Genomic DNA, 223,849 nt, shown 5'->3' on the forward strand with positions numbered 1-223,849 from the left:
GTCGCCGGCTGCGTCAGGTTCGACAGGAACAGCGAGACCCCCGGCGGGCTCAGCGGGCTGGGGCGCATCAGATCGTCCTGGAAGCACTGGCGCGAGGGCACGGTGATCTCGTCCCCGGTCAGCAGCATCACGTCCGCGGCGTTGCGCCCCTCGAACACGCCACGCAGGTCGAGCGTGTAGCTCCGACCGGCTCGGCGCAGCTGCACCGCCGAGAGGTCCGCGTCCGGCCGCACCCCGCCCGCTGCGCGGATCGCCGCGGAGAGGTTGCGCGCCTCGGTCGAGGCGCCGAGCGCCAGTTGCCGCGCCGGGTCGAGGTCGTCGCCCGACTGCCGCCCGATCTCGATCGCGTGCGGCTCGAACACCGCGCCCGAGACGGCGACCGAGACGCTGGCGAAATCCGTCGCCCGCACCGAGACGCGGGGCGCCGCGTCGTAGAACTCGGCCCGCACCAGCGCCGCGGCGAGATCGGCCTCGATCTCGTCGGTGCTGCGCCCCTGCGCCGCGATCGGCGGCAGGAAGGGCAGCTTCAGCATGCCGTCGCGGGACACCACGTAGTTGCTGGTAAAGGTCGGATCGTCCGAGACCCGCACGTCCACGAGGTCGTTGCGCGACAGCCGCTCGCCGCGCAGCGCGTATTCCACTAGCTCGCTGCCCTTGACGCCGCCGTCGGGCCCGCCGCCATGGGGCGTGCAGCGCTCGGCATTGAGCCGGGCCGAGAACAGCATCGCGGGCTCTCCGCCGCGGGCGGGCGGGTCGCGATATTGCGCCTGATAGCCGCCGCCGCTTTCCACCGGTGCGATGTTCTGCGGGTTCGGCGCAGGACCGCAACCGGCGACCAGCCCGAGCCCGAGGCAGGCCCCGAGCGACCTGCGGCGCGCATTCGACATGCAACCCTCACGCGTGTTCATTGACGTGCCCAGACCTGCTCTCCTAGCGGGAATCCCTTCAGGGACACTCGCGCGACTGCGTTCGAACCTATCCCTCCGGATAGGGGGCGCCACTCTTGCGGCTTGTCCCCCTCCCGCCGCGCGCACGACAGGCACGGCGCGGCGAAGGTATGGTTACTTATACCTTAAGACTGACCTTAAGAGAGACAGCCCCGTGTCGGAAACCCGAAAAAACCTCCTTGGCCACCTGCTCGCCTACGGCGCCTCCGAAATGGCGTCGAAACTGTCGCGGCTGGGCGTGGTGATCGCGGTGGCTCGCACGCTTGAGGCGAGCGAGATCGGGATTGCCGCGGCGGCCATCGCCACCGGCGACATGCTGAAGGCGCTGACGGAAAACGGCGTCATCCAGCGCATCATCGCCGCCCGCGACGAAGAGCTCGACGCCACCTGCAACCGCGCCCACGGGCTGTTCTGGGCCTGGTGCCTCGGGCTCTTCGGAGTGCAGGCCGCGGTGGCCACGGGCGTCTGGGCGCTGACCGGCAACGTTCCGCTGGCGCTGCTCATCCTCGTGCTCTCGGGGGAATACCTGTTCATGCCCGGCGGGCTGGTGCAGGCCGGCCTCGCGCTGCGCAACGGCAAACTGCGGCAGACCGCGGCCATCGCCGGCGGACAGGCGGTGCTCGCCAACGGGCTCTCGGTGGTGCTGGCCCTGCTCTGGCCGAGCGCGCTGGCGCTGATCCTGCCCCGCCTGCTCACCGCTCCGTTCTGGCTGGTCGCCATGCGCCGCCTGAACCCGTGGGTCCGCAACCCCGAGGCCGGCAAGACCCCGATCCGCCCGTTCCTGAATTTCGGCTGGGCAGTGCTCGGTGTCGAGGTCGTCAAGGCGGCGCGGATGCAGGCCGACAAGCTTATCGTCGGCGCGCTTCTCGGGCCGCAGGCGCTCGGGCTCTACTTCATGGCCTTCAACGCCGGTCTCAGCCTCGCGACCTCGTTCTCGACCGCCTTCGCCGCCGTGCTCTTCCCGCATCTCTGCGCCAGCGAAGACCGCGCCGCGGCGCTGCGCCAGGGCATGGCCGTCTCGCTCGGCCTCGTCGGGCCCGCCGTCATCCTGCAGGCGCTGCTGGCGCCCTGGTACGTGCCGATCCTGCTGGGCGACGGCTGGGCCGATCTCAGCGCCACCGTCTCGGTGCTCTGCCTCGCCGCGATCCCGACCATGCTGTGGACCGCCGCCGCCGGCTGGATGCGGGCCGAGAACCGCCCGCAGCACGAACTGCTCGGCACCGCGCTGCTGACCGGCGCGCTGATGCTCAACACCGTCCTCGCCGCGCCGTACGGGCTCGAGACCATCGCGTGGGGCTACCTCGCCACCGCCAGCGTCACGATGCTTGTCATGTCCTGGCCGGCGCTCCGCTTCGCCCTTGTCCCCACTCTTGCAAAGGCCTGATCCCATGTCCCTGATCTCGATCGTCATTCCGGCCTTCAACGCCGCCGCCACGCTTCCCGAGACGATGCAGAGCATCGCCGCGCAGACCTGGACCGGGTGGGAAGCCATCATCGTCGAGGACGGCTCGCAGGACGACACCTGGGCCATAGCCCAACGGCTCGCCGCCGGCGACCCGCGCATCAAGCTGGTGCGCAACCCCGGCAAGGGCCCGAGCGACGCGCGCAACCACGGCGCCCTCGAGGTCGCCAGGGGCCAAGTCATCGCGTTCTGCGACGCCGACGACCTGTGGGAGAGCGGCAAGCTCGCCTCCGTCGCCCTGGCGCTGATCTTCGGCGCCTCGGACGCCGCCTTCGGCCGCGTCCGCTTCTTCCGCGGCAAGCCCGGCAACCTCGGCGCCAGCTCGACGGTTCCGGTCGAGCCGGTCACGGTGCCGATGCTGATGGGCGAGAACCCGGTCTGCACCATGTCCAACCTCTCGGTCCGGCGCTCGGTCTTCGAGGCGCTCGGCGGCTTCCGCAACGACATGATCCACAACGAGGATCTCGAGTGGCTCATCCGCCTCGTCGGCGCCGGCTACGAGCTCGAGGGGCTCGACAGCGACCACGTGCTCTACCGCACCAGCCCCCATGGCCTGTCCTCGGATCTCGTCGCGATGGAGATGGGCCGGGCCGAGGCGCTGCGCACCGCCCGCGCGCTTGGCTACGCCCCCGACGCCCGCGCCGAGGCCGTGCACCTGCGCTACCTCGCCCGCCGCGCGCTGCGGCTCGACGCCGACCCGCGCCAGGCCATGACGCTGGTGGCCAAGGGGCTGCGGCGCAGCGTCCCCGCCTTCCTGTTCCCGCTCAAGCGTGGCCTGCCGACCGCCATCGGCGCGCTGATCGCCCCGTCCCTGCCGCGCGACCTCCGTCGCAGCCTGTTCTCCCGCTGATCGTCCGCCGGTCCCAGTCAGGAGTCGATCCCATGCCCTACGCCTCCATCGTCGTCCCCGCCTTCAACGCCGCCGAGACGCTTGCCGAGACCCTCGTCTCGCTGTCGGCGCAGACTTTCCGCGACCTCGAGATCGTCGTCGTGGATGACGGATCGACCGACGCCACCTCGCGCGTCGCCGAACAGCAGGCCCGGACCGACGGCCGCATCCGCGTCGTGCGCCAGCACAACCGCGGCCTTGCCGGCGCGCGCAACAGCGGCATCGCGGCGGCGACCGGCGAGATCGTGGGGTTCTGCGACGCCGACGACCGCTGGCTGCCCGAGAAGCTCGACACCCATGTCCGCCATCTCGAGCGGTCGCCGCAGGTCGGCATCAGCTACTCGGGCTCGGCGATGATCGACGCCGACGGCCACCGCATGGGCCACGCCCAGCGCCCGCGCCTGCACGACGTCACCACCGCGCTGGTGTTCAAGCGCAACCCGATCGGCAACGGCTCGGCCCCGGTGTTCCGCCGCGAGGCGCTTGCCTCCATCGCCTGGCGCCCGCATTTCGAGACCCGCCGCGACTGGGTCTTCGACGAGACCTTCCGCCAGTCCGAGGACATCGAGTGCTGGCTGCGCTTCTGCCTGTCCACCGACTGGATCGTCGAGGGCGTGCCGGGGCTGCTCACCGAGTACCGCGTCAACGCCGGCGGCCTCTCGGCCCGCACCGAGGCCCAGCTCGCCGCGTGGGAGCGCGTGGTCGACAAGCTGCGCCCGCGCGACCCGGCGTTCTTTGCCCGCCACGAGGCCGCGGCCCGCGCCTACCAGCTGCGCTACCTCGCCCGCCGCGCCATCAGCAGCGGCGACGGCGTCACCGCCTGCGAGCTCATCGACCGCGCCATGGCGGAATCGCGCACGCCCCTGCACGAGGAGCCGTTCCGCACCCTCAGCACCATCGCCGCCGCTCGGCTCTCGTCCCGCTTCGGCGACGGCCCGATGCGCCTTGCCACCGCCGTGCTTTCGGCCGTTCGCCAGTGATCCCGGAGGAGACCTCACGATGACCGACAGACCCCTTGTCCTGCACCTCGTCGACGACACCACCGCCGGTGGCGTGACCCGTGTCCTCGACTTCATCCGGACCAACCCCGATATGGCCGCGACCGCCCGCCACGAGGTGCAGGTCGTCGCCCGCAACCGCAGCATCCCGGCGCTGTCCGCCGACATGATCGTCTCGCATCTGTCGATCAGCTGGCGCAGCCTGCCGGTGCTCATCGCGCTGCGTGCCCGCCATGCCGGCCTGCCGCTGGTCCATGTCGAGCACAGTTACACCGAGACCTTCACCGCGCTGAACGTGCCCTTCAAGGTGCGCTTCTTCACCCTGCTGCGGAACGCATATGCGCTCTTCGACCGGGTCGTCGCGGTGAGCGAGGAACAGGGGGCGTGGATGCGTCGCCGCGGGCTCGTCAGCCGCGAGGCGCTGCAGGTGATCCGCTCGGCGGTCGATCTCGGGCGGTTCCGCGCGCTGCCCGCCCCCGCGGGCCCGGCACTGCGCATCGGCGCCATCGGACGGCTCAACCGGCAAAAGGGGTTCGACGTGCTGATCGAGGCCTTCCGCGAGCTGACCTCGCCCGAGATCAGCCTGCACTTCCACGGCACCGGCAGCGAGGAGCAGGCGCTCCGCGCGCTCGCCAAGGGCGACCCGCGCATCCAATTCCACGGCCACAGCGCCGTGCCGGAAGAGGCGCTTGCCTCGGTGGACGTGATCGCCATGCCCTCGCGCTGGGAGGCCTTCGGGCTGGTCGCGCTCGAGGCGCGCGCCGCCGGGCGCCGGCTGGTGGTCTCGGATCTCGACGGGCTGAAGGACAGCGCCGGGATCGAGGCGCAGTTCGTGACCGGCCACGGCGTGCAGGACTGGCGCCTCGCGCTGAAGGCGGCGCTCGATGCCGGCACCGCCGCCCCCGCCCGCGCACCGGGCGCCGAACAGGAATTTGCCGACCGCTGGAATCACCTCGTCCAGCTCTGCCTCGACCGGGGCGAGCCTCTGACGCGGGTCGCCGGCGGGCGCGCATGACGGAATCAGTCCTGGGGGATCCGGAGCTAACCCCCTAGCTTCCGGCTTTCGGGTTTCCCTGGGCTGACGGGGTGTCCGGCCTTCGACATGAAGGTCGGGCACCTCACTTTACGTTTAAGGGTTCTTTTCCCTGATTCCTTTTCCCCGGAGAGGGCATTTACCTCCGAGGGCGGGCGTGGCTAAGGTCCGCCCATGTTACGACAGCTCCTGCCCATCAGCGCCCTCCTGCTCGGCTCCGCCTTCCTGCTCTTCGCGGGCGGCATCAACAGCCTCATCCTGCCGGTGCGCGGCTCGGCAGAGGGCTTCACCGCAAGCGCGCTGGGCCTGCTCGGCACCGGCTGGGCCATCGGCTACGTGCTGGGCTGCATCCTCGCGCCCCGCATGGTGGGCGCGGTGGGGCACATCCGGACCTACGGCGTGCTCTGCGCCTTCGCGGCGATCTCGATCCTGCTGCAGGCGCTGCTGGTGACCCCCTACGCCTGGATCCCGGTGCGCGCGGTCTCGGGCTTCTGCTTTGCCGGGGCCGCGATGATCGTGGAATCCTGGCTCAACGACCACGTCCAGCCCAGCACCCGCGGCAAGATCTTCGGCATCTACACCATGGTGAACCTCGCCGCCGTGACCGGCGGGCAGATGGTCATCTCGCTCGGCGACACCATGGGGTTCACCTTCTTCGCCATCGGCGCCATCATCTTCTGCCTCGCGCTCGTGCCCACCGCGCTCTCGACCTCGTCGAGCCCGGCGCCGCTCACCTCGGTGACGCTGGACATCGGCGCACTGTGGCGGAACTCGCCGGTGGCGGTCTCGGCGGTGTTCCTCGTGGGGATCTCGAACGCCTCCTTCGGCACGCTGTCCGCCGTCTATGCCGACCGGGTCGGGCTGGGGCTGACCTCCATCGCGTTTTTCTCGAGCATCCCCGTGCTCGCGGGCGCGCTTGCGCAGCTGCCCTTCGGCTTCGCCAGCGACCGCATGGACCGCCGCAAGGTGCTGGTGGTGGCGGCGGTCTGGGCGCTGGCCGCGGATCTCGCCTTCATCATGATCGCCCCCGAGGGCCGGCTCGCCAACCTCGCGCTGGCGGGGCTCTTCGGCGCCGCGATCTTCGCCATGTACCCGGTGATCGTCGCCCACGCCAACGACCACGCCCCCGCGGGCACCTCGATCCAGGTCTCCGGCGGGCTGCTGCTGGTCTTCGGTCTGGGGTCCATCGCCGGGCCGCTGATCGCCGGCGTGGGGATGAGCTGGATCGGTCCGCAGGGCTTGTTCCTGACCACCATCGTCGCGCATGTGCTGATGATCGCCTTCACCCTCCTGCGCATCGCCCGCCGCGCGCCGGTGCCCAATGCCGAGAAGGGCAGCTTCCAGGTCAGCCCGCCGGCCCGCGCCGCCACCCCCGAGACCGCCGCGCTGGCCGTGGGCGAGGATGAGGACGCGCCGCTCGAACCCGCCCCGCCGCCCGCCGACGCCCCGCCGTCCGAGGCCCAGGACGGCGCCCCCGGGCGCTGAGCGAAACGGCGCCGCCCACCCCTCCCCGGCACGGAATGGTTAACCGCCATCGTCGCCAGGCCCTTGATTTGTCGTCGCAAGAAGCGCAGCTTTGCCGAATGAACAGCCTTACACCTTTTCCGGGATCCGGGCGCCCGACGCAGGACGTGGTCGCCTTTCACCGGACGGAGCTGAATGTCATCCTCTCGCTTTACGGCCGCATGGTCGCCGCGGGGGAATGGCGTGATTACGGGATTTCCTCGCTGCGCGACGTGGCGGTGTTCTCGGTGTTCCGACGCACCGCGGAGAACCCGCTCTACCGCATCGAGAAGCGCCCCAAGCTGCGAAGTCGGCAGGGCGAATACGCGGTGATCGGCATGGACGGGCAGGTGCTCAAGCGTGGCCACGACCTGCGCACCGTGCTGCGCGTGCTCGAGCGCAAGCTGATCCGTCCGGTCGATCTCGACTGATCTCCCGGACCGATCCGCCCGCGGCCCAGCGGCTTTCGGCTGCGGCCGTCAGGCCGGCTTGCCGATCATCACGCAGAGCAGCTCGAACATCAGCGTGACGCCGAGGAACGCAGTGCCCCCAGCCTGGTCGAAGGGCGGCGAAACCTCGACGAGATCGGCCCCGACGATGTTCAGCCCCTCGAGCTCGCGCACCACCTGCATCGCCTGGTAGCTGTTCGGACCGCCGACCTCGGGCGTGCCGGTGCCCGGCGCGAAGGTCGGGTCCACGAAGTCGATGTCGTAGCTGACGTAGCAGGGCTCGGAGCCCACGATGTCGCGCGCCTCGGCCATCACGTCGGTCACGCCGCGCGCGTGGAATTCCTCGATCGGGATGATGCGGATGCCGTTGGCGGCGGCGAAATCGCGGTCCTCCATGTCGTACATGCTGCCACGGATGCCGATCTGCACCACCCGCTTGGGGTCGAGCAGGCCTTCCTCGACCGCACGGCGGAATGGCGTGCCATGGGTGTAGAGCTGGCCGCCGAAATAGCTGTTCCAGAGGTCGGTGTGGCTGTCGAAATGCACCATCCCGAGTGACGTCTCGCGCCCGAGCGCCCGCAGCACCGGCAGCGAGGTCAGATGGTCGCCACCCGCGGTGAGCGGCCGGATGCCGTTGCGGGTCAGCCGGTTGTAGAAGGCGGTGATGCGCTCCATGCTGTCGAGGATGTCGGCGGGGTTCGGACCCACGTCACCGAGATCGGCACAGGCGACCGTGTCGAAGGGGCGCAGCCCGGTGACCGGGTGCTGCGCCCGGATCATCGTCGAGGCATCGCGCAGCTGGCGCGGACCGTGGCGCGGGCCGGGGCGGTTGGTGGTGCCGCTGTCCCACGGCACGCCGACGATGCCGATCCCGACCTCGGAAAAACGGTCGTGATCCGGTTGCACCAGCGGCAGCCGCATGAAGGTCGGGATGCCCGCGAACCGCGGCAGGTCCATGCCCGAGATCGGATGGAAGAAGGGGTCGGTGGTCATGCTGTGTCCTTGCGTGGCCTGTGCCGGCGAGACGACCGCATTTCCGCCCCCCTTTGCAAGAGGTTTGCGCCGGCCCTCGGCCCCGGGCTCAGCTCTCGGGCTCGGTCTGCATCAGGATCTCGCGCGATTGCGAGGCGAACTCGCGACGCAGGATAACCACCAGCGTGACCACGGTGGCCGCGATCAGCGCCTCGCCGCCCAGCAGCCAGGCGGCGCTGGCGATGCCGAAATAGACCGAGCGCAGGCCGCGGTTGTAGCTGCGCGCCGCGAAGATGTTGATCTCCGCGGCCTTGGCGGCGCGGGTGTAAGAGATCTTGCTGCCGTTGTTGGGCACCGAGCCCATCATCACCGAGCAGTAACCGAACAGCCGGTTCGACCAGACGAACTTGAGAAAGGCATTGGCGGCGAAGACGAGGATCAGGAAGAGCTTCACCTCCCAGACCACCACCGGCGCGTCGCTGTCGGCGAAATCGCCCGCCACGCCACGCAGCCGGTCGGCATCGCCCAGAAGCGCGAAGATGCCCGAGATCGCGATCATCGAGGCCGAGGCGAAGAACGCCGTGCTCTGGCGCAGCGAGCCGACGATCTGGCTGTCGAAGATGCGCGGCTGGCGGGTGACGAAATGCTCCATCCACGAGCGGCGGTAGACGGTCATCAGCTTCGACACCGACGGCCGCCGCGCGGGCGGGTTCTCGATGATCCACGAGCTGCCGAGCCATGTCAGCGTCAGCAGCACCACGGCCACGCCGTCGAGCACCGAGAAATAGCCAAGGCGCTGGACCCACTCCATCACGTCAGAACGGCTTCGCCACGACGACCCAGAGAATCGCGATGACACCGACGACGCTGATCTCGTTGAAGATCCGCAGGAAGAGATCGGATTCGCGGAACTCGCCGCGCCTGGCGCGCATCACCAGCTTCCCGGTCCAGACGTAGTGCAGCGCCAGCAGCGCCACGAGCGCGATCTTGAGATGGATCCACGGCGCCCACTGCCAGTATTGCGCCAGCCCCAGCCCGGTGATCAGCGCGATCACCGCGAGCCCCGCCGAGAACCGGTAGAGCCTGATGGTCAGATCCCCAAGCGGGCCGAATTCGCCCAGCCGCGCATGTTCGCGTTTCCAGTAGATCAGCGCGCGCGGCACCGCGAAGATGGAGGTCATCCACCCCATCACGCAGAGAATGTGTATGATCTTCACCCAGTCCATGGGCCAGTAGTGCTATCTTTTCTGCATGATGCGCAAGGTGCCGTTGGGCCGGTCGGGAAAAGCTCTGGCGCTCTGCGCAAATTGGTTATATGACTTTACCAATTCCGGGATGGAGGACAGTCCGATGCAGATGCCGGACCCAGATGCGCGGGTCATCGCCCGCAAATCCAGGATCGTCGCGCGGCTCCGAGAGGTGCTGCCCGCTGACGCGGTGATCGACGACATCGCCGAGACGCGCGCCTATGAATGCGACGCGCTCACCGCCTATCGCTGCCCGCCTCTCTGCGCGGTTCTGCCCTCGTCCACCGCCGAGGTCTCGGCGGTGCTGCGGGTCTGCCACGAAGAGGGCGTGCCGGTGGTGCCGCGCGGCTCGGGCACGTCGCTCGCAGGCGGCGCGCTGCCGACGGCGGATTCGGTGATCCTCGGCGTGGCGCGGATGAACGAGGTGCTCGAGACCGACTATCCCAACCGCTACATCCGGGTGCAGACCGGGCGCACCAACCTCAGCGTCACCGGCGCGGTGGAGGAGAACGATTTCTTCTACGCCCCCGACCCGTCGTCGCAGCTCGCCTGTGCCATTGCCGGCAACGTCGCGATGAACTCGGGCGGGGCGCATTGCCTCAAGTACGGTGTCACGACCAACAATCTGCTGGGCGTCACCATGGTGCTGATGGACGGCACCGTGGTCGAGCTTGGCGGCGCGCATCTGGACGCGGGCGGTCTGGATCTGCTGGGCGTGATCTGCGGCTCCGAGGGGCAGCTCGGCGTGGTGACCGAGGCGACGCTGCGCATCCTGCGCAAGCCCGAGGGCGCCCGGCCGGTGCTGATCGCCTTCAACTCGAACGAGGTCGCGGGGGCCTGCGTCTCTGACATCATCAAGGCGGGCGTACTGCCGGTGGCGATCGAGTTCATGGACCGCCCCTGCATCGTCGCCTGCGAGGCCTTCGCCAAGGCGGGCTACCCCGATTGCGAGGCGCTGCTGATCGTCGAGGTCGAGGGCTCGGAGTCGGAGATTGCCGAGCAGCTCGGGCTGATCCTGCAGATCGCCCGGCGCCACGACCCGGTGGAGCTGCGCGAGGCCAAGGACGCCGACGAGGCCGGCCGCATCTGGCTCGGCCGCAAGAGCGCCTTCGGGGCGATGGGGCAGATCAACGACTACATGTGCCTCGACGGCACCATCCCGGTGTCGGAACTGCCCTTCGTGCTCAAGCGCATCGGCGAGATGTCGAAGCAGTTCGGGCTCGAGGTCGCCAACGTCTTCCACGCGGGCGACGGCAACATGCACCCGCTGATCCTGTTCAACGCCAACCAGCCGGGGCAGCTCGAGCTCTGCGAGGAGTTCGGGGCCGAGATCCTGAAGCTCTGCGTCGAGGTCGGCGGCTGCCTGACCGGCGAGCACGGCGTGGGCATCGAGAAGCGCGACCTGATGTCGGTGCAGTACGGGGCGGTGGATCTCGATGCGCAGATGGCGGTGAAGGACGTGTTCGACCCGCAGTGGCTGCTGAACCCCGCCAAGGTGTTCCCCCTCGACGCCTCGGCGCCGCGGCGGACGCTGGCCGCGGAATGACGGGTTTGGGCGGCGTGGTCCGGGCTCGGAGTGTCGCCGGGAGGCGGTGAGATCGACAGCGGGGTCCGCCGTCAGGAGGGGACGAGCGGATGAGGAGGGGCGCGGGCCCCGTCGCGGGGAGGCGGCACGCGGACAAGGAGGGGATCTGCCCCCGTCGCCGGGAGGCGACACGCGGACAAGGAGGGGGCTCTGCCCCCGTCCCTTCGGGACTCCCCCGGGATATTTGGAGCCATTGGAAGACATGAGACCTGAGACCGAGGCCGAGCTGGCCAGCATGATCGAAGCCGCGCAGGGGCCGCTGCGGGTCCGGGGAGGAGGCACACGTGCCGTGGGCCGATCGGCCGGCGAGGTTCTGGATGTCGGCGGGCTGTCGGGCATCACGCTCTACGATCCGGGCGCGCTGACCATGGTGGCGCAGGCGGGCACGCCGCTGGCCGAGGTCGAGGCGGCGCTCGCGGCCGAGGGCCAGCGGCTCGCCTTCGAGCCGATGGATCACCGCGGGCTGCTGGGCACCTCGGGCGCGCCCACCGTCGGCGGCATGGCGGCGGCGAATGTCTCGGGGTCGCGGCGGATATCCGTGGGCGCCTGCCGGGATTTCATGCTCGGGGTGCGTTTCGTCGACGGCGCCGGCCAGATCGTGCGCAACGGCGGGCGGGTGATGAAGAACGTCACCGGCTACGACCTGGTGAAGCTCATGGCAGGGAGCTGGGGCACTCTGGGGGTGCTGACCGAGGTCGCCTTCAAGGTGCTGCCGCGCCCCGCCGCCAGTGCCACGGTGCTGCTGCCGGGGCTTGGCAACGATGCCGCCGTCGGGGCGATGTCGAGCGCCCTGGGCTCGCCCTTCGACGTGACCGGCGCGGCGCATCTGCCCGAGGGGCCCGACGGCGCGCCGCTGACGCTGATCCGGATCGAGGGGTTCGCCGAGTCCGTCGCCTACCGCGCCGAACGGCTGCACGAGATGTTCGCCGGGCATGCGCCGCGGGTCGAACGCGACCCCGAGCGCATCGACGCGCTCTGGCGCATGGTGCGCGACGTCGAGCCGTTCCACGGCCGGGCAGGCGATGTCTGGAAGGTTTCGTGCAAGCCCTCGGACGGCCCCGCGGTCGCCGAGCGGCTGGGCGCGTCGGGGCTGCTCTTCGACTGGGGCGGCGGGCTGGTCTGGGCGCTTCTGCCCGAGGGCACCGACGCACGGGCGCGGCTCGCGGGGCTTGGCGGCCACGCCACGCGGGTCCGTGGCACCGGCCGGCTGCCCACCTTCCAACCGGAACCGGCGCCGGTCGCGGCGCTTTCGGAGGGGCTGCGCCGGCGATTCGACCCGCGCGGCATCCTGAACCCCGGCGTGATGGCATGACCCGCGACGGCGTCCTCCTCTTCACGCCCTGCTTCCTGGCCGGGTCGCTGATCTCCGCACCGGACCTTCAGCTGCGCCACTCGCTGACGCTCACGCTGGTCGTGGCGCTGGCGCTCGTTGTCGCAGCGGCGCGGGTTCTGGCGCGGCTGACACGCGGCCACGAGGCGTGGCTGGCCTCGCTGCTTGCCCTGTGGCAGGCCTGCGTGCTGACCGTCGCCGTGGTCACCGCCGCGCGTCGCGACCGGCGCATCGCCCCGCAGGCGCGCCGGTTTGCGACCCTCGCCGGCCTTCCCGCCACTCCGCTTCCCTGGTTCGGGCGCGCCACCGCCCGGACGATGCTTACCTGAGACCAGATCCATGCAGACCAATTTCACCGACGAGCAGCTTCAAGATCCCGGCACCGCCCGCGCCAACGAGATTCTGCGCGCCTGCGTGCACTGCGGGTTCTGCACCGCCACCTGCCCCACCTACCAGGTGCTGGGCGACGAGCTCGATTCTCCGCGCGGGCGCATCTACCTGATCAAGGACATGCTCGAGAACGAGCGCGTGCCGGACGAGAAGACCGTCAAGCACGTCGACCGCTGCCTGAGCTGTCTCGCCTGCATGACGACCTGCCCCTCGGGCGTGCATTACATGCACCTCGTCGACCATGCCCGCGCCTATATCGAGGAAAACTACAAGCGGCCGTGGAGCGACCGCGCCCTGCGCTGGCTGCTGGCGCAGATCATCCCGCACCCCACCCGGTTCCGGATGGCGCTGCTTGGCGCCAAGATCGGCCGGCCCTTTGCGCGCCTCCTGCCCGACCCGCGGCTGCGCGCCATGCTCGACATGGCGCCGAAGACCATCCCGCCGGTCAGCCGCAACGACGACCCGCAGAGCTTTGCCGCCGAGGGCGGCTACCGCAAGCGCGTGGCGCTGATGACCGGCTGCGCCCAGAAGGCGCTCAACACCGACATCAACGACGCCACCATCCGCCTGCTCACCCGGCTTGGCTGCGAGGTCGTGGTGGTCGAGGGCGCGGGCTGCTGCGGCGCGCTCACCCACCACATGGGCAAGGAGCACGAGAGCCACGGCTCCGCCGCCCGCAACATAAGGGCCTGGACGCGCGAGATGGACGAGGACGGGCTCGACGCCATCGTCATCAACACCAGCGGCTGCGGCACCACGGTCAAGGACTACGGCCACATGTTCCGCAACGATGCGCTGGCGGCGGATGCGGCGCGGGTCTCGGCCATCGCCATGGACGTGAGCGAGCTGCTGATGCAGCTCGACCTGCCCGAGGGCGCCGACAAGGGCACCCGCGTCGCCTACCATGCCGCCTGCTCGCTGCAGCACGGACAGAAGATCAAGACCTTCCCCAAGGACCTGCTCAAGCGCGCCGGTTTCGAGGTGGTGGAGCCCTCCGACCCGCATCTGTGCTGCGGCAGCGCCGGGACCTACAACCTTCTGCAGCCCGAGATCTCGGGCAAGCTGAAGGCGCGCAAGGTCCGCACGCTCGAGGCCAAGGCTCCCGACATCATCGCCGCCGGCAACATCGGCTGCATGATGCAGATCGGCTCGGGCACCGGCGTGCCGGTTGTGCACACCGTCGAACTGCTCGACTGGGCGACCGGCGGACCGCGGCCTCGTGCCTTGACCGCGGGCGGGTGACCCCCGACAATCGGCGCGCGGCAGGCCTGCCAGAATTCTGACAAAAGCTGTTGATATGCCGTGGGCCTTATCGAGGGGAAATCCGTGCGCGCATTGCTGTCACTTCTCGCGCTCTGCCTTGCTCCGGCGGCCTACGCGGACGGGCTGTTCTCGATGCACAGCCACGAGGACGGCCGCAAGTGGGAGGCGGTCGGGCGGCTCGAGCTCGCGGGCAAAGCCTTCTGCACCGGCGCGCTGATCGCCCCCGACCTCGTGCTTACCGCCGCCCATTGCCTTTACGACGTCGACACCGGAGAACCGGTGCCCGTCGACGAGATCCAGTTCCTTGCCGGCTGGCGCAACGGCCGCGCCGCCGCCTATCGCCGGGTGCGCCGCGCCATCGCCCACCCGGACTACGATTTCACCGCCACCGACGCCACCGCCCGGGTGCGCCGCGACCTTGCGCTGATCGAGCTGCAGCTGCCGATCCGCAACAGCGCCATCACCGCCTTCGAGACCGGCCCGCACCCGAACCGCGGCGCCGCGCTCAGCGTGGTCTCCTATGCCCACAACCGCTCGGAGGCGCCGTCGCTGCAGGGCCTGTGCCAGGTGCTGGACCGGCAGGGCACGATGCTGGTGCTGTCGTGCCAGGTCGATTTCGGCAGCTCCGGCTCGCCGGTGTTCAGCATGGACGACGGCACCCCGCGGATCGTCTCGGTGATCTCCGCCAAGGCCGAGGCCGAGGGCCGCGAGGTCTCGCTCGGCACCGAGCTTGGCGATGCGCTGACGCTCCTGCGCGAGGAGCTGTCCGCCGACCCCGTGCGCATGTCGCTGATCGCCGGGGACCGGCGTGATACGGGGGCGAAATTCGTAAAGCCCTGACATCGCTCGCCGTTGCGCTGCTGGCGCTTGCGGCGACCGCGCCCGTGGTCCCCGCGCAGCAGGGCGCGGTGTTCGACGTGATGGACAATCGCGGCGCGTTGCTCGGCTGGGAGGCGGTCGGGCGACTCGACCAGCCCGGCGGCTACTGCACCGGCGTGCTGATCGCCAGCGACGTGGTGCTCACTGCCGCGCATTGCGTCTTCGACCGCGACGACCGCAGCCCGCTGCCGCCCGGGTCCATGGTGTTCCGCGCGGGCTATCACCGCGGCACCGAGATCACCGCCCGCCGCGTCGCCCGCTGGGTGGTGCCCGACCGGTACGCCGGCGCCATCCGCAACGGCTCGGGCACGCGCTCCGATGCGGTCTCGACCGACGTCGCACTGCTCAAGCTCGTGTCGCCGGTGTCGAGCGCCGAGGCCGACCCCTTCCGGGTGCATCAGGGCAGCGCCCCGGGCACCGCGCTCAGCGTCGCCTCCTACGGGCGGGGCCGGGCCGAGGTGCTCTCGCGCGAGGCCGAGTGCCACCTGACGCAGCGCTTTCAGGGCGACATCCTCGGCTTCGACTGCGACGTGACCTTCGGCTCTTCCGGGGCCCCGGTCTTCGTGCGCGACGACGGGCGGCTGCGGATCCTGTCGGTGGTCTCGTCGGGCACGGACACGGGCGAGGCCTATGGCCCCACCCTTCCGCCGCTGCTGACCGAGCTCATGGACCGGCTCGTCCGGCAAGACGCGCTGCCCCGCGCCGGCACCGGAGCGCGGCGAATCACCGTCGGCGGCGGCGATCGCGGCGACATCGGCGCGCGCTTCGTGCGGCCCTGAGCCCCTGCCAACGGCGCGCACCCGAACCTGCACCCGCAAGGCCTTGAAACCCGCGCCGGGGCTTCCCAGATCTTTCCCATCCGGGGCGCCTGAAGCAGGGCTCCGGAGCATTAGCCGCCTGTCCCATGTCGGGAAGGCGCATCACATACGGTATCGCTCAACGGAGGATGACCAATGCGTCACTTTGATTTCGCGCCGCTTTATCGCGCAACCGTCGGTTTCGACCAGATCGCCGACATGATGGACCGGGTTCTTGCCAGCGACGTGGCCCAGCCCAGCTATCCCCCCTACAACATCGAAAAGACCGCCGACGATGCCTATCGCATCTCGATCGCCGTCGCCGGGTTCTCGGACGCCGACCTGTCGGTCGAGTTGAAGGAACACCAGCTCGTCGTCGCCGCCCGCAAGGCCGATGAAGACGCCGGCAAGACCTTCCTGCACCGTGGCATCGCCACCCGCGCCTTCGAGCGCCGCTTCACCCTTGCCGACCACGTGCGGGTGACCGGTGCTGTGCACGAGAACGGTATGCTGCACATCGACCTCAAGCGCGAGATCCCCGAGGCGCTGAAGCCGCGCCGGATCGAGATCGCGCGCGGCACCGACGTGCCCGCCATCGAGAAGGACGTGGTGGACGCTGACACGGTGAACTGAGCCCTCGGCTGACCGACCCGCTGAAAAGCGGAAAGCCCCGGCCTCGGCCGGGGCTTTTTCGTGTCCGGGGGTGCGCCAAGGGCGGCTCCGGCGCAGCGGCAAGACGCGCGCGCCTGCCATCCTGCTGGCGATGATCTCACCCGGAATCGGGCGCGGACCGCCGCGGGACGCGGGCGGCGCAGACGCGCCACCCGCCCCCAGGGATCAGTTCCCGAGCTGGAAGGACCAGAAGAAGGTCTCGCCCGAGCTGTCGTCGACGCCGTCGTTGTCGGTCGAGACGTAGACGGTGCCGTCCTCGGCGATGGCCAGGCCCTCGACCTTGTCGACGACGTAGCCGCCCCAGGATTTCAGGTCGGGGATCAGGTCGCGGACCTCTTCCTTCGAGACCACGGGCAGCTCGCCACCGATCGCCGCGGGCACCATCTCGGAGGCGGGGATGCGGTAGACCTTCTTGGTCACGGCCGCAGCGCCGATCTGGTTGTCACGCTCGACGACATAGACGTAGTCGCCATGGGCGGTGATCTCCGAGAGACCGACCCAGCCGGTGTCCGGCGCGGCCTTGGGATAGAGCACCGCGCCCCATTCCTCGGTCTCGGGGGTGTAGGACACGAGCTTGACGTGGTCCTTCGGATCGTCGCCCCATTCGCGCTGCACGGCCATCCAGAGCGTGCCGTCGACCATGGTCACGCCTTCGAAGCCGAAGCGGGTCTCGCCGGCGAGCAGTGCGGCGGGCAGGCCGATCTCGTCCGTGATCTCGCCCTTGGCGTTCACGTGGTAGATCGCGTGCGGGATGACCCGGTCGCTGCGGCCTTCCGAGGCGACCCAGAAACCGCCCTCGCCATCGGTGGTGATGCCTTCGAGGTCGAGTTTCTGTGCCGGCATGCCGGCGCGGGTGACCGGGGTAGCGGCAACGATCTTTGAGGGGGTCGACGACGGGTCGATGGTGAAGATCGTCGGCTGGTAGCCATAGAAGCTGTCGTTGACCGCGTAGATCATGCCGTCGTCACCGGCGACCATGCCCGAGATCGCGCCCCAGCCGATCAGCTCGTCCGCGCCTTCCGAGGTCAGCGTCGGGTACTTGGCGTCGCCCTCGGCGTATTCGTAGATCATCACATGCGCGCGCACGCCGCCGTCCTCGACGAGGTCTGCCTCGTTGGCCGTGACCAAGAGGTCGCGCGACGGGATCGCCACGGCGCCCTCGGGGGCGATGCCCGACGGCAGGATCTGCTTGAGCACGGGGTTGGCCGGGTCGGTCATGTCGTAGACGCCGACCACCGAGGCGCGCTCGGCCAGCAGGAACAGGTAGGGGGTCCCGCCGAACGTGGCGAACTCCATGCCCTCGGGCTCAATGCCCTTGGCGTCCGAGCGCTTGTCCGGGTAGTGTCCGGTGCGGATCACCGCGTGCTCGAAGCTGTTGCCGGCCTCGAAGACCTCGGTGCCGTCCTTGGCGAAGACGGTGAAGCCGCGCGCACCGCCGTCCATGTCGCCCTCGTTGGCGATGGCAAAGTGGTCGTCGTCGATCCACTGCACGCCGTCGGGCTCGCGCAGGCGGCCTTTCTGGCTTTCGGTGAAGATCAGCGCGCCGCGCTCGTCGGTGGCGTCGATCTCGGTCAGGTCGACGGATCCGGCCGGGAAGTGCGACAGCACCTCGCCCGCCTTGTTCAGCACGACGATGTGGTTGTTTTCCTGCAGCGTCACGACGATCTCGCCGGCGCCGTTCACGTCGACGAACTCGGGCTCGGGATCCTCGGGCGCGATTTCGGCGAGGCCGGTCACGTCGGCCTTCACGAGGCTGTCGCACTGGGCGACGCCGTCCACCACGTCGAGGATCGCCACGTAGCCCGCGGGCATCTGCGGCACGCGGCCGTCGCCCGCGTCCTCGTCACGCTCGTTCTCGATGGCGACGGTGACAAAGCTGCCATCCTTGGCCATGGCGGTGGAATCCGGCTGGCCGCCGAGATCGCACTCGCCGGTGATCTCGCCGGTGGTGGCGTCGATCATCACCAGCTTGCCCGACGGCTCGGTGAAGCTTTCCGAGGTGTTCACCCCCGCAAAGACGGTGTTGCCGTGGACGTAGACCGAGGTCGGCTCGCCATCGACCGGGGTGTTGCCCAGCGGCTTGGGGTTGGCCGGGTCGGTGATGTCGATGCGGCCGATCACGCCCAGCGGGCTGTCGGTGTAGACCAGCGTGTTTCCGTCCTCGGTGGCGTAGATGATCTCGGCCGAGCTCACCCGGGCCTTGTCCTCGCCCTCACCCATGTTGTCGGGGGTCGCGAAGGCGGCGATGCGGTTGAAGTTCATCTCGGCGGCGGCGGCGGATGCCGTCAACGCCAGCACCGAGGTGAGGCAGATCGTGCGGAAAGTCATGGAGGTTCCCCTGTCTGGTTCCGGAAATCGCCATGAGCCCGGGGCGTGACGCCCGCGTGACGGATTTGTTACGGATTTGCGAAAGGGTGCCGCTGCGGAACTCCCCGGGCGTGCCATGCCGCCCGTGGGTTGTGTTGCGCGCTCACTGCTTGCGTTCAGGCCTTGTGCAGAAGGGTTCGGGTCATCTCGCTGTCGGGCGTCTCCAGCCCGTCGACCACGTCGAAATGGTGTCGCCCGTCGTCGATCACGAGGCTGCAGCCCCACGCCTCGGAGAGCCACCGCGCCTGCTCGAGGAACACCGGCCGCTCGTCGCCGCCGACCCAGACCGTCACCAGGCAGGCGGGCGGAGCCATGGCGACGGGGCTCTCGGCCCGGGCCTCGTCCTCGTCAAGCCCGAGCTTCGCGTTCATCCCGGTCTGCATCAGCGGGCGCAGGTCCGACAGCGGAGAGATCGGCATCACGTGGGCGATGCGGGTGGCCACCTCGCCGGGCAGGACCCCCGGCGCCGGCATCCGCGCCACGAGATGACCGCCCGCCGAATGCCCGGCAAGGCGGATCGGCCCGGCGACCTCGCCTGCCGCCACCGTCACCGCCGCCGCGATCTGGCGGGTGATGCCCGAGATCCGGATGTCGGGGCAGAGATCATAGGAGGGCAGCGCCACCGCCCAGCCGCTTTCGACCGCGCCGCGGGCCAGATGCGACCAGTCCGAGCGGCTGAAGGCCATCCAGTAGCCGCCGTGGACGAAGACCATCAGCCCCTCGGGCGTGCCCTCCGGCAGGAACAGGTCCAGCGCCTCGCGCGCACCGTCGCCGTAGCGAATCCCCTCGCGCAGCCGCCCCTCGGCCGCCAGCGCCGCGCGAAAGCCGCGCGCGGCCTCTCTCCAGCGGGGCGGGTAGGTTTCGGCCTGCGCAATATACGGCCCGTTGGCGTAGGCGTCGCTGAGGTCCATGGTAATTCTCCGCGCTTATACTAGACTTCCTTCTCGACAGATGCTCTGCCCTGTGCAGCAGCGAATTTCCAGGAGGATGACATGCTCGACCACACCGCCACCAATCTCCCATCGCTTCTCGAGGACCCGAGCCTCCTGCAGACGAAGGCCTACGTGAACGGCGAGTGGATCACCGGCGCGGATGGTGAATTCGAGGTCACCAACCCGGCACGCGGCGATGTGATCGCCAAGGTCGCCAACCTCAGCCGTGAACAGATCGCCGGTGCCATCGATGGCGCCTACACCGCGCAAAAAGAGTGGGCCAGCTGGACCGGCAAGGAGCGCTCGAACGTCCTGCGCAAGTGGTTCGACCTGATGATGGCGAACCAGAAGGACCTCGCCACCATCATGACCGCCGAGCAGGGCAAGCCGCTGGCCGAGGCCATGGGCGAGATTTCCTACGGCGCGTCCTTCATCGAGTTCTTCGCCGAGGAAGCCAAGCGCGTCTACGGCGAGACCATCCCCGGCCACCAGCGCGACAAGCGCATCATGGTGCTGAAGCAGCCCATCGGCGTCGCCGCCTCGATCACGCCCTGGAACTTCCCCAACGCCATGATCACCCGCAAGGCCGCCCCGGCGCTGGCCGCAGGCTGTTCCTTTGTCGGCCGTCCGGCCTCGGAAACCCCGCTCTCGGCGCTGGCCATCGCGGTGCTGGCCGAGCGTGCGGGCATCCCGGCGGGCGTGCTCAACATCCTGCCGTCGAATAGCGCCTCCGAGGCCGGCAAGGAGTTCTGCTCGAACCCGAAGGTCCGCAAGCTGACCTTCACCGGCTCCACCGGCGTCGGCCGCATCCTGCTGGCGCAGGCCGCCGACCAGGTGATGAAGTGCTCGATGGAGCTGGGCGGCAACGCGCCGTTCATTGTCTTCGACGACGCCGATCTCGACGCGGCCGTGCAGGGCGCGATCATGTGCAAGTTCCGCAACAACGGTCAGACCTGCGTCTGCGCCAACCGGATCTATGTGCAGGCCGGCGTCTATGATGCCTTCGCCGCCAAGCTCAAGGAAGCGGTCAGCAAGATGAAGGTGGGCGACGGTCTCGAGGACGGCACCGACCTTGGCCCGCTGATCACCACCAAGGCCATCGAGAAGGTGCAGCAGCACATCGCCGACGCCAAGTCCAAGGGCGCAGAAGTCATCCTCGGCGGTGGCGACACCCTGCAGGGCGCCGGCAACTTCATCGAGCCGACCATCGTGACCGGCGCGACCAAGGACATGCTGTTCTCGACCGACGAGACCTTCGGCCCGCTCGCACCGCTCTTCAAGTTCGAGGACGAGAACGAGGTCATCGAACTTGCCAACGACACCATCTTCGGTCTGGCGTCGTACTTCTACGCCAAGGACCTGAGCCGCGTGTACAAGGTGGCCGAGGCGCTGGAATACGGCATCGTCGGCGTGAACACCGGCATCATCTCGACCGAGCTCGCCCCCTTCGGCGGCGTGAAGCAGTCCGGCCTCGGCCGCGAGGGCTCGCACCACGGCATCGAGGACTACCTCGAGATGAAATACGTCTGCCTCAGCGTATGAACCAACGCCCGGCGCCGGACGACATGCCGACCGAGGCGACCCTGCTTGCATGGGTCGCCTCGGCGCAGACCGGCGCGGGCACCCCCTGGCTTCCCGCCCCCCATGCCGAGGCGCTGGCGCGCTTCGCGCTGATGCGGGGCATGGGCGTGCGGCTGATGGAGGCCGCCGCCATGATCCTGCACGAACCGCCCCGCGACATCGGCTGGGAGATCCTCGGCGCCGACGACCCCGGCGACAACTGGGAGGATCACCGGGACCCGCAGCGCGCCTTCGCGCTGTTCCGCCACAAGCTCGCCCTCGCCCGGAACGAGGGCGCCCGGCTGCAGTACAAGCTCTGGCTCGGCAGCGCGGCGTGACCGCCCTGGCCCAATAGCCGCTCAGGCGCGGCGCCGGACGATGCCGTTGGAATAGACCAGCCGCCGGTTGCGCCGCGCGCAGGCGGCATGCAGCAGCCCCTGCCAGAGCGGCGCCTCTCCCTGCGCCATCCAGCCACCGTCGTAGCGGATCTCGCGCGCGCCGCTGCCGCTGCGCGAGGCGGCGTTGCCCACCAGCACGTGGCTTCCCGTGTGACCGCCGGGCGTCAGCATTCGCGCGTCAAAGGCCACCCCGGCCCAGTCGCAGATCCGCTGCAGCGTCTCGCGCGGGCGCAGCGCGAGCTCCTCGTAGCCCACCGCGATGCTGTGGTCGGCGTGGCGCGCCACCTGATGCTCGATCAGCCGGCTGTCGCGGAACCAGATCCAGTGCGCCGCCGCCAGCCCGGTGCCGCGCCGCCTGCGCTTGGAATGGGTCCAGCTGCGCACGTCCCGGGTCAGGTGCACGACCCAGAGCTCGAAGCCCCGAAGCTGGTGCAGATGGGTCCAGCCGCTGGGCGAGCTGTCGAGCACGAAGCGCGTGTCCGGACGCAGCGCGCGTGCCATGGCGACCAGTTCGGGGAAACTCGTCTCGATCGAGACCTCGGCAAAGGGGCGCGGCGTCACGCGCGACCACATCGGACATTCCGCGCCGGTGCCGCCGCAGGAACATGTGACCTCGGCCGCCCTGCCCTCGCAGAGGCTGCGCATGCTGCCGACGGCGGCGCCAGGGTTGCACATGCGCAGCGCCTCGCCGATGCCCTGGACCTGCGGCGAGACGCCGAGCGCAAGGTCGAGGATCGTCGTGCCGCTGTGATCCAGCCCGACGATCAGCAACAGGCGGGGTCTCCCGGAAGGGGGTGTCATGCGTGGCGTGCCATGTCCGTTGCGATGCCGCGCGGCCGGGCAATCGCCCCGGCCGGGCTTCGCGCCCTTCTGCCATCACGATGTGACCGTTTCACGACGCCGCGGTCCGCCCCGCAGGACGCTTGCCAAATCGCGGCGCCCGTCGCATCATCGGCCCGGGCAGGCGATGGCGTCGCCGGTGCCGAGACAGGCACGCCCGCATCACCCGTCCTGTACGCCGGGACCTTGCTTTGCCACCGCGGCAGGGTCGGGTCCGGCCCTCCGCGACTTCAAAGGAGGGCCGACCATGGACCGTCCCGAATTCTATCGTTTCCACCAGGGCGACCGCATCCTGCCGTTCGAGGCACAGGAATACGACACGCGCCTCGCCGGGCTGCGCGCCAGCATGGACGAGGCCGGCGTCGCCGCCTGCGTCCTGACCTCGATGCACAACATCGCCTATTACTCGGGCTTCCTCTACTGCAGCTTCGGCCGCCCCTACGCGCTGGTGGTGACCGAGACCGAGAGCGTCACGATCTCGGCCGGGATCGACGCCGGCCAGCCGTGGCGGCGCTGCCACGGTGACAACATCACCTACACCGACTGGGCCCGGAACAACTACTGGCGCGCGATCCTGTCGGTGACCGGTGAGGGCCGGACCATCGGCTACGAGGGCGACCACCTGACGCTGGTGCAGCGCGACCTGCTCGAGGATTTCCTGAAGCCCCTCGTCATGGTCGACGTGGCCCCCGCGACGATGCGCCAGCGCATGCACAAATCCCCCGCCGAGATCTCGCTCATCACCCATGGCGCACAGGTGGCCGACGTGGGCGGCCATGCCATCCGCGACGCCATCCGCGCGGGCGTGCGCGAGATTGACGTCGCCATGGCCGGCCGCGACGCCATGGAGCTGGAGATCGCCAAGCGCTTCCCCGACGCCGAGTATCGCGACACCTGGGTCTGGTTGCAGTCCGGGCTCAACACCGACGGCGCCCACAACCCGGTGACCTCGCGCCGGCTGCAGCGCGGCGACATCCTGTCGCTCAACTGCTTCCCGATGATCTCGGGCTACTACACCGCGCTCGAACGCACGCTTTTCGTGGGCGAGGTCGATGACGCGTCGCTGAAGATCTGGGAGGCGAATGTCGCCGCACATGAATACGGCATGTCGCTCCTGAAGCCAGGCGCGCGCTGCTCGGAGGTCACCCAGGAGATCAATGCCTTCTTCGCCATGCGCGAGCTGCTGCAGTACCGCACCTTCGGCTACGGCCACTCCTTCGGCGTGCTGTCGCACTACTATGGCCGCGAGGCGGGGCTGGAGCTGCGCGAGGACATCGACACGGTGCTCGAGCCCGGCATGGTGATCTCGATGGAGCCGATGCTGACGATCCCCGAAGGCCTCCCCGGCGCCGGCGGCTACCGCGAGCACGACATCCTGGTGATCACCGAAGAGGGCGCCGAGAACATCACCGGCTATCCCTACGGCCCGGCTTTCAACGTCGTCTAGAGGCGTTGAGGTGGAAGGGGGCTCTGCCCCCGTCCCTGCGGGACTCCCCCGGAGTTTGCCTGGCAAGATGAAGGGTGGAGGTGGCTCTGGCGGAGGGTCGGGTGTGCCGGGGGTGGGCCTTTAGAGGTGGCAGGGCGCGGCGGTGGGCCGCGCCCTTTGGTTTCGGGTCAGTTGCCGAAGTTTGCCATGGCTTCGAAGTCCATGGATTCGAGCAGCATCTTGCGGGCGTCCGCGTCGGGGCCTTCGAGCTGGATCAGGATGCGGTTGGCGATGAGCCCCATGGTCTGGTTGTCCTGCAGCGCGAATTTCTGGCGGCCGATGCGGTCGGTCTTCAGACCCATAGCGCCGGCGTTGTTGATCATCGCCGACATGCTGGCCACCATCGGATTGTCGGCGAACATCTGCAGGCCGTAATGCTCGCCCTCGGGCGAGGTATAATCCGCCTGCGCCGAGACGCCGCCGCCCATCATCGCCATGGCGGCGTTGGATTCGGTGTCGATCTCGCGGGTCCAGCCCTCGGGGGCCTCGGGCAGGAAGCCCGAGAGCGCGTCGGTCTTCAGCTCGAGCAGCTTGGAGCGGGCGTAGTCGAGCTCTTCCAGCGCGTATTGCACGTCACCGGATTCGTAGGCCTCGATGGCCGATTGCAGGGTGTCGGAGATCTCGTCGGCGTGGAGCGGCACGGCGGCGAGCGCGAGGACGGGAAGGGCGAGAACAATGCTGCGGTACATGGGATACCTCTACGTGTGAAATGGGCTCGCCCCGACGAGAGCACACGCGACCGTGATCCCGCAAGGTGCGGTTTTCCTGACCAGCCGCGCGCCGCCGCGGCGACTTGATTTCCGCGCCCGGGCCTGTGCAGGTGGAAGGCCAGAGCGTTCCCCGAACAAGGAGCCCCCATGCTCGCCCTTCTGCGCCTGTTGCTGATCGGCTTCGCCGTGCTCACGGTGATCTACGCCGCGCTCTCGCTGTGGTCGCGCCGGGTGCGGCGGCGGCGACTCGGGCGGGAATGGGACGAGGCGCAGGGCCCCGGCAGCCGCGAGCGTTTCGTCGCCGACGGGCTGCGACACTACGACCGGTCGCTGCGCAGAAAGCTGATCCTGGGCGTGTATATCCTGCCGCTATGCCTTATAGCGCTCATCACCTACCTCACCAATTTCCACTAGGGGTCCGTCATGCGCTACGTGAAATGGTTCGTCATCATCGCCTTCTGGGTGCTGGTCGCGGGATTCCTCCACTACACCCTGCCGCAACATGACGTTGCGCGGATCACCGACACCTACGAGAAGCGCATCGATCCCGGCGAGAACGCGCTGTTCTGGGCCAATGCCTCGACCGGCGAGAACGTCAACCTCACCGGCCGCGACGTGTTCTTCATCCAGACCCGGCTGAACAACGACAAGGTCATGGTCTACCGCAACGAGGACACCGGCTGGGGCTGGCCGCCCTACTTCAAGTTCGACACCTCGAACCTGCAGGCCGAGGCCGCGGACCTGCGCTCGACCGCGGCGGCGCCGCAATGGGTGGTCATCAAACACTACGGCTGGCGCAACGAATTTCTCTCGGTCTACCCCAACGTGGTGAGCATCCGCCCGGTGGACGGACCCGACGTGCGCATCATCCCCTGGCTCAACATCGTGCTGCTGACGCTGCTCGTGGCGGTAAGCTGGGCGATCTGGGTGCGCTGGCGGCGCTTCCGCGAGGCGCGCATCGACCCGGTGCTCGAGGATGTGGGCGACAATCTCGACGAGGCGGGCGGCCGCATCCGCGGGCTCTTCCGCCGCAAGGGCTGAGGCCGCCTCAGCTGCGCCCCTTCAGGATCTGCGCCAGCACGCCGGGCGCGTCGTAGAGCGTCCATTCCCGGCGCAGCCCGTCCGGGCCGAACTCGGCCTGCGTCATGCCCAGCACCGTGACCTCGGCCCCGGTGGGCGCCCCGAAGGCGCCATGGCCGTCGTGCCGCCCGGCGAGGCTCCAGCGGATCGCGGCGCGGGGCGGGGAGAGCGGCTCCTCGGCGCCGAGCAGATGCGCGACGCGGAAGCTGGCCGAGGGGAAGGAGGCGCGGAGCCCAAGCCAGAAGGCCTCGGCCTCGGCGGGACCGCAGCCGGTGACCGCGCCCGGGTGGTGCAGCTCGGCCGCATCGTCGTAGTGCCGGGCGATCAGCGACAGCTCACCGCCCATGATGCGGGTCACGAGATCGGCGAGCGTGTGGCCCCAGGCGTCGTCGTTGCCGCGCCCGGGATCGGCCGGCGCATGCGGAGCCTCAGATGCCTCGTCCGGCATCTGCGACAGGCGCCAGCGCGCGCCGTCCTCGAGACTGCAGCCGATCTGCGCGAGGATCGCCGCCTCGTCCCGCAGCACCCATTCCGCCCGCAGCCGCCCCGAGGCGCAGAGGCTCTCGGTCATGGTCAGGTAGCGCAGGGTCCGCCCCGTCGGCGGGCCGTAGAGCCCGGCCCCGTCGTGGCGCCCGACGCACTGGAAGCGCTGCGCGGCGGCGAAGGCGTTCTGCGCCGAGGCGGCCCAGAGCGTTTCCTCACGCGTGAGGCTCAGCCCCGGAAGCGCGGCAAGACGGGCGGCGATTGCGGTGCCCACCGCCTCGGGGCCATGAAGGGTGCGGGCGCCGTCCTGCGAGGTCACGTCGTCGGCAAGGTAGCCCGGCAGCAGGTCGAGCCGACGACCCTCGCCCAGATCGCGGCGCAGCGCCTCGAGGTAGTCCGCGGCATCCTGCCAGCGGGCATCGAACCCGGCGAGAAACGACACTCAGCGCCTCCCGTAGTAGAGGCCCACCACGTGCTCGGCCTCGGCAAAGAACAACCACCGCGAGACAAGCACGCCCGCGGCGTGCGAGACAAGGGCCAGCAGCCCGAAGAGATGCGGCGGCGGCAGGTAGAGCAACACCAGCGGCAGGCCCGACATCAGAACCAGCGCGATGACCCGCAGCTTGGCGGCATGGCGGCGGCCGACCACGAAGACCATCTCGTCGAGCAGGTAGTTGCTGCCGGTGTGCGGCGGGAACAGGGCGCGCGGCGTGCCGCGGTCGCCGAGCCCGGTGGCGCTGGCGAGCGTGGTGCCGCTGCGGGCGAAGCGGCGGTCGCCGTCCCACCAGACCCAGGCCTGCAGCGCCGCCGAGGCGACCAGCAGGAGGCTGCAGATCAGCACCCGCCCCGAAAGCAGCGCGCCCCCGGTGAGCGAGAGCAAGAGGAACAGCGCCGGCGTCGACCAGTGGTGCCAGCGCGGCACCGTCCTGAGCTGCGCGTAGATCATCGCCGTTGCGCCCACGGTGGCGAGCGACAGCAGCGCCGCGAGCCAGCCCAGCGGCAGCACGCCGACCCCGATCAGCAGCGGCAGCGCGTAGGCACCCGAGAAGGACAACGCCGCCAGCGCGCCCCAGGCCTCGCGCGAGAGCCAGCTGGTGCGCCATTGCGAGAAGGCCCGCAGCGCGCGCTCGCGGCGGCGGAGGTGCAGGCTCGAGGCGGCGAGCCCGCCGAGGCAAAGCGCGTAGGCGATGGCGAAGAAGGCCAGCGCCACCCAGCCCTTAGGCGGCGTCGGGTCGATGCCCAGCCAGAACAACAGGCCGAAGCCCATGCCGGAGAGAGTGGTGAAGGCAAGCAACGAACGGGCAGGATGCATCAGAGTTTCCCCAGCGCCCGGTCCAGCCAGCCAAGGAAGCCCTGCGGCTCCTCTGCCACCGGCGTCAGGAAGGGCGCGAGCACGTCGCTGTCCTCGCCCCAGGCGTCGCGGTCGCGCGGGGGCAGGTACTTGTTCACCGGACGGGTGCCCTGCTCGGGCATGAGGTCGATGCCGCCGCGCTCGGCCACCAGCTGCGAGACGGCGCTCTCGGGGTCGGAGAGGTCGCCGAAATGGCGGGCCTTGGCGGGACAGGTGCGCACGCAGGCGGGCTCGCGGTCCTCTTCCGGCAGGGCATCGTTGTAGATGCGGTCGACGCAGAGGGTGCATTTCTTCATCACCCCCGCGGCGAGGTCCATCTCTCGTGCGCCATAGGGGCAGGCCCAGGCACAGAGCCCGCAGCCGATGCAGGCGTCCTCGTTGACCAGCACGATGCCGTCCTCGACGCGCTTGTAGCTGGCGCCGGTGGGGCAAACCGGGACGCAGGGCGCGTCCTCGCAATGCAGGCAGGACTTGGGGAAATGCACGTGCTGGGCGGGGCCGGTCGCGGGCGTGACCTCGTAGCTGTGCACGCGGTTGAGGAAGCTGCCCTGCGGCGCCGCGCCGTAGGGGTCCTGATCCGAGAGCGGCGCGCCGTAACCCTGATCGTTCCAGCCCTTGCAGGCGACGACACAGGCGTGGCAGCCGACGCAGGTGTCGAGGTCGATGACCAGCCCCAGCGTGCGTTCGGTGCGGTCGGGAAGCGCCGTCATCGCGCCCCCCTCCGCTTGGTCAGCTGGCCCAGACCGGCGTCGACATGGCGAAGTAGTGCGTGTTCACCTCGTTCACCCGCGCGCGGTAGATCAGCGGCAGCTCCGAGACATGCGCGGCCAGCGCCGTCAGCGCCCAGGCCTCGCGTTCGTTGACCAGCAGCGACGGCTCGACCAGCGGCGCCCAGCCCATTTCGTGGCCCACGGCGCAGGTCCGGCCCGCGGCCGTGATCAGCGGCGGCGGCACCTGCCAGTCGCGCGGAAAGGCCCAGGCCCAGAGCCAGCTGTGGGTCTCGTGGTTCCACGACGCGACGAGGCCATACTCGGCGAACCAGCTCCGCCCCGAGCCGGTGGTGACCTTGAAGAGCCCGTGGTCGGGAAACACCTCCCACGCGCCGCCGTTCTCGGAGAGGCCGAAGTCGCGATAGAGCCGCGGCAGGCTGGCGTGATAGCCCGCGCCCACCCATTTCAGCGTGTCGACGAACTCCTCCGTGCGGGGCAGTTCCCGCGCGATGTTGCTTTCGCGGCACCACGACCAGATGCCCTCGCCCCGGTAGCTGCCCGGTTCCTCGCGACCGCCCCCCTCCGGGTCGCGGCCGATGCGGATCTTGTCGGACCGTCTCATGCGCAACCTCCATCGCCGTGACAAGGCCAAGGCTGCGCCCGCTTTCCGGCAGGAGTTTGGCGGCAAGCGGGAAACAATCGAGCGCTTGCGACGAATACGATCCCGTTCTCATGGTCTTTCCCCCGGTCCCTGCCCCACCACCGAGCCGATCGGGCCGAAGACCGGCTGGCTCTGGTCGGGGGCGGCGGATTTCTCGAGCCGCACGCGCAGGTCGAACCAGGCCGCCTGCCCGGTGACCGGGTCGGCGTTGGCCCAGCGCAGCCCGTCGCCGCGTGCGGGCAGAAGCTCGTGGATGACGTGGTTCAGCAGGAACCCCTTTGTGGCCTCGGGGGCATCGGCATCCAGCGCCCACGCCCCCTTGCGCTTGCCGATGGCGTTCCATGTCCAGACCGTGTCCTTGTTGAGCGCCGCCATGTGCGCGGCGGGCACGGTGATCTCGCCGTGGCTCGAGACGACGCGGACCCAGTCGCCGTCGGACAGCGCCAGCCGCTCCCACCAGAAGGTCGGCAGGTAGAGCGGATTGACCCCGTGGATCTGCCGCAGCCACGCGTTCTGGCCGCCCCACGAATGATACATCGCCATGGGCCGCTGGGTGATCGCGTGCACGGGATACTCGGCCGGGTCCTCGAAGGCGTCCGACATCGGCGCGTACCAGACCGGCAGCGGGTCCAGCGTGCTGCGGATGCGGCCGCGCAGATGCTCGGGCGGCTGCCGGGGCCCCTGCCCCTCGGCGGCAAGCTGGAACCGGCGGAGCGGCTCGGACCAGAGCTGGATCAGATAGGGCTGCGGCTTGTCGATCAGCCCGAAGGCCACGGCCCAGTCCTGATAGGCGCGGTTCCACGGCTTGTAATAGGCGGCCTCGGGCGGGATATGCTCGGCGTGGAAGCCGCCGTTGGCGATGTAGCTGTCGAGCTGCGCGGCGTTCGGCCCGCCCCGCCCGTGGGTCAGCCCGTGCGGCCCCATGCGCCAGCCCGTCAGCGGCCCGATGCCTGGCTTGCGCTCGTGGTTGACGATGTAGTCGGCGTAATCGGCATAGGTGGCGCTGCCGTCGGCGTTGGTCATGCCGGGCAGCCCGAGCCGCGCGCCCAGGTCCAGCAGCACCGACTGGAACGCCCGCACGTCGCGGTCAGGCGCGATCACCGGCCAGCGAATCGCATCCGCCGCGGCCTCGGGCTCCGAGATCGGGCGGTCGAGCAGCGAGATGCAGTCGTGTCGCTCGAGATAGGTGGTGTCGGGCAGGATCAGGTCGGCATAGGCCACCATCTCCGAACTGTAGGCGTCGGAATAGATGATGCGCGGGATGACATATTCGCCGTCCTCGTCCTGCGCGGTCAGCATCTCCATCGTGCGGCGCGTGTTCATCGACGAGTTCCACGCCATGTTGGCCATGTAGAGGAACAGCGTGTCGATGCGGTAGGGATCGCCCGCCGCGGCGTTCGAGATCACCATGTGCATCAGCCCGTGCGGCGACAGCGGGTTCTCCCACGTAAAGGCCTTGTCGATGCGGACGGGGCTGCCATCGTCCTTCAGCGCCAGATCCTCTGGGCCCAGCGGGTAGCCGAGGTGCGGCCCGTCCAGCGGCTGGCCGGGGGTGGCGCGGAAATGCGGACGCGGGTGGGCCTCGGCGGGCTTGGGATAGGGCGGCTTGAAGCGGAAGCTGCCGGGGGTCTCGACCGCACCGAGCAGGCTTTGCAGCAGGTGCAGCGCCCGGCAGGTCTGGAAGCCGTTGGCATGGGCCGAGATGCCGCGCATGGCGTGCACCGCGACCGGGCGGCCCGGCATGGTGCGGTGCTCCTTGCCGCGGAAATCGGTCCATGGCCGGTCGAGCACCACCGGCGCGTCAAAGGCGGCACGGGCGAGCTCGGCCGCCACCCGCCGGATCTGGTCGGGGGCGATGCCGCAGCGCTCGGCCACCTTCTCGGGCGCATAGACCGGATCGAGGTAGCGTTCGGCAATATCGAACATCGCCGCGCGGTGGGTGATCCCGGCGCGGCGCAGGCGACCGCGCAGGTCGGGCTCCACCCCTTCGGCATCCCACGGCGCGGCCTTGCCGCTGTGCCGGTCGATGACCAGCGGCCGGCCCTCGTCGTCGCGCAAGAAGAGCCCGTAGTCCGGAGACCTGGGATCGCTGTCCAGCAGAACCGGCGCGTTGGTGAACCGCGCGAGGAACTCGAGGTCGATCTTCCCCGCCCGCAGAAGCTCGTGCACCAGCGACAGGATGAAGAGCCCGTCGGTGCCCGGCGTGATCCCCACCCATTCGTCGGCGATGGCGTTGTAGCCCGAGCGGATCGGGTTCACGCCGACGATTTTCGCGCCACGCTCCTTCAGCCGTGCCAGCCCCAGCTTGATCGGGTTGCTGTCGTGGTCCTCGGCCACCCCGAAGAGCAGCAGCAGGCGCGCGTGCTCCCAGTCGGGCGCGCCGAACTCCCAGAACGAGCCGCCCAGCGTATAGATCCCCGCCGCCGCCATGTTGACCGAGCAGAACCCGCCATGCGCCGCGAAATTGGGCGTGCCGAACTGCTGCGCCCACCAGCCGGTGAAGCTTTGCGACTGGTCGCGCCCGGTGAAGAAGGCGAGCTTCTCGGGCGCCGTCTCGCGCAGGGGCTTCAGCCAAGACACCGCGGTGGCGAGCGCCTCCTCCCAGCTGATCTCCTCGAAGGTGCCCGACCCGCGCGGCCCGACCCGGCGCAGCGGCGCCCGCAGGCGTGCCGGAGAGGTCGCCTGCATCAGCCCGGCGGAGCCCTTGGCACAGAGCACGCCGCGATTGACCGGGTGGTCGCGGTTGCCCTCGATGTAGACGAGCTTGCCGCCCTTGAGGTGCACGTTGATGCCACAGCGACAGGCGCACATGTAGCACGTCGTCTTGCGGATCTCGTCCGATACCCGTGGGGCTAGCTCGATCTGCGTCTCAGCGGTCATGGGGCCTCCGTGAGACAGAGGCTAGGGCGACAAACTCAATCTGACCAGTACCTTCGCACCGACTTGTGGACGACGGGCCCAAACGCGCCGACCGCTGCGGTTGCCGATCCCCCGCGGCTCAGCGGCGCAGCGCCGCGACGCCCGCGCGCAGATGCCGGGCCACGGTCTGCCCCCAGGCGTCCCAGTTCAGCGCTTCCTCGAACTCTGCCCGCGCCGCCCGGGCGAGCGAGCCGTAGATCCCGGGGCTGTCGACGTAGCTCTCGATGAGCTGGGCGAAGTCGCGCGGCCCGCTGCCTGGCGGCAGGGCGTGGCCGTTGGCACCGTCGCGCACCGGCACCCCGCCCACGTCGAGACAGAGCGACGGCAGCCCGTGCGCCGAGGCCTCACAGAAGGCGAAACCGTAGCTCTCGTACGATGGCTGCACGAGGAAATGCGCCCGCGAAAAGCAGCGGTCGAAGGTCTTCACATCGGCGGGCACGGTCTTGTCGAGTTGCGGATGCACGGTGACGCAATCGTCGCGATGCGCGTCGGGCGGCTCGCAGCCGATCACCGTCAGCCGCGCGTCGAGCCCGCGGGCGCGCAGCAGCCGCATGGTCTCGAAGGCGATGGGCCCGCCCTTGGCCCGCCAGTCGCGCCCCACCAGCAGGAGTTCGAGCGGGCGGTCCCGGTCGATGGGCGGCGGCCTGACATCGGCTGGCGGCACGCTGAGCCCTGCGCCCCACGGCACCACCAGCGACTGCCCGACGCGGAGGCCGTAGCGCGCCTCGGCCGCGTCGCGAAGCCAGCGCGAGGGCCAGAACAGCAGGTCCGTGCCGCGCAGCACCCGGCGCTCGCGGGCCTCGACCCAGGCGTCGAGCCTTCGCCCGCCCGGAAAGCGCGAGGGGTGGGCCTGCCCGATCTCGGAGGTGCGGTAGATGGTCTGGGTCGCGTCCGAGGAAAACGCCGTCACCATCGGATAGGGCGGCGCGAGCCCGCTGAGAGAATGCAATGCATAGGCACAGAAGAGCGCGTCGTAGCGGGACCGCGACAGCTCGGCCCGGAGCGCGCGCGCCACCACCGGCGCCAGTGCAAACTGCGTGCGCCAGCGCAGGCGCAGGGACATGCTGTCCGGCAGGCGCGCGACGGCGCGGCGCAACCGCTCTGCCGCGCCCCAGCCCTGCGGCAGGATCGTGACCTCGCCCGCGTGCCTGCACAGGGCCTCGTACATATGCCTGTTGCCGCCCGAATACATGTACGGGTCCAGCGGCGAGAAATCGCACAGGTACGCGATGTTCAGTCGCGGCTCCGACACCGTTCAAATCCCGACTATTCCGGTCCCGTCCCGGGTCTGGCAAAGCAATGCGGCAAGATCATGACCCGCAAAGCGGCCCTTTGGGACACCGCGGGGGACTGGTGAAATTTGCCACATCGCCCTGCCCCGCCCTCCGTGCGCCGATTTCCGAGGGCGACAGGCCGCGCCGCCCCTGCTATGGTCAATCCGCATTCCGGGGCATGGGGGGCCATCGGAATGTCGCAAGTTGTTGTGTGAGCGAAGCATCCGTATGCCCAACCCTCTGGCCTATCTCATGCTGGCCGTGTGGCCCGTGGTCACCATCGTGCTGTTCCGCCGGCTGCCGGTGGACCGGGCCCTGATCCTGTCGCTGATGCTGGGCTACCTGTTCCTGCCCGAGCCGCCCGCCGCCTTTGACCTGCCGCTCGCGCCGCCGCTGGTGAAGCACAACATCCCCGCGCTCACCGCCTTTGCCTTCGTGCTGTGGAAATACGGGCCGCAGGGGCTGATCCTGCCGCAATCTCCGGTGGGCAAGCTGCTGCTGATCACCTTCGTGCTGTCGCCGGTGATGACCGCGATGACCAACACCGACCCGGTGTTCTTCGGGCAGATCGGCCTGCCGGGGCTCGGCATCAAGGATGCGCTGGCGCTGGTCGTGCAGCAGTTCCTGCTGGTGCTGCCCTTCCTGCTTGCCCGCCAGTATCTCGCCGACGGCGGTGCCCAGCGCTACTTCCTGCTGGCGCTGATGGTCTGCGGGCTGATCTACTCGGTCCCGATGCTGATCGAGATGCGCCTGTCGCCGCAGCTCAACCGCTGGATCTACGGCTACTACCAGCACCTCTTCGGGCAATCGATCCGCGCCAACGGCTACCGCCCCGTGGTGTTCCTCTACCACGGGCTCTGGGTGGCGTTCTTCATCTTCACCTCCGCCGTGGCGGCGCTGGCGCTGTGGCGGCTCGACGCCCGGATGCACACCTTCAGGACCGTGGCGGCGGCGCTCTACCTGACCCTCATCCTTGTGCTGTCGAAGTCGCTGGGCGCGCTGATCTTCGCCGTGGGCGCGATCCCCATGGTGGTGTTCTTCAGCCGCCAGATGCAGATCAAGGTCGCGATCCTGATCGGCCTGCTCGCCATCGGCTACCCGGTCATGAAGGGCGCCCACCTTGTTCCCGAAGAGCGCATCCTCGCGGCGGTGTCGCAATTCGACAAAGAGCGCTCCTACTCGCTCGAGTTCCGCTTCGACAACGAGAACGTCCTGCTCGACCGCGCCTACCAGAAGCCGGTGTTCGGCTGGGGCAGCTGGGGCCGGAACCAGATCCTCGACCCGGTCTCGGGTGCCAGCCTGACGGTCACCGACGGGCGCTGGATCATCGTCATCGGGGTCTACGGCTGGGTCGGCTTCCTCGCCGAGTTCGGCCTGCTGGTGCTGCCGCTCCTGCTGCTCTGGCGCGAGGCCATGGCCGCGCGCGAGGATGCCATCTCGCCCTTCATCGCGCCGCTGTCGCTGCTGCTGGCGATCAACATCTTCGACATGCTGCCCAACGCCACGCTGACGCCGCTCACATGGCTGCTGGCGGGGGCGCTCACCGGCTATGCCGAGACCCTGCGCAGCGCCCGGCTGCGGCAGGGCCCCGCCCCCGGCAGGACGCCGGGCTGGCAATCCATCATGTAAGGGGCCGGTGGCCGTGACGACCTCTCCGACGCGCCCCCGCGTTCTTGCCATCGCCGAGGCGGCCAACCCGGAATGGGTGAGCGTGCCGCTGGTCGGCTGGTCGCTCGCCTCGGCCCTGCGCGAGGTCGCCGACGTGCACATCGTCACGCAGGTGCGCAACCGCGACGCCTTCCTGCGCGCAGGCCTTACCGAGGGCCGCGACTTCACCGCCATCGATTCCGAGGCCATCGCCCGCCCGCTCTGGGCGCTGGCGGAACGGCTGCGCATGGGCGAGGGCAAGGGCTGGACCATGGTGCAGACGATCAACGCCATCGCATACCCGTGGTTCGAGCGCCTCGTCTGGCAGCGCTTCGGCCCCGGCATCCGCGCCGGCAAGTGGGACGTGGTACACCGCATCACGCCGCTGTCGCCGACGATCTCGTCCTCGCTGGCGGGGCATTGCGCCAAGGCGGGCGTGCCCTTCGTGCTCGGTCCGCTGAACGGCGGGGTTCCGTGGCCGCAGGGTTTCGACGCCGAGCGCCGGCAGGAGAAGGAATGGCTGAGCTACCTGCGCTCGGTCTACAAGCTGCTGCCCGGGCGCGGCGCGACGCTGCGCCATGCGGCGGCGGTGCTCGTGGGCTCGCGCCACACCGAGGGCGAGATCCCCGCCCGCCACCGCCCGAAGACCATCTACCTGCCCGAGAACGGTATAGATCCGTCGCGGTTCAACCGGGTTGCCGCGCCCGAACCCGGCGTGCTGCGCGCCTGCTTCGTCGGGCGGCTGGTGCCCTACAAGGGGCCGGACATGCTGCTCGACGCCGCCGCCCCCCTTTTGCGCGTCGGGCGTCTCAGGCTCGAGGTGATCGGCGACGGCCCGATGCGCGCGGATCTCGAGGCGCAGGCCGCGCGCGCCGGCACAGGCGCGGCGGTGACCTTTCACGGCTGGAAAGCGCACCACGAGGTGCAGGACATCATGGCCCGCTGCCACCTCCTGTCCTTCCCGTCGATCCGCGAGTTCGGCGGCGGCGTGGTGCTCGAGGCGATGGCGCTGGGCGTAGTGCCGCTGGTGGTCGACTACGCCGGACCCGGAGAGCTGGTAGCGCCCGGTACCGGGCTCAAGGTGCCCTGCGGCCGGCGCGAGGGCATCGTCCGCGACATGGGCGCGGCACTCGCGGCACTTGCCGTCGATCCCTCCGGTCTGCCCGCCATGGCGGCGGCGGCGCGGGCACGGGTGCAAGACAAGTTCACATGGCAACGCAAGGCCGCGCAGGTGGCCGAGGTCTACGACTGGCTGCGGCGGGACCCGTCAGGCCCGGCACCAAAGGTCTTCTGAGCCCCCGCGGCAGTTGACGATTGCGAAACACTTGCCGAATAACCTCCGCCCCGCCGCCTCCTTGCCTTCGTGTTGCCCCAGTTCGCCATATGCTCCCCGCAACATGCGGCGACGGGGATCGGCGCGCACCAGTCAGACCGGAGAATCCGGGTAGCGGATCATGATGCAGGCCGAGGCCACCAAGACCGACCCATCCGCCCCTGCCGCGGGCCATGGCGCGCTGCCTTACCGGAGCGACATCGACGGGCTCCGCGCCGTCGCGGTGCTGGGCGTGCTGTTCTACCACTTCGGCGTACCCGGCCTTGGCGGCGGCTTCGTCGGCGTCGACGTGTTCTTCGTCATCTCGGGCTTCCTGATCGGCGGCATCCTCTGGCGCGAATACGATTGCACCGGGCGCATCCGCCTGTCGCAGTTCTACATCCGCCGCTTCCGGCGCCTCGCCCCCGCCTTCTTCACCATGGCCTTCGTCACCGCGGTCTTCGCCTGGGCCCTGCTGCTGCCCTTCGAGTTCCGCGAGTTCGGCAAGCAGCTCATCGCCTCGACCGTCTATCTCTCGAACGCGCTGTTCTTCCGGCAGGCGGGCTATTTCGACACCGTGTCCGAAGAAAAGCCGCTTCTGCACACATGGTCGCTGGCGGTCGAGGAACAGTTCTACATCTTCCTGCCGCTCTTCATCCTGCTCTTCGCGCGCAACCGGCGGGCGCTGCTGGTCGCGCTGGTCGCCTGCTGGGCCGCCTCGCTGGCGTCCTGCATCGCGCTGACGCCACGCCTGCAGACCGCGACCTTCTACCTCTTCCCCTTCCGCGCGTGGGAGCTGCTGAGCGGCGTGCTCCTTGCAATTTGGGGGTGCGAGACGGGGCGACGCTGGCGCGGCTCGGGGTTCCTCAGCTACCTCGGCCTCGCGCTGGTGCTGGTCTCGGTTGTCGCCATGCCCGCGGGGCATGCCTTCCCCGGCGCGCTGGCGCTGGTACCGGTGCTGGGCACCGTGCTGCTGCTCGCCAACGGTTGCGGCCGCAACCACGTGAACCGGCTGCTGTCGAGCCGCAGGGCGGTCTTCGTCGGCCGCATCTCCTATTCGCTCTACCTCTGGCACTGGCCGGTGCTGACCCTGTCGCTCTACCTGCGCGGCGGCTACGCCAACCTTGCCGAGGCGATGGCGTGGATGGCGCTCTCGGCGCTGCTCGCCTGGCTGTCGTGGCGCTTTGTCGAGACCCCGGCGCGGCAGCTGCGCCTCCCCGGGCTCGTCATCCTCGGCGGCACCGTGACCGCCTCGGCGGCGGCGCTGGCGCTGGGGTTCTGGCTTTACCGCACCGACGGCATGCCCGACCGCTTCGGCCCCGACGTGCGCCCCCACATCGCCGCCTCGGCGGATTTCCTGCAGGACTGGAGCCGCTGCCACACGCCCGATGACGGCCCGCTCGAGGGGCTCGAGGTCTGCCCGATCGGCCCCGAGGGCCCGCCCCGGGTGCTGGTCTGGGGCGACAGCCACGTGCGCGCCTTCAAGGAGGGGCTCGACCTCGCCGCGCACGAGGCCGCGACGCCGGGGCTCATCCTCTGGCGCGCCGGCTGCCCGCCGCTCTTCGGCATCCACAAGGTCGAGAGCGCCGCCACCCCGGCCGAGGACACCGCCTGCAGCGACGCCAACTGGCAGATCCGCCAGAGCTTCGGCAGCCTGCCCGGGCTCGAGAAGATCCTGCTGATCGGGCGCTGGACCTATTACGCCAGCGGCACCGGCATCGGGCTCGACGCCGCCAACACCATTGCCATTCACCCGCACCAGACACCGACGCGCATCGACGAGCTGCAGGAAGACATCGTCAACGCCGCCGCCGGCACCACGGTCTCGGAACTGCTCGACTGGTTCGACGAGGTGGTGGTGCTGCGCCAGCCGCCCGAGCTGGCCGAGTACGACAGCCGCCTCGCCGCGCGCGAGGCCGCCCACCGCGACTGGCCGCTGGCACGGGCGCCGGTGACCCGGCCCGAGATCCTGCGCGCCGAACTCGCCGAGCGCGTCGCCGCCTCCGAAGCGCCGTGGCGCGCGATGGCCGAGGCCGGTGCCGTCACTCTGATCGACCCGTGGCCGCGGCTCTGCGACGACCTCGCCTGCCACGCGCTGGTTGACGGCAAGGGCTACTACTTCGACAACAATCACATGACCAACACCGCCGCCCGCGACCTTCGTGATCTCTTTGCCCCGGTCTTCGCCCACGACGGGGGCGCCGGTTCGTGAGCCATGCCGCGAGCGGAACGCACTGGGACACCATCGTCATCGGCACCGGCATCGGCGGCGGCACCGCCGGCCGGGCTCTGGCCGAGGCCGGGATGCGGGTGCTGTTCCTCGAGATGGGCGGCGCCGGCCGCCGGGCCGAGCGCAGCGGCCTGTCCGACACCCCTCTGCCCGAGGCACGGCTGGTCCGCGGGCTCTGGCCCGAGCCGCTGGAGGTCACGCTCGACGGACAGCAGAGCCGCTTCCACGCCCCGCTCGGCGCCGGGGTTGGCGGCTCGTCGGTGTTCTACGCGGCGACGCTCGAGCGGCCCTCGCGGCATGACCTCGACGCCCTGCCCGACCAGCCCCACCCCACCGGCGGCTGGCCCGTGGGCTACGACGCCATGCGCGACTGGTTCGACCGCGCCGCCGGGCTCTACCGCCTGCGCGGCAGCCCCGACCCGCTGTCGCCCGAGCCCGCCGGTCCGCTGCTGCCCCCGCCGCCGCCCTCGGCCGTCGACACCGCGCTGATGGCGGCGTTCCGCACCAACGGGCTGCACCCCTACCTCGCCCACACCGCGATCGAGCGCATCGGCGGCTGCCTCAACTGCCTCGGCACCAAGTGCCCCAACCGCTGCAAGATGGACGGGCGCTCTGCCGGGGTCGAGCCGGCGCTCGCCACCGGCAACGCCACGCTGGTCACCCGTGCCCGGGTCACCCGGCTTCTGGGCAACGCGGACCGGGTCACCGGCGTCGAGGCCCGGATCGGCGACGAGACCCACCGCTTCACCGCCCGTCACGTGGTGCTGGCAGGCGGTGCGCTCGGGTCTCCCAACCTGCTGCTCGCCTCCGCCTCCGAGCACTGGCCCGAGGGCGCCGCGAACGGCTCGGGGCTGGTGGGGCGGAACCTGATGTTCCACCTCAACGAGATGTTCGCGCTCTGGCCGCACCGCGGCACGCCCGACAGCGGCCCGAGCAAGGCCATCGCCCTGCGCGACCTCTGCCTGCGCGACGGCAACCGGTTCGGCATGGTGCAGGCGATGGGCATCCGCGCCTCCTACGGTGAGATCGTGCATTACCTCGGCCTGATGCTGGCGCGCTCGCGCTACGCGGGCGTGCCGGGGCTGCGCCCGCTCACCCGGATCCCGGCGGCGGTGGCGGCCAGGCTCTTCGGCCACGCGCAGATCTTCGTCGGGCTGATGGAAGACCTGCCCTACCCCGGCAACCGCGTCCTGCACGACCCCGCGCGGCCCGAGCGCCTTGCGGTCAGCTACGACATCCACCCCGAGCTGCAGGCCCGGCGCAGGGCCTTCCGCCGCGCCATTGCCCACGCGTTTCGCGGCCAGCGGCGCATGTTTCTCGGGCTCGGGCCCGAGCTCAACTTCGGCCACCCCAGCGGGACCTTGCGCTTCGGCCACGATCCGGCACAGTCGGTGCTGGACCCGGATTGCCGGTCGCACCAGCTGCGCAACCTCTGGGTCGCGGACGCCTCCTTCATGCCCAGCTCGATGGGCGTGAACCCCAGCCTGACCATCGCCGCCAACGCCCTGCGCGTGGCGGACGCCATCACGAGGGACCCCGCATGACCCGGCTCGCCCCGCAGGACGGCATCGCCATCGTGACCGGCGCCGGCTCGGGGCTGGGCCGTGCGCTGGCGCTGGACCTCGCGCGGCACGGCTTTACCGTCGTGGGCATCGGCCGCCGCCGCGACGCGCTCGAGGAAACGCAGGCCCGCGCCCCCGACCGCGTCTTCCCGCTGGTGCTCGACGTGAGCGACGCCGCCGCGGTGCGCGACGCCTTCGCCACGCTGCGCCAGCGCCACGGCCGCATCGCGCTGCTCATCAACAACGCCGCGGTCTACCCGCACCGCGACATCCTCGACGAGACCGGCGAGAGCTTCATGGAAAGCGTCGCGATCAATCTCGGCGGCGTGGTGAACTGCAGCCGCGCCGCGCTCGACGACATGTGCGAGACCGGGCACGGCCGCATCCTCAACGTCTCGACCTTCGCGGACCTGTCGCCGCTGCCCACCGCCGCTGCCTATTCCGTCTCCAAGGGGGCGGCGCGGATCTTCACCCGCGCGCTGATCGCCGATCTCGGCGACCGCTTCCCGGGCATCGTCATCGGCGACTGGATGCCGGGGATGCTGCGCACCGACATGGGGATCCCCGACGGGCTGGCGCCGGAACAGGCGGCGCGCTGGGGTGTCGAACTGGCGCTGAGGCTGGACCCGGCGCTGACGGGGGCCGTCTTCGAATGCGATACCGAGGTGCTGCCCCCGCGCGGCCTCAAGGGACGGATCCGCGACATGCTCCTGCTGCGGCGCAGGCGGCCGCGCCGCCTGAGTTGAGCTGAAATCGCTCAGTGCTGCGGCGAGCGGAAGCGCGACACCATGGCGCGCAGCATCTGTCCCGGCAGGATCACGAGGCAGCGCAGGTAGCGCATCCCCAGCCGGCGCGGGCTGCCGACCATTCGCCACAGCCATTCCAGCGCGAAGCGCCGCGCCCAGCCCGGCGCCCGGCGCTGGGTGCCGGCGAAGAAATCGAGCCCCGCGCCGATGCAGGCGAAGCCGAGCCCTGGCACCTGCGCACGACCGGCGGCGGCGAAGATCTCTTGCTTGGGGGCGCCCAGCGCGACGAAACAGAGCCGCGCGCCCGAGGCATCGAGCCGCGCGAAGATCCGCGAGGCATCGGCCCCGGCGGGATCGAAGCCCATGGCCGGCGCGATGGTCTCGACGATGTGCAGGTCGCGCACCTCGCCCTCGAGATAGGCCTTGGCACCGGCGAGCGTGTCGTCGGTGCTGCCGACCAGCGCCACGGTCACGCCCTGCCGCGCGGCGATCCGCGCCAGCATCAGGATGGTGTCGGCGCCGGGGATGAGCTCGACCCGGCGACCGGCCAGCCGCGACATCCAGACGATGGGATTGCCGTCCGCGGTCACGAGGTCCATCTGGGCATAGACGCGCCGGAACGCGGGTGAACCGCGCAGCTTCACGATATGGTCGAGATTGAGCGTCGCGAGCGCAAATCCCTGCCCTGTGGCGAGGCGCTCGGACACGCGGGCCTGCAGGGCCGGCCAGGTGGGAACGTTCACTGACACCCGGTCACCGGATACCCTGAAATCCATGAAACTCGCATCCTTCCACGCCCCCGAAACCGCGATTAACCAAGAACTAAGGCGAAGGTTGGGCGACCAGACGGAAGATGCGCGGCACCACGACCGAGGCGCGTGTAGCGGGCAAAACCGGCCCTCTTTGTCACGCCGCACCAAAGGGATCAGGGTTCTGCCGAAATATCGTCAAATTTGTTTGATGGAAGGTAAACGCCGGAGCTCCTCCGGAATCGTGAGTAGGACCGTCATGACCCCCTCTCCAACGCCCTGCAGAAGCGGGATGTCCACCATTGCGCGCGCCCCGCGAGGGACCGCGTGATGCGTCAGGTTTCCCTGTTGGGTTGCGGGTTTGTCGCCGATCTCTACCTTCGCTCCCTGCAGTCCATGGAGGGGATCTCGGTGGCCGTGGTGCATGACCGCGATCCGGCCCGGCTGGAGCGATTCTGCGCGCATTGGAAGCTGCCCCGCGCCGACACGCTCGAGGACTTTCTCGCCGCGGTGCCCAAGGGGTCGCTTGTGCTCAACCTCACCAATCCCGACGCCCACTACGCGCTGAACAGGGCCTGTCTCGAGGCCGGACACCACGTCTATTCCGAGAAGCCGCTGGCGATGGACGTAGACGAGGCCAAGGCGTTGTACGCGCTGGCCGAGGCGCGCGGCCTGCTGCTGGCCTCTGCCCCCTGCTCGGTGCTGGGCGAGGCGGCGCAGACGCTGGGCCACGCGCTGCGCCACGGGGTCGCCGGCACGCCCCGGGTGGTCTATGCCGAGCTCGACGACGGCTTCATCCCGCAGGCCGCCCACCGCAAGTGGCTGTCCGAGACCGGCGCGCCCTGGCCCTACGAGGACGAGTTCCGCGTCGGCTGCACGCTCGAGCACGCGGGCTACTACCTCGCCTGGCTCATCGCCTGGTTCGGCTCGGTCCGCACCGTGGTCGCGGCCAGCGCCGAGACTATCCCCGACAAGACCGGTGCCGGCGCGATGGCGCCCGACCTCTCGGTCGCCACGCTGTTCTTCGAAAGCGGCGTCGTGGCGCGGCTGACCTGCTCGATCGTGGCCCCGCACGACCATTCCATCCGCATCGTCGGTGACAGGGGCGTGCTGCGCTGCGACGCCGCGTGGGACAACGCAGCGCCGGTGACATTCGCGAAGCGCCTCACCCTGCGGCGGCGGCTGATGGAGACCCCTTTCCCCCGGCGCGTCAGGCTGCGCGGCCCGACCCATCCCAAGGTGAAGCGCTGGGGGGCGGCTGCGATGAACTTCATGCTGGGCCCCGCCGAGATGCTCGAGGCGCTGCGCGATCGCCGGCCCTGCCGGCTCTCGGCGGAGTTCGCGCTGCACATGACCGAGGTCACGCTGGCGATCCAGAACGCGGGCGAACATTCGGGGGCGCAGGCCATGACCACGCGCTGCGCCCCGATGGAGCCGATGCCATGGGCGATGTGACCCGCCTTCTGATCACGGGCGCCGGCGGCTTCATCGGCCGCGCCACGGTGGCCGAGGCCCGCGCCCGGGGGCTCGAGGTCACCGCCCTGGTGCGCCGGACGTGCGGCGACTGGGCGGGTGACACGGGCGTCACGCTGCTGACCTGCGATCTCGCCGAGCCGGCCTCGGTCGCCACCATCGCAAAGGCGGCTCAGGGCTGCGGAGCGGTCATCCATGCGGCCGCCCATCCTGGCGCCGACGCCCGGGCCATCGCCGCCGACACGCTCGCCGCCACCCGGCACCTGCTCGAGGCGCTGCCCCCCGCGATGCGGCTGGTGCTGGTAAGTTCGATCGCGGTCTACGACCTCTCCCTCCCCGCCCCCGGCGCGGTGCTGGACGAGGGCGCGGCGCTCTGCCCGCCGGGGCACGGCCCCGATCCCTACGCCAATGCCAAGCTGGCGCAGGAGGCGCTCTGCCGCGCCTCGGGGCATCCGCTCTGGCTGATCCGGCCGGGCGCGGCCTGGGGGCCGGGCCGGACGTGGCACGCGCTCAACGGCGTCGACGCGATGCCCCTGCACCTGACGCTCGCCTCCGAGGGCGCGCTGCCGCTCGCCCATGTCACGCAAGTGGCGAAGGCGCTGGTCTCCGCCGCTCTCACCGCCCCCGAGGGCGTCGAGGCGCTGAACGTGGTGGACGACGACCTGCCGACGCGTGGCCGCTTCGTCGCGGCGCACCGGCGCGCTGCGGGCTGGCCGCGGGTGGCGCTGTCGCTGCCCTGGACCGCGTGGCTGGGGCTCGCATGCGCGCTGCGCCCGGTCTCGGCGCACCTGCCGGGGCTGCTGCGAGAGCCGGTGCTGCGTGCCCGCATCCTGCCGCTGCAATGGCCCAACACCGCCCTGCGCGCACGGCTCGGAGGACGGGACGACGCACCCTTCGAGGAAATGCTGCGCCGCTCGCTGGAGGGCCGTGCATGACCCTGCCCAAGCTCGCCTATCTCACCGGGGAATACCCCCGCGCCTCGGACACCTTCATCCAGCGCGAGGTGGCGGAGCTGCGGGCGCTGGGCCACGAGGTGCTCACCTGCTCGATCCGCACCACCGGCGCCGAGCATCTCGTAGGCCCCGAACAGCGCGAGGAACACGCCCGCACCTTCAGGCTGCTCGCCGCCGCGCGCAACCCGCTGACACTGCTCGGCGCTCATCTGCGGGCGCTGCGCCATCCGGGCCGCTACCTCTCGGCCCTTCGGCTGGCGTGGCGGACTGCGCCCCGGGGCGTGAAGGGCCGGGCCTACAGCCTGATCTATTTCGCCGAGGCCGCGGTGCTGGCCGCCCGGCTGCGCCGCGAGGGCGTCGAGCACCTGCACAACCACATCGCCATGGCCTCTTGCACGGTGGCGATGCTGGCAAGCGCGCTCTCGGGCATCCCCTACAGCTTCACCATCCACGGGCCCGACATCTTCTTTGACCCGCGGCTCTGGCGCATCGACGAGAAGGCCGCGCGGGCCCGCTTCGTGGCCTGCATCAGCGATTTCTGCCGCGCGCAGCTCATGTGTTTCGCCGCGCCTGCGCATTGGGACAAGCTGCACGTGGTCCATTGCGGCGTCGACCCCGACCGCTACCGGACCGCGCCGCACGACGGGCAGACGCTGCTCTTCGTTGGACGGCTCGCCGGGGTGAAGGGCGTGCCGATCCTGCTTCAGGCGGTGGCGGCGCTGAAGGCCCGTCACCCGGCGCTGCGCTTCGTGCTGATCGGCGACGGCCCCGAGCGGGCGGCACTCGAGGCGCAGGCAAAGCCACTGGGCGACAGCGTGAGCTTCCTCGGCTACCGCAGCCAGTCCGAGGTGGCCGAGGCGCTGGCGCAGGCGGATGTCTTCGCGCTGCCGAGCTTCGCCGAGGGCGTGCCGGTGGTGCTGATGGAGGCGATGGCGGCGGGCGTGCCGGTGGTCACCACGCAGATTGCGGGCATCCCCGAGCTGGTTCGTCACGGCGACAGCGGCCTGCTGGTGCCACCCGGCGACGCGGAGGCGCTGACCGTGGCCATCGACGCGCTTCTGGCCAGCGCCGACAGGCGTCGCACCATGGGTGCCGCGGGCCGCGCCACGGTCGAGGCCGAGTTCAACATCCACCGCGAGGCTGCGCGCCTCTCGGCGCTCTTCACTGCCTATGCCGAAGGCCGCACACCGCCTAGGCGGGAGGCCCGGCCATGACCCCGGTCGACGTCGTGCTGATCGGCCGCAACGAAGGCGCCCGGCTGGTCGCCGCGCTGGCCTCGATCCGGGGCGCCGCACGGCAGGTGGTCTACGTGGACAGCGGCTCGACCGACGACAGCCTCGCCGAGGCGCGCCGCGCCGGGGCCACGGTCGTCGCGCTTGACCTCGGCTGCCCGTTCACCGCCGCCCGCGCCCGCAACGCCGGGTTCGCGGCGTTAAGCGAGCCGCAGTTCGTTCAGTTCATCGACGGCGACTGCGCGCTGGTGCCGGGCTACCTCGGTCGGGCGCGGGCGCATCTCGAGGACAACCCCAAGACCGGCCTGGTGACCGGCTGGCGCTCGGAGATCCGCCGCGACGCCAGCCTCTACAATCAGCTCGCGGATTTCGAATGGCGCCGCCCGGCGGGCGAGATCCTCGCCTGCGGCGGCGACATGATGGTCCGGGCCGAGGCCTTCCGCGCGGTGGGCGGCTTCGATCCCACCGTCATCGCCGCCGAGGACGACGAGTTCTGCACCCGGCTGCGCAAGGCCGGCTGGCGGCTCGAGCGGATCCCGCAGGAGATGACCCGCCACGACGCCGACATGCACCGCTTCGGCCAGTGGTGGACCCGCGCCGTGCGGACCGGCCACGGCTTCGCGCAGGTGGGCGCCCTGCATCCGGAGTATTTCACGAAGGAACGCAGGCGTGTGCTGGTCTACGGCCTCGCCCTGCCGCTGGTCATCGCGGGCGGGTTGCTGTGGTGGCCGCTCGCGCCGCTCGGGCTGGCGGTCTACGCGGCGAACTACCTGCGCACCGTGCGGGGCCTCCGGCGCGAGGGGCTGCCCCGCGGCGAGGCGCTGCGTCACGGCCTGCTGCTGGCGCTGTCGAAAATTCCCAACCTCATCGGCATGGCGACCTACCATTGGCGCCGGGGCCGGAACGCGCAGATGCGCATCATCGAATACAAGTAGCACTTGAAAGGTTTTGTCATGTCCGACATCCGCGTGGGCCTGATCGGGGCCGGATACATCGCCACCTGGCACGCCGACGCCCTGACCGCCACGCCGGGTGTCCGGGTCGCCGCCATCTGCGATGTCTCCGAGCCCGCCGCCCGCGGCATGGCCGAGGCCCATGGCGCCCAGCCCTTCACCTCTGTCGGGGCGCTGATCGACAGCGGCACCTGCGACGCCGTCCACATTCTCACGCCGCCGCATCTGCACAAGCCGCTGGCCATCCAGTGCCTGCGCGCCGGGCTGCATGTGCTGGTCGAGAAACCGGTGGCGACAAGCGCCGCCGACACGCGCGAGATCCTCGCCGCCGCCGAGGCCGCCGGTCGCCGCTTTCACGCCGGGCACAACTTCCTCGGGCTGCCGGGTTATGAGCGGCTCAAGGGGCTGGTCGAGGACGGCGCGCTCGGGCGCCTCTCGGCCTGCGAGATCAGCTACGCGCTGCCGCTCTCGCCACTGCGCTCGGGGCCGTTCAACCTGTGGCTCCTGCGGGAACCGCGCAACCTGCTGCTCGAGGTCGGGCCGCACCTGATGGCCTTCGCCGTCGACCTCTTCGGCGCGCCCGAGATCCGCTTCGCCGAGGCCACCCGGCCGGTGATGCTGCCCGGAGACGACCCGCGCCCGCAGGCCTTCCGCATTCTCGCCCGCGCCGGCGGGGTCGAGATCACCCTGACCGTGTCGCTGGTCGAAACCCAGGACGACCGCTCGGTGACGCTGCGCGGCTCCTCGGGGCGGGCACGGCTCGATTTCGCCAGCGACGTGCTGGTGGTCGAGCGCGAGAACAGCTCGGACCTCGTGGTGAACCCGCTCCGCAAGCAACTCGACCTGGGCTGGCAGCACCTGCGCGAGGGCGGCCGCAACGCGCTGAAGCAGGCACTGTCGCTGAACCAGAAGGGGCCCTATGCGCTCAGTTTCCGGGGTATGGACGCGGCGATCTACGCCCGGCTCTCCGGCCCGCAGGACGCGCGGTTCAGCGGCAGCAGCGCGGTGACGGTGATGCAGGCGCTCGACGACGCGCTGGCGCTGATCCCGCCCGCGGCGCTTTCGGTGAAGGCGCCCGCCGTGCAGACCCGCAAGCCCCGGCCCACCGCCATGGTCATCGGCGGCACCGGCTTCATCGGCCGCGCCCTGACACGGCGGCTGGTCTCGGACGGGCACGACGTGCGGGTGCTGTCGCGCGGACGCTCCGGCCCCTTCCCCGACCTGCCCGACGCGGTCGAGACCGTGGGCGTCTCGCTCAACGATCTCGACGGGCTGACCGAGGCGATGACGGGCATCGACGTGGTCTTCAACCTCGCCAAGTCGCTCGACAGGACCTGGGCCGAGGCGCTGGTCAACGACGTCGGCGTCGCCACCCGCATCGGCATGGCCTGCGAGCAGGCGGGGGTGAAGCGGCTGATCTATACCGGCACCATCGCCTCCTACGACATGTCCGACCCGGGCGTGACCATCACCGAGGACACGCCCTTTCCCGACGACATGTCCGACCGCAACCTCTACGCCCGCTCCAAGGCCGAGTGCGAACGCCAGCTGATGAAGCTGCACCACCAGCGCGGGCTGCCGCTGACCATCGCCCGGCCGGGCATCGTCGTGGGCCACGGTGGGCCGCTGCAGCACTGGGGCATCGGGCGCTGGCATGGCGCCGGCGCGGTGCGGATCTGGGGACCGGGCGACAACATCCTGCCCTTCGTGCTGATCGACGACGTGGCCGACGGGCTGGTGCGCATGGCCGCGCGGCCCTCGGCCATCGGAGAGAGCTTCAACCTGATCGGCGAGCCGATGCTGTCCGCCCGCGGCTACTTCGATGCCCTCCACGAGGCGTTGGGCGCCCGGATCCGGGTGAGCAGCGGCAACCTCACCGCCTTCTTCCTCTCGGACGCGGTGAAATACGGGCTGAAGAAATACGCCCTGCGCAAGCGCGGCGTGGTGCGGCCGTCGCGCGCCGACTGGAAGAGCCGGGCGCATTTCTCGCCCTTCGCCAACGACAAGCCCAAGAAGATGCTGGGCTGGTCGCCCGAGACCGACCGCTCGGCCTTCGTTGCGCAGGCGATCACCCACGCCAACCTCATGGGGTTCTGAGCAGCGTCCGAGCCCCGCGTCGGCGTCAACAATCCCCCCGGGCCGGACCTTATTCTTGACAGAATCGTCTGGTCTAACGGCTCAAGGTTAACGGAAGGCCCGTGTTGCACGGGCACATGGCAGGCAGATGCAGATGGTCAGCTCGACGCATTCCTTCGCTCCGGGCGCGCGCCGGGACAGCCGTTCCGGCGCTCCCCGCGTCGTGGCGGGGTGCGTGGCATGACGATGACCGAACGCCGCAGGTTCCGGCGCCGGAACCGCCCGCTGGACGACCTCCCCGACGAGGACATCAGCCCGGTCGAACCGCTCGCAACCCGCGCCGAACGGCTCGCCCGGCGCGAGACCAAGACATCCGCCGCGCAGGCGACCCGCCGTGCAGAGGCCGAGCGCGTCGCCGAGGCCGCGCGCCTGCAGCAGCAGGTCGAAAAAGAGGCCCGCCGGCAGCGTGAGGCGGAACGCCGTCGCACAGAGGCCCGGCAGGCGGAAGCCGCGGCGCGCATGGCCCAGACCACCCGCCAAACGGGAGCCGAACACCGCGTCGAAACCGGTCGTGTCTCCACCGAGCCCGCGCGGCCCGAGGCCCGTCGCGGCCAGACCGCCCCGCGACCGGCGGCGCCTGCCGTCGCGACCCGGACCGCGCAGTCACCCGCGCCGCTGCAACAGCGTGGCTGGGACGACCTCGCGGAATTCTCCGTCGATGCCCGCCATCTCGAGCGCAACCGCATCGTCACCGCCGCGCGGCAGGACCCGGCGCATGCCGCCTTCGACATCCTGCGCACCAAGCTGTTGCAGGGGCTCGCCGATCATGGCTGGAAGCGTGTTGCCATCACCTCGCCCACCAAGGATTGCGGCAAGACCTTCACCGCTGCCAACCTCGCGATCAGCCTGTCGCGGCATCAGAACTGCCGGACGCTGCTGCTCGATTGCGACCTGCGCCGCCCGACCCTGCACAAGATCATGGGCTTCCGCGATCCGGGCTCCATGGGGGACATGTTGCGCGGCCTGCTGCCGCCCGAGCGCCATCTCGTGCGCATGGGTGAGAACGCCATCCACGCCGGGCACAACATCGCCTTCGGCTTCAACGGCGCGGTCGAGCCCTACGCCTCTGAGTTGCTGCAGACGCCGCGCACCGCCGAAACTCTGCGGCAGGTGGAGACCATGCTGCAGCCGGACGTGGTGCTCTTCGACCTGCCGCCGGCGCTCTATTTCGATGACGTCATGGCCTTCCGCCCGCTGTTCGACGGCGTGCTGCTGGTGATCGGGGGCGGGCTCACCACCGACAAGGAGGTCCGCGAGGTCGAACGCCTGCTCGGCAAGAACACCCCGCTGCTCGGCATGGTGCTCAACAAGGCCGAGGGCACCAGCCTCGACAAGTACACGTACTGACGCCCGCAGCCGGCGCAGCAAGGTCAGCCCCACGCCCCCTCTGGATCAGCCCCCGGGGCAAGATCATCCCGCACCGCCGCAGGATCAGCCCTGCGCCGCGCGCGGCAGCCACTTGCCGAAGAGCCCCTGCCAGGGCACCAGCGACCCGAAGAAATGCAGCCCCGCCCAGAGCGCCGCCGCGAGCAGCGCGAAAAGGCCCAACCGCCGCAGCCCCTTGCCGCGCCGGTCGCGGCTGGTGCGGATCGGCGGGATCGCGACCACCGGCTGGATCCCGAGCGCCCGCTCCATCTGAGCGGCGCTGCGGATCGCCGGGTTGGCGAGCTCCGCCACGAACCCCGCAACGAGGCCGGCGATGAGGCTCGCCACGGCGCCCATCGCGGCCAGCTTCTTGCGGCTGCTCGAGGCCGGGACCTCGGGCACCAGCGCGGTCTCGAGCACCTCGAAACGCTCCATCTGCTGGCGGTCCTCGAGCATCTGCCCCATCTCGGCATCGGCCTTGCGCCGGGTAATGACGTTGTACTGCTCCTGCAGCTGCGTCAGCTCGCGTTCGAGCCCGGAGAGCGCGCGCTCGACCTCGGGCGCGTTGCGGATGGTCTCCTCGATCTGGGCGATGCGGTTCTGCACCAGCACCTTCTGCTCCTTCAGAAGCGCCACCTGCCGGGCCTGCACCTCTTCGCGCTGCCGGGTAGGGCTGCCCTCCATCGCGACGATCTCACGGTCGAGCTCGAGCTCGTTGTCCTGCAACGTGGTGAGCTGCTCGCGCAGCGCGGTGAGCCCGTTCGGCAGCGCCGCCGCGTTGTCCTGCTTGAAGCCCGCGATGCGAAGCTCCTGCGCCTCGATAGAGGCCTCGACCCGTGCTGCCTCCTCTTCGAAGAAGGCCAGCGTGTCGCGGGCACGGTCGACGCTGCGGTCGCGCGACTGCCGGATCACCGTCTCCATCAGCTCGTTCGCCAGATCCGCAGCCTTCTGCGGATCGTCGAGTGTCACGGTGATGAGCAGCCCCGAGGGCGCGTCCCGCATCGGCTGGTAGCTGTTTCCGGCGGCGCGGATCTCTTCGATCTGCACGGCCTTGCGCATCTGGAAGACGCGCTCGTTGAGCGTCATCGTGGGGTCGGCGGTGAACAGCTGGTGCTCTTCCATGAAGCGCAGGAGATTGTCCCGCGACATCAACCGCTGCTCGATCAGCCGCACGCGGCGCGAGGCGTCCTGCCCCTGAGCCGAGGGGCCGGCGAGCGAGTCGGGCACCTGCCCCTCCTCGATCTGCACGACGGCGGTGGTCTCGTAGACCTTGGTCTGGTTGAACGCGACCCACAGCGAGATGGCGCAGCCGATCAGGGCCACCAGGGCGATCAGGGCCGCACGACGCCGCAGCGCCGCCCACAGCTCGCCGACCGACTGGAACTGGTTCATGTCACTGCTCCCGCAACGTGGGCCCCCACCCTGCGAACGGAAAACGGCACCCCTGTCCCGCATGGCCCGGGCAACCCGGCCGGGCCCGAAGGAAAAGCGCCGCTTTCATGTCACAAGTTAACCAAACTGCCGGTTTTTTGCCATGCGAATTGCTACGGCGATGGGAAACAGTCCGTGTCTCATCCGTGAACCGCGGGGCGTGGCATCAGGCACAGCGACAGCACCCGCCCGGCGACGAGGTGCTGCTGCATGGGCAGCGCGGCGCCTCTCCCGAGCCCGGTGTCGGCGCACATGCGCATCCCGCCGTCTGGCAGATGGGCGGCCATGGCCTCGAAGCCGAAGAGGCAGCCCGTCAGCGGGTACTGCGCCTTGTAGGCGGCCTCCTTGGCGCTGAACACCCGCGCCGCCGCCCGCCCGCGGGACAGTGGGGCGAGGGTCGAAAGCTCGGTCGCGGTCGCGATTTCGGCGGCGATCTCCGGGGACAGTTCCGCATCGCGCTCAAGGTCGATGCCGATGGCCTGCCACGCCTCCGACCGTCCGACGATGGCGAGGCAGAGCCCACCGTCATGGGTGATGCTGCCCACCACGCCCTCGGGCCAGCGCGGGGCGCGGTCGGCGCCTACCGGCACGGCACACGGCGGCAGGCCGAGCGCCGCCATCGCGCGCCGGGCGGCCTGCCGTCCGCCGGCGAACTCCGCCTGCCGCGACGGGACTGCGCGGGCGGCGGCGGCGCGCTCCTCGGGGAAGAGCGCCCCGAGCTCGTCGACCGGCCCCGAGACCGCCCAGCCGAGCCCGGCGGGCAGATCCAGAGCGGCCAGCGCCCTGTCGAGAGCCGCGACCGTCACGGCTCAGGCGCTGCGCCGCGCCCGCATGGCGCGACGGCGGGCCATGGCGTCGGAGCGGGCCTGCGCGCGCTCGACCGGGACCGGCGCCGCCGCCCGGGCGGCGGGCTGCACCGGGGCGCGGGCGGGCTCCTGAGTCACCGGCTCCGGGGTGGCGGCTGCCATCAGCGCCGCGACCCGCGCCGTCAGATCCGCGAGCACCGGGAAGCGGAAGATGTCGGTGATCGAGAGCCCCATGGCACCCAGCTCGCCGCGGATCGCGCGATGCGCCTGCACCGCCAGCAGCGAGTGCCCGCCGAGGTCGAAGAAGCTGTCACACCCCGAAACCTGCGCCACGCCCAGCACCGAGCACCAGATCTCGGCAATGCGCGCCTGCAGCCGACCATCGTCCGGGCCCGGGCCAACGTGCATCGGTGCCGGCCACGGTACTGTGGCAGGTGCCAGATCCGGCACGGCGGTAGGCTCGGCCACCGCGACACCCGGCACGGCGGGGCGCTTGTGCTGCGGCTTCGGCAGCGCCTTGCGGTCGACTTTCTTGTTCGGCGTGAGCGGGAAGCTCTCGAGCCGGACAAGGTGCGACGGCACCATGAAGACCGGCAGATCCGCCCGCAGCGCCGTCCTCAGCGCGGCCTCGTCGAGCTCGGTCTCAGAGCTGTAGTAGCCCACCAGCCGGACGTCGCCCGGCTGATCCTCGCGCGCGACCACCACCGCCTGGGTGACGCCCGGCTGCGACTCGAGCGCCGCTTCGATCTCGCCCAGCTCGATGCGGAAGCCGCGCAGCTTCACCTGGTGATCGACGCGGCCGATGAAGTCGATGCGCCCGTCCACGCGCCGCCGCACCAGGTCGCCGGTGCGGTACATCCGCCCGCTGTGGAACGGGTTCGGCACGAAGCGCTCGGCGGTCAGCGCGTCGCGGCCCCAGTAGCCGCGGGTCACGCCCTCGCCGCCTATCCAGAGCTCGCCGGGCAGGCCCACGCCCACCGGCGCGCGATCGTCGTCCAGCACGTAGAGCTGCTGGTTCGCCAGCGGCAGGCCGATGTTGACCACCCCGTCGCCCGGTCCCGCGGGTTCGGTCGAGGACCAGATCGTGGTCTCTGTGGGCCCGTACATGTTGGTCACGCTGGCCCCGGTGATGCGCCCGAATTCCTGCACCAGCGCGCCGGGCAGCGGCTCGCCGCCAAGGAACAGGTGCCGCAGCTTCGACAGCGCGAACCGCGCCTCGTCGTTCATGGCGATCATCCGCGCCATCGACGGCGTGCATTGCAGGTGGGTCACCCGGTGCCGCAGGATCTGCGCTGCGATGGAGAAATCGCCCGGGTCCAGCGCCGGTGCCACGTTGGCGGATTTCACCACCTGCGCCAGCGGTTTCAGCCCGTCCAGCACCTGCGCCCGCGGGATGCCGTAGTCGATCAGGCAGGCGATCTCGCCCACGCCGATGCGCTTGAGCTGCTCGGTCCGGTCCAGCGCGTCCTCGACCGTGCCGAAAAGCCCGCTGTCGTTGAAGTAGCGCTCGAAGGCGAAGTCGAGGATGGCGTCGAGCTCTTCGGGGGCGAGGATGTCGAGATCCAGCTCGAACGGGTTGTTGAGTCCCTGCGGCCGCTTGAACGCCGGGAAGGCCCAGGCGTATTGCTTGATGAGTCCGGCGGCCGAGCGCAGGTAGTCCTTCATCGGCCCGCGCGCCACCTCGCGCGCCTCGTCGCGGGTCGCGGCGAGGAAGGTGTGCAGCATCAGCGTAACGGTGAAGTCCTTTGGGTCGTGCCCCGCGCCGCGCAGCGCCTCGTGGTAGAGGCGGATCTTGTCGGCGACCTCGTCGATGCTCTGGCCCAGCAGGTGGGTGAGCACGTTGCAGCCCGTCCGCCCTGCCTCGGTCCAGGTCTCGGGATTGCCGGCGGTGGTGACCCAGACCGGCAGCTCGGCCGAAGCCGGGCGCGGCTGCGTCACCAGCGCGTGCGGCGTGCCGTCCTTGCGGGGGAAGGCCACGGCCTCGCCACGCCACAACCTGCGCACCTGCTCGATGGTCTCGAACATGGCGGGCTTGTTGTCGGGGGGCGTGTTCTCGGGGCGCAGCACGAAATCGTCGGGCTGCCAGCCGCTGGCGATGGCGAGCCCGGCGCGGCCGTTGGTGAGGTTGTCGATCACCGCCCATTCCTCGGCGATGCGGGCGGGGTGGTGCAGCGGCGCCACGACCGAGCCCGCGCGTACGGCGATGTTCTTCGTGACGGCGGCCACGGCGGCACCGGTCACCGAGGGGTTCGGGTAGGGCCCGCCAAAGGCGTGGAAGTGCCGCTCGGGCGTCCAGACCGCGCAGAAGCCGTTCTCGTCGGCGAATTTCGCGCCATCGAGCAGCAGGCGGTACTTGTCCCGCCCGGCGCCGTCGTCATTGCCCCAGTAGTAGACCGAGAACTGCATCGTCGCATCCGAGAGCGGCATCGGCCCCCTGGAGATCAGCCCGCGGTCCTCGTCCGAGGTCAGCACCACGGTGAAGCCGCGCGCGGTGCTGTAGAAGAGCTCGAGCACCGAGATGTCGAAGCTGAGCGAGGTCACCGCGAGCCAGGTTCCCGCCGGCTCGTGCGGTACATTGGCGTCCATCCCGAGGTAGAAGTTCAGCACGTTGCGATGCTCGATCATCACGCCCTTGGGGGTGCCGGTCGAACCGCTGGTGTAGATCAGGTAGGCCAGATCCCCGGGCCCGCTGGTCGGCCCCACGGGGCGCGAGGGCGCCTGCGCAAGCCGCGGGTCGGCGTCGATGACCAGAAGCCCGGCGCGGTGCTCGGGCAGTTCAGCGCGCAGGGCGGACTGGGTGACGATCACCGGTGCGCCACTGTCGGCAATGTAGTGCTTTAGCCGGTCCGCCGGGTAGGACGGGTCAAGCGGCAGGTAGGCGCCGCCCGCCTTGAGGATGCCGAGCGCACCGACCATCAGCTCGACCGAGCGGCGGGTGTGCAGGCCCACCACGGTGCCCGGCCCCACACCCATGCCGCGCAGCACATGCGCCACTTGGTTGGCGCGGGCATCGAGCTGGGCGTAGGTGAGGCTCTGGCCCTCGAAGACCAGCGCCACGGCATCGGGGGTACGGGCCACCTGCGCCTCGAAGGCCGCCTGCATGGTGAGGCTGCGGTCATGCGCCTGCGCGGTCTCGTTCCAGTGGTTGAGCACGAGATCGCGCTCGGCCTCGGGCAGCAGCGGCAGCGCAGCAAGCGGCGTGCCCGGCTGCGCCTCGCGGGCCACGAGCTCCAGCCGGGCGGCCAGCAGCTCGACCTGCGCCGGGGGCATGTGCCCGGTGTCGCCGTGCAGCACCGGGCCGTCGGCGGACAGTTCGACGGTAAGCGCGGTGCCCTCGATCGGGCCGGCACCGAGGCTGAGGCCGATGTGCGGCACCGTGGGCGCGCCGGGCAGGACCGGGTCGCGGGCGGGAAGGTCGGTGGCAAAGCCGCGTCGGTTGCGCACCATGGCAAGCGCGCGCCCGACGTCCTCGGCCAGCGCCTGCATGCTGCCGCCCGCGTGCACCCTCAGCGGCACCCAGGGCGCGATGAAACCGCCCTCGGCCAGCGCGGAAAGCGCCTCGTCCGCATATGCGATGTCGCAGATCTCGTGCCCGTCGAGTCGCGCCGCCCAGGCCGCGACCAGCGCGGCGGGGGGCACCGCCTCGCCCAGCACCAGCGGCCGGGTCACCATCTCGCCGCCACCCTTGCCGAGCCCCTGAAGCTCGGCGGGTGCGAGGTCGGCGAGACGCTTGCGCCAGTGCCGCTCGTGCCGCGCGACGGCGGCGATCTTCGCGTCGATCCCGGCGCGCTCCTCGGCGTCGGCGAGCGGCAGCACTTCGCCCGCCCGGCCAACCCGCGCCACCAGCGCGGGCGCGCCGCAGGGGTGGGTGAAATGCGCCAGCCGCAGCGCGCCGCTGCCGCAGGCCACGGTCAGGTGGTCGTCGCTGGCCTCGAGCACCTCGCCCGGGGCCCCCTCGCCCCCGACCGCCACTGCGCCGCCCACCAGCCAGAGCCGCCCCCGCGCCCGGATCTTCGGCGCCGAGAGCGGGTTGGCGTAGCCGCCGTGATCCAGCGCCCGCACCAGTCGCGCCAGCTCGGGCGCGGGGCGGGTGAAGTCGAGCAGCCCATGCCCCGAGGGCCGGTCCGCCAGCGCGTGGTAGCTGCGCTGCGACAGGTCCTGCCGGACCCGCCGCAGCCCGTGCTCGAGCTGCTCGATCAGGTCGCCGAAGCTGTCGATGGCGGCCTCGTAGGCTCGGGTGTTCAGAGTCAGCGCGGTGTCGGTGGGCGCGATGTCGAAGCCGCGTGACACGAGGATGTCGCCCTCGTCGATGCCACCCTCGATCATGTGCCAGGTGATGCCGTGGCGGTGCTCGCCCGCGATCAGCGCCCAGACCGGGGCGTTGAGCCCGGCGTGGCGCGGCAGCGGGCCGTCGTGGAAGTTGACCGCGCCCCTGGCGGGCATGGCCAGCACCTCGGCGGGCAGCATGTCGAGATTGGCGATGCTGAGCAGCCAGTCGAAGGTCAGCCCCTCGAGCCTGCGCGCCAGCCCGTGCCCGGGCGCCACGACGGCAAGGCCGCGCCCCTCGGCCCAGGCGGAGATCACGGGGTTGCGCGTCACCACGGCGCGGATCGCGTGCCCCGCGCCGAGCAGCTTCTCGGCGCATTGCACGAGAAGGGATTCATTGCCGATCACCACAGTGGAAAGCTGCGCCATGCCGTCTACTCCGGGTTGGCCTCGGGCGTGCGGCAGCCGGGACGCGGCTGCGCCCCGCGCTGTCCCGGCAGCGGCCGGGTCATCGCCCTGATGTCGTGTAACAGAAGATCGCGCAGGAAGTGGTCGGGGTCGGCCTTGGGCTTGCGCTGCAGCACGCGGCGCAGACGCCAGATCAGGCCGCCCGCGAGATGCGCGAGCGTCACCGCGACCGCGTAAGGGCGGCCATGGTTCTTGGAATAATAGTGCCAGCGGCTGTCGAGCCAAAACCCCGGCACCCGCGCCCATGTCTTCATGCCCGTCGAGACCGAGCCGATATGCACCACCTCGCTGTCGCGCACGTAGTGGGTCTCGTATCCGGCACGCGCGGCGCGCAGGCAGAGGTCGGTTTCCTCGAAATAAAGGAAGTAGGTCTCGTCGAAGAGCCCGATCTCGTCCAGCACCGACTGCCGCATCATCAGCGAGGCCCCGGCCAGCCAGTCGACCGGCAGCGCGCGCTCGGGGAGGTCGAGCCAGACGCGATGGGCGTTCAGCAGCCGGGTCACGGGGCCGAAGCGGGCGGCGGCCTCGAGCTCGGAGAGCGCCGAGGGAAAGCGGAAGGCGCTGTAGTGGGGGGCACCGTCCTCGCCGTGGATGTAGCTGCCGGCAAGGCCCGCCTCGGGGTGAGTCTCGAGATGTCGCAGCAGCGCCCGCAGGCTGTCCGGGCCGGGGAAGGCGTCGGAGTTCAGCAGGTAGACGTAGTCGGGCCGGCTGCCGTCGGACCAGCCCGCGCAGATGCCCACGTTGTTACCCGCGCCAAAGCCGCCGTTGTGCCCGGACTGGATCAGCCGCACCGGCGCGCCGGCGGCCCATGGCTCGGAGGCGAGCGCGGCGTGCATGGCCTCGAACGAGCCGTCGCCGCTGTCGTTGTCGACGATCACCAGCTCGGCCTCGAGCCCCTGCATCTCGCGCAGCGCGTGCTGCACCGAGCGCAGCGTCATCGTGGGAGTGCGGTAGTTCAGCGATATGACCAGAAGCTTGGGCATGGGCTACTCCGCCGCCCGGCGGTCGGGAAAGGCCACCAGCTCGGCGCCCCGCATCCGCGCCTCGGCATGGCCGATGGCCTCGCGCATCAGTCCCGCCAGCACCCGCACGTTGGGTTCGAGCACCATCGAGTCGTGGTCTCCCGGCACCTCGTGCACTTCGACATGCGGCACAAACTGCCCCCAGTCGTTGTCGTGCAGCACGTAGGCGCGTTCCGAGTTGACCATGCGCCCCTGCGAGACCTGCCACTTGCCGACAAGCGGCGGGCGGTAGAGCACCAGCGGCCCGTCCCAGGGCGCCACCTCGTAGGCCGCGACGGCGGCGAGGAAGGCGGCCTCGATCTCGGCGTTGTGGAAGCTGTGCTGCGTCGCGGTCTCATCTGTGGCGCGGCGTCGGGCGATCTCCCACCGCAGGCGGTTGCGGGCCCAGATCAGCGGGTAGACCGGGCCCTTGGCCCGGGCCTCCTGCCACTGGATCATCAGCCGGTCGCGCAGCTCGAGCGGGCGGCGCACCGGCAGCGGCGTGTCGAGCAGCACGCAGAGGGCCACCTCTTCGCCCGACGTCTCGAGCTGCCGCGCGATCTCGAAGGCGGTGATGCCGCCGCCCGAGAAGCCGCCGACCATGTAGGGGCCGTGCGGCTGCACCTGCCGCATCTCGGCGATGTAGTCGCGGGCCATCTCGGCGATGCTGTCATGCGGCGCGGCACCGCCGTAGAGCCCCCGCGCCTGCAACCCGTAGAACGGCCTGTCGGCGCCCAGAAGATGCGCGAGGTGACGCAGGTTCAGCACGTTGCCGAACATCCCCGCCACGAGGAAGAACGGCGTGCGCGGCCCGCCCTCGCCGTCGTGCATGGCGACGAGATGGGTGAAGCGCCGCTCGGGCGCGCGGCTCTCGGGGGCCCTGGGGCCCTCGGTCCCGGTGCCGGTCTGCGCGGCGATGAGCGCAGCGCATTTGCGGATCGTAGGTGCCTCGAACAGCACCGAAATCGGGAAGTCGATGCGCCAGGCCTTGCGCACCATGGCGAAGAGCCGCACCGCGATCAGCGAGTGGCCGCCAAGGTCGAAGAAGCTGTCGTCGATGCCCACGGTCTGCACGCCCAGCAGGTCTTCCCAGAAGCCCGCGAGGGTGCGCTCAATGTCGTTCGAGGGCGCGGTGTAATCCCCCTCGAGCTGCGGGCGGTCGAATTTCTGCCCCTCATCGCGACCGGCGCCCGAGGCGGCGGTCTGGCGGGTGAGCTGGTCGAGATCCATGGACGAGATCACCACCTGCGGCACGCCCAACGCCAGCGCACGGGCAAAGGCGCTCACCCCCTCGGCGGGCCGGATGCCCTGCGAGAGGTTGTGGGCGAGGCGTTCCTCGGCAGGCGACAGCGGCTGGGCGGCGGCCTCGGGCGCGTCGGTCTCGAGCTCGGACGCCCCGAGCCGCGGCGGCGCCTGCAGCACCGCGGGGTCCGAAAGCTTGCGGATGGTGAAGCCACTGATCTCGACCAGAACCGCGCCGTCGGGGGCACAGAGCGTGATGTCGAAGCTCGCGGTCTGGGCCTCGGCGCAGTTCTCGGCGGCATTGCGCACCCAGCTCACGATGCGCCCGCCAAGCGGCGCGTGCACCCGCACCCGCGCGTAGCTCACCGGCACCCAGAGATGCGTCGGCTGGTAGCCCGCGATCAACTCCATCGCCCAGCCCGTCGCGATGTCGAGCAGCGCCGGATGCAGCAGGCAGCCGTCGTCGCGGGCGCTGGCGGCGAGCGACAGGTCGGCGATACCCTCGCCGGTGCCCAGCGCGCGGGTGTCGAGCACCTTCCAGCGCGGCCCGAAGGCGAGCTGCACCTCCTGCGCGGTGGCGAGCTTGCCGCCGCCCGAGGCCACGACCGGCCGGCCGCAGCGGGCGCGGATCGCGTCGAGGTCCAGCGGCTCGGGGCGCGCCATGGGCAGCAGCGCCAACGTCGCCTGCGCGGTCAGCGCGAACCCGCGCCGGGGACCGAGCGTGGCATCCGCCAGCATCTCGAAGCCGTAGCCCTCTTCGCGCCGCGCCAGCCGCAGGCGCACGTCGCGCGAACCACCCTCGGCCACCCGCAGCGGGCGCAGGAAGGCCATGTCGCGGATCTCGAACGCCGGCGGCTCGCCCTGCGCGCGCAGCGCCTCCGCCGCCAGCGCGACATAGCCGGTGCCCGGCAGCAGCGCGTCGCCGGCCCTGGTGCGGTGTTCGTCGATGAACCAGTCCGCCGCCGAGTAGCGGGCGGTAAAGAGACGGTTGCCGCGCGCATCGAAGCTCCTGGCATCCAGCATCGGCACGCAGGCGGGCTCGACCGGCGCCGCGGGCACCTCGCCGCGACGGGCGGCGACCGTCTCGGCCGCCATGCCGACCTCGTTCCAGATGCCCCAGTTGATCGCCACGACGCGGGTCGCGCCGCCCGCACGGGACTGGGCGAAGGCGTTGAGATACTCGTTGGCGGCGACGTAATCGACCTGCCCCGCCGGCGCCGTCACCGTCGAGGAGGAGGCGAAGAGCGCCATCCACTCGGTGCTGCCATCGGGGAAGACCTCGGCCAGCACCTGCGTGCCGTGGACCTTGGGGGTAAAGACGTGCTCGACACCCGCCGGGGACTTCGACAGCAGCGGGCCGTCGTCGATCACCCCGGCGCCGTGCAGGATGCCGTTCACCGGGCCGAAGCGCGCCTCGACCGTCTCGCGCACCGCGCGCATCTGGCTGAGGTTGCAGACATCCGCGGCGAGGACCATGACCTCGGCCCCGGCCTGTTCCAGCGCCCGCACCGCGCGGATGCGGCGCGAGACCCGGTCCTGCGGCGCGTGGCGCAACAGGTGCTCGTCCCATCGTGCGCGGTCCGGCAACGGGCTGCGGGCGACCAGCGCAAGCCTCGCCCCGCGCGCGGCGAAATCCGCCGCCAGCGTCAGGCCGATGCCGCCGAAACCGCCGGTGACGAGGTAGGTACCGCCGTCCTTTGCGACCGGCGGGGCCTCGGCCAGTGCCACCGGCTTCATCACGCATTCGAAACGCCGCGGCCCGCGCAGCGCCGCGATCCCGTTCTTCGGCTCGGAGAGCAGCTCCTCGAGCAGCTGCAGCACCAGCCCGTCGAGCGCCGCCTCCCGCCGCGCCTGCGCCGAGTGCCGGGCGAACAAGCCGCCCTCCGCGGGTACGGGCAGCGCGATGTCCAGCGTCGAGACGCTGACGCCGGGCAGCTCGCGCGGGATGACACGGGCGGGCCCGGCGATGGTGGCCTTGGCAAGACAGGCCAAGGGCTCGTCACGCAGCCGGGCGGCGCCATTGGTCACCACGGTCAGGTGCAGCGGGCGCGGCAGGGTCTCGTCCGAGATCGCCTGCGCGAGGAACAACAGCGCGTAGAACCCCTGCTCCTGCACCCGATGGAAGAAGCTCGAGCCGGGGCGATGACTTTCGCCCTCGGTCACCAGCCAGAAATGCGCGATCCTCGTCGGCACGTGGCCGCACATCGCGAGATCCTGCAGCAGCAGGTCATAGCCTTCGCGGCCGCGCTCGGGCGCCAACACATACGAGGTATCCGACAGCCGCGAGAAGCTGTCGCCCGGGCGCAGCTCGATCACCGTGTGGCCCGCCGAGGTCAGCCGGGCGGCGGTGCGCGCGGCGATCCCGCACTCGTCCATGAACATCAGCCAGGTCTGCGGCTCGGCGTCGGACAGCCCCTCCGCGACGTCGACCTCGATCTCGACGGCGCGGGGGCGCCAGACCGGCCTCCAGCCCCAGTCCCCCACCTCGTCGGTGCGCATGAGGTATTGCGGCGCGGGCTCGGCGCGGCCCTTGCCGGGCGCGATGAAATAGGGTGCGCGCTGGAAGGCGTAGGACGGCAGCACCACGCGGTTGCGCGGTGCATCGCCCCAAACCTGCCCCCAGTCGAACTCGGCGCCCAGCGCCCAGAGCCGGCCCAGCACCTCGAACATGTGCCTGTCGTCGGCGATGTCGTCGTCCCGGTGCCGCAGCGACGACAGCACGTTCTGGCCCGGCACCTCGGGATGCCGCCGCGCCAGCGCCGACAGCGCCCTGCCCGGCCCGACCTCGAGGAAGATGCGGTTCGGCGCCGCCAGCGCCCCGATGCAATCGGCGAAGAGCACCGTGCCGCGCAGGTGCTCGACCCAGTAATCGGGCGAAGTCGCCTGCGCGTCGGTCATCAGTGCGCCGGTGCGGTTCGAGGTCAGCGGGATCCGCGGCGGGTTCAGGTCGATGGTGACGAGGTAGGCGCGGAACTGCTCGAGGATCGGGTCGAGCAGGCGGCTGTGCGCGGCGATGTCGATGGCGATGCGCTGGTGGTCGATGCCCTCGGCCACGAGCCGGTCCTGCAGCGCGTCGAGCGCCGCCTGCGGGCCCGACGCCACCGACAGATCAGGGCCGTTCACGCAGCCGAGGTCGAGCGCCTCGCCAAGCATCGGACGCAGCCGCTCGGAGGGCAGCGACACCGACAGCATCCCGCCCGCCGCGACCGTGTCCATCAGCCGCCCGCGCAGGTGCACGAGGCCGATGCAATCCTCGAAGCCGATGACGCCCGCGACACAGGCGGCGGTGTTCTCGCCCATCGAATGGCCGGCCAGCGCGGCGGGTTCTATGCCCCAGCTCATCCAGAGCTGCGCCAGCGCGTATTCGGTGATCATGATCAGCGGCAGCTGCAGCGAGGGGCGGGTCAGCGCCCGGTCGGCCTCCGCGTGGTCCTCGGCGAGCCAGAGCGCGCGCACGTCCTCGTCCGAGATCTCGGCCAGCGCCCCGAGCCCGCGGTCCATCCAGTCGGCGAAGACCGGCTCGGTCTCGTAGAGATCGCGGGCCATGCCGGCGTATTGCCCGCCGCCGCCGGGGAACAGGAAGGCGACGTCGGGGCGGTCGAGCGCGGTATGGGAATGGACCCGGCGCGGGGTGTTCTCCTCGAGCAGGCGCGCGGCCTCCTCGTGGCTCTCGGCCACCACCACCCGGCGCCGGTCAAAGGCCCGGCGGCCCGCGTGCAGGGTCCAGGCCACGTCCGCCAGCGGCTGCTCGGGATGGGCGCGCAGATGCGCCGCCAGCCGTGCCGCGCCCTCGTCGAGCGCCGCCTTGCCGCGCGCCGAGAGCGTCAGGATCTGGAACGGCCAGTCGCTTTGCGCCGAAGGCCTGGGCGCGGGCGCCTCCTCGAGCACGACATGAGCATTGGTGCCGCCGACGCCGAGCGCGTTAACCCCGGCTCGGCGCGGATGGCCGCGCGACGGCCAGGGCGTCAGCCGGTCGTTGACCACGAAGGGCGAGCCGTCGAAGGCGATGGCCGGGTGCGGCGCCTCGTAGCCCAGCGACGGCGGCATCTCGCGCGCCTCGAGCGCGAGGGCGGTCTTGATCAGGCTCGCGACCCCCGCGGCAGTGTCGAGATGGCCAATGCTGGTCTTGACCGAGCCGATGCGGCAATGGCCGACACCCGTGCCACTTTGGCGGAAGGCCTGGGTCAGCGCCGCCACCTCGATCGGATCGCCGATGTAGGTGCCGGTGCCGTGGCATTCAACGTAGTCCACCGTGTCCGAGCCGATGCCCGCCACTGCCTGCGCCTCGGCGATGGCCTGCGCCTGCCCGTCCACCGAGGGCGCGAGGTAGCCCGCCTTGTGGGCACCGTCGTTGTTGACCGCGGTGCCCTTGATCACCGCCCAGACGTGGTCGCCATCGGCCAGGGCATCCGCAAGGCGCCGCAGCACGGCGACGCCCGCGCCCGAGCCGAACACCGTGCCCTGCGCGCGATGGTCGAAGGCGTGGCATTCGCCGTCCGGCGACAGGATCTCGTTCTCGCGGTAGAGATAGCCCCGCCGCTGCGGCAGCTCGATGGTCACGCCGCCCGCCAGCGCCATGTCGCATTCGCCGTTCAGCAGCGCCTGGCAGGCGTAATGTGTCGCGACCAGCGAGGTGCTGCACGCAGTCTGCAGGTTGATCGACGGCCCGTGCAGGTCGAGCACGTGGCTCAGCCGGGTGGTCATGAAATCCTTGTCGTTGCCGGTGTGGCGCAGCAGGAACATGCCGGTGGTCTCGACCAGATCCGGGTTCGAGCAGACGTTGAAATAAAAGTACGACCCCATGCCGCAGCCGGCGAAAACGCCGACCTGCCCGTCGAAGCTTTCGGGCACGTGGCCGGCGTTCTCGAGCGCCTCCCACGCGGTCTCGAGGAACTGGCGGTGCTGCGGATCCATCACCGCCGCGTCCTTGGGGGAGAAGCCGAAGAACTCGGCGTCGAACATCTCGAAATCGTCGAGCGGGGCGGCGAAGGGCACGTAGTCCTTGTGGCGGATGAGGCCCGGATCCTCGCCCGCATCGAGCAGCTCGGCCTCGGTCAGGCGCCGGATCGCGCTGCGCCCCGAGCGCAGGTTGTCCCAGTAGCGCAGGATGCTGTCGGCGCCCGGCAGATGGGCAGCCATCCCGACGATGGCGATGTCGTTCTCGCCCCCCTCGCACTGCCCCTGAACGCTCATGACCGCCTACCCTGCCACATACCACGAAAGCTTCCGTAAAGGACCAATGGGGAAAAAATGCGGCGCTTTTTAGTTTTCCCGCGGGTCCCGTGCTGCGCCACAGGGCGCGGCGCCGGATCTGGCCCCCTGCGCGGGCCGCGAGCCCCCCGACGGGGCGGAGGTCGTCGCACAAGGCCCGGAGACCCCGCCGCAGCCCAAGCTCACGACGCGACCAACGCCATGATCTCGGACCAGTTCACCGCCACCGCGATGCCCGAGAGCACAGCCGCCGCCAGCGCGTAGACCGCATCGTGCAGCGGGTCCCACGCGCCCATGCGCCGCGCCAGCCAGACCACCACCGGGTAGGCCAGCACGTAGGCCGCCGCGAGCCCCAGCAGCGCGCCGAGCAGCCCGGCGATCTCGAGCCCCGCGATGATGCAGCCCACCATCAGCACCGCCCGCGCCAGCGCCAGCACGAAGAAGGTGCGGCTGTCACCCGCCGCCAACGCCGCCTGGTCGTAGGTCTGCACGATGATCTGGGGCATCTGCGCGCAGGCCACGATCACCACCACCGCCCCCGCCAGCGCGTAGCGCGGGTCGTAGAGCAGGTCGACGAGCCCGTCGCCCACGATCGCAAAGCCCCCCACCAGCACCATCAGCACAAGGGTCACGAGGAAGCGCATCTTGCGCAGCCGCAGGAAGTTCGCGCGGCTCTCGCGCGGGGGCGTCTCGCGGTAGATCGGGATCAGGATGCGGCGGGTCACCATGCTGCCCAAGAGCATCGGGAAGGCCGCAAGGAAATAGCCGATGTTGTAGATCCCCAGCAGGTCGAGCGAGAGGTACTTGCCCATCAGGATCTTGTCGCCCTGGCTGAAGAAGAAGCCGCAGACCGTGGAGAGAAAGATCCACTTGCCGAAAGTGACGAGCTCCGAGGCGGCGGCGGGCTCCCAGCGGAAGCGGTTGCGCTCGCCCGGGAGGAACAGCGAGTTGATTGCCACCTCGGTGACCGCGGCGATGAGCCCGCTGAGCACCAGCGCCCAGACCGAGCCGGTGACCCAGGCGAGGATCACCGCGCTGACCACGCCGGTGGTCTGGGTGACGAAATCCAGAAGCGTCAGCCGCCCCACCAGTAGGTGGCGGTTGGCGGTGTCCATGCGCGTCGGCCGGAAGCCGGTGATCAGCAGCGCGAGGCTCGCCACCGGCAGGATGTGCAGCAACTGCGGCTCATCGTAGAACAGCGCCATCGGCCAGGCCAGCGCGCAGCCGAGCAGGAACAGTCCCGCCCCGCGCAGCGCCTGGATCGTCCAGGCGGTGTTCAGGAAGTCGCGCTCGTCGCCGCGGCGGCTTTGCAGGATGGCCGGGGCGACGCCCACGTCCGAGAATTGCTGCAGCCCCATCATGAAAACCGAGACCAGCGCCATGAGCCCGAAGGCCTCGGGGAACAGCAGCCGCGTGAGGATCAGGTTCGACCCCAGCCGCAGCGCCTGGCTGACGCCGAAGCCGCCGACGGTGAGCAGCGACGAGCGCATGACCCGCGCGGTCAGCGAACTGCCGTTGAAGCGGTGAAGCAGCGCCACCGTCATCGGCCACGGCTCCATCCGTCCGCCGCCGGGCGCAGCCGCACCGCCAGCGCGACGCCGGCGTAGACCGCAAGGCCCAGCGGGTCGCGCAAGGCCATCGAAAGCGTGTGCCGCGGCGCCGGGCGGGGCTTGTCGTCGTTGCGCAGGAGCTCGGGGAAGCGCGCGCCGATCTCGGCGACGCCGGCGTCCTGCCGCTGCCGCACCCGCACGAGGTTGTCGAAGCCCTCGGCGATCGGCCAGTCATAGGATGCGGGCACGGCCAGCCGCTCGGCCGGGGTAAAGGTCAGGCGTACGAAGGTGTCGTCCGAGATGATGTCGGGAAAGGCGCCCCAGCGCGCCCGCCCGGCGGCATTGACCGCGAAGACGCCGCAGCCCGGCACGCATTGCGCCATGAACGGCACCTGCCGCCAGATCCGCGCATAGCCGCGCGACAGCCAGCCCCGCGCCGAGATCCCGACCCGGCCGCTGGCATAGCGCGGCACCTCGGTGTCTAGAGCGGCGTGGATCTGGGACAACAGGTCTGCGCTCACGGTCACGTCGGCGTCGAGATAGACCCGCACCGCACCGCGCGCCGCCGCATCGCCCGCGTTCAGAGCCCCGGTCTTGCCGCCACGCGCGCGCTCGAGCACCTGCAGCGACCAGCCCCGCGCGGCAAAGGCGTGGGCCTCGGCCCGCGCCCGGTCGGCGGTGTCGTCGCGGCAGCCGTTGGCGATGACGATGACCTCGACCGGGTTCCTGTGTGGCCAGTGCGAGGCGCCAAGCGCACGCAGGCAGGCCCCGATGAGCGCCGCCTCGTTGCTTGCCGGTAGGATCACCGAAACGGCGGGCGTTCCGGCATTCTCGTGCAAACCCTCAATCATTCGTACCAATGCCGCCACACATGAGCGATTTCATCGCCCGCTATGCCACGCCGTGTCATCAAACTATGGCCAAAAAAAGAAATCGCATGGAAGTTGTCGAAAAAGCCGGACAGATTGCGCCGGATAACCAGACGGCGGGGGGAGACGCGTGTCGCATAAATTGCGGATCGGCTATGTCGTGCCCCAGTTTCCGGGGCAGACCCACATCTTCTTCTGGCGCGAGGTCCGCGCGCTGGAGGCGATGGGGCACCAGGTGCATCTGCTGTCGACCCGCATGCCGCCCACCGGGCTCATCGCCCATGACTGGTCAGACGACGCCATCGCCCGCACCACCTACCTCGGCGACAGGCGCCCGCTGCCGGCGCTCCGGGCGCTGGGGTCGCTGCTGCCGCAGGGCCTGCCGCTCTGGATCGCGCGCGAGGGCGTGGGTTTCGGCAGGGACGTGGCGCTGACGCTGGCCGCCGCGCAGGCGCTGACCGACCATGCTGCACAGCACCAGCTCGACCATGTGCACGTGCATTCCTGCGGCCGCGCCGCGCTGATCGCGGCGCTCGCGCGGCGCCTCGGCGGGCCGCGCTACTCGCTGACCCTGCACGGGCCGCTCCCGGATTACGGCCCCGGTCAGCGCTTCAAGTGGCAGGGCGCCGCCTTCGCCACGGTGATCACCCGCAAGCTGCTTGCAGAGATGCAGGAGGCGATGCCCGACGCCCTGCCCGAACGCGTGGTGGTCCGGCCCATGGGGGTCGATGTCGACATGCTGACGCGAGACACGCCCTACCTCGGGCCCGAAAAGGGCCGGCCGATCCGGCTGTTTTCCTGCGGGCGGCTGAACGTGGTGAAGGGCCATCAGGACCTGATGTCGGCGGTGCGGCAGTTGCTCGACCAGGGCGTCGACGTGCGGCTCGAGATCGCGGGCGAGGACGACGCCGGCGGCGAGGGCTACCGCAAGGAGCTCGAGGCGCATCTGCGCAAGCTGCGGCTGCAGGACCACGTCAAGCTTCTGGGCGCGATCGACGCCGGCGCGGTGCGGGCCAAGCTGATGGCGTGTCATGTCTTCGTGCTGGCCTCGTGGCACGAGCCGCTGGGCGTGGCCTACATGGAGGCGATGGCCTGCGGCGTGCCCGCCATCGGCACCGACGCGGGCGGGGTACGCGAGCTGATCGACGACGGCCACACCGGCAAGCTGGTGCCGCCCAAGGACCCAACGGCGCTCGCCCGTGCGATCCGCGAGCTGGCGCAGAACCCCGAGAGCGCGCTGCGCTTCGGCGAGGCCGGGCGGGCCTGCATCGAGGCCAACTTCCGCGCCAGCCTCGGCGCCGAAACGCTGGTCTCGGAGATCCTCGCAGCGCAGGAGCGGGGCTGAGGAGCGAAAACCTTCCCTACCACCTTGGTCGTCACGTCGCGCGGAGGGACGCGCCCGATCCTGGGTGGGCGCCTTCGGACCGCCCGAGCCACGCGTTGCATTCGCAAGCAGAGATGTTGTCCAGGTTTTGGGCGGCATCGCCAATGCGCCCTCCCGTGGGGAGGGTCGGGCGCGGCCCGGGTGTGCCACCCGTGCCATGGCCTTTGGCTGGCGATGCGGGAAGTGGTTTCGGGAGTGCAGGTGGGGACCTACGGACCCCGCCATTCTGAGCAACAGGTTTTAGCCGCCCGGCTCACAGCCCCGACGCCGCGACGGTCACGCCCGGCGCGGCGTCAAACTCCAGCGTCTCGACCGCGAAGAGGCGGACCGTGCCGCCGGGCCCCTGCGCGACCAGCCGCGCGCCCTCGCGCGTGAAGGCGTAGGCGTCCTGCGCGCCCGGCAGCAGCGCGCGGTCCTGTCCCGCGCCGCCGTGCAGGTGGTCGTCGCCGCCGCCCGCCACCAGCGTGTCGTCCCCGGCGCCGCCGATCAGGATGTCCTCTGCCGCCGTGCCCTCGAGCCGCTCGCCCCCATGACCCGCGCGCAGCAGCACGCCATCGGCGAAGTCCGCCGCGTCGCGGTCTTCCCAGTCCGAGGGACCGGTGGCGTTGTAGGTCATCAGCATGTCCCAGCGCGGGTTGCTGTCATCGAGATGCCGCAGCGCCCCCCAGCTGCCCCATTTCGTTGCCGGGGCCACGTCGACGAAGGCGTTGAAGAGCGTGCCGCCCGCCGAGGCCCAGCCGGTCAGCAGCGTCTCGTAGAGCTTGGCCATCTCGGGCGTATAGTTGAAATACGCAAAGAAGCCGGCGAGGCGCTCGTCCTCGGCGCGCGTTGCCTGTGCGGTGACATGGGTGCCGCCCTCGTACATCACCAGCCGCAGCCCGGCGGCCTCGGCGGCGGAGGCGTGATAGGGCAGGATCTCGTCGGTGAGCTCGGAAAGCGAGCCCTCGAGCAGCGCCAGCGCCACCGGCGCTACGGCGGCCTCGTCCCGGTGGACGCGGATGAACTCGCGCAGCGCCACCCGCTGCACCCCCTGCGCGCGGCCCGCCGCCTCGGCCTCGGCCTCGGCGCGCGCCAGCCAGTCGTCCATCTGCGCCGCCATCTCCTCGCCCCCCAGCTCGTAGCCGAAATACCCTGCCACGGCGTAGGCGTCGAAATCCTCCTGCGGGGCGTGGCCGAGGGTGAGGTAGGCGAGCGGCGCCACGAGGATATTTTCCTCGAGCCCCGGCCAGCCGGTGTGGGTCGCCATCACCCGCACCAGCCTTTCGGGTGCCTCGTCGCCGAAGGTGTCGGACCAGATCCGCATCACCTGCGCGGCGCGCAGCCCGTAGAACTGCATCCACCCGACCTCGGACCGGCCCCAGAGCGCATCCGCCTGCGTCTCGGCCCAGCCCGCCTGCGGGAAGATGTGGTTCCAGACCTCGTTGGAATACTCGACATAGGCCCGCAGCCGCGGGTCGAGCCCGTCGCGCACCGTTTCGGCGAAGCGGCGGACGTAGTCGTCATCGGCCATGTGGGGCATGTTGAACCACGGGTCGGCGCCGATCTGGTTGGCGAGCGCGATCATCGCCTCGAGCGGCACACCCCACGCGGTCCAGGTGTAGTCGCTCATCCGGGGCCGGCTGTCCCAGCCCGTCACCGGCGAGCCGTTGGTCAGCATCCAGTCCATGAAGCGCACGCTGCGCAGGTCGTGCACGCGCGCGATCCAGTCGGGGTTGAAGAGCACGCCCGCCTCATAAAGCGGCATCTGGTCCTCTCGGATCACCCGGATGTCGCGGATCGGGTCGTTCTCGTCGGTGGCGCTGATCGAGATCCCCACCGCGCCCTCGCCCGGGCTGTAGTTGAACCCGGCCTCGCCCTCGCCGTAGCGCACCCGGCGCGCGCGGCCGGTGATCTCGAGCCTGCCCTTGCCGGACCAGAGCACCCGGTAGTCGCCGCGCAGGTGCCCGGCGGCCTCGGGCTGGTCGGTGAGCAGCAGCGCCTCGAGCCGCTCGACACCTTCGGGGATGCGCAGCGGCCAGCCGTCCTCGTCGAGCACGCCGCGGGCGCGCAGCTCGTCGACGCCGACCCCGCCCCACTGGCCGGGCAGGTGGCCGGTCCATTCCCGCGCGCTCTTCATCAGGTCGACGAAGGGCTGCTGCGTGGACCAGTCCGAAATGCCGTTGAGCCCCATGCCCAGCGCCGGGGCGCCCTCGGGCGCGGCCCCCGCCTCGGGCAGCGAAACCAGTCCACGCGGCGGAAGCGGCGCAGCAGGGGTCTGCGCGGGGGTCTCGGCGGTCTGCACCGGCGGCTCGGGGGCGCCAAGTGCGGCCTGGTCGAGCACGCACGAGCCCGAGACCGCCTCCCAGATGAGGTCGCGCAGCTCGGGGTAGGCGGCGACGATCTGCGGATGCAGCGTGTCGGGCGGCACGTAGCCCTCGGGCGGCGGTGCGCCGTAGAGGGTCGCGTGCACGATCATCGCGGCGAGGAAATAGAGGCTCGGTGTGCCATGCGGGTCGGCATCGACATAGAGATCCTCGGCCTCGAGATCCGACAGCGCGCCCCCCGGCCCCAGCAGCGACGACAGCACCGAGGCCACCGGGATCAGCCGCAGGTCGGCCTCGGGCCGGGCGTCGCGCAGTTCGGACAGGTAGCGCGCGTACCAGTCGTGGTAGTCGCCGCGATTGAACGCGTGGAAGCGCCGCAGGGCGCGGTCGGCGGGGGGGAAGCGCCGGGTGAAGCCGGACATGTCGGCCCAGCCCTCGTAGATGTAGACCGGCACGTCGGGCACCCGCCCCTGCAGCCAGTCGACAACCGTCAGGGTCGTGCCGAGCGGGCTTTCGTGGCGCGGGTTGTCCCACTCGTAGGGCGCGGCGGGCGGCTGGTACTGGATGAAGTTCGCAGGCGTGATCAGCACCGCGTCGACGCCCGAGTCGGCAAAGCTGCCGCGGCCCGGATCCCAGAAGCCGGTGACGCCGGGAAAGCTCCAGTTCGGGCGTGGCGGCAACCCGCCGGCGAAATCGCGCAGGAAGCCCCACTGACCCTCGAGCGACAGCGCGCGGCCGCCCGCGTCGGCCATCTGCGCCAGCCAGTAGGGCACGTTGGAATGGGCCTCGTCGCCCAGATGGTGAACGAGGCTGTTGCCGAAGACGTAGACATCGGCTCCTCCGTCCCCGGTCAGCGCCGACGCGGGCCCTCCCGCTGTCAGCAACGGCGTCGCGGCGGCCAGGACCGCGGCCCGTATCACTCGTCCGATCACTCCCGATCTCCCTGTCTTCGGGCCCCCACCTTCCTGATATGACCCCGGGTGCGGGTCACTCAAGCCCCGAAGGCGCCCCGGCAGACTCCGGTGTCACCCGGCGCATTTTGCGGGTTTTCATTTATCCTTTAGCGCGTATAGTCCGCCGCATGATGACCCTTGGCCATAATGCGATCCTGTCCCGTGCCCCCGGCGCGGCGCTTGCGCTTGGCCTGCGTCTTCTCCTAATCCGCCTCTGAGCGCGCAGTCCCGGCGCGACCGCTCAGAGGAGGCACGTTTCGCGCCGGCGAAACCCACAGGACGAAGACACTACAGGATTCAGACGACATGACCGACCAGACCAAAGACCGCGTGTTCATCTTCGACACGACGCTCCGCGACGGCGAGCAATCGCCCGGCGCCACCATGACCCATGACGAGAAGCTCGAGATCGCCGAGCTGCTCGAGGACATGGGCGTCGACATCATCGAGGCCGGATTCCCGATCGCCTCCGAGGGCGACTTCGCCGCGGTCTCCGAGATCGCCAAGCGCAGCAAGGAGTCGGTGATCTGCGGCCTCGCCCGCGCCCAGATCCCCGACATCGACCGCTGCTGGGAGGCGGTGAAATTCGCGCCGCGCCCGCGCATCCACACCTTCATCGGGACCTCGCCGCTGCACCGCGCCATCCCGAACCTCACCATGGACGAGATGGCCGACCGCATCCACCAGACGGTGACCCACGCCCGCAACCTCTGCGACAACGTGCAGTGGTCGCCGATGGACGCGACCCGGACCGAGTGGGACTATCTCTGCCGCGTGGTCGAGATCGCCATCAAGGCCGGGGCCACCACGATCAACATCCCCGACACGGTGGGCTACACCGCGCCTCGCGAATCCGCCGATCTCATCAAGCGGCTGATCGAGACGGTGCCGGGCGCCGACGAGGTGATCTTCGCCACCCACTGCCACAACGACCTCGGCATGGCGACGGCGAACGCGCTGGCCGCCGTCGAGGGCGGTGCGCGCCAGATCGAATGCACGATCAACGGCCTCGGCGAGCGCGCGGGCAACACCGCGCTGGAAGAGGTGGTGATGGCGCTCAAGACCCGCAGCGACATCATGCCCTTCTTCACCGAGATCGACACCCGCAAGATCATGCACATCTCGCGCCGCGTCTCGACCGTCTCGGGCTTCCCGGTGCAGTTCAACAAGGCCATCGTCGGCAAGAACGCCTTTGCCCACGAGTCCGGCATCCACCAGGACGGCATGCTCAAGAACAAGGAGACGTTCGAGATCATGCGCCCCGAGGATGTGGGTCTCGCCGGCACCTCGCTGCCGCTCGGCAAGCACTCGGGCCGCGCCGCGCTCCGCGCCAAGCTCAAGGATCTCGGCGTCGAGGTCGGTGACAACCAGCTCAAGGACATCTTCGTCCGCTTCAAGGATCTCGCCGACCGCAAGAAGGAGGTCTTCGACGAGGACATCCTCGCGCTGGTGACTGCGGCGATGACCACCGAGGGGACCGATCATCTCGAGATCGTGTCGCTCAAGGTGATCTGCGGCACCGCCGGCCAGGCCGAAGCGGTGCTCGAGATGGAAGTGGGCGGCGAAGAGCGCAGCGCCGACGAATACGGCGACGGCCCGGTCGACGCGACCTTCAAGGCGGTGCGCAAGCTCTACCCGAACAAGGCCCGCCTGCAGCTCTACCAGGTGCACGCGGTGACCGAGGGCACCGACGCACAGGCCACCGTCTCGGTGCGTCTCGAGGAAGACGGCAAGATCGCCACCGGCCAGTCGGCGGACACCGACACCGTGGTGGCCTCGGCCCGTGCCTACGTGAACGCGCTCAACCGGCTGCACGTGCGCCGCAGCCGTACCGGCAGCGACGTCAAGGAAATCAGCTACAAGGACGTGGGCTGAGCCCCATCCCAAGACACCCGCCCGCGATCCGGGCGGGTGTTCGTCCTGGCAGGCAGCTTACCAGGACATCGCGTCCGCATCGGGCGCGGTGGTCGCGAAGAGGTCGAGGACGTCGGCCATGACCTCGGGCGCGTGCTCGGTCCCCGCCGGATGCGACGGTTCCTCGCGCCAGACGAAACCGTCCTGATCCGCAACTGCATCCCAGCCCTGCCCGTCCCCGTCCGGTGCCTCTGCCGCGACGGCCGGATGGCTGGCCTGGTGGACCACCTCCGCGTGCGAGCGGAAGTGGAAGTCGTCGTCATCGCCACCCCAGCCGGTACCACCCACCAGCGACAGAACCGTTGCCGCGCGCTCGGGCAGATCCGGCACCGGCGCGGCACTGACGCTGAAAACGGGCGCGCCGTCAGCCTCCAGACTGACCGGCAGCGGACGCAGGACGCCATCATCGGAGGCATGGCCACCCTTGGCTTCCGCATCGGCGGCGGTGGCGAGATCCAGCTCGGGGCGCTCCTGCCCGGCGTGACCCACCACGTGCAGCACAACCTGCAGCGTCACCGGATGGTGGGCGCCAGACGCGCCGACCGCCGGGGCGTCATCGCCGGTGTCGGCAGTCACCACGCCAAGCGCCGCCGCGACCACGGCACCCACCGGCTCGATCCCTTCATGTCCGCCTGCATCGGTACTGGAGAAACCCGACGACACCGGCGCCGCCTCCAGCCCCGGATCGCCGGGGAACACCGCGCCGCGCTCGATCCACGACGGGATCAGCCACTGGCCCTCGGCGGGGGTGATGTGGAAATCCTCCTCGAACTCCTCGACGATCTCGAGCGTCACCACATGCCCGAGGCTCACTGCCGCATTGCGCAGGTTGCGCACGCTGCCGTCGGTTTCCATCCGGGCAAGCGACGCGCCCCCCATGCGACGGCTGGTGATGAGCTGAAGCTCGGCATCCGAGGAATCGTGTGGCTCGTCGTGAGCCGCCTCGTCCTGCGCGTCGCCATGCGCGAGGGCCGTGGCCAGCGTCGGCATCTGCACGAACTCGTCGATGTCGCTGGCCGCATTGTCCGCCGAGAGCACAAGCGCGTGCTCCGGCAGCCCGTGCTCCGACCCGAGGCGGGGCGCGTCACTTGCCGCCCCCTCGCCATAGCCGCGCACCCGCACCGGCCCAGCGACCGAGCAGAGTGAACGGGCCTCGGCCGGTGCGCCGCCGGGGTCGCCCTCGACCCCGATCCGGAGATCGCCCCAGCCCGCCTCGCCCCAGCCCGCACGTGCCCAGTTTCCGAAGACCTGTTCCAAAACGCACGTCCTTCTTTCAGCCCGAAAGGTTTCCAGTTGCTGAGAAGGTGAGGGACGTGGATGGCAGCCCAAGGCATCCGAATGCGGCGTTTCCGAGGCGCTTGCCGAGAGTTTTTCGTGAAACTGGACGGTCGTTAGAACGTTTTACACGATTCTGGACGCAAATGTGGCAAGGACGTCAGATCCTTGCCACAGCGGGGCCCGCAGGCCCGTGCGTCACTGCATCGAGGGCACGACCTGATCCGGGGGGCGGTGGCCGTCCGCGAAGGTCTTGACGTTGAGCAGCACCTTCTCGCCCATCTCGATGCGCCCCTCCATGGTGGCCGAACCCATGTGCGGCAGCATCACCACGTTGGCCATGTTCACCAGCTCGGGGTTGCCCTTGATGCCGTGCTGGTAGACGTCGAGCCCGGCGCCCGCGATCTCGCCCGCCTTGAGCATCCGGGTCAGCGCGCTTTCGTCGATGACCTCGCCGCGCGAGGTGTTGACGATCACCGCCGTGGGCTTCAGCAGCTTCAGCCGCCGCGCGTTCAGCAGGTGGAAGGTCGAGGGCGTGTGCGGGCAGTTGACCGAGATCACGTCCATCCGCGCCACCATCTGGTCGAGGCTCTCCCACCAGGTCGCCTCGAGCGCGTCTTCGGTCTCGGGGCGCAGGCGGCGGCGGTTGTGATAATGGATCTGCATCCCGAAGGCGTGGGCGCGTTTCGCCACCGCCTGGCCGATGCGGCCCATGCCGAGGATGCCGAGCCGCTTGCCGCCCAGCCGCGAGCCGAGGAAGGCGGTCGGGGCCCAGCCCTCCCACTCGCCGCGCTGCATCACGGCAAGGCCTTCCTGCATCCGGCGGGTCACCGCCAGCATCAGCGCCATCACCATGTCGGCGGTGTCGTCGGTCATCACGCCCGGCGTGTTCGCCACGAGGATGCCCCGGCGACGCGCGGTCTCGACGTCGATGTGGTCGATCCCGGCACCGTAATTGGCGATCAGCTTCAGCCGCTCGCCGGCCTGGCCGATCAGGCCGGCGTCGATCTGGTCGGTGACGGTCGGAACCAGCACATCCGCCCCGGACATGGCCGACGCCAGCTCGGCGCGGGTCATGGGGGTATCATCGTCGCGCAGGGTCACGTCGAAGAGCTCGGTCAGGCGGGTTTCGACCGCTTCCGGCAGGCGTCGCGTAACGACAACACTCAGGCGCTTCTGAGGCATGGTGCCCCTCCCCTCCCTTTCCTTGGCTCTCGCTGTTTGGCACAGTGTCTCATGCGCGTGCGGGGCACAAGAACCTCGCCGAAAAAATGCGGGCAGGACAGAGCATGAGCAAGGCAGCTTCGATTGCGGGTCTGATCGCCGCCCTTCTGGCAGGAGGCGCCGCCAGTGCCACGGAAGAGCGCGGAGCGGTCACCAACCTGCCGATTCCACGCTTCGTTTCCCTCAAGGCGGGCGAGACCAACGTGCGGCGCGGGCCGTCGCTGACCCACCGGATCGACTGGGTCTACAAGCGCCGCGGCATGCCTCTAGAGGTGACCGCTGAATACGGCCACTGGCGCCGCGTCCGCGATGTCGATGGCGCCGGCGGCTGGGTCCACTACTCGCTGATCTCCGGCGTGCGCACCGTGCTGGTCGAGGACGACATGCTCGAGCTGCACAGCCGCCCTGGCGACAACATGCCGGTCGAGGCCAAGCTCGCGGTGGGGGTGATCGCCAAGCTCGGCGACTGCACCGTCGACTGGTGCGAGATCTCCGCCGGCGGCTACGAGGGCTGGGCCCACAAGGCGGCGCTCTGGGGCGTGGACGCGGAAGAGACCCGCGACTGACGGCCGCCCCGGTCCGGCACGGCACCCGACCGTCGCACCGTTGGACATGCGGGCCAGAGCCGGATAACAGGCGGAATGATCTTCAGGGGCAAGCGCACATGACCCAGGCACCGGCAGAGACTCCGACCGACATCGCACGCACGGTGCTGACCACCGAGGCCGAGGCCCTGCGCCGGCTCGCCGACGAGCTGCCAGCCTCGTTCGAGGATGTGATCGCCCTTCTGCTGCACATCAACGGCCGCATCATCGTCTCGGGCATGGGCAAGTCCGGCCACGTGGCGGGCAAGATCGCGGCGACTCTGGCCTCCACCGGCGCGCCTGCGCAGGTGGTGCACCCCGGCGAGGCGTCGCACGGCGATCTTGGAATGATCACCCCCGACGACGTGGTCATCATGATCTCGAACTCGGGCGAGACCCGCGAGCTCGCGGACATGATCGCCCATTGCGCCCGCTTCGCCATTCCCATGATCGCAATGACCCGCCGCGCCGACAGCACGCTGGCGCGTTCCGCCACCCATGTGCTGCTGATGCCCGACGCCCCCGAGGCCTGCGCCATCGGCATGGCGCCCACCACCTCGACCACCATGGCCATGGCGCTTGGCGACGCGCTGGCGGTGGCGCTGATGCAGGAGCGCGGCTTCGACCGCGAGAACTTCCTCGCGTTCCACCCCGGCGGCTCGCTCGGCGCGCAGCTGTTGCGGGTCTCGGCGGTGATGCACCGGGGCGACGAACTGCCGACGGTCCAAGCGGACACGTCGATGGGCGAGACCCTCGTGGTGATGTCGCAGAAGGGCTTCGGCGTCGCCGCGCTGGTCGAGGACGGCAAGCTCAAGGGCGTCATTACCGACGGCGACCTCCGCCGCAACCTCGAGGGGCTGATGGAACGCACCGCGGGCGAGGTCGCGACGCCAAACCCGCGCACCGTCGCCCCCGACGCGCTGCTGACCGAGGCGCTCGGCATGATGAACGCGCGCAAGATCTCGTCGCTGTTCGCCGTCGAGGCGGACGGCACGCTGGTCGGGCTCGTCCACATCCACGATGCACTGCGCGCCGGAGTGGCCTGAGCCCCGGCAGCGCGAGCCCTGGCACCGCGGGCGGCGCGGAAGCCTTGACGGACCACATCGGCTCGCCAAGAACGCAGGCTGCGGTTAGGCCCGCAGCCCGTCCACCACCGGCTGGCGCAGCACCAGCGCCGCGGGCAGCAGCGACAGGATCAGGGTGACGCTGACGAAACCGGCGAGGAAGTGGATCTCGGCCCAGCCCAGCGGCGCGGTCACGAGGATGCCGGTGCGCGCCGTTACCACCTGCGACAGCAGCGCCGCGGTGCCGAGCCCGGTCAGCAGGCCCAGCCCCGCGCCCGCGAGCAGCAGCACCGCGCCGAAGGACCAGACCACCGCGAACACGAAGCGCGACGGCGCGCCCAGCGCCCTCAGCAGCGCCACCTGCCGGCGGAACAGCCGCGACAGGATGAAAAGCCCGAGCAGCACGCTTGCCGCCACCAGCACCTGCGTCACCAGCGCCATCACCGACATCGCCTGCCGCACGTCGCCCATCACCCGGTAAAGATTGGCGAGCACCGTGCCGGGGAAGAAGGCCATTGTCTCGCTGTCACGGGTGAACTCCGAGCGCAGCGCGTAGTTGGCCCAAAGCTCCTCGGCATGGACCACGATGGCCGGAGTGCCGGGGAAATAGTCCGGATCGAAGGGCGGCCCGATCTGTTCCTCGCGCTCGGGGGCGTGACCGTTGGCAAGGCCGTGGACCTCCCAGACCGACTCGACCGGCACCAGCAGCGCGTTGTCCCACGAGGTGCCCGTGGGCGCCATGCGGCCGACTACCGTGAGCCCCTCGCCCTCGTGGGCGTGGTCCTCGGCCGCCTCGCCTATGCCATGCGCGGGCTCGAAGCTGTCGCCGATCCCGAGCGGCACGAAGGCGCCGGCGATGGCCTCGTGATGCTCGGCCCACATTCTCCCCTCGATCTTGTCGTCCGAAAGGTGACGGGCGAATGCCTCGGTGGTGCCCACCAGCGGCGAGGTGCCGTAGCTGTCGCCGAACGCGAGCGGCGCGGCGACCGCGACCTTCTCGTTGCGGGCGATCTCGTCGTAGACCTCGCCCGAGAGCAGCGCCATGTCGCTGGGCTGCAGGTAGACCGCGGCGAAGAGCACGCTCAGCTCGCTGCCCGGCGCCGCCACCACGAGGTCGAACTTGTCCGCCGCCTGCGCGGTGCCGCGGCGCAGCCCGCGTTCCTGCGCCAGAAGGCCGATGCCCATGCCGACCGAGATCGCGATCAGCGCCACGAACATAACCGCCGACCAGCGGAAGCGGGTCAGGATGGCCCGGGTGAGCGGCCAGGGCGCGTAGCCGCGCAGGGCGATGGCACCCACCAGCAGACCGGGTAGCAGCAGCAGCGCCAGCTTCAGGACATCCTGCAGCAGGGACGGCAGGGAATACCACAGGTCGCTCATGCCGTCACACTCCGCTCTTCGGTCAGGGCGCCGTCCGAGATCGTCAGGACCCGGTCCATGCGTTCGATCAGATGCAGGTCGTGGCTGACCGCGATCAGCGTGGTTCCGGTCTCGCGCGCAAGGGTGACGAGATCGTCGATCAGCCGGTCGGCGGCCGCGCGGTCGAGGCTCGCGGTGGGCTCGTCGGCCAGCAGCACCGGCGCCTGCGCGGCCATGGCGCGGGCGATGGCGACGCGCTGGCGCTCGCCGCCCGAGAAGCTGGCGACGCTGCGCTGTGCATCACCGAGCCCCAGCCGTGCGAGCTGCGCCTCGGCCCGTGCCCGCAGGGCGGCGCGCTCGGCGCGGGGACGGAACAGCGCGGTGACGCCGGCGTTGCCCGGCGCGTCGAGCTCTTCGAACAGAAGGAAATCCTGAAAGATCATGCCGACATTGGCGGCACGGAACGCGGTGCGACGCCCGGCGCCCAGCGCCAGCAACTCGGTGTCGCCCCAGCGCACCGACCCCGAGACCCGCTCGAGCAGCCCGGCCAGCGCATAGAGCAGCGTCGACTTTCCCGCGCCCGAGGGGCCCCGGATGCCGACCAGCGCGCCGCCCGAAACCTCGAACGACGGCAGCGACAGCAGCACGCGGCCGCGCGGGCTGCGCACCTCGAGCCCGGTGACGGAAAGGGACATGGACATGGGCACCTCAGGCGAAGCTGGCGTCGGCAAGGCGCACCATGCTCAGAAAGCCGGTGTCGGGGTCCTTGTAGGCCCCAAGCTCGAGCACGCCGGAGGTGACGATCCTGACGTTAAACGGGGTCACCTCGACCACGCGCTTGGCATAGACGGCGAGGATGTCGTTGGGCCACTCGGCCTCTGTCTCGCAGAACGGGCAGACCGCCATCGGGCGCCGGGTCAGCACGAAGAAGTTGCTCTCGGCCTTCAGCGGCGGCGCCATGTAGCCCTCGACCCGGATGCGCTTGCCCTCGAGCCCTGTGGCGAGCTCGGACAGATCGTTGCCCCGGCGCTCGTAGAGATCGCGGACCTTGATCATCTCATCCTCGGCGCGGGCGGCAGTGGCCAGCGGCGTGGCGGCGGCGGAGATCAGGAAACTGCGTCGGGTGAGCATGGCGAGGTCCTTTCCGGGATGGTCCTCCGGGCCGGCCCGGTGTGCGGCCGGTGCCCGGAACGGGCAAGGGGGCGCGGCCGCCCCCCTGCTTTGGAGTCGTGACGGCCGGCCTTACTCGGCGGTCACGGCCTGGTTCATGACGTGGAAGATCACGTTTTGCTCGATAGTGCCGTCGAACAGGTGTGCCCACGGGCCCTTGGCGTAGACGGCGACGTCTTCGCCAGAGTGGGTCTCGGAGGACATCGGGATCAGCGCTTCCTGCACGAAGTCCATGTCGGTGGTCTCTTCCTGGGTCAGCTCGGCGCGCGACCCGGCGTAGTCGTTGCCGCCCTCGACCTGCTTCAGCACCGAGCCGGCGCCGTTGAGGTAGCCGATCACGGTGTAGGGCTTGCCGTCGTCGGCGAGCAGCAGCTCGTCGGAGTGCCCGACGCCCTCTTTCGCCACGTCGTAGCAGAGGCCGAGGATGTCGGAGCCGCGGCCGCAGTAGCCGTTGAACGCGATGGCGTGCTCGTGGTCGGCGGTGACGATGATCAGCGTGTCGGCGTCATCGGTCAGCTCGTCGGCCATGGCGACGGCCTCGGCGAAGGCGACGCCGTCGGTCAGGGTGCGGTAGGCGTTGCCGTCGTGGTTGCCGTGGTCGACGCGGCCGGCCTCGATCTCGAGGTAGTAGCCGTTCTCGTTCTGGCTCAGGTACTCGATGGCGGCCTTGGTCATGTCGGCGAGCGAGGGCTCGTCGTCATCGGCGCGGTCGGCCTCGTATTCCATGTGGCTGTCGTTGAACAGCGCCAGCACCGGGGTGGTGCCATCGAGGGTCAGCTGGTTGAAGGTCTCGGTGTTCCAGGCGTACTGAGCGCCCATGCCGGTGGCCTTCTCGATCAGGTTCTGACCGTCGGGACGGCGGCCTTTGCCACCCTCGTCGAGGGTCACGTCCTCACCGGCGAAGTAGCGGCGACCGCCGCCCATGGCGAGGTCGATGACACCGGCTTCCATCTGGTCGATGAGCTGGGCCGCGATGTCCTTCTGGGCGGTGCAGCCCTCGGGGACTTCGCCTTCCCAGTTGCGGTTGGCGGTCTTCGCGTAGACGGCGGCCGGGGTGGCGTGGGTGATGCGCGCGGTCGAGACGATGCCCACCGACTTGTCCATCTGGCCCGAGACGATCTCGGCGAAGGTGGTCAGCTCGTTGCCGGCGACGGTCGAGCAATCGTCGTGGATCGCGTTCTCACCGAGGTTGATGAGGTTGAAGCGCTGCTTCACGCCGGTGTTCATCGCGCCGGCGGTCGGGGCGGAGTCCGGGGTCTGGGCGTTGATGTTGTAGGTCTTGACCAGCGCCGAGTGGAACTCGGGGGTCTCGTAGGGAAGCACGTTCTCTTCGCCCAGCATGCCCTTCAGCTGGCCGTCCATCAGGCGCACGGCGTAGTTGGTGCCGACACCGTTGCCGTCCGCGACGAGCACGATGACGTTCTTCGCGCGCGAGGTGTTGGGCTGGCGGGCCATCATGGCCTCGATGTGCGCCTGACCGTCGGCGAACCACTGGCTGCTGGCCTGCGGCAGGTCCTGTGCCATGGCAGCGGTCGCGGAAACCAGCGCGATGGCCGAGATGGAGAGGGTCGTCTTCATGGTCAACTCCTTGGTGTGTCCCAATGGGCGCGCGATGACGCGCGCCGTCCGGTGCGACCCAGACTGCAGGAATGTAACGCTGGCGTGACCTTTCGCGAGAAAGCTGTCAGTGACACAAAAAGAAACCGGAATTTGCCTGCCTGAGCCGTCCAATTGACTGTTATATTATACTATTACAGGCCAGTTTTCCGGGCATCCGGGCAGGATCTGGGCAATTTCACCGCCCATCCTGCCACCGGAAGGTGCGCCGCCAGCCCTCCCCGAGGGCCTCGCGGATGTAGATCTCGATGCGGATGCGCTCCTGAGAGGCCAGTGGCTCCCGTCCTTCGGAACGCGCCCTGAGCACGCGGATGGCACTGCGCACGAGATGGCCGGGGTTCTGCGCGATCACCGCGTCGAGCATGCAGCGGCGCAGCTTCTCCTCGGTGTAATCGGTGCGCTCGTGGGCGATGATCACCTGCCGCATCGCGTCGGAGTCGTCGCAGAGCGTGTCGAGCGCCTGCCGCCCCTCCGAGCTCATCAGGGAGGCGCCGACGATGTCGGGAGGGTTGGCATAGGAGTAGGCGATGACCATCCGCGTGCGCACCGGATCGCCTCAGGTCTCGACCTAGGGCAGCGCCGTCAGGTGCGGGAAATCCGCCCTCAGGACGGTGTCGAAGCCCAGCCGGATGACGCCGGCGCTGCGCAACGTGGCGATGGTATTCCAGCAATACTCGCTCTACCCGGACATGACGGTGCGCGGGGACCTCGCCTTCCCGCTGAAGTCGCCGCTGCTGCGCTACGAAGAGGCCCAGATCGCCCGCAAGCTCCGCGCCGACCTGCGGGTCGAGTTGAAGAACATCCAGGCCCAATCCGGCGTGCCGTTTCTCTACGTGAGCCACGATCAGATCGAGGCGATGGCCATGGCGAGCCACGTCGGCGTGCGCGATCAGGGACGGCTGGTGCAGTTCGGCTCACCGCGCGAGTCTGCGAGGACCCGGTCAGCGTCTACGCCGCAAGCCGCCTCGGCCAGCCGCGCATCAACATCCTGCCCGCGGATCTGTTCGCCGGCGCCCCCGCGGCCGCGCGCTATATCGGCTTGCGCCCCGAGCAGATCCGGCAGGGCGACAGCGCCAAGAGCCGAGAGCCGAGAGCCGAGAGCCGAGAGCCGGGTCATCCCGGTCGAGCACCTTGGCGACCAGACCCGCCTGCACCTGAGCTTCCGCGACCACGCTCTGATCACGCTGACCGAGCCGCACACCGCGCTGCGCTCGGGGGACACCGTGCGCATCACCCCCGAACCCCCGTTCTTTTCGACGCCTCCGGCGCCCTCGCCCAGTGAGGAGGCCGCAATGCGCCAATTCATCACCCTGAAGGAAGACATCGTCGCAGAGGCGGTGGACGGCGTGGTTTCGGCATCGGGCGGGCGGCTCGCGCGGCTCGAGGGGTACCCTCATATCCGGGTGGTGCTGCGCGCCGACTGAGACAAGTCCCGCGTGGCGCTGGTCTCGGGCGGCAGCTCAGGGCACGAGCCCGCCCACGCGGGCTTCGTCGGCGCGGGCATTCCGACCGCGGCGATCTGCGGCGACGTCTTTGCCTCGTCCTCGGTCGACGCGGTGCTTGCGGGCATCCTCGCGGTGACCGGCCCGGCGGGCTGCCTGCCGATCATCAAGAACGACACCGGCGTCCGGCTGAACTTCGGCCTCGCCGCCGAGTGCGCCGGGGCCTTCGGGCTCAATGTCGCGATGGTGGTGGTCGATGAAGACATCGCCCTGCCCAGCCTGCCGCAGGCGCGCGGTGTGGCGGGCACGCTCTTCGTGAACAAGATCGCGGGGGCGCTGGCCGAGAACGGCGTCGACCGCACCGCGCCGCCAAGGCAGGACGCTCGGCCTGCATCAATGCCGATCAGCTCAAGGGACAGGCCGACCCGGGCGCCGAGGCGGTGGCCCGATTCTTCGAGAGCCTCGCAGCATGGGCGCAGGACGGCACCGGGGATGCGCCGGCCCTGCGGTCGGGCTGCGCAACCTGAGGCGCGGCCCGGTTCCGGGCGTCACTTCTCGAAGTCGTGCACCTGCTTGTGCCCGCCCTCGCCCGGCGCCGGGTCGGGGATGGGCTGGGCAAAACCCTCTTCGCCGATGACCTTCTCGATCTCGGACAGTTCCTCACCGCGGAAGGTCGCCTCGAAGGCGCGCAGGCGTTTGTAGATCGACAGAAGCTCGACGATGGTGGTCCAGGAGTTCACGAGGAACTGGAACGAGCCGCTGACCTGCCCGAAGGCGGTGAGGATCTGCTGCCAGAGGCCCAGCGTGATCTTACCCGCCACGATGGTCGGCACGAGGATGATGTTTACGTAGATGTTGTCCGCCTGCAGGTAGAGACCGCGCGCGACGTTGAAATACATGTAGTGGAAGTAGAGCCGGAAGTAGTTGTGCCGGACGTTGGTGAAAAGCTGCGCCACGGTCGGCGGCTGCGCCCGCGAAGGGTCGTCCTCGCCATAGACCAGCTCCTTGCGGTAGGCGGCCTCGACCCGCTGGTTGAGGAACTCGAGCCCCGGCAGCCGGATGCCCACCAGCGCCAGAAGCCCGGTGCCGAAGGCGGCCCAGAAGATCAGCGCCACGAAGAGCGGGTGCGGGATCGCGCCCACCAGCGGCAGCTCGGTGACGTATTGCGAGAGCCCCCAGAGCACCGGCAGGAAGGCGATCAGCGTCATCAGCGCATCCACGACCGACACCCCGAGCCCCTCCATGATGGTGGCGAAGCGCATGGTGTCTTCCTGGACCCGCTGCGAGGCGCCCTCGATGTTGCGGATCGTCGACCAGCGAGACATGTAGTAGTCGTTCATCGCGGTGCGCCAGCGGAACACGTAGTGGCTGACGAAGAACCGGGTGACCACGTAGATCACCGTCGAGACCAGCGCGATCTCGGCGAAGATCACGATCAGCTCGTAGAGATCCCCTGCGGTGACCGACCCATCCCCCGAGAGCGCCTGTTGGAACTCGTCGAAGAACGGCCGGCGCCAGTTGTTGATCGCGACGCTGACCTGCACGCCATAATAGGTGGTGAACAGGATGAAGGCCGAGCCGAGGATCGACCACATCTGCCAGCGGTGCGGATGGTAGAGGAACCAGAACGCCGCGAAGAGCGCCACCCAGACCACGTAGAAGACGTAGAACCACAGGAAGGACGGGGTGTAGAAATACGCGATCCCCACCACGGGCTCGCCCGCGTCCTGCAGGTCGAAGCCTATCATCGTGCCGATCTGCGTGCCGACGCCGTACCAGACGAGCATCCCGAAAGCGGTCCAGAGCAGGACCGAGAGGAAAAACTGCTTGGGTTTGGGGAAGAAGGACTCGAACACGCCTGAACAATCCCTATGGGCGAGGCCTGCAGCCCCGGAGCGATGCGAAAGGCATGGCAAGCCTGACCCGCCATGGACACCCGTGCCTAGTGCGCGGCGGCGCGGGAAGTCAAATCAGCATTTCCATCGCGTGCGTTCACGGTTTCGGAAACACCGCCTCTGGCGTCATCACGCCGGTGCGGCGGCGCCGGTCCACAAACGACGAAGCCCCCGCGAAGGGGGGCGTCGGGTGGGTCGACTTTCTCGGGAGGGGAAAGTGGTGCCGGTGAAGGGACTCGAACCCCCGACCCCATCATTACGAATGACGTGCTCTACCAGCTGAGCTACACCGGCACTGGTGGGCGGCCTCTTAGCACCGGGGCCGCCCGTATGGAAGAGCTTATTTCGCCTCTTCCTTCGGCCGCTCGCCGGTCACCTCCTCGGCGTCCTCGACCTCGGTCGCGGGGGCCGTGGCCGCCGCGGCACCGGTGTCGGAGGGCGGGTTCGGGGTGAGGATCTCGGGCGCTTCGGCCGCGGCTTCGGCGGCGCTCTTCTCGTCGGCCTTGTCGTCGATGGCCCCCACGATCAGCGGCAGCATCTCGGCGCCCGGCGGCACCGCATCGGACTGCGGCGGGGTCTTCCAGCTCAGGGTGTCGAAGCCGCCGCAGTTCTCGCAGATCGGCACCCACTCGGCGTGGATGTGGTTGCAGCTGTCGCAGACCCACTGCGGGCCGCGCGGCGCCACAAGCGCCTTTGCCAGCCAGCCGCGGACCTCGGCCTCGCCGGCCCCCTCGCCACGCGCGATGGCGGCCATGATGGTCAGCACACGGGCATCCGGCTCGGTCTCGACCAGATCGCCGAGCGCACGGCGTGCCTCGGGGAAGTCCTCGGCGGCCAGCGCCAGCTCGGCCTTGAGCAACCGGGTCTCGCGGTGGTTCACCCGCAGCGAGGTGAGCGCGCGGAACCGCTTCATGCGCTCCGCCGGGGTCTCGTCCGGCACGATCTCGGCAAAGGCCGCGGCAAGGTCGGGGTGGGGCTCGACCCTCCAGGTCTTCTTGAGCACCCGGACGGCCTTCTTCGGCTCGCCCTTGGCGATGTAGGACCGTGCCGCCATGCAGGCGCCAGGGATGAGATCCGGCGAGCCCTTGGCCGAGGCGATCGCCGCCTCGCGCGCCTCGATGGGCTTGTCCTCGGCGAAGATGTCCTTGGCCTCGGACAGCGCCAGCACCGCGTCGCGGCGGCGGTAGACGTCGCGCGGCAGGGCGCCGTGCTTGAGCTTGGCCGACAGCGTCTGGCGCGCGCCGCGCCAGTCGTGCTTCTGCGCCTGGAGCTGCAGCAGCGTGTCCTGGATCTCGGCATGCTTGGGCTTGAGCGCAAAGGCCCGCTCGGCGAGCTTCAGCGCCGTGTCGGTGTCGCCCTTGGCGAGCTTCAGCTTCATCATGCCGCGGATGCCGACGAAACGGGTCTCGTCGTTGGCGATGAGCTTCTTGTAGACCTCTTCCGCCTTGCGGGTGTCGCCGGTCATCTCGGCGGCCTGCGCGGTCAGCAGATTGGTCAGCGCCGGGCGGTGCAGGTAGCGGTCGGCCTTCTGCGCCTTGGCCATGGCCAGCTTGCCCTCGCCCGAGCTGAGCGCCAGCATGCCCTCGGCCAGCGCGTGGTAACCCTTGCGCTCGCGGTTGCGGTCGAAATAGCGCGACAGCGCGGTGTCGTCGCCGTTGATGAACTTCAACAGCGCGATCAGCAGCGAGACCAGCTTGAAGACGACGTAGAGCGCGATCACCAGCACGATGACCGCGATCACCGACTGCAGCGGCCCGAGGTTGAACTCGTAGCCGCCGGCGGTGATCTGGATGCCGCCGTGACTCTCCATCACGTAGCCGGCGCCAAGGGTCAGGGCCGCGACGACGGCGACGAAGAGGATGATCTTCAGGAGTGACCAGAGCATGTTGCGACCCTTATTCCTTGTTCAGTTCCAGCGACACCGCGTCGGCGGCGGCGACCGCATCGGCGCGGGTCTGAGCGCGCGAGATCCAGTCCGCGAGCGGTGCCTTGGCCTCGTCCGGCAGCGTGCCGAGCTCGGAGAGCGCGGCGGGCAGATCGCCCGAGCGCAGCGCCGCCTCGGCGCGGGACAGTACCGCATCGGCGGTGTCGCCCTCGCGCGGGGTCACCGACCGGACGCCGAGCTGGTTCGACAGGAAGGTGGCGAAGCGCTCGGTGCCGCCCTCGGTCTCGGACTCTGCCATGCGCGCGGCGGAGAGTGCGTCACGGGCGAGCGGCGGATACTCTTCGACCAGCGCCGACAGGGTCGGGACCCCCTCGGTAGCGGGCGCGGCCAGCGCGTCGGGCACCGTCACGCCGTTTTCCTGCATGGTGTCCAGCGGCTCGGCATAGGGTTCACCGTCGGTAAGCGCCGCGGTGACCTCCGAGAGCGCCGCGCGGGCCTTGGCAACCGCCGCCTGACCCTCGGCATTGGCCTCGGCCTCGAGCGCCTGCTTGGTCATCTGCTCGACCTCGAGCCGCTGCTGGGCGATGGCGTCGCGCAGCAGGTTCAGCTCGTTCTCGTAGGCGGCCATCGCCTCGGGCGACACCGATTCCTCGACCGGCTTGCGCTCGAGCGCGTCGATGCGGCCCGCGAGTTCGTCGAGCCGGCCCGAGAGGCCGTCGAAATTGCCCGAGGCGGTGTCGATCTGGCCCTGAAGCTCGCCGACCGAGCCTTCGAGCCCCGAAAGGTCGATGCCGTTGGCGGTGTCGGTCGCCGTCTTCACCTCGTCCGCCAGCGCGTCGATGCGGGCGGTCTGGTCGGAAAGCGCGGCGGTGGTCTCTTCCTGGAACGTGTCCCCGTCCCCGGCGAACGGCCAGCCGCCGTTCTGGTAGGCAGCGGCACCGTAGCCCAGCGCCGCGGCGATCACGCCGCCGATCAGGGCCGAGCCGAAGCCGCCCTTGCGCTCGACAACGCGTTCCTGGACCACGGGGGCCGGTGCCACGACGGGTTCGGGCGCGCGGGCCCCGGGCGTGTCTTCGGCGGGGGTCTCGGATGCTTCGGGGCCGGCGACAGTCGCCTCCTCGCTCAGCAGCGTCGCCTCGCCGGCGGAATGGATGCGGTCATCGTCGTAGAGCCCCGAGGCGTCGGCCGCGGCGGCATCGTCGGAGATCGTGTCGTCCCCGGTCACCGTCTCGTCCCCCGGCGCGACGCTGTCGTCGCCGGTCACCGTGTCGTCACCGATGGCAACCGTGTCAGCGTCTGCGGTCAGCGTCTCGTCACCGATGGTGTCGGCCCCGTCGGTCAGCGTCTCGTCGCCCGCGGACACCGTGTCGAGCCCCTCGGCCACGATGGTATCCCCGCCCGGCCCGGAGGTCTCGGCCTCGTCTCCGGTGACGTTCTTCGCGTCCTCGTCCTCGGTCACCACCGTGCCGGAAGCGGTCTCCGGCGTCAGCTCGGTCTCGGGAGACTTCGCCGCATCGACCTCGGCGTTGTCCTCGGTGCCGTCCACTGGCTTTTTCTCGTCGGCCACGCTCCACCCTTTCAAATTCGTTCGTGCGGCACGTTACCCGTGCCTGTCTAACCTTTCACAGACCCGTGACCCTTAACAAGCGCCCCGCAGTCTTTCAGTAAACCAATCACAGCCGAACGCATATGGGCCGCATCCGGATGCTTCGGAATTTCGAGTCGACTCACATATAGCCCGCCCAGCGCCGCGGCCACATCCCCGCTCATCGCTGCGACGAAAAGCGGCGCGCGTCCCTGGACCGCCTGCGCAAACTGGGCTGCGCTGCGCGGAGAGAAAAGCGGAACGATCACGGGCGCATCGCCATCGAGCACCGCTTTCGCCGCGGCGCTCAATTCCTGTGCAGGCTGGTCGTAGAGCTCGGCCTCGCGGGTCGGGATGCCCGCCGCGGTGAGTCGCGCCGCGACATCGCCCTTGCCGTGCCGTCCGCGCAGGTGCAGCAGCGGCCCCGCCGGCGCCTCGCGGGTGATGAGCTCCACCAGCGCGTCGGCATTGCCCCGGGCGCTGCGGGGCGAGAAGCCCGCCGCCCGCGCCGCCGCCGCCGTGGCGTCGCCCACCGTGTAGCAGAGCGGCAGCACCGCGCCGCCAAGCACCCGGTACGAGGATACGCCATTGGCCGAGGTGAAGATCACGCCGCGGATGTCCGACATCTCGGGCAGCGGGCCGTTCACGGAAATCCGGATCAGCGGGCTGATGATGACGCGGGTCCCGGTCAGCCCCTCGGCCTCGAGGTCCAGCGCGAACCGCCGCGACGCCGCGTCGGGACGGGTCAGAAGCAGGACAGGGTCGGGCTGGGCCATGGGCGGTCTGGCATTGTGAGGCGAATACGCAGGTGGTAGCTGCATGGGAAGGGCTTTGCAATGGACGCGGACATGCCGGACAAGATCCTCCTCGGGCTGGAAAGCAGTTGCGACGACACCGCCGCGGCGGTGCTGCGTGGCCGCGAGATCCTGTCCTCGGTGGTGATGGGCCAGACCGAGCTGCACGCGGCCTTCGGCGGCGTCGTCCCCGAGATCGCCGCCCGTGCCCACGCGGAAAAGCTGGATCTGGCGGTCGAGCAGGCGGTGGCGCAGGCCGGGATTTCCCTGCAAGACGTCGACGCGGTGGCGGTCACCGCCGGGCCCGGGCTGATCGGCGGCGTGCTCTCGGGCGTGATGATGGCCAAGGGGCTCGCGGCGGGACTCGGCAAGCCGTTCGTGGGGGTGAATCACCTCGCCGGCCACGCGCTGACGCCGCGGCTCACCGACGGGCTCAGCTATCCCTACCTGATGCTGCTGGTCTCGGGCGGGCATTGCCAATTCCTTATCGTGCGCGGCGCGCAGGATTTCACCCGGCTCGGCGGCACCATCGACGACGCCCCGGGCGAGGCCTTCGACAAGACCGCGCGGCTGCTCGGCCTGCCGCAGCCCGGCGGCCCCTCGGTCGAGGCCACAGCGGTGGGCGCCGACGAGCGCCGCTTCGCCTTCCCGCGCCCGCTGCTCGACCGCGAGGGCTGCGACCTCAGCTTCTCCGGCCTCAAGACCGCGCTGCTGCGCCTGCGCGACCGGCTGGTCGAGGCGCAGGGCGGGCTGCACGAGGCCGACCGCGCCGATCTCTGCGCCGGGTTCCAGGCCGCGGTGCGCGACGTGCTGCGCGAAAAGACCCGCCGCGCGCTGGCGCTCTACCTTGCCGAAGCGCCCGCCGAGCCCGCCTTCGCCATCGCCGGCGGCGTCGCCGCGAACCAGGCGATCCGGGCCGCGCTCGAGACGCTCTGCGTCGAGCATGGCGTACGCTTCACCGCGCCGCCGCTGCGGCTCTGCACCGACAACGCGGCGATGATCGCCTACGCCGGATCCGAGCTGCTGGCCGCGGGCGAGACCTCGGACATGGCGCTTTCGGCGCGGCCGCGCTGGCCGCTCGACCGCAGCGCAGCCCCCCTGCTGGGGTCGGGCAAGAAGGGCGCCAAGGCATGAGCGTCGCGGTGCTCGGGGCGGGTGCCTTCGGCACCGCGCTGGCGCTGAGCCTGAGCCGTGAGGGCCACGCCCCGCGCATCTGGGCCCGCGACGCCGCCACCGTCGAGGCGATCAACCACGAGCACCGCGCCCCGCGCCTGCCCGCGATCACCCTGCCCGACACGATCACCGCGAGCACCGATATCGACGCGGTGGCACAGGCCGAAACCCTGCTGCTGGCGGTGCCCATGCAGTCGCTGCACGATCTGCTGTCGCGCATCGCCGCGCCGCTCGCCGGGCAGCGGCTGGTGGCCTGCTGCAAGGGCGTCGATCTGGCCGAGCTGACAGGGCCCACCGGCGTCATCGCCCATGCCAAGCCCAGGGCCATCCCCGCGATCCTCACCGGCCCGAGCTTCGCCGACGACATCGCCCGCAACCTGCCCACGGCGCTCACGCTCGCCTGCCGGGACGAGGCCGCGGGCGAGGCGCTGCAGCACGAACTCTCCACCGGGGCGCTGCGGCTCTACCGCACCACTGACACCACCGGGGCCGAGCTGGGCGGCGCGCTGAAGAACGTCATCGCCATCGCCTGCGGCGCCTGCATCGGCGAAGGAATGGGCGACAGCGCCCGCGCCGCGCTGATGACCCGCGGTTTCGCCGAGATGACCCGCCTCGCGGCCCGGCTCGGCGCCCGGCCCGAGACGTTGGCGGGACTCTGCGGCCTTGGCGACCTTGCGCTCACCTGCACGTCGGAGCTGTCGCGCAACTACCGCTTCGGCCTTGCGCTCGGCCGTGGCGAGAACTTCGATGCCCATCTCACCGTCGAGGGCGTAAAGACCGCCGAAGCCGTCACCCGCCTTGCCGCGAAGCTGGGCGTCGACCTGCCGATCTGCGCGATGGTGCACGAGGTGTCGACCGGCGGCACCAGCGTCACCGAGGCCATCCGTTACCTGCTCAACCGACCATTGAAGGAAGAATGACATGCTGATCGCCCTCATCGCCAAGGACAAGAAAGGCGCCCTGCAGACCCGCAAGGACAACCGCGATGCCCATCTCGCCTACATCGACTCGACCGGCGTCGTGACGCAGGCGGGTCCGCTGCTGGATGACGCCGGCGACATGGCGGGCAGCCTCGTGATCCTCGACGTCACCGACATGAGCGCGGCGCAGGACTGGGCCGCCAACGATCCCTACGCCAAGGCCGGGCTCTTCGAGAGCGTCGAGCTGATGGCATGGAAGAAGGTGATCTGATGAAATACTGGCTCTTCAAGTCAGAGCCCTCGGCCTGGTCCTGGGAAGACCAGGTCGCCAAGGGTGACGCGGGCGAGGAATGGACCGGCGTCCGCAATTACCAGGCCCGCAACTTCATGCGCGAGATGGCGCTCGGCGACCGCGGCTTCTTCTACCATTCCCTCAAGGAGAAGGCGATCGTGGGCGCGGTCGAGGTCAGCGCCGAGTCGCACCCCGACAGCTCGACCGACGATGACCGCTGGGAGTGCGTCGACATCCGCGCGCTGGCCCCGGCCCGCACCCCGGTCACCCTCGACGACATCAAGGCCGACCCGCGCCTCTCGGACATGGTGCTGGTGAAGAACTCGCGCCTGTCGGTGCAGCCGGTGACCGAGGACGAATGGCACGCGATCTGTGCCATGGCCGGGATCGAACTCTAGGCGCGCCTGCGCCGACCTGGCAGAGGTTCCGCGTCTGACACGTCAGAACGGGCGATTTCGGCGAAGGGACCGTTGGCGGTGATCGTGGCGGCGGCGGCCGGGTGGATCCTGGGCGCGGTGTTAGCGGTGATACATGACCCTTTCGAAGGCATGGCTGGCGGCCACCGGCATCGAATGCGACGAAACCGGCAAGCCCAAGGGCGGCGGCCCTCTTCCCTTCGCCCTTTCCGCCGAGGCGGTGCTTCTGGTCGCGGGCATGATGCGCCACATCTTCGGCATGGCCGGCATCGCCTCGCCGGGCGCGGCCCTCGTGGCGGGGCTGGGCAGCGGGCTCTTCTTCATTTCGCCGTGGATCATAATCAACAACGCCTGCGAGATGCGCCCCTTCCGCCTGACGCTGAACAACGGCGGCTACGCCACCTTCGGCTGTGCGCTGATGGGGCTGGTGCTGACGCTGTTCCAGGGCTGAGGTGTCGGGCTGAGTTTGCCGGGCTCAAAGAGCCGGGGTTCGTTCTTTGCAGGCCGAAGAAGAACGGCCCCGTACGGCCATTGCCGCCGACGTCCCCCGACCGACCATCGCGGTCACAGACCCAGGCTGGGTAACCCCACCGCCAAACGGCGAAACGGGGTCCGGTCAGAGGCCGAACCCCGCTCTCACCCCACCCATGCTCCCACATGCGATCGGTTCGATCCGGTTCCGGCCTTCTGGCCACCCCCCGGTTCTACACGACTCCGCACCTCAGGAGCAAAGGCGAACTGTCTAAAACCCTGACGGAAAACGGCAACGCCCGGTTAAGACCCGGGCGCCGCGCGCGGTGGATGGATCAGGCGTAGACGCCTTCCTTCCCGAAGTGCTTCACCAGCAGGTAGTAGACCACGGCGCGGTACTTGTTGCGCTCGGACCGGCCGTAGGTCTCGATCACCGAGTTGATCGCATCCATCAGCTCGGGCCCGTCCGGCAGGCCCAGCTTGCGCATCAGGAAGTTGGTCTTCACCGTTTCGAGCTCGCCCTCCTGCGTGGCGGCGACGGTCGAGGCGTCGTCGTTGTAGATCGCCGGACCGCAGCCGATGGTGACCTTGGTCAGCAGGTCCATGTCTGGCTCCATCCCGCATTTCCCGCGCAGATCGTCAGCGTATTTCGCGATCAGCTCGTCTCGTTTGCCCATGGTGTCTCCTCCCGTTCCTGGCGGATGTCCCGCCCCAGAGTCGCGGATCCGGTGCCGCGAACGGCCCCAGCTTATCGCCATGGACGCAGAGAAAAAGACTTTTGCGCTGCTGCGTTTCTGCAATTCACGGCGAAATTCCGCGAGAATCTCACAATTTCAGGTTGATATGAAAAAATCTCGTGACAGCTGCAGCACCCCTCGCCCAGCATTGTCGCATCCGTGACGCACCGATTTCGCGCCGCGGGCTGGCGGATTAAAGACAAAAAGGGACAGTCGCAATGAGTTCAGAAACATTCGTCGTCGCCTACGAGGGCGACCCAGACGACCCCAACGTGCTCGACTACGCGATCCATCGCGCCAAGGCCGAAGGCGCCCGGCTGCTGCTGATCCACGTGCTCGAATGGTCGCCCTACTCCTTCCTCACCCCGCAGGAAGTGGAAGAGCGTCACGGTCGGCGCAAGCAGGAACTCGCCCGCGCCAACGAGGTCGTCATGGCGCCTGCACTGGCGAAATGCGAGGCCGCCGGCGTCCCGGCGGACGGCAAGATCCGCTACGGCCAGGTCGTCGAGCTGATCCTGGAAGAGACCAAGACCGCCGGAGCGACGGTGATCTTCGTGGGCCGGTCGGGCTCGAACTCCATGGCGGCGCGGGTCTTCGGCTCGGTCCCTCTGGGGCTCGCGCAGGTCGCCCCCGTCCCCACAGTCATTGTGCCCTGAGCCAAGGAGACACCGGAATGTTTGACAGAAAAGCCTTTCCCCTCGCCGCCGGCTTCGCGCTCTCGGGTGCCGCGGCGCAGGCCCAAACCATCGACGAGACCATCAACTCGGTCGTCGGCGCCGTCACCGGCCCCTTCGTCAACTTCATCTTCTCGCCCTTTCCCGGCACCTCGTTCCCGTGGATCGTGCTCTGGCTGGTGATCGCGGCGACGATCTTCACCCTCTATTTCGCCTTCGTGCAGTTCCGCTCGTTCCCGCATTCCATCGCGCTGGTGTCGGGCAAGTACTCCGATCCCAATGACGCGGGCGAGGTCAGTCACTTCCAGGCCCTCGCCACGGCGCTTTCAGGCACCGTGGGCCTCGGCAACATCGCGGGCGTCGCGGTGGCGGTCTCCATCGGCGGCCCCGGAGCCACCTTCTGGATGATCCTCGCGGGCCTCATGGGCATGGCCTCGAAATTCACCGAATGCACCCTCGGCGTGAAGTTCCGCAACGAGTACCCGGACGGCACCGTCTCGGGCGGGCCGATGTACTACCTGTCCAAGGGCATGGCGGTGCGCGGCTTCGGCGGGCTCGGCAAGGGGCTGGCAATTCTCTTCGCGATCTTCTGCGTGCTGGGCTCGCTCGGCGGCGGCAACATGTTCCAGGCCAACCAGGCCCATGCGCAGCTCGTCAATATCGTCGGCGACTACCCGGGCTGGATCACCGGCGTGATCTTCGCGGCCATCGTCTTTGCCGTCATCGTCGGGGGCCTGAAGTCCATCGCACAGGTGACCGAGAAGATCGTGCCCTTCATGGGCGTGCTCTACGTCGGCACCGCGCTGATCGTGCTGCTGATCAACTACGACAGGATCGGCTGGGCCTTCGGTGAGGTCTTCGACGGCGCCTTCACCGGCGCGGGCGTCGCGGGCGGGCTCGTCGGCGCTCTGATCCAGGGCTTCAAGCGCGCCGCCTTCTCGAACGAGGCGGGCGTGGGCTCGGCCGCCATCGCGCACTCGGCGGTGAAGACCAAGGAGCCGATCACCGAAGGCTTCGTGTCGCTGCTCGAACCCTTCATCGACACCGTGGTGATCTGCACCATGACCGCGCTCGTGATCATCATCACCGGCGTGCTGCAGGTCGACCCCGAGACCGGCAACTACCTCTGGAACGCCGAACTCGGCCGGGTCGAGACCGTGGGCGACGTCTCCGGCGTGGCGCTGACCTCGGCCGCTTTCGGCTCGGCGCTGAGCTGGTTCCCCTACATCCTCGCGATCGCGGTGATCCTCTTCGCCTTCTCCACGATGATCTCCTGGAGCTACTACGGCCTCAAGGCGTGGACCTACATGTTCGGCGAGGGCAAGGCGCAGGAGCTGTCCTTCAAGATCCTGTTCTGCGTCTTCGTCATCATCGGCGCGGCGATGAACCTCGGCCCGGTGATCGACTTCTCCGACGCCGCGATCTTCGCGATGGGGCTGGTGAACATTTTCGGGCTCTACTTCCTGATGCCGATCGTGAAGGCCGAACTGAACAGCTACAACGCGCGGCTCAAATCGGGAGAGATCAAGCGCTTCGCCTGACCGGGGCGCACCGGCGGGAGGCGTCCGCGCCTCCTGCCATTCAGGGAGAGGAACACCATGGACTGCACGGATGCGGCCACGCAATACAGCATGGTCTTCAGCGCCTACGAGAGCTTCAACGGCTACTCGCTTACCCTCAAGGGCTGGTCGGTCACGGTGGCGCTTGCGGGGATGCTGGCGGCCTACAGCAACTCGGTGACAAGGAACGGCCGCATCGCGCTGGTGCTCGCGACCCTCAGCACCGTCCCCTTCTGGTGGATCGACGCGCTCTTCAGGTCCTGGCAGCAGGGCTACGAGCGCGTGCTGGAAAGCCTCGAGGCCGGCTGCGAGGCCATCGTGCCGGTGATGGGGCTCTGGAGCGAGATGCACGTCTCGAACTGGGACGGGCTGATGGCGGATCTGCAGGCGTGGTTCGGCCAGCCCGAGGGCGCGGGACCGTTCCTGATGCTGCTCTATCCCGGCGTCTTCCTGCCCCACGCGCTGATCCTTGTGGCGGGGCTGATCCTCGCCATCGGCTTCCCGCCCCGCACCGAGGCCGAGGCGCCGCCCAGGCGCAAGACCCTGCGATGACGGGCCGGAAAGGGTCCGGGGACAGGCGCCTGCCCGCCCCCGGCCGTTGGGTCATTCCGCCGACAGGAGTTCCGGCACCGACAGCAGGATGAACTCGTTGTTCGCGGCGACGCCGATCTCGCGGCCGCCCGAGAACGGCAGGTTGTTGTCGTTGGCGACGAGGATGTGGGTCTCGTCGACGCGGGCCACGTCCTCGATGGTGAAGAACGGGAAGGTGAACGGGCCTTCCGCGGGCTTCATGCCGTCAAGCGCGATGCCGTCGGGATCGGCGATGTCGAGCAGGTCGATGTGGCCGATGCGGCGCACGAAACCGTCCTCGTCGACGTCGGACATGTCGACGAGCACGATGTTTTTCACCATGGCCGGGTGCGGGTAGCAGGCCGAGAGATCGGTCGCGCCCTCGGCACAGCCCTGCGCCGTGTCGCCCTCGCCGTTGTCACGCTCGATCACCAGCGCGCGGGTCTCGTCGATGAAGTTGAAGTCGCCGATGGCGGTCGCGCCCTCGGCCAGCTGGAACTTCACGCTCTCGCCGGTCCAGGCGCCCGCCTTCGGGTCGAACTGGATGACACGCAGGAACGGGCCCTCGGTCTCGCCGCCGTCGAGCAGGATCGGCTTCTCGAGCATCGCCCAGAGCATGTCGGTGCCCGGCTGCAGCGCCATGCCCTCGTAGCCGCCCGAACGCTGCACCTGAAAATCGGTGCCGGCGGCGGCGGGAACGAAGACGCTGTAAGTGTCCGGCCCGGTCAGGGTCTTGCCGTCGAGCTCGGTGGCGTAGACCTCCTTGACCACGCCGTCGAGCGTGGCGCGGATGATGTAGGGGCCGAATTCCTCGCCGATGAAGATCTCGTCGCCCAGCACCTGGATCGACTCGGGGTCGAAATCGGCGCCGGTCAGGTAGCGGCTCTCGGTGCCTTCATAGGCGATGCGGAAGGGCACCTTGTGGTCGGGGTCCGACAGGAAGATCGTCTCGCGGCGCTCCACCGTGTTGGTCTCGAAATCCGGCGCCATCTTGTGGAAGAACAGCATCGCGTCGGGCGAGTTGCGCTTGTTGCCGAAACCGTTGTCGGTGAGCGTGTACCAGCTGCCGTCCTCGGCCCGGGTCATCGCGAAGCCCGACATGCCTTGCACCGGCTGGCCGATGAACGGAAGCGAAATCCCGGTGGCATGGCCGCCGTAGCTCTTGCCGACGTCGCCCATGACGCTCATCGCCTGCTCGTTGCGGGCGGCACCGGTGAACTTGCCCGAGATCCAGGCATCGCGCGGCGCGTCGGCCGGCGGCTCGACCAACGACAGCGCCGGCAGGAAGGCGTGGCCGGCGAGGGTGGCGGGAAAGCTCTCTTCGGCGAGGGCGGGCGCGGCGAGAACCGCGGCAACGGCGAAGACGGAAAGCGAAAGACGCATGAGGATCATCCATGATTGAAAGAGGATGACCGCTGCTACCGCTTCCCGGTGACGGGATGATTGCCGAACGGTGTCACTTTCGTAACGACCGTCCGGACTTCATCTTGCCCGATAAACTCCCGCCGGAGGCTCCTGCCCGTCCCGCCGGGAGCCCCCTCTCAGGAGGCGAACAGGCGCTCGAGCTCGTCCTCGGAAATGCTGCCGGCCCCCTGCCCGCTCGCCACCCGCTCGGCGGCGAGCGCGGTCAGCGTCGCGTTCAGCGGCACCGGCACGCCATGCAGGCGGCCCAGCAGAGCGATCTCGCCGTTGAGGTAGTCGGTCTCGACGCTGCCCGCCCCCCGCGCGAAGCTCTGCCGGGTCGAACTGCCCGGGCGCGGCGTGCCCTCGATCTCGACGATCTGCATCACGTCCTTGCGCTGCGGGTTGTCGAGGCCCACGTCCTCCCAGCCGATGCCCGCGGCCTCGAACACCGCGGTCGCCTCGGCCTTGAGCCGGTCGGTAAAGCGCGGCCGGTCGGCCCCGAGCGGCAGCAGTGCGTCGACGATGTTGCCGAGGTTCATCAGCAGCTTGCCGTATTTCGTGCGCATCACCTCGGCCGAGGTGAAGGCCGCGATGTTGGCGCGCTCCAGCGCCTGCTTCAGCGCCTCGTCGGCGGCATCGGTGCCGCCGGGGTAGCGGCCGAGCGCAAACAGCCCATAGCAGGGCGCGCCGTGGGTAATGACCTCGCCCGGCTCGAGATAGGTCGCGGGCATCATCACCGTGACGCCGTGCACGTTGGGGAAATAGCGCAGCGCCACCCGCTCGTTGGCGACGCCGTTCTGGCAGCAGAACAGCGGCTGGTCGGTCATCCCCGCCGCCCGCAGGTCCTCGAGCGCCGCCGCCGTGTCCTGCCCCTTCACGCAGAGCAGCACCACGTCGTCGGGCCGGAAGGTGATCTCCGAGGGGTGGGCGACACAGGGGAACGGCAGCTCGACGGTGCCGCGGTGGCTGATCATGCGGATTCCATCCGCCTGCAGCGCCGCCAGCATCCGCCCGCGGGCGATGCCCAGAACCTCGGTCCCGGCCTCGATCAGCGCCGCGCCAACGACACCGCCGATGGCGCCCACACCGTGAATGATGACTCTCATGGTCTTCCCTTCCGAATCCGTTGCAGGCACCGCACCGCCCTTCGCGCCGCGGCGCAACCCCCGGACAGCAAAACGCCCCGGCGACGGGCCGGGGCGCTGCAGAAATGCCAGTGCTGCGGGCAGGCCCGCGGACAGGACTCAGTAGCGGTAGTGCTCGGGCTTGAAGGGGCCTTCCGGCGCCACACCGATATAGGCGGCCTGCTCGGGGGTGAGCGTGGTCAGCTTCACGCCGATCCGGCCAAGGTGCAGGCGCGCGACCTTCTCGTCGAGGTGCTTGGGCAGGATGTAGACCTTGTTGTCGTAGCCTTCGCCGTTCTTCCACAGCTCGATCTGGGCGAGCGTCTGGTTGGTGAAGGAGGCCGACATCACAAAGGACGGGTGGCCGGTGGCGTTGCCGAGGTTCAGCAGACGACCTTCGGACAGCAGGATGATGCGCGAGCCCGAGGGCATCTCGATCATGTCGACCTGGTCCTTGATGTTGGTCCACTTGTGGTTCTTCAGCTGCGCGACCTGGATCTCGTTGTCGAAGTGGCCGATGTTGCCGACGATGGCCATGTCCTTCATCTCGCGCATGTGCTCGATGCGGATCACGTCCTTGTTGCCGGTGGTGGTGACGAAGATGTCGGCGCTGCCGACCACGTCCTCGAGCAGTACGACCTCGAACCCGTCCATGGCGGCCTGAAGTGCGCAGATCGGGTCGGCTTCGGTCACCTTCACGCGGGCGCCGGCGCCGGCGAGCGAGGCTGCCGAGCCCTTGCCCACGTCACCGTAGCCGCAGACCACGGCGACCTTGCCGGCCATCATCGTGTCGGTGGCGCGGCGGATGCCGTCCACGAGCGATTCCTTGCAGCCGTACTTGTTGTCGAACTTCGACTTGGTCACCGAGTCGTTGACGTTAATCGCCGGGAACGGCAGCTGGCCGTTCTTCTGCAGCTCGTAGAGACGGTGCACGCCAGTGGTGGTCTCTTCCGAGACGCCCTTGATCTGGTCGCGAACCTTAGTGAACCAGCCCGGGCTCGCCTCCATGCGCTTCTTGATCTGCGCCTTGATGACGGCCTCTTCCTCGGACTGCGGCACCGGGATGATGTCCTCGCCCGCCTCGGCGCGTGCGCCGAGCAGGACGTAGAGCGTCGCGTCGCCGCCGTCATCAAGGATCATGTTCGGGCCTTCCTCGAACATGAAGGACTTGTCGAGGTAGTCCCAGTGCTCTTCCAGCGTCTGCCCCTTCACGGCGAAGACCGGCGTGCCGCTGGCGGCAATTGCCGCGGCCGCGTGGTCCTGCGTCGAGAAGATGTTGCACGACGCCCAGCGCACGTCGGCGCCCAGCGCGACCAGCGTCTCGATGAGAACGGCGGTCTGGATGGTCATGTGCAGCGATCCGACGATGCGCGCGCCTTTCAGCGGTTGCTCTTCGCCGAATTCGGCACGGCAGGCCATGAGGCCCGGCATTTCAGTTTCTGCAATATCAAGTTCTTTGCGGCCAAAATCGGCCAGGGAAATATCTTTAACGATGTAGTCTTGAGCCATAACAGGCGCTCCATTCACCTTTTGCAAGATGACCTTGGCCTAGCATTCCTTGATTATGCAGGCAACGCAGATAAGCCTCCTCGGCAAACAGAACCATAATGCCGGGCGCAGACGGGGCCAGAGCGGTGAAAAATACGGACGAAAGCCATCCCGCGAACGAATTCGGGCGATATTGCGTTCGCTCGGGACCCGAGGCGCATCCGGCCGCCCTTTCCGTGATCCCGGGCCTGGTCCGTGAACCTGAAACCCTGCGTTTCATGCGTGCCCGCGCCGGAGACGGCGATATCATCCACGCCGGCGCTTTCCTCGGAGATTTCCTTCCCGCTCTGTCCTTTGCCATGGCCCAAGGGCGCAGGGTCCGGGTCTTCGAGCCCAATCCAGGCAGTTTCGATGCCGCCCGCAGAACCGTCGCGCTGACCGGGCGCGGCAACGTCACCCTGACCAATGCCGCGCTCTCGAACCGCGAGGGCCCGCTGCTCTTCCGCACCCGCGATGGCGAGGGCCAGAGCCCCGGCGGGCTCTCGCGCGTGACCGAGGACCCGGGCGAGGTTCAGGCGGTCATGCCCGACGTCGTGGCACCGCTGTCCCGACGGGTGACGATCCTGCGGTTCGACGGGTGACGATCCTGCGGTTCGACGTCGAGGGTCACGAGAAGCCTGCGCTGCGAGGCGCCTATCATCGCATCCACCGCTGGAAACCCATCCTGATTCTCGGGTATCTCGGGCAGCAACAGTGGATCCGGCGCAGTTTTCGCGGCCTCGGCTACCGGCATGTCGGGAAGCTGCACGGAATTCACGTCTACGCCTGCGAAGATCTGGAACTCTGACACATGTCCAAGCAGCCCCGCGCCTGGCAACGGATGCTCTCGGGCCGCCGTCTCGATCTGCTCGATCCCACCCCGGTGGACATCGAGATCGAGGACATCGCCCACGGCCTTGCCTTCGTCGCCCGCTGGAACGGCCAGACAGAGGGCGACTTCCCCTACTCCGTCGCCGAACATTCGCTTCTGGTCGAGGCGCTGTTCTCGCGCATGTATCCCACCGCCAACGCCGCCGCGAAGCTGACCGCGCTGCTGCATGACGCGCCGGAATACGTCATCGGCGACATGATCTCGCCGGTGAAGGCCGCGGTGGGGCCCGAGTACAAGGAGCTCGACAAGCGGCTCGAGGCGGCGATCCACATTCGCTTCGGCCTGCCCGCGCAGACCACCTCGGCGCTGAAGAAGCGGATCAAGAAGGCCGACATGGTCTCGGCCTTCATGGAGGCCACCCAGATCGCCGGCTTCACCGAGGCCGAGGCCAAGCGATTCTTCGGACGCCCCGCCGACGAGCTGATCGCAGGGCTCGACATCCACCTGCGCCCGCCGGTCGAGGTGCGCCGCGCCTTCACCGCACGTCACGCCGAACTGCTGGAGGCCCTGCCATGATCACCGTGCGTCGCGCCGGTCCGTTGGACGCCCGCCCGATGGCGGAGCTTCTGAACGAGGTCATCGCCATCGGCGGCACCACCGCCATCACCGAGCCGGTCACCCGCGAGGACCTGCTGAACTGGATGGAAGCCGACCCGCGCTCGATCTGGCACGTGGCCGAGGACGCCGCCGGGCAGATCATGGGCTTCCAGTGGGTCGACCCGCATCTCAAGCTGGGCGAGACGGTCGCGCAGATCGCCAGCTTCGCCCGCGTCGGCAAAACCGGGCTGGGCATCGGCTCGAAGCTCTTCGATGCGACCAAGCGCGCCGCCCGCACCGCGGGCTACGCCTGGATCAACGCCGAGATCCGCGCCGACAACGAGGGCGGGCTGATCTACTACCAGAGCCGCGGCTTCGAGGATTACGGCCGCATCGAGGGCTACGTCATGTCGAATGGCCAGGTCGTCGACAAGGTGCTGAAGCGCTACGACCTCTGACCCGGCTCAGAACCCGGTCCTCGTTCCGACCTCGGGCTGCTCCGGCAGGTCGAGCATCAGCGCCCCACCCGAGGCCAGCACGCAGCTTTGCCCGGTGGCGCCGGTCAGCAGCACCGTGAAGGTGCCGGTCTCTTCCGAGCCCCAGAGCTCCATCAGCGTGGCGGGGGATTGCAGGCCGATCGCGATGCGCCGCTCGGCGAAGCGTTTCTCAAGCTGGGTGACGACGCTGTCGCGCGGGGCGCAGAAACGGACCTGCTGCGCCTCTGCCGCGGGCGGCGCCAGCGCTGCGGCGCCAAGGATCAGCGATGCTGTGAAAAGACGTTTGAACATGATCCTTCCTTTCCGCCGGAAAGATCATCCTCGACCGGATACGCGACGATGCGCTTTCCGGCACCGTTGCGTGTCTTCTATATGTGGGGTTTTCAGCCCTTGGTTACAACAAGGGCTGCGCCAGGCGCCTCAGCGCGGCGAGCGTTTCGCGAGGATCCGCTGCAGCGTCCGCCGGTGCATGTTGAGCCGCCGCGCGGTCTCGGAGACGTTGCGGTCGCACAGCTCGTAGACCCGCTGGATGTGCTCCCAGCGCACGCGGTCGGCGCTCATCGGGTTCTCGGGCGGGGGCGGCAGGTCATCGCCGCGCGCCAGCAGCGCGTTGGTGATGTCGGTGGCATCCGCCGGTTTCGAGAGATAGTCGGTCGCGCCGATCTTCACCGCCGCCACGGCGGTGGCGATGGCGCCGTAGCCGGTGAGCACCACGATGCGCGAGTCCGGTCGCCGCTCGCGCAGCACCTCGACCACGTCGAGCCCGTTGCCATCCTCGAGCCGCAGGTCCACCACCGCGTAGGCCGGGGGCCGCGCCGTGGCGATGGCCTTGCCGCCCGCGACGGACTCCGCGGTCTCGACCTCGAAGCCGCGCTTCTCCATCGCCTTGGCAAGCCGCCGCAGGAAGGGTTCGTCGTCGTCGACAAGAAGCAGCGAGCGGTCGTCGCCTAGGTCTTCGATGATCTGTTCCGACACGAGAATTTCCCCAGTCCTGTTCGCCCTGTGGATTTTTCTAATATCCCGCAAGGCGATGGGGGTCAAATCCTCGCCGAGTTCACATCTTGTCGATGAAGCAGGCAGATTTCTCCGCCATTTCCTCGGGCGTCACGTCGCGCCGGAAGAATTCGACGAAGCCCTGTTCCGGCAGCACGAGATAGGTGAAGGTCGAGTGATCCACGAGGTAGAACTCGTCCTCGGACTCCTGCTTCTTGTAATACGTGCGATACGCCTGGCTTGCCGCCTGCACCTGCTCGGGCGAGCCGGTGAGGCCGATCATCTTCTCGTGCATGTTGTAGGCGAAGTCGCCGACCACCTCGGGCGTGTCGCGCTCGGGGTCGATGGAGATGAACACCGGCGTCACCGAGATGCCGCGCTCGGCCAGAAGGTCGACCGCCTCGGCGTTGCGCGAGACGTCGAACGGGCAGACGTCGGGACAGAAGGTGTAGCCGAAGTAGACCAGCGACGGCTCGGTAAACACATCCGCATCGGTGACCGTCTCGCCCTGCGCGTTCACCAGCTCGAACGGGCCGCCGATTGCACCGGCGCCGCCTGCGACGGCGCTGCTGCGGCAATCGGCGAAGACATCGCCCCCGGGCCGCGTCCAATACCACACGCCCCCCATCATCAGGACAAGAAAGAGTGCGGCGGCGGCAGCGGCGATCCAGCGCATGAGACTGGCCTCCCGAGTTGATTGCGAAATCTGTATCGCAGACCTAACAATCGGGGCCGCAGGATCAAGTGACGAAAGCGCGCAGTATGAGCCAGACCGACCTAGGATTGCTCGACGAGGGCCAGCGCAGCAACTTCATCCGGCTCAGGACGATGATCCTTCTGCGCTGGGTCGCCATCGGCGGGCAGCTCATCGCGATCACCGTCGCGCAGCAGCTCTACGATCTGCGGCTCGAGCTCGGGCTGTGCTACCTCGTGGTCGGCGTCTCGGTGATCGGCAACCTCGTGGCGATGTTCGTCTTCCCCGAGAACAAGCGCCTGTCCGAGACCGAGAACTTCCTGATGGTGATGTTCGACATCCTGCAGCTCTGCGCGCTGCTGTTCCTCACCGGGGGGCTGAACAACCCGTTCTCGATCCTCGTGCTGGGGCCGGTGACGACCTCGGCGGCGGTGCTGTCGCTGCGCCCGACCATCGTGCTCAACGCCACCGCCTTCGCGCTGATCTCGCTGATGGCCTTCGTGCATTTTCCGCTGCGCACCTACGACGGCACCACGCTCGAGCTGCCGCAGGTCTTCATCTTCGGGCAATGGGTCGCGATCACCATCGCACTGGTCTTCATCTCGGTCTACGCCCGCCGCATCACGCGCGAGATGAACGCCATGTCCGACGCGCTGACCGCCACCCAGATGGCGCTGTCGCGGGCGCAGAAGCTCAACGACCTCGGCGGTGTCGTGGCCGCGGCCGCGCATGAGCTCGGCACGCCGCTTGCCACGATCAAGCTGACCTCGGCCGAGCTCATCGACGACCTCGAGGACCACCCCGACCTGCAGGAGGACGCGCGACTGATCCGCGATCAGGCCGACCGCTGCCGCGATATCCTGCGCAGCATGGGCCGGGCCGGGAAGGACGACCTGCACCTGCGGCAGGCGCCGCTCACCGAGGTCATCCGCGAGGCCGCCGAGCCGCACGAGAACCGCGGCAAGGAGATCTCGCTCGACACGCCCGGGCTCGACCCCTTCGAGCAGCCGCAGATCCTGCGCCGGCCCGAGGTCATCCACGGGCTGCGCAACCTCGTGCAGAACGCGGTGGACTTCGCCCGCTGCCAGGTCTGGGTCGAAGCGCTCTGGGACGAGGCCACGGTCACTGTCCGCATTCTCGACGACGGCGACGGCTACCCGCCGCACCTGATCGGCAGGCTCGGCGACCCGCTGATGCGCCGCCGCCGCAGCGAGGCCGACCGCCTGACCCGGCCCGAGTACGAGGGCATGGGACTGGGGCTTTTCATCGCCAAGACCCTGCTCGAGCGCTCCGGCGCCGAGCTGAGCTTCGCCAACGGCGCGGATCTCAACGAGCCCACGCGACAGGGCGCCCCGCGCGGTGCCATCGTCGAGGTTGTCTGGCCGCGCCAGAGCATCGTGCCGCCACGCCCCGAGCCCGGCGCCCCGCTTGGGGAAAACCAGCGCTTCGAGGCCTGATCGCTCCACCTGTCGGCGAGTGTTTACAACTAATTAACCTTCTTTCCCTAGTCACGGACTGGGGACAATGAATTCGGACACTTGCCTTGATGGATCTGGCTCATGCACTCGCGGCCGGCCTCGGTGCGGGTGGGGCCGCGCTTGTGGGCGGCTACCTTCTGCAACGGACGCGCCGCACCGAGACGGGGGCGGTCGTGGCCGCCCGGTCGGACTGGGACCTTGCGGAGATGCTCGTCACCGACGGCGTCCTGACCGAGGCGACACCGCAGGCCCGACGCCTTCTGGACTGCCGGCGCGACGAACGGTTGGGCTGGCGCGACATTCGCGCCGCGCTCGAGCCCAGCTTCGGCCCGCTGCCTGACGCGCCACCGCGCAGCCCGGTGATCCTGCAGGCCCTTGACGACCCGCAGACGCTGCTGCGGCTCACCCCCGAGGACGCCGAGCTTCGCATGACGATCACCACGCCGCCCACCGGCAGCGGCGACCTGCTTCGCTACCGCACCGACCAGCGCGAACTGGCGCAGCTGCGCCGGGTGGTGACCCGCGCGCCGATGCCGATCTGGCAGACTGATGCCGACCGCCGCGTGGTCTGGAGCAACGCGGGATTTGCCGATCTCTGCGCGCAGGCCGGGCTGCCCGACCACTCGGTGCCGCCTTTCGCGATCCTGCCCGACATCGGCGAGGAATATCATGTCACCCGCAGCAGCATCGGCAGCCGGGCCGAGAACTCGCAGGCGTGGTTCGAGGTGCAGTCCTATCGCCTGCCCGACGGCTGGCTGCACTACGCGCAATCCATCGACGCGGTGATCCATGCGGAAATCGCCCAGCGCAACTTCCTGCAGACCCTGACCCGGATCTTCGCGCATCTGCCCATCGCGCTGGCGGTGTTCGATCGCGACCGACGGCTGGTGCTGTTCAACCCGGCGCTGGTCGACCTGACCGGGCTCGCGGCGGATTTCCTCAGCGCGCGGCCGAACCTGCTCAGCTTCTTCGACATGCTGCGCGAAAAGCGCATGATGCCCGAGCCCAAGGATTACGGCGGCTGGCGTGACACGCTGCGCGACGTGATCGCCGCCGCCAGCACCGACCAATACATCGAGACGTGGAACCTCGCCTCGGGGCTCACATACCGGGTCACCGGGCGGCCGCATCCGGACGGCGGCGTCGCCTTCCTTTTCGAGGACATCACCGCCGAGATCTCGCTCACCCGGCGCTTCCGGCAGGAGATCGAGGTCACGCAGGCGGTGCTCGACAGTCTCGACGACGCGGTCGCGGTGTTCTCGCAGCTCGGCGTGCTCAGTTTCTGCAACGCCGCCTACCGCGATATGTGGGGCGGCGACCCGGATGGCAGCCTCGCCGACACCGACATCGCCGACGCCTCGCGGCTCTGGCAAGCGGGCTGCGACCCGAGCCCGATCTGGCCCGACCTGCGCGATTTCGTACTGACCCTGCGCGACCGCGCCGGCTGGGACGCCGAGCTCACGCGGCAGGACGGCCAGACGCTGACGCTTCGGGCGGAGCCGCTGGTCGGGGGCTCGACCATGGTGCGCTTCTCGGGCCCCGTGGGACGGCCGGGCGCTTCCCTGGCAGAGAGCCGGCAGGCGCGCGCCTGATCCCAGCCGATCCCGCTTGCACCGCCCAAGTGGCGCGGTATCTTCGCGCCATGACCCCGCCGCGCGCCGAGCTGACGCTCCCCTCTCCCGATGCCACCTGCGCGCTTGCCGCGCGGCTTGCTCCCCGGCTTAGCCCGGGCGACGTTCTGCTGATGTCCGGCGGGATCGGCGCGGGCAAGACCCATTTCGCCCGCTGCCTGATCCAGTCGTTGCAGGAGACGCCCGAGGACGTGCCCTCGCCCACCTTCACCCTCGTGCAGGTCTATGACACCCCTGCGGGCGAGCTCTGGCACGCGGATCTCTACCGGCTCTCCGTCCCCGACCAATGTGTCGAGCTCGGCCTCGCCGACGCCTTCGAGACCGCGATCTGCCTCGTCGAATGGCCCGACCGGCTGCAGGACCTGACCCCGTCCACCGCTCTGTCGCTGAGCTTCGACGCAGGCAGCGCGGACGAGTCGCGCCAGCTGTCGCTGGACTGGAGTGATCCGCGCTGGGACGGGTTGGTGGCGGAGCTTCTGGCATGACCGAGACCTTCCTGAAGAGCGCCGGCTGGGACGGCGCCGAGGCACATCCGCTAGCGGGCGACGCCTCATCCCGGCGCTACACAAGGCTGCGGCGTGGCGAAGAGCACGCCATCCTGATGCAGGACCCCGACGGTGACACCGCGCTTTTCGCCCGGCTGTCGCGGCACCTGCTGTCGCTCGGACTGAGCGCGCCGCGCATCCTCGCCGAGGCGCCCGGCCTGCTGCTGCTCGAGGATCTCGGCGACGGGCTCATCGCCCGGCTCGCCACCGATGCCGAGGCCGAAAAGAGGCTCTATCTTGCCGCAACAGACGCGTTGGTGATCCTGCACCGCCACGCGCCGCCGCGCGGTCTGCCGCTCGCCGATCCGCCGCGGCTGGCGGCGATGACCGACCTCGCCTTCACCTGCTACGCAACCAACGCCGACCACGCCCCGGCGCCTGGCACCGCCGAGCGCTGTGCCCGCGCCTTCGAGACTGCGCTCACGAACCACGCAGCCGATACCGACGTGATGATCCTGCGCGACTATCACGCCGAGAACATCCTCTGGCTGCCCGAGCGCGAGGGGGCCGCCCGCGCCGGTCTGCTCGACTTCCAGGACGCACTTTCCGGGCACCGCGCCTATGACCTCGTATCGCTGATCGAGGACGCCCGCCGCGACGTCTCGAACGATACTGCCGAGGCGGTAATTCGACACTATCTCGGCGCAACCGGCCTGCCCGATGCGCCCTTCCGCACGGCGCTTGCCGTGCTTGGCGCCCAGCGCAACCTGCGCATCCTCGGCGTCTTCGCCCGGCTCGCCGCCACCCGAGGCAAGCCCGGCTACATCGACCTCGTTCCGCGCGTCTGGGACCATCTCCAGCACGACCTGCGCCACCCCGCTCTTGCGGAGGTCACCGCGATCCTGCACGAGGCCCTTCCCGCCCCCACGCCCGACATCCTTCAAAGGCTGAAAGACCCATGCCCGACGCCCTGATGCTTTTCGCCGCCGGTTTCGGCACCCGCATGGGGGCGCTTACCGCGGACCGGCCGAAACCGCTGATCGAGGTGGCCGGCAAGCCGCTCATCGACCACGCGCTCGACCTGACCGAGGGGCTCGGCACCCTGCGCCGCGTCGCCAACGCGCATTACCGCGCCGACCAGATCGAGGCGCACCTGCTCGGGCGCGAGGTCGCGGTCTCGCGCGAAGAGCCGCGCATTCTCGACACCGGCGGCGGGTTGCGCGCCGCCCTGCCGGTGCTCGACGCCGACCCGGTCTTCACGCTCAACACCGACGCGGTCTGGTCCGGGCCCAACCCGCTGAACCTGCTGACCGACGCCTGGGACCCCGACCGCATGGATGCGCTGCTGCTCTGCGTGCCCCTGCCGCGCGCCGTCGGGCGCAAGGGCGGCGGCGATTTCTCGATCCGGGACGACGGGCAGCTCAGCCGTGGCGGCGATTTCGTCTACACCGGCGCCCAGATCCTGCGCACCGGGCGGCTCGCCGAGATCTCCGAGCCGGTGTTCTCGCTGAACCTCGTCTGGAACGCCATGAGCGCCGACGAGCGCCTGTTCGGCCTGCCCTACCCCGGGCGCTGGTGCGACGTCGGCCACCCCGAGGGCATCCGCCTCGCCGAAGAGATGCTGGCCGCCGATGTTTGATCCGTCCGAGACCCCCCGCGTCTTCGCGCTCGCCCCGGGCGTCGACTTCCCCGCGGCGCTGGTCGCAGGGCTGAAGCAGCGCATGGCGGGCCAGCCGCCCGAGGCCATGGCCCGGGTCGAGCTGATCGTGAACACCACCCGCATGGCGCGGCGGATCCGGCAGATCTTCGACGCCGGTCCCGCAACGCTGCTGCCCCGCATCCGCCTGCTGACCGAGATCGCCGACCCGATCGCGCTTGCCGACCTGCCGGCGCCGGTCTCGCCGCTGCGGCGCCGGCTCGAGCTCACCGGGCTGGTGTCGAAACTGCTCGACGCGCAGCCCGATCTCGCGCCGCGCACCGCGCTCTTCGACCTCGCCGACAGCCTCGCCACGCTGATGGACGAGATGCAGGACGAGGGCGTCTCGCCCGACGATATCGCACAGCTCGACGTGAGCGACGAATCCGGCCACTGGCAGCGCGCGCTCAGCTTCTTCAACATCGTGCAGCGCTATTTCGAGACCGGCGAAGAGGCGCCCGATGTCAACGCGTTCCGCCGTCTTGCGCTGGAACAGAGACTGAAGGACTGGGAGATCTCGCCGCCGACCCATCCGGTGATCCTCGCCGGCTCGACCGGTTCGCGCGGCGGGACCAACCGGCTGATGAACGCGGTGGCGCGGTTGCCGCAGGGTGCGCTGGTGCTGCCTGGCTTCGACTTCGACACCCCGGCCAGCGTCTGGGACGGGCTCACCGACGCGCTGTCGGGCGAGGATCACCCGCAGTTCCGTTTTGCACGCCTCATGCACGGGCTCGGGCTGCGCCCGGACGATATCGCCCGCTGGAGCGGCGACGCGGCGCCGAACGACGGGCGCAACCGGCTGGTCTCGCTGGCGCTGCGCCCGGCTCCGGTCACCGACCAATGGCGCGACGAGGGGCCGAGCCTGCCCGACCTCACCGAGGCGACCTCCGAGCTCACGCTGGTCGAGGCCGCCTCGCAGCGCGACGAGGCCACCGCAATTGCCCTGCGCCTGCGGCAGGCGGCGGAGGACGGCGTCACCGCGGCGCTCATCACCCCCGACCGGATGCTCACGCGCCAGGTCACCGCCGCGCTCGACCGCTGGGGCATCCTGCCCGACGACAGCGCCGGCACGCCGCTGCAGCTGACTCCGCCGGGCCGTTTCCTGCGCCACGTTTCGACCCTGTTCCAGCAGGATCTGACCGCCGAGGCGCTGCTGACCCTGCTCAAGCACCCGCTCACCCACTCCGGCCACGACCGCGGCCAGCACCTGCGTGCGACCCGCGAACTCGAGCTGCACATCCGCAACAAGTCCTGGCCCTACCCGCAGCCCGACAGCCTGCGCGCCTGGGGCGAGGCCGAGGGCTTCGGTCCCTGGGCCGACTGGGTCGCCGCGAGCTTCTGCCAGCCGCCGGTGCACGGGACGCATCCGCTCGCCGACTGGCTCGATCTGCATGTCGCCCGCGCCGAGGCGATCGCCGCCGGTCCCATGGCCGACGAGTCGGAGCTGTGGAAGGAGGCCGCAGGGCGCAAGACCCGTGCCACCGTCGACGCACTGCGGAACGAGGCGGGCTACGGCACCGATCTCGACTCTTGGGACTATGCCGGCCTTTTCCACGCTATTCTGAGTCAGAAGGAGCTACCGAATACCGACGAAACTCACCCCGAAATTATGATCTGGGGCCCGCAAGAAACTCGGGCAATGGGACCAGAACTGTTAATCCTTGGGGGCTTGAGCGAGGGCTCCTGGCCCAATCTGCCCGGCGCCGACCCGTGGCTGAACCGCCGGATGCGGCACAAGGCCGGGCTTTTGGTGCCCGAGCGGCGCATCGGCCTTGCCGCACATGACTTCCAGCAGGCGGTCGCCGCGCCGCAGGTCTGGCTGACCCGCGCGCTGAAATCCGACGACGCCGAGACCGTGCCCTCGCGCTGGCTGAACCGGCTGATGAACCTGATGAACGGCCTGCCCGCCCGTCATGGCCCCGAGGCGCTGGCGGCAATGAAGCAGCGGGGCGCGCACTGGCTGGCGCTGGCCCGCGCGCTCGAGACGCCGCGGCCCAGCGCGCCGGCCACGCGGCCCTCACCCGCCCCCCCGGTCGAGGCCCGGCCACGCGCGCTCTCGGTCACCGAGATCAAGACGCTGCTGCGCGACCCCTTCCACATCTACGCCCGGCGCGTGCTGAAACTTCAGGCGCTGAACCCGCTGCAACGCGCCCCCGACGCGCTTCTGCGCGGCACGCTGATCCACGAGGTGCTCGAGGAGTTCGTCCGGCAAAGCGTCTCTGATCCGGCCCTACTCACCACTGAGGCGCTGCTTCGGCTGAGCGCGCAGATCGTCGGTGACCCCGAGGTTGTGCCCTATCCGACGACCCGCCATCTCTGGCAGGCGCGGCTTGCCAAGGTCGCCGAATGGTTCGCCGAAACCGAGCGCGCGCGCCAGCAGATCGCCCGGCCGGTTCATTTCGAGCAGATGGGCCGCGGCGATATCCCGGCGCTTGGCTTCACCCTGCGCGGCAAGGCCGACCGCATCGACATGGACGAGCGCGGCAACGCCCATCTCTACGACTACAAGACCGGCGCGGCGCCCAGCGAAAAGGAGCAGCTGCATTTCGACAAGCAGCTCCTGCTCGAGGCCGCCATGGTCGAGCGAGGCGCCTTCAAGGAGCTGCAGCCCCGTCACGCCGAGCGCGCCGTCTTCGTCTCGCTTGCTCCCGGCAAGCCGCGCGAGGTTCCGGCGCCGCTGGCCGAGGCCCCGGCACAGCAGGTCTGGGCAGAGTTCGAGACACTGATGACCCGCTGGTTCGAGCCCGACAGGGGCTACACCGCGCGCGCGGCCCTGCTCAAGGAAAGCGACAGTTCGGACTACGATCACCTCTCGCGCTTCGGCGAATGGGACGTGACCGACCCGGCAGAGCGAAAGGTGCTGTCATGAAACGCGACGAGGCGACCGAAGCGCAGGTCCGCGCGGCGCGGCCCGACAGCTCGACCTGGCTCGCGGCCAACGCGGGCTCGGGCAAGACGCGGGTGCTCACCGACCGGGTGGCGCGGCTGCTGCTCGACGGGGTGCTGCCGGAGCACATCCTCTGCCTGACCTACACCAAGGCCGCCGCGACCGAGATGCAGAACCGGCTGTTCCGCCGTCTCGGCGCCTGGGCCATGCTCGATGACGAGGCGCTGCGGGCCGAGCTGCGCCAGCTCGGGCTCGAAGGCGCGCTGCCGCCCGAGCGACTGGCCGGCGCGCGCACACTCTTTGCCCGCGCCATCGAGACGCCGGGCGGGCTGCGGATCCAGACCATCCACTCGTTCTGCGCCTCGCTGCTGCGGCGCTTCCCGCTCGAGGCCGGGGTCTCGCCGCAGTTCCACGAGATGGAGGACCGCGCCGCGCAGCTTCTGCGGACCGAGGTGCTCGACCGGCTCTCCGAGGGACCGCAGGCCGGGCTCGTCGCCGATCTCGCGCAGTGGCTGCCCGAGAATTACGACGCGCTTCTGGCCGAGTTGTGCGGAAACAGAGCCGCATTCATCCCCGCCCGCAGCCCTGCCGAGGTGCGCACGCTCTATGATCTCGGCCCCGACGAGGACGCGGAGTCGCTGCTGTCGTCGGTTTTCCTCGGCAGCGAGACGGCGCTGATCGCCGACGCCCTGCCGGTACTGAAGGCCGGCAAGAGCACCGATCAGGGCTGCGCCGACAAGCTCGCCGCCTTCACCGGACGGAATCTCGACAGTCTCGTGGCGCTCGAAGCCGCGCTGCTGACGCAGAAGGGCACGCGCAGCACGCGGGTGCCGACCAAGGACACCAGGGCCGCGCTCGGACCGATGGCCGAGCGGCTCGAGCAGCTGGCCGAGCGGGTCGAAGCTGCCCGCGAGACACGCCTTGCGCTCGAGGCCGTGCAGCGGGAATTGGCGCTGCATCGCTTCGCTCAGGCCTTCCTGCCCGCCTACGAAACCGAGAAGCAGCGCCGCGGCTGGCTCGATTTCGACGACCTCGTGACCCGCGCCCGCGACCTGCTGTCGGACGAGCGGGTGGCGGAATGGGTGCTCTACCGGCTCGACGGCGGCATCGACCACATCCTCGTGGACGAGGCGCAGGACACCTCGCCGGTGCAATGGCAGGTGATCGAGCGGCTGGCGCATGAGTTCACCAGCGGCGAGGGCGCGCGGTCGGACGTGCGGCGCACAATCTTCGTGGTGGGCGACAAGAAACAGTCGATCTACAGCTTCCAGGGCGCCGATCCGCGCGAGTTCGACCGCATGTGCGACGAGTTCGCCGAGCGGTTGCAACGCACCGAGGCGCCGCTCAGCCGGATGATGCTGGAATACAGCTTCCGCTCGGCCGAGCCGATCCTGCGTCTGGTGGACAATTGCTTCGAAGGCCGCGAAGCCTCGGGCTTTTCCGAGGACCAGCGGCACCGGGCGTTCAAGTCCGCGATGCCCGGGCGGGTCGATCTCTGGCCGCATGTCGAGACCAACAAGGACAGCGCCGAGGACGGCGAGTGGTTCGAGCCGGTGGACCGCGTGGGCGAGCAGCATCACGCGGTGATACTCGCCAACCGCGTCGCGGGCTTCATCGGGCGCACCATCGGCACGCCGCTGCCCGAGGAGATCGGGCACAGCGGCGAATACCGCACCCGCCCCGCCCATGCCGGCGACTTCCTCATCCTCGTCCGCGGACGCGGTACGCTGTTCTCGGAGATCATCCGCGCCTGCAAGCAGCGCGGTCTGCCCATCGCCGGCGCCGACCGGCTCAAGGTCATGTCCGAGCTCGCGGTGAAGGACATCGGCGCGCTGCTGGCCTTCCTCGCCACGCCCGAGGACGACCTGTCGCTCGCCACCGCGCTGCGTTCGCCGCTCTTCGGGCTCGGCGAGCAGGATCTGTTCACACTCGCGCATCCGCGCAAAGGCTATCTCTGGGCCGAGTTGCGCAAGAACAGGGACACATATCCGCAGGTGATGGCGGTGCTCGACGACCTGCGGAGCGAGACCGACTTCCTCCGCCCCTATGACCTGATCGAGCGCATCCTGACCCGTCACGGCGGCCGCGCCCGGCTGCTCGGGCGGCTTGGCGAAGAGGCCGAGGACGGCATCAACGCGCTGCTCGGGCAGGCGCTGGCCTACGAGCAGACCGAGGTGCCCTCGCTGACCGGGTTCCTCGAGTGGATGCAAACCGACGATCTCGAGATCAAGCGCGCCCCCGACAGCGCCGGAAGCCGCATCCGGGTGATGACGGTGCACGGGGCCAAGGGGCTCGAGGCGCCGATCGTGATCCTGCCCGACTGCGCCCGGCCCAACACGCAGATCCGAGAAAGCCTGCTCGACGGCGCCACCGGCACGGTCTGGAAGGCCGGCGCCGACACTCAGCCCCGGGTGCAGACCGAGGCGCTGGAGGCCGCGAAGGAGGCCGACCAACAGGAACGCGACCGGCTGCTCTATGTGGCTCTGACACGGGCCGAGAAGTGGCTGGTGGTCGCCGCGGCCGGCGAGCTCGGCAAGGACGGCAACGCCTGGTACGACAAGGTGAAGATCGGGATGGAGCGCTCCGGCGCCGAGGCCGCCGTCTTCGACTACGGCGACTGGGGCAGCGGGGAGGGACTGCGGCTGGGCCTGGCCGACTGGACCGGCCTGCCCCACGTCACCGTACCGCCCAAGGAGGTGATCGAAGTCACCCTGCTCGATCTCTTCCGCCAGCCCGCCGTCGTGCCCGAGCCTGCGCCCGGCGCGGTTTCGCCCTCGGGGCTAGGTGGCGCCAAGGCGCTTGGCGGCGAGGATGGCGACGAGACCGAAGAGGCGATGCTGCGCGGCACCGCGCTGCACCTGCTGCTGGAACATCTCTCGGCCCTGCCCGCCGACCGGCGCGCCGACGCCGTGCCCCACGTGCTGGCCATCGCCGAGGAACTGCCCGCCGAGACCGACAGCCTCGTGCAGGAGGCGCTCTCCGTGCTCGCCGCCCTGCCGCTCGCGCCGTTCTTCGCGCCGGAGACCCTTGCCGAGGTTCCGATCTCGGCCGAGATCGCGCCGGTGGGGCGCATCCACGGCATCATCGACCGGCTCATCGTCACGCCGGAAAAGGTGATCGCGGTGGACTTCAAGTCGAACCGCACGGTGCCCGCCACCCCCGAGCAGACGCCCGAGGGGCTACTGCGCCAGATGGGGGCCTATGCCGCGGCCTTGCAACAGATCTGGCCCGACCGCTGCATCGAAACCGGGCTGCTGTGGACGGCAACGCAAAGCTACATGGCGCTGCCACACGATCTTGTGTCTGCGGCGCTGGCGCGCGCTACCGCCGCTTGACGTCTTCGCGGCCCCTACCTACCTTCGCGCCTCAAGTCACCGGCTGCCCAACCCGCAAGGAGATCGAAATGGCCACCGTTCCCGTTACCGACGCGACCTTCGACGAGGAAGTGAAGAACTCCGACATCCCCGTCGTGGTCGATTTCTGGGCCGAATGGTGCGGCCCCTGCAAGCAGATCGGCCCGGCTCTGGAAGAGCTGGCCGAACAGTATGACGGCCAGATCAAGATCGCCAAGGTCGACGTCGACAAGGATCAGGCGATGGCCGCCCAGCTCGGCGTCCGCGGCATCCCCGCGCTGTTCATCTTCAAGAACGGCGAAGTCTTCTCGAACCGCACCGGCGCAGCGCCCAAGGCCTCGCTGGAAAGCTGGATCAAGGAAGCGATCTGACGCTTCAGGCGCGCCCTCGACCGGGGGCGCGCCGTTTTCTTGCTAAGAGTAAGGTCCCCTCAGGTGCTCTGCTCAGCCCCCCCGAAACACCCGCCCCACCAGCGGCATGAGCCCGGCCAGCCGCCGCTCCTGCGCAATGGAGCGCCCGGTGACCGGCAATCCCCACCACTCCGCCAGCACCCTGTTGCGCAACAACAGCCCGACCGATGGATCGCCGCTGGCAACCCGCTGGTATCCTTCGAAAAACGCGCTTGAAGCGCCCACCGGCAGGACCTCGCCCCGTGGGATCGCGTCCTTTTGCGCGTGCAGGATGGCGTAATCCACCAGAAGCCGCGCGATGTCGTGCCCGACCGGCACCACCCTCCCGGCGGCAAAGTCGATGCCCCAGCACTGCGCGTCGTCCATGACGAGGTTGCGCAGGTGCAGGTCGCCATGGGTCTGCGCGGTCAGCGTCTCACGCCCCTCGTACGCCGCCTGCCTCGCGCAGAGCGCCCCGGCACACCGCAGGAAGCGCTCCGGCGCCACCACCTGCCGCGCGCCAGACGCGACCTCGGACATGATGCCCCTCAGGTAGCGAAGGGTGAACCCCGGCTGGAAGACCCGCCGCTCGCCGGGCAGCGCGGAATGGAAGCCGCCGAGCCAGCGCCCGGCGCGGCAGAGCAGGGCCTCCTGCCCGGCCACCGGCGCCTCGTCGAGCAGCTGCGAAAGCGGGGTTGCCGCGAGGTAATCCATCACCAGCGACTGCGCCTCGGGCTCGACCGCATGCAACGCCGGAACGCCCTTGGGCCAGGCCGCCATCACCGCGAGATGCGCGGCGAAAGCGGCAGGAAAGCCGGGATCGGCGCCCGGGCGCAGCTGATGCTTCAGCACCAGCCGGCGCCCGCCGGGGCCCTGCAACACAAGCACAGACCGCGTCACCCGCGCGTCGTTGCGCAGCGAAAGCGGCGCCGCCTTCCACGCCGCGGGGTCTTCGCCCATCTGTCGCGCCAGCGCCGGCCAGTGCGCCAGCGCCGCCGCCACCAGATCCCGGCTTTGCATTTCCATCCGCGCGCCCCTGCACTATGTCGGGTCCAAGGGCAGCGCCTTGTTGCGGCGTTGTCCAGCCCCCATATCGCCCCGGCACGACAAGGAGATCAGAGACATGGCCGATCAGGAATTCCCCGGCTGGCACGGCACCACGATCATCGGCGTCCGCAAGGGCGGACAGGTCGTGGTCGCAGGCGACGGACAGGTGAGCCTCGGCCAGACCGTGATCAAGGGCACCGCCCGCAAGGTGCGGCGCCTGTCGCCCGGCGGCTCGGACGTGGTCTGCGGCTTCGCGGGCTCCACCGCCGACGCCTTCGCCCTGCTGGAACGGCTGGAAGCGAAGCTCGAGAAGACCCCGGGCCAGCTGCAGCGCGCCTGCGTCGAGCTCGCCAAGGACTGGCGCACCGACAAGTACCTGCAGAAGCTCGAGGCCATGCTGATCGTCACCGACGGCCGCGAGCTCTACGTCATCACCGGCGCCGGCGACGTGCTGGAGCCCGAGCACGACGTCGCGGCCATCGGGTCGGGCGGCAACTTCGCCCTGGCCGCCGCGCGCGCCATGATGGACAGCGAGCGCTCGGCCGAGGACATCGCCCGCCGCGCCATGGCCATCGCCGCCGACATCTGCGTCTACACCAATGGCAACCTCACGGTTGAGACCATTTCGGCCTGAGACGCCTTCCGAAAGGACCCCCATGACCGACCTGACCCCCCGCGAGATCGTCTCGGAACTCGACCGCTTCATCATCGGACAGAAGGATGCGAAGCGCGCCGTGGCCGTGGCCCTGCGCAACCGCTGGCGTCGCAAGCAGCTGTCCGAGGACCTGCGTGACGAGGTCTATCCCAAGAACATCCTGATGATCGGACCGACCGGCGTCGGCAAGACCGAGATTTCGCGCCGGCTCGCCAAGCTCGCCAAGGCGCCCTTCATCAAGGTCGAGGCCACCAAGTTCACCGAGGTGGGCTACGTCGGCCGGGACGTCGAGCAGATCATCCGCGACCTCGTGGACAGCTCGATCGCGATGACCCGCGAGCACATGCGCGAGGACGTCAAGGCCGCGGCCCACAAGGCCGCCGAGGACCGGGTGATCGAGGCCATCGCCGGCAAGGACGCCCGCGACTCGACCCGCGAGATGTTCCGCAAGAAGCTTCGCAACGGCGAGCTCGACGCCACCGAGATCGAGCTCGACGTGGCCGAGACCGCCTCGCCCTTCCCGATGATGGAGCTCCCCGGCCAGCCCGGCCAGAGCATGGGGATGATGAACCTCTCCGACATCTTCGGGAAAGCCTTCGGCGGCCGCACCACGCGCAAGAAGCTGAGCGTGGGGGAAAGCTACGAGGTGCTGATCCAGGAAGAGGCCGACAAGCTGCTCGACGACGAGGTGGTCAAGAAGGCCGCGCTCGAGGCGGTGGAGCAGAACGGCATCGTCTTCCTCGACGAGATCGACAAGGTGGCGGCGCGGCAGGAGACCCGGGGCGGCGACGTGTCCCGCGAAGGCGTGCAGCGTGACCTGCTGCCGCTGATCGAGGGCACCACCGTCTCGACCAAGCACGGGCCGGTGAAGACCGACCACATCCTCTTCATCGCCTCCGGCGCCTTCCACATCGCCAAGCCCTCGGACCTGCTGCCCGAACTTCAGGGTCGTCTGCCGATCCGGGTGAACCTGCGGGCGCTGACGGAAGAGGATTTCGTCCGCATCCTGACCGAGACCGACAACGCGCTCACCCGCCAGTACACGGCGCTGATGGCAACCGAGGAGGTCATCGTCGAGTTCACCGAGGAAGGCATCCACGCGCTCGCCAAGATCGCGGCGCAGGTGAACGAGTCGGTCGAGAACATCGGCGCGCGGCGGCTCTACACCGTGATGGAGCGGGTCTTCGAGGAACTCTCCTTCACCGCCCCCGACCGCGCCGGCGAGAGCATCACCGTCGACGGGAGCTTCGTCGAGACCTACCTGGGCGAGCTCACCCGCTCGGCCGACCTCAGCCGCTACGTGCTCTGAGCCGTGGCGCCGGTGAGGGGCCAGCCCCTCACACTCCCCGGAGTTTAAGGGCAAGATGAAGAGCGGACCCGTCCTTCATCTTGCCCGATAAACTCCCGCCGGAGGCGTTCCTGCCCCTACCGTTCGCGCGCGGCTGGAGATAACGTCGCGGCGACTGGCTTGGGAGGGCACCATGAAACGTTCGCGCATCAACGAGATCATCCGCGAGGGCGATGCCTTCATCCGCAGCCATGGCTTCCGCCTGCCGCCCTTCGCCTATCTCTCGCCGGGGGAGCTGCGCGCGGCCGAGCATGGCGAGATCGCGCGGCGGCGGATGGGCTGGGACATCACCGATTACGGCGCCGGCGATTTCGACCGGATGGGGCTGTTTCTCTTCACCACACGGAATGGTCTGAACGCCGATCTCGGCCAGCGCAGCGCCATGCTCTACGCCGAGAAGATCATGATCTCGCGCCGCGACCAGCTGAGCCCAAACCATCGCCATGACGTCAAGGTCGAGGACATCATCAACCGCGGCGGCGGCACGCTGGTGCTGGAGCTCTTCGCGGCGACGCCCGAGGGCGGGATCGACCGCGGCGCACCGGTCACCGTGCTTTGCGACGGCATGGAGCGGACCCTGCCCGCGGGCGGGCACCTGAAGCTCGATCCGGGCGAGTCGGTGACGCTGTTTCCCACCACCTGGCACGCGTTCTGGGGCGAGGGCAGCGACGTGCTGATCGGCGAGGTCTCGACGGTGAACGACGACCTGACGGACAATATCTTCGAGATGGAGATCGGCCGGTTCTCGACCATCGAGGAGGACGAGCCGCCGCTGCATCTTCTGGTATCCGACTACGACGCGACGCTCTGACCCCGCCGCACCGGGCCGGCGATCAGGCTCTGATCAGGCGCGCCACCAGCGTTCCGCGAAGCGGGCGTTGTCCATGGACCAGAGGTTGCCGATGATCGCGGGCGCAGCGATCCGGTCGCTGACCGCCTGCAGGTGGTTGGCGAAGACCGGCACCAGCAGCCCGCCCTCGTCGCGCAGGATCTGCTGCATCTCGCCGTAGAGCGCCCGGCGCCGGGCGCTGTCGAGCTCGGAGCGCGCCTCGGTCAGCAGGGCCTGGAAGCGCGGGCTTTGCGCCATGCCCCATTGCGTGTCGTTCCATGGCGCCCCGTGCTGCAGCGCGGTCGAGAACATCCAGTCCTCGGTCACCCGGCCCGACCATGCGCAGGCGCAGAGCGGGCGGTTGCGCCAGACTTCGGACCAGTAGCCCTCGGGGCGCTCGTGGATGACGTCGAGCGTGATGCCCGCCGCGGCGGCGGAGCTGCGGAAGCGCTCGGCCGCCGCAGGCGCGCCGTCGAAGGCGGCCTCGGAGACCGAGAGTGGCAGGGTCAGCTGCGATAGCCCCGCCTGCCGGAGGTGATAGCGTGCGCGGTCGGGATCGTAGGGCACCGGCGCGAGTGCCGCGTCGTACTGGTTGGCAGGGCCGATGGGGCTGTCCGCCCCGAGCCGGCCGTGCCCCAGCAGCACCTCGTCGAGCAGTGCCTGCCGGTCGATGGCGTGCTTCATCGCCTTGCGCACGTGCAGCGCGTCAAAGGGTGACGCGCCGGTCTGCATGGCGAAGCCGTAGTAGCGGTTGCCGGCGATCTCCTGCAGGCGCAGGCTCGGCTCGGCGCGCAGCCGCGCCACCCGTTGCGGCGCGACGCTGTTGATCGCATCGACCTGGCCGCCGCGCAGCGCCGCGACCCGGGCCGCGCCGTCGTTCATCGCGGTGAAGTGGAGCTCGTCGAACCAGCCCGCCTGCCCGTCCTTGTAGTGCCCTGCTACCCGGCGCCCGAGGAAACGCACACCCGGTTCGAAATGCTCGACCCGGTAGAGCCCGGTGCCGATGCCGCGGGCCATGGCCTCGGCGATCTGGCCCGCCGGGTAGATCAACAGGTGATAGTCGGCGAGCAGGTAGGGGAAATCCGCGTTGCCCTCGGCCAGCGTGAAGCGGATGCGATGATCCGAGAGCCGGTCCATCGCGGCGATCGAGGCGACCAGCGGGCGGGCACCCGAGGCGGCGTTCGGGTCGAGATGGAGCCGCAGCGAGGCGATCACGTCTTCGGCGGTGAAGGGCTTGCCGTTGTGAAAGCTTACGCCCTCGCGCAGCGTCACCGTCCAGATCCGCGCATCGGCGCTGGCGTCCCAGCCGGTGGCCAGCTCGCCGCGCAGCGAGCCGTCGGCGGCGACCTCGGTGAGCGTGTCGAAGACGGCGCCCTGAGCCGCGGCGACCATGAAGACATCGGAGTGGGTGCGGGAATCCCAGCTGTCGGAGCGGTGCGCCCCGCCGAGACCCGCCCGCAGGGTGCCGCCCGACCGCGCCGGCGCGGCAGAGAGCCCGGACGCGCCGAGCACTGCCGCGGCAAGCGCGGACTGGATCAGGCGACGTCGTTTGAACCCACTCATGCGAATCCACTCATGTGGCGGTCGTTTCCCTGCTTCTCCGCGATGGCCGGTGATTCGCCGGACGCCGCGTAATGACCGAGCGAGGTTACAGGCCGGCCCGGCTCTGTAAACCCTCGCTCTCGGCAATCTGATCCATGCAGCGCACCAGCTCGGCGCTGATTCCGGGCTCGGACAGCGCGTGGCCGGCGTTGCGGATCATCCGCAGGTCGGCGTCGGGCCAGGCCTGCGCCAGCTCCCACGCGCGGCGCGGCGGGCAGATCATGTCGTAGCGTCCCTGCACGATCACCCCGGGGATGCCTTGCAGCCGGTCGGCGTTGTTGAGGATCCAGCCGTCCTCGGCGAGGAAGCCGTCGTTGACGAAATAGTGGTTCTCGAGACGGGCGAAGGCGCGGGCGTAGTCGCCGGGCGCCTCGCCGCCGGTGCCGTTGGAATAAACCGAGGCCAGCGCGTTTTCCCAGGCCGACCAGGCGCGGGCGTAGCGGGTCTCTTCCCGCAGGTTGCCGCTGAACAGGCGGCGGTGGTAGGCGCCGATCAGGTCGCCGTGCTCGTCCTCGGGAATGAGGTCGGTGAACCGCTCCCACGGCTCGGGCCAGAACTGCCCGGCGCCGCCGCCGTAAAACCAGTCGAGCTCGGTCCGGGTCATCATGAAGACGCCGCGCAGCACCAGCTGGCGCACCCGCTCGGGGTGGCTGATGGCATAGATCAGCGACAGTGTTGCGCCCCAGCTCCCGCCGAAGACGATGAAACGGTCGATGCCGAGGTCCTCGCGGATGCGCTCGATGTCCGACACGAGGTGCCACGTGGTGTTGTCGGTGACGCTGGCATGGGGCCGCGACCGCCCGCAGCCGCGCTGGTCGAAGAGCACGACGCGGAACACCCTCGGGTCGAAATAGCGGCGCATCGCGGGCGAGCTGCCGCCCCCCGGGCCTCCGTGAAGAACGATGACGGGCACACCGCGCGGGTTGCCGCACTGTTCCATATAGATCTTGTGCCCATCGCCCATGTCGATCATGCGTTGATCGAACGGGTCAATGGGCGGGTAAAGGTACTGCACTGCGCGCTTCTGACCCGGGAATTTGTCCATGCCTCGACTATATTGGCAGGGTGACCCGAAAGACCATGGGGGAATTGCGAGAGATGAGCGTTACCGTCGATCCGTCCGAAATCGCCAAGTTCGAGGCCATGTCCGCCGAGTGGTGGGACCCGCACGGCAAGTTCAAACCGCTGCACATGATGAACCCGGTGCGGCTCGACTACATCACCCGCCAGGTGGCCGGCGAGTACGGCCGCGACCTGTCCGCGCCCAGGCCCTTCGAGGGACTGCGCATCGTCGACATCGGCTGCGGCGGCGGGTTGCTCTGCGAGCCGATGGCCCGGCTCGGGGCCGAGGTCGTGGGGGTCGACGCCGCCGAGCGCAACATCCCGGTGGCGCAGCTTCATGCCGAGCAGTCAGGGCTGGAGATCGACTACCGCCACACCACCGCAGAGGCGCTGGCCGAGGCGGGCGAGCGGTTCGACGTGGTGCTGAACATGGAGGTGGTCGAGCACGTGGCCGACCCGCTGGCCTACCTCACCGCCTGCCGCCAGCTGCTGAAGCCCGGCGGGCTGCACCTGTGTTCGACCATCAACCGCAACGCCAAGAGCTTTGCCATGGCCATCGTCGGCGCCGAGTGGGTGATGCGCTGGCTGCCCAAGGGCACGCACGAATGGTCGAAGTTCATAACCCCCGACGAGCTCTGCGAGCTGATGCGCAAGGCCGGGCTCGATCCCGTCGACCGCAAGGGCTACGTCTTCAACCCCGTCAGCTGGTCCTGGAGCATCTCGGACCGCGACCTGTCGGTGAACTACGTCACCGCCGCGATCAACCCGGAGCCCGCCGCATGAGCGTCATTCCCGAAGGCAGCGCCCTCTTCGTCATCGACATCGAGTACACCGTGCCCTTCGAGGAGGTGCAGAAGGTGCTCGAGCCGCACATGGCCTTCGTGAAGCAGGGCTATGCCGAGGGTCGCTTCCTTGCCTCCGGGCCGAAAACCCCGCGTACCGGCGGCGTGGTGATCGCAATGGGCACCTCGCTGGAAGAGGTCGAGGCGCTTATGGCGCAGGATCCCTTCGTCGAGGCCGGCGTGATCGCGCTGAAGATCACCGAGTTCGCGGCGTCGAACCGGCATCCCGTGCTGGCATAGAGCCGCATTTCCCATGATCGGGGGCGGGCGTCAGTCCGCCTCGAGCTTCAGGCGCAGTTCGCGCAGCACCGGCAGCGCCGCGCGGACTTTCTCCGCGCCGAGCTCCTCCACCATCTCCGAAATCACCGGCGCCATGGCGGCCAGCGCCGCCTCGCGGGCGCTCTTGCCCGCCGGGCTGATCGACACCATCTTGCGCCGCGCATCGTCCCAGTCGGGGCGGATATGCACGTAGCCCGCCATCTCGAGCTTGGCGATGGTGTTGGTCATCGCCCCCCGCGTGACGTGGAAGCTGCGCGCCAGCTGCGCCGGCGTACGTTCCTCGTTGACCCGGGCGAGATGGTTCAGCACCGAAAAATGCGAGATCTCCATCTTGTTCGGAAGCACCCGGGTGAGCCGGTTCCGCAGGAGCTGATCTGCCATGATCAGCTCGCTGAACAGCGAAATCGCGAGCGCATTCTGAGGGTTGTTCATTCCGGATCGGTCGGCGGCAAGGACGGTGAGAGGGGCTGGGTGAGAGTGGGCGTTGTTTGAACGTCCGGGCCCACGGGGTCAATACAAACCATAGGACCACCCCCGCAAACCCGCCGTCACCCGTTCAGCAGGGCGTCGAGCTTGCCGTCCCTCTCGAGCGCATAGAGCTCGTCGCAGCCGCCCACGTGGGTCTTGCCGATGAAGATCTGCGGCACAGTGCGCCCCCCGTTGGCGCGCTGCACCATCTCGGGGCGGCGCGAGGGGTCTTCCATGACGTCGATCTCGGTGAAGTCGGCGCCCTTGGAGCTGAGAAGACGCTTCGCGGCGTGGCAGTAGCCGCAATAGGGGCTGGTGTAGATCTCGATCGGCTGCATGGATGGTCCCTTCGCAAAGTTCCGGATATCTGAAGAGATCTAGGTATCCTTTGCAACGCGCGCCAGCACGCAGACACAAACTTCGCTTGCGCCTGCTGCAACACAGGCCTCGGTCGCCATGGAAAGCGTCGCGCCCGAGGTCATCACGTCGTCGACCAGAAGCACCGGCCGGTCGCGCAGCAGCGGCTGCCATTTCGGCGTGACCCGGATCGCGTCATCAAGCGTGACGAAGCGCTCCTCGCGGGTCTTGCCGTCAAGCGCAGGCGTGTGGCGCGGACGCTCGAGCGCGTCGGGGCACCAGTCAAGGTCGAGCTCCCGCGCCAGACCGCGGGCGAGAAGCGCCGACTGGTTGAAGCGCCGCCGCAGATGCCGCCGCAGGTGCAGAGGCACCGGCACCGCGATCATCTCGGGACGTACGAGCGCGCGGGCCTTGCGCGCCATCCAGACCGCAGCGGCCCCGGCGATGTCGTGACGGTCGCCGTGCTTCAACATCAGCACGAGCTTGCGGCCGTTGTCGCGGTAGAGCATCGCCGCAACCCCGCGCTGCCACGGCGGCGGCGTAGTCAGGCACGCGTCGCAGAACTCTTCTTCCTCGGAGCTGCCGGGCAGCGGCGTGCCGCAGGTGGCGCAGGCCAGTCCCGAGGTGAAGGGGGTGTCGCGCCAGCACGGCCCACACAGGCCGAAGTCGCTTTCGACGAGGCCACCGCAGAGCAGGCAGCGGGCCGGGTAGACGATGCGCAGCATGGTTTGCAAGGCGGGCGCGAACATTCTAAGCAACCTCCATGTCCAGCCCCGCGCCCCTCACCGACCGCATCGCCCTGAGCCGACACCGCGCTCGTGCCGCGAACGACCCTGCAGTCTTCTTGCACGAGGCCGCCCGCGACGAGGTGCAGGATCGGCTGATGGTGGTTAACAAAACGTTTAAATCACCGGCCGTCGTGACAGCTTTTCCGCAGGTCTGGGACGGCTTCCTCCCCGACGCCCGGATCCTGCCCGACGACGAAGTGCTGGCGCTTGACGAAGGCGCACATGACCTCGTGGTCCACGCCATGGCGCTGCACTGGGCCAACGACCCGGTGGGCCAGCTGGTGCAATGCCGCCGCGCGCTGAGGGCCGACGGGCTGCTGCTGGCGCTGTGCTTCGGCGGGCAGACCCTGCACGAGCTGCGCTCGGCGCTCGGCCAGGCCGAGATCGAGATCACCGGCGGCCTGTCGCCCCGGGTGTTGCCGATGGGCGAGATCCGCGACCTTGGTGGCCTGCTGCAAAGGGCCGGGCTGGCGCTGCCGGTGGCGGACAGCTTCACGCTCACCGCCAGCTACGACTCGGCGCTGCACCTGATGCGCGACCTGCGCGCCATGGGCGAGACCAACGCCCTGACCGCCCGCCTCCGCCGCCCGACCCGCCGCGCCGTGCTGCTGCGCGCCGCCGAGCTCTATGCCGAGGGCTTCTCCGACGACAGCGGCCGCGTTACCGCCAGCTTCGAGATCGTGACCCTCACCGGATGGGCCCCGGACGCGAGCCAGCAGAAGCCGCTGCGCCCGGGATCTGCGGCGCAACGTCTCGCTGACGCCCTGAACGTCAATGAAACACCTCTTGAAGATTGAATCATTCCAAAGACGAGATACCTAAGTAAAGTCATCAGGATCACCTCAGGACAGGACAATGCTCGACGCCACCGACAAGGCCGCCCGCCCCGCTCACGGGCCCTCCGATCACCCCGCGATCTCCGCAACGAAAGTCGGGGTCCTTCTCGCCAACCTCGGCACGCCGGACCACTACTCCTACTGGCCGATGCGGCGGTACCTGAACGAGTTCCTCTCTGACACGCGGGTCATCGACTATCCGAAGTGGAAGTGGCAGCCGCTGCTGCAGGGGATCATCCTGACCAAGCGGCCGTTCAGCTCGGGCGCCAACTACAAGTCGATCTGGAACGAGGAGCTCAACGAGAGCCCCCTCATGACCATCACCAAGCAGCAGACCGCCGCCATCGCCGCCAAGATGCAGGCGCGCTACGGCGATCAGGTCATGGTCGATTTCTGCATGCGCTACGGCAACCCCTCGACCAAGTCCAAGGTCGAGGCCATGGTCAAGGCCGGCTGCCGCAAGATCCTGTTCTTCCCGCTCTACCCGCACTACGCCGGCGCCACCTCGGCCACGGCCAACGACCAGTTCTTCCGGGCGCTGATGGACGAGGCGTGGCAGCCCACCGCCCGCGTCGTGGATCCGTATTTCGAGCAGCCGAGCTACATCGAGGCGCTGGCCCAGTCGGTCGAGCGCGGCTACGCGGCGCTGGCCGAGAAGCCGGACATCCTGGTGGTGAGCTACCATGGCATGCCCAAGCGCTACCTGATGCAGGGCGATCCGTACCATTGCCAGTGCCAGAAGACGACGCGGCTTCTGCGCGAGCGGCTGGGCTGGGGCGAGGACCGGATCACCACGACCTTCCAGTCGGTCTTCGGTCCGGAGGAATGGCTCAAACCCTACACGGTCGAGCACGTGGCCGAGCTGGCGAAGCAGGGCAAGAAGAAGATCGCGGTGATCGCGCCGGCCTTCTCGGCGGATTGCATCGAGACCCTGGAAGAGATCAACGAGGAAATCCGCGAGAGTTTCGAGCACGCGGGCGGGGAGCAGTTCACCTACATCCCCTGCCTCAACGACGATCCTGCGCATATCGACGCGCTGTCGGAGGTCATCGGGCAGAACCTCGCGGGCTGGGTCTCCTGACCCGCCCCGGGGCGACGCGCCAGGCTCTACTACGCAAAGAAAAAGGCGGTGCCGTGGCACCGCCTTTCCCTTGTCCGAAGACGATCGGTGATCAGTCGGCCGATGCGGCAGCGGCAATCACGGCGATCAGCAGCAGCGGGATCACGATGCCGGCCGAGGACGAGCTCTGTTGAGTCTCTTCCACGACGACGACGGGCTCCATGACCACGTCGTCTTTGGCATAGGAACCGGCCATTGCGGTCGATGCGGTACCGGCAAGCACGGCGGCGAGAACGAGTTTTTTCATGTTATCCTCCAGATAATCGCCTGACGCAGATAGAAATTTCCACGTCAAGCACCCAAGACTTACCTCGTAAATCTGTCTAAGCAGCAATTCCTGGTGAATGCAAACTCAAGTTGTTGACGCCGAATGCGTCGCGCTCGCCCTGTGGTTAAATCAGCAACACCTGAGTGCCCACGACGGACATATTGTAGAGCTGTTCGATGTGCTCGTTGTAGAGCCCGATACAACCGTTAGAGGACCGACGCCCGATCTTGCGTGTGTCATGGGTACCGTGGATACGGTAGTACGTCCAGCTCAGATGCATGGCACGGGTGCCGAGCGGATTGTCCGGGCCGGGGCCGACGTAATCGGGCCACTCGGGATTGCGCTCTTTCATCGAGGGGGTCGGCCGCCAGTCGGGCGACGGGTCCTTGAGAACCACCTGGGTACGACCGCGGCGGGTCAGGTCCTCGGTCAGCGGGACCGAGCACGGGTACAGGTGGTACGCGCCGGACGCTTCCCAGAAGTGCAGCGCACGCGAGCTGATGTCGACGAGGATGGCCCCGTTGTTCAGCGAGTTGAAGTGCGGGTGCCAGTCGAGCGACCGGAAGCTCGAGATGTTGCGCCGCGTCGCGGGCGAGATGTCCCGCTCGATCTCGACGGTGTCACTGCCGTTCACGTTCTGCGCGAGCGCAGGCGTCCCGATCAGAGCCGCGCTGCCGGCGAGAAACGCGCGACGGTCAAAGCCTTTCTGTGCCATGTCGGTGGTATCCTTGTTGCACAAACGCCAAAAGCCCCAAAAACTGGGGATCATGTCCCATGATACCGGTCCCGGGTTATGGCCGTAAAGCCTCAGTCGCGTGTCAAACCGTGTTACGTTGGCCACTTCACGACGTTGTGCGTTTGATTAGCCTAGGCGCGCACGTTAAGGCGGGAAAACCCACGATATAGCTAGGCAGGACCATGAACCGACGCTCGTTCCTCATGATTTCCGCGGCGCTCCTGGCCGCTTCCTGTGGCCCGACGGTCACCGCACCGCAACTCGGCCCGGACGGCAAACCCCTGCCTCGTGCCTACCGGATTCCCGCGGGGTCCGAAGGCAAGATCGAATACAACATGCTCGATTCGGTCAACGCACTGCGCCAGGCGCGCGGCGTGGCGCCGCTTCAGCTTGATGCAAGGCTCAACGCCGCCGCCGCGACTCACGCGCGCGACATGTCGGTGCAGAACCGCCCGTGGCACTTCGGTTCGGACGGCTCCTCGCCCATCGACCGGGTGCAGCGCGTGGGCTACTCCGGCCGCCTCGTGGGAGAGAACATCTCCGAGACCTACGAGACCGAGCTCGAGACCCTCGCCGCGTGGATGGAAGAGGACGCGACCCGCAACGTCATCCTCGACGGCTCGGCCCGCGACATGGGCTTCGCCTGGTATCAGGAGAGCAACGGCAAGATCTGGTGGACGCTGGTGACCGGCGCGCCGGGGGCCGGCGCGGTCTGATCCCGCCCGCCACGTGACACGAATCGCCCGGCCCCTTGCGGTGGCCGGGCTTTTCTTTGGGCATCAACCCCGGATCAGGGCTGGATGGTGATCGGCGTGCCGTCGCGGACCATGGCGTAGATGTCTTCCATCTCGCGGTCGGAGACGGCGATGCATCCCCAGGTCCAGTCGCGGCCGTTGCTTCTCCAGCTGCCGCCGCCGCGACGCTTCTTGTCCTTCGGCGGACCGCCGTGGATGAAGATGTCACCGCCCGGGCTTTTCCCCGAAGACGCCGCGAAGGCGCGGTCGTAGGGGTTGGGGTAGGAAATCCCGATGCTCAGGTGGAAATTCGAGTTCGGGTTGCGCCGGTCGATGAAATAGAGCCCCTCGGGCGTCTTGCCGTCGCCCTCGTACTGCTTGTGACCCTGGGGCTGGAAGCCGAGCCCGATGTCGTAGCTTTCGAGCACCTTGTCATTGTGCAGGAGATACATCCTGCGGGTGCTCTTCTTGACCACGACCTGAGTCACTTCGGGCCCGTTATAGGTCCTGAACTTGCTGCTGCATGCCCCGAGGCCGCCCAGCAAGGCGATGATGAGAATCAGCCTGAAAAACCGCATCTGTCCGCTCGTTGTTATTTTCGGTCTCTTTTTGCGACCAGTTTATAGCGCAAATTCAGCCTCCGGCATAGTCGGCGCTTCTGCGGAATCTAACGGTTTCACCGATCCGTGAGGCTGAGCTGCGCCACCAGTTCCACGTGGGTCGACCAGCGGAACTGATCCACCACCTGCAACCAGTCGAGCGTATAGCCCGCGGCAACCAGCACCGACGCGTCGCGGGCGAAGGTCACCGGGTTGCACGAGACGAAGGCGATGCGCGGGATCCGGGCCGCGGCAAGCTCGGCCACCTGTGCCTCGGCGCCGGCGCGGGGCGGGTCGATCACCGCGGCATCGAAGCGGTGCAGGTCCTCGGGCAGCAGCGGGTTGCGGAAGAGATCGCGCGCCTCGGAGGTGACATGACGCAGCCCCTCGGCCATGCGCCAGCCCTTGTCGAGCGCGACGGTCATCGCCTTGTCGCCCTCGACCGCGTGGACCCTAGCGTTTTCCGCCAGCGGCAGCGCAAAGGTACCGCAACCGGCGAAGAGATCGACGATATGGCTGGCGTCGCCCACCGCTTCGCGCACGCCGGCCAGCAGCGCGGCCTCGCCTTCGGGCGTGGCCTGCAGGAAGGCTCCGGGCGGCGGTACGACCTCGGCGCGGCCCATCTTCTGCACCGCCGGGCGCCGGGTCAGCGCCACCTCGTCGCCCCAGGCGACCCGCGCCACGTCATGCGCACGCGCCAGATCGGCGAGCTCGGACTGCAACTGCGGATCGAGCTCCTTGCCGCCGGTCACCCTGACGTCGAGCCCGTTGGCCCCGGTCGTCAACAGTACCGACAGCTCGCCCTTGCGGCTGCCGCCGAGCACGGCCATCGCCTCGACCAGCGGCAGGCCGGCGGCGAGCTTCGGATCGACCAGCAGGCAATCGGGCACCGGTACGATGACGTCCGAGCCCTTCATGTGGAACCCCGCCAGCGCGCCCTTCTTGGTACGCCGGGCCGAGAAGGACGCGCGCCGCCGGCTTTGCGGTTTCGAGGTTGCACAGGGTCGAAACTCGGTCTCGAGCCCGTGGGCGGAGAGCGCGTGCCGCACCACCCCGACCTTCCAGTCCTCGACGAAATCGTCGCGGGCGTGTTGAAGCTGGCAGCCGCCGCAACCCTTGGCGTGGCGACAGGGCGCCTTCACCCGCATCTCCGAGGGCGTGACGATGCGCGGCGCCGCCATCACGTTGTTGGCAATCTCGCCCTCGACGGTTTCGCCGGGCAGAGCTCCGGGCACGAAGACAGGGCCCGGCGCAATGCCATCCCCCTGATGCCCGAGACGTTCGATCGTGACCTGTTCCATGCGGGACTAATGCCCCGCAACGGCCCCGCTGTCGAGATCGCGCAGAAAACGCTGCACCGCGCGGGGCGAGGTCAGCACCACGGTGCGGACCCCGGGGCCGGCCTGATCGGCCACCGCGCGGTTGCGGACACGGTTGCTGTGCCGCGTGTCCCAGACCCATTTCAGGAACTCGGCGTCGAAGCGCTCCGGGCAATTGTCGGGAAGATCGGGGCGGGTCTGCCCGCCAGCGAACTCTACCCGCCGCTTCAGCAACCGCCAGAGCCGCAGCGCCAGCGGAAGGTCGAGCACGATGACCGTGTCGGCACGGGCGAGCCGCGTGTCCCACGTGGCCGAGAGCCCGCCCTCGATGATCCAGCTCTCCTTGCGCTCGGCGGCGCGCATCATCGCGAACTTCTCCTCGCGCTCGCGTTCGACCCATCCGGGCGTCCAGTGGATGTGGTCGATGTGCACGACCGGCAGGCCGGTGCGTGCGCCAAGCTGCCGGGCGAGGGTCGATTTCCCAGCGCCCGGCTGCCCGACAATCATAACGCGTTTCACTCGGCGGCGTCCTCCACCGCCTCTGCCTCGGGCACGATGAACCCACCCGACTGCCGGTGCCAGTACCGCGCGTAGAGCCCGTCCTGCGCCAGCAGTTCGTCATGGGTGCCCTGCTCGACGATGTGGCCGCGGTCCAGCACGATGATCCGGTCCATCTCGGAGAGGGTCGAGAGCCGGTGCGCGATGGCCATGACCGTCTTGCCCTCCATCACCCGCTCGAGCGCCGACTGGATCGCCGCCTCGACCTCGGAATCGAGCGCCGAGGTGGCCTCGTCCAGCACCAGGATCGGCGCGTCCTTGAGGATGGCGCGGGCCAGCGCAATGCGCTGCCGCTGCCCGCCCGAGAGCTTCACGCCGCGTTCGCCCAGATGCGCGTCATAGCCCTCGCGACCCATGTGGTCGCGCAGGCCAAGGATGAACTCATGCGCCTCGGCCTTCTCGGCGGCGGCGATGACATCCTCCATTGTGGCACCGGGCCGGCCGTAGCGGATGTTGTCGAGCGCCGAGCGGTTGAACATCGCGGTCTCCTGCGTGACCATGCCGATCTGGCGGCGCAGGCTCTCCTGCGTGACCTCGGCGATGTTCTGGCCATCGATGAAGATACCGCCCTTTTCGGCGTCATAGAGCCGCAAGAGCAGCGCAACCATGGTCGACTTGCCGGCGCCCGAGGCGCCGACGACGCCGACCTTCTCACCCGGAGCGAGGGTCACGGCGATGTGCTCGACCCCGCCCTCCTTGCGCCCGTAGGAGAACGCCACGTCGCGGAAATCGATCTCGCCGCTGGTAACCTCGAGCGGCGTCGCGCCGGGGGCGTCGAGCAGCGTGTGCGCCGGGGTGATGGTGCGGATGCCGTCCTCGATCTCGCCGATGTTGGCGTAGATGCCCATGAGCGTGAAACTGACCCAGCCGGTCATCTGGCTGAGCCGGATCGCGACCGCGCCGGTGGCGGCGATGTCGCCCGCGGTGACGAAGCCCTGCGACCAGAAGAACAGCGCGCCGCCGATCAGCACCACCGGCAGGGTCCCCGCCAGCGCCATGAGACAAAGCCGGAACGCCGACGCGACCCGCCCGAACGAGATGAAGCGGTCGCGGTAGGTCGACATGGCGCCGAGCGCGGCCTCGTCCTCGAAGTCGTCATGGGCGAAGAGCTTCACGGTCTTGATGTTGGTCACCGTATCTACGAGCTGACCGGTCACCATGGCCCGTGCGGCGGCGCGCGCCTTGGAGCGGGCCCGGATGCGCGGCATGAAGAACCGCAGCAAAAAGGCATAGGCCACGACCCAGGCCAGCAGCCCCATGGCGATGCGCCAGTCGATGGACCCCACCAGCAGCACCGAGCCCACCACCGAGGCCAGCGCGAAGAGGATCGCCTGCACCACCTCGGAGATCACGTCGTTCAGCGCCCGAGCGGTCTGCATCTCCTTCTGCGAGATCCGCCCCGCGAAGTCATTGTCGAAGAAGGTGACGGAATGGCCCAGCGTGTAGCGGTGCACCCGGCTCAGGATCAGGTTGAACACATTGGGCTGCATCACGACCGACTGGATGTAGGCGGAGAGCCCGGCGATCCCCGGCCGCACCGCGATGAAGAACACCGCGCAGAACAGCAGGAACGGCCAGTGCGCCGAGAACACGGTCGTGGCGTCGCTCTCGAGCGTGCGGTCGATCACGTCGCCCAGCAGTTTCGCCGTCAGGACCTCGAAGGCACCGCCCAGTGCCGACAGGATCCCGGCGGGGATCAGCACCGGCCAGGCGCCCTTCAGCGCCCAGAGGACGAAGCGTCCGAGGGTCTGGGGAGGCGGGGTCTCCGCGCGCGAAAACGGGTCTATTATGTCGGAAAAGCTCATTCCGATGCCTTGTCACCTTGCATGTCGGGGTCGAGAAACCCGCCGGACTGGCGGGCCCAGAAGCTCGCATATAGGCCGGCTTGGTGCAGAAGCACGTCATGGCTGCCTTGTTCGACGATGCGTCCACCGTCGAGCACGAGGATACGGTCCATTTGCGCGATGGTCGAGAGCCGGTGCGCGATCGCGATCACGGTCTTGCCCTCCATCATGCCGTAGAGCGTGTCCTGGATCGCGGCCTCGACCTCGGAATCGAGCGCCGAGGTCGCCTCGTCTAGGAGCAGGATCGGCGCGTCCTTGAGGATGACCCGCGCCAGCGCGATACGCTGCCGCTGCCCGCCCGAGAGCTTTACGCCGCGCTCGCCCACATGGGCATCGTAGCCACTGCGCCCCTGTGGATCCTGCAGGGTGAGGATGAACTCGTGCGCCTGCGCCTGCTTCGCGGCCGCGACGATCTGCTCTTCGCTGGCGCCCGGGCGACCGTAGAGCAGGTTTTCACGCACCGACCGGTGCAGGAGCGCGCTGTCCTGCTGCACCATGCCGATGGTGCGGCGCAGGCTGTCCTGCTGGACCTTCGTCACGTCCTGCCCGTCGATCAGGATGCGGCCGCCCTCGGCGTCGTAGAACCGCAAAAGCAGCTTCACGAGGGTCGATTTCCCCGCCCCCGAGCGCCCCACCAGCCCGATCTTCTCGCCCGGCTCGATGGTCAGCGAGATGCGGTCGAGCCCGCCCTGCCCGCGACCGTAATGGTGGCTGACGTTCTCGAGCGTGATCTCGCCCCGGTCGAGCACCAGCGGCGCGGCGCCCGGCGCGTCGGTCAGGGTGATCGGCTGGGCGATGGTCTCCATCCCCTCGGCCACGACACCGAGCTGGCGGAAGAATGTGGTGAGCGCCCACATGATCCAGCCGGTCATGGCATTGAGCCGGAGCGTCAGCGCGGTTGCGGCGGCCACCACGCCGACCGAGGCCCCGCCCTGCATCCACAGCAGAAGCCCCCAGCCCACCACACCGACGATCAGCAGCCCGTTGAGGACCACCAGGGCCACATCCATGATGGTATAGAGCCGCATTTCGCGCTGCAGCGTGACGCGCGAACGCTCGATGGCCTCCTTGGCGTAGTCGAGCTCCTGCGCGTCCTGCGCGAACATCTTCACCGAGTGGATGTTGGTGTAGGCGTCCACGACCCGGCCGTTCACGAAGCTCCGCGCATCCGAAGCGGCCTTGGACGCGTGACCGACGCGCCGGATGGTCCAGCGCATCAGCAGCGCGTAGGCACCGAACCACAGCAGCAGCGGCAGCAGCAGGCGCGGGTCGGCATCGGCAAGCAGCACCGCCGCGCCAACCACGTAGGCCAGCGCGAAAGTGATGGCGTCGAAGACCTGGAACACCGCCTCGCCCGCGGCGGGCGGGGTCTGCATGATGCGGTTGGCGATGCGCCCGGCGAAATCGTTCTCGAACCAGCCGATGGACTGGCGCAGCACCTGCGCGTGTGCCCTCCAGCGGATCAGCGTGCCGAAGTTCGGCGTGATCGCGTTGTTCAGCACCAGCACGTCGAGGGCCTGCAGCAGCGGACGCAGCAGCAGGATGAAGAGCCCGAGCAGGATCAGCGCGGTGCCGTGTTCCTCCCAGACCTGCGACGGGTCGCCGGCGAGAATGTCCACGACCCAGCCCATGGCCCAGATCAGCCCGATCTCGACCGAGGCCACGGCGACAGAGAGCAGCGCCGCCCAGATGAAGACACGGCGGAACGGGCGCGCGTAATCGGTGAGGAACGGGAGCAGCCGGGTCGGAGGACGGTCGGTCGGCGGGTAGTCGGTGTACGGATCTACGAGATCTTCAAAGTAACGGAACACGGGAATTGGGCCTTCGTCATTGAGGCGCGAAGTCTCCCCGATTCCCTACAGGAAAACCATGACCGAAAAGCTCCCCAGCGCGAGCGCCATGATCCGGGCAAAAATCCGCCACGCCCGCGGGGTCGTCAGCAGGTAGGTCAGCAGAGCCCCCGCGCTGGTCCAGAAGGTGCAGCAGAAGAGGTTGATTCCGGAAAAGGCGCTACCAAGCCGCAGTGCCTCGGCCAGCGGGCCGCCACCGCCGGGATAGGCCGAGGCCGCGGCAAGTGCCACCGCCCAGACCTTGGGGTTCACCCACTGGAAGAGCGCGCCTTCGATCAGCGTCATGGGCCGGTCGCGATCGGCCTTGCCGCGACGCCGGTCCGCCGTCCAGAGGCCCCAGGCCATCCACATCATCCAGCCGCTGGCGGCGATCTTGAGGATGAGTTCCAGCGCCGGCGCCTCGCGCAGCAGCGCCGCGATGCCAAGCCCGGTGAGCCCGGCGGTGACGCCCACGCCCAGCACCACGCCGAAGAGATGCGGTAAGGTCCGGCGCAGGCCGAAGCGGGCACCGGAGGCGGTGAGCAGCACGACGTTCGGACCGGGCGAGAACAGGCCGAAGAACACGAACCCGTAGAGCGGATCGAGGATCATTCCAGAAGGTCGTCCCGGGACAGCATGAACCCCGAGGCGATCCAGCGCCGTTCGAGCCTGCGCAGCGCCTCGCCCAGTTCCGGGCCCTGCACCCCGGGCATCAGGTCGCGCGGTTTCACGGGAAACGTCGCCCCGGCGCCCTTGGCGATCTCGTCCTGGACGAAGGGCGCGACCGGCTGCCCAAGGCTCGCCGCCCGCAGGATCGCCACGTCGAGCGCGATCTCCGCGCCGTGCCGCCAGGCGGTCTCGGCGATGGGCTCGTCCGAAGACAACAGGCTCTGATACTGCCCAAGTCGCTTCTGTTGCCCCCGCGAGAGCCGCAGCGACGCGCTGTCATAATACCCGAGCCCCGCCAGCCGGCGCATCGGGTCGGGTGTGAGCCCGTGCCCCTGTTCCAGCGCGACAAGCGGCTGGATCGCCAGGATGCTGGCGCCGGGCAAAACCTTGTCGAGCACCCCGCTCTGGGCCATGACGCAGATCGCGATCCCGGGCTCGGGCGCCCGCAGGAGCCGCACCATCTCGTGCCCGACACGCTCGGCCGAGAGCTTTTGCAGACCGTCGAGATTGGCCGCGATCCCGGCAAGCGCCTCGGCGTCGACACCCTCGGCGGGGTCGCCGTACCATGCGATGAAACGGAAGAAGCGCAGGATGCGCAGATAATCCTCGCGGATGCGCTCGCCCGCATCGCCGATGAAGCGCACGCGCCGTGCCTCGAGATCCGGCAGCCCGCCGAGCGGGTCGAGCATCCTGCCCCGCGCGTCGGCATAGAGCGCGTTCATGGTGAAGTCGCGCCGCGCGGCATCCTCGGCCACGTCATCGGCATAGCGCACCACGGCGCGACGGCCATCGGTTTCGACATCGGCGCGATAGGTGGTGACCTCGTGCCCGACGCCATCGGCCACGACGGTGACCGTGCCATGCTCGATGCCGGTGGGAACCGCCTTAAGACCGGCGCTCTCGGCCAGCAAGACCACGCGTTCGGGCCGCGCGTTGGTGGCGATGTCGACGTCACCGACCGCGACATTCATCAGTGCATTGCGCACGCAGCCGCCGACCACGTAGGCCTCGTGCCCACCGGCCTCGAGCATGGCGAGCACGTGCTGTGTGGAATCACAGCTCAGCCAGTCGCCGGAAACCTGTGTCACCCGTCCATCCGCCCGGCCAGCGCCCTCAGCATCCGCGCGGTGGCGCCCCAGATGTAATAGGGCCCGTAGGGAACGGTGTAATAGAGCCTGCGCTGGCCGCGCCAGCGCCGTCCCTGCACCGAGAACCGCGACCGATCGGTGACGTGCTCGAAGGGCACCCGGAAGATCTCGGCGACCTCGCCGGGCTCGGGCATCGGGTCGAACCTGTCACTGACAAGGCCCACGACCGGGGTGACGAGAAAGCCGGTGACGGTCTCGTGCGGGGGCATCGTGCCGAGGATCTCGACCGTTTCGGACTGGAGACCGACCTCTTCGCGCGCCTCGCGCAGAGCGGCGGCGACGGGGCCGTCGTCTTCCGGATCCACCTTGCCGCCGGGAAAGGCGATCTGGCCCGGGTGGTGCTTGAGGCGGGAAGAGCGCTTGGTGAGCACCAGCTCGAGCCCCTCGGGTCCGGGCAGGAAGGCGGCCAGCACACCGGCCGGCCGCAGTTTGCGATTTTCGGGAAGAACCGTGCCGGGGTTCAGATCGAAATCGGACGAAGGCGCGCCGGTTTCCGCCATCGCCCGGCGCAGGGCCGCGATCTGCTCCCCGGTTCGGCTCACTTCCGGGCCTCGAACCCCACGCTCTCGGGGTCGAGCTCATAATGGCGACCGCAGAACTGGCAGTCCGCGGTGACCAGCCCGTCCTCGGTGGTCATCTTCTGGATGTCCTTGGCCGAGTAGATCGACAGCGACTGGCGCACCCGATCTTCCGAACAGGTGCAGCCGAAGCGCACCGACTGGGCGTCGAAGACGCGGGGCTGTTCCTCGTGGAAGAGCCGCACGAGCAGGTCGGTCGGCGGCAGGTCCGGACCGATCAGTTCGAGCTCGTCGACGGTGTCCACGTGGAAGTTCACGCGGCGCCAGTTCTCTTCCTCGTCGCCGGTGACCAGATCCTCGGGGCGGAGCAGTCCGTTTTCGCCGGTGCCGCCCTCGCCCGAGGCAAAGGGCGAGGCCTTGGGCATGGTCTGGATCATCAGGCCGCCGGCGCGCCATTCGCCGGTGCCGTCCGCCAGCATTGCCTTGCCGAAGTTCAGCGCGAAACGGGTCGGCAGCTGCTCGGACTGCGCGAAATAGGACTCGGCACACGCCGCGAGCGAACCGCCCGCAAGCGGGGTGATGCCCTGGTAGGGCGTGGTGCCCTTGCCCTGGTCGACGAGGATCGCGAAATAGCCGTCCTCGAGCTGGTCGAAGGCGGCGGCATCGCTGATCTTGCTGGCGTCATAGCTCGCATAGGCCCGGATGCGCGCCGGCTGCCCCTCTTTCTCGGGTGCGAAGTAGTCGGTCGCGATCATCCGCAGGGCGCCGCGGGTCTGCACCTGCAGCGAAAGCTTCCACCGCAGTTTCACCGTCTGCCCGATCAGCGCCGTCAGCAGCGCCATCTCGGCGACCAGTGCCTCGACCGGTTCCGGGTAGTCATGCTGGCTCAGGATGCCGTTCAGCGCACCGTCAAGCCGCGCCACCCGGCCACGGATGTCGGAGAGATCAAGCTGAAACGGAAGGACGGTATCGTCCCAGGCAAGTTTGCTGCCGATGGTCATGGGGTTTCCTTATCTGCCGCGCGTTGGCATACCGGCACCATATAGGCAGGACAAGCCAGATACCAAGGGGGCCGACATGATCGCACGTTACGGAGCTTCGCCGGAACCCGGCCGCCGCTACACGCTTCGCCCCGGGGTCTACGCGATCCTGCCGCGCGACGGGGCGCTGCTGGTGACCCATCAGCAAGAGCCCTGGCCCGAGTTCCAGTTGCCCGGCGGCGGCATCGACGCGGGCGAGCAGCCCCTGACCGCCCTGCACCGCGAGGTCTACGAAGAGACCGGCTGGCACATCGCCCGGCCGCGCCGGCTGGGAGCGTTCCGCCGCTTCGCCTACATGCCGGAATACGATCTCTGGGCCGAGAAGCTCTGCATCATCTACACCGCCCTTCCCGTCCGGCCCCGCGGCGAGCCGACCGAGCCCGGCCACAGCGCGCACTGGATGGCGCCCGAGCTTGCGATGGAGCTGCTGGGCAACCCCGGCGACCGCGATTTCGTCGCGCGCTGCATGCGCTGAGCGCGCCCTAGCAACCGACATATTCCACCAGCGCCGCCGAGACGTCGTCCTGCAGCGCGGTGCCCTTGCGGGTGATCTGGCTGAGGTTCCAGTAGAGATCGTCGAGAAACTCGGTCCCGCTGGCAGCGAGGCAACGACCGACCAGCGCCCGCAGCCCGTCCTCTTCGAGCATGGTGTTGTCCTTGAGCTCGGCCTCGGTGATACCGTCGGAATAGAGCAGAAGCCGGTCGCCCGGCGCCATGGCGAACTGGATCGGCGTATAGCTCACCCCCGTCACCAGCCCCACCGGCAGACCGCCCTCGCCGATGAAGGACATGCTGCCATCGGCCCGTATCAGCAGCGGCGGCGGGTGCCCGGCCTGCACCAGCGTCACGTCGCCGGTGGCGAAGTTCAGCGTCATGTAGACCATGGTGAGATATTCCAGCACCCCGGGATCGGCGGAGAGCCGGTCGTTGAGCCGCACCGCCACCTCTTCCGGCGGGCGGAAGGCGAGGAATTTGTTGTACCTCCGTTCAAGCGCGATGTTCTGGTCGGGGAAGTCGTTGCCAAGATATCCCGCCACCCGCGCGGTCATCAGCGCCGAGGTGATGCCGTGGCCCGAGACGTCGAGGCTGTAGACCCCGACGCCGGTCGCATTGGGGCTGAACATTCCGACGAGATCGCCGCCGACGTGCCCGCAGGGTTTCAGCAGCAGGCTGACGCGGGCGGTGCCGAAATCGCGGCTGCGCTCGGGGACCAGCGCCTCCTGGATCGTGCGGGCCTGCCGGAGATCGCGGTCGATGGCGTCATAGGCACTGCGCAGCCGGCCGAGCGTGTCCGACAGTTGCCGCTGCATCGACAGGATCCGTGCGCCGGCATTGATCCGGGCACGCAGCTCGTAGGAATTCACCGGCTTTGTCAGGAAGTCGTCGGCCCCCGCGTCGAGCCCGCGCGCGATCTCTTCCTTTTCGCCCTTCGAGGTGAGCAGGATGAAATAGCCGTAGCGGTCGCGCTTCAGCTCGCGGAACTGTCGGCAGAACTCGAGCCCGTCCATCCCCGGCATCATCCAGTCCGACAGCACCGCGTCGGGCACCATGGTGCGACAGATCTCGAGCGCCTGCTCGCCGCTGCTGGCCTCGAGCACCTCGAACCCCCAGCGCCGCATCACGGCGCAGAGAATCTTGAGCTGCACGGGGCTGTCATCCACCACGAGCACGCGCTGGAGCGAGGCCTCCGAGGTCGAGGCGGCAATCGTATCGGCGGGCTTCGGCTGCAAGCAGGCTCCTCACGAACGGGGTGTGCAAGAGGTTTACCGGAGCCGGTCTTAATGTCCCCTTTACGCGGTTTCGTCGCCGGTCCGCCGCCGGCAAAGCGAGGCAAGGGAATCTTCACCTTTTGCTCCTAGTCCTGAACACGACCGGGAGGTGCGCTATGATCGACTGGAGCCGCGTCGCCGAGTTGCGCGACGAAATTGGGGCCGAGGATTTTCAGGAGGTGGTCGACCTGTTCCTGGACGAGGTTGCAGGCGCCCTTGCCGAACTTCAGGAGGCGGCGGAAGACCCTGGCGAACTCGAGGCGCGGCTGCATTTCCTGAAGGGAAGCGCGCTGAACCTTGGTTTCGCGGCGCTGTCCGAGCTCTGCCATCATGGCGAGACGGCCGCGCGCAGGGGCGCGACCGGCGGTATCTCTCTCGACCGGGTGGCCGATGTCTATGAACGCTCGCGCGCGGAATTCCTGCGCGAGCTGCCGCAGCGGCTTACCGCCTGACCCGTGAAAGGGTCAGATCAGGAACTGCGACAGGACCTCGTCCTCGGTGATGTCGCGATAGGTGTAGCCGCGGCTGCCGAGCTCGGCGAAGAGCCGCCCGAAGTTCGCGGGGTCCGAGGTCTCGATCCCGATCAGCACCGAACCGAAGTTGCGCGCGGACTTCTTCAGATACTCGAACCGGGCAATGTCGTCTTCGGGACCCAGCAGGTTGAGGAAATCCTTGAGCGCGCCGGGACGCTGCGGCAGCCGCAGGATGAAGTACTTCTTCACCCCCGAGTAGCGCTGCGCGCGTTCCTTGACCTCGGGCAGACGCTCAAAATCGAAATTCCCGCCCGAAGTGACGCAGACCACGGTCCGGCCGCGGATCGACTGGCCGAGATCCTTGAGCGCATCGACCGCCAGCGCGCCGGCGGGTTCGAGCACGATGCCCTCGACGTTCAGCATCTCGAGCATGGTCGTGCAGAGCCTGTCCTCGCTGATCGTCAGCGTGTTGGCGAGCCCCACGCCCTTGAGCCGCTCGAAGGTCCGCGCACCGATGCGCGCCACGGCGGCACCGTCGGCAAAGGTGTTGACCCCGGGCAGCGTCACCGGCTTGCCCGCCTCGAGCGCCGCCCGCAGGCAGGCCCCGCCCGACGGCTCGACGAAGGTGTATTGCGTGTCGTTGCCGAAGTAGCTCAGCATCCCGGCGCCAAGCCCGCCGCCGCCCACCGGGATCACCACGTGGTCGGGCGCACGGCCCAGCTGCGACTCGATCTCGACCGCGACGCTGGCCTGCCCCTCGATCACATCCTCGTCGTCGAAGGGCGACAGGAAATGCCCGCCCTTCTCGGCACAGAAGGCCTGCGCCGCGGCGAGCGTGTCGTCGAAATAATCGCCGGTCATCACGATCTCGACCGCGTCGCCGCCGAACATCCGGGTCTTCTGGATCTTCTGGTCGGGCGTCGTGACCGGCATGAAGATCACGCCCTTCTTGCCGAAGTGGCGGCACATGTAGGCCACGCCCTGCGCGTGGTTGCCGGCGCTGGCCGCGACGAAGAGATCGGCCTCGGGGCGCTTGCTCATGGCATTGAACGCGCCGCGCAGCTTGTAGCTGCGGACCGGGCTCAGATCCTCGCGCTTGAGCCAGATCTCGGCGCCGAAGCGCTCCGAGAGGTGCGCGTTGCGCAGCAGGGGAGTTTCGGGAAAAACCTCGCGCATGTGCTGGGCGGCTTGGCGGGCGTCATCGAGAAAGCGTGTCATCCGCCTGACCTTGCGCAATCCGCGCGCTTTGGCAAGCGCCTCAGTCGATCGAGCGGCCCTCGACGAAGTGGCCGTAGAGCGTCGTCAGCACCGAGATGCCGATCATCGTCACGAACCAGTTCACCACGATGCCGTAAATCAGGCTCACCACGGTGCCGGTGCTGCCGTCGATCATCGCCGGAAGTTCGATCAGCAGCCGCGCGCCCATGACGATCAGCGCCAGCACGAGGATTGCCTTGTCGTCCTGGCCCGACGCCTGCCACGACTCGCGCAGGGTCAGCCGCTCGCCAAGCGCCGCCGCGGGAAGAATGAGCCCGATGCGGAAAAAGAGATAGCTCGCCAGCCCCACGAGACCGAAGACCACCACACCGACGAGACCCGGCACCGCGGTCGCGAGCCCCAGCGCGAGGCCTGCGACCACCGCGATGCCGAGACCCAGAAGCAGGCCGATCATGATCGAGCGGCCGAGATAGCTCATGATGGCGGTGCCGTGCCAGTGCGGCAGGACTCCGCGCGGCTGTTCGCCGGTCAGCACGAAGCGGTGCCAGCCGACGGCGATCCACAGGCTCGCGATCAGCGCGAGGATCATCATGATGAGAAGCTCGAAGGACGCCGCGGGGCTCTGCATCGGCTCACCCGAGGCGGCCCCGATCTGCGGGCTGGCGTAGACGATGACCTGGTTCACCACCTGCACGAGGTAGAGCAGAAGCGACACCCGCAGCGCCGCTCCGAGGTTGTCCAGCACCATGCGCACCGAGTGAACGAAGATCTTCCAGCCCATCAAACCCAACCGCCCTTGCATCGACCAATCACGGCAGGGCTAGCACAGCAGGGCCCGCGGTCAACGGGCGATCCTTGAACCGGCGCCGAAAAGGCGGTATCCGCGCCCGAAGAATTCACGAGAGGGATACCGATGTCCGCGCCTAAGAAAGTCGTCCTGGCCTATTCCGGTGGCCTCGACACCTCGATCATCCTGAAATGGCTCCAGACCGAATACGGCTGCGAAGTGGTGACCTTCACCGCAGACCTCGGCCAGGGGGAAGAGCTGGAACCGGCACGCAAGAAGGCTGAGATGCTGGGTGTGTCGAAGGTCTATATCGAGGACCTCCGCGAGGAGTTCGTCCGCGACTTCGTGTTCCCGATGTTCCGGGCCAACGCGCTCTACGAGGGCCTGTACCTGCTCGGCACCTCGATCGCCCGTCCGCTGATCTCGAAGCGGCTGGTCGAGATCGCCGCTGCCGAGGGCGCCGACGCCGTGGCCCACGGTGCCACCGGCAAGGGCAACGACCAGGTGCGCTTCGAACTCGCCGCCTACGCGCTGAACCCCGATATCAAGGTGATCGCGCCCTGGCGTCTCTGGGACCTGACCTCGCGCACCCGCCTGCTCGAGTTCGCCGAGCAGAACCAGATCCCTGTTGCCAAGGACAAGCGCGGCGAGGCTCCCTTCTCGGTTGATGCAAACCTGCTTCACACATCTTCCGAGGGTAAGGTTCTTGAAAACCCGGCCGAGGAAGCGCCCGACTACGTGCTGCAGCGCGTGGTTCCGGTCGAGCAGGCACCGAACGAGCCCGAGTTCATCGAGGTGAGCTTCGAGAAGGGGGACGCGGTTGCGATCAACGGCGAGGCGATGTCCCCCGCGACGATCCTCACCAAGCTCAACGAGTACGGCGGCAAGCACGGCATCGGCGTTCTGGACCTCGTCGAGAACCGCTTCGTCGGCATGAAATCCCGCGGAGTCTACGAGACCCCGGGCGGCACGCTGCTGCTCGAGGCGCACCGTGGCATCGAGCAGATCACGCTCGATTCCGGTGCCGGCCACCTCAAGGACTCGATCATGCCGCGCTACGCCGAGCTGATCTACAACGGCTTCTGGTTCTCGCCCGAACGCGAGATGCTGCAGGCGCTGATCGACAAGAGCCAGGAGCACGTCACCGGCACCGTCCGTCTGAAGCTCTACAAGGGCTCGGCCCGGACCGTGGCGCGTTGGTCGGATCACTCGCTCTATTCCGAGGCCCACGTGACCTTCGAAGAGGATGCCGGCGCCTACAACCAGGAAGACGCGAAGGGCTTCATCCAGCTCAACGCGCTGCGTCTGAAGCTGCTCGCGGCCCGGAACCGTCGCCTGAAGGGCTGATTTCCCGTCGTCACGTCGGGTGCGCCCCTTCGCACGAACTCGCACCACCCCGCCGAAGACGCCTTCGGCGGGGTTTCCTTTTTCCGGAAGGCATCACGGGCGCTTTGACCGCGGCATGGATCTGCGGGACACTCCCTGCGTGGGAGGAGAGTGTCATGGCCGGGCTTCAGGAATTCGTCGACGCGCAGGACAAGCATTGGCCGCAGATCCTTGGCGAGATGCGGGACGGGCGAAAGGCGACACACTGGATCTGGTACGTGTTCCCGCAGCTCGCCACGCTCGGCCGTTCCGCCATGGCGCGGCATTTCGGGCTGTCCGGGATCGAAGAGGCCGGGACGTATCTGGCGCACCCGGTGCTCGGGCCGCGGCTGGTCACCTGTGCAGAGCTGTTGTTGCAGCATCCGGAGCGCACGCCGGAAGAGATCCTCGGTACGGTCGATGCCCTGAAGGTGCGGTCTTGCATGACGCTGTTCGAGGCCGCGACGGATGCGCCGGGAGTGTTCGGCGAGGTGCTGGAAAGGCTCTATTCCGGCTCAAGATGCCCGGAAACGCTACGGCAGATCGGCTGAAGCGCCGCCCCTGCTGACAGGCAGGAGCGGCGCGGGATCCGTCCGGGGCTGGAGGCCGGACCCCGATACTCGTTACGTGACCACGTCACTCGTGACCAAACAGTCTTCGGCCCCGTGGTCACGACCCGCACCGGGCGCACGTCGCCCGGACACCTGGCCGCGACAACAGTCACGCAGGCGCGGCACGCAAAGTTTCAGAAAAATCTCGGAAAATCAGATCAGGCCGTGCGCCCGCATCTTCTCGTAATGCGGCATGGCCTCACGGGCGAGATCTGCCGCGGCGCCGTCGAGGTCTGGCAAGGGGCCCTCGGGTCCGGCGAAGCCCGTCGAGCGATGCACCGAGGCGTACCAGTGCGGCGCCCAGACCCCGTCCTGGGCATGGCCACCGGCGGGCCAGGCCAGCATCGCCGGGTCGAACGACAGGCCGATGGCGTCACAGAGCGCGCGAAGCTTGCCCTCGGGGTCGGTGCGGATGTCGGCGCTGTCGATGACGTAGGGCGTGAGGCCGAGCGACACCACGTGATCGTAAAGCTCGGACTGCGCCGCGAAGCCGATGTCGGCGGCAGTGGGGTTCTCGTAGCCCTTGGAGAAGCTCGCGACCACGCGCGCGGGGTGGCGGAGCAGGAAGACGTTCACGCAGTCGGCCATGAAATCGCGCGGCACACCGGGGATCATGTGCTGGCACATGTGCTTGTGATAGGCATGCGGCCTCCCGTCCGGGATCGGGCCGATGAGGCTCTGTTGAACCTCGTCTGCGCTTTCCGGGCGGCTCGCCATGATCTCGTCCGCCATCGGATGGGCAAGGCCCGTGAGGCGCAGGTAGGGTCCGTAGAAGGGCTCGTCGACGACGTGGACATCGGCGCGGTTGCCGAAGGAATACATCATCGCGGTCGACAGGTTCCGCGGCCCCGACCACATGGCAATTCTCATGACCTCAGCGCTCCTGTTCCTGCGTCGCCCGCGCAGGCTAGGACTGTTTCACGTGAGACGAAAGACCCGTCACGGCCGCTCACCATGCGGTGAGATCCGGTTGCAGCAGTTGATCGGAACCCGTCGCTCCCGCAGCCTTGTGGAAAAGGGAGGTCACCATGGTCCGCAACATCGTCCTTGCCGTCGCCATCCTGCTTGGCATCGCGGCGCAATCCCACCGCGCCAGCGCCGGAGAAAGGCAGCAGATCGTCGTCGCCGGCGGCTGCTTCTGGTGCGTCGAGGCGGATTTCGAGAAGGTTCCCGGCGTGATCGAGGCCGTCTCGGGCTATACCGGCGGCAAGAGCTCCAACCCCACATACAAGGAGGTGAGCCGCGGCGGCACTGGCCATTACGAGGCCGTCCGGATCAGCTACGACAGCGCCCGGGTGTCCCGGGACCAGCTCTTGGCGATGTTCTTCCGCTCGGTCGATCCGACGGACGCGGGCGGGCAGTTCTGTGACCGGGGAAACAGCTATCGCACGGCAATTTTCGTCTCTAACGCCGCCGAAAAGGCCGCTGCCGAAAAGGCCAAGGCAGAGGCGCAATCGGCGCTCGGGCAGAACATCGTGACGCCGATCCTGCCGGCCGGTCGGTTCTGGGACGCCGAGGCCTATCACCAGGACTACTACAAGGGGAGCAACATCGTGCTCACCCGCTTCGGGCCGATCCAGCAGGCCAAGGCCTACAAGAAATACCGCGATGGCTGCGGGCGCGACCAGCGTGTGCGCCAGCTCTGGGGCAGCGCCGCGCCCTTTGCCGGCGGCTGACCTGCGCGAAGGCGATCAGCCGAAGCGGGTCGCCTGCACGTCCTTGAGATCGGGAATCACGTCGGCGGTGCCGTGCCGCGTGACCATAAGCGCCGCGGCCCGTGCCGCGAGTTCGACCGACTGGCGCAAGGGAAGGCCCCGATCCAGCCCGGCGACGAGGTAGCCGGTGAAGGTGTCCCCTGCCCCGGTGGTGTCCACCGCCTCGACCCTGGGGGCGGCGAAATGCTCGGGCTCCCAGCCGTTTTCGGCACGATGGATGCGACCGCCGCTGCCGCCCTCGGTGACGATCACCGTCTCGACGCCGATCGCCGCGAGGTCCTGCCCGCTGGCGGCGCGCAGCTGCTCCATCTCGACCGCGTTCAGCACCATGAGATCGGCATGGCTCATCACGCCGCGCGCGGCCTCGGCGTCGAAGGGCGCGGCGGCGTAGGCCACCTTGAGCCCGAGATCGCGCGCCATCGTGACCGCCTCGCGCTGCAACAGGGTCTCGTTCTGCAGAAGCAGGTAGTCGCCGGTGTCCGCCTCGGACAGCGCCTGACCCATCAGGTCCTCGGAGATCAGGTGATTTGCGCCGGGATGCAAGACGATGGAATTCTCGCCCGCCCGATCGACGAGGATGATGGCGTGGCCCGTGGGCCCATCGACCGTGGTGATCAGCCGGGTGTCGATACCGTATTCCATCATCCGCTCGACCGCCCAGGCCCCGTCTTCGCCGACGGCGCCCAGATGCACCACCCGCGCCGCGGCCCGGGCAGCGGCGACGGACATGTTGGCGCCCTTGCCGCCCAGGCCCCGCGTCAGCGAGAGGGCGGCAAGCGTTTCTCCGGGTAGGGGAAGGTGCGGCACCGCATAGACGATGTCGATGTTGATGGATCCGAGATTCCAGATCGTCATGTTTTCTGTCCCCTTAACTCGCGACGTGACGCGTTCAGCCCACCTTGCAGGCCGCGAGCACCGCCATGTTCAGGATGTCATTCGCCGTCATGTTCGTCGAGCAGATCTGGATCGACTGGTCGATCCCTGCGAGGATCGGGCCGATCACCGTGGCACCTGCCATCTCCTGCATCAGCTTGACCGATATCGAGGCCGAGTGCCGGGCCGGAACGACGAGGATGTTTGCCGGGCCGGTGAGACGCTGGAACGGGTAGGCCTCCTGCGCCTTGGCGTTGAGCGCCACATCGACGGTCATCTCGCCCTCGTACTCGAAATCGACGCCGCGCTCGTCCAGCACCTGCGGCGCCATGTGCATCTTCTGCGCCCGCTCCGAGACCGGGTAGCCGAAGGTCGAGAACGAGACGAAGGCGACGCGGGGTTCCATGCCCAGATGCCGTGCCACGCCGGCGGCGCGCTCGGCGATGGTGGCGAGATCGTGGGACTCGGGCCACTCGTGCACCAGCGTATCCGAGATCAGCACGATCCGCCCCTTGAGCAGCAGCGCCGTCACGCCCACCGCGCCGTGCTGGGCGTCAGCGTCGAAGACGGTGTTGATGCGTTCGAGCACATGCGCCGACTTGCGGGTCGCGCCGGTCACCAGACCCTCGGCATGGCCATGCGCCAGCATCAGCGAGGCAAAGACGTGGCGGTCGCGGGCGGCGAGACGGTGGATGTCCTTGAGATCCCGTCCCCGGCGTTGCAGCCGCTTGTAGAGGAAGTCCTTGTAGGTCTCGAGATGCGGCGTGTTGCCCGCGTTCACCACCTCGAGCTCGCGCACCGCGTCGCCGAGACCGGCTTCCTCGAGCTTCTTGCGCACGTCATCTTCACGGCCGACGACCAGCGCTTTTCCGAGCCCGTTGCGCTGGTACATGACCGCGGCGCGCAGCACGCGCGGGTCGTCGCCCTCGGCGAAGATCATCCGGGCCTGCGCCTGGCGCGCGCGGTTGTTGATGCTGCGGAGGATCGGCGCGGTCGAGTCCATGCGGCCCCGAAGCGTCTCTTCATAGGCCTCCATGTCGATGATCGGCCGCCGCGCCGCGCCGGTGTCCATGCCCGCCTGCGCCACCGCGGGCGGGATGCGATGGATGAGGCGCGGATCGAAGGGCGTCGGGATGATGTAGTCGCGCCCGAAGGCCAGCTGCTTGCCATAGGCCAGCCCGACCTCGTCCGGCACATCCTCGCGCGCGATGGCCGCCAGCGCCTCGGCACAGGCGATCTTCATCTCGTCGTTGATGGCGCGGGCGTGGATGTCGAGCGCGCCGCGGAACAGGTAGGGGAAGCCGAGAACGTTGTTCACCTGGTTCGGATAGTCGCTGCGCCCGGTGGCAACGATGGCGTCGGGACGCACCTCGTGGGCCTCTTCCGGGGTGATTTCGGGGTCGGGGTTCGCCATGGCGAAGATCACCGGGTTCTCGGCCATGCTGCGGACCATGTCCTGCGTCACCGCGCCCTTGGCCGAGACGCCGAGGAAGACGTCGGCGTCCTTCATGGCATCCTCGAGCGTGCGCGCGTCGGTCACCGCCGCGTGCGCCGATTTCCACTGGTTCATACCCTCGGTGCGGCCCTGGTAGATCACGCCCTTGGTATCGCACATGATGCAGTTGTCGTGCTTCGCACCCATCGACTTGATCAGCTCGAGGCAGGCGATGCCCGCCGCACCCGCGCCGTTCAGCACGATCTTCACGTCCTCGATCTTCTTGCCGCTCAGGTGCAGCGCGTTGATCAGGCCCGCCGCACAGATCACCGCGGTGCCGTGCTGGTCGTCGTGGAACACCGGGATGTCGCACTCTTCCTTGAGGCGCTGCTCGATGATGAAACACTCGGGCGCCTTGATATCCTCGAGGTTGATGCCGCCGAAGGTCGGCGCCATCAGCCGCACCGCCTTGATGAATTCCTCGGGGTCTTCGGTGTCGAGCTCGATGTCGATCGAGTTGACGTCGGCGAAGCGCTTGAAGAGCACAGACTTGCCCTCCATCACCGGCTTCGAGCCGAGCGCTCCAAGGTTGCCGAGACCGAGCACCGCGGTGCCGTTCGAGATCACCGCGACGAGGTTACCCTTGTTGGTGTAATCATAGGCCAGCTCGGGGTTGGCGGCGATGTCCTCGCAGGGGATCGCGACGCCGGGAGAGTAGGCGAGGCTCAGATCGCGTTGCGTCGTCATGGGGACGGTGGCCTGCACCTCCCACTTGCCTGGGGTCGGTTCGAGATGGAAGGCGAGCGCCTCTTCCCGGGTGAACTTGATCTTGGCCATGACTTCCTCTCCAACGCTTGGGCGTCGTAGCTCTTAGCGCAGGGTAAACCTTCGCTCAACAGCGCCGTTTTCGCCTTTCGCGCAGGGAGGGGGCTTTGTTATGTCTGGCCCGAACCGACAGGCGGGGGACGGAATGACGGCAGTCACGCCGATGATGGCGCAATATCTGGAGATCAAGGCAGAGTATCCCGACGCCCTGCTGTTCTACCGGATGGGCGATTTCTACGAACTTTTCTTCGACGACGCGGCGGCGGCGGCAGAAGCACTGGACATCGCGCTCACCAAGCGCGGCAAGCACGCGGGCGACGACATCCCCATGTGCGGCGTGCCGGTACATGCGGCCGAGGGCTATCTCCTGACGCTGATCCGCAAGGGGTTCCGCGTCGCCGTCTGCGAGCAGATGGAAAGTCCGGCCGAGGCCAAGAAGCGCGGCGCCAAGTCCGTCGTGCGGCGCGAAGTGGTGCGGCTGATGACCCCAGGGACGCTGACCGAGGAGTCGCTGCTCGAGGCGCGCCGGCACAATTTCCTGGTCGCTTTGGGCAGGGTCAGAGACGAATGGGCCCTGGCATGGGCCGACATCTCGACCGGCGCGTTCCACGTGATGCCGCTGGCACAGGCCCGCATCGGTGCCGAGCTGGCGCGGCTTGCGCCCTCCGAGCTGCTGGTCTCGGACACGGTCGACGGGGAACTGCGGCCGGTGCTGGGTGATCTCGGGATCTACCCCACGGTGCTGGGCCGCGCCTCCTTCGATTCCAGCGGCGCCGAGACACGGCTCTGCACGCTCTACGGGGTGCAGACGCTGGCAGGCTTCGGAAGCTTCAGCCGCGCCGAGCTCGCGGCGATGGGCGCGCTGGTCGACTACCTCGACATCACCCAGAAGGGTCGGCTACCACTCTTGCGCGCCCCGCAGCGCGACGCGATCTCGCGGCTGCTGCAGATCGACGCGGCGACCCGGCGCAATCTGGAACTGACCCATTCCATGAACGGCGGCCGTCAGGGCTCGCTGCTCTCGGTGATCGACCGCACGGTGACGCCGGGCGGCGCGCGGCTGCTCGAACGGCGCGTCTCATCCCCTGCCCGCGACCTCGCGGTGATCGGCCGCAGGCTCGAGGCCATCGACTGGGCCATGGACAGCGCACTCGGCGCCGCCCTGCGCGACAAGCTGCGCAAGGTCCCCGACCTCGACCGTGCGCTGTCCCGGCTCGGACTCGACCGCGGCGGCCCGCGCGACCTCGCCTCTGTCCGCAATGCGCTGGAACAGGCTGAGGAGATCGCGCTGGCCCTTGGCGAGGCCGACCTGCCCGACCTGCTGGCCGAGGCCCGCACCGCGCTGCACGGCCATGACGAACTGCTGGCCCTGCTCGACGCCGCGCTGATCGCCGAGCCGCCGCTACTGGCGCGGGACGGCGGTTTCATCGCACCCGGCTACGACGAGGGCCTCGACGAAGCCCGAAAGCTGCGCGACGAGGGCCGCAGCGTGGTCGCGGCGATGCAGGCGCAATACGCGGAACAGGCCGGGGTGAACTCGCTGAAGATCAAGCACAACAACGTGCTGGGCTACTTCATCGAGACCACCGCGACCCACGCCGAGAAGATGATGTCGGCGCCACTCAACGAGATCTTCATCCACCGCCAGACCACCGCCAACCAGGTGCGCTTCACCACCGTCGAGCTGACCGAGCTCGAGACCCGCATCCTGAATGCCGGGAACGAGGCGCTAGAGATCGAAAAGCGGCTCTATTCCAGCCTGAGAGAGGCCATTCTCGCGCAGGCGGCGCAGCTCTCCGAGACCGGCCTGGCACTCTCGGAGTTCGACCTGGCGCTTGGTCTGGCCGATCTCGCCCGCGCGCAGGACTGGTGCCGCCCGCAGGTGGACGAGAGCCGCGCCTTCGACATCCGGGGCGGCCGCCACCCGGTGGTCGAGCGCGCGTTGCAGACCCAGGGCGCCGGGCCCTTCATCGCCAACGACTGCGGCCTCACCGCCGAGGGCGAGGCCGCGTCGGTCACCCTGCTCACAGGTCCCAACATGGCCGGTAAGTCGACCTTCCTGCGCCAGAACGCGCTGATCGCGCTGCTGGCCCAGATGGGCTCCTACGTCCCGGCGAAACGCGCCCATGTGGGCCTGATCAGCCAGATCTTCAGCCGCGTCGGCGCTTCGGACGACCTCGCCCGCGGGCGTTCGACCTTCATGGTCGAGATGGTCGAGACCGCCGCCATCCTCAACCAGGCCGACGACCGGGCGCTGGTTATCCTCGACGAGATCGGTCGCGGCACCGCGACCTACGACGGGCTCTCCATCGCCTGGGCGACGCTCGAACACCTGCACGGGGTCAACCGGGTGCGCGGCCTCTTCGCCACGCACTACCACGAGCTCACGGTGCTCGCCGGCAAACTCGAGGGCGTGAAGAACGCCACCGTCGCGGTCAAGGAATGGGACGGCGAGGTCATCTTCCTGCACGAGGTGCGCGACGGCGCCGCCGACCGCTCCTACGGGGTGCAGGTGGCGCAGCTCGCGGGCCTGCCCAAGGCCGTGACCGACCGCGCCCGCACCATCCTCGACGCGCTGGAACAGGGCGAACGAGAGCGCGCCGCCCCCAAGGCGCTCATCGACGACCTGCCGCTCTTCTCGGCCGCCGCCGTCGCAGCGCCGGCCCCGAAACCCGCCGCCGGCCCCTCGCCCGTCGAGGAACGGCTGGCGAGCATCCTGCCCGACGACATGTCCCCTCGCGAGGCGCTTCAGGCTCTCTACGAGCTCAAGACGCTGCTGACGGAATAGCAAGAGGGCGGCCCCACCTCGGGACCGCCCTCTTCCGATCTTCATCTTGCCAGGTAAACTCCGGGGGTGAGGCGCGGAACGCGCCGAGGGGGCAGCGCCCCCCTCTCTTCCCCGAACCTTCAGCTTGCGGGCATCGAGCTCACACCGACCTGCGCCGGACGCAGCAGGCGGTCGTAAAGCATGAAGCCCTCGGCCGAGACCTGGATGATCTCGCCGGCACGGGTGCCAGGCACCGGCGCCTCGAACATCGCCTCGTGCTGCTGCGGGTCGAACTTGTCGCCGACCTCGGGCTTGATGGCTGTCATCCCGTGCTTCGAGAACACGTTGAGAAGCTCGCGCAGCGTCAGCTCGACGCCTTCGATCAGCGCATCGCCAGCCTTCTCCTCGCGCGCCACGCTCAGCGCCCGCTGCATGTTGTCGTAGACCGGCAGCAGGTCACGCGCGAGCCGCGTGCCGCCATACTGCTGCGCTTCGCGGCGATCCTTGTCGGCCCGCTTGCGGGCGTTCTCGGCATCCGCCAGCGCCCGCATGAAGCGGTCCTTGAACTGGTCGCGCTCGGCGCGCAGGGCGTCGAGCTCTGCCTCTGCGCTGTCGATCTCTTCGGCGTCATCCGCCATGGCCTCCGCCTCGGCGGCTTCGATATCGTCGAGAAACTCGTCGTCTTTCGGGTCTGCCATTCTTCACCTCTAGCTCCGTTCGGCAATCAGCTTGCCGACCAGCTGCGCCGTGTAGTCCACGATTGGGACGATCCGGCCGTAGTTTAGACGCGTGGGCCCAATCACACCCACCGCGCCGATGATCTTTCGATCCGCGTTCATATATGGAGAGACCACCAGAGAGGAACCCGAAAGTGAGAAAAGTTTGTTCTCCGAACCAATAAAAATGCGCACACCGTCGCCCGCTTCGGCCAGCTCCAGAAATTCGGCAATGTCCCGCTTGCGCTCGAGGTCGTCGAAGAGCGTGCGAATGCGACCGAGCTCATCTGTCTCGGCCTCGGTGCCCAGAAGATTCGCCCTGCCGCGCACGATGAGACGCGCCGAAGTGTCGCCCTGCCCCTCCCAGCTCGCCAGCCCGGCCTCGATCAGATCCGCCGCAAGCGTGTCGATTTCCTGCCGGCGCCGGGCGATCTCGTCGGCCATGATGCGGCGCAGTTCGGCCAGCGTACGCCCCCCGATCAATGCATTCAGGAAATTCGCCGCCTCGCGCATCGAGCTCGGGGTCTGACCCGGCGGCGGCGTGAAGAGACGGTTCTCGACGTGGCCGTCCCCGAAGACCAGCACCACCAGCGCGCGGTCGTGGCCGAGGCTCACGAACTCGATGTGCTTGATCGGCGCCTCGTGCTTCGGCGTCAGCACCAGAGACGCGCCATGGGTCACGCCCGAGAGCGCCGCCCCCACACGGTCAAGCACGCCGCCCACATCATCGGCCCCGCTGCCGAGCGTCGCATCCAGCTTCTCGCGGTCGGTATGGTCGAGATCGCGCACCTCGAGCAGCCCGTCGACGAACATCCGCAGCCCAAGCTGGGTGGGAATCCGTCCCGCGCTCACATGCGGGCTGTCGAGAAGCCCGAGGAACTCGAGATCCTGCATCACGTTGCGGATGGTCGCGGCGGAGACCTTTTCGCTGAGCGACCGGGTAAGCGTGCGCGACCCGACCGGGTCGCCGAATTCGAGGTAACTTTCGACAACCTTGCGAAAGACCTCGCGCGAGCGGTCGTTCATCTCGTCGAGCAGTCTGCTGCCTTCTTTCATTCGTCGCCTCTCCGCGTCCTGCGGTCATAAAACGGTGGCTCCATGGCGCCGTCAATCGGGGTTGCGGGGATTGCGAGGCACCATTATCCCGGACGCAACCGAGAAAGGGGCGCCGATGAGACCGTCAGGACGACATTTAAGCGAAATGCGCACCGTTTCAATCGAGACGGGGACCACGAAACATGCAGAGGGCTCGTGCCTGATCAAGGTGGGCGACACCCAGGTCATCTGCACCGCCTCGCTTGAAGAGCGTGTGCCGCCCTTCATCAAGGGCTCGGGTCTGGGCTGGGTCACCGCGGAATACGGCATGTTGCCGCGCTCCACCGGCTCGCGCATGCGCCGCGAGGCAACCTCGGGCAAGCAGGGTGGACGCACCGTCGAGATCCAGCGCCTGATCGGCCGCTCGCTGCGTGCAGGTGTCGACCGCGTGGCACTCGGCGAACGCCAGATCACCATCGACTGCGACGTGATCCAGGCCGATGGCGGCACCCGCTGTGCCTCGATCACCGGCGGCTGGGTCGCGCTGCGGCTCGCGGTCAACAAGCTGATGAAAGCCGGCGACGTGAAGACCGATCCGCTGGTCTCGCCGGTCGCGGCGGTGAGCTGTGGCATCTATGCGGGCCAGCCGATCCTCGACCTCGACTACCCCGAGGACAGCGAAGCCGGCGTCGACGGCAACTTCATCCTGCGCGGCGACGGCCAGCTCATCGAAGTGCAGATGTCGGCCGAGGGCGCGACCTTCTCGCGGGCGCAGATGAGCGAGCTCATGGACCTCGCTGAAAAGGGCGTGGCGCAGCTTGTCGAGGCGCAGAAGGCCGCAGTGGCATGACCCGCAAGTTCGAGGGCGACCGGCTTCTGGTCGCCACCCACAACCAGGGCAAGCTCGACGAGATCACCGACCTGCTCAAGCCCTTCGGCGTGAGCGTGGTCGGCAATGCCGAGCTGGGTCTGCCGGAGCCGGATGAAACCGGAACCACCTTCGTCGAGAACGCCCGCATCAAGGCGCATGCGGCGGCACAGGCGACCGGTCTCCCTGCCCTGTCCGACGACAGCGGCATCGAGATCGACGCGCTTGGCGGCGCGCCCGGTGTCTACACCGCCGATTGGGCCGAAACCGGCAATGGCCGCGACTTCGTCATGGCGATGACCCGTGCGCATGACGAGCTTCTGGCCTCGGGCGCGGCGCAGCCCTGGACTGCGCGTTTCTGCTGCACGCTGGTGCTCGCCTGGCCCGACGGCCATGACGAGGTTTTCCCGGGCGTGATGGAGGGCCAGGTGGTCTGGCCGATGCGCGGCGATCAGGGGCACGGCTACGACCCGGTGTTCCAGCCGCAGGGCTACGACATCACCTTCGGCGAGATGGACCGCTGGGAGAAGAACCGGATCAGCCACCGCGCGGACGCGTTCGCCAAGTTCGTGAAGGGCTGTTTTGCCTGAGACCTGGCGCGACGGAGGCTTCGGCCTCTATGTACACTGGCCCTTCTGCGAGGCCAAGTGCCCCTATTGCGATTTCAACAGCCACGTCACGGCCCATGTGGATCAAACCCGCTGGGCCGAGGCTCTGGTGCGCGAGCTCGCACGCTACGGCGCGCTCACCGAAGGACGGATGCTGCGCTCGATCTATTTCGGGGGCGGCACACCGTCTCTGATGCAGCCCGAAACCGTCGGTGCGGTGCTGCGCGCCTCACGCGATCACTGGGCCTGGGCCAACGACATCGAAATCACGCTCGAGGCCAATCCGCGCTCCGTCGAGATCCGCAAGTTCGAGGGGTTTGCCGGCGTCGGCGTGAATCGCGTGTCGCTTGGCGTTCAGGCCCTGCGGCCCGACGATCTTCGCCGGCTCGGCCGGTTGCACGGGGTCGATGAGGCTCTGTCTGCGCTCGATATCGCGCGTTCGACGTTCTCGCGGGTCAGTTTCGACCTGATCTACGGCCGGCAGGGTCAGTCGCTGGCCGCCTGGGAGACCGAACTGCGCGAGGCGCTGGACCTCGCCGGGGATCACCTGTCGCTTTACCAGCTGACCATCGAGGAAGGCACCGCCTTCTGGGAGCGTGCGCAGGCGGGCGGGTTGAAGGGTTTGCCGGATGAGGATCTGGGCGCGGACATGTATCTTGCGACGCAGGAAATCTGCGGTGCCGCCCGGTTCGAGGCCTATGAAGTCTCTAACCATGCCCAACCGGGCGCGATGTCGCGCCACAACCTCGTCTACTGGCGCGGTGGCGACTACGTCGGGATCGGTCCGGGGGCGCATGGCCGGGTGACGCTGAACGGTGTTCGTCACGCGAGTGTCGCCCGGAGACTTCCGGGTCTGTGGATCGCGGCTGCCGAAGCTGGGAGCGGCGATGAGAGCCTCTTGCCGCTGACTGGTGAAGATGTATGGGCAGAATACATCATGATGGGGATGAGGCTGTCTGAGGGCCTAGATCTGGAACGCGCCCGCGAGATCGGCGGAACCCGTTTCGAGGAGATGCCGCTCGCGAAGTTTCAGGATCTGGGGCTCATCTGGCGCGATGCCACGCGATTTGGTGCTACGCTGCAAGGACGCATGGTGCTGAACACCCTGACATCCGAACTGCTCTGATTTTCCAAGATTGGTGGGCGCGGGGTCATCCCCGCGCCAAAGATCCGATCAGCGCGCGACGCTGAGGATCATGCAAAGCGCGTCGAGCTGCTCGAAATTGTTGTAGGAAATCGTCAGCGTGCCGGATTCTGCCCCGGGCTTGTTCGAGATGCTGACCTTCATGCCGACCGCGGCCGAGAGATCGCCCTCGAGAGCGCGCGTATCCGCATCCTTCTCCATCGGGTAGGATGCAGGATCCGGACGTTGCCGCGGCGGCTGGCTTTCGGCACGCAACAGAGCCTCAGCCTGCCGAACCGAGAGCTTCTTATCCATGATTTGCTGCGCCATGGTCTCTGGATCGCGGGCCGTGACCAGCGTACGGGCATGGCCGGCGCTGAGTTCGCCGTTCCGCACATGCTCCTGCACGCCTTCGGGAAGGTTCAGAAGCCGGAGAAGGTTGGCGATGTGGCTCCGGCTCTTTCCAAGCGCCTCGGCGATCTTCTCCTGCGTGTGGCCGAAACGGAACATCAGCTGCTTGTACCCGGCCGCCTCTTCGATGGCGTTCAGGTCAGCGCGCTGGATGTTCTCGATGATCGCGATTTCCAGCGTTTCCTGATCGTCCAGATCGCGGACAAGCACCGGAACTTCATGGAGCTGAGCGAGCTGCGCGGCGCGCCAGCGGCGTTCGCCGGCGACGATCTCGAACTGGCCTTCGGAACCGGGCGCGGGACGGACGATAATCGGCTGCAGAATACCCTTGGCGCGGATCGACTCGGAAAGCTCGCGCAGGTGGTCTTCGGTGAAGGTGCGACGCGGCTGGTCCTTGTTCGGAACGACCGACTCGATCGGAACGAGACGATCCGGCGACCTCGGCGTCGTCTGGTCAGCTTCCTGCGCCGGGACGAGATCGACGTCCGACATCAGCGCGGAGAGTCCGCGTCCGAGGCCCCGGCGTTGTTCCTTCTTGTCTGCCATATCTGCTCTTTCTTCTTGTGTTTGTCAGGCCGCCATCTTGGCGTTCTTGCGCAGGAGCTCCTCTGCCAGCGCGCGGTAGGCCAGCGCCCCCTTCGACTGCCCGTCGTAGGTCAGCACAGGCATGGCGAAGGACGGCGCCTCGCTCACGCGCACGTTGCGCGGGATCACCGTCGAGAACACGAGATCGCCGAGGTTAGCGCGCGCGTCATCTTCAACCTGGCGGGAGAGATTGTTGCGGGAATCGTACATGGTGAGCACCACGCCTTCGATCCTCAGGCCGGTATTGGCGCTTTGGCGAACTTCGCGAATGGTGAGCATGAGCTGCGAAAGGCCCTCGAGCGCGAAAAATTCGCTCTGAAGCGGCACGAGCACCGAATGCGCCGCGACCATCGCGTTGACGGTCAGCAAGTTCAGCGACGGAGGGCAGTCGATCAGGATGTAATCGTATCCATATTGAGCCATCCCGGATTGCCGCAGCGCGTCACGAAGCAGGAAACTACGCTTCTCGTTGGCGACAAGCTCGACGTCTGCAGAGCTCAGGTCGACCGTGGCGGGGATCAGAAAGAGATTTTCCTGGTCGGTTTTCTGGATGATCTCGTCGAGCGTCGCGTCCTCGAGCAGCAACTCGTAAGTGGTGAACTGCCGGTCATCAGGCTCGATCCCGAGCCCGGTCGACGAGTTTCCCTGTGGATCGAGGTCCACAACGAGCACTTTCAGACCTTTTTCCGAGAGCGCCGCCCCGAGATTGATGGTTGTTGTGGTTTTTCCCACCCCGCCCTTCTGGTTCGCAATGGCAATGATCTTGGGGCCGCTGGGGCGCGACGGGTCAGACATGAGTCAGGGCTCCGATGCTCAGGACGACTGCGTTGGGATCTGTGATACTCTTACGCTCGGCGCAGTCGAACTTCCACGATTCCCGCGCGGCTTCGAGCTCTTTTTTCCAGTTTGCGCCTTTAAGGAAGACCGCACGCCCGGTTTTGGACATGTGCCGATCCGCAAACGCCAGCAGAGCCGTAAGATCCGCGAGCGCGCGAGCGCTTATTACGTCGGCCTGAAGTGGCGAGACCTTTTCGATGCGCTCGTTCAGGATCTGTGCGTCGACTTTGGTTTCGCGCAGCGCGGTACGAAGAAAAACGGACTTCCGCTGGTCGCTTTCGACAAGGGTAACCTTGAGGTCCGGCGCCAGCTCCTGCGCAAGGATTGCGACGACGAGGCCAGGAAAACCTCCGCCGGATCCAAAGTCGGCCCAGTGTCCGGAATGCACCTCGGGAACGCTGAAGACCTGCGCCGAATCCAGGATATGGCGCGTCCAGCTGTCCTCCAGCGTGGTTCGGGAGACGAGATTGATGCGCGGGGACCACTTGGCGAGGAGCGCAACGAGGTGGTCGAGTTTTTCCTGTGTTTCACGTGAAACATCAAGCCCGGGGAGCCGGGGGTCCAACACGGTCATGCCGACTTTACCTGGCCATGGCGCCGCAGCATCAGCAACAGAAGGGAGAGCGCCGCGGGGGTCACACCGTCAACCTTCCCCGCTTGAGCAAGATTTTCTGGCCGCGCGAGCGATAGCTTGTGCTTGAGTTCGTTCGAGAGGCCGTCGATCGCCGCAAAATCGAAGTCGCGCGGGATGACCATGGCCTCGTCGCGTCGCAGCGCTTCTACGTCGCGCTTCTGGCGTTCGATGTAATTCGCGTAGAGCGCATCGCGTTCAAGCTGAAGCGCAATTTCCGGATGAATTTCCGAGAACGACGGTTCGCCACTCACAAGCGTCGACATGGTCACGTCAGGGAAGGCCAGAAGCTGAAACCCATTTCGCTTCTGCCCATCGGGCGCAACCTGCAGACCCATATCCACCAGAGCACGCGGAGCGAACTGGCGCGTCTCCAGCATCTGTCTGCCCTGCGCGAGCCGTTCCATCTTGCGTTCGAAGCTCGCACGTCGCTCATCGGACAGGCAGCCAAGCTCAATGGCCTTGGGAGTCAGCCGCTGATCGGCGTTATCCGCGCGCAGTGAAAGCCGGAACTCGGCGCGCGAGGTGAACATGCGGTACGGCTCGGTCACGCCGCGGGTCGTGAGGTCGTCGACCATGACCCCGATATAGGAGTCCGAGCGCCCGAACTGCACCGGATCCCGACCAAGCGCCTCGGCCGCGGCATTCAGACCTGCGACCAGGCCCTGCGCCGAGGCTTCTTCATAGCCGGTCGTGCCATTGATCTGGCCTGCGAGGAAGAGACCAGAGACATTTCGCACCGCAAGACGAAGATCAAGTGAGCGTGGATCGACGAAATCATACTCGATGGCGTAGCCCGGCTGCAGGATCACTGCATTCTCGAGGCCAAAGATCGAGCGGACATAGTCAACCTGAACGTCTTCCGGGAGCGAGGTCGAAATCCCGTTCGGATAGATCGTGTGGTCGTCAAGTCCTTCCGGTTCAAGGAAAATCTGGTGCGATAGCTTGTCGGAAAATCGCACGACCTTGTCCTCGATTGACGGGCAATAGCGCGGGCCGATGCCTTCGATATGTCCGCCATACATCGCAGACCGGTCGAGGTTTCCGCGAATGATCTCGTGCGTCCGCTCATTGGTGTGCGTGATGCCGCAACTGACCTGACGGGCATAAGGCGCATCTGACAGGAAAGAGAACAGCACCGGATCTTCATCTCCCGGTTGTTCTTCAAGCTGATCCCAGGCGATCGCCCGACCGTCGAGCCTCGGTGGCGTCCCAGTCTTGAGACGGCCCAACTCGAGCCCAAGCTCGTCTATCCGCTCGGCAAGGCGAACGGAAGGCCTGTCCCCCATACGTCCGCCGGGACGGGACTTGTCACCGATATGGATCACTCCGCGCAGGAATGTCCCGGTCGTCAACACCACAGCCGATGCCTTGAGCTCACTGCCATCGTCCAGAACGACACCGCCGACCGTTCGACCGTTTAGCAGAAGATCAACAACCTCACCCTCGACGACGGTCAGGTTGGGTGTCCCGCGCATCTCTCGCTGCATGGTTTCCCGGTAGATCTTGCGATCAGCCTGGGCCCGTGGTCCCTGCACTGCTGGCCCTTTGCGGCGGTTGAGAAGACGGAACTGGATGCCAGCCCGGTCCGCAACCCGACCCATCACGCCATCCATCGCGTCGATCTCGCGGACGAGGTGTCCCTTCCCCAGTCCACCGATGGCCGGATTGCACGACATCACCCCGATTCCGGCCTCGGTGAGCGTGACAAGCGCCGTCTTGGCGCCCATGCGCGCAGAAGCGGCCGCGGCGTCTGCACCCGCATGACCGCCACCCACGACGACCACATCGAAATCGCGATGTTTCACGTGAAACACTCCTCACTTACCAAGACAGAAACTCGAGAAGATTTCGTCCAGAAGGTTTTCGACATCCACACGCCCGATCAACAGCTCCAGGCTTCGAATCGCAGAGCGGATTTCCTCCGCCGCAAGATCATAGCAATCCGAACCACGTGTGAGCAGGTCCTTCGCCGCACCAAGCGAAGTCTTGCCTTGTTCAAAGGCCACCCGGTGCCGTTCGCGCGTCGCAAGCCCGGCGGACTGCACCCGCTCTGAAAGGCGCTCGCCGATTTCCCGCACCAGCCGATCGACACCCTGCCCCGTCACCGCCGAAAGCCCGTTCGCATGGCCGGTCAAATCCGCTTTGGACCCGACCACGATGTCGCCCTCGACAGGTGTAATCTCAGGCAACCCGCGATCATCGACAAGGATCACGCGCAGATCCGACGTCCGCGCCCGATCAAGCGCCCGCGCGATGCCGATCTTTTCGACCGGATCCTGCGTCTCGCGCAACCCCGCCGTGTCCAGCAACGTCACCGGAAGCCCGGCGATCTCCATCCGAACCTCAATGACGTCCCGCGTGGTGCCCGCAATTTCCGAGGTAATGGCGGCATCTCGTCCTGCCAAAGCATTGAGAAGACTTGATTTACCTACATTCGGAGCACCGACGATGGCAACTTCGAACCCGCTGCGGATTCGCTCCGCCGCATCCAGCCCGCGCAGCTCTGCCTCAAGTGCCAAGGTCACTCGATCCAGAAAACCCGAGACGTCATCGGAGACATCGACTGGCACCTCCTCGTCGGCGAAGTCGATGGTAACCTCGAGCAGCGACGCGGCCTGGATCAGATCACGGCGCCAACCATCGACCTTCTGACCGAGCGCTCCGGAAAACACCCGAAGCGCCTGAACCCGCTGGCTCTCGGTTTCGGACTCGATCAGATCCGCCAGGGCCTCGACCTGGGTCAGATCAAGTCGGTCATTCTCGAGCGCACGCCGGGTGAACTCGCCCGGCTCAGCCATCCGGAGCCCGTCGACGGCATCGAGCTCCCGCAGAACCGCCCTCAGGATGGCCTGACTTCCGTGGATCTGGAACTCCACCACCCGCTCGCCGGTGAAACTCGCGCCGTCCGGAAACGCCAGGACGAGCGCTTCGTCGAGCACACCACCCTGCCGGTCCCGCAGAACACGCACCGCCGTCCGCCGTGGCTCTGGCAAGGATCCCGCAAGACGCACCCCGGCCTCCCACGCCAACGGCCCGGAAACGCGAATGACTGCCACGCCGGCCTTTCCCGGCGCGCTTGCGAGGGCGAAAATGGTGTCCAAGCCTGCCTCCCGGCGGGTCCTAGCTGTTCATGGAGTCGAAGAATTCCGAGTTCGTCTTGGTCTGCTTCAGTTTCGAGATCAGGAACTCGATGGCATCTGTGGTGCCCATGGGGTTGAGGATCCGGCGCAGCACGAAGGTCTTCTGCAGGTCGGTCTTGTCGACCAGGAGATCTTCCTTCCGGGTGCCCGACTTGAGGATGTCCATAGCCGGGAACACGCGCTTGTCGGCCACCTTGCGGTCGAGCACGATCTCCGAGTTGCCGGTGCCCTTGAATTCCTCGAAAATCACCTCGTCCATACGGCTGCCGGTGTCGATCAGCGCGGTTGCGATGATGGTCAGCGAACCGCCTTCCTCGATGTTCCGCGCAGCCCCGAAGAACCGCTTCGGCCGCTGCAGAGCGTTTGCGTCCACACCACCGGTCAGAACCTTGCCCGAAGAGGGCACCACAGTGTTGAACGCACGACCAAGTCTTGTGATCGAGTCGAGCAGGATCACAACATCTCGCTTGTGCTCAACAAGCCGCTTGGCCTTCTCGATGACCATTTCCGAGACGGCGACGTGCCGCGTGGCCGGTTCGTCGAAGGTCGACGAGATCACCTCGCCCTTCACCGACCGCTGCATGTCCGTGACCTCTTCCGGCCGTTCGTCGATCAGCAGGACGATGAGGTAGCACTCCGGGTGGTTCTTTTCGATCGAGGCGGCGATATTCTGCAGCAGAACCGTCTTACCGGTCCGTGGCGGCGCCACGATGAGCGAACGCTGCCCCTTCCCGATCGGCGCGACCAGGTCGATGATCCGGGCGGAGCGGTCCTTGATGGTCGGATCTTCGATCTCCATCTTCAGCCGCTCGTCGGGATAGAGCGGCGTGAGGTTGTCGAAGGCGATCTTGTGACGCGCCCGATCGGGATCCTCGAAGTTGATCTTGGTGACATCGACCAGCGCGAAATAGCGTTCCTCGCCATCGGGCGCGCGGATCTCGCCCTCGACGGTGTCGCCGGTGCGCAGCGAGTACTTCCGGATCATCTCCGGAGAGACGTAAATGTCGTCGGGACCGGGAAGATAGTTGGCTTCCGGCGAGCGCAGGAAGCCGAAACCGTCCTGGAGCACCTCGAGAACGCCGTCACCGAAGATCTGCCAGTCCTCATCCGCCCGCTCGCGAAGGATCTGGAACATCATCTCGCCCTTGCGCATGGTCGAGGCGTTCTCGATCTCGAGCTCCTCAGCCATCGAGAGCAGGTCTTTGGGGCTCTTGGCCTTCAGGTCAGCGAGGTTGAGCTTTTCTTCGCTCATCATGACTCCTTTGGACCGATGCTCGGCCCCGTATCTGGCAGTCTTTGGGAAAACGACACACCCGGACGGGCGTCGGAGATGGAAGTAATCATCCCGACCCGTCGAGTCAATCATTCTCGAAGATGGGTGCGCGGAGGGAAGGATTCATAATTTTAAAAGAAAGATAGAATAGGAAGATGTTGATCTAGGCCCCCCGTCGCGCGGTGGATTATTTGCTTATGCGCGTCTTGTCCCGGGCTTCACAGCCTGTGGAAAACTTTGTGGAGGGCAAGATCGCAGTTTCTTCCGAAACGCGTATTTCCTCCGAAAAACAGGCAGTTCAGCTGCATATCTGCATGTGGGAAAACTCAAGGACAAGCTGTGCTCAAGGCAAGCCGTCCCCAGCGACGTGTTATCCCTTCCCACAGGCGGAGGACTCACACCGACTCATCGTGCAAACTCGGCATTTGTCCCCCGGCTTGCATGTCGCGTGGATTTTCCTCAGAACCATCCCCTGACGAAACCACACAGCTTTCGACAGGTTTTTCCACATGCAGACGGAGCTCATCCTCGCGTCCGGATCCGAAATTCGCGCCCAGATGCTCCGGAATGCGGCCGTTCCGCACCGAATCGAGCCCGCCCGAGTCGACGAATCCTCCATCAGGGCGGCCCTTGAGGACGAGGGGGCGAGCCCTCGGGACCTCGCCGACGCGCTCGCGGAGTACAAAGCGCGCCGTGTTTCGCAGAAAAATCCCCAGGATTTCGTCCTTGGATGCGATCAGATCCTCGCGCTCGGCGACGAAATCTTCGCGAAACCGCAAAATCCGGCCGAAGCGCGCGCTCAGCTCGTCCGTTTGCGCGGTCAACGGCACCATCTTTACTCCGGTGCGGTGATCTACCAGGGCGGAGAACCGCTCTGGCGGCACGTCGGCGTGGCGAGAATGCACATGCGCGATGTCTCTGACGCCTATCTCGACGACTATATCGCCCGAAACTGGGAGAGCATTCGCCACTCGGTGGGCGGCTACAAGCTCGAGGAAGAGGGGGTGCGGCTGTTCGGACGCGTCGAGGGCGACCATTTCACCGTCCTCGGGCTGCCGCTGCTCGAACTTCTTGCCTTCCTGTCGGTCCGGAGGATCATTCCCGCATGACAGACCACCGTATTCCCCTTGCCGGCGTGATCGGATCCCCCGTCGCGCATTCGCGGTCGCCCCGGCTCCACGGCCACTGGCTGCGCCAATACGGACTCGCGGGCTTTTATGTGCCGATGGACATCGCGCCCGAAAAGCTCGAGACGGCCATGCGTACGATGCCCGATCTCGGGTTCGTCGGCGTGAACGTCACCATTCCCTACAAGGAAAAGGTGATGGAGATCGCCGATCTGGTCTCCGACCGGGCGACGCTGATCGGTGCCGCGAACACGATCATCTTTCGCAAGGACGGCCGGATTCACGCTGACAACACCGACGGCTACGGATTTCTCGAAAATCTTCGCCAAGGCGCGCCCGATTGGGACCCGACAGCCGGTCCCGCCGTGCTTCTGGGCGCCGGCGGCGCTGCGCGCGCCGTCGTTGCCTCGCTGCTCGAGGCCGGTGTGCCGGAAATTCTCATCTCGAACCGCACGCGGATGCGAGCGGAGAAGCTGCGCGAGGACTTCGGCTCGCGTTTGCGCGTCGTGGAGTGGGTCCACGCGGGAAATGTCATGGAAGATGCGGCGCTGGTGGTGAATTCGACCTCCCTCGGGATGGTTGGAAGGGCTGAGCTGCGCGTGCCGCTCGACGGATTGAAGCCGGGAACCGTGGTGACCGACCTCGTCTACACGCCGCTGCAGACAAGATTGCTGCGCGTCGCCGAGGAACAGGGCTGCACCTGCGTGGACGGGCTTGGCATGCTGATCCACCAGGCGGTGCCCGGCTTCGAGCGCTGGTTCGGCCAGCGACCCGAGGTCGACGAGTCCACCCGCGCGGCCATCCTCGGATGAGCTTCCGGCTCGGGCTCACCGGCTCCATCGGCATGGGAAAGTCCACGACCGCTGGGTTCTTCGCCGACGCGGGCTGCGCGGTCTGGGACGCGGATGCGGCCGTTCACCGGCTCTACGCGCCCGGTGGTGCCGCTGTGGCGCCGATGCGTGCGCGATTTCCGGCCGCAATCGAGAATGCTGCCGTCTCGCGTGACCGTCTGCGCGAGATCATTGCCTCTGATCCCGACGCGCTACGCGCCATCGAGGCCATCGTTCACCCGCTCGTGCGCGCAGATCGAGCCGATTTTGCCGCTGCGAACCCCGATCGTGTCGTGGTTTTCGACATTCCTTTGCTCTTCGAGACTGGATGCGAGTCCGAGATGGACGCCGTGGCATGTGTCACCATTCCCGCGGAACTCCAGCGCGAGCGCGTTCTGGCGCGCGGAACGATGAGCGCGGAGGATCTCGACCGGATCCTCGCCCGGCAGATGCCCAACGAAGAGAAATGCGCCCGCGCGGATTTCGTGATCGTCACCGACACGCTTGAGCATGCGCAGGCACAGGTGCAGAAGGTGATGACGGAGATAGAAAGGCGGCGACATGCGTGAGATCGTGCTCGATACGGAAACCACGGGCTTCGAGCCCGAGACCGGGGACAGGATCGTGGAAATCGGCGCCGTCGAGCTCTACAACCACGTTCCCACCGGCAAGACCTATCACCAGTACATCAATCCCGAACGCTCGATGCCGAACGAAGCCTTCGAGGTACACGGGCTGGGCGACGATTTCCTGCGCGACAAGCCGCTGTTCGCGCAGATCGTCGACGATTTCCTCGAATTCATCGGCGATGCGAAGCTGGTGATCCACAATGCGGCCTTCGACGTGAAGTTCCTGAACGCCGAATTGCGCTGGTCGAAGCGCCCTCAGCTGCCCCGCGACTGCGCCATCGACACGCTCGAGATCGCGCGGCGAAAGTTTCCGGGCTCACCGGCCTCGCTCGACGCGCTTTGCCGCCGTTTCGGAATCGACAACTCGTCGCGGACCCTGCACGGCGCGCTTCTCGACAGCGAAATCCTCGCCGACGTTTACCTGGAACTGATCGGTGGCAAGCAGCCGGACCTCGTTCTGACCCCGGCGGGGCAGAAATCAGGGGCCGACTCCTCCAGTGCCGGCGACTGGCGGCCGCAGCGACGCGCCGTTGCCCTGCCGTCGCGGCTCAGCGAAGAAGAAAAGGCGGCTCACGCCGCCTTTGTCGAAAAGCTCGGGGCCAACGCGCTCTGGACGCGCGGCTGAAGGATCAGGCGTCGAGCCGCTGCGATCCGGCGGCCTGCGCCTGGGCGCGGCGGGCCAGCTCGTTGCGATAGAGCGCGACGAAATCGATCATCTCAAGGTTCAGCGGCGGGAAGCCACCGTCGCGGGTCACGTCCGAGACGATGCGGCGCGCGAAGGGGAACAGCATCCGCGGGCATTCGATCAGAAGGAACGGGTGCAGCTGGTCTTCGGGGACGTTCTCGATGTGGAAGACGCCGGCGTAGTCCATCTCGAGCAGGAACAGCGTGGTGTCCGAGCCCTTGGACTTCGACTCGACCTTCAGCTTCATCACCACTTCGTACTGGTGCTCGGCGGTGCGCTTCTTGGCGTCGAGGTTGACCTGAACCTGAACGTCGGGCTGAACCTCGCCCGCGGTGCCCTTCTGCGACAGGATGTTCTCGAAGGACAGGTCGCGCACGAATTGTGCCAGCACGTTCATCTTGACGGGGGCCGGTGCCGCGCTTGCCGCAGCGCCGTTTTCCTGGATCTCTTCCATGGTGTCTCTCACTCCTCGGACAGGGTCTGCATTGCCATAGCAGCCAGTCGCGGACGCCTCAATGCTTCGTCCAGCCAGATCCCGGATGATTGGGCTTCTTCCCCTGCGGAACCTCGGTGAATTCGCCCTCGATCACTTCACCTGGCGCTGCCGGGCGCGGATCGTGGCGCATGTCATGCCGCGGTGCCGGTCCCGGCGCGGTGCGCCCGCCCATCTCGAAGCGCGACACGGTGACCCGTTTCGAGACGTAGCGCATCACGGCCAGCCGCACCGGCGGCGCCAGCAGCGCAAAGCCCATGGCGTCGGTGAAAAAGCCCGGCGTCAGCAGCAGCGCACCGGCGAGAAGGATCATCGCGCCATGCGCCAGCGGCGTGGTCGGATCCTCCAGCCGCGAAAACGAGCCCTGCACATCCCCAAGCGCCTTGATCCCCTGCGAGCGGACCAGCGCGGTTCCCAGTATTGCCGTCAGGATCACGATGGCGAGCGTCGGCCAGAGCCCGATCAGCCCTCCGACCTGGATGAACAGGCCGATCTCGATGAGCGGCACCATGAGAAATGCCAGAAAAAGCCACATGTCGGGTCTCCCTTGCGTCCGAGCCCCGGTAGACTTGCCGGAACCCAGCACCTACATAGGGATGGAACACAGAAAGTTCCACGTTTGCGCGCATGAGGTGCCGATGAACACGCCGATCGTCCAGCTTCTGGTCCTTGCCGGGATCGCAATTTTCCTGATCCTGCGGTTGCGCAGCGTTCTGGGGACGCGAGACGGGTTCGAGAAACCTGAGGCTCCGGCCCCGGCGAAGCGGGATGACCGCAAGCGCGACTTCGAGGTGATCGAAGGCGGCCCAGACCACGACATCACCGACCACGTCCCCGAGAACAGCCCCGCCGCCGAGGCGCTTGCGAAGATGAAACGCATCGAGCCATCGTTCAACGTGACCGAGTTCCTCTCGGGCGCGCGCGGTGCCTACGAGATGATCCTCATGGGCTTCGACAATGGCGAGATCGAGGATCTGAAACCGTTCCTGTCGGACGAGATCTACGAGACGTTCTCGGATGTCATCGAACAGCGTGGCCAGCAGGGGCTGACCGTCGAGGCCGAGTTCGTCGGCGTGCGCGAGCTGAGCCTCGTGGACGCAAGCTTCGACGAGACGCGGCAGCTGGCCGAGATCACGGTGAAATACGTGGGCGAGTTGACCTCGGTGGTGAAGAATGCCGCTGGCGAGATCGTCGAGGGCAACCCCCGGACGGTGAAGCGTCAGAAGGATGTCTGGACCTATGCCCGCAACATGGGCACCGACGATCCGAACTGGCAGCTGGTCGCAACCGACGAATAAACGATGTGGCGGGCGATCCGTGCTGCGCTTGTGGCAGGCATGGCGATGGCAGGCACCATGAGCGCGGCGGAAACCGAGACCACATACGAGATCCTCGACTTTGCCGATCTCGACGGCTGGGCCGGGGACGATCACGCCGCGGCGCTGAAGGTGTTCGCCGAGACCTGCGGCGACATGAACGCGCCGGACTGGACAAGCCTCTGCGCTGTTGCACGTGAAACAGACGACGCCCGCGATTTCTTCGAACTTTTCTTCCGTCCCGTCCTGATCAGCGATGGTCAGGACGGGCTCTTCACCGGCTATTTCGAGCCTGAGCTCGACGGCTCGGAAGTGCCCTCGCAGCAGTTCCGCTACCCGATCTACCGGATGCCGGTGGAAGCCAACGAGACCCGACCGTGGCTCACCCGGCGCGAGATCCTGACCTCGGGCGTGATGGAGGGCCGAGATCTCGAGATCGCCTGGGTCGATGATCCGGTGGAGCTTTTCTTCCTGCAAATTCAAGGATCTGGCCGTATCCGTCTGCCGGATGGCCGGCATCTGCGTGTGGGATATGGTGGCGCTAATGGCCAGCCCTACAACTCCATCGGGCAGGAACTGGTGCGTCGTGGCACCTTCGAAGCGCACCAGGTTTCGGCCGAGCGCATCAAGGATTGGGTGCGCACCAACCCGCTCGAAGGCGAGGAGCTGCTATATCACAACGATTCCTACGTGTTCTTCCGCGAGGTGAACGAGGTTCCGGCCGACCGTGGGCCGCTTGGTGCGATGAACCGCTCGATCACGCCGATGCGTTCGATCGCGGTCGACCCGGCCTTCATCCCGCTCGGTGCGCCGGTCTGGATCGAGAAGGACGGCGCCGAGCCGATGCGTCGCCTGATGATTGCGCAGGATACGGGGTCGGCCATCAAGGGCGCACAGCGCGCCGACATCTTCTTTGGGACCGGCGACACCGCCGGGCAGCGGGCGGGCGAGATCAAGGATACGGGGCGGCTGCTCGTGCTTCTGCCGATCCAGCGCGCCTATGCGCTGCTGCCGGAATCGGTCCTATGAGCAAGCGCCGTCTCCGGCCGGAAGAGCTCGAACTCTGGCAACAAGTCGCGAAGACCGCGACGCGGCTCCCTGGCGCTCCGGCCAAGCCGAAGCCCGCGGTCGATCCCTCGGCCAAGCCGCGCAAGCCGCTGCCGCCGCCGCGCGATCCCCTTCCGCCCTTCTCGATGGGCAGCTCCGCGCCCGCGTCGCCCGAGCATTACGACTACCTCGGTACCACCTCGGACCGGCTCTCGCGCGAGCCAGTGCGGATGGATTCCAAGGCATTTACCCGGATGAAGCGCGGCAAGCTGGTGCCCGAGGCGCGGCTCGACCTGCACGGCATGACCCTGAACGAGGCCCATCCCGAACTGGTGCGCTTCATCCTCATGTCCGTGACGCTGGGGCTGAGGCTGGTGCTGGTGATCACCGGCAAGGGGCTGCGCGAGGATCCCCACGACCCGATGCCGCGCCGGCGCGGCGTGCTCAAGACGCAGGTGCCGCAGTGGCTGCGGATGCCCGGCGTCTCGCATGCGGTGCTTCAGATCACCGAGGCGCACGGCAAGCACGGCGGGTCGGGCGCGTATTACGTCTATCTGAAGAAGCGGCGCTAGGGCGTCAGCCGCGGCCGGGCAGGATCTGTTCAGTGTGGTCCGACAGGTAGATCCGCAGCCACGGCGTGAAACTTCCGGCCTCGGAGACGGTCCGCGCCCGCAGCGCATCGAGCGCCACCCAGTCGGTGTCCATCACCTCGTCCGGGTTCGGCGCGATGGTCATGCCCTCGGGCGCCTCGGCCACGAAGATGTCCACGAGCTCGTGCTCGATCATCCCGCCACCTACATCGGCACGGTATTCCACCTGCCCGCGCGGTTCGAGCGCGACCCCGGTGATGCCGAGCTCTTCCTCGAGCCGGCGCGCGGCGCAGGTCTCGGGCGCCTCGTCCCAGTGCGGGTGGGTGCAGCAGGTGTTCGCCCAGAGCCCGGGCGTGTGATACTTGCCGAGCGCCCGTCGCTGGAGCAGGATCTCGTCCCCGCGCAGCACGAAGACGGACACGGCCTTGTGGCGGAGTCCGCGCAGGTGCGCTTCGATCTTGTCGACCGGTGTCAGGACACCGTCGACCCATGCGGGGATGCTGGTATTCATGGCGTCTGTTTCCGTTGCCCGGCCCCGATCGTCAAGCGGGCACTGCCAATTGGTCGCATGTCCGGCTCAAACTGTTGTTCACGCAGCCTTTCCCGGAGTAGCCTCGGCCCCGGAGACGTGTCACGGGAGACATACCATGAAACTCAAGATAGCCACGGCCCTCGCTGCAGTGACTCTTGCCGGAACCGCCGTCGCACAGGACGCGGGCGATGCCGCTGCCGGCGAGGACCTGTTCAAGAAGCGCTGCCGGTCCTGTCACTCCGTCGTTGACGACGCGGGCGAAGTGATCGTCAAGGGCGGCCGCACCGGCCCGAACCTCTACGGCGTGATCGGCCGCCCCGCCGGCGCGGTCGAGGATTTCCGCTACAAGGCCTCGATCCACGAAGCGAATGAAAAGGGGCTCGTCTGGGACGAGGAGACCTTCGAGACCTACGTGCAGGATCCGTCCGCCTTCCTGCAGGACTACCTCGGCGACAGCGGCGCTCGCTCGGGCATGACCTTCAAACTCAAGGACGGCGCGGCCGACGTCTACGCCTACCTGGTATCGGTGGCCCCCGCCAACTGAGCCCCTGCCCGTCCCGGGCGCCCTGCGAGAGAGGCGGGCGGCGACGCGACAGGGCGACAGACCCGCGAGAACGATAAAGGGCGCATCCTTGGATGCGCCCTTTTCTCATGCGGTGTCCCTGAGCGGGACCGGGATCAGTTGACCCCGATCTGCCGCGTCAGGCCGAAGACGCTGCCCATCAGCGCGAAGACCACCTGGGCCTGCGTGATGACCGACTCGGTGGCGAGCACGGTGTCGTTGGGATTGATCTCGAAGTTCCGCGCGGCAAAGAGGCCGTCGGCGGAGGTCAGGTCGAAGGTGAAGACCACCTGCTGCATCCGCGGGGCGCTGCCGTCCGAGCGCAGGTGACGCACACTGTATTCGCGCAGCACCAGCACGCCCTTGGGATCGGCGCGGTTCGGGTTGAGCCCGCCCATCAGCGAGATCGCCTCCATCGCGCTCAGGTCGTCCTTGGGGAAGTAGACGAGGTCCTCGCTGCCCGAGGCGCCCATGGCGGTGAAGCTCTTGTCGTCTTCCTCGATGATGACCGTGTCGCCCGGGTAGAGCAGCGCGTTGCGTGAGCCGTTCTCGAGCAGGTCCTTGGACGAGGTCTCGTAGGTGGTGCCGCCGCGCAGCAGGCGCACCTGCGGGTTGCGCATGCCTTGTCTGATGCCGCCGCCGTCGGCGATGAGGCCCAGCACCTTGTAATTGCGCGAGGGCATCGGGTAGGCGCCGGGGCTGGCGACGCCGCCGACCAGCTCGACCGAGTTGCTGCGGCCCTGCGTCAGGCTCAGCTGCACCTGCGCCGAGGGCGCGATCTGCATGAGCTTTTCCTGGATGCGGGCGCGGGCGGCGTCGGGGGTGAGGCCGCGGATGTAGACCTCGTCCACGTAGGGCACGAAGACCGAGCCGCTGGGGCTCACCTCGATCGCGGTCAGCCGGGTCGATTTCGCGGCGGCGTCGATCAGCAGCGAGTTCTCCTGGCTGTCCCAGATCACGATGTTCACCTGGTCGCCGGTCTGGATGAGGTTCGAATTCGACCCCTGCGAGGTTCCGGGCCAGCCGTAGACGGTGTCTTCGCCGGTCTTCGGCCAGGCCGCGATGGCGGGCATGTTGGCGCGGGTGACCGGAACCACCTGGAACGTCGGCGCTTCGGAAGAGGACTCGCTCACCACCTGGGACTGGATCGCGGCACCGCGCGGCAGGCTGCAGGCAGGAACGAGCAGAACGGCTGCGAGGGCAACCACGAGGCTATGTAATCTTGGCAACGAGACCCCCGGGAAGTGCATCCTGACTTTCAAAGGCTTTCTTAGCGGTTGTCGCTGGTGATAGACAGCCTCTTGTGGTTCGAAAATGGCAAATTGGACGGGACCGGGTGTCGGGAATGGCGCAAGTTGCGGAGGGTCAGCGGGATTCAGCCGGCCTGAATCGCGCTTCAGGCTCGTGTCGGACGCCGTCTCGCGCAGGAGGCGAACAATGACCCCGGGAAAACGTGTCTTCGATGTCGTCGCGGCGCTGGTCCTGCTGACGGGCCTCCTACCCTTCATCGTGCTGATCGCGCTGGCGATCCTCGTGCTCGACGGCCGGCCTGTGCTTTATCTCTCCGAGCGGATGAAAACCCAGGACGAGGGCTTCCGGCTGTGGAAGTTCCGCACCATGAAGCCCGATGCCTCGGATCGCGGCGTGTCCGGCGGCGACAAGTCCTCGCGCATCACCCGCACCGGGCGCGCGCTGCGCCGCTACCGGCTGGACGAGATCCCGCAGCTCTGGAACATCCTGCGCGGCGACATCAGCTTCGTCGGTCCCCGCCCGCCCCTGCGCCGCTACACCGAGATGTTCCCCGAGCTCTATGCCGAGGTGCTGGAATCGCGGCCGGGCGTCACCGGGCTTGCCACCCTCGCCTTTCACCGCACCGAGGAACGGCTGCTCGCCCCCTGCAGCAGCAAGGACGAGACCGAGGCGGTCTATTGCCGCCGCTGCGTGCCGCGCAAGGCCCGGCTCGACCGGATCTACACGAACAAACGCAGCTTCTGTTACGATCTGAAGCTCATGCTCGCGACGGTGTTCCGCCGGATTTCGCTGCACTAGGGAACACCCGGTGCAGCGCGGTTGTCGGTGAAGCGTGCGGGGTCAGCGCCGCAGCCGGTGCATCGACACGTAGCCGAGTTCTTCACCCAGCCACTGGCGCGAGGCGAGGATGTCGCCGTTCCCGTCCACCACGAAGTAGTTGACGAAGGGCGTGCCGTCGGCGCTCTCGCAGGCGGCGATGACCTCGCGGGCGGTGCCCTGCACAAGCCCCATCGAGACATCGACCGGCTTGTCGGGCTCGACGCCGCAACGGTAGGTGACGGTGCGGGTCACGTCCTCGGCGGTGAGGAAGCGCTGGATGTAGGTCGCCTGCCCGGTGCGCGAGCCGCGCACGAGGTCACGGACGCCGCCGGCATCGGTCGACATCAGGTCTCCGCCGAAGCCGCGTGTGCCGACGATCACGCCGTTGCGCATGATCACCGCCTGGCGCCCGGCGTTGGCGTAGGTGTCGTAGCCGTTGTTCTGCTCGATCCGCACCAGCAGCGTCTGCGACTGGCGCTCGGGGATATTGAGGAACACCGTCGGCAGGTCGGTCGACGTCAGGGTCTGGACGATCTGCTCCTGCGTCACCGGCGTCGGTTCCCCGGCGCCGCCGAAGATGACGTCATAGCTGGCGGCGAAGGGGTTGTTGTAATACGGATCGTTGCTGCAGGCGGCGACCGCCGCCACCAGGCCAAGCGCCCCTGCGAGCTTCGGGATCATGCGGAATTTCATCGCCAGAACCTTCCCCAAGTGTTGGCCACGTCCGGTTCGTGCCATGTCCGGACCTGTTCGTAGAGACGGTTCGAGACATTCAGGCGCGCGCCGCCGTCCCGCTGGATGGTGCGGATCGTTTCGGTCTGGGTCTTCCGCGAGGGCGTGCCGAGGCCGATCGACAGCGGGATGGTCAGGGTGATGCCCTTGTCGAAGGAGCCTTCGCCGAAGTCGTCGCCCGACACGTCGGTGAGGGTCGCGAAGGCCCCGACGCGCCAGCCGTTGGTGAACTGGCGCTCGACCGTGACGGTGGCGCCGTAGTCGCCCGCGAGGTAGCGGCCCATGTCGACCTGACCGTGGAAGCCGTTGCCGAAGGCGTAATAGGCCGAGACATGGCCGTTCACGTCGGGGATGTCGCGCTCGACGCCGGACACCGGGTCGACGGTGGTGTTGCTCAGCAGCCCGAGCATGCCGTCGTAGTCGCGGCGGCGGACGTAGTTCAGCTCGGCCCCCAGCGCGAAGCGGCTGTCCACCGGCTTCCACAGAAGTTCGCCCGAGACACCGGCATACATCTGCTCGAGATAGCCCATGCTCAGGCGGCCGTAGAGATCAGGACCGGGGCGCGCGTAGAGATCGAGCGTCAGCCGGTCGATCTGCGGATCGCCCTCGCGCGCGTAGTAGCTGTAGTTGGTGCGCACCCGCGGCAGCTTGGATTCGTCGATCCGGGTGATGGTGTCGAGGTTGCCCAGAACCTTCTTCTTGATCGAGCCGCTCAGCACCACGTTCGGCGTGACCTCAAGCTCGCCGCTGAGGCGGGCGCCGACGTCGATGCGCAGCGGGTCCTGCGGGTCGAAGGCCGAGTAGGCGTAGTAGGGCGTCAGCGACCAGGTGAACTTGGGATATTGCGACATGTCCACGGCCGGGGCGCGGCCGAAGGCGTCGGTGATCGTGGTCCGGGCCAGCATCTCGACCGCGGCGTCGTTCTCGAGCGCCTCGAGATCCGAGCGCCGCATGGTGACCGCCGACATCGGCATGCCGTTCTCGGACGGGATGATGGTGAACTGCTCGACCGAGGCGGGCAGCACGCGGGTCATCACCCGCGCCGCGCGGCCGATGGCCTGCGCCGGGGCACCGTAGATCGGGTTGCGCAGCTTGAGCGTGGCGTTGCGCCCCTGCAGGTCGAAGCCCTCGACCTCGAGCTTTTCCTTCTCGAGGCTGGTGACGAGGCGCTGCGCGGTGTTGTCCTCGACCGCGGCGAGCCCGGCGGGCGTACTGGCCCAGCCGAGATCCTGGATGTCGGCGGGTTCACGCGGCTTCACCGGCACGCCGGCGCTTTCGTTGCCGCCCGGCACGCCGGTGGATTTCGGGTTCAGCGACACCGTGACCTGCGCGCCGATGGTGTTGCCATAGGCGTAGTAAAGCGACAGCTGGGTGTTGTTCTTGAGCCTGTAGTCGACGCCGAAGTTGAAGGGCGAGCCGTGGTCGAAGCCGCCGAACTCTGACTCGCGCTCGTAGTCGTCCGAGGAATATTCCAGCGTGAAATTCAGCCGGTCGTTCAGCGCGTAGCTCATGCCGGCGAAGATCGCCATGTCGCCGCGGAACCAGCGGTCCGGCGTCGGCAGGCCACCCTCGCCCAGCGTCTCGACCGGGCGGGTGCCCAGCGTGGCGACAGAGTTGTAGCTGCCGAGGCGGCCCCAGCCGAGACCGGCGGTGAGCTTGAGCTGCGGCGTCACGGTCTTGGTCGCGACGAGGTATTCGCCGCTGTAGATGCCGGTGCCGATGAAGTCCTGCAGGCCGATGGCGACGGCGGGGCGGATCTCGCCCTCGGTCAGGATCTGGTAGCGCAGGTCGAAGCTGCGGTCGTAGAACACGCCGTCGACGCTGTCGCGGTTGTCGAAGTTCTGGATGCCGCTGTAGCGGAACGTGCCGATCAGCCGCGGGGTCATCTGGAAGATCAGCGACAGCCGGTTGCTGTCATGGATCCGCCCGTAGGTCAGCGCGATGGTCGCGTCGGGCGCCACCTCGGCCGAGGGCATGTCGATCAGGCCCGGCGAGCCGTAGCTGTTGAACGACGGGAACTCCTGTGCCGAAGACGCGCCGGAGAACGCTGCAAGCATCGCGATGGATGCTAAAATCCGCGCCTGTCTCCTTGGATTCACTGGCCCCGTCCCCATTCAATCGACCCCTGACGCAATCGGTTTCCGGCACCAGAGCTAGTCGGAATCCCCGTCCCTGTCTATCGACCCTCCCGTGGCAGGTGGCGCCCTGTGGGATAAACGGCACGTCCCCGCCCATGCCGAACGCGGACATTTTGAAACGTTAAGCCGGCGGAAACGGATGCCCGGCTATCACCATCGACGGGGTGAATAACGAGGTGGTGGAAATGGCGGTCGACAGCAATGTCGCGCCGGTCATCATCAAGAGAAAGAAAGTATCGGGCGGCGACGGGCATCACGGCGGCGCCTGGAAGGTCGCCTATGCCGATTTCGTCACGGCGATGATGGCTTTCTTTCTTCTGATGTGGCTGCTCAACGCGACGACCGAGAAACAGCGCAAGGGGCTCGCGGACTACTTCAGTCCGACGATCGCGGTCAGCCGGATGTCCGGTGGCGGCGACGGCACCCTCGGCGGCGAAAGCGTCTTCACCGAGGCGGTGCTGCCGCGGGTCGGCACCGGCGCCACCAGTCTCAATCCCATGGCCCAGAACCGCGCCCGCGGCTCCTCGGATCCCGGCCAGGCCCGGGAGACCGGCAAGGCCGAAGAGGCCGGCGCGAGCGATGAAGACCTCAAGGCGCTCGAGGACCTGCTCATGGGACGCGGCGGCGAGACCATGATCGACGACAACCTCATGCGCCACATCGCGACGCGGGTGACCGACGAAGGCCTCGTGGTCGAACTCTTCGAGACCGAGGACGCGCGCCTCTTCGACGAGACCGGGGCGCCGATGCCGCTCCTGCGGGATCTCGCGGGGGTCATTGCGCGGGTCTCGCGGCTGGTGACCAACCCGCTCGCGGTCGAGGGCCACACCACGGCCTTTCCCATCGTGCTCGCGCGCGATCCCTCGTGGGACGTGTCGACGCGGCGGGCGGACGATTTCCGGCAGCTCCTGCTCGCCGGCGGGCTCGACCGCAAGCGCATCGACCGGGTGACCGCCCATGCCGACCGCGAGCCGTCTCAGAGCAACCCCATGGATGCGCGCAACAACCGGCTCGAGGTCATCTTCCTGCGCAAGGGGTGAAAACGCGGGCCGGTTATGGCTCGCATTTTACCTGTTAGCGCGGCGTTAAGGCCACGCCCGTAACTGTTGTCGCGAGTAATCAGATCGAGACAGCAGAAAGGCGTGTCCCATGACCATCTCTTCGTCGCTCAATGCCGGGGTTTCGGGGCTTTCCGGAAACGCAAGCCGGCTTGCCGCGATCTCCGACAACATCGCCAACTCCTCGACCTACGGCTATCGCCGGGTCGAGACGGATTTCACCGCACTGGTGATGTCGAGCGGAACCAGAACCTACACCGCCGGGGGCACCTCGGTCGACAACCTGCGTCTGGTCGACCAGGGCGGCGCGCTGGTCTCGACCAGCAACGCCACCGACCTCGCCATCGACGGCATCGGCATGCTGCCGGTGGTCGCGGTCTCGCAATACGAGGCGACCGGAGAGCCTGAGCTGCTGCTGACCTCGACGGGCTCCTTCCGCATCGACGAGAACGGTTACCTGGCAAGCGAGTCCGGCTACTACCTGATGGGCTGGCCTGCGAACCTCGACGGGACGATCCCCAACTATCCGCGCGACACGATCAACGGGCTTGAGCCCATCCAGTTCAGCTTGAGCCTCACCGGTGACCCGACCACCTCGGTCGACATGGCGCTCAACCTTCCGGCCACCGCGACACAGGCCGGCGCCTCGGGCGAGACCGAGTATCTCGAGATCGAGTATTTCGACAACGTCGGCATCTCGCAGAGCGTCTCGATCACCTTCACGCCCACGGTGCCCGCCACCGGCATGTCCAACGAATGGACCATGGTGATGACGGACTCCGCACAGGCGGGCGCGGTGATCGGCGAGTACACCATCACCTTCGACAACACGAGCGGCAGCGGTGGCACCATCCTGTCGGTCGCCGACATCACCGGCGGCGTCTATGACGGCGCGACCGGTCTCTTCACCGTCAACGTGTCCGGCGGCCCCATCGAGTTCCACATCGGCGCGGTTGGCGAGACCGGCGGCCTCTCGCAGCTTGGCGACGGCTTCGCGCCCATCTCGATCAGCAAGGACGGCTCCTCGGTCGGCAACATGGTCTCGGTCGAGGTCGACGAGAACGGTTATGTCAGCGCGCTCTACGACAGCGGCCAGAGCCAGGTGCTCTACCAGATCCCGCTCGCCGACCTGCCGAACTACAACGGCATGATCGCGGTGGACGGCTCGACTTTCCGGCCCTCGCCCGAGAGCGGCTCGTTCTTCCTGTGGGACGCGGGCGACGGTCCGACCGGCAGCGTCAAATCTTACGCCCGGCAGGAGTCCGCCACGGACATCGCGCGTGAGCTGACTGACATGATCCGCACCCAGCGCGCCTATTCGTCCAACGCGAAGGTGATCCAGACCGTGGCATTGTCCTTTGCGGTCGCAACCGACTTGCCGGTCGAGATCTCGCCCTGGGTCATGGCGAGGTTGTTGTTGATGGATTTGAGGGTCTGCAGCGCCACCATGGCGCCGTTGTTCGTCAGGATGCTAGACATTGATATGTGTCCTTACAGTCGCGCCGCGCTTTACGCGGCTTTTGTGTTGTGCCGGAACCGGCTTCCTGAACGTCTTTCTGACGAGAGCAGACCGGGCGTCACGCCCGCCGCGCCATCCAATCGGATGCGAGGCCACCTTGCCTCGGGAATCCTAACGGTGCGCTAAGGCGCCTCGGTGAGTTGCACGCGATTTGCCTCGAATCCGTTCAAGCGCGGCGCTCCAGCCGACTGTCTTGTTCGGCGCTGATGGTCTCCCTGCGCCCCTGTGCATCATAGACATCCATGGATTTCCGGATCTGGCGCAGCACCCCCAACCTTTCCGCGACATTGCGAATCCCGGCGAGCGTCTGATCGAACAGTTCCTGGTTGCGGCGCAGCTTCAGGCGCAGAGGGCGAATCGCGTCACTGTTGTCGGGCGGGCTTTCGGCCAGCCGGTCGATCAGGGCGATCTTCTCCTCCATGATCGGGCCGATGTCGTCCAGCGCGCCGTCAAGCAAGGCGCGGCGTTCGCGGTCGAGCAGCGCCTCGAGCGCCTCGAGTGTGGCGGGGGCCATCTCAGTCATGCAGTCGCTCCTTTATAGCGTGATAGATCGATTCGGCGAGCCCGATGCCGCCTTGCTCCGCCAGGACCCGCGCGTGCTCAGTGCGCAGGAAAGAGCTGAATTGTTCCTCGCCGATGCCCCCACCGAAGCCCGCCGGACTCTCGCCAAGCCGCGCTGCCTTCAGCATTTCGTTCAGGAATGTGGCTTCCAGCTCGACGGCCGCTTTGCGCAGCGCGTCCGGAGGCTTGGCCGGGCCAGTACCGGTGATTTCCATCAGGTGGCTCCAATTGGACTCAACTGAGCCCATTCAATCGCGTGACGGTAAAGAACCGGTAAGGATGTGCACGATATGTTCCCGGGAACGGAAGAATTCCCGGAGTGACCATGCTGAGCCAACTCACAGGCTTTCTGAGCCACGCGCTTGTCGCGAAGGACAAGGAGAACGGTGCCGCCGAGCGCGGCTGCGAGATGCCCTTCGACGAGGTCTTTCGAAGCGTCCGCAATGAGTCGCGCTCCTCGGGCGATGACAGTTTGCCTGAGGCCGATGCTGAGCCGCGGCTTGAAGAGGTATCTGCCTCAGATCCTTCTTCCGCGGAGGCTATAGAGGTCGGGCGGAATGAGGCGTTCGCTGAAGAGGAGGATGTCGAAGATCTGCCTGGTTTGCCCGACCACGATGACAGTCAGGAAGCGCAAAGTGGCGCGACATTTCCAGGGAAGCAGGATGGTCCGGCACATCGGGACGGCGAACTGGGTGCCGGACTTGTCGCCAAGCACGACAATGCATTGACCATGTTCACAACCAGACGTTCGATAGCCCCAACTAACGCAGTCGCAACGGAGGTTTCGGCCCGTGGCGCGGCGGCCTCGATGGGGGGTGTACAGCCCGCGCATGTGGCCGCCCCTATCTCCGCGGACGTGCCGCATATCCAAAGGATAGAACGCAGCACCAGGTCGGAGCAGGCGGACACGCCTCGAATGCCCTCGTACCTTCAAGGCCAGGAGCTGGCAGGCAAAGACAGAGACCCATTCGCCGTCGCGCGACCAGGCCCTGCGCCGCAAGCCGATTCAGCACCTCAGAAAACCAGAGCTGAATTTCGATCAGTCGCGTCCGGCACGCTTGTCCGCTCCAAAGCGGAAAAACCGTCAGAAAATGAAGCGTCTATGCCGACCGGTCGAACGCAAGACCAGGAGTCTCCTTCAGCGTCACGCTTGGCCGAAACCCACCCACAGAAAAGTGTCAGTGGCGGCGAACCTCGAAGAATGAGGCTTGCACATCAAAGGGTTGATAGACCAAGCACTTCGTTTCAGGTTCCTTCCACCTCACGGAACCAAGTCGACATCTTCGAACCCAAGAGCGCGGTGCGCACTGTGATCCTGGGTGACGTGGAAGGGACCGGAACGAATGTCGCCATGCCATACCCGCGCGGGGAGCTCACGACCGAACCTCCGGCGAGTCGCTTGGAAACGAACTTGCGTTCGGGTTTAGACGTGTCCCTGGCAAGACCAGGACACACCGCAGTCCGGGCACGTGGCGAAGTGCGCTTTTCGGCCGAGACTAGCCAAGTGCGTGACGGCAGAATTTCTTATGGGAGCCGGCTTGATGTTCCCATGCCGGCGCATGGCACTATCGAAGGCATCCCTGACACAGAGGTCTCGGCAACTCCTTCTGTCGATGGTGACGCCCCGAAAGCAAGACGGAACACAGAAAACGGCGCTCAATCAAAAACACTCGCAATGCCCTCTGTTTCGGCGGAAGCAGCTGGTCTCGCTGCAGATCGAACATCCAAGGAAGTTGGTGAGCAAGTTGAGGTCGCGTTCGGACTGCGCTCATCGGCACGCCGTCCAGCATCCCTTAGTGACTTGGGACATATCCACCCATCATCGCGTACCCCACAGTTTGAGCCAACGCCCGAACCAGCAAGGGCGCAGATCCTGTTCACAGGCGCTGCCCGCGAAGCAATGGCCCATCTGCCAGACACAAATAGCGCCGAACCTATCGCCGCCGAAACCCTAAGGAGCGCAAACAATTCCGGGCAGCAGCATGAGCCTTCCGCTGAAGTCGGCCATGTGGTCTCCGGAGAGGTGTCCGCTACGCGAAGCACGGTCCAAGGCCGTTCAGAAGCCAACAAAGACAATATCTTCGGAAAGCCGCCTGAGGGGAAGATGGCGACGGCGGAGGCCGGCGAAGATGCACCGAGCCTGGATCCAATCGGGAAGCTTGTACCACCTGAGACGCGACGGCTGCCAGACCCTCAACTGGCGAAGAGCCTCCCCTTTTCGGAAAATTCTCGTGAAAAAACCGTCCAGGTTCCGGGCGCTGGACAGGTACGATCCATAGACACCATCTCAGACTCGACCTCTGAAGCGGCCCCGGAAACTGGTGCGGAGACACTCGCACACGGCATCGTCGGTGGTCGCATCGACAAGCGCGAGACCACACAAGTGCCAGCGCTTGTGTGGCAACGCTCATCGCTGGGCACCGCAGCACCACAAGCGTTGGGCCATCCTCGCGCGTATTCCGATGAGACTGTCCGGTTTTTCCGCCACCGGCCGGAGCAGACCACCGCGCGTTTAAGCGGCGCAAAGTTGCAGAGCCCCACGCCAGAGCCCGTGACGCAAACGCAAAGGCTACGCCGCGTAGAAAGCGGGATGCTGCGCGAGAATATGGACGAGGGGACCTCACCCCAGCAGATTGGGGGCAAGATTGTCTCCGCACAAGGTTTTCCGATCCGCTCGGATCTGCTTTCGCAGCGAACCCAGCCTACAGGATCAGTGCTCTCGCCTGTTTTGGATGACGGCGACCCCGAGCCGCTCGAGGCCGGCCTCGGTATGTTGTCGGGCGAGGCGCGTGCGTCCGGTTCGGCCTCGCAGGCTCCTGCCGGCACTGCGTTTCACCGCACGGAAACCGCAACTTCGGTGCTGAGGCAGGTGATTGAGGGGGTCACGACCGCCCCCGACGCTGCCAATGATGTCATCGAGCTGCAACTCCGGCCGGAGGAACTTGGCCATTTGCGCTTCCGGATGATTCACGGAGAGCATGGGCTTCTGCTCAACATTTCGGCCGATCGACCGGAGACGCTCGACCTTCTGCGCCGTCATGTGGACCAATTGGCCCGGAGTCTATCGGACCTTGGTTACGGGGACGCCAGCTTCAGCTTCGGCGAGGGTGGACAGAGCAATGGTCGAGGCGGTGAGGCCGGTAGAGGTATGGCGACCGATCATGCGGCGCCAATCGACAGATACCAGGACATCGAAACTCCGAGAATGACCGCACGCGGGGTTACCCCGTCCGACGGCCTCGACATCCGCATCTGAGGAGGTAACCCATGCAAACCGGATCTGTCGGGGCGGCGAACGCCTCAATCTCTTCCTCGAACACGGCGAGCACGAACAAGACTGTGCTCAGCTCCGATTTCGAGACGTTTCTCAAGATGCTCACCACGCAGATGCAGAACCAGGATCCGCTGAATCCGCTCGACACCACGGAGTACGCGACGCAGCTCGCGACCTTCTCCTCGGTCGAGCAGCAGGTGCTGACCAACGACCTGCTCAAGGAACTGACCGGCGTCATCGGCGGCAACCAGTTCCAGCATCTTGCCGGCTGGATCGGGAAACAGGCGCTTTCAGACGCGCCGGTCTTCTACGGTGGGGCGCCGATCGTGTTGCGGCCGGAGTATGCAAGCGGCGCGGATGGAGCGCGGCTGGTCGTGCGGAACTCCGGCGGGTCGGAGGTGCAGACCCTGACCCTCGATATGTCTGATCCGGTGATCGCCTGGGTCGGCGTGGACGACCTCGGCGATCCCCTTCCCTCTGGTGTCTACAGCTTCCAGATCGAAAGCCTCTCGGGCAGCGGGGTGATCGGGAGATCCGACGCGCAGGTGTATAACCCGATCATCGAGGTGCGGCAGCAGAACGGTGAGGTGATGCTGACCCTCTCCGATGGGAGCGAGATCCGTGCCTCGGATGTGACCGCGCTGCGATCGGGCATCGCATGACGCAAGCGACGCAGCGGCAGACCGGACGCGACCCTGCGTACCTTTGCGCGACGCCGCAAGCTTGGCCGAATGACGAGGGGTCAGTTCCAGTAATGCCAGCCGAAGACCAGCACCGCGCCCAGGACGGCGCCGGCAGCGCTCCAGCCGATGCGGCCTGGCCAGGGATTGCGGCGTGCAGGCGCGTCGCCTTCGGACTGGCGGATCAGCGCGGCCTCGACCAACCCTGGCAGACGCGGCCCGAAACGGCCCAGAACACGGGTCGTCAGCACCAGATCGCGCAGAACGGCGCGCGGGCCGAGCGAGGTCTTGATGTAGTCCTCGACCACGGGTCGCGCGGTATGCCAGATGTTCATGTGCGGGTTCAGGGACCGTGCCACCCCCTCGACCACCACCATGGTTCGTTGCAGCAGGATCAGCTCGGTCCGGGTCTGCATGCCGAAGCGCTCGGTGACCTCGAACAGGTAGGAGAGCAGCCGCGCCATCGAGATCCGCGTGGCGTCCATGCCGAAGATCGGCTCGCCGACGGCGCGCAGGGCACGGGCGAATTCATCGACGTCGCGGTCGGCGGGCACGTAGCCGGCCTCGAAATGTACCTCGGCGACACGCTTGTAATCGCGACGGATGAACCCGTAGAGAATCTCGGCGTAGACCCGGCGAGTATATTCGTCGATGTGTCCCATGATGCCGAAATCATACGCGATGATGTCACCGTTGGGCGCCACCTTGAGGTTGCCCTGGTGCATGTCGGCGTGGAAGAAGCCGTCGCGCAGTGCATGGTTCAGGAAAAGCTGCAGCACCCGCTCGCTCAGTTCCACGCGGTCGTGGCCGGCGGCATCCAGCGCGGCATTGTCGCCGAGCGGCTCGCCCTCGGCCCAGCTCATGGTCATCACCCGGCGGCCGGACAGGCCCCAGACCACGGCGGGCAGCTGGAAGCCTGCGTCGCCCTCGGTATTGGCAGCGTATTCGCTGGCCGCAGCGGATTCGAGCCGCAGGTCGAGTTCGCCCATCACGACGCTCTCGAAATGCTTGATCACGTCGCGTGGGCGCAGCCGCCGTGAGGCAGGCGCCAGCGTCTCGATCATGTCGGCGGCGAAGTAGAAGGCATCGATGTCGGTGCGGAAGGCACGCTCGATTCCCGGACGCAGCACCTTGACCGCGACAGTCTCACCGGTGTCGGCGCGGCGCGCCTTGTGCACCTGCGCGATGGATGCGGCGGCCACGGGCTCGCTGAATTCGGAGAAGATCTCGGGCAGCGCCACGCTGAGCTCGGACTCGATCTGTGCACGGGCCTTCTCGACACCGAAGGGCGGAAGCTTGTCCTGCAGCACCCGGAGCTGGTTCGCGAGGTCCTGCCCCACCACGTCGGGCCGGGTCGAGAGGATCTGGCCGAACTTGATGTAGGCCGGCCCCAGCGCAGACAGCGCGCGGGTGGCGGGCGGCATCGACGGATCGCCCTCGATTCCGAGCCACTTGAACGGCCAGACCAGCGTGCGGAAGGCCACGCGCACGGACTTTGGCGCGTCGAGCGCGTCGAGAACGACCCCCATGGCGCCCGTGCGTTCGAAGGTGGCGCCGGTGCGGATCAGGCGCCAGATGTTGTGCGGTCCACGCATGAATTACAGCTTCCAGCCCGAATGCAGGCAGGCGATGCCCATCGACAGGTTGCGGTACTTGGCGTTTCCGAAGCCCGCCGTCCTCACCATGCCGAGGAAGGTCTCCTGGTCGGGGAACTTGCGGATCGACTCGACGAGGTACTGGTAGCTGTCGCGGTCGCCGGCGATGGCCTGCCCCATGCGGGGGATGATGTGGAACGAGTAGAGATCGTAGATCTTCTGCATCATGTCGTTGGGAATCTGGCTGAATTCGAGCACCATCAACCGGCCGCCGGGGCGAAGCACGCGGTAGGCCTCGTTCAGCGCCTCCTGCGGGCGGGTGACGTTCCGGATGCCGAAGGAGATGGTGTAGACGTCGAAGCTGTTGTCCGGGAAGGGCAGCGCCATGGCGTCGCCCACCACCCAGTCGAGTTCGTCGGCCTTGGCGGCGGCCTCGGCGCGCTTGCGGCCCTCGACCAGCATCGGCTCGGTCAGGTCGAGCACGGTGGCGTGGCCATGGCCCGCGCGCTTGAGGAAGCGGAACGAGATGTCGCCGGTGCCGCCCGCCACGTCGAGCAGCCGCTGCCCGGGCCGCGGCGCCAGCCAGTCCATCATCGCATCCTTCCAGATGCGGTGGATGCCCATCGACATGGCGTCGTTCATCACGTCGTATTTCGACGCCACCGACCCGAAGACGCCGCGCACCCGGCCTGCCTTCTCGCTTTCGGGGATATCGGTGAAACCGAAATGCGTGGTTTTCTGGGTGTTGTCGCTCATGGGTCTTGCCGTCCTGTTGCTGCATCTCCTTATAGAGCGCGCGGCCCGCGCTGCAATGCGGCCCCGTGACAAGGAGTGAGAATGCCCGAACTGCCCGAAGTCGAAACCGTGCGCCGCGGCCTCGCCCCCGTGATGGAGGGCAACACCATCGCGAAGGCCCTGGTCAACCGTCCCGACCTGCGCTGGCCTTTCCCCGAGCGCATGGCCGAGCGCCTCACCGGGGCCCGGGTCGAGCGGCTGCGGCGGCGGTCAAAGTACATTCTGGGCGATCTCGACAGCGGCGAGACCCTGCTCATCCACCTCGGCATGACCGGGCGGATGCTGGTCTCGGGCGATGCGCTGGGGCGGTTCGTGCACGACCACCCTGCTCCGGAAAAGCACGATCACGTGGTGCTCGACCTGGCCGACGGCGCCCGCATCACCTTCAACGACCCGCGACGTTTCGGCGCGATGGACCTGATGCCCACGGCGACAGCCGAGCAGCATCCGCTGCTGGCGGCGCTGGGGCCGGAACCGCTGGGCAACGCGTTCAGCGAATCCCACCTCGTGGCGGCGCTTTCGGGGCGGACGATGCCGATCAAGTCGGCGCTGCTCGACCAGAAGATCGTCGCGGGGCTTGGCAATATCTACGTCTGCGAGGCGCTTTATCGCTGCGGGATTCATCCCGGACGTCGCGTCAGCAGACTTTCCGCGAAACGCATCGCCTCGCTCGTTCCGGTGATCCGGCAGGTTCTGGAGGAGGCCATCGCGGCGGGCGGCTCGAGCCTGCGCGATTTCCGCCAAGCCGATGGCGAGCTTGGATATTTTCAGCACAGCTTCGACGTCTACGGTCGCGAGGGCGCGCCCTGTCGAACGCCCGGATGCACGGAAACCGTCCACCGGATCGTGCAATCGGGGCGCTCGTCCTTCTACTGTCCGAGCTGCCAAAGATAGCTTGATCGGTCCGGTCAAGCTGTTAAGGCTGCGTTTTGACGCTAACGGACGGGAGCCCGAAGTCATGGCCTATGAGACGATCATCGTCGAAGTAGAGGACCACGTCGCAACCATCACCCTCAATCGCCCGGACGCCCTGAACGCCCTTAACAGCCATCTACTGTCAGAGCTGGCGCAGGCCCTCACCGAGGCGGACGCCAACGACAAGGTGCGCTGCATCATCTTGACCGGCTCGGCCAAGGCCTTTGCCGCAGGGGCCGACATCAAGGAGATGTCCGAGAAGAGCTTCGTCGACATGTTCCTCGGCGATTTCTTCCAGCCGACGGTCGATGCTGCCGCGAAGGTGCGCAAGCCGATCATCGCAGCGGTCAGCGGCTACGCGCTGGGCGGCGGCTGCGAGCTGGCGATGATGTGCGATTTCATCATCTGCGCCGACAACGCCAAGTTCGGCCAGCCCGAGATCAACCTCGGCGTGATCGCCGGCATCGGCGGCACCCAGCGCCTGACCCGCTACGTGGGCAAGTCCAAGTCGATGGACATGCACCTGACGGGCCGGTTCATGGATGCGGAAGAAGCCGAGCGCGCCGGTCTGGTGAGCCGCGTCGTCCCCGCCAAGCAGCTGATGGACGAGGTGCGCACCGCGGCGGACAAGATCGCCGAGAAGTCGATGATCGCCACCATCGCGGCCAAGCAGGCGGTCAACCGCGCCTACGAGACCACGCTGACCGAAGGTCTGCTGTTCGAGCGCCGCGTGTTCCACTCGCTCTTCGGCACCGAGGATCAGAAGGAAGGCATGGCAGCCTTCCAGGAAAAGCGCAGCGCGCAGTTCCGCGACCGCTGATCGCGCAGGCGACACTGTTTTGAGCGGCCCGCCGGATCGGCGGGCCGTTTTGCGTTTCCCGACCGGGATGTCGCGGGCCGTGAGCGGGCCCCGATCCGGCCGGGCTCAGGTCATGTCAGGATTGCAGGGCGCCGCGATGGCTGCGGATGGCCGCCTGAATGGCGCGCCAGTCGCGCGCCTGGGTGGCGTTTCCGCGCTCTTCGCTTTCGCGCACCTTCTGCGCGGCCTCGATCTCGGCTCGGTCGCCATGGGTGCGGTAGAGCGCCTGCGCGTACTCGGTGATCTGCATTGCGTCCATCTCTGACTCCTCCCTTCAGTGAGAACACGCCCGCCGTGACGGGAGCCCGACTATAGGGAACTAAAAGCGATTCTGCGACCCATGGCGCGTTTCGGGCATTTGGGCTTTGCTTTTCCGCGATTTTGCTATAGGTGCCGCCGCTACATGCGCGTGATGCCCGCTTTGGCAAGAATCGGTCCCGACACAGAGTCCGGGTCAAGGCGGTATTGCGCACTCCAGATACCATAGACCCGAGACAGACAGGACAGATCATCATGGCAAATTCGCCCCAGGCCAAAAAACGCGCCCGCCAGAACGAAAATCGGTTCGCGGTCAACAAGGCCCGCCGTTCGCGCATCCGCACCTTCCTCCGCAAAGTCGAGGAGGCCATCGCCTCCGGTGACAAGGACGCCGCAGTCGCCGCCCTGCGCGCCGCACAGCCCGAGCTGATGCGCGGCGTGACGAAGGGTGTCTTCCACAAGAACACCGCGTCGCGGAAGATCTCGCGCCTCGCATCGCGCGTCAAATCGCTCGGCTGAAAAGCCACACACTGCGAATATCTCTAAGGCGAAAGGCACCACAACCAGTGGTGCCTTTTTTCGTTCCTTCACCCATTAATTGATCAAAGAGATTCTTTTTCGGTAAACTCCGGAGTCAAGTTTGAAGATCGGTTGCCGCTGTTCACGCCGAGTTGCTAATTTCAACAGGCGAGTCACATTGCTTGGGGGGACAGGCAAGCGGATCAGCGCCACGCATTCCAGTGGCGTTTGAAGCCGCGTCTTCGGCAGTCTGCTGTCACAGCTGTCGGAACAGGGCGCAAGCCCTGCCAGTCCGAACATATACAAAGCGCGGAAAGCGCCAGCCAGGCCACCTTTGCACAGGGGAGCAAGGGCGGTAGCGGCGTTGTTTCCGGTCAGGGGTGCGTGTCACCCCAGCCCATGCTTCCACGGCATGGGGCAGCCGAGTATTGTCAAGCGACGTGCTTCGCGGGGCGCCACGCGCAGGGCGCCCCGGGACGACGAGTCGAGCACATGGCAAGAAGCTTTCGGAGCGGGGACAGAATGACGAAGGAACAATGGGGCGCGTTGCAGGACCAGTTGAGCAGCACGATCGGGGAGAACAACTACAAGACCTGGATCCAGCCAATCGAATTCCACTGCATCGAGCCCGGTGGCATCGCGGTCTTCAATGTCCCGACGAACTTCATCGGCACCTACGTGTCGCAGAATTTCGGCGAGCTGCTGCTGGCCAAGCTGGCATCGATGGATTCAGAGATCAGGCGCCTGAAGTTCCAGGTGGCGAACGTCGATACGCGACCGTCGCAGCAGCCGCGCCCGGCTCCGGCCGCGGGCTCCGCCGCGTCCACGCAGACGGCGACCGCGACCTCGGGGGACGTGCTTCCGGGGGCTCCGCTCGACGCCCGCTTCACCTTTGACAGCTTCATCGTCGGCAAGCCGAACGAGCTGGCCCATGCTGCGGCCAAGCGCGTGGCCGAGGGCGGCCAGGTGACCTTCAACCCGCTCTTCCTCTACGGCGGCGTCGGCCTCGGCAAGACGCACCTGATGCATGCGATCGCATGGGACCTGCGCAACCACCGTCCCGACCTGAACGTGCTCTACCTCTCCGCCGAACAGTTCATGTACCGCTTCGTCCAGGCCCTGCGCGAACGTCGCATGATGGACTTCAAGGAGCTGTTCCGTTCGGTCGACGTGCTCATGGTGGACGATGTGCAGTTCATCGCCGGCAAGGATTCCACCCAGGAAGAGTTCTTTCACACGTTCAACGCGCTGGTGGACCAGAACAAGCAGATCATCATCTCGGCCGACCGTGCCCCCGACGAGATCAAGGACCTCGAGAACCGCATCCGCTCGCGGCTCCAGTCCGGTCTGGTCGTCGACCTGCACCCGACCGACTACGAACTGCGCCTTGGCATCCTCCAGTCCAAGGTTCAGAACTACCGCCTGCAATACCCGTCGCTGCAACTCGACGACGGCATTCTCGAATTCCTCGCGCATCGCATCTCGACCAACGTCCGGGTGCTCGAGGGCGCGCTGACCCGCCTCTTCGCCTTCGCGTCTCTTGTCGGCCAGCCGATCACCATGGAGCTGACGCAGGATTGTCTCGCCGACGTGCTGCGCGCCTCGGACCGCAAGATCTCGATCGAGGAGATCCAGCGCAAGGTGGCCGAGCATTACAACATCCGTCTCTCGGATCTCATCGGCCCGAAGCGGGTGCGCAACTTCGCGCGTCCGCGGCAGGTGGCCATGTACCTGTGCAAGCAGCTCACCGCCCGCTCGCTGCCCGAGATCGGCCGCCGCTTCGGCGGGCGCGACCACACCACCGTGATGCACGGCGTCAAGCGCATCGAGGAACTGCGCACGCAGGACAGCCAGATCGCCGACGACGTCGAGCTGCTGCGCCGCGCGCTCGAAGCCTGAGTCCCTGTCACAACACATCGAGCCGGGGCCGCGAAACCGTGGCCCCGCGGCCTTGACGGCACATTGAAACCATCGGATCAATCGCAGAAACAACGCTTGGAGCGGCTAGCGCATGGCGCTAGGCTGCATCTCCGGCATCGCGGAGGGTGAGGGATGAAAGTCAGTATCGAACGCGCGACACTGCTCAAGGCAGTGAGTCAGGCGCAATCCGTGGTGGAACGGCGCAATACCATTCCGATCCTCGCCAACGTCCTGATCGAGGCCGAGGGCAACACGGTGACCTTCCGTGCCACCGATCTCGACATCGAGGTCCTGGACAAGGCGCCGGCGCAGGTCGAGCGGGCAGGGGCCACGACCGTGTCGGCGGTGACGCTGCACGAGATTGTCCGCAAACTGCCCGACGGGGCGCTGGTGCAACTGTCCGAGGACGGTGGCGCCGGGCGTCTCACGGTGACCGCGGGCCGGTCGAACTTCAACCTCGCCACCCTGCCTAAGGAGGACTTCCCGGTCATGGCCTCGTCGGAATACGCGACGAACTTCACCGCCAAGGCCGAGGTGCTGCGCAAGCTCTTCGACAAGTCGAAATTCGCCATCTCCACCGAAGAAACCCGCTACTACCTGAACGGCGTCTACATGCACATCGCCGACAGCGAAGAGGGCCGGGTGCTGCGCTGCGTCGCCACCGACGGCCACCGCCTCGCGCGCATCGACGCGCCGCTGCCGTCGGGCGCCGAGGCCATGCCGGGCGTGATCGTGCCGCGCAAGACCGTGGGCGAGCTGCGCAAGCTGCTCGACGAGGACGAGATGGACATCGCGGTGTCGGTTTCCGAGACCAAGGTGCGTTTCGCCACGCCCGACATTACCCTGACCTCCAAGGTCATCGACGGCACCTTCCCCGACTATTCCCGCGTGATCCCCACCGGCAACACCCGCCGGCTCGAGGTCGATGCGAGCGAGTTCGCCAAGGCGGTGGACCGGGTCGCGACCGTCTCGTCCGAGCGGTCGCGCGCGGTGAAGCTGCAGCTTGACGAGGACCGGCTGGTGCTCTCGGTGAACGCGCCCGACAGCGGCGCCGCCGAGGAAGAGCTGGCGGTGGCCTATGGCGACGACCCGCTCGAGATCGGCTTCAACGCGAAGTACCTGCTCGAGATCGCGAGCCAGGTGGATCGCGAGAACGCGGTGTTCATGTTCAACTCGTCCGGCGACCCGACCCTGATGCGCGAGGGCAGCGACACCAGCGCGGTCTATGTCGTGATGCCGATGCGGGTGTGAGTCGGGGCACCGCGTCCCCGAAGCCTCGCACCGCTTGCGAGCCATCCGTCACGTATCCGGACAAGACCGAGGGACAGGCACCGCGCCTGTCTTTCATCTGTCTGGAGATACTCGGAAAAACACCTTCCAACATGCGCCAGGCACCTCCATGAGCCTGCATCTTTCCTCGCTCGCGCTGTCGCATTTCCGCTCGCACCGGCGCGCAGAAATCGCGGTGGATGCGCGTCCCGTGGCGATCTATGGGCCGAACGGGGCGGGCAAGACCAATCTCATCGAGGCGGTGTCGCTGCTGTCGCCCGGGCGCGGCATGCGGCGTGCCGCGGCGCAGGAGATCGCCCGCCGGCCCGAGGCCCTGGGCTGGCGCATCGGCGCGGAATTGCACGCCCCCGACGGGGTCCACGAGATCGACATCCGTGCCGAGGCCGGGGCCGCGCGGCAGGTCTCGATCGACGGCAAGCCCGCGCCGCAGACGGCGCTGGCGCGGATCGCCCGGGTGCTCTGGCTGGTGCCCTCGATGGACCGGCTCTGGATCGAGGCGCCCGAGGGCCGCAGGCGGTTTCTCGACCGCATGACGCTGTCGTTCTTCCCTGACCACGCCGACGCCTCCCTGACCTACGAAAAGGCCATGCGCGAGCGCAACCGGCTGCTCAAGGACCAGGTCCGCAACGCGCATTGGTACGCGGCGCTCGAAGGGCAGATGGCGCAGGCCGGCGCGCAGCTCCAGTCGAACCGGCAGGCGGCGCTGGCACGGCTGGCGCAGGCGCAGGAGGGGGCCGAGACGCAGTTTCCCGCCGCCGAACTCGAGCTGGTGTCGACCGAGGCCGACATCCCCGAGACCGCCGAGGACCTGCGCGGCGCGCTGTCCGAGAGCCGCTTCCGCGACATGGCCGCCGGGCGCACGCTGATCGGGCCGCACCGCGCCGACCTGCACGGGGTCTTCGCCGCCAAGGGCGTGCCGGCCTCGGACTGCTCCACAGGCGAGCAGAAGGCGCTGCTGATCTCGCTGATCCTCGCCAACGCGCGGGCGCTGACCGCCGACCTCGGTGCGCCGCCGATCCTGCTGCTCGACGAAGTCGCGGCCCACCTCGACGCGGGCCGCCGCGCGGCGCTTTACGACGAGATCTGCGCGCTGGGGGCGCAGGCCTGGATGACCGGCACCGGACCCGAGCTCTTCGGGGAACTCGGCGCCCGCGCACAGCGGCTCGAGGTGCGCGAGGAGGGTGGGCAATCATTCGTTGAAAACCCGCTCAACTGACACCAAATCTTGTGTCATCTGCGTGACATTGCAGGGCTTTCCCACTATAAAATCCACAAACAAGACAGAGGATGGCTAGATGGCCGAACCCGCAGGCGCGCCGCAGGAATACGGCGCGGATTCTATCAAGGTTCTCAAGGGCCTGGAAGCAGTGCGCAAGCGTCCCGGGATGTACATCGGCGACACCGATGACGGCTCGGGCCTGCACCACATGGTCTACGAGGTCGTGGACAACGGCATCGACGAGGCTCTGGCAGGCCACGCGGATTTCGTTCGCGTGAAGATTCATGCCGACAACTCGGTCTCGGTGCGTGACAACGGCCGCGGAATCCCGGTCGACATGCACCACGAGGAAGGCGTCTCGGCGGCCGAGGTCATCATGACCCAGCTTCACGCCGGCGGGAAGTTCGACCAGAACTCCTACAAGGTTTCCGGCGGTCTGCACGGGGTGGGCGTCTCGGTGGTGAACGCGCTCTCGGTCTGGCTCGAGCTGCGCATCTGGCGCAACGGCAAGGAGCACTACGCGAAGTTCGAGCACGGTGAGACCACCGAGCACCTTCGCGTCGTGGGCGAGGCTCCGGGCGAAAAGGGCACCGAGGTGCGCTTCCTCGCCTCGACCGGTACCTTCTCGAACCTCGACTTCGACTTCCACACGCTCGAAAAGCGCCTGCGCGAGCTCGCCTTCCTGAACTCCGGCGTGCGCATCATCCTCGAGGACGAGCGCCCGGCGGAACCGCTGCGGATCGAGCTGCACTACGACGGCGGCGTGAAGGAGTTCGTGAAATACCTCGACCGCTCCAAGCAGCCGATGATGCCCGATCCGATCTACATGACCGGTGAGAAGGACGGCATTGGCGTCGAGGTGGCGATGTGGTGGAACGACAGCTACCACGAGACCGTGCTGCCCTTCACCAACAACATCCCGCAGCGCGACGGCGGCACCCACCTCGCGGGCTTCCGCGGGGCGCTGACCCGGACGCTCACGCGCTACGCCACCGACAGCGGCATCGCCAAGCGCGAGAAGGTCAACTTCACCGGTGACGACGCCCGCGAAGGCCTGACCTGCGTACTCTCGGTCAAGGTCCCCGATCCCAAGTTCTCGAGCCAGACCAAGGACAAGCTGGTCTCGTCCGAGGTGCGCCCGGCGGTCGAGAACCTTGTGAATGAGAAGCTGACCGAGTGGTTCGAGGAGCACCCGAACGAGGCCAAGATCATCGTCGGCAAGATCGTCGAGGCAGCGCTGGCCCGCGAGGCCGCCCGCAAGGCGCGCGAACTCACCCGCCGCAAGAACCCGATGGACGTCAACTTCCTCGCCGGCAAGCTCAAGGACTGCTCCGAGAAGGACCCGTCCAAGACCGAGCTCTTCATCGTCGAGGGTGACTCCGCAGGCGGCTCGGCGCAGACCGGGCGCGACCGTGGCACGCAGGCGATCCTGCCGCTGAAGGGCAAGATCCTGAACGTCGAGCGCGCGCGGTTCGACCGGATGCTCGGCAGCCAGGAGATCGGCAACCTCGTGATGGCGCTCGGCACCGGCATCGGCCGCGACGAGTTCAACATCGAAAAGCTGCGGTATCACAAGATCATCCTGATGACCGACGCCGACGTCGACGGCGCGCACATCCGGACGCTGCTGCTGACCTTCTTCTACCGGCAGATGCCGGAGCTGATCGAGGGCGGCTACCTCTACATCGCGCAGCCGCCGCTCTACAAGGTGAGCCGCGGCAAGTCCGAGGTCTACGTCAAGGACCAGGCGGCGCTCGACGCTTACCTGATCGACCAGGGCATCGACGGCGCGCATCTCACGCTGGGCAGCGGCGAGGTCATCGTCGGACAGGACCTGCGACGGATCATCGACGAGGCACGCCAGCTCAAGCGCGTGCTCGACGCCTTCCCGACCCATTACCCGCGCCACATCCTTGAGCAGGCCGCCGTGGCCGGGGCCTTCGTGCCCGGCGCCGTGGATGCCGACCTTCAGGGCGTGGCCGACCGAGTGGCGCAGCGGCTCGACCTGATCGCGGTCGAGTACGAGAAGGGCTGGACCGGCCGCATCACTCAGGACCGTGGCATCCGTCTCGCGCGGATCCTTCGCGGCGTGGAAGAGGTCCGGACGCTGGACGGCCCGATGCTCCGCTCGGGCGAGGCGCGCAAGACCGGCAGCTTCACGCAGGCACTGCAGGCGATCTACTCGACCGCCTCCACGCTCGAGCGCAAGGATCGCCGGCAGGCCATCTACGGCCCGCTCGGCCTGCTCGAGGGGATCCTCGAGGAAGGCGAGAAGGGTCTGGCCCTGCAGCGCTACAAGGGACTGGGCGAAATGAACCCGGGCCAGCTCTGGGAGACGACGCTCGATCCCGACGCGCGCACGCTGCTGCAGGTGCGGGTCGACGACCTGACCGAGGCCGACGACATCTTCACCAAGCTGATGGGCGACGTGGTGGAACCGCGGCGCGAGTTCATCCAGCAGAACGCGCTCAGCGTCGAGAACCTCGACTTCTGAGCCCCTGCGGGCCGGAGGCGTGAGACAAAGGAAGGGCGGCGTGCAGGAACTGCGCGCCGCCCTTTGACTTGGTCGGGTTCATGGCGCGGGGCAGGGGCCCCGGGTCCGGGGGTCAATGGCCGCCCGAGAACACCAGTTGCTGCACCGGCATGAACAGCATCCGCAGTCGCAAACCGGCGGCATGCACCACGCCGATGGTGTCCACCACGTGCAGGAAGATCTTCCGGCCGGTGGGCAGCGTCTCGTCCTCGAGCTTGGCATGGTTGTCGGTGTAGAGCATCACGATGCAGCTGCTGCCGGGCGGGACCCGGCTGGCCTCGCCGGGGTAGAGCGGCTCGAGATAGGTCAGAACGCTGCCCGGGCGCACGTTGTCCTGCGGATCCGCGAGCCGGTCGGTGGGCCGGATCTGCCCCGCCGGGATCACGTCCTGCACCTGCGTCACGACCATGGGGATGATGTCGAGGGGTTTGGACATGCAGCCCATCTCGCCGACCATCCCGGTGTGGATGACCTGCGCCGCGATCTGGCTGAAGGCGGCCTGGAAGCGGTTGCGGCCCGACTCGGTGGGCACGAGGATCCCCGCGGGCCTCGCCAGCGGGCTGATGAAATCGCCGACCTGCAGGCCGAACTGTTCGATCTGCCCGTCGATGCCCGCGACGATCACCGTCTTGTCGAGCTCTGCCTGCGCCAGCGCCACCTGCGCCTTGGCGCTTTCGAGCCTGGCGGGGATGACCTGGTCGATCTGCTGCTGCGCGCTCTGCTGCTGCAATTCCGCCGCCTGAAGCTGCGCCTGCCGCTGGTCGACGAGGTTCTCGAGGCGCTCGATCTCGGTCAGCCGGACGGCGCTGGAGCCCTGATCGCGCAGGGTCTCGTTGCGCTCGAGTTCCTCCTGCGACTGGGTCAGGGCGGCGCGGGCCTGCGCCACGCCCGCCTCGGCCAGCGCGAGATCGGTCTCGGCGATGGTGGCCGAGACCTCGGTCTCGACCAGCTGCGCCCGCGCCGCGTCGAGCGAAGCGCGCTGCGACAGGCCGTCGAGCTCGATCAGCGGATCGCCTGCCGAGACGATCTGGTTGTTCGAGACGTGGATCTCGGAGACCCGGCCGCTGACCTGCGGGAGGATGGTGACGGTACGGAAGTAGGAGTTCACGGTGAGGCTCGCCGGGTGGTAGTAGAACAGCACCGTGATCAGCGAGATGGTCAGCATCAGCCAGATGGTGAGGCCCCAGCGCAGCTCATACCACATGGAGAAGAGCGTGATTTCGTGCCCGATCCTTTTGCCCTGACCGTAGCGGCGGAACAGGTAATCGGGCAGCAGCGAGACCAGCGAACAGAGGATCGCTTCGAGCATCGGATCAGCTCTCCTCTTTCGGTGCGTCGGGGGCGTGGGGGTGCCCATGCCCATGATGCCCGTGGGCAGGCGCGGGCTCGGGCGCCTCGGCGACGGGCTGGGGCTCTCCCAGCGCCTTGGCCTTCAGCGCGGCCAGCGAGTCGGCGATGGATTCGATCGGGGTGAGCAGGTCGGGTATCCGGAACCCGGCCACGAGGATCGCCGCCGCCCAGAACAGGTTGTTGTGGGTGAAGAGCGCCAACAGCGCGAGGATCCCGACGATCTGAAGCTGCGGATGGTTGCTCTTGTGGGCCATCCGCTCGGGGATCGCGTGCAGCGTGAGATAGAACACCCCGAGCGCGGCGACCAGGATGATCCCGAAGATCACCATCGCCGTGAACAGGACATCGCTGCCGTCGGCCCCGGCCACGTAGCCGGGGATGTGATGCGGCGCGAGCGGATGGATGGACGATTGCTCCACCAGAGACCCCCGTGTGCTGCGGAACCACGGGCATATAGGCACAGTCACGGGGGCGTGATAAGCTTTTTCTCGCCAGATCCTGCACTTAAGAGGTTTTGGCGAGATCTGGATGCTACTTACACGGGAGTCCCGCCTCGGCCCCCTGTCGCGCGATGCTCTCGGCGATCAGGGCAGGCGTGTCGGCCCAGGCGATGAAGGGCGGCAGCGTCGGGCCCTCGAAGCCCGCGGCGGCCAGCGCGGCGGGCACGTCGTCGCTCATGTGACCGGATTCCTGCGCGAAATAGGGCAGGCAGACCGCCTGCGACAGCCCCTGCGCCACGTCCTTGAGGAACGGCGGCTGTTCGATGAAGCCGGTGCGCGTCGCGGTGAAACCGAGACCCGCGTGCAGGGTCTTGGCGAAGGCATAGGCGCTGTCGGCACTGGTGCGCGACACGGCGCTGCCGTGCGCGGCGACGACCAGTGCCGTCTCGGAGGCCTGCCAGCCGCGCGCCGCGAGGAACGCGGACAACTCGCGCCGGGCGCAGGCCTGGAGCCCGGGCTCAACGCCGAAGGGTTCGAGCATCCTCACCCCCAGCGCGCGGGCCTTCTTTGCCAGAACCTGTCCGGTGAACCAGCCCCGCGCCATGAAGAACGGGTAGATCAGCGGCTTGCCCAGCCGCGCGATCTCGGCCTCGAGCTTGCCGGTGGTGGCAAGCGTGGCGCTGCCGATCTCCCATCCGGGCATCCGGGATTCGACCCTCACGGCCAGCGCCCGCAGCGCGGCCTCCTGCGAGGGCGGGTCGGATGGACTTCCATGGGCCACGATCACTGCGGACAGTGGGGGCGTCGGGGGCTCGGCCATTTCGTCGGCGACTCCTTGCAGCTGCTTGATTTGTTTTTGTTTGTGCTCGTTGGCGTAAGGGAGGGCGACGCTCGGCAGCGTCTGGATTGATGCTAGACGATTCGAACGGGTCCGTCGCCGGACCGATCCGGATTTTTGAAGATGCGTCGTGAAAGCTGCCTTTTCAACAGGTGATGGAACCGCGTGCCTTGCCGGGACGTTGAAATGGGGTTCATCCAGGAGGCCATCGTGCAGTCCCAGCGCACCGTTTGCGTCATTCTCAACGAAAGATCCGGAGACCACGCGGAAGGCGACCGTCGCGCCAGGATCGCGGCATTGCTGGGAGAGGCCGGTCTCAATGCCAAGGTGGTCACGCCGGACCGCAACCAGGACCTGACCGAGGCTGCCCGTCGTGCACTGCGCCAGAGCGGTGCCGACATGCTGGTCGCCGCCGGCGGGGACGGCACCATTGCGGCAGTGGCGGCGGCGAGCCATGACGAGGGCGTGCCGATGGGGGTGATCCCGCAGGGCACCTTCAACTACTTCGCGCGCGGGCTCGACATCCCCGAGGACATGGAAGGCGCCATCGACGTGCTGGCCAATGGCCGGCTGCACGACATGCCGCTGGGCGAGGTCAACGGCGAGGTGTTCCTGAACAACGCCAGCCTCGGGGTGTACCCTCTGATCCTTCACCGGCGCGAGAGCATCTACAACCGCTGGGGCCGCTCGCGCATTGCCGCCTACTGGTCGGTGCTGCTGGCGCTCTCGGGCTTCCGCCGCCCGCTGAAGCTGCGCATCGTAATCGACGGGCAGGAGAGGAAGGTGCGCACGTCGCTGGTCTTCGTCGCCAACAGCGCCTACCAGCTCGACCGTTTCAACCTCGACGGCGTCGAGGCGGTGCGGGACGGCAAGTTCGCGCTCTTCACCGCCAAGGGCGAGCGCAGCATCGATCTCGTGCGCACGGCGCTGAAACTGGCGGGCGGCGCGGCCCAGAAGGGCGCCGATTTCGACCTCGTGACCGCCCGCGACATCACCATCCACACCGGCCGTCCCAAGGCGCTTGTCGCCCGTGACGGCGAGAAGGCCCTGATGAAGACACCGATCCGCGTCCGGTTGCGCGACGTGCCCCTCCGAGTCATGGTGCCCCGAAACGACCCGACAGAATGACCCGAATAGCCCATATCTCAGACCTGCACTTCGGACGTACCGATGTCGAACTGCTCAACCCGCTGCTCGCCGCGGTGAACGGAGCGCGTCCCGATCTCGTTGCCGTCACCGGCGATTTCACCCAACGCGCCCGTGTTTCGCAATATCGCGAGGCCCGCGCCTTCCTCGACCGGCTCGAAGCGCCGTGGATGGCGGTGCCAGGCAATCACGACGTCTCGCTCGACAATCTCTGGATGCGGTTCATCCGGCCCTACAAGCGGTATCGCGAGCATATCTGCAACGACCTCTTCCCGACCTTCCGGGGCGCGGGGATCGTGGCGGTGGGGCTCAACACCGTCGACCGCTACCGCTGGCAGCGCGGCAAGGTGCGCTGGTTCCAGCTGCGCCAGGCCTGCCGCATCTTCGGCGAGTCCGAGGGCACCAAGCTGGTGTTGGCGCATCACCCGTTCGAGCAGGATGCCGACGTGAAGAAGAGCCTGATGCGCGGAGCCAACAAGGCCATCGAGCAGCTCTCGGACTGCGGCGCGCATGTCGTGCTCTCGGGCCACCTGCACCGCTGGCGGGCCGAACCCTTCCTGTCGCGCAAGAACCGCTCGCAGGTGCTGCAGGTTCACGTGGGTACCGGGCTTTCGACCCGGCTGCGCGGGCAGGAGAACGATTTCGCCCTGCTCGACGTGGCGCAGGACGAGGTGGCGGTGACGCGGATGATCGCCCGCGACGGTGCCTTTGCCGAGGCCGGCGTGCGCCGGTTCGTCTATGGCGACGAGGGCTGGAAGGAGCGCCGCGACACTATGTCCGCGGAGCCGGCGGGAACGGTCAGGGACCCCGCGGCGTTGCGGCACTGAGTCAACAGGAGGGGCGTCCGATGACGGAGCGCGAGACTGACACCGCCGAAAATGCCGAACACGTGGCGCATCCGCGCGACGTGCGTGCCGGACCCGGAGACGCGGGCGCCGCCGACCGGCCCAGCCATCTTCCCGAGACTGCCACCGATCGCCGCGCCGGGCGCAGTGCGACGCGGCTGTTTTTCGGACTGCTTCTTCTGGGGGTGCTGGTCGCGGTGGTCCTTGGCTGGGCGGCGATGGGCTGAACAGGGCCGGCCGTGCGCCCGGGGGCTCAGATCACCCCGAGCGCGAAGAGCGGCACCAGCGCCGCGCCCACGATGACGCAGCTTCCGAACAGCGCGAAGATACCGTCGCGTGCCAGCAGTGCCGTGGCGATCAGCATCACCGCGCCGCCGAGCAGCGAGGACGAGAACGGCACGATCTCGAGGAACGGCATCGCCGCGCCGCATAGGAAGCACAGCAGTTGCAGCCATTTGGAGAGCGGGGCCGCTGTCAGCACCCGCAGCCGGCGCTTGGAATGCTTGTCGAGCCAGTTGCTCACCACGCGCAGCTTGCCCACCGCATTGTGGGCCTTTTCGCTGTCGATGCGACGGCGCATCAGCACGTCCGGCAGCCAGAGGTGACGCCGGGACACCAGCATCTGCGCCGAGATGAAGGCGATCGCCAGCCCGCAGGCCGAAGAGAACAGTGGAATCCCCGAGAGCGGCGAGACCACCAGCAGAGCAGGAACCATCAGCGCCGGCAGGAACGAGCTCTCGCCGAATTCCTCGAACAGGTCCCGCAGTGTGAGGTCTTCTGCTTCGGTCACCCTGGATAGTCTGTCGACGATCTGCCCGACGGGCCCGTGCCCTTGTTGCGCCGCGGCTGTCATTTGGTGCGGGTCTCCTGTTACGATCGTTACTCAATGCGCGGGGCCCGTCCGGGTTCCGTTGCAACAGCCTATAGCAGATGAAAAAAGAGGCGGGCAGAGGGCTGGGCATGGTGCTACCGTCCGCCGGGTTGCCGGGCCGAATCCGGCGCAGCTCAAGGGGGGCCGCTTGGCCAAAAGCCGCGGACAGAACAGCGTCACCTGGAGAGCGAGACCCGGAGTGGTGACCCGCGCCGTCCTCAGCCACGGGATGATCTTGTCAGCCATTTTCCTGCCACCCACGGCAGTGGCCCTGATCGAGGGCGAGTGGGAACTCGCCGCGATGACCGGCGGCGCTTCGGCGCTCTGCATCGGCGCCGGGCTTGCGGGACGGCGCCTGCCACCCCCGCACGACCTGCGCGCCATCGAGGCGGTCTGCACGCTGGTGATCCTCTTTCTCTTTGCCGCGATCCTGCCGGTGCCCGCCTTTCAGGTGCTGGGGCTGGGCGTGCTGGATGCGCTCTTCGAATCCGTCTCGGGCATCACCTCGACCGGGCTATCGGTGGCGGGGGACGTCTACGACTGGCCGGTGGCCGGGCACCTGCTGCGCGGCTGGCTGCTCTGGTGCGGGGGCTTTGCCATCGCCGTGGCGGGCAGCGCGCTGATCCTCGGTCCCGGCAACGTGGCGCAGGCCATGGGCGAGGCCGGCATCGAGGAGCGCGACATCCTCAGTTCGACCCGCGATCAGGCCCGGGCGCTGCTGCGGGTCTACGCGGCGATTTCCGTGCTTGCGGTGCTGGCGCTCTGGCCGCTGATGCCCAGCTTCTGGGAGGCGCTGATGATCGCGCTCTCTGCGGTCTCGACCGGGGGCTTCTCGCCGCGCCCGGACTCGCTGGCCTCCTATCCTGTCGCGGCGCAGGTGGTGACGATGGTGGCCTGTCTCGCGACCTCGGTATCGTTGCTCTTCTACGTCTACGCCCGGCGCTACGGGCTCGGGCCGGCGTGGGAGAAGACCAATACCGGCGCCGTGCTGGGCGCGACGCTGGGCGGCGCGCTGGTGGTGGTGGGGCTTCTGCTCCTCGACCGGGAGACCAACCCGATGGTGCTGCTTCAGACCGCGCTCAACTTCATCTCGGGCATGACCACCGCCGGTTTCTCGGTGGCCCCGGTGATCGAGTACCGGCCGCTGGTCGCGCTGGTGCTCGCGGGGATGTTCGTCGGCGGCGGCATCGGCTCCACCGCCGGGGGCATCAAGATCGACCGCGCGGTGCTGCTCGCGAAAAGCGTGCGGCTCACGCTCATCCGCCTGCGCTCGCCCGCGCGTGCGGTCATCCATCTCACCGAACGCGGCCGCGAGATCGAGGAGGAGCGCATCGCCGCCATCGCCGCGATCCTGTCGCTCTATGTGGCCTGCGCCTTCGTGTTCTGGCTGATCTTCATCGCCTCGGGCATCGACCCGCTTTACGCGAGCTTCGAGATCATCTCGGCGCAATCCACTGCCGGGCTCTCGGTCGGAATCTCGGAACCCTCGCTGGCCCCCCATCTCAAGCTCGCGCTGATCGCGGCGATGCTGCTGGGGCGCCTCGAGTTCGTCGCGCTGATCGCGGCGCTCTCTCCCTACACATGGATCCGGAAAAGGAGCTGACCATGCGAGTTGTGATCGTCGGAGCCTCGCGCTTCGGTCAGGCGACTGCCAAGGAGCTGCTGGAAAGCGGTCACGAGGTCGTCCTCGTCGACGAGAACCCCGAGCGGCTGAAGTCCGCGCGCGAGACCCTGGACTGCGGCATGGTGCATGGCGACGGCTGCCTGCCCACGGTGCAGCGCGATGCCTTCGGCGATCATGCCGACGCGCTGGTGGCGCTGACCAACGCCGACGACGTGAACGTGCTGGCCGCCGCCGTCGGCCGCTCGGTCGGCTTCCCGCGCGTGGTGCCGCAGATCGTGCGCCCGGAACTGCTGTCGGTCTGCCAGGAGCTTGGCCTGAGCGACCTCATCACTCCGCATGCCACGGTGGCGCGTTCCATTGTCCGGGTGCTCGAAGACGGCGCCGACGCCGCGCTCGACCTGCGCTACTACAAGGGCGTGCAGGTGCTGGGCTACAAGATCGGCAAGCGCTGCCACGGCTGGACCGTCGCCGATTTCGAGCTGCCCGAGAAGGCGCGCATCATCGGCATCGCGCGGGGCGAAAACGAGGAGGAATTCGTCTTCGACATTGACGAGCTTTGCGAGGGCGACCGGCTGATCATCGTGGCCGCCCCGAAGGCGCACGAGAAGCTCGACGCGCTCTTCGCAGAGCCGCCGGAGCCCGCCGAAAACGGCCTCGCCGAGCGCGGCTGAGAGGGCCCCGGACGGGACGGGCCGGCTGACACAACATTTGGTTCCGAGGGGGCGGAACCTTCGCGCCCGATCCAAGGTTGAGCCGGCATGAAACGATCAGCCACCGCCCCCGATCCAGTGCTGCGCGTCTCGGTGGCGATCATGGCTGCCGGAACGCTGCTCCTTGCTCTCAAGGTAGCAGAAGACATCTTCGCCCCCCTCATGCTCGCCATCGTGGTGGGGGTCATCTTCGCGCCGCTCGCCGACCGGCTCGAACGTCTCGGGCTGCCGCGCGGCGTCGTGGCGCTCGGTATCATCATCGGCATCTTCTTCGCGATTGCGGCGCTCGCCTTCCTCGTAGAGCCCTACATCACCCTCGTTATCGACCGGATCCCTTCGATCAAGTTCGAGCTCGGCAAGCTGATGTTCGAATACCGGGGCCTGATACAGGGTATCGGCGAGGTCAGCGGCGAGATCGAGGACGCGCTTGGCGCGGCGGTCGCCGAATCCTCGGACGCTACCGGCGTGCCGACGATGAAGGACGCGCTGTTCCTCGCACCGGTGATCCTCGCGCAGGTGCTGGTGTTCCTCGGCGGGCTCTTCTTCTTCCTGCTGACCCGCAACGACATCTACCGCTGGATGGCGCACCGCATCGGCTCGGGTCCCGAGACGCCGATGATGCTCGAGCGCTTCTGTGCGGCCGAGAAAATGGTCTCGCGCTATTTCGCGGCGATCTCGGTGGTGAACGCGGGGCTTGGCCTCGCGGTGGGGGCGGCGCTGATGCTCATCGGGTTGCCCGGCGCCGTGGTCTGGGGCATCGCCGCGATGCTTCTGAATTTCGTGCTCTACCTCGGGCCGGCAGCGCTGGCCGGCGGGCTGCTGCTGGCGGGCATCGTCAACTTCGACGGGCTGATGACCTTTGCACCGATGGCGATCTATCTCGGGCTCAACATGACCGAGGCGCAGTTCGTCACGCCCTCGCTGGTCGGGCGGCACGTGCAGATCAACCCGTTCCTGATCTTCGTCGCGCTGCTGTTCTGGCTCTGGTTCTGGGGCCCGCTGGGCGGCATCGTCGCGATCCCGGTGACGCTGATCACGCTGCGTCTCTTCGACATCCTCGGCGACCGGCCTTCGCGCAATCCCGCCGCCCGGCCTGCCTGACCAGCTTACATGTCGCGACCACGGACACGCCCGCCCGGAGACCCAGGTGCGGGCGTTTTGCTGTCTGCCGAGACAATGGCGGGGCCGAGGAGGCGTGGAAAAAGAAAACCCCGCTCTCCGGGGAGGGAGAGCGGGGTATGGGGTGCGTGTCGCTGAGGGAAGTCGGGACAGGGTGCGACACGCTTAGGGACAGGACGTTCGCGCCCTTGAGATAAGAACGCCCGTCGTCTCAACCGGTTCCCGGGTCTTCAAGAATAAGTTTCACGAATTTTGCGGCGCTTGTTCAGCTCGCCGTTAAGCTGCGCGCCCAGAAGCGTGACCAGCGCGCTGACGTAGAACCAGAGCAGCAGCGCCACCACCGCGCCGAGCGATCCGTAGACCTCGTTCAGGCGGTCGAAGTTGCGCACGTAGGTGGTCAGGACCCACGACCCCAGCGCCCAGCCGAGCAGCGCCAGCACCGCGCCGGGCGTGAACCAGCGCATCCGGGCCTGCCGGCGGTTGGGGCCGTAGCGGTAGAGAAGGGCGATGGCGAAGAACACCACTGCCAGCAGGATCGCCCATTTCAGCATGCTGACCATGAGCTCCACGTGGAACGGCAGACCGAGGAAGACGAAGGTCGCCGGCACGATCACCACCGCCGCGAAGGCGACGAGCGCGGTCAGGACCAGCAGCACGGTCAGCAGAAAGGCCACGGCGAGCCGGCGGATGGCGTTCTCGCGGTGCGGCGTGTTGTACACCGCGTTTAGACCCCGGATCAGCGCCGCGACCGAGGCCCGCGAAGACCAGATCGCCAGCACGATCGAGATCACCGACGCCCATTGCAGGGTCGAGCGGTTGGCGGTGATGAGCGCCGAAATCTGTGTCGCCAGAAGGCTGTAGGCCTCTTCCGGCATGACTTCCTTCACCAGTTCCATCTGCTCGGAGATGACAATGGGGTCGGCCCAGTAGCCCCAGATCGCGATCACGGCCGAGATCGCCGGGAACAGCGAGAGGAAGGCGTAGAACGCGACCCCTGCGGCGATCAGGCCGAGGTTGCGCTCGTCCATCCGCTGCCAGGTGCCCCAGAGCGCGCTCATCCAGTCGCCGAAGGTCAGCTTGATGGCTCTGCGCGGCGCAGGCGGAGGAGGCGCCCCGGCGGGGGCGTCCTCGGGAAGGGAGGTGTCGCTCATGCCCTTGAGGATGGGGGGTGCGCTGTCGCGGCGTCAATGCGCCAACGCTGCGCGCGCGAAATAACTGACAATTAGAGACAATTTCGCACCTCAACCGGGGCTTAAGCCGAATCCGGTCCCTTGGCGCGGCACGAGGCCCTCCGGGCCCCGTCGCAGCGGCGTCCCAAGCGAAGTCGCCCCGTGACAACCCGCGCCGCGAGGCGACACCAGGATCTGCAGGAGACCCGGCAATGCCCCCCTCCCAACCGCTTTCGCCGCGACCGGCCTTCCGGCTGGCCGCGTTCCTCGCTCTCATGTGCTTCTGCGCGCTGGCGCTCCCGGCCCGGGGCGCGCCGCAATACGGCTTCGCGGGCGGTAGCTCGGTGCGGGTCATCGGCAACGACAACGGCGGGCGGCTGAAGCGGCGCTTCGCCGAAATCCGGGCGTTGCGTTCGCGCGGGGAACGGGTCGAGATCCGGGGGCGCTACTGCCTCTCGGCCTGCACGCTCTACCTCGGCGCGGGCAACGTCTGCGTCGACCCGGACACGCGCTTCGGTTTCCATGGGCCGGGCTACCCGTCACGGCCGATCCGCCGCGAGCGCTTCGAATACTGGTCGCAGCGCATGGCAACCTACTACCCGCCGGGCGTGCAGGGCTGGTTCCTGTCGCGGGCCCGCTACGTGACCTCGGGCTACCTGACGCTGATGGGGGCCGACCTGATCCGCATGGGCGTCTCGCGCTGCCGCGACAGCTGACCGGCGGGGCAGGGCCGGCCGGCCCGTCACCGGCCCGGTCATCTTTTGGGCAGCGTGAGCAGCGGCGGAACCAGTCACCCGGCCAATCCGGCGAGCAGACCACGGCCAGTCGCCCGGATAATCGGCGGCAGGCCGGGCGCGCCGCCAGCTCAGTTGGCGGCAGGGGCCTCGGCACCTTCGGCAGGGGCGCCCTCGGCGGGCGCCTCGCCGTCATCGGGCGTTGTGACCGGTGTGGCGGTGGTCAGCACCCCGTTCACCCAATCGCCCGAGACCTCTTCGCCGGTGGCGTAGCGCAGCGTGCCCTGGCCGTGGCGCTTGCCGTCCCGGAAGCTGCCCTCGTAGACGTCGCCGTTGGCGTAGGTCGCGATGCCTTCGCCCTCGAAATCGCCGTTCACCCAGCCGCCGCTGTAGCGGAAGCCGTCGGGCATCACGATCTCGCCCTCGCCATGACGCAGGTCCTCGCGGAAATCGCCGGTATAGGTGGCGCCGTCGGCATAGGTCGCGGTGCCGTGGCCGTGGCGCTGGTTGTCCTTCCAAGCGCCCTGGTAGGTGTAGCCGTCGGGGTAGGTGATCCGGCCCTCGCCATTGTAGCGTGCGTTGCTGAAGGCGCCCTGGTAGACCACGCCGTTGGTGTAGGTGGCGATGCCCTCGCCCTCGATCACACCGTCGACCCAGGCCCCGTCATAGGTCGAGCCGTCGGGATAGGTGGTCTTGCCCCGCCCGTTGGCGAGGTCGCCGCGGATCTCGCCCTCGTAGACCGAGCCGTCGGGGTAGGTCACCCGGCCCTCGCCCTCGATCTGACCCGCCACCCAGCTGCCCTGCAGCTGGTAGCCGTCGGCGCCGGTGAAGGTGCCGAAGCCCTGCCGCTGGTCGTTGTTGAAGGCGCCCTCGTAGGTGTCACCGTTCGCGTAGGTCTCCTTGCCCTCGCCCTCGCGGCGGCCGTCGACCAGTTCGCCCTCGTAGATGTCGCCGTTGGGCAGGGTGAGCTTGCCGGAGCCGTCCTGCTGCCCGTCGCGCCACATGCCCTCGTAGACCAGCCCGTCCGCCATGGTCAGCACGCCCTGACCGGCGCGCTTGCCGTTGGCGACGCGGCCCTCGTAGACCGAGCCGTCCGGGTAGGTGATGGTGGCGTTGCCCTCTTCGACGCCGTTCACCCAGTCGCCGTCGTAGCGGTAGCCCTCGGGGGTCGTCATCACGCCGCGCCCGTGGTGCAGCGCGTTGCGGAACGAGCCCTCGTAGCGCGAGCCGTTGGCGTACTGGATCACGCCCTTTCCGGTGATCTTGCCGTCGAGCCAGGAGCCCTCGTAGACCGAGCCGTCGGCCAGCACGATGCGCCCGATGCCCTCGGGCTTGCCCTTCTCGAAATGGCCTTCGTAGATCGCACCGCTGGGGTAGCGGGCGGTGCCTTCGCCATTGATCTCGCCCTCGACCCAGGTGCCGGTGTACTCGTAGCCGTTCGGCAGCCGGTAGGTGCCGGTCCCGTGGCGCAGACCGTCCTGGAAGGTGCCCTCGTAGACCCCGCCATCGTCGAATTGCTTGGTGATGATCTCGCCGTCATCCTGCGCGATGGCGGCGCCGGCAATGGCCAGAAAAGCCGCTGCGGCGGCAAGTTTGATGCCTGCGCGTGTCATTGTTCGTTCCTTGCCGGATATTCCTCGCCTCGTGCCCGGAAGGTAAACAAGCCCCCTTGGACTGACAATCTCTTTTGCCCCGGGCTCCTTCCCCTCCGGCGTGGTTCTGCTATGTCGGCACGAGGATGTGATCGAAAGGACGTGGGTATGGCCGACCGTTTCCGCCTCACCATCGCGCAGCTCAACCCGGTGCTCGGCGATCTCGCGGGCAATGCCGCGCAGGCCCGTGATGCATGGGAACAGGGCAAGGCGGCGGGGGCCGACATGGTGGCGCTGCCCGAGATGTTCATCGCCGGCTACAGCCCGCAGGACCTGCCCTCGAAGAACGCCTTCACGCTCGACTGCATGGCGGCGGTGAGGCAGCTGGCCGAGGATTGCGCCGACGGCCCGACCCTTGCCATCGGCACGCCCTGGGTCGAGGGCACCGAGCTCTACAACGCCTACGTCATCTGCCGCGGCGGCAAGATCACCACGCAGGTCTTCAAGCATCACCTGCCGAATTACGAGGTCTTCGACGAGCTGCGCATCTACGACAGCGGCCCCATCGGCGGCCCCTACGCGGTGGGCAACACCCGGGTCGGCTCGCCGGTCTGCGAGGACGCCTGGTACGAGGACGTGGCCGAGACGCTGGCCGAGACCGGCGCCGAGTTCCTGCTGGTGCCGAACGGCTCGCCCTATCACCGCGACAAGTACGAGACCCGCCTGAACAAGATGGTGGCCCGCGTCATCGAAACCGGCCTGCCGCTGATCTACGTGAACATGACCGGCGGTCAGGACGACCAGATCTTCGACGGCGGCAGCTTCGTGCTGAACCCGCACGGGCAGGTGGCGGTGCAGCTCCCGGTCTTCGAGGAAGTCGTGGCCCATGTCGATCTGGAGCGCACCGAGAGCGGCTGGCGCGCGCTCGAGGGCGATTTCACCCGCCACCCGGACTCGATGGAGCAGGATTACAACGCGATGGTGGTCGCGCTGCGCGACTATTGCCGCAAGACCGGCTTCGGCAAGGTGCTGCTCGGGCTCTCGGGCGGCATCGACTCGGCGCTGGTGGCGACCATCGCGGTGGACGCGCTGGGTGCCGGCAACGTGCGCTGCGTGATGCTGCCGTCGGAATACACTTCGGAGCATTCGCTCGAGGACGCCAAGGCCTGCGCCGAGGCGCTGGGCTGCCACTACGATTTCGTGCCGATCACGCCCGGCCGCGACGCGATCACCGCGACGCTGGCGCCGCTCTTCGAGGGGCTGAAACCGGACCTGACGGAAGAGAACATCCAGTCCCGCCTGCGCGGTCTGCTGCTGATGGCGATGTCCAACAAGTTCGGCGAGATGCTGCTGACCACCGGCAACAAGTCCGAGGTCGCGGTGGGCTATGCCACGATCTACGGCGACATGGCGGGCGGCTACAATCCGATCAAGGATCTCTACAAGACCCGCGTCTTCGACATCTGCCGCTGGCGCAACGCCAACCATCGCGGCTGGATGTCGGGCCCCGGGGCCGCGCCGATCCCCGAGCGCATCATCACCAAGCCGCCCTCGGCCGAGCTGCGCGCCGACCAGAAGGACAGCGATTCGCTGCCCGACTACCCGGTGCTGGACGGGATCCTGAAGATCCTCGTGGATGACGACGGCTCGATCGCCGATTGCGTGGCAGCGGGCTACGACCGGGCGGACGCCAAGAAGGTCGAGCACCTGCTCTACATCTCGGAATACAAGCGCTTCCAGTCGGCCCCGGGCGCGCGCCTGTCGAAGCGCGCCTTCTGGCTCGACCGCCGCTATCCCATCGTGAACCGCTGGCGGGACAACAGCTGAGGGGACGGGGCAGGGGCGCGGTCCTCGGGTGGGGACGGCGGCGCCGGAACGCCCCTGGCCGAGTGGCCGGTCCACGGTCTGTCCAGATCACTCCGGACCCTGAGCTCGTGCGTTTCGGTTCGAGATGTGAGCCGACGGGCTGATCCAGGCATAGCAAACTGGTGACGCGGTCGGGATCGCGGTGCGACCCGACCTTGCGCACGGCCCGCTCGCGTCGGGGCGCGAGCGGGCTGCTATTCCCACCACCTGTCGATGGTGGCGATGTCGTCGTCGGACCAGCCGAAGTGGTGGGCGAACTCGTGGACCGTGACGTGGATCACCAGGTCCTCGAGCTCGATGTCGCCGCGGTCGCGCCATTCGGCGAGGATCGGCTGGCGGAACAGCCAGACCCGGTCGGGCCAGGGCGAGGGGTCGCTGAACGACCGTTCCGTCATCGGGATGCCCTCGTAAAGCCCGGTGAGCTCGAGCGGATCCTTGATCTCCATCTCGCGGAGCACGTCCTCGGGCGGCCACTCCTCGACCTGCAGCAGCACCTCTGCGGCGGACTTCCGGAAGGGCTCGGGGAAGGTCTCGACGGCGCGGTGGGCCATGGCTTCGAAGGCGGAGAGATCGGGGGTGCTCATGGCTCTGATATGGCCGCTGGGCGACGCGAGGAAAAGGTCGTTTTCCGCCCGGTGGGTCGCAATCCGGCCAGAAGCCCGGGGCGATGCGGGTAAGGGACGGCGATCCTCTTCTTGCGAGTCCCTCCATGCTCACCGTCCACAAGATACCCGCCGCCTTCGCCGAGGCGGAATGCGACCGCATCATCGACATTGCCCGCGCCGCGGGCAGCGCCGACGCGCGGCTCGTCGGCAACACCCGCGACCACAACCTGCGCCGCGCCGAGCTGGTCTGGCTCGACGACGTGGAGGGGACGGAATGGGTGATGGACCGGATCGTCGACGTGGTGCGGCAAGCCAACCGCGAGGCCTTTGGCTTCGATCTCGACGCCTTCGACGAGAGCCCGCAGGTCGCCCGCTACGGCGCTGAGCGCGAGGGCCATTTCGGCTGGCATTCCGACATCGGCGACGGCCGGCTCGCGGCGCGGCGTAAGCTGACCATGGTGGTGCAGCTCACCTGCCCCGGGCGCTACCGCGGCGGGACGCTCGAGATCATGCCCTCGGCGCACAGCCTCGAGGCGGCACCGGAGCGCGGCACGGCGACGCTGTTCCCGTCCTTCCTGCTGCACCGGGTGACACCGGTGAGCCAGGGCGAGAGGCATTCTTTGACGATCTGGGCGCACGGTCCCGCCTTCCGGTGAACGGTGTGTGAGGGGGCGTTCTGCGGTGGTGGACAGGGGAAGAGGGGGCGCTGCCCCCGTCCGCTGACGCGGCCTCCCCCGGAGTTTACCGGGCAAGATGAAGGGGCGGGCCGCGCGTCTGTCCCGGGGGATGCGCGCGGCCTCTGTCGTCAGAGCATCAGCTGGTAGCTGTGCGGCACGTAGTGGAAGCCCTGATCGCGGGTCTCGACGTAGCCGAGCGCCGGGAACGGCATGTGGTAGCCGATGAAGGGCGTCTTGTCGGCGGCGAGCATGTCGAGGAGCTTGCGGCGGGATTGCGCGGCCTGCGCCTTGTCGGTGTCGAAGGACACTTCCCAGTCCGGATGGGCCAGCGACCAGACGTAGTGGTTGGCCAGATCGGCGATCAGCACCAGCTGCTTGCCGCTGCTTTCCAGCATGTAGCTCATGTGGCCCGGGGTGTGGCCGGGGGTCATCATCGCGGTGACGCCCGAGGCGACGCTGTCCCCGTCGGCGATGAATTCGAAGCGGTCGGCCAGTGGCTGGATCTTGCCGGTGAAGGTCTCGCCCCCGGCGCCGGACCAGTGGTCGTATTCCACATGCCCGGTGACATGCTGGGCGTTGGCGAAGGTCGGGCCGCCGCCGCCGGTGAGGCCGCCGACGTGGTCGCCGTGCATGTGGGTGATGACCACGTGGGTGACCTCGTCGCTGCCGTAGCCCGCGGCCTCGACCGCCGCGACGATGCCGTCGGGGTTGAGGCCGGTGTCGAAGAGGATGAGCTCGGCACCGGTGTTGACCAGCGTCGGTGTGAAGAAGAACTGCGCCTTGTCGGTCGGGATGTTGGCCGCTTCGGAGACTGCGGCGAATTCCTCGTCGCTGGCATTCAGGCCGAAGATCTTGTGCGGCTCCTCACGGGTCGCGGTGCCGGCCATCAGCGCGGTGATCTCGAAGTCGCCGAGCGTCACACGGTTGACCTTGGGCACTTGCGCGCCCTTCTGCGCGACCTGGGCGCCTGCCCGGCCCGCCGCGGCCATCAGCGGCAGCGCCGCCGCGCCGCCCAGGATGCCGCGTCTCGAAATGTTGGGTTGCATCATGGTCGTGTTCCCTCTCGTTGCCGGCCATGCCGATGGCGGGGACTCTAGCGCGAAAGCGTGTCCCTGCCAGAAATGCGCGCTGCCCTTTGCGCGAGATTAACGAGTCATCGGGTACCCAGCCTCACCCCTTGAGTGAGGAGCCCTGAGATGATTCCCGATGCGTCGAACCCCTGCTGGCAGCGCGTGCTCATGACCGAGAAAGAGCTGGCCGGGGCCGTGCTTGCCACAAAACTCCTCGTGACCCGCCTGCGGCGCGAGGTGAAGCAGCGTCCGGCCGCGCTCAACAGCAAGATCGCGGAACTGCGTACCTATTTCGAAAAGAACTCCTTCGCGGTGAAGGACATCGCACTCTTCTGAGAGGTCAGACCCATGAAAAACGCAATGATGTCCGTTGCCGAGGCGCGTGCCCGGATCGAGGCCGGGGCAGTGCTGGTGATCGCCGGCTCCGAGGAGGCGCTGTCGTCCCTGCCCAAGGGGCGCTGGATCGGCGGCACCTCGGTCTATTTCGTGACCGAGACCGGCGGCCGCACGGACCGCGAGAACCTCTTCGTGACCGAGATCGAAGCCGCCGAGGACGCGCGGCCGGTGCTCTACCGGGGCGAGGACCTGCCGAGCCTGACCATGGGGCGCTACGAAAACGGTCTGTCGATCATCCTGATCCCGGCCTTCAGCAAGGCGCACGAGGCGTTCGCGATCCGCGGCGCCGAGTTTCCGGGCCTCTTCGACCAGCCGCTGATGGGCTGGATCACCGGCATTCACCTCGACGATCTCGGCGAGGTGACGCCCAAGGTCTTCGACGGCGCCAGGGGCGAGATGCACGAGGACGGCGCGATGCTGTTGCACGTGAAACTTCCCGCGGGAGAGGTCGCGGATCTCGACATCCTCAACCTCTTCGAGCCCGACATGTCCGCGGACGAGATCAGCTTCGGCGAGACCGGCTTCGGGGCGAAGACCGCCATGGTCAACGGGCAGGAGGTCGATTTCGCCGCCTATCTCGTCGAGAAGGGCATCGACACACGCTGCCCGCTGGTGGCAAATTTCGCGGGCGCGATGGTCAACGTCTCGTTCCAGGCGGTGGATCCGGCGGCGGGTGTGAGCTTCTATGCCCCGGTGATCGAGGGCATGACCTATCACATTGCCAGTACGCCCGGCGACTATGCCTCGGAGTTCGCGGCGCGGGCGCAGGGGGACGGGACGCGGGAGCTGTCGTGCAACTGCATCCTCAACTACCTCTATGGCGAGCTGGAATCGAAGACGACCGGGGGATTCACCGGCCCCGCGACCTTTGGCGAGATCGCCTACATGCTGCTGAACCAGACCATGGTGCGGGTGAACCTGCGGGCTGCCGAGGCAGCGCAGGTCGCCTGAGCTTGTGGCCCGCGTGCCTTGCGCGGGCCACTTTCCGGATGAAAGCCCGTCGTCAGTCGATCTCGCTGGCGCCGCATTGCGGCAGCAGCTCGGCGATCATCTGGTGCCGGCAGAGCTGGGTTCCGGGCGTGGTGACCGTTGCGCTCGCGGCGGCGGCGCCGAGCGCCAGCGCATCCGGCGCGCCGATGCCTGTGGCCAGCCCGTAGGCGAAAGCGCCGACGAAGCTGTCGCCCGCGCCGACGGCCGACACCACCGAGACCTTGGCGGCGCTCACCTGCGTGAGCCCGTCGGGCCCGGCCATCACCGAGCCGTCCGCCCCTCGGGCGAGGATCACCCGTTTCGCCGCGCCCCGTGCCACCAGCTCGGCGGCGAATTCGGCGGATTCGCGGCGCGTCACCAGCGGGCGGCCCGCCAGTTGCTCGGCCTCCTCGCTGTCCATGCGCAGCACGGCGGGCGCCGGGTCAGTGCCCGCGGCGAGGTATTCCAGCGCCGCGCCCGAGGTGTCGACGATCACCTCCGCCTCCTGCGGCAGCAGCACCCGGCAGAGCTCGGTCGCGTAGTGCACCGAGACACCCGGCGGCTGGCTGCCGCTCAGCACCACGATGCCGCCCTTGGGCACCGACGAGGCGATGGCCTGCAGCGACTCGGCCACGTCCTCTTCCGACCATTGCGGGCCGGGCAGGACGAAGCGGTACTGCGCGCCGGTTTCCCGGTCGTGCACGGCAAAACTCTCGCGGGTTTCGTCCGGCGCCTTCATCCGCACCAGCGGGATGCCGAGCTCGGAGAGCGTCGCCTCGAGCCGCATGCCGCTGGGTCCGGCAAGGGCGACGAAGGCACGCGCATGTGCCCCCATCTCGGCCGCCACGCGGGCGACGTTGATCCCGCCGCCGCCGGGATCGACGACGATGGGATCGCAGCGCAGCTTGGGGCCCGCGATGACCCGGTCGGTCGTCGTCGAGATGTCCAGAGCAGGGTTGAGCGTGACCGTCAGAATATCCTTCATGGGTTGCACCATGTCAGGCGCCGGGGGCTTCGCCAAGAGCCGCGAACTGGACAAATGACCGCGCTTGTGGGAAGTGCCCTCCGCGTAAGCAGGAGCCTCCCATGACCGTCACCCGTTTTGCCCCTTCGCCCACCGGCCACATCCACGTGGGCAACCTTCGCACGGCACTGTTCAACTACCTGATCGCCCGCAAGTCCGGCGGTACCTTCATTCTGCGCATCGACGACACCGATCCCGAGCGCAGCAAGGAAGAGTATGTCGACGGCATCAAGCGCGATCTGGAGTGGCTGGGCCTGACGTGGGACAGGACGGAGCGACAGAGCCTGCGGCTGGACCGCTACCACGAGGCCGCCGACAAGCTGCGCGCCATCGGTCGCTTCTACGAGGCCTTCGAGACCCCGACCGAGCTTGATCTCAAGCGCAAGAAGCAGCTGAACATGGGCAAGCCCCCGGTCTATGACCGCGCAGCGCTTGCACTTTCCGACGCCGAGAGGGACGCGCTGCGTGCCGAGCGCGGCAACGGCGTGTGGCGCTTCAAGCTCGACCAGCAGCGTATCGACTGGGAGGACGGCATCCTCGGCCCGATCTCGATCGACGCGGCGTCGGTGTCGGACCCGGTGCTGATCCGCGGCGACGGCCAGATCCTCTACACCCTCGCGTCGGTGGTCGACGACATCGAGATGGGCGTCACCAACGTGGTGCGCGGCTCGGACCACGTCACCAACACCGCGACGCAGATCCAGATCATCGAGGCGCTGGGCGGCACCCCGCCGGGCTTCGGTCACCACTCGCTGCTGACCGGCCCGCAGGGCGAATCGCTGTCGAAGCGACTCGGCGTTCTGTCGATCCGCGACCTGCGCGAGGCAGGCGTCGAACCCGAGGCGCTGCTGTCGCTGATGGCCCGTCTCGGCTCGAGCCAGCCGGTCGAGCTGCGCATGTCGCTCGAGGAGATCGCCGACGGTTTCGAGCTGAGCCAGTTCGGCGCGGCGCCCACCAAGTTCGACGAGAACGACCTCTACCCGCTCACCGCGCGCAAGCTGCATGGCCTGCCGCTCGAGGCAGTGGCGGACGAGATCGAAGCGCTGGGCGTGCCCGCCGACAAGGCCGAGCTGTTCTGGACCGTGACGCGAGAGAACATCCAGACCCGCAAGGAGCTGGCCAAGTGGTGGGCGCTGTTCCGCGACGGCGCCGAGCCGCTGGTGGCGGACGAGGACAAGGCGTTCATCGCCGAGGCCATGGCGATGCTCCCCGAGGGCCCGTTCACCCAGGAGACCTGGGGCGAATGGACCAAGGCGGTGAAGGAAAAGACCGGCCGCAAGGGCAAGGGTCTCTTCATGCCGCTGCGCAAGGCGCTCACCGGTCTGGAGCGCGGCCCCGAGATGGCCGACGTGATGCCGCTTCTGCAGCAGATCCCGGCGCGCAAGCTCGCCGAGGGCTGAGCCCGGGCTGTCTCAAAGATCTCATGACCGCCGTGCAAGATCGCGGCGGTCGTCACTGATCTCGAGCGCGTGTTTGGCGTGACGCAGCGCGTAGCCGCGCATGGAGCGCGCCGCTGAGGCCAGCTCGTCCCACTCGGACTGTTCGAGCTGCGCAAGTTCCGACACCGCGACCCCAACGACCTCGGGATGGCCGGCCCCGGCGCGGATCAGCGCGGCGAAACCGTCCTCGATCAGGTCGCCGGCCCTCAGGACGGGCACCTCGATGCGCGGGAATTCCGCCGGGATGCTGCGGGTGGGGTCGGCCTCGGACAGGATCCGGCTCAGCCGGTGCAGCACGTCGATGGCGGTGCCCGGGTCGTTGATCCCCGGCGACAGCGCCCGCACCGCGATCTCGTTCAGCACCACGATCCCGAAGCGCGCGTCCTGCTCGTTGGTGCGGATCTCGCCCAGGGTGAAGGTCTTGGCCAGCGCTGCCATGTCTTCGATCTCGCCCAGCACCCAGCCGAGCGGCGTGCCCTTGAGCACGTGTTCCCCCGGCGCACGGGCGAGGGTGATCGAGGCGCCGGTCTTCGCCAGCGCGTCGCTCAGCGCATTCATGTCGATGAATTGCAGATAGCCGCCGGAGGGCGCGGGCAGGGCCGTCGCACCCGAGGGGATCTCGGCGTCGGGGCTCAGGGGCACGCCCCCGAGCGCGGGCTGGGAGAGGATGCGGCGCAGCGGCTCGCGGGCGCGTTCCTCGACCTTGCTCAGGGTGTCGTCCATGCTGCCGAGGCTGCTCAGGTGGTCGATCCAGCGCAGGATCGCCAGCACGATGGCCGCGATGGCAAGGATGGTGAAGAAGAACACCACGACGGCGGCGGATTCCGAGTAGAACCCGGCGCGGAACATCACGATGGCGGTGAGCGAGAACAGGAAGGCGCCGGTGAAGGTCGCGAGCACGGTCTGCGTCGTGGTGTCCGACAGGTGCAGCCGGTAGGCGCGCGGCGTGGCCTGGCTCGCGGCGGTCTGGAACGCCTGCACCATGACCGAAAGCGAGAAGGTCGTGACCGTGAGCATGGTCGTGGCGAGGATGTTGAGCAGCGGCATCACCGCGTCGCTGCCGAAACGGTCCTGCCACTCCTCGGGGATGAGCGGATCGAAGAGCGGCGCCAGCGAGGCGGTGGCCAGCGCGACCAGCGCGCCGAACAGCACCCGCGCGGCAAGGTTGCGCGCCACGCGCCGCACCATGAGCAACGGTTTCGAACGCTTCATCGGTGGATCCTTCTGCTGCCGAGCGCGTCGAGGTGCCGGTCCACGAAGCCACGCTCGTCGTCGGTCAGGCGCTGGGCCCGCGGGTAGATCGGCGCGGCGCGGTCGTCGAGCACCGGCGCCTCCCAGCCCGTGGTCGTGGCGAAGAATCGCTCCGCGCCTTCCGGGCCATACTCCGCCAGATAGCCCTGGATCACCACGTCGATGTAGCTCAGCAGCACCGGATGGTCATCGTCGGGCGCGTGCAGCCGCTCGGGCGCGATGGCATAGATTGCAAGCTGCGCCACGTCCGGGGCCGCGTGGGTGACGCAGGCGGCGGCGTCGAGCCGCTGATAGGCGTGCTCGCGCAGGTCGAGCGCCGCCCAGCCGTCTTCGGGAACGGGCGCGATCAGCCCCTCGATCTCGCAGTCCGGGTCGCGAATCGCCGTGAGGTAGGCAAGCTCGCGATCAGGGGTGACCCGCCACGCGCGACGCCAACCGCGGGCGGTTGCGCCGTGTGCCGGGGTGAAACCGTGGGTAAACCGGTTCACCAGGGAGCCGTAACCAAAGAAGAATGCGTTACTCAAGCGTCGTTCCGTTCTCGCGATTGATGTATGTCAAACCGTCTTTTCCCGGATGATGTATGTAATCCGGCGACCTGAGGAAGCGAGGACCTGGGCCGTGCGCGTTACCAAGAGAACCAACATTGCCATCCGTGTGCTGATGCATTGCGCGGCCAACTCCGGCCGTCTGGTGACGAAAGCCGAGATCGCCAGGCGTTGCAACGCGTCCGAGAACCACCTTGCGCAGGTGATCAACCAGCTTGCGCAACTGGGCTACCTGCACACCCAGCGCGGCCGCCATGGCGGTCTCGAGCTCGGGCGCCCGGCAGACCAGATCCGCATCGGCGATGTGTTCCGCGCGCTCGAGGCGCCGGTGCCTCTGGCGGAATGCTTCGCCGACGTGGACAACACCTGCCCGCTGACCAATGCCTGTCGCCTCAAGATTGCGCTGACCGATGCGGCCAGCGCCTTCTATGCGACGCTTGATCCGATCTCGCTCGATACGCTGGTCTGTGACAATGCCCCGCTGATGGACATTCTTGCACCGGCAGGGCAGTGCACCGGGGCTTTGCGCCAGCAGAATCTTGCGGCTCAGTGACAAACAGCGTAGCTTGATCCGGACCGCGAGGGGAGAACCGGCCCGTCCGGTGCCGAAGGAGCAACCGCCCCGGAAACTCTCAGGCCCATGGACCTTTGCGGACACAAGAACTCTGGAGAGTGGCGCGGCCCGTTCGTGCCCGCCGAAGGGATAACGATCTCAGGCTGACGGACAGAGGGGGCATTCAGGCACGGAGCCTATCCGTGCGAGGAATGTCCGGGGCAAGGCCGCGCGCCGCATCCGGGCCAGAGGGATGTGAGACGCGATGGACGAGCTGAAACGCACGCCACTACACGATCTGCACCTGTCGCTTGGAGCGAAGATGGTGCCATTCGCCGGCTACGAGATGCCGGTGCAATACAAGCTTGGTGTCATGAAGGAGCACCTCCACTGCCGCGCGGCAGCGGGGTTCTTCGACGTGAGCCACATGGGCCAGGTGATCCTGCGCGGCGACGACCCGGAAGGGGTGGCGCTGGCTCTCGAGACGCTGGTGCCCGTCGCCGTGGCGGGGCTCGGCGAGGGCCGGCAGCGCTACGGGCTCTTTACCAACGAGGATGGCGGCATCGAGGATGACCTGATGATCGCCAACCGCGGCGATCACCTGTTCCTCGTGGTCAACGCCGCCTGCAAGGAGGCCGACGTGGCCCGGTTGCGCGCCGGGCTCGAGCCCGCGGGCGTCACCGTCGACTACATCGAGGACCGGGCGCTCTTCGCGCTGCAGGGACCCGCGGCCGAGCAGGTGCTGGCGGCGCTGAACCCGGCGGTGGCCGGGATGCGCTTCATGGATGTCGCGACGGTCGAGCTTGCGGGGGCCGAGTGCTGGGTCTCGCGCTCGGGCTACACCGGCGAGGACGGCTACGAGATCTCGGTGCCCGAGGAGTCCGCGGTGGCGCTGGCGGAGGCGTTGCTGGCGCATGAGGCGGTCGAGCCCATCGGGCTCGGCGCCCGCGACTCGCTGCGGCTCGAGGCGGGGCTCTGCCTCTACGGCCACGACCTCGATCCCACCACCACGCCGGTGGCGGGCGGGCTGCTCTGGGCGATCCAGAAGGCGCGTCGCGCCGATGGAGCGCGGGCGGGCGGGTTTCCGGGGGCCGAGAAGATCCTTGCCGAGATCGCCACCGGTGCGCCTTCGGTGCGGGTCGGGCTGAAGCCCGAGGGCCGCGCGCCGATGCGCGAGGGGGTCGAGCTCTTCGAGACCGAGACCGGCGGCGACGCGGTCGGCCGGATCACCTCGGGCGGGTTCGGACCGACGGTCGGCGGGCCGGTCGCCATGGGCTACGTGCCCGCGCAGGCGGCGCCCCCGGGGTCGCGGCTCTATGGCGAAGTGCGGGGCAAGCGGCTGCCGGTCGACGTGATCGCGCTGCCGTTCGTAAAACAAAGCTACAAACGCTGACTTGGAAGGGACGAGCGTTATGAAATTTACCGAAGAACACGAGTGGCTCGAGATCGAGGGCGACCTGGTGGTGGTGGGGATCACCGCCCACGCGGCAGAACAGCTGGGCGACGTGGTGTTCGTCGAGCTGCCCGAGCCGGGCACCACGGTGAGCAAGGATGACGAAGTCGTGGTGATCGAGTCGGTCAAGGCGGCGTCGGACATCCTCGCCCCGATCGACGGCGAGATCGTCGAGGTCAACGAGGCCATCGTCGAGGATCCGGGCAAGGTCAACGAGGATCCCGAGGGCGAAGCCTGGTTCTTCAAGCTCAAGGTCGAGGATCTCTCGGTGCTCGACGATTTCATGAGCGAGGCTGCCTACAAGAAGTTCATCGGCTAGGCTTGCTCCATTGATGCAGCGACTCGCCTAGCGCCTTCCGGGCCGGGTCACGGCGCGGACCGGAAGGCGGGCGGTGAGTATTTTTGGAATGATGGCAGGGCGGGGCCCGTTCCCGCCCCGGCTTTGGACATCCTGGACAAATCGACATGCCCTTCACCCCGACCGACTATCTCCCCTACGATTTCGCCAACCGGCGCCATATCGGACCGTCCCCCGCCGAGATGGCCGGGATGTTCGAGACCCTCGGCGTCGCCGACCTGGACGAGCTGATCGCCCAGACCGTTCCCGAGGCCATCCGGCAGGAGGCGCCGCTCGATTTCGGCGCGCCGCTTTCCGAGCGCGAGATGCTCTGGCGGCTGCAGGAGGTGGCCGAGAAGAACAAGGTGTTCACCTCGCTGATCGGCATGGGCTACCACAACACGATCACGCCGCCGGCGATCCAGCGAAACATTTTCGAGAACCCGGCGTGGTACACGGCCTACACGCCCTACCAGCCCGAGATCTCGCAGGGCCGGCTCGAGGCGCTGCTCAACTACCAGACCATGGTCAGCGACCTGACCGGGCTCGAGATCGCCAACGCCTCGCTGCTCGACGAGGCCACCGCCTGCGCCGAGGCGATGACCATGGCGCAGCGGGTGGCGAAGTCCAAGGCCACGGCCTTTTTCGTCGACGAGAACTGCCACCCGCAGAACATCGCCGTCATGAAGACCCGCGCCGCGCCGCTGGGCATCGAGATCGTCGTGGGCGCGCCCGAGGCGCTCGACGCCGACAAGGTCTTCGGGGCGATCTTCCAGTACCCCGGCACCTACGGCGGCCTGCGTGATTTCGGCCCCGCCATGGAGGCCCTGCACGCGGCCAAGGCGGTCGGCATCGTCGCCGCCGACATCATGGCGCTCTGCCTCGTGAAAGAACCGGGTGCGATGGGCGCCGACATCGCCGTGGGCTCGACCCAGCGCTTTGGCGTGCCGCTGGGCTACGGCGGTCCGCACGCCGCCTACATGGCCTGCCGCGAGGCGTTCAAGCGCGCCATGCCGGGACGCATCGTCGGGGTCTCGGTCGATGCGCTGGGCAACCGCGCCTACCGGCTGGCCCTCCAGACCCGCGAGCAGCACATCCGCCGCGAGAAGGCGACCTCGAACGTCTGCACGGCGCAGGCGCTGCTGGCGGTGATGGCGGGCTTCTACGCGGTGTTCCACGGCGCCACCGGCCTGAAGGCCATCGCGCAGCGCATCCACCTCAAGACCGCGCGTCTTGCCAGGGGGCTCGAGGATGCGGGCTACGCGGTCGAGACCGAGACCTTTTTCGACACCATCACCGTCGAGGTCGGCCTGCTGCAGCGGGGCATCCTGCAGGCGGCGATCAAGGAAGGCGTGAACCTGCGCCGGGTCGGCAAGACCAAGGTGGGCATCACGCTGGACGAGGCGACCCGCCCGGCCCAGATCGAGGCGGTCTGGCGGGCCTTCGGCCTCGTGCGCGAGGATGTCGAGAGCGCCGGCGAATACCGTCTGCCCGAGGCGCTGCTGCGCGAGAGCGCCTATCTCACCCATGACATCTTCAAGATGAACCGGGCCGAGACCGAGATGATGCGCTACATGCGCCGCCTCGCGGACCGCGATCTTGCGCTCGACCGCGCGATGATCCCGCTGGGGTCGTGCACGATGAAGCTCAACGCCGCCGCCGAGATGATGCCGGTGAGCTGGCGCGAGTTCTCCTCGCTGCACCCCTACGCGCCGGCGGACCAGGCCAAGGGCTATGCCGAGATGATCGCCGATCTGTCGCAGAAGCTCTGCGCCATCACCGGTTACGACGATTTCTCCATGCAGCCGAACTCGGGCGCGCAGGGGGAATACGCAGGACTGCTGACCATCGCGTCGTGGCAGAAGGCGCGCGGCGAGGGCCAGCGCAACGTCTGCCTGATCCCGGTGAACGCGCATGGCACCAACCCGGCCTCGGCGCAGATGGTCGGCTGGAAGGTCGTGCCGGTGAAATGCGACGAGAAAGGTTCGATCGATGTGGCGGACTTCCGCGCGAAGGCCGAGCAGTACAGCGACACGCTGGCGGCCTGCATGATCACCTATCCCTCGACCCACGGGGTCTTCGAGGAGACGGTGAAGGAGGTCTGCGCGATCACCCACGAGCATGGCGGGCAGGTCTATATCGACGGCGCCAACATGAATGCCATGGTGGGCCTGTCGCGTCCGGGCGATCTTGGCGGCGACGTGAGCCACCTCAACCTGCACAAGACCTTCTGCATCCCGCATGGCGGTGGCGGCCCCGGCATGGGCCCGATCGGGGTGAAGGCGCATCTGGTGCCGCACCTGCCCTCCGATCCGCTCAAGGGGGGCGTCGCGGGGCCAGTTTCTGCCGCGGCCTTCGGCTCGCCCTCGCTGCTGCCGATCTCGTGGGGATACATCCTGATGATGGGCGGCGAGGGTCTGACGCAGGCCACGCGCGTGGCGATCCTGAACGCCAACTACATCGCCGCAAGGCTCTCGGGCGCCTACGAGATCCTCTACACCGGGCCGCAGGGCCGGGTGGCGCACGAGTGCATCCTCGACGTGCGGCCTTTCGAGAAATCCGCGGGGGTGACCGTCGAGGACATCGCCAAGCGGCTGGTGGACTGCGGCTTCCACGCCCCCACCATGAGCTGGCCGGTGGCGGGCACGCTGATGGTGGAGCCGACGGAATCCGAGACCCGGGCCGAGCTCGACCGCTTCTGCGACGCGATGCTGGCGATCCGGGAAGAGATCCGCGACATCGAGGACGGGCGCATGGACGCGGAGAACAACCCGCTGAAGCACGCGCCGCACACGATGGAGGACCTCGTCCGCGACTGGGACCGCCCCTACTCGCGCGAGCAGGGGTGCTTCCCGCCGGGTGCGTTCCGGGTCGACAAGTACTGGCCGCCGGTCAACCGCGTCGACAACGTCTACGGCGACCGGCATCTGGTCTGCACCTGCCCGCCGATGAGCGACTATGCCGAGGCGGCGGAATAGGCGGAGAGCGCCGGAGTGAGGGGCCAGCCCCTCACACTCCCCGGAGTTTAGGGGCAAGATGAAGAGACGGCCCGCGCTCCTGTCCGGAGGGCGGGCCGTGCCGTATCCGGGGGGCCGTGTGGTATTGGGTGGTGTCAGTCGGATTCGAGCAGGAAGCCGAGCGTGTCGCGGATCCGGCCCCAGGTGGCGGGGTCGGAGGCGCAGAGCAGGTAGCCCTCGCGGTTTGCGGCGTTGTACGCGCTGCCGTCGAGCATGGCGACATGGCCGCCCGCGCATTGGCAGAGCAGGGCGCCCGCGGCGTGGTCCCAGGGCGTGAGCCGGCCGGAGAGCACGAAATCCACGTGGCCCTGCGCCAGCATCCGCATCTCGTGCGCCGAGCAGCGCAGCGAGCCCACGCGCTCGAACCGGGGCATCAGCGCGCCGAACTGCGCCTGCTTGTCGGCGGGCAGCATGTAGAAGGGGGCGTAGCCCTGCAGCTCTTCGACCGGGCCGCCTCCGGAGACCTTCAGGGTGCGGCGGGCGCGGCGCTTCGGCGTGACCAGCTCGGCCGGGCCGCCGGTCTCGCCGATCACCACGTCATCCATCAGCGGGTCGTAGATCAGCCCGAAGACCGGCACGCCGAAGCGCAGCGCCGAGACGATCACGCCGAAGGTGGCGAGCCCGTGGGCATAGTTCCAGGTGCCGTCGACCGGGTCGATGGTGAAGGCGAGCTCGGCCTCGGGGATGCCGTCGAGCACCTCGGGGTGCAGCGCGACGTTCTCCTCGCCGATGATCAGCGCGTTGGGGAAGAGCGTCAGCAGGCCGCGCGCGATCATCCGCTCGGCGGCGCGGTCGGCCTCGGTCACCACGTCCTGGCGCGAGGTCTTGTGGTCGATGTCCGAGGCCTCGAGCGTGCGGAAGCGGGGCAGGATCTCGGCCCGGGCGGCGCGGCGCACGAGGTTGAGGATCGAGGCGCGCTGGGCGGAGGTCAGCGTGGAGACGGTCATCGGCAGGGTGGGGGAGAGGGAATCGCGCATGGGTCGGGGTCCGTTCGCAGCCAGAGGTGCCCCCGGATTGCCAGCCGGGGCGCATGGGTGCAAGCGTCGGGCGGCGGCTATTCGCGCGCCCGCAGCACCTGCGCCGGCCGCGCTGCCAGCGGACCCCAGGCAAAGGCGATGCCCGCGAGCAGCGTGGCGAGCACGCCGCCCGCGATGATGCCGAGCGCCGAGGGCCAGACGATGGCGAAGCTGGTTTCCATGATGAAGGTGCTCACCGCCCAGCCGCCGAGGATGCCCGCGACCAGCGCCACCACGCCGGCCCCGGCACCGAGCAGCGCCGAGCGCAGCGCGAAGCTCTGCAGGATGCGCCGGCGCGAGGCCCCGAGGGTCTTGAGCACCGCCGCCTCGAAGGTGCGCGCACCGGTGCCCGCCGCCGCCGCTCCGATCAGCACGAGGAAGCCTGTCAGAAGCGTCGCCGCGGCGCCCCAGCGGATCGCGGCGCCGATGCCCTCGAGCAGCTCCGCCACCCGGTCTATGGCGTCACGAACCCGGATTGCGGTTATATTGGGATAGGTGGAGGCAAGGTCGCGCAGGATCTGCGCCTCGGCCCCGGCTTCGGCATAGACCGTCGAGATGAAGGTGTGCGGCGCGCCCTGCAGCGCGGTGGGGTTCAGCGTCATCACGAAGCCGATGCCCGCCGTCGAGAAATCCACGTCGCGGAAGCTG

201 protein-coding genes, 1 tRNA gene, 3 pseudogenes and 1 riboswitch (2 of these 206 running past the window's edge) are annotated in these 223,849 nt (G+C 68.1%); of the genes and pseudogenes, 107 read left to right on the plus strand and 98 right to left on the minus strand.

Translation table 11 applies throughout. From position 1 onward, the window contains the following. Window positions 1-887, minus strand: partial view of a polysaccharide biosynthesis/export family protein gene (locus tag BLQ77_RS04675; RefSeq protein ID WP_089956016.1) — the 5' portion only. The gene continues 328 nt to the left of window position 1, outside the view; 887 of the gene's 1,215 nt are visible here — the first part of the coding sequence; it begins with the start codon at window positions 885-887; its stop codon lies beyond the left edge, outside the window. Window positions 888-1,101: 214 nt separating this feature from the next. Here BLQ77_RS04675 and BLQ77_RS04680 point away from each other — a divergent pair, with 214 nt between their 5' ends. The 6 genes from BLQ77_RS04680 (at window position 1,102) to BLQ77_RS04705 (ending at window position 7,263) form a co-directional block, all read left to right on the plus strand. After that, on the plus strand, window positions 1,102-2,331 hold the full coding sequence (locus BLQ77_RS04680) for an oligosaccharide flippase family protein (protein ID WP_089956020.1): 1,230 nt from the start codon (window positions 1,102-1,104) through the stop codon (window positions 2,329-2,331). 4 nt (window positions 2,332-2,335) lie between these two features. Continuing rightward, on the plus strand, window positions 2,336-3,259 hold the full coding sequence (locus BLQ77_RS04685) for a glycosyltransferase family 2 protein (RefSeq protein WP_089956023.1): 924 nt from the start codon (window positions 2,336-2,338) through the stop codon (window positions 3,257-3,259). A 32-nt stretch (window positions 3,260-3,291) separates the two neighbouring features. Next, window positions 3,292-4,278 carry a glycosyltransferase family 2 protein gene (locus tag BLQ77_RS04690; RefSeq protein ID WP_089956027.1) on the plus strand — a complete coding sequence of 329 codons (987 nt, stop codon included), beginning with the start codon at window positions 3,292-3,294 and terminating at the stop codon, window positions 4,276-4,278. 19 nt (window positions 4,279-4,297) lie between these two features. Beyond that, window positions 4,298-5,311 carry a glycosyltransferase gene (locus tag BLQ77_RS04695; RefSeq protein WP_089956031.1) on the plus strand — a complete coding sequence of 338 codons (1,014 nt, stop codon included), beginning with the start codon at window positions 4,298-4,300 and terminating at the stop codon, window positions 5,309-5,311. 192 nt (window positions 5,312-5,503) lie between these two features. Further along, entirely contained in the window at window positions 5,504-6,814 is a 1,311-nt protein-coding gene (locus tag BLQ77_RS04700) for an MFS transporter (protein WP_089956034.1), read from the plus strand. A gap of 98 nt (window positions 6,815-6,912) precedes the next feature. Then, complete coding sequence (locus BLQ77_RS04705; RefSeq protein ID WP_008887045.1) at window positions 6,913-7,263, plus strand: DUF2794 domain-containing protein; 351 nt, start codon at window positions 6,913-6,915, stop codon at window positions 7,261-7,263. A gap of 48 nt (window positions 7,264-7,311) precedes the next feature. On the opposite strand, the gene speB is transcribed toward BLQ77_RS04705, so the two are convergent. The 3 genes from speB to BLQ77_RS04720 all read right to left on the minus strand — a co-directional run bounded on the left by speB (window position 7,312) and on the right by BLQ77_RS04720 (window position 9,479). Beyond that, window positions 7,312-8,274, minus strand: coding sequence for an agmatinase (speB, locus tag BLQ77_RS04710; protein ID WP_089956038.1), 963 nt, complete (start codon window positions 8,272-8,274; stop codon window positions 7,312-7,314). A gap of 88 nt (window positions 8,275-8,362) precedes the next feature. Continuing rightward, window positions 8,363-9,064: a DUF599 domain-containing protein gene (locus tag BLQ77_RS04715; RefSeq protein WP_008887278.1), complete on the minus strand. Its 702-nt coding sequence runs from the start codon at window positions 9,062-9,064 to the stop codon at window positions 8,363-8,365. A 4-nt stretch (window positions 9,065-9,068) separates the two neighbouring features. Then, complete coding sequence (locus tag BLQ77_RS04720; protein ID WP_008887168.1) at window positions 9,069-9,479, minus strand: CopD family protein; 411 nt, start codon at window positions 9,477-9,479, stop codon at window positions 9,069-9,071. A gap of 124 nt (window positions 9,480-9,603) precedes the next feature. Here BLQ77_RS04720 and BLQ77_RS04725 point away from each other — a divergent pair, with 124 nt between their 5' ends. From BLQ77_RS04725 to BLQ77_RS04755, 7 genes are all read left to right on the plus strand, one after another. Then, window positions 9,604-11,046, plus strand: coding sequence for an FAD-linked oxidase C-terminal domain-containing protein (locus BLQ77_RS04725; protein ID WP_089956042.1), 1,443 nt, complete (start codon window positions 9,604-9,606; stop codon window positions 11,044-11,046). A gap of 241 nt (window positions 11,047-11,287) precedes the next feature. Next, window positions 11,288-12,397, plus strand: coding sequence for an FAD-binding protein (locus BLQ77_RS04730; protein WP_089956045.1), 1,110 nt, complete (start codon window positions 11,288-11,290; stop codon window positions 12,395-12,397). Further along, the gene (locus tag BLQ77_RS04735) at window positions 12,394-12,744 is read left to right on the plus strand and encodes a hypothetical protein (RefSeq protein WP_089956048.1); all 351 of its coding nucleotides are present in this window, start codon (window positions 12,394-12,396) and stop codon (window positions 12,742-12,744) included. The genes BLQ77_RS04730 and BLQ77_RS04735 overlap by 4 nt, the downstream gene beginning before the upstream one ends. 10 nt (window positions 12,745-12,754) lie before the next feature. Beyond that, on the plus strand, window positions 12,755-14,047 hold the full coding sequence (glcF, locus tag BLQ77_RS04740; protein ID WP_008886624.1) for a glycolate oxidase subunit GlcF: 1,293 nt from the start codon (window positions 12,755-12,757) through the stop codon (window positions 14,045-14,047). 84 nt (window positions 14,048-14,131) lie between these two features. Then, entirely contained in the window at window positions 14,132-14,908 is a 777-nt protein-coding gene (locus BLQ77_RS04745; protein WP_089956816.1) for a trypsin-like serine peptidase, read from the plus strand. 44 nt (window positions 14,909-14,952) lie between these two features. Further along, window positions 14,953-15,726, plus strand: a complete 774-nt coding sequence (locus BLQ77_RS04750) for a trypsin-like serine peptidase (protein WP_089956051.1) — start codon at window positions 14,953-14,955, stop codon at window positions 15,724-15,726. Between the two features lie 174 nt (window positions 15,727-15,900). Next, the gene (locus BLQ77_RS04755) at window positions 15,901-16,377 is read left to right on the plus strand and encodes an Hsp20 family protein (RefSeq protein WP_089956054.1); all 477 of its coding nucleotides are present in this window, start codon (window positions 15,901-15,903) and stop codon (window positions 16,375-16,377) included. Window positions 16,378-16,581: 204 nt separating this feature from the next. Here BLQ77_RS04755 and BLQ77_RS04760 read toward each other — a convergent pair whose 3' ends face one another. Both BLQ77_RS04760 and BLQ77_RS04765 read right to left on the minus strand, forming a co-directional pair. Next, window positions 16,582-18,744 (minus strand): esterase-like activity of phytase family protein, encoded by a 2,163-nt coding sequence (locus BLQ77_RS04760; protein ID WP_089956058.1) that lies wholly within the window; start codon window positions 18,742-18,744, stop codon window positions 16,582-16,584. Window positions 18,745-18,899: 155 nt separating this feature from the next. After that, entirely contained in the window at window positions 18,900-19,694 is a 795-nt protein-coding gene (locus BLQ77_RS04765) for a hormone-sensitive lipase (RefSeq protein ID WP_089956062.1), read from the minus strand. 81 nt (window positions 19,695-19,775) lie between these two features. On the opposite strand from BLQ77_RS04765, the gene BLQ77_RS04770 reads away from it, so the two are divergent. Both BLQ77_RS04770 and BLQ77_RS04775 read left to right on the plus strand, forming a co-directional pair. Continuing rightward, on the plus strand, window positions 19,776-21,257 hold the full coding sequence (locus BLQ77_RS04770; RefSeq protein WP_008886563.1) for an NAD-dependent succinate-semialdehyde dehydrogenase: 1,482 nt from the start codon (window positions 19,776-19,778) through the stop codon (window positions 21,255-21,257). Next, complete coding sequence (locus BLQ77_RS04775) at window positions 21,254-21,613, plus strand: hypothetical protein (RefSeq protein ID WP_110476879.1); 360 nt, start codon at window positions 21,254-21,256, stop codon at window positions 21,611-21,613. Before BLQ77_RS04770 ends, BLQ77_RS04775 begins: the two co-directional genes overlap by 4 nt. Window positions 21,614-21,634: 21 nt before the next feature. Here the strand turns inward: BLQ77_RS04775 and BLQ77_RS04780 are convergent, their stop codons facing one another. Beyond that, window positions 21,635-22,444: a sulfotransferase family protein gene (locus tag BLQ77_RS04780; RefSeq protein ID WP_165617028.1), complete on the minus strand. Its 810-nt coding sequence runs from the start codon at window positions 22,442-22,444 to the stop codon at window positions 21,635-21,637. Window positions 22,445-22,760: 316 nt separating this feature from the next. On the opposite strand from BLQ77_RS04780, the gene BLQ77_RS04785 reads away from it, so the two are divergent. Beyond that, window positions 22,761-23,960 (plus strand): M24 family metallopeptidase, encoded by a 1,200-nt coding sequence (locus BLQ77_RS04785; RefSeq protein ID WP_089956069.1) that lies wholly within the window; start codon window positions 22,761-22,763, stop codon window positions 23,958-23,960. A 167-nt stretch (window positions 23,961-24,127) separates the two neighbouring features. Here BLQ77_RS04785 and BLQ77_RS04790 read toward each other — a convergent pair whose 3' ends face one another. Beyond that, the gene (locus tag BLQ77_RS04790) at window positions 24,128-24,688 is read right to left on the minus strand and encodes a hypothetical protein (RefSeq protein ID WP_089956071.1); all 561 of its coding nucleotides are present in this window, start codon (window positions 24,686-24,688) and stop codon (window positions 24,128-24,130) included. A 168-nt stretch (window positions 24,689-24,856) separates the two neighbouring features. Between BLQ77_RS04790 and BLQ77_RS04795 the strand changes: the two genes are divergently transcribed. Together BLQ77_RS04795 and BLQ77_RS04800 are read left to right on the plus strand one after the other, a co-directional pair. Beyond that, window positions 24,857-25,123 carry a hypothetical protein gene (locus tag BLQ77_RS04795; RefSeq protein ID WP_089956074.1) on the plus strand — a complete coding sequence of 89 codons (267 nt, stop codon included), beginning with the start codon at window positions 24,857-24,859 and terminating at the stop codon, window positions 25,121-25,123. A gap of 9 nt (window positions 25,124-25,132) precedes the next feature. Next, entirely contained in the window at window positions 25,133-25,750 is a 618-nt protein-coding gene (locus BLQ77_RS04800) for a DUF1523 family protein (RefSeq protein WP_089956078.1), read from the plus strand. Window positions 25,751-25,757: 7 nt separating this feature from the next. On the opposite strand, the gene BLQ77_RS04805 is transcribed toward BLQ77_RS04800, so the two are convergent. The 6 genes from BLQ77_RS04805 to BLQ77_RS04830 form a co-directional block, all read right to left on the minus strand. Then, window positions 25,758-26,714: a nuclear transport factor 2 family protein gene (locus BLQ77_RS04805; protein WP_089956081.1), complete on the minus strand. Its 957-nt coding sequence runs from the start codon at window positions 26,712-26,714 to the stop codon at window positions 25,758-25,760. Next, entirely contained in the window at window positions 26,715-27,584 is an 870-nt protein-coding gene (locus BLQ77_RS04810; RefSeq protein ID WP_089956085.1) for a dimethyl sulfoxide reductase anchor subunit family protein, read from the minus strand. Beyond that, the gene (locus tag BLQ77_RS04815) at window positions 27,584-28,333 is read right to left on the minus strand and encodes a 4Fe-4S dicluster domain-containing protein (RefSeq protein WP_089956089.1); all 750 of its coding nucleotides are present in this window, start codon (window positions 28,331-28,333) and stop codon (window positions 27,584-27,586) included. Before BLQ77_RS04815 ends, BLQ77_RS04810 begins: the two co-directional genes overlap by 1 nt. Window positions 28,334-28,352: 19 nt before the next feature. Beyond that, entirely contained in the window at window positions 28,353-28,955 is a 603-nt protein-coding gene (locus BLQ77_RS04820; protein WP_089956093.1) for a DUF6882 domain-containing protein, read from the minus strand. Between the two features lie 108 nt (window positions 28,956-29,063). Continuing rightward, on the minus strand, window positions 29,064-31,874 hold the full coding sequence (locus tag BLQ77_RS04825) for a molybdopterin oxidoreductase family protein (protein WP_089956097.1): 2,811 nt from the start codon (window positions 31,872-31,874) through the stop codon (window positions 29,064-29,066). Between the two features lie 118 nt (window positions 31,875-31,992). Continuing rightward, entirely contained in the window at window positions 31,993-33,165 is a 1,173-nt protein-coding gene (locus BLQ77_RS04830) for a glycosyltransferase family 4 protein (protein WP_089956100.1), read from the minus strand. Between the two features lie 250 nt (window positions 33,166-33,415). Between BLQ77_RS04830 and BLQ77_RS04835 the strand changes: the two genes are divergently transcribed. The 5 genes from BLQ77_RS04835 to BLQ77_RS04855 all read left to right on the plus strand — a co-directional run bounded on the left by BLQ77_RS04835 (window position 33,416) and on the right by BLQ77_RS04855 (window position 40,684). After that, a complete protein-coding gene (locus BLQ77_RS04835) occupies window positions 33,416-34,816 on the plus strand; it encodes a hypothetical protein (RefSeq protein WP_089956104.1) in 1,401 nt (466 codons plus the stop codon). Window positions 34,817-34,829: 13 nt separating this feature from the next. After that, window positions 34,830-36,128, plus strand: a complete 1,299-nt coding sequence (locus BLQ77_RS04840) for a glycosyltransferase family 4 protein (protein WP_089956819.1) — start codon at window positions 34,830-34,832, stop codon at window positions 36,126-36,128. Between the two features lie 163 nt (window positions 36,129-36,291). Then, window positions 36,292-38,358, plus strand: coding sequence for an acyltransferase family protein (locus BLQ77_RS04845; RefSeq protein ID WP_207545816.1), 2,067 nt, complete (start codon window positions 36,292-36,294; stop codon window positions 38,356-38,358). Continuing rightward, on the plus strand, window positions 38,355-39,920 hold the full coding sequence (locus BLQ77_RS04850; RefSeq protein WP_089956108.1) for a GMC oxidoreductase: 1,566 nt from the start codon (window positions 38,355-38,357) through the stop codon (window positions 39,918-39,920). The genes BLQ77_RS04845 and BLQ77_RS04850 overlap by 4 nt, the downstream gene beginning before the upstream one ends. Continuing rightward, a complete protein-coding gene (locus BLQ77_RS04855) occupies window positions 39,917-40,684 on the plus strand; it encodes an SDR family oxidoreductase (protein WP_008886718.1) in 768 nt (255 codons plus the stop codon). The genes BLQ77_RS04850 and BLQ77_RS04855 overlap by 4 nt, the downstream gene beginning before the upstream one ends. Before the next feature lie 11 nt (window positions 40,685-40,695). Here BLQ77_RS04855 and BLQ77_RS04860 read toward each other — a convergent pair whose 3' ends face one another. Next, window positions 40,696-41,460, minus strand: a complete 765-nt coding sequence (locus BLQ77_RS04860; RefSeq protein WP_089956111.1) for a WecB/TagA/CpsF family glycosyltransferase — start codon at window positions 41,458-41,460, stop codon at window positions 40,696-40,698. A 303-nt stretch (window positions 41,461-41,763) separates the two neighbouring features. On the opposite strand from BLQ77_RS04860, the gene BLQ77_RS04865 reads away from it, so the two are divergent. The 6 genes from BLQ77_RS04865 to BLQ77_RS04890 all read left to right on the plus strand — a co-directional run bounded on the left by BLQ77_RS04865 (window position 41,764) and on the right by BLQ77_RS04890 (window position 49,527). Beyond that, window positions 41,764-42,888, plus strand: coding sequence for a Gfo/Idh/MocA family protein (locus BLQ77_RS04865; protein WP_089956114.1), 1,125 nt, complete (start codon window positions 41,764-41,766; stop codon window positions 42,886-42,888). Beyond that, window positions 42,876-43,841: an NAD-dependent epimerase/dehydratase family protein gene (locus BLQ77_RS04870; protein WP_089956118.1), complete on the plus strand. Its 966-nt coding sequence runs from the start codon at window positions 42,876-42,878 to the stop codon at window positions 43,839-43,841. The genes BLQ77_RS04865 and BLQ77_RS04870 overlap by 13 nt, the downstream gene beginning before the upstream one ends. Next, complete coding sequence (locus tag BLQ77_RS04875) at window positions 43,838-45,073, plus strand: glycosyltransferase family 4 protein (protein WP_089956122.1); 1,236 nt, start codon at window positions 43,838-43,840, stop codon at window positions 45,071-45,073. The genes BLQ77_RS04870 and BLQ77_RS04875 overlap by 4 nt, the downstream gene beginning before the upstream one ends. Beyond that, complete coding sequence (locus BLQ77_RS04880) at window positions 45,070-46,026, plus strand: glycosyltransferase family 2 protein (protein WP_089956125.1); 957 nt, start codon at window positions 45,070-45,072, stop codon at window positions 46,024-46,026. Before BLQ77_RS04875 ends, BLQ77_RS04880 begins: the two co-directional genes overlap by 4 nt. An 18-nt stretch (window positions 46,027-46,044) precedes the next feature. Then, window positions 46,045-48,141 (plus strand): NAD-dependent epimerase/dehydratase family protein, encoded by a 2,097-nt coding sequence (locus BLQ77_RS04885; protein WP_089956127.1) that lies wholly within the window; start codon window positions 46,045-46,047, stop codon window positions 48,139-48,141. A 219-nt stretch (window positions 48,142-48,360) separates the two neighbouring features. Next, window positions 48,361-49,527 carry a CpsD/CapB family tyrosine-protein kinase gene (locus BLQ77_RS04890; RefSeq protein WP_089956130.1) on the plus strand — a complete coding sequence of 389 codons (1,167 nt, stop codon included), beginning with the start codon at window positions 48,361-48,363 and terminating at the stop codon, window positions 49,525-49,527. Between the two features lie 84 nt (window positions 49,528-49,611). Here the strand turns inward: BLQ77_RS04890 and BLQ77_RS04895 are convergent, their stop codons facing one another. The 7 genes from BLQ77_RS04895 to BLQ77_RS04925 form a co-directional block, all read right to left on the minus strand. Continuing rightward, window positions 49,612-50,937 carry a GumC family protein gene (locus BLQ77_RS04895; RefSeq protein ID WP_089956132.1) on the minus strand — a complete coding sequence of 442 codons (1,326 nt, stop codon included), beginning with the start codon at window positions 50,935-50,937 and terminating at the stop codon, window positions 49,612-49,614. Between the two features lie 179 nt (window positions 50,938-51,116). Further along, window positions 51,117-51,782: a 4'-phosphopantetheinyl transferase family protein gene (locus tag BLQ77_RS04900; protein ID WP_089956134.1), complete on the minus strand. Its 666-nt coding sequence runs from the start codon at window positions 51,780-51,782 to the stop codon at window positions 51,117-51,119. A 3-nt stretch (window positions 51,783-51,785) separates the two neighbouring features. Then, the gene (locus tag BLQ77_RS04905; protein WP_089956138.1) at window positions 51,786-56,477 is read right to left on the minus strand and encodes a MupA/Atu3671 family FMN-dependent luciferase-like monooxygenase; all 4,692 of its coding nucleotides are present in this window, start codon (window positions 56,475-56,477) and stop codon (window positions 51,786-51,788) included. Between the two features lie 5 nt (window positions 56,478-56,482). After that, complete coding sequence (locus BLQ77_RS04910; protein ID WP_089956141.1) at window positions 56,483-57,499, minus strand: glycosyltransferase family 2 protein; 1,017 nt, start codon at window positions 57,497-57,499, stop codon at window positions 56,483-56,485. A gap of 3 nt (window positions 57,500-57,502) precedes the next feature. Beyond that, window positions 57,503-63,952, minus strand: coding sequence for a type I polyketide synthase (locus BLQ77_RS04915; RefSeq protein WP_089956146.1), 6,450 nt, complete (start codon window positions 63,950-63,952; stop codon window positions 57,503-57,505). Between the two features lie 200 nt (window positions 63,953-64,152). Beyond that, complete coding sequence (locus BLQ77_RS04920) at window positions 64,153-65,514, minus strand: oligosaccharide flippase family protein (protein ID WP_165617029.1); 1,362 nt, start codon at window positions 65,512-65,514, stop codon at window positions 64,153-64,155. Then, window positions 65,511-66,371 carry a glycosyltransferase family 2 protein gene (locus BLQ77_RS04925; RefSeq protein WP_089956152.1) on the minus strand — a complete coding sequence of 287 codons (861 nt, stop codon included), beginning with the start codon at window positions 66,369-66,371 and terminating at the stop codon, window positions 65,511-65,513. The genes BLQ77_RS04920 and BLQ77_RS04925 overlap by 4 nt, the downstream gene beginning before the upstream one ends. Window positions 66,372-66,519: 148 nt before the next feature. On the opposite strand from BLQ77_RS04925, the gene epsE reads away from it, so the two are divergent. Further along, a complete protein-coding gene (gene epsE / locus BLQ77_RS04930; RefSeq protein WP_242661631.1) occupies window positions 66,520-67,734 on the plus strand; it encodes an exopolysaccharide biosynthesis GT4 family glycosyltransferase EpsE in 1,215 nt (404 codons plus the stop codon). 292 nt (window positions 67,735-68,026) lie between these two features. Here the strand turns inward: epsE and BLQ77_RS04935 are convergent, their stop codons facing one another. Further along, window positions 68,027-71,008, minus strand: a complete 2,982-nt coding sequence (locus BLQ77_RS04935; RefSeq protein ID WP_165617030.1) for a calcium-binding protein — start codon at window positions 71,006-71,008, stop codon at window positions 68,027-68,029. A 327-nt stretch (window positions 71,009-71,335) separates the two neighbouring features. On the opposite strand from BLQ77_RS04935, the gene BLQ77_RS04940 reads away from it, so the two are divergent. Beyond that, entirely contained in the window at window positions 71,336-72,904 is a 1,569-nt protein-coding gene (locus tag BLQ77_RS04940; protein WP_008887244.1) for a 2-isopropylmalate synthase, read from the plus strand. Window positions 72,905-72,961: 57 nt separating this feature from the next. On the opposite strand, the gene BLQ77_RS04945 is transcribed toward BLQ77_RS04940, so the two are convergent. Together BLQ77_RS04945 and BLQ77_RS04950 are read right to left on the minus strand one after the other, a co-directional pair. Continuing rightward, on the minus strand, window positions 72,962-74,200 hold the full coding sequence (locus tag BLQ77_RS04945) for a hypothetical protein (protein ID WP_089956161.1): 1,239 nt from the start codon (window positions 74,198-74,200) through the stop codon (window positions 72,962-72,964). A gap of 216 nt (window positions 74,201-74,416) precedes the next feature. Beyond that, entirely contained in the window at window positions 74,417-75,403 is a 987-nt protein-coding gene (locus tag BLQ77_RS04950; protein WP_008887052.1) for a 2-hydroxyacid dehydrogenase, read from the minus strand. Between the two features lie 104 nt (window positions 75,404-75,507). Here BLQ77_RS04950 and BLQ77_RS04955 point away from each other — a divergent pair, with 104 nt between their 5' ends. Next, window positions 75,508-76,008 carry an SH3 domain-containing protein gene (locus BLQ77_RS04955; RefSeq protein ID WP_008886930.1) on the plus strand — a complete coding sequence of 167 codons (501 nt, stop codon included), beginning with the start codon at window positions 75,508-75,510 and terminating at the stop codon, window positions 76,006-76,008. A gap of 98 nt (window positions 76,009-76,106) precedes the next feature. Further along, window positions 76,107-77,072, plus strand: a complete 966-nt coding sequence (locus BLQ77_RS04960) for a KpsF/GutQ family sugar-phosphate isomerase (RefSeq protein ID WP_008886732.1) — start codon at window positions 76,107-76,109, stop codon at window positions 77,070-77,072. Window positions 77,073-77,156: 84 nt separating this feature from the next. Here the strand turns inward: BLQ77_RS04960 and BLQ77_RS04965 are convergent, their stop codons facing one another. From BLQ77_RS04965 to BLQ77_RS04985, 5 genes are all read right to left on the minus strand, one after another. After that, window positions 77,157-78,470: an ABC transporter permease family protein gene (locus BLQ77_RS04965; RefSeq protein WP_089956164.1), complete on the minus strand. Its 1,314-nt coding sequence runs from the start codon at window positions 78,468-78,470 to the stop codon at window positions 77,157-77,159. Continuing rightward, a complete protein-coding gene (locus BLQ77_RS04970; protein ID WP_089956167.1) occupies window positions 78,467-79,150 on the minus strand; it encodes an ABC transporter ATP-binding protein in 684 nt (227 codons plus the stop codon). Before BLQ77_RS04970 ends, BLQ77_RS04965 begins: the two co-directional genes overlap by 4 nt. Window positions 79,151-79,157: 7 nt before the next feature. Next, window positions 79,158-79,580, minus strand: coding sequence for a hypothetical protein (locus BLQ77_RS04975; RefSeq protein WP_008886537.1), 423 nt, complete (start codon window positions 79,578-79,580; stop codon window positions 79,158-79,160). A gap of 111 nt (window positions 79,581-79,691) precedes the next feature. Beyond that, the gene (locus BLQ77_RS04980; RefSeq protein ID WP_089956170.1) at window positions 79,692-81,197 is read right to left on the minus strand and encodes an alkaline phosphatase; all 1,506 of its coding nucleotides are present in this window, start codon (window positions 81,195-81,197) and stop codon (window positions 79,692-79,694) included. Window positions 81,198-81,414: 217 nt separating this feature from the next. Further along, window positions 81,415-81,783, minus strand: a complete 369-nt coding sequence (locus BLQ77_RS04985; protein ID WP_131821986.1) for a type 1 periplasmic-binding domain-containing protein — start codon at window positions 81,781-81,783, stop codon at window positions 81,415-81,417. Window positions 81,784-82,528: 745 nt separating this feature from the next. On the opposite strand from BLQ77_RS04985, the pseudogene BLQ77_RS04995 reads away from it, so the two are divergent. Beyond that, window positions 82,529-83,029, plus strand: a pseudogene (locus BLQ77_RS04995) (dihydroxyacetone kinase subunit DhaK); the annotation flags it as partial. 197 nt (window positions 83,030-83,226) lie between these two features. On the opposite strand, the gene sbmA reads toward BLQ77_RS04995, so the two are convergent. From sbmA to BLQ77_RS05020, 5 genes are all read right to left on the minus strand, one after another. Beyond that, complete coding sequence (gene sbmA, locus BLQ77_RS05000) at window positions 83,227-84,534, minus strand: peptide antibiotic transporter SbmA (protein ID WP_089956177.1); 1,308 nt, start codon at window positions 84,532-84,534, stop codon at window positions 83,227-83,229. A gap of 257 nt (window positions 84,535-84,791) precedes the next feature. Beyond that, a tRNA-Thr gene (locus tag BLQ77_RS05005) sits at window positions 84,792-84,867 on the minus strand. A gap of 46 nt (window positions 84,868-84,913) precedes the next feature. Continuing rightward, window positions 84,914-86,458, minus strand: a complete 1,545-nt coding sequence (locus tag BLQ77_RS05010) for a heme biosynthesis protein HemY (RefSeq protein ID WP_089956180.1) — start codon at window positions 86,456-86,458, stop codon at window positions 84,914-84,916. A gap of 10 nt (window positions 86,459-86,468) precedes the next feature. After that, on the minus strand, window positions 86,469-88,025 hold the full coding sequence (locus tag BLQ77_RS05015) for a COG4223 family protein (RefSeq protein ID WP_089956184.1): 1,557 nt from the start codon (window positions 88,023-88,025) through the stop codon (window positions 86,469-86,471). 47 nt (window positions 88,026-88,072) lie between these two features. After that, window positions 88,073-88,819 (minus strand): uroporphyrinogen-III synthase, encoded by a 747-nt coding sequence (locus BLQ77_RS05020; protein WP_089956187.1) that lies wholly within the window; start codon window positions 88,817-88,819, stop codon window positions 88,073-88,075. A gap of 72 nt (window positions 88,820-88,891) precedes the next feature. Here BLQ77_RS05020 and tsaD point away from each other — a divergent pair, with 72 nt between their 5' ends. The 5 genes from tsaD to BLQ77_RS05045 all read left to right on the plus strand — a co-directional run bounded on the left by tsaD (window position 88,892) and on the right by BLQ77_RS05045 (window position 92,089). Beyond that, a complete protein-coding gene (gene tsaD / locus BLQ77_RS05025; RefSeq protein WP_089956826.1) occupies window positions 88,892-89,971 on the plus strand; it encodes a tRNA (adenosine(37)-N6)-threonylcarbamoyltransferase complex transferase subunit TsaD in 1,080 nt (359 codons plus the stop codon). Beyond that, window positions 89,968-90,930 carry an NAD(P)H-dependent glycerol-3-phosphate dehydrogenase gene (locus BLQ77_RS05030; RefSeq protein ID WP_089956190.1) on the plus strand — a complete coding sequence of 321 codons (963 nt, stop codon included), beginning with the start codon at window positions 89,968-89,970 and terminating at the stop codon, window positions 90,928-90,930. Before tsaD ends, BLQ77_RS05030 begins: the two co-directional genes overlap by 4 nt. A 1-nt stretch (window position 90,931) precedes the next feature. Continuing rightward, window positions 90,932-91,201, plus strand: a complete 270-nt coding sequence (locus tag BLQ77_RS05035; RefSeq protein WP_089956193.1) for a YciI family protein — start codon at window positions 90,932-90,934, stop codon at window positions 91,199-91,201. Further along, complete coding sequence (locus BLQ77_RS05040; RefSeq protein WP_040384638.1) at window positions 91,201-91,620, plus strand: EVE domain-containing protein; 420 nt, start codon at window positions 91,201-91,203, stop codon at window positions 91,618-91,620. The genes BLQ77_RS05035 and BLQ77_RS05040 overlap by 1 nt, the downstream gene beginning before the upstream one ends. A gap of 133 nt (window positions 91,621-91,753) precedes the next feature. Further along, window positions 91,754-92,089: a DUF1761 domain-containing protein gene (locus BLQ77_RS05045; RefSeq protein WP_110476880.1), complete on the plus strand. Its 336-nt coding sequence runs from the start codon at window positions 91,754-91,756 to the stop codon at window positions 92,087-92,089. Window positions 92,090-92,444: 355 nt separating this feature from the next. Here the strand turns inward: BLQ77_RS05045 and BLQ77_RS05050 are convergent, their stop codons facing one another. Continuing rightward, complete coding sequence (locus BLQ77_RS05050; RefSeq protein WP_089956196.1) at window positions 92,445-92,786, minus strand: DUF2853 family protein; 342 nt, start codon at window positions 92,784-92,786, stop codon at window positions 92,445-92,447. Window positions 92,787-93,064: 278 nt separating this feature from the next. Here BLQ77_RS05050 and BLQ77_RS05055 point away from each other — a divergent pair, with 278 nt between their 5' ends. The 3 genes from BLQ77_RS05055 to BLQ77_RS05065 are packed head-to-tail and all read left to right on the plus strand — an operon-like array spanning window position 93,065 to window position 95,631. Then, on the plus strand, window positions 93,065-93,502 hold the full coding sequence (locus BLQ77_RS05055) for a universal stress protein (protein WP_008886706.1): 438 nt from the start codon (window positions 93,065-93,067) through the stop codon (window positions 93,500-93,502). 17 nt (window positions 93,503-93,519) lie between these two features. Beyond that, on the plus strand, window positions 93,520-95,061 hold the full coding sequence (locus tag BLQ77_RS05060; protein WP_089956200.1) for an alanine/glycine:cation symporter family protein: 1,542 nt from the start codon (window positions 93,520-93,522) through the stop codon (window positions 95,059-95,061). A 57-nt stretch (window positions 95,062-95,118) separates the two neighbouring features. After that, entirely contained in the window at window positions 95,119-95,631 is a 513-nt protein-coding gene (locus BLQ77_RS05065) for a hypothetical protein (RefSeq protein ID WP_089956204.1), read from the plus strand. A 51-nt stretch (window positions 95,632-95,682) separates the two neighbouring features. On the opposite strand, the gene BLQ77_RS05070 is transcribed toward BLQ77_RS05065, so the two are convergent. The 3 genes from BLQ77_RS05070 to ahcY all read right to left on the minus strand — a co-directional run bounded on the left by BLQ77_RS05070 (window position 95,683) and on the right by ahcY (window position 99,686). After that, complete coding sequence (locus BLQ77_RS05070) at window positions 95,683-97,032, minus strand: esterase-like activity of phytase family protein (RefSeq protein ID WP_089956829.1); 1,350 nt, start codon at window positions 97,030-97,032, stop codon at window positions 95,683-95,685. Between the two features lie 158 nt (window positions 97,033-97,190). After that, window positions 97,191-98,159 carry a ketopantoate reductase family protein gene (locus tag BLQ77_RS05075; RefSeq protein WP_089956208.1) on the minus strand — a complete coding sequence of 323 codons (969 nt, stop codon included), beginning with the start codon at window positions 98,157-98,159 and terminating at the stop codon, window positions 97,191-97,193. Window positions 98,160-98,297: 138 nt separating this feature from the next. Continuing rightward, entirely contained in the window at window positions 98,298-99,686 is a 1,389-nt protein-coding gene (gene ahcY, locus BLQ77_RS05080) for an adenosylhomocysteinase (RefSeq protein WP_089956210.1), read from the minus strand. Between the two features lie 257 nt (window positions 99,687-99,943). On the opposite strand from ahcY, the gene BLQ77_RS05085 reads away from it, so the two are divergent. The 4 genes from BLQ77_RS05085 to BLQ77_RS05100 are packed head-to-tail and all read left to right on the plus strand — an operon-like array spanning window position 99,944 to window position 101,591. Then, window positions 99,944-100,306 carry an FkbM family methyltransferase gene (locus BLQ77_RS05085; protein WP_131821987.1) on the plus strand — a complete coding sequence of 121 codons (363 nt, stop codon included), beginning with the start codon at window positions 99,944-99,946 and terminating at the stop codon, window positions 100,304-100,306. Next, window positions 100,303-100,512: an FkbM family methyltransferase gene (locus BLQ77_RS05090; RefSeq protein ID WP_008886797.1), complete on the plus strand. Its 210-nt coding sequence runs from the start codon at window positions 100,303-100,305 to the stop codon at window positions 100,510-100,512. The genes BLQ77_RS05085 and BLQ77_RS05090 overlap by 4 nt, the downstream gene beginning before the upstream one ends. Window positions 100,513-100,515: 3 nt before the next feature. Further along, window positions 100,516-101,112: a YfbR-like 5'-deoxynucleotidase gene (locus tag BLQ77_RS05095; RefSeq protein ID WP_008886757.1), complete on the plus strand. Its 597-nt coding sequence runs from the start codon at window positions 100,516-100,518 to the stop codon at window positions 101,110-101,112. Further along, complete coding sequence (locus BLQ77_RS05100; RefSeq protein ID WP_089956218.1) at window positions 101,109-101,591, plus strand: GNAT family N-acetyltransferase; 483 nt, start codon at window positions 101,109-101,111, stop codon at window positions 101,589-101,591. The genes BLQ77_RS05095 and BLQ77_RS05100 overlap by 4 nt, the downstream gene beginning before the upstream one ends. 6 nt (window positions 101,592-101,597) lie before the next feature. On the opposite strand, the gene BLQ77_RS05105 is transcribed toward BLQ77_RS05100, so the two are convergent. From BLQ77_RS05105 to BLQ77_RS05115, 3 genes are all read right to left on the minus strand, one after another. Then, complete coding sequence (locus tag BLQ77_RS05105; protein ID WP_089956222.1) at window positions 101,598-101,921, minus strand: hypothetical protein; 324 nt, start codon at window positions 101,919-101,921, stop codon at window positions 101,598-101,600. 129 nt (window positions 101,922-102,050) lie between these two features. Then, window positions 102,051-102,605, minus strand: a complete 555-nt coding sequence (locus tag BLQ77_RS05110; protein ID WP_008886647.1) for an ActR/PrrA/RegA family redox response regulator transcription factor — start codon at window positions 102,603-102,605, stop codon at window positions 102,051-102,053. A gap of 79 nt (window positions 102,606-102,684) precedes the next feature. Further along, window positions 102,685-103,299, minus strand: coding sequence for an SCO family protein (locus tag BLQ77_RS05115; protein WP_089956225.1), 615 nt, complete (start codon window positions 103,297-103,299; stop codon window positions 102,685-102,687). Between the two features lie 86 nt (window positions 103,300-103,385). On the opposite strand from BLQ77_RS05115, the gene regB reads away from it, so the two are divergent. From regB to trxA, 8 genes are all read left to right on the plus strand, one after another. Next, on the plus strand, window positions 103,386-104,774 hold the full coding sequence (gene regB, locus BLQ77_RS05120) for a sensor histidine kinase RegB (RefSeq protein WP_089956229.1): 1,389 nt from the start codon (window positions 103,386-103,388) through the stop codon (window positions 104,772-104,774). Window positions 104,775-104,863: 89 nt separating this feature from the next. Continuing rightward, a complete protein-coding gene (locus BLQ77_RS05125; protein WP_165617031.1) occupies window positions 104,864-106,387 on the plus strand; it encodes a PAS-domain containing protein in 1,524 nt (507 codons plus the stop codon). A gap of 50 nt (window positions 106,388-106,437) precedes the next feature. Beyond that, window positions 106,438-106,911, plus strand: coding sequence for a tRNA (adenosine(37)-N6)-threonylcarbamoyltransferase complex ATPase subunit type 1 TsaE (gene tsaE / locus BLQ77_RS05130; protein WP_089956834.1), 474 nt, complete (start codon window positions 106,438-106,440; stop codon window positions 106,909-106,911). Beyond that, complete coding sequence (locus BLQ77_RS05135) at window positions 106,908-107,885, plus strand: aminoglycoside phosphotransferase family protein (protein ID WP_089956233.1); 978 nt, start codon at window positions 106,908-106,910, stop codon at window positions 107,883-107,885. Before tsaE ends, BLQ77_RS05135 begins: the two co-directional genes overlap by 4 nt. Continuing rightward, the gene (locus BLQ77_RS05140; RefSeq protein ID WP_089956238.1) at window positions 107,870-108,550 is read left to right on the plus strand and encodes a nucleotidyltransferase family protein; all 681 of its coding nucleotides are present in this window, start codon (window positions 107,870-107,872) and stop codon (window positions 108,548-108,550) included. Before BLQ77_RS05135 ends, BLQ77_RS05140 begins: the two co-directional genes overlap by 16 nt. After that, window positions 108,543-111,476, plus strand: a complete 2,934-nt coding sequence (gene addB / locus BLQ77_RS05145; RefSeq protein WP_089956242.1) for a double-strand break repair protein AddB — start codon at window positions 108,543-108,545, stop codon at window positions 111,474-111,476. Before BLQ77_RS05140 ends, addB begins: the two co-directional genes overlap by 8 nt. Next, window positions 111,473-114,829, plus strand: a complete 3,357-nt coding sequence (gene addA, locus BLQ77_RS05150) for a double-strand break repair helicase AddA (RefSeq protein ID WP_089956245.1) — start codon at window positions 111,473-111,475, stop codon at window positions 114,827-114,829. The genes addB and addA overlap by 4 nt, the downstream gene beginning before the upstream one ends. Before the next feature lie 68 nt (window positions 114,830-114,897). Then, entirely contained in the window at window positions 114,898-115,218 is a 321-nt protein-coding gene (gene trxA / locus BLQ77_RS05155; RefSeq protein ID WP_008887170.1) for a thioredoxin, read from the plus strand. A 72-nt stretch (window positions 115,219-115,290) separates the two neighbouring features. On the opposite strand, the gene BLQ77_RS05160 is transcribed toward trxA, so the two are convergent. Continuing rightward, window positions 115,291-116,262 (minus strand): phosphotransferase, encoded by a 972-nt coding sequence (locus BLQ77_RS05160; RefSeq protein ID WP_089956250.1) that lies wholly within the window; start codon window positions 116,260-116,262, stop codon window positions 115,291-115,293. 97 nt (window positions 116,263-116,359) lie between these two features. Here BLQ77_RS05160 and hslV point away from each other — a divergent pair, with 97 nt between their 5' ends. The 3 genes from hslV to BLQ77_RS05175 all read left to right on the plus strand — a co-directional run bounded on the left by hslV (window position 116,360) and on the right by BLQ77_RS05175 (window position 119,097). After that, complete coding sequence (gene hslV / locus BLQ77_RS05165; protein ID WP_008886461.1) at window positions 116,360-116,917, plus strand: ATP-dependent protease subunit HslV; 558 nt, start codon at window positions 116,360-116,362, stop codon at window positions 116,915-116,917. 22 nt (window positions 116,918-116,939) lie between these two features. Further along, window positions 116,940-118,247 carry an ATP-dependent protease ATPase subunit HslU gene (gene hslU / locus BLQ77_RS05170; protein ID WP_008887160.1) on the plus strand — a complete coding sequence of 436 codons (1,308 nt, stop codon included), beginning with the start codon at window positions 116,940-116,942 and terminating at the stop codon, window positions 118,245-118,247. Window positions 118,248-118,419: 172 nt separating this feature from the next. After that, window positions 118,420-119,097: a D-lyxose/D-mannose family sugar isomerase gene (locus BLQ77_RS05175; protein WP_089956253.1), complete on the plus strand. Its 678-nt coding sequence runs from the start codon at window positions 118,420-118,422 to the stop codon at window positions 119,095-119,097. Between the two features lie 33 nt (window positions 119,098-119,130). Here the strand turns inward: BLQ77_RS05175 and BLQ77_RS05180 are convergent, their stop codons facing one another. Together BLQ77_RS05180 and pip are read right to left on the minus strand one after the other, a co-directional pair. Then, complete coding sequence (locus BLQ77_RS05180; protein WP_089956258.1) at window positions 119,131-120,678, minus strand: ABC transporter substrate-binding protein; 1,548 nt, start codon at window positions 120,676-120,678, stop codon at window positions 119,131-119,133. An 85-nt stretch (window positions 120,679-120,763) separates the two neighbouring features. Next, on the minus strand, window positions 120,764-121,762 hold the full coding sequence (gene pip, locus BLQ77_RS05185; protein WP_089956262.1) for a prolyl aminopeptidase: 999 nt from the start codon (window positions 121,760-121,762) through the stop codon (window positions 120,764-120,766). A 35-nt stretch (window positions 121,763-121,797) separates the two neighbouring features. Here pip and ubiG point away from each other — a divergent pair, with 35 nt between their 5' ends. Both ubiG and BLQ77_RS05195 read left to right on the plus strand, forming a co-directional pair. Beyond that, entirely contained in the window at window positions 121,798-122,562 is a 765-nt protein-coding gene (ubiG, locus tag BLQ77_RS05190; RefSeq protein WP_375360196.1) for a bifunctional 2-polyprenyl-6-hydroxyphenol methylase/3-demethylubiquinol 3-O-methyltransferase UbiG, read from the plus strand. Then, a complete protein-coding gene (locus tag BLQ77_RS05195; protein ID WP_089956270.1) occupies window positions 122,559-122,861 on the plus strand; it encodes a YciI family protein in 303 nt (100 codons plus the stop codon). Before ubiG ends, BLQ77_RS05195 begins: the two co-directional genes overlap by 4 nt. Before the next feature lie 30 nt (window positions 122,862-122,891). Here the strand turns inward: BLQ77_RS05195 and BLQ77_RS05200 are convergent, their stop codons facing one another. The 3 genes from BLQ77_RS05200 to BLQ77_RS05210 all read right to left on the minus strand — a co-directional run bounded on the left by BLQ77_RS05200 (window position 122,892) and on the right by BLQ77_RS05210 (window position 124,474). Then, the gene (locus BLQ77_RS05200; protein ID WP_008886974.1) at window positions 122,892-123,332 is read right to left on the minus strand and encodes a MarR family winged helix-turn-helix transcriptional regulator; all 441 of its coding nucleotides are present in this window, start codon (window positions 123,330-123,332) and stop codon (window positions 122,892-122,894) included. A gap of 116 nt (window positions 123,333-123,448) precedes the next feature. Continuing rightward, entirely contained in the window at window positions 123,449-123,706 is a 258-nt protein-coding gene (gene grxC / locus BLQ77_RS05205) for a glutaredoxin 3 (protein WP_008886609.1), read from the minus strand. A gap of 39 nt (window positions 123,707-123,745) precedes the next feature. Continuing rightward, complete coding sequence (locus BLQ77_RS05210; RefSeq protein WP_165617032.1) at window positions 123,746-124,474, minus strand: ComF family protein; 729 nt, start codon at window positions 124,472-124,474, stop codon at window positions 123,746-123,748. 14 nt (window positions 124,475-124,488) lie between these two features. On the opposite strand from BLQ77_RS05210, the gene BLQ77_RS05215 reads away from it, so the two are divergent. Both BLQ77_RS05215 and hemH read left to right on the plus strand, forming a co-directional pair. Then, on the plus strand, window positions 124,489-125,310 hold the full coding sequence (locus BLQ77_RS05215; protein ID WP_089956271.1) for a methyltransferase domain-containing protein: 822 nt from the start codon (window positions 124,489-124,491) through the stop codon (window positions 125,308-125,310). Window positions 125,311-125,368: 58 nt separating this feature from the next. Next, window positions 125,369-126,430: a ferrochelatase gene (hemH, locus tag BLQ77_RS05220; protein WP_089956274.1), complete on the plus strand. Its 1,062-nt coding sequence runs from the start codon at window positions 125,369-125,371 to the stop codon at window positions 126,428-126,430. A gap of 91 nt (window positions 126,431-126,521) precedes the next feature. On the opposite strand, the gene BLQ77_RS05225 is transcribed toward hemH, so the two are convergent. Then, a complete protein-coding gene (locus tag BLQ77_RS05225; protein ID WP_008887140.1) occupies window positions 126,522-126,716 on the minus strand; it encodes a hypothetical protein in 195 nt (64 codons plus the stop codon). 145 nt (window positions 126,717-126,861) lie between these two features. After that, entirely contained in the window at window positions 126,862-127,452 is a 591-nt protein-coding gene (locus BLQ77_RS05230; protein ID WP_008887256.1) for a L,D-transpeptidase, read from the minus strand. A gap of 203 nt (window positions 127,453-127,655) precedes the next feature. Here BLQ77_RS05230 and dalA point away from each other — a divergent pair, with 203 nt between their 5' ends. Continuing rightward, the gene (gene dalA / locus BLQ77_RS05235) at window positions 127,656-128,189 is read left to right on the plus strand and encodes a divisome-associated lipoprotein DalA (RefSeq protein ID WP_089956276.1); all 534 of its coding nucleotides are present in this window, start codon (window positions 127,656-127,658) and stop codon (window positions 128,187-128,189) included. A gap of 74 nt (window positions 128,190-128,263) precedes the next feature. On the opposite strand, the gene BLQ77_RS05240 is transcribed toward dalA, so the two are convergent. From BLQ77_RS05240 to hslO, 9 genes are all read right to left on the minus strand, one after another. Further along, a complete protein-coding gene (locus BLQ77_RS05240; RefSeq protein WP_008886933.1) occupies window positions 128,264-128,785 on the minus strand; it encodes a L,D-transpeptidase family protein in 522 nt (173 codons plus the stop codon). 98 nt (window positions 128,786-128,883) lie between these two features. Beyond that, window positions 128,884-130,107, minus strand: coding sequence for a class I SAM-dependent RNA methyltransferase (locus tag BLQ77_RS05245; protein ID WP_089956279.1), 1,224 nt, complete (start codon window positions 130,105-130,107; stop codon window positions 128,884-128,886). Window positions 130,108-130,113: 6 nt separating this feature from the next. Continuing rightward, window positions 130,114-130,644 carry an AAA family ATPase gene (locus BLQ77_RS05250; RefSeq protein ID WP_089956281.1) on the minus strand — a complete coding sequence of 177 codons (531 nt, stop codon included), beginning with the start codon at window positions 130,642-130,644 and terminating at the stop codon, window positions 130,114-130,116. Further along, on the minus strand, window positions 130,641-132,488 hold the full coding sequence (locus BLQ77_RS05255; RefSeq protein ID WP_089956284.1) for an ABC transporter ATP-binding protein: 1,848 nt from the start codon (window positions 132,486-132,488) through the stop codon (window positions 130,641-130,643). Before BLQ77_RS05255 ends, BLQ77_RS05250 begins: the two co-directional genes overlap by 4 nt. Further along, a complete protein-coding gene (locus BLQ77_RS05260; RefSeq protein WP_089956288.1) occupies window positions 132,485-134,338 on the minus strand; it encodes an ABC transporter ATP-binding protein in 1,854 nt (617 codons plus the stop codon). Before BLQ77_RS05260 ends, BLQ77_RS05255 begins: the two co-directional genes overlap by 4 nt. A 45-nt stretch (window positions 134,339-134,383) precedes the next feature. After that, window positions 134,384-134,968 (minus strand): LysE family translocator, encoded by a 585-nt coding sequence (locus tag BLQ77_RS05265; RefSeq protein WP_008887008.1) that lies wholly within the window; start codon window positions 134,966-134,968, stop codon window positions 134,384-134,386. Further along, window positions 134,965-136,113, minus strand: a complete 1,149-nt coding sequence (locus BLQ77_RS05270) for a CCA tRNA nucleotidyltransferase (RefSeq protein WP_089956291.1) — start codon at window positions 136,111-136,113, stop codon at window positions 134,965-134,967. Before BLQ77_RS05270 ends, BLQ77_RS05265 begins: the two co-directional genes overlap by 4 nt. Continuing rightward, window positions 136,110-136,673 (minus strand): CoA pyrophosphatase, encoded by a 564-nt coding sequence (locus BLQ77_RS05275; RefSeq protein WP_165617041.1) that lies wholly within the window; start codon window positions 136,671-136,673, stop codon window positions 136,110-136,112. The genes BLQ77_RS05270 and BLQ77_RS05275 overlap by 4 nt, the downstream gene beginning before the upstream one ends. Before the next feature lie 38 nt (window positions 136,674-136,711). Further along, on the minus strand, window positions 136,712-137,692 hold the full coding sequence (hslO, locus tag BLQ77_RS05280) for an Hsp33 family molecular chaperone HslO (RefSeq protein ID WP_008886491.1): 981 nt from the start codon (window positions 137,690-137,692) through the stop codon (window positions 136,712-136,714). Between the two features lie 76 nt (window positions 137,693-137,768). Between hslO and BLQ77_RS05285 the strand changes: the two genes are divergently transcribed. Continuing rightward, the gene (locus BLQ77_RS05285) at window positions 137,769-138,206 is read left to right on the plus strand and encodes an NUDIX domain-containing protein (RefSeq protein ID WP_008886553.1); all 438 of its coding nucleotides are present in this window, start codon (window positions 137,769-137,771) and stop codon (window positions 138,204-138,206) included. 7 nt (window positions 138,207-138,213) lie between these two features. Here the strand turns inward: BLQ77_RS05285 and BLQ77_RS05290 are convergent, their stop codons facing one another. After that, a complete protein-coding gene (locus BLQ77_RS05290; protein ID WP_089956299.1) occupies window positions 138,214-139,461 on the minus strand; it encodes a PP2C family protein-serine/threonine phosphatase in 1,248 nt (415 codons plus the stop codon). A gap of 155 nt (window positions 139,462-139,616) precedes the next feature. On the opposite strand from BLQ77_RS05290, the gene BLQ77_RS05295 reads away from it, so the two are divergent. Then, entirely contained in the window at window positions 139,617-139,952 is a 336-nt protein-coding gene (locus BLQ77_RS05295; protein ID WP_089956303.1) for an Hpt domain-containing protein, read from the plus strand. A 12-nt stretch (window positions 139,953-139,964) separates the two neighbouring features. On the opposite strand, the gene ilvA is transcribed toward BLQ77_RS05295, so the two are convergent. After that, complete coding sequence (gene ilvA / locus BLQ77_RS05300) at window positions 139,965-141,191, minus strand: threonine ammonia-lyase IlvA (protein WP_089956308.1); 1,227 nt, start codon at window positions 141,189-141,191, stop codon at window positions 139,965-139,967. Window positions 141,192-141,231: 40 nt separating this feature from the next. Continuing rightward, a complete protein-coding gene (locus BLQ77_RS05305; protein ID WP_008886817.1) occupies window positions 141,232-141,972 on the minus strand; it encodes a hypothetical protein in 741 nt (246 codons plus the stop codon). 132 nt (window positions 141,973-142,104) lie between these two features. Between BLQ77_RS05305 and BLQ77_RS05310 the strand changes: the two genes are divergently transcribed. Beyond that, entirely contained in the window at window positions 142,105-143,325 is a 1,221-nt protein-coding gene (locus BLQ77_RS05310) for an argininosuccinate synthase (protein ID WP_089956311.1), read from the plus strand. A gap of 155 nt (window positions 143,326-143,480) precedes the next feature. Then, window positions 143,481-143,894, plus strand: a complete 414-nt coding sequence (locus tag BLQ77_RS05315; protein WP_089956315.1) for a DUF1810 domain-containing protein — start codon at window positions 143,481-143,483, stop codon at window positions 143,892-143,894. Window positions 143,895-144,107: 213 nt separating this feature from the next. On the opposite strand, the gene BLQ77_RS05320 is transcribed toward BLQ77_RS05315, so the two are convergent. After that, window positions 144,108-144,824 (minus strand): sulfotransferase-like domain-containing protein, encoded by a 717-nt coding sequence (locus BLQ77_RS05320; RefSeq protein WP_089956318.1) that lies wholly within the window; start codon window positions 144,822-144,824, stop codon window positions 144,108-144,110. Between the two features lie 158 nt (window positions 144,825-144,982). Between BLQ77_RS05320 and msrA the strand changes: the two genes are divergently transcribed. After that, window positions 144,983-145,630 carry a peptide-methionine (S)-S-oxide reductase MsrA gene (msrA, locus tag BLQ77_RS05325; RefSeq protein ID WP_089956321.1) on the plus strand — a complete coding sequence of 216 codons (648 nt, stop codon included), beginning with the start codon at window positions 144,983-144,985 and terminating at the stop codon, window positions 145,628-145,630. Window positions 145,631-145,645: 15 nt separating this feature from the next. Here msrA and BLQ77_RS05330 read toward each other — a convergent pair whose 3' ends face one another. Both BLQ77_RS05330 and BLQ77_RS05335 read right to left on the minus strand, forming a co-directional pair. Continuing rightward, window positions 145,646-146,524, minus strand: a complete 879-nt coding sequence (locus BLQ77_RS05330; protein ID WP_089956325.1) for a ribokinase — start codon at window positions 146,522-146,524, stop codon at window positions 145,646-145,648. A gap of 34 nt (window positions 146,525-146,558) precedes the next feature. Beyond that, the gene (locus BLQ77_RS05335; RefSeq protein ID WP_089956327.1) at window positions 146,559-148,814 is read right to left on the minus strand and encodes an NADP-dependent malic enzyme; all 2,256 of its coding nucleotides are present in this window, start codon (window positions 148,812-148,814) and stop codon (window positions 146,559-146,561) included. A gap of 133 nt (window positions 148,815-148,947) precedes the next feature. On the opposite strand from BLQ77_RS05335, the gene mutS reads away from it, so the two are divergent. Beyond that, a complete protein-coding gene (gene mutS / locus BLQ77_RS05340) occupies window positions 148,948-151,590 on the plus strand; it encodes a DNA mismatch repair protein MutS (protein ID WP_165617033.1) in 2,643 nt (880 codons plus the stop codon). 119 nt (window positions 151,591-151,709) lie between these two features. Here mutS and BLQ77_RS05345 read toward each other — a convergent pair whose 3' ends face one another. Further along, window positions 151,710-152,267 (minus strand): nucleotide exchange factor GrpE, encoded by a 558-nt coding sequence (locus BLQ77_RS05345; protein WP_089956333.1) that lies wholly within the window; start codon window positions 152,265-152,267, stop codon window positions 151,710-151,712. Window positions 152,268-152,276: 9 nt separating this feature from the next. Next, window positions 152,277-153,341, minus strand: coding sequence for a heat-inducible transcriptional repressor HrcA (gene hrcA / locus BLQ77_RS05350; protein WP_008886507.1), 1,065 nt, complete (start codon window positions 153,339-153,341; stop codon window positions 152,277-152,279). A 115-nt stretch (window positions 153,342-153,456) separates the two neighbouring features. On the opposite strand from hrcA, the gene rph reads away from it, so the two are divergent. From rph to hemW, 3 genes are read left to right on the plus strand one after another with little or no spacing between them, the layout of a single operon-like run. Next, the gene (gene rph, locus BLQ77_RS05355) at window positions 153,457-154,170 is read left to right on the plus strand and encodes a ribonuclease PH (protein ID WP_089956336.1); all 714 of its coding nucleotides are present in this window, start codon (window positions 153,457-153,459) and stop codon (window positions 154,168-154,170) included. Beyond that, window positions 154,167-154,778: an RdgB/HAM1 family non-canonical purine NTP pyrophosphatase gene (gene rdgB / locus BLQ77_RS05360; RefSeq protein WP_089956340.1), complete on the plus strand. Its 612-nt coding sequence runs from the start codon at window positions 154,167-154,169 to the stop codon at window positions 154,776-154,778. Before rph ends, rdgB begins: the two co-directional genes overlap by 4 nt. Further along, entirely contained in the window at window positions 154,771-155,922 is a 1,152-nt protein-coding gene (gene hemW / locus BLQ77_RS05365) for a radical SAM family heme chaperone HemW (protein ID WP_089956344.1), read from the plus strand. Before rdgB ends, hemW begins: the two co-directional genes overlap by 8 nt. A gap of 48 nt (window positions 155,923-155,970) precedes the next feature. On the opposite strand, the gene BLQ77_RS05370 is transcribed toward hemW, so the two are convergent. Genes BLQ77_RS05370 through rho form a run of 6 tightly spaced genes read right to left on the minus strand, consistent with a single transcriptional unit; the run spans window position 155,971 to window position 162,778 of the window. After that, entirely contained in the window at window positions 155,971-156,876 is a 906-nt protein-coding gene (locus BLQ77_RS05370; RefSeq protein WP_089956347.1) for a ParB/RepB/Spo0J family partition protein, read from the minus strand. A 24-nt stretch (window positions 156,877-156,900) separates the two neighbouring features. Beyond that, the gene (locus tag BLQ77_RS05375) at window positions 156,901-157,710 is read right to left on the minus strand and encodes a ParA family protein (RefSeq protein WP_089956350.1); all 810 of its coding nucleotides are present in this window, start codon (window positions 157,708-157,710) and stop codon (window positions 156,901-156,903) included. Continuing rightward, window positions 157,703-158,326: a 16S rRNA (guanine(527)-N(7))-methyltransferase RsmG gene (gene rsmG, locus BLQ77_RS05380; RefSeq protein WP_089956352.1), complete on the minus strand. Its 624-nt coding sequence runs from the start codon at window positions 158,324-158,326 to the stop codon at window positions 157,703-157,705. Before rsmG ends, BLQ77_RS05375 begins: the two co-directional genes overlap by 8 nt. Beyond that, window positions 158,323-160,191, minus strand: a complete 1,869-nt coding sequence (gene mnmG, locus BLQ77_RS05385; RefSeq protein WP_089956356.1) for a tRNA uridine-5-carboxymethylaminomethyl(34) synthesis enzyme MnmG — start codon at window positions 160,189-160,191, stop codon at window positions 158,323-158,325. The genes rsmG and mnmG overlap by 4 nt, the downstream gene beginning before the upstream one ends. A gap of 12 nt (window positions 160,192-160,203) precedes the next feature. After that, a complete protein-coding gene (gene mnmE, locus BLQ77_RS05390; RefSeq protein WP_089956359.1) occupies window positions 160,204-161,487 on the minus strand; it encodes a tRNA uridine-5-carboxymethylaminomethyl(34) synthesis GTPase MnmE in 1,284 nt (427 codons plus the stop codon). A 19-nt stretch (window positions 161,488-161,506) separates the two neighbouring features. Then, window positions 161,507-162,778, minus strand: coding sequence for a transcription termination factor Rho (gene rho, locus BLQ77_RS05395; protein WP_008887316.1), 1,272 nt, complete (start codon window positions 162,776-162,778; stop codon window positions 161,507-161,509). Window positions 162,779-163,308: 530 nt separating this feature from the next. Between rho and BLQ77_RS05400 the strand changes: the two genes are divergently transcribed. Genes BLQ77_RS05400 through dnaQ form a run of 4 tightly spaced genes read left to right on the plus strand, consistent with a single transcriptional unit; the run spans window position 163,309 to window position 166,010 of the window. After that, window positions 163,309-163,908 carry a Maf family protein gene (locus BLQ77_RS05400; RefSeq protein WP_089956363.1) on the plus strand — a complete coding sequence of 200 codons (600 nt, stop codon included), beginning with the start codon at window positions 163,309-163,311 and terminating at the stop codon, window positions 163,906-163,908. Continuing rightward, window positions 163,905-164,738: a shikimate dehydrogenase gene (locus tag BLQ77_RS05405; RefSeq protein WP_089956368.1), complete on the plus strand. Its 834-nt coding sequence runs from the start codon at window positions 163,905-163,907 to the stop codon at window positions 164,736-164,738. The genes BLQ77_RS05400 and BLQ77_RS05405 overlap by 4 nt, the downstream gene beginning before the upstream one ends. Then, on the plus strand, window positions 164,735-165,325 hold the full coding sequence (coaE, locus tag BLQ77_RS05410) for a dephospho-CoA kinase (RefSeq protein WP_089956371.1): 591 nt from the start codon (window positions 164,735-164,737) through the stop codon (window positions 165,323-165,325). Before BLQ77_RS05405 ends, coaE begins: the two co-directional genes overlap by 4 nt. Beyond that, window positions 165,318-166,010 carry a DNA polymerase III subunit epsilon gene (gene dnaQ / locus BLQ77_RS05415; protein WP_089956374.1) on the plus strand — a complete coding sequence of 231 codons (693 nt, stop codon included), beginning with the start codon at window positions 165,318-165,320 and terminating at the stop codon, window positions 166,008-166,010. Before coaE ends, dnaQ begins: the two co-directional genes overlap by 8 nt. Before the next feature lie 4 nt (window positions 166,011-166,014). Here dnaQ and secB read toward each other — a convergent pair whose 3' ends face one another. Together secB and BLQ77_RS05425 are read right to left on the minus strand one after the other, a co-directional pair. After that, window positions 166,015-166,524, minus strand: coding sequence for a protein-export chaperone SecB (gene secB, locus BLQ77_RS05420; RefSeq protein ID WP_089956378.1), 510 nt, complete (start codon window positions 166,522-166,524; stop codon window positions 166,015-166,017). 58 nt (window positions 166,525-166,582) lie between these two features. Continuing rightward, window positions 166,583-167,098, minus strand: a complete 516-nt coding sequence (locus tag BLQ77_RS05425; RefSeq protein ID WP_089956381.1) for an FxsA family protein — start codon at window positions 167,096-167,098, stop codon at window positions 166,583-166,585. Between the two features lie 103 nt (window positions 167,099-167,201). Here BLQ77_RS05425 and BLQ77_RS05430 point away from each other — a divergent pair, with 103 nt between their 5' ends. The 3 genes from BLQ77_RS05430 to BLQ77_RS05440 are packed head-to-tail and all read left to right on the plus strand — an operon-like array spanning window position 167,202 to window position 169,498. Next, a complete protein-coding gene (locus BLQ77_RS05430) occupies window positions 167,202-167,861 on the plus strand; it encodes a Tim44/TimA family putative adaptor protein (protein ID WP_008887087.1) in 660 nt (219 codons plus the stop codon). A gap of 3 nt (window positions 167,862-167,864) precedes the next feature. After that, on the plus strand, window positions 167,865-168,908 hold the full coding sequence (gene mltA / locus BLQ77_RS05435; protein WP_089956385.1) for a murein transglycosylase A: 1,044 nt from the start codon (window positions 167,865-167,867) through the stop codon (window positions 168,906-168,908). Next, window positions 168,905-169,498, plus strand: a complete 594-nt coding sequence (locus BLQ77_RS05440; RefSeq protein ID WP_089956388.1) for a Smr/MutS family protein — start codon at window positions 168,905-168,907, stop codon at window positions 169,496-169,498. Before mltA ends, BLQ77_RS05440 begins: the two co-directional genes overlap by 4 nt. Window positions 169,499-169,502: 4 nt before the next feature. Here BLQ77_RS05440 and idi read toward each other — a convergent pair whose 3' ends face one another. After that, window positions 169,503-170,027 carry an isopentenyl-diphosphate Delta-isomerase gene (gene idi / locus BLQ77_RS05445; RefSeq protein WP_089956391.1) on the minus strand — a complete coding sequence of 175 codons (525 nt, stop codon included), beginning with the start codon at window positions 170,025-170,027 and terminating at the stop codon, window positions 169,503-169,505. Window positions 170,028-170,163: 136 nt separating this feature from the next. Between idi and BLQ77_RS05450 the strand changes: the two genes are divergently transcribed. Continuing rightward, window positions 170,164-170,592 (plus strand): c-type cytochrome, encoded by a 429-nt coding sequence (locus tag BLQ77_RS05450; RefSeq protein ID WP_089956394.1) that lies wholly within the window; start codon window positions 170,164-170,166, stop codon window positions 170,590-170,592. 134 nt (window positions 170,593-170,726) lie between these two features. On the opposite strand, the gene BLQ77_RS05455 is transcribed toward BLQ77_RS05450, so the two are convergent. Further along, complete coding sequence (locus BLQ77_RS05455; RefSeq protein ID WP_008886935.1) at window positions 170,727-171,818, minus strand: polysaccharide biosynthesis/export family protein; 1,092 nt, start codon at window positions 171,816-171,818, stop codon at window positions 170,727-170,729. 229 nt (window positions 171,819-172,047) lie between these two features. Here BLQ77_RS05455 and BLQ77_RS05460 point away from each other — a divergent pair, with 229 nt between their 5' ends. Continuing rightward, on the plus strand, window positions 172,048-172,659 hold the full coding sequence (locus BLQ77_RS05460; protein WP_089956397.1) for a sugar transferase: 612 nt from the start codon (window positions 172,048-172,050) through the stop codon (window positions 172,657-172,659). Between the two features lie 42 nt (window positions 172,660-172,701). Here the strand turns inward: BLQ77_RS05460 and BLQ77_RS05465 are convergent, their stop codons facing one another. Both BLQ77_RS05465 and BLQ77_RS05470 read right to left on the minus strand, forming a co-directional pair. Then, window positions 172,702-173,361: a YjbF family lipoprotein gene (locus BLQ77_RS05465; protein ID WP_242661632.1), complete on the minus strand. Its 660-nt coding sequence runs from the start codon at window positions 173,359-173,361 to the stop codon at window positions 172,702-172,704. Window positions 173,362-173,369: 8 nt separating this feature from the next. After that, window positions 173,370-175,469, minus strand: coding sequence for a YjbH domain-containing protein (locus BLQ77_RS05470; RefSeq protein ID WP_089956404.1), 2,100 nt, complete (start codon window positions 175,467-175,469; stop codon window positions 173,370-173,372). 266 nt (window positions 175,470-175,735) lie between these two features. Here BLQ77_RS05470 and BLQ77_RS05475 point away from each other — a divergent pair, with 266 nt between their 5' ends. Together BLQ77_RS05475 and BLQ77_RS05480 are read left to right on the plus strand one after the other, a co-directional pair. Beyond that, window positions 175,736-176,590, plus strand: coding sequence for a flagellar motor protein MotB (locus BLQ77_RS05475; RefSeq protein WP_089956839.1), 855 nt, complete (start codon window positions 175,736-175,738; stop codon window positions 176,588-176,590). Window positions 176,591-176,699: 109 nt separating this feature from the next. Next, window positions 176,700-177,956 (plus strand): annotated as a pseudogene (locus tag BLQ77_RS05480) (flagellar hook protein FlgE); the annotation flags it as partial. Here BLQ77_RS05480 and BLQ77_RS29245 read toward each other — a convergent pair. The 3 genes and pseudogenes from BLQ77_RS29245 to BLQ77_RS05490 all read right to left on the minus strand — a co-directional run. Then, window positions 177,947-178,087 (minus strand): annotated as a pseudogene (locus tag BLQ77_RS29245) (flagellin N-terminal helical domain-containing protein); the annotation flags it as partial. The pseudogenes BLQ77_RS05480 and BLQ77_RS29245 overlap by 10 nt on opposite strands. 206 nt (window positions 178,088-178,293) lie before the next feature. Beyond that, window positions 178,294-178,650 carry a flagellar protein FlgN gene (locus tag BLQ77_RS05485; RefSeq protein ID WP_242661633.1) on the minus strand — a complete coding sequence of 119 codons (357 nt, stop codon included), beginning with the start codon at window positions 178,648-178,650 and terminating at the stop codon, window positions 178,294-178,296. Continuing rightward, the gene (locus BLQ77_RS05490; protein WP_089956413.1) at window positions 178,643-178,903 is read right to left on the minus strand and encodes a rod-binding protein; all 261 of its coding nucleotides are present in this window, start codon (window positions 178,901-178,903) and stop codon (window positions 178,643-178,645) included. Before BLQ77_RS05490 ends, BLQ77_RS05485 begins: the two co-directional genes overlap by 8 nt. A 110-nt stretch (window positions 178,904-179,013) precedes the next feature. Here BLQ77_RS05490 and BLQ77_RS05495 point away from each other — a divergent pair, with 110 nt between their 5' ends. After that, a complete protein-coding gene (locus tag BLQ77_RS05495; protein ID WP_131821989.1) occupies window positions 179,014-181,944 on the plus strand; it encodes a flagellar hook-length control protein FliK in 2,931 nt (976 codons plus the stop codon). Between the two features lie 11 nt (window positions 181,945-181,955). Next, on the plus strand, window positions 181,956-182,624 hold the full coding sequence (locus tag BLQ77_RS05500; RefSeq protein ID WP_089956422.1) for a flagellar hook capping FlgD N-terminal domain-containing protein: 669 nt from the start codon (window positions 181,956-181,958) through the stop codon (window positions 182,622-182,624). Window positions 182,625-182,704: 80 nt separating this feature from the next. Here BLQ77_RS05500 and ubiB read toward each other — a convergent pair whose 3' ends face one another. Together ubiB and ubiE are read right to left on the minus strand one after the other, a co-directional pair. Beyond that, window positions 182,705-184,237: a 2-polyprenylphenol 6-hydroxylase gene (gene ubiB, locus BLQ77_RS05505; protein ID WP_089956426.1), complete on the minus strand. Its 1,533-nt coding sequence runs from the start codon at window positions 184,235-184,237 to the stop codon at window positions 182,705-182,707. A gap of 3 nt (window positions 184,238-184,240) precedes the next feature. Beyond that, a complete protein-coding gene (gene ubiE, locus BLQ77_RS05510) occupies window positions 184,241-184,993 on the minus strand; it encodes a bifunctional demethylmenaquinone methyltransferase/2-methoxy-6-polyprenyl-1,4-benzoquinol methylase UbiE (RefSeq protein WP_089956430.1) in 753 nt (250 codons plus the stop codon). 81 nt (window positions 184,994-185,074) lie between these two features. Here ubiE and mutM point away from each other — a divergent pair, with 81 nt between their 5' ends. Together mutM and BLQ77_RS05520 are read left to right on the plus strand one after the other, a co-directional pair. After that, a complete protein-coding gene (gene mutM / locus BLQ77_RS05515) occupies window positions 185,075-185,926 on the plus strand; it encodes a bifunctional DNA-formamidopyrimidine glycosylase/DNA-(apurinic or apyrimidinic site) lyase (protein ID WP_089956434.1) in 852 nt (283 codons plus the stop codon). Window positions 185,927-185,990: 64 nt separating this feature from the next. Beyond that, entirely contained in the window at window positions 185,991-186,767 is a 777-nt protein-coding gene (locus tag BLQ77_RS05520; RefSeq protein WP_008886852.1) for an enoyl-CoA hydratase, read from the plus strand. Between the two features lie 115 nt (window positions 186,768-186,882). On the opposite strand, the gene BLQ77_RS05525 is transcribed toward BLQ77_RS05520, so the two are convergent. Further along, window positions 186,883-187,065: a hypothetical protein gene (locus BLQ77_RS05525; RefSeq protein ID WP_008886447.1), complete on the minus strand. Its 183-nt coding sequence runs from the start codon at window positions 187,063-187,065 to the stop codon at window positions 186,883-186,885. Window positions 187,066-187,319: 254 nt separating this feature from the next. Here BLQ77_RS05525 and rpsT point away from each other — a divergent pair, with 254 nt between their 5' ends. From rpsT to gyrB, 5 genes are all read left to right on the plus strand, one after another. Beyond that, window positions 187,320-187,583, plus strand: coding sequence for a 30S ribosomal protein S20 (gene rpsT, locus BLQ77_RS05530; RefSeq protein ID WP_008887011.1), 264 nt, complete (start codon window positions 187,320-187,322; stop codon window positions 187,581-187,583). Window positions 187,584-188,105: 522 nt separating this feature from the next. After that, window positions 188,106-189,482: a chromosomal replication initiator protein DnaA gene (dnaA, locus tag BLQ77_RS05535; RefSeq protein WP_089956437.1), complete on the plus strand. Its 1,377-nt coding sequence runs from the start codon at window positions 188,106-188,108 to the stop codon at window positions 189,480-189,482. Between the two features lie 153 nt (window positions 189,483-189,635). Further along, the gene (dnaN, locus tag BLQ77_RS05540) at window positions 189,636-190,754 is read left to right on the plus strand and encodes a DNA polymerase III subunit beta (RefSeq protein WP_008886527.1); all 1,119 of its coding nucleotides are present in this window, start codon (window positions 189,636-189,638) and stop codon (window positions 190,752-190,754) included. Window positions 190,755-190,902: 148 nt separating this feature from the next. Beyond that, window positions 190,903-192,009: a DNA replication/repair protein RecF gene (recF, locus tag BLQ77_RS05545; protein ID WP_089956441.1), complete on the plus strand. Its 1,107-nt coding sequence runs from the start codon at window positions 190,903-190,905 to the stop codon at window positions 192,007-192,009. Window positions 192,010-192,088: 79 nt separating this feature from the next. Further along, window positions 192,089-194,506: a DNA topoisomerase (ATP-hydrolyzing) subunit B gene (gene gyrB, locus BLQ77_RS05550; protein WP_008887125.1), complete on the plus strand. Its 2,418-nt coding sequence runs from the start codon at window positions 192,089-192,091 to the stop codon at window positions 194,504-194,506. 112 nt (window positions 194,507-194,618) lie between these two features. On the opposite strand, the gene BLQ77_RS05555 is transcribed toward gyrB, so the two are convergent. The 3 genes from BLQ77_RS05555 to BLQ77_RS05565 all read right to left on the minus strand — a co-directional run bounded on the left by BLQ77_RS05555 (window position 194,619) and on the right by BLQ77_RS05565 (window position 197,155). Continuing rightward, window positions 194,619-195,854, minus strand: a complete 1,236-nt coding sequence (locus BLQ77_RS05555) for an HlyD family secretion protein (protein ID WP_089956445.1) — start codon at window positions 195,852-195,854, stop codon at window positions 194,619-194,621. Window positions 195,855-195,858: 4 nt separating this feature from the next. After that, window positions 195,859-196,314: a hypothetical protein gene (locus BLQ77_RS05560; RefSeq protein WP_089956449.1), complete on the minus strand. Its 456-nt coding sequence runs from the start codon at window positions 196,312-196,314 to the stop codon at window positions 195,859-195,861. Between the two features lie 112 nt (window positions 196,315-196,426). Further along, window positions 196,427-197,155 (minus strand): CbiX/SirB N-terminal domain-containing protein, encoded by a 729-nt coding sequence (locus BLQ77_RS05565; protein ID WP_089956452.1) that lies wholly within the window; start codon window positions 197,153-197,155, stop codon window positions 196,427-196,429. Between the two features lie 204 nt (window positions 197,156-197,359). Here BLQ77_RS05565 and BLQ77_RS05570 point away from each other — a divergent pair, with 204 nt between their 5' ends. Genes BLQ77_RS05570 through BLQ77_RS05580 form a run of 3 tightly spaced genes read left to right on the plus strand, consistent with a single transcriptional unit; the run spans window position 197,360 to window position 199,391 of the window. Next, on the plus strand, window positions 197,360-198,301 hold the full coding sequence (locus BLQ77_RS05570) for a diacylglycerol/lipid kinase family protein (protein WP_089956456.1): 942 nt from the start codon (window positions 197,360-197,362) through the stop codon (window positions 198,299-198,301). After that, entirely contained in the window at window positions 198,298-199,146 is an 849-nt protein-coding gene (locus BLQ77_RS05575; RefSeq protein WP_089956458.1) for a metallophosphoesterase family protein, read from the plus strand. The genes BLQ77_RS05570 and BLQ77_RS05575 overlap by 4 nt, the downstream gene beginning before the upstream one ends. A 20-nt stretch (window positions 199,147-199,166) precedes the next feature. After that, entirely contained in the window at window positions 199,167-199,391 is a 225-nt protein-coding gene (locus BLQ77_RS05580) for a hypothetical protein (RefSeq protein WP_089956461.1), read from the plus strand. A 26-nt stretch (window positions 199,392-199,417) separates the two neighbouring features. On the opposite strand, the gene BLQ77_RS05585 is transcribed toward BLQ77_RS05580, so the two are convergent. Beyond that, window positions 199,418-200,017, minus strand: coding sequence for an exopolysaccharide biosynthesis protein (locus BLQ77_RS05585; protein ID WP_008886780.1), 600 nt, complete (start codon window positions 200,015-200,017; stop codon window positions 199,418-199,420). A 220-nt stretch (window positions 200,018-200,237) separates the two neighbouring features. Between BLQ77_RS05585 and BLQ77_RS05590 the strand changes: the two genes are divergently transcribed. The 3 genes from BLQ77_RS05590 to BLQ77_RS05600 all read left to right on the plus strand — a co-directional run bounded on the left by BLQ77_RS05590 (window position 200,238) and on the right by BLQ77_RS05600 (window position 203,470). Beyond that, window positions 200,238-201,638 (plus strand): TrkH family potassium uptake protein, encoded by a 1,401-nt coding sequence (locus tag BLQ77_RS05590; RefSeq protein WP_131821990.1) that lies wholly within the window; start codon window positions 200,238-200,240, stop codon window positions 201,636-201,638. Between the two features lie 2 nt (window positions 201,639-201,640). Then, window positions 201,641-202,330, plus strand: a complete 690-nt coding sequence (locus tag BLQ77_RS05595; protein ID WP_165617034.1) for a potassium channel family protein — start codon at window positions 201,641-201,643, stop codon at window positions 202,328-202,330. An 87-nt stretch (window positions 202,331-202,417) separates the two neighbouring features. Continuing rightward, complete coding sequence (locus BLQ77_RS05600; protein WP_008886941.1) at window positions 202,418-203,470, plus strand: AI-2E family transporter; 1,053 nt, start codon at window positions 202,418-202,420, stop codon at window positions 203,468-203,470. Between the two features lie 248 nt (window positions 203,471-203,718). On the opposite strand, the gene BLQ77_RS05605 is transcribed toward BLQ77_RS05600, so the two are convergent. After that, window positions 203,719-204,639, minus strand: a complete 921-nt coding sequence (locus BLQ77_RS05605; protein WP_008887141.1) for a YihY/virulence factor BrkB family protein — start codon at window positions 204,637-204,639, stop codon at window positions 203,719-203,721. Between the two features lie 230 nt (window positions 204,640-204,869). Between BLQ77_RS05605 and BLQ77_RS05610 the strand changes: the two genes are divergently transcribed. After that, window positions 204,870-205,373, plus strand: a complete 504-nt coding sequence (locus tag BLQ77_RS05610) for a hypothetical protein (protein ID WP_089956468.1) — start codon at window positions 204,870-204,872, stop codon at window positions 205,371-205,373. A 149-nt stretch (window positions 205,374-205,522) separates the two neighbouring features. On the opposite strand, the gene BLQ77_RS05615 is transcribed toward BLQ77_RS05610, so the two are convergent. Continuing rightward, the gene (locus tag BLQ77_RS05615; RefSeq protein ID WP_089956470.1) at window positions 205,523-207,004 is read right to left on the minus strand and encodes an MORN repeat-containing protein; all 1,482 of its coding nucleotides are present in this window, start codon (window positions 207,002-207,004) and stop codon (window positions 205,523-205,525) included. A 147-nt stretch (window positions 207,005-207,151) separates the two neighbouring features. On the opposite strand from BLQ77_RS05615, the gene BLQ77_RS05620 reads away from it, so the two are divergent. Continuing rightward, window positions 207,152-208,810, plus strand: a complete 1,659-nt coding sequence (locus BLQ77_RS05620; protein WP_089956473.1) for an NAD+ synthase — start codon at window positions 207,152-207,154, stop codon at window positions 208,808-208,810. A gap of 233 nt (window positions 208,811-209,043) precedes the next feature. Here the strand turns inward: BLQ77_RS05620 and BLQ77_RS05625 are convergent, their stop codons facing one another. Next, complete coding sequence (locus tag BLQ77_RS05625; RefSeq protein WP_089956476.1) at window positions 209,044-209,433, minus strand: metallopeptidase family protein; 390 nt, start codon at window positions 209,431-209,433, stop codon at window positions 209,044-209,046. Window positions 209,434-209,558: 125 nt separating this feature from the next. On the opposite strand from BLQ77_RS05625, the gene BLQ77_RS05630 reads away from it, so the two are divergent. Then, window positions 209,559-210,110, plus strand: coding sequence for a 2OG-Fe(II) oxygenase (locus tag BLQ77_RS05630; protein ID WP_089956479.1), 552 nt, complete (start codon window positions 209,559-209,561; stop codon window positions 210,108-210,110). Window positions 210,111-210,259: 149 nt separating this feature from the next. Here the strand turns inward: BLQ77_RS05630 and BLQ77_RS05635 are convergent, their stop codons facing one another. Further along, window positions 210,260-211,180, minus strand: a complete 921-nt coding sequence (locus BLQ77_RS05635) for an MBL fold metallo-hydrolase (RefSeq protein ID WP_089956481.1) — start codon at window positions 211,178-211,180, stop codon at window positions 210,260-210,262. A 147-nt stretch (window positions 211,181-211,327) separates the two neighbouring features. Between BLQ77_RS05635 and BLQ77_RS05640 the strand changes: the two genes are divergently transcribed. Both BLQ77_RS05640 and BLQ77_RS05645 read left to right on the plus strand, forming a co-directional pair. Beyond that, the gene (locus tag BLQ77_RS05640; RefSeq protein ID WP_008886544.1) at window positions 211,328-211,537 is read left to right on the plus strand and encodes a hypothetical protein; all 210 of its coding nucleotides are present in this window, start codon (window positions 211,328-211,330) and stop codon (window positions 211,535-211,537) included. Between the two features lie 12 nt (window positions 211,538-211,549). Beyond that, on the plus strand, window positions 211,550-212,548 hold the full coding sequence (locus tag BLQ77_RS05645; protein ID WP_089956484.1) for a DUF6976 family protein: 999 nt from the start codon (window positions 211,550-211,552) through the stop codon (window positions 212,546-212,548). Between the two features lie 52 nt (window positions 212,549-212,600). Here BLQ77_RS05645 and BLQ77_RS05650 read toward each other — a convergent pair whose 3' ends face one another. After that, window positions 212,601-213,551 (minus strand): 1-phosphofructokinase family hexose kinase, encoded by a 951-nt coding sequence (locus BLQ77_RS05650; protein ID WP_008887241.1) that lies wholly within the window; start codon window positions 213,549-213,551, stop codon window positions 212,601-212,603. Window positions 213,552-213,652: 101 nt separating this feature from the next. On the opposite strand from BLQ77_RS05650, the gene gltX reads away from it, so the two are divergent. After that, window positions 213,653-214,990, plus strand: a complete 1,338-nt coding sequence (gltX, locus tag BLQ77_RS05655; protein ID WP_089956486.1) for a glutamate--tRNA ligase — start codon at window positions 213,653-213,655, stop codon at window positions 214,988-214,990. Window positions 214,991-215,011: 21 nt separating this feature from the next. Here gltX and BLQ77_RS05660 read toward each other — a convergent pair whose 3' ends face one another. Continuing rightward, a complete protein-coding gene (locus BLQ77_RS05660; RefSeq protein WP_089956489.1) occupies window positions 215,012-216,241 on the minus strand; it encodes a DUF2254 domain-containing protein in 1,230 nt (409 codons plus the stop codon). Continuing rightward, window positions 216,238-216,804 (minus strand): gamma-glutamylcyclotransferase family protein, encoded by a 567-nt coding sequence (locus tag BLQ77_RS05665; protein WP_089956492.1) that lies wholly within the window; start codon window positions 216,802-216,804, stop codon window positions 216,238-216,240. The genes BLQ77_RS05660 and BLQ77_RS05665 overlap by 4 nt, the downstream gene beginning before the upstream one ends. A gap of 94 nt (window positions 216,805-216,898) precedes the next feature. Between BLQ77_RS05665 and BLQ77_RS05670 the strand changes: the two genes are divergently transcribed. The 4 genes from BLQ77_RS05670 (at window position 216,899) to gcvP (ending at window position 222,146) form a co-directional block, all read left to right on the plus strand. Continuing rightward, window positions 216,899-217,378, plus strand: coding sequence for an RrF2 family transcriptional regulator (locus BLQ77_RS05670; RefSeq protein ID WP_008887107.1), 480 nt, complete (start codon window positions 216,899-216,901; stop codon window positions 217,376-217,378). Between the two features lie 19 nt (window positions 217,379-217,397). Next, window positions 217,398-217,483, plus strand: a riboswitch (glycine riboswitch). A 160-nt stretch (window positions 217,484-217,643) separates the two neighbouring features. Continuing rightward, on the plus strand, window positions 217,644-218,771 hold the full coding sequence (gene gcvT / locus BLQ77_RS05675) for a glycine cleavage system aminomethyltransferase GcvT (protein WP_089956494.1): 1,128 nt from the start codon (window positions 217,644-217,646) through the stop codon (window positions 218,769-218,771). A 19-nt stretch (window positions 218,772-218,790) separates the two neighbouring features. Further along, entirely contained in the window at window positions 218,791-219,150 is a 360-nt protein-coding gene (gene gcvH / locus BLQ77_RS05680; protein WP_008886906.1) for a glycine cleavage system protein GcvH, read from the plus strand. Window positions 219,151-219,296: 146 nt separating this feature from the next. Then, window positions 219,297-222,146 (plus strand): aminomethyl-transferring glycine dehydrogenase, encoded by a 2,850-nt coding sequence (gcvP, locus tag BLQ77_RS05685; RefSeq protein WP_089956497.1) that lies wholly within the window; start codon window positions 219,297-219,299, stop codon window positions 222,144-222,146. Between the two features lie 134 nt (window positions 222,147-222,280). On the opposite strand, the gene BLQ77_RS05690 is transcribed toward gcvP, so the two are convergent. Together BLQ77_RS05690 and BLQ77_RS05695 are read right to left on the minus strand one after the other, a co-directional pair. Then, window positions 222,281-223,162: an inositol monophosphatase family protein gene (locus BLQ77_RS05690; RefSeq protein WP_089956500.1), complete on the minus strand. Its 882-nt coding sequence runs from the start codon at window positions 223,160-223,162 to the stop codon at window positions 222,281-222,283. Between the two features lie 77 nt (window positions 223,163-223,239). Beyond that, window positions 223,240-223,849 carry the 3' portion of an ABC transporter permease gene (locus BLQ77_RS05695; protein ID WP_089956501.1) on the minus strand. Its footprint extends 1,916 nt past the window's final position, so only the last 610 of its 2,526 coding nucleotides appear in the window; its start codon lies beyond the right edge, outside the window; it ends in the stop codon at window positions 223,240-223,242.

It is taken from the genome of Salipiger thiooxidans (assembly GCF_900102075.1).
Taxonomy (GTDB): domain Bacteria; phylum Pseudomonadota; class Alphaproteobacteria; order Rhodobacterales; family Rhodobacteraceae; genus Salipiger; species Salipiger thiooxidans.

What these genes read in the sequence shown, in the direction of transcription:
- BLQ77_RS05275 (WP_165617041.1), bottom strand. Translation starts at nt 136,673, where the DNA reads ATGGCGGAAACCGGCGCGCCTTCGTCCGATTTCGATCTGAACCCCGGC.
- BLQ77_RS04735 (WP_089956048.1), top strand. Translation starts at nt 12,394, where the DNA reads ATGACCCGCGACGGCGTCCTCCTCTTCACGCCCTGCTTCCTGGCCGGG.
- BLQ77_RS05075 (WP_089956208.1), bottom strand. Translation starts at nt 98,159, where the DNA reads ATGAGAGTCATCATTCACGGTGTGGGCGCCATCGGCGGTGTCGTTGGC.
- BLQ77_RS05575 (WP_089956458.1), top strand. Translation starts at nt 198,298, where the DNA reads ATGACCCGAATAGCCCATATCTCAGACCTGCACTTCGGACGTACCGAT.
- hemH (WP_089956274.1), top strand. Translation starts at nt 125,369, where the DNA reads ATGCTCGACGCCACCGACAAGGCCGCCCGCCCCGCTCACGGGCCCTCC.
- BLQ77_RS05465 (WP_242661632.1), bottom strand. Translation starts at nt 173,361, where the DNA reads ATGATCCCGAAGCTCGCAGGGGCGCTTGGCCTGGTGGCGGCGGTCGCC.
- BLQ77_RS05305 (WP_008886817.1), bottom strand. Translation starts at nt 141,972, where the DNA reads ATGGGCTGGAAGATCTTCGTTCACTCGGTGCGCATGGTGCTGGACAAC.
- BLQ77_RS05200 (WP_008886974.1), bottom strand. Translation starts at nt 123,332, where the DNA reads ATGAACAACCCTCAGAATGCGCTCGCGATTTCGCTGTTCAGCGAGCTG.
- BLQ77_RS04755 (WP_089956054.1), top strand. Translation starts at nt 15,901, where the DNA reads ATGCGTCACTTTGATTTCGCGCCGCTTTATCGCGCAACCGTCGGTTTC.
- BLQ77_RS04800 (WP_089956078.1), top strand. Translation starts at nt 25,133, where the DNA reads ATGCGCTACGTGAAATGGTTCGTCATCATCGCCTTCTGGGTGCTGGTC.
- rho (WP_008887316.1), bottom strand. Translation starts at nt 162,778, where the DNA reads ATGAGCGAAGAAAAGCTCAACCTCGCTGACCTGAAGGCCAAGAGCCCC.
- BLQ77_RS05020 (WP_089956187.1), bottom strand. Translation starts at nt 88,819, where the DNA reads ATGGCCCAGCCCGACCCTGTCCTGCTTCTGACCCGTCCCGACGCGGCG.
- BLQ77_RS04705 (WP_008887045.1), top strand. Translation starts at nt 6,913, where the DNA reads ATGAACAGCCTTACACCTTTTCCGGGATCCGGGCGCCCGACGCAGGAC.
- BLQ77_RS04815 (WP_089956089.1), bottom strand. Translation starts at nt 28,333, where the DNA reads ATGACGGCGCTTCCCGACCGCACCGAACGCACGCTGGGGCTGGTCATC.
- BLQ77_RS04730 (WP_089956045.1), top strand. Translation starts at nt 11,288, where the DNA reads ATGAGACCTGAGACCGAGGCCGAGCTGGCCAGCATGATCGAAGCCGCG.
- BLQ77_RS04775 (WP_110476879.1), top strand. Translation starts at nt 21,254, where the DNA reads ATGAACCAACGCCCGGCGCCGGACGACATGCCGACCGAGGCGACCCTG.
- BLQ77_RS04785 (WP_089956069.1), top strand. Translation starts at nt 22,761, where the DNA reads ATGGACCGTCCCGAATTCTATCGTTTCCACCAGGGCGACCGCATCCTG.
- BLQ77_RS05135 (WP_089956233.1), top strand. Translation starts at nt 106,908, where the DNA reads ATGACCGAGACCTTCCTGAAGAGCGCCGGCTGGGACGGCGCCGAGGCA.
- BLQ77_RS04690 (WP_089956027.1), top strand. Translation starts at nt 3,292, where the DNA reads ATGCCCTACGCCTCCATCGTCGTCCCCGCCTTCAACGCCGCCGAGACG.
- BLQ77_RS04950 (WP_008887052.1), bottom strand. Translation starts at nt 75,403, where the DNA reads ATGCCTCAGAAGCGCCTGAGTGTTGTCGTTACGCGACGCCTGCCGGAA.
- BLQ77_RS05500 (WP_089956422.1), top strand. Translation starts at nt 181,956, where the DNA reads ATGCAAACCGGATCTGTCGGGGCGGCGAACGCCTCAATCTCTTCCTCG.
- BLQ77_RS05580 (WP_089956461.1), top strand. Translation starts at nt 199,167, where the DNA reads ATGACGGAGCGCGAGACTGACACCGCCGAAAATGCCGAACACGTGGCG.
- BLQ77_RS05660 (WP_089956489.1), bottom strand. Translation starts at nt 216,241, where the DNA reads ATGAAGCGTTCGAAACCGTTGCTCATGGTGCGGCGCGTGGCGCGCAAC.
- secB (WP_089956378.1), bottom strand. Translation starts at nt 166,524, where the DNA reads ATGGAAGAGATCCAGGAAAACGGCGCTGCGGCAAGCGCGGCACCGGCC.
- BLQ77_RS05320 (WP_089956318.1), bottom strand. Translation starts at nt 144,824, where the DNA reads ATGAGAATTGCCATGTGGTCGGGGCCGCGGAACCTGTCGACCGCGATG.
- BLQ77_RS05215 (WP_089956271.1), top strand. Translation starts at nt 124,489, where the DNA reads ATGTCCAGCCCCGCGCCCCTCACCGACCGCATCGCCCTGAGCCGACAC.
- BLQ77_RS05645 (WP_089956484.1), top strand. Translation starts at nt 211,550, where the DNA reads ATGAAAAACGCAATGATGTCCGTTGCCGAGGCGCGTGCCCGGATCGAG.
- BLQ77_RS04955 (WP_008886930.1), top strand. Translation starts at nt 75,508, where the DNA reads ATGAGCAAGGCAGCTTCGATTGCGGGTCTGATCGCCGCCCTTCTGGCA.
- BLQ77_RS05495 (WP_131821989.1), top strand. Translation starts at nt 179,014, where the DNA reads ATGCTGAGCCAACTCACAGGCTTTCTGAGCCACGCGCTTGTCGCGAAG.
- coaE (WP_089956371.1), top strand. Translation starts at nt 164,735, where the DNA reads ATGAGCTTCCGGCTCGGGCTCACCGGCTCCATCGGCATGGGAAAGTCC.
- BLQ77_RS05470 (WP_089956404.1), bottom strand. Translation starts at nt 175,469, where the DNA reads ATGCTTGCAGCGTTCTCCGGCGCGTCTTCGGCACAGGAGTTCCCGTCG.
- BLQ77_RS05650 (WP_008887241.1), bottom strand. Translation starts at nt 213,551, where the DNA reads ATGAAGGATATTCTGACGGTCACGCTCAACCCTGCTCTGGACATCTCG.
- BLQ77_RS05180 (WP_089956258.1), bottom strand. Translation starts at nt 120,678, where the DNA reads ATGAGTGGGTTCAAACGACGTCGCCTGATCCAGTCCGCGCTTGCCGCG.
- BLQ77_RS05255 (WP_089956284.1), bottom strand. Translation starts at nt 132,488, where the DNA reads ATGAGCTTTTCCGACATAATAGACCCGTTTTCGCGCGCGGAGACCCCG.
- BLQ77_RS04790 (WP_089956071.1), bottom strand. Translation starts at nt 24,688, where the DNA reads ATGTACCGCAGCATTGTTCTCGCCCTTCCCGTCCTCGCGCTCGCCGCC.
- rpsT (WP_008887011.1), top strand. Translation starts at nt 187,320, where the DNA reads ATGGCAAATTCGCCCCAGGCCAAAAAACGCGCCCGCCAGAACGAAAAT.
- BLQ77_RS04980 (WP_089956170.1), bottom strand. Translation starts at nt 81,197, where the DNA reads ATGAAGACGACCCTCTCCATCTCGGCCATCGCGCTGGTTTCCGCGACC.
- dnaN (WP_008886527.1), top strand. Translation starts at nt 189,636, where the DNA reads ATGAAAGTCAGTATCGAACGCGCGACACTGCTCAAGGCAGTGAGTCAG.
- gcvT (WP_089956494.1), top strand. Translation starts at nt 217,644, where the DNA reads ATGGACGAGCTGAAACGCACGCCACTACACGATCTGCACCTGTCGCTT.
- dnaA (WP_089956437.1), top strand. Translation starts at nt 188,106, where the DNA reads ATGACGAAGGAACAATGGGGCGCGTTGCAGGACCAGTTGAGCAGCACG.
- BLQ77_RS05630 (WP_089956479.1), top strand. Translation starts at nt 209,559, where the DNA reads ATGCTCACCGTCCACAAGATACCCGCCGCCTTCGCCGAGGCGGAATGC.
- BLQ77_RS05115 (WP_089956225.1), bottom strand. Translation starts at nt 103,299, where the DNA reads ATGCGCTGGATCGCCGCTGCCGCCGCCGCACTCTTTCTTGTCCTGATG.
- BLQ77_RS05195 (WP_089956270.1), top strand. Translation starts at nt 122,559, where the DNA reads ATGAGCGTCATTCCCGAAGGCAGCGCCCTCTTCGTCATCGACATCGAG.
- hslV (WP_008886461.1), top strand. Translation starts at nt 116,360, where the DNA reads ATGGCCGATCAGGAATTCCCCGGCTGGCACGGCACCACGATCATCGGC.
- BLQ77_RS05400 (WP_089956363.1), top strand. Translation starts at nt 163,309, where the DNA reads ATGCAGACGGAGCTCATCCTCGCGTCCGGATCCGAAATTCGCGCCCAG.
- rph (WP_089956336.1), top strand. Translation starts at nt 153,457, where the DNA reads ATGAGACCGTCAGGACGACATTTAAGCGAAATGCGCACCGTTTCAATC.
- BLQ77_RS05050 (WP_089956196.1), bottom strand. Translation starts at nt 92,786, where the DNA reads ATGGGCAAACGAGACGAGCTGATCGCGAAATACGCTGACGATCTGCGC.
- BLQ77_RS05315 (WP_089956315.1), top strand. Translation starts at nt 143,481, where the DNA reads ATGGCCGGGCTTCAGGAATTCGTCGACGCGCAGGACAAGCATTGGCCG.
- BLQ77_RS05490 (WP_089956413.1), bottom strand. Translation starts at nt 178,903, where the DNA reads ATGGAAATCACCGGTACTGGCCCGGCCAAGCCTCCGGACGCGCTGCGC.
- BLQ77_RS05615 (WP_089956470.1), bottom strand. Translation starts at nt 207,004, where the DNA reads ATGACACGCGCAGGCATCAAACTTGCCGCCGCAGCGGCTTTTCTGGCC.
- BLQ77_RS05635 (WP_089956481.1), bottom strand. Translation starts at nt 211,180, where the DNA reads ATGATGCAACCCAACATTTCGAGACGCGGCATCCTGGGCGGCGCGGCG.
- BLQ77_RS04825 (WP_089956097.1), bottom strand. Translation starts at nt 31,874, where the DNA reads ATGACCGCTGAGACGCAGATCGAGCTAGCCCCACGGGTATCGGACGAG.
- BLQ77_RS04855 (WP_008886718.1), top strand. Translation starts at nt 39,917, where the DNA reads ATGACCCGGCTCGCCCCGCAGGACGGCATCGCCATCGTGACCGGCGCC.
- recF (WP_089956441.1), top strand. Translation starts at nt 190,903, where the DNA reads ATGAGCCTGCATCTTTCCTCGCTCGCGCTGTCGCATTTCCGCTCGCAC.
- BLQ77_RS04700 (WP_089956034.1), top strand. Translation starts at nt 5,504, where the DNA reads ATGTTACGACAGCTCCTGCCCATCAGCGCCCTCCTGCTCGGCTCCGCC.
- ubiG (WP_375360196.1), top strand. Translation starts at nt 121,798, where the DNA reads ATGGGGGAATTGCGAGAGATGAGCGTTACCGTCGATCCGTCCGAAATC.
- dnaQ (WP_089956374.1), top strand. Translation starts at nt 165,318, where the DNA reads ATGCGTGAGATCGTGCTCGATACGGAAACCACGGGCTTCGAGCCCGAG.
- BLQ77_RS04715 (WP_008887278.1), bottom strand. Translation starts at nt 9,064, where the DNA reads ATGGAGTGGGTCCAGCGCCTTGGCTATTTCTCGGTGCTCGACGGCGTG.
- BLQ77_RS05345 (WP_089956333.1), bottom strand. Translation starts at nt 152,267, where the DNA reads ATGGCAGACCCGAAAGACGACGAGTTTCTCGACGATATCGAAGCCGCC.
- BLQ77_RS05065 (WP_089956204.1), top strand. Translation starts at nt 95,119, where the DNA reads ATGGACTGCACGGATGCGGCCACGCAATACAGCATGGTCTTCAGCGCC.
- BLQ77_RS05095 (WP_008886757.1), top strand. Translation starts at nt 100,516, where the DNA reads ATGTCCAAGCAGCCCCGCGCCTGGCAACGGATGCTCTCGGGCCGCCGT.
- ubiE (WP_089956430.1), bottom strand. Translation starts at nt 184,993, where the DNA reads ATGAGCGACAACACCCAGAAAACCACGCATTTCGGTTTCACCGATATC.
- BLQ77_RS05625 (WP_089956476.1), bottom strand. Translation starts at nt 209,433, where the DNA reads ATGAGCACCCCCGATCTCTCCGCCTTCGAAGCCATGGCCCACCGCGCC.
- BLQ77_RS05040 (WP_040384638.1), top strand. Translation starts at nt 91,201, where the DNA reads ATGAAATACTGGCTCTTCAAGTCAGAGCCCTCGGCCTGGTCCTGGGAA.
- ilvA (WP_089956308.1), bottom strand. Translation starts at nt 141,191, where the DNA reads ATGACACGCTTTCTCGATGACGCCCGCCAAGCCGCCCAGCACATGCGC.
- BLQ77_RS05330 (WP_089956325.1), bottom strand. Translation starts at nt 146,524, where the DNA reads ATGACGATCTGGAATCTCGGATCCATCAACATCGACATCGTCTATGCG.
- BLQ77_RS04910 (WP_089956141.1), bottom strand. Translation starts at nt 57,499, where the DNA reads ATGCCCAAGCTTCTGGTCATATCGCTGAACTACCGCACTCCCACGATG.
- BLQ77_RS05310 (WP_089956311.1), top strand. Translation starts at nt 142,105, where the DNA reads ATGTCCGCGCCTAAGAAAGTCGTCCTGGCCTATTCCGGTGGCCTCGAC.
- BLQ77_RS05100 (WP_089956218.1), top strand. Translation starts at nt 101,109, where the DNA reads ATGATCACCGTGCGTCGCGCCGGTCCGTTGGACGCCCGCCCGATGGCG.
- BLQ77_RS05485 (WP_242661633.1), bottom strand. Translation starts at nt 178,650, where the DNA reads ATGACTGAGATGGCCCCCGCCACACTCGAGGCGCTCGAGGCGCTGCTC.
- BLQ77_RS05225 (WP_008887140.1), bottom strand. Translation starts at nt 126,716, where the DNA reads ATGAAAAAACTCGTTCTCGCCGCCGTGCTTGCCGGTACCGCATCGACC.
- BLQ77_RS05460 (WP_089956397.1), top strand. Translation starts at nt 172,048, where the DNA reads ATGACCCCGGGAAAACGTGTCTTCGATGTCGTCGCGGCGCTGGTCCTG.
- BLQ77_RS04695 (WP_089956031.1), top strand. Translation starts at nt 4,298, where the DNA reads ATGACCGACAGACCCCTTGTCCTGCACCTCGTCGACGACACCACCGCC.
- gltX (WP_089956486.1), top strand. Translation starts at nt 213,653, where the DNA reads ATGACCGTCACCCGTTTTGCCCCTTCGCCCACCGGCCACATCCACGTG.
- BLQ77_RS04925 (WP_089956152.1), bottom strand. Translation starts at nt 66,371, where the DNA reads ATGATTGAGGGTTTGCACGAGAATGCCGGAACGCCCGCCGTTTCGGTG.
- BLQ77_RS04845 (WP_207545816.1), top strand. Translation starts at nt 36,292, where the DNA reads ATGCAGGCCGAGGCCACCAAGACCGACCCATCCGCCCCTGCCGCGGGC.
- hrcA (WP_008886507.1), bottom strand. Translation starts at nt 153,341, where the DNA reads ATGAAAGAAGGCAGCAGACTGCTCGACGAGATGAACGACCGCTCGCGC.
- BLQ77_RS04920 (WP_165617029.1), bottom strand. Translation starts at nt 65,514, where the DNA reads ATGACGGTGGCGCTGCTTCACCGCTTCAACGGCAGTTCGCTGACCGCG.
- BLQ77_RS04940 (WP_008887244.1), top strand. Translation starts at nt 71,336, where the DNA reads ATGACCGACCAGACCAAAGACCGCGTGTTCATCTTCGACACGACGCTC.
- BLQ77_RS05690 (WP_089956500.1), bottom strand. Translation starts at nt 223,162, where the DNA reads ATGCGCGATTCCCTCTCCCCCACCCTGCCGATGACCGTCTCCACGCTG.
- BLQ77_RS04865 (WP_089956114.1), top strand. Translation starts at nt 41,764, where the DNA reads ATGCGTCAGGTTTCCCTGTTGGGTTGCGGGTTTGTCGCCGATCTCTAC.
- mutM (WP_089956434.1), top strand. Translation starts at nt 185,075, where the DNA reads ATGCCCGAACTGCCCGAAGTCGAAACCGTGCGCCGCGGCCTCGCCCCC.
- rsmG (WP_089956352.1), bottom strand. Translation starts at nt 158,326, where the DNA reads ATGACCGTGTTGGACCCCCGGCTCCCCGGGCTTGATGTTTCACGTGAA.
- BLQ77_RS05035 (WP_089956193.1), top strand. Translation starts at nt 90,932, where the DNA reads ATGCTGATCGCCCTCATCGCCAAGGACAAGAAAGGCGCCCTGCAGACC.
- idi (WP_089956391.1), bottom strand. Translation starts at nt 170,027, where the DNA reads ATGAATACCAGCATCCCCGCATGGGTCGACGGTGTCCTGACACCGGTC.
- BLQ77_RS05210 (WP_165617032.1), bottom strand. Translation starts at nt 124,474, where the DNA reads ATGTTCGCGCCCGCCTTGCAAACCATGCTGCGCATCGTCTACCCGGCC.
- BLQ77_RS04770 (WP_008886563.1), top strand. Translation starts at nt 19,776, where the DNA reads ATGCTCGACCACACCGCCACCAATCTCCCATCGCTTCTCGAGGACCCG.
- BLQ77_RS05240 (WP_008886933.1), bottom strand. Translation starts at nt 128,785, where the DNA reads ATGCGGTTTTTCAGGCTGATTCTCATCATCGCCTTGCTGGGCGGCCTC.
- BLQ77_RS05570 (WP_089956456.1), top strand. Translation starts at nt 197,360, where the DNA reads ATGGGGTTCATCCAGGAGGCCATCGTGCAGTCCCAGCGCACCGTTTGC.
- BLQ77_RS05475 (WP_089956839.1), top strand. Translation starts at nt 175,736, where the DNA reads ATGGCGGTCGACAGCAATGTCGCGCCGGTCATCATCAAGAGAAAGAAA.
- tsaD (WP_089956826.1), top strand. Translation starts at nt 88,892, where the DNA reads ATGCCGGACAAGATCCTCCTCGGGCTGGAAAGCAGTTGCGACGACACC.
- BLQ77_RS04820 (WP_089956093.1), bottom strand. Translation starts at nt 28,955, where the DNA reads ATGAGACGGTCCGACAAGATCCGCATCGGCCGCGACCCGGAGGGGGGC.
- ubiB (WP_089956426.1), bottom strand. Translation starts at nt 184,237, where the DNA reads ATGCGTGGACCGCACAACATCTGGCGCCTGATCCGCACCGGCGCCACC.
- BLQ77_RS04870 (WP_089956118.1), top strand. Translation starts at nt 42,876, where the DNA reads ATGGGCGATGTGACCCGCCTTCTGATCACGGGCGCCGGCGGCTTCATC.
- BLQ77_RS05030 (WP_089956190.1), top strand. Translation starts at nt 89,968, where the DNA reads ATGAGCGTCGCGGTGCTCGGGGCGGGTGCCTTCGGCACCGCGCTGGCG.
- BLQ77_RS05335 (WP_089956327.1), bottom strand. Translation starts at nt 148,814, where the DNA reads ATGGCCAAGATCAAGTTCACCCGGGAAGAGGCGCTCGCCTTCCATCTC.
- BLQ77_RS05160 (WP_089956250.1), bottom strand. Translation starts at nt 116,262, where the DNA reads ATGGAAATGCAAAGCCGGGATCTGGTGGCGGCGGCGCTGGCGCACTGG.
- glcF (WP_008886624.1), top strand. Translation starts at nt 12,755, where the DNA reads ATGCAGACCAATTTCACCGACGAGCAGCTTCAAGATCCCGGCACCGCC.
- BLQ77_RS04835 (WP_089956104.1), top strand. Translation starts at nt 33,416, where the DNA reads ATGCCCAACCCTCTGGCCTATCTCATGCTGGCCGTGTGGCCCGTGGTC.
- addA (WP_089956245.1), top strand. Translation starts at nt 111,473, where the DNA reads ATGAAACGCGACGAGGCGACCGAAGCGCAGGTCCGCGCGGCGCGGCCC.
- BLQ77_RS05585 (WP_008886780.1), bottom strand. Translation starts at nt 200,017, where the DNA reads ATGACAGCCGCGGCGCAACAAGGGCACGGGCCCGTCGGGCAGATCGTC.
- BLQ77_RS04890 (WP_089956130.1), top strand. Translation starts at nt 48,361, where the DNA reads ATGACGATGACCGAACGCCGCAGGTTCCGGCGCCGGAACCGCCCGCTG.
- BLQ77_RS05085 (WP_131821987.1), top strand. Translation starts at nt 99,944, where the DNA reads ATGCGTGCCCGCGCCGGAGACGGCGATATCATCCACGCCGGCGCTTTC.
- BLQ77_RS05175 (WP_089956253.1), top strand. Translation starts at nt 118,420, where the DNA reads ATGAAACGTTCGCGCATCAACGAGATCATCCGCGAGGGCGATGCCTTC.
- pip (WP_089956262.1), bottom strand. Translation starts at nt 121,762, where the DNA reads ATGGACAAATTCCCGGGTCAGAAGCGCGCAGTGCAGTACCTTTACCCG.
- mutS (WP_165617033.1), top strand. Translation starts at nt 148,948, where the DNA reads ATGACGGCAGTCACGCCGATGATGGCGCAATATCTGGAGATCAAGGCA.
- BLQ77_RS04720 (WP_008887168.1), bottom strand. Translation starts at nt 9,479, where the DNA reads ATGGACTGGGTGAAGATCATACACATTCTCTGCGTGATGGGGTGGATG.
- BLQ77_RS05620 (WP_089956473.1), top strand. Translation starts at nt 207,152, where the DNA reads ATGGCCGACCGTTTCCGCCTCACCATCGCGCAGCTCAACCCGGTGCTC.
- BLQ77_RS04885 (WP_089956127.1), top strand. Translation starts at nt 46,045, where the DNA reads ATGTCCGACATCCGCGTGGGCCTGATCGGGGCCGGATACATCGCCACC.
- BLQ77_RS05430 (WP_008887087.1), top strand. Translation starts at nt 167,202, where the DNA reads ATGAACACGCCGATCGTCCAGCTTCTGGTCCTTGCCGGGATCGCAATT.
- speB (WP_089956038.1), bottom strand. Translation starts at nt 8,274, where the DNA reads ATGACCACCGACCCCTTCTTCCATCCGATCTCGGGCATGGACCTGCCG.
- BLQ77_RS04875 (WP_089956122.1), top strand. Translation starts at nt 43,838, where the DNA reads ATGACCCTGCCCAAGCTCGCCTATCTCACCGGGGAATACCCCCGCGCC.
- BLQ77_RS04975 (WP_008886537.1), bottom strand. Translation starts at nt 79,580, where the DNA reads ATGCTCACCCGACGCAGTTTCCTGATCTCCGCCGCCGCCACGCCGCTG.
- BLQ77_RS05450 (WP_089956394.1), top strand. Translation starts at nt 170,164, where the DNA reads ATGAAACTCAAGATAGCCACGGCCCTCGCTGCAGTGACTCTTGCCGGA.
- gyrB (WP_008887125.1), top strand. Translation starts at nt 192,089, where the DNA reads ATGGCCGAACCCGCAGGCGCGCCGCAGGAATACGGCGCGGATTCTATC.
- BLQ77_RS05600 (WP_008886941.1), top strand. Translation starts at nt 202,418, where the DNA reads ATGAAACGATCAGCCACCGCCCCCGATCCAGTGCTGCGCGTCTCGGTG.
- BLQ77_RS05565 (WP_089956452.1), bottom strand. Translation starts at nt 197,155, where the DNA reads ATGGCCGAGCCCCCGACGCCCCCACTGTCCGCAGTGATCGTGGCCCAT.
- BLQ77_RS04685 (WP_089956023.1), top strand. Translation starts at nt 2,336, where the DNA reads ATGTCCCTGATCTCGATCGTCATTCCGGCCTTCAACGCCGCCGCCACG.
- BLQ77_RS05425 (WP_089956381.1), bottom strand. Translation starts at nt 167,098, where the DNA reads ATGTGGCTTTTTCTGGCATTTCTCATGGTGCCGCTCATCGAGATCGGC.
- tsaE (WP_089956834.1), top strand. Translation starts at nt 106,438, where the DNA reads ATGACCCCGCCGCGCGCCGAGCTGACGCTCCCCTCTCCCGATGCCACC.
- BLQ77_RS05440 (WP_089956388.1), top strand. Translation starts at nt 168,905, where the DNA reads ATGAGCAAGCGCCGTCTCCGGCCGGAAGAGCTCGAACTCTGGCAACAA.
- hslU (WP_008887160.1), top strand. Translation starts at nt 116,940, where the DNA reads ATGACCGACCTGACCCCCCGCGAGATCGTCTCGGAACTCGACCGCTTC.
- BLQ77_RS05520 (WP_008886852.1), top strand. Translation starts at nt 185,991, where the DNA reads ATGGCCTATGAGACGATCATCGTCGAAGTAGAGGACCACGTCGCAACC.
- mltA (WP_089956385.1), top strand. Translation starts at nt 167,865, where the DNA reads ATGTGGCGGGCGATCCGTGCTGCGCTTGTGGCAGGCATGGCGATGGCA.
- BLQ77_RS05140 (WP_089956238.1), top strand. Translation starts at nt 107,870, where the DNA reads ATGCCCGACGCCCTGATGCTTTTCGCCGCCGGTTTCGGCACCCGCATG.
- BLQ77_RS04880 (WP_089956125.1), top strand. Translation starts at nt 45,070, where the DNA reads ATGACCCCGGTCGACGTCGTGCTGATCGGCCGCAACGAAGGCGCCCGG.
- BLQ77_RS05555 (WP_089956445.1), bottom strand. Translation starts at nt 195,854, where the DNA reads ATGCTCGAAGCGATCCTCTGTTCGCTGGTCTCGCTGCTGCCCGATTAC.
- hslO (WP_008886491.1), bottom strand. Translation starts at nt 137,692, where the DNA reads ATGACCATCGGCAGCAAACTTGCCTGGGACGATACCGTCCTTCCGTTT.
- BLQ77_RS05230 (WP_008887256.1), bottom strand. Translation starts at nt 127,452, where the DNA reads ATGGCACAGAAAGGCTTTGACCGTCGCGCGTTTCTCGCCGGCAGCGCG.
- BLQ77_RS05055 (WP_008886706.1), top strand. Translation starts at nt 93,065, where the DNA reads ATGAGTTCAGAAACATTCGTCGTCGCCTACGAGGGCGACCCAGACGAC.
- BLQ77_RS04760 (WP_089956058.1), bottom strand. Translation starts at nt 18,744, where the DNA reads ATGACTTTCCGCACGATCTGCCTCACCTCGGTGCTGGCGTTGACGGCA.
- BLQ77_RS05070 (WP_089956829.1), bottom strand. Translation starts at nt 97,032, where the DNA reads ATGCGTCTTTCGCTTTCCGTCTTCGCCGTTGCCGCGGTTCTCGCCGCG.
- ahcY (WP_089956210.1), bottom strand. Translation starts at nt 99,686, where the DNA reads ATGGCTCAAGACTACATCGTTAAAGATATTTCCCTGGCCGATTTTGGC.
- BLQ77_RS05265 (WP_008887008.1), bottom strand. Translation starts at nt 134,968, where the DNA reads ATGATCCTCGATCCGCTCTACGGGTTCGTGTTCTTCGGCCTGTTCTCG.
- trxA (WP_008887170.1), top strand. Translation starts at nt 114,898, where the DNA reads ATGGCCACCGTTCCCGTTACCGACGCGACCTTCGACGAGGAAGTGAAG.
- BLQ77_RS05640 (WP_008886544.1), top strand. Translation starts at nt 211,328, where the DNA reads ATGATTCCCGATGCGTCGAACCCCTGCTGGCAGCGCGTGCTCATGACC.
- BLQ77_RS05370 (WP_089956347.1), bottom strand. Translation starts at nt 156,876, where the DNA reads ATGGCAGACAAGAAGGAACAACGCCGGGGCCTCGGACGCGGACTCTCC.
- addB (WP_089956242.1), top strand. Translation starts at nt 108,543, where the DNA reads ATGTTTGATCCGTCCGAGACCCCCCGCGTCTTCGCGCTCGCCCCGGGC.
- BLQ77_RS04960 (WP_008886732.1), top strand. Translation starts at nt 76,107, where the DNA reads ATGACCCAGGCACCGGCAGAGACTCCGACCGACATCGCACGCACGGTG.
- BLQ77_RS04795 (WP_089956074.1), top strand. Translation starts at nt 24,857, where the DNA reads ATGCTCGCCCTTCTGCGCCTGTTGCTGATCGGCTTCGCCGTGCTCACG.
- gcvP (WP_089956497.1), top strand. Translation starts at nt 219,297, where the DNA reads ATGCCCTTCACCCCGACCGACTATCTCCCCTACGATTTCGCCAACCGG.
- BLQ77_RS04810 (WP_089956085.1), bottom strand. Translation starts at nt 27,584, where the DNA reads ATGCATCCTGCCCGTTCGTTGCTTGCCTTCACCACTCTCTCCGGCATG.
- msrA (WP_089956321.1), top strand. Translation starts at nt 144,983, where the DNA reads ATGGTCCGCAACATCGTCCTTGCCGTCGCCATCCTGCTTGGCATCGCG.
- BLQ77_RS04860 (WP_089956111.1), bottom strand. Translation starts at nt 41,460, where the DNA reads ATGGATTTCAGGGTATCCGGTGACCGGGTGTCAGTGAACGTTCCCACC.
- grxC (WP_008886609.1), bottom strand. Translation starts at nt 123,706, where the DNA reads ATGCAGCCGATCGAGATCTACACCAGCCCCTATTGCGGCTACTGCCAC.
- BLQ77_RS04970 (WP_089956167.1), bottom strand. Translation starts at nt 79,150, where the DNA reads ATGTCCATGTCCCTTTCCGTCACCGGGCTCGAGGTGCGCAGCCCGCGC.
- BLQ77_RS05245 (WP_089956279.1), bottom strand. Translation starts at nt 130,107, where the DNA reads ATGGAACAGGTCACGATCGAACGTCTCGGGCATCAGGGGGATGGCATT.
- BLQ77_RS04895 (WP_089956132.1), bottom strand. Translation starts at nt 50,937, where the DNA reads ATGAACCAGTTCCAGTCGGTCGGCGAGCTGTGGGCGGCGCTGCGGCGT.
- BLQ77_RS05605 (WP_008887141.1), bottom strand. Translation starts at nt 204,639, where the DNA reads ATGAGCGACACCTCCCTTCCCGAGGACGCCCCCGCCGGGGCGCCTCCT.
- BLQ77_RS05525 (WP_008886447.1), bottom strand. Translation starts at nt 187,065, where the DNA reads ATGGACGCAATGCAGATCACCGAGTACGCGCAGGCGCTCTACCGCACC.
- regB (WP_089956229.1), top strand. Translation starts at nt 103,386, where the DNA reads ATGAGCCAGACCGACCTAGGATTGCTCGACGAGGGCCAGCGCAGCAAC.
- BLQ77_RS05010 (WP_089956180.1), bottom strand. Translation starts at nt 86,458, where the DNA reads ATGCTCTGGTCACTCCTGAAGATCATCCTCTTCGTCGCCGTCGTCGCG.
- BLQ77_RS05125 (WP_165617031.1), top strand. Translation starts at nt 104,864, where the DNA reads ATGGATCTGGCTCATGCACTCGCGGCCGGCCTCGGTGCGGGTGGGGCC.
- rdgB (WP_089956340.1), top strand. Translation starts at nt 154,167, where the DNA reads ATGACCCGCAAGTTCGAGGGCGACCGGCTTCTGGTCGCCACCCACAAC.
- BLQ77_RS05105 (WP_089956222.1), bottom strand. Translation starts at nt 101,921, where the DNA reads ATGTTCAAACGTCTTTTCACAGCATCGCTGATCCTTGGCGCCGCAGCG.
- BLQ77_RS04915 (WP_089956146.1), bottom strand. Translation starts at nt 63,952, where the DNA reads ATGAGCGTTCAGGGGCAGTGCGAGGGGGGCGAGAACGACATCGCCATC.
- BLQ77_RS05045 (WP_110476880.1), top strand. Translation starts at nt 91,754, where the DNA reads ATGACCCTTTCGAAGGCATGGCTGGCGGCCACCGGCATCGAATGCGAC.
- gcvH (WP_008886906.1), top strand. Translation starts at nt 218,791, where the DNA reads ATGAAATTTACCGAAGAACACGAGTGGCTCGAGATCGAGGGCGACCTG.
- BLQ77_RS04905 (WP_089956138.1), bottom strand. Translation starts at nt 56,477, where the DNA reads ATGGCGCAGCTTTCCACTGTGGTGATCGGCAATGAATCCCTTCTCGTG.
- dalA (WP_089956276.1), top strand. Translation starts at nt 127,656, where the DNA reads ATGAACCGACGCTCGTTCCTCATGATTTCCGCGGCGCTCCTGGCCGCT.
- BLQ77_RS04725 (WP_089956042.1), top strand. Translation starts at nt 9,604, where the DNA reads ATGCAGATGCCGGACCCAGATGCGCGGGTCATCGCCCGCAAATCCAGG.
- BLQ77_RS05375 (WP_089956350.1), bottom strand. Translation starts at nt 157,710, where the DNA reads ATGTCTGACCCGTCGCGCCCCAGCGGCCCCAAGATCATTGCCATTGCG.
- BLQ77_RS05405 (WP_089956368.1), top strand. Translation starts at nt 163,905, where the DNA reads ATGACAGACCACCGTATTCCCCTTGCCGGCGTGATCGGATCCCCCGTC.
- BLQ77_RS05595 (WP_165617034.1), top strand. Translation starts at nt 201,641, where the DNA reads ATGCGAGTTGTGATCGTCGGAGCCTCGCGCTTCGGTCAGGCGACTGCC.
- BLQ77_RS04765 (WP_089956062.1), bottom strand. Translation starts at nt 19,694, where the DNA reads ATGGACCTCAGCGACGCCTACGCCAACGGGCCGTATATTGCGCAGGCC.
- BLQ77_RS04965 (WP_089956164.1), bottom strand. Translation starts at nt 78,470, where the DNA reads ATGAGCGACCTGTGGTATTCCCTGCCGTCCCTGCTGCAGGATGTCCTG.
- BLQ77_RS05060 (WP_089956200.1), top strand. Translation starts at nt 93,520, where the DNA reads ATGTTTGACAGAAAAGCCTTTCCCCTCGCCGCCGGCTTCGCGCTCTCG.
- BLQ77_RS05295 (WP_089956303.1), top strand. Translation starts at nt 139,617, where the DNA reads ATGATCGACTGGAGCCGCGTCGCCGAGTTGCGCGACGAAATTGGGGCC.
- BLQ77_RS05285 (WP_008886553.1), top strand. Translation starts at nt 137,769, where the DNA reads ATGATCGCACGTTACGGAGCTTCGCCGGAACCCGGCCGCCGCTACACG.
- BLQ77_RS05610 (WP_089956468.1), top strand. Translation starts at nt 204,870, where the DNA reads ATGCCCCCCTCCCAACCGCTTTCGCCGCGACCGGCCTTCCGGCTGGCC.